The following is a 198315-nucleotide window of genomic DNA, read 5'->3' on the forward strand; positions in this document are numbered from 1 at the left end:
AGCCGGTACGGGCGGCGAGCGCGCTGGTACCGGTGACGCAGGTACCGAGAGGGAAAATGAAGGACCACCAGGTGGCTGCGAAGGGCAGCCCTCTGCGGATTTCCCGTACGGTCAGCGCCGTGGCCAGCACCAGCCACAGCAGGGAGAAGCCCCAGATCCCGAGCCCGCCCAGGAGCGCTACGACCGCACTCCCGCGCGCGTACGGGGCGGGTAGCGCGCTCGGCGCCGCCGTGGCCAGCGTCCCCAGCGCCGTCACCGCCTGATCCAGCGCCCCCACACCGATCCACACCGTGGGCACCACCGCACCGCCGGGCGCGTCATGATGCACCAGGCGGCTGTACACCATGGCCAGCACCAGCAGGACCGCGACCAGCCCGAGCCCGAGCATCGCGTAGCAGCCCAACAGCAGAGCCAGCCGCACCTGCCCGGCCGGCGCCCGCGGGACGAGCAGTGCGCCCGTCGCGGCGGAGACCATCGGCGGAACCACCGGCAGCAGCCAGCCTCCGAACGCCGCGTCCGGCGTGAAACGGTGCCGCGTGATCATCAGATACGGAACCGCGCAGGCGGTGGCAAGACCCAGCACCGTACCGGCCGACCACAGCACCCAGTCCACATCCACCGCCGCACGCTCCCCGATCAGCCGCCGGCCGAGCAGCAGCGTCCCGGCCCCTACGGTGAGCAGCGCCATCGGCAGCGCCCCGAAGAACTGGGCTAGTACCGGATCACCGGCATGCGCCCGCAGCGTCCGCTGCCCGGTATAGCTGCCGGCGAGCACGATCAGCAGCAGCGCGGTCCCCGCCCAGACCACCGTGGCGGCCTCGCCGAGCCCGGGGAAACTGTGCGGCAGGGTGGCGGCCGCGACGGCGACGATTCCGCTGCCCATGACGGCCGCGAACCAGCCGGGACCGAGCCGACCCCGCTCCCTGCCGTTCGCCTCGTCCGGCTGGTCACGGACATGCACGGACGATCTCGAGGCCGGGCCGACCTGGGACGGGACCGCTGGGCTGGTACTGGGGTGGGGAGTCACGGCGCGGAGTGCCTTCTCTTCTCGTGTCGGATTCGTCACCGCCCACGTTCAGCGACGGTGACCGGCCGGACCGCACCCAGCAGCTCACGGGACGCGGCCGAGGCCGTCGGCCCGTTGGCGCCCTCGACGCTATGGCGAAGCACAGCTCCCGCCACAGAACAGCACGCGCCATGACGCCCTCACACCAGGACATCGAGCGCCGTGCAGGCCCGTTGCCGCGTGCCGGCCGGGTGCCCCGATGTCCTTATCCGAGCGTGTTGTGGCCGCATATGCGGCCACGACGAGACGGCAGGCGAATGCTGAAAGCGGGTGAGGCGCCGAATCCCGACGCCTCGATCCACACAACGGAACGCAGCATCATGCCGCAGGGAAGCGGACGACACTCAGCACGGGCGCGGGCGGGGCGTCGCCAGGCGGATGATGGTGTCTTCCACTGTGGGCCCCAGTCCATCCGGGAGGCGCACGATGAAGGACACGCCGTCAGGCAGAAAGCCGCTGCTGGTGACCGTGCTGGTCTTCCCCGGCGTACGGCTGCTCGACGTCACCGGCCCGATCGAGGTGTTCACGACGGCCAACGAATTCGGCGGCCGTTACCGCGTACGCACGGTCTCCCCGGACGGTGCCGACGCGGTTACCGCAGCCGGCACCGGACTGCGCGTCGACCTGGCTGCCGCGCAGGTGCAGGAGGCCAGCGATGTGGTCGTCATCCCCGGCGGCCCGGAGTGGCCCTCCCTCATCAAGGACGACGCCCTGCTGGACGCCATAAGGGCGCTCGACGCACGCAGCTGCCGCACCGCGTCCATCTGCACCGGAGCCTTCCTCCTCGCCGCGGCCGGGCTGCTCGACGGACGCAAAGCGACCACGCACTGGCGCTTCGCCGACCAGCTCGCTCTTCGCTACCCGCAGGTGACCGTAGAGGCGGACGCCCTGTTCGTGAGCGACGGCCACATCATGACCTCCGCGGGCGTCACCTCGGGCATCGATCTCTCGCTCGCCCTGGTCGAGGAGCACCTCGGCGCCGATGTCGCCCGCGCCGTGGCCAAGGACATGGTCGTGTTCATGCAGCGTCCGGGAGGCCAGTCACAGTTCAGTGTCCGCACCCACACGCCGCGCGCGAGACAGGAGATGCTGCGCCGGGTCCTGGACGCGATCGCCGAGGACCCGTCCGCCCCACACACCCTTGCCACCATGGCGCGCCGGGCGGGTGTGAGTGCCCGCCACATGACACGCCTGTTCCACGACGAGATGACCACGACCCCGGCCCGCTACGTCGAGCAGGTCCGCATGGAAGCCGCCCAGGCGATGCTGGAAGACAGCGACGACCCCATGGCCACGGTGGCCCGGCGCACCGGCTTCGGGTCACCGGAGTCGCTGCGCCGGGCCTTCACGCGCAACCTCGGCATCACGCCGGGGGCCTACCGGGCACGCTTCCGTACCACGCACACCGCGGGTGACGGCAAGCGTGCCTGACGCCCTCGAGGTATCCGGCGAGCACAGGCAATCGCCGAAATCCGACAGGCCGGCCGTGCCGGACGAGGCCAATCAGGCCTCCTCGACAGTCCGCCCCGGCATCGGCTCTGCGAGCGCGGCCCGCCACGCGGGCGTGCCGAAAGGACCGGCGAAGTACTGCGTCTCGTGCACGACCAGCCGGTCGGCGAATTCCATGACGCTCACCGAGTACGAAGGCGAACCGTCGTAGGCGATCACGCATTCGCTCACCCATACATTCGCGTGGCCGGTGATGCGCAGGATGGTGAAGTGCCGGTCTGCCGGGTGCCCGCCGCGTTGCGCCGCGATCGTCTCGCGGCCCCGGAAACGCTCGCCCGACTGCGGATAGTCCAGCATCGCGTCCGCAGCGTAGATCGCATGCTCGGCCTCGATGTCTCCTCGCTCCGAAGCCCGCCAATGCTCCTCGATCACGGCCCTGATCTGGGACTCGGCATCCATGGCACCGCCCCTTCCCTAATAGGACTCCGTTAGGTCTGTCTTGATCAGTACTCCAGCCGGACTTCTCCATTACCGCTGGTCAACGGCTTGAGTGTGGGGAGTGTAGCGGGGTGTGGATGGATGCGGGACAGTCTTGGTATCCCGTCCCACGAACGTGTGGCCACGCCGCATGTAGTGACAGCGCCGGGCACGTGCTTGATGGCGCCGCCGCCATCTCCACCAGCTCAACGTGTGTGCGCACCGTGCAGGACGGCGGTGGGGCTCAACTGCCAGCAGACGGCGGATTTCTGCTGGGGTGAGGTCCACGAGGTCGGGTGTGTCGGACGTGTCACCCCCTTTTCGCGTTCTTGGACGGCCATTGCGGCGAGAAAGATGTGGGCGAGCATGGCGAGTGTGATGTGGCGGTACCAGCCGACGTAACGGCGGACTCCGTAGTGGTCCAGGCCGCACTCGTTCTTCGCGCTCTGGAAGCACTCCTCGATCTTCCAGCGGCATCCGGCAACGCGGACCAGGTCGGCGATGGTGGCGTCCAGTGGGGCGCAAGCGAGGTAGTAGGCGATCTCATCGGGTTTGCTGATGCTGCGGCGGGCGAGCATCCACCGTTGCCGGGTGGGCTCGTCGCCGTCGAACTCCCAGACCGAGGGCAGGCGTGCGGCGGCCCAGTCGTAGAACCGTTCGCCCTTCGCGCCGGGGCCGGCGGACAGGCGCTGCCAGGCCCGCAGAGGGGCCTGGGCGATGAGGTGGTCGATGCGCGGGCCGTGGACCTGCTGGGACTTGGGCACGGCGACGACATAGGAAAGCTGGGAGTCTTCGAGGAAGCGACGGAAGTGGGAGTCCTGTCCGTAGGCGGAATCCGCCGTGATCCATGTTACGGGGAGTGCGGAGGCGAGGGCTCGATCGATCATGTCGCGGGCGAGTTCGCCCTTGGTGGCGAAGGTGCGCTGGGCGGGGACGCGGGCGGCCCGGCAGCGATCCCCATCGTTCGTCCAGGACTTGGGAAGCTAGAGCTCGCGGTCGATCAGGGCGTGGCCGCGAGTGGTGGCGTAGGCGGCGAAGACGCCGATCTGGCAGTTCTCGGTGCGTCCGGCGGTGCCCGAGTACTGCCGCCGCACTCCGGCCGAGGTGGTGCCCTTCTTGATGAAGCCGGTGTTGTCGATGATCAACACGCCGTCTGGTGTGCCGAGTTGGTCTGCGGCGTATGTCTGTAGCTCGTTGCGCAGGTGGTCGGCATCCCAGCGGCTGTGGGACAGCAGGTGTTGCAGTCCGTCGGGGGTGGCGTGGCCTGCATACTCAGCGAGTTGCCAGCCGTTCTTGCGGCCCACCGGGCCGAGGAGGCCGCGAACGTAGTCGCGCATCAGGCGTCGGGGTTCCACCCGGGTGAAGCAGGCTCCGGCCCGCAGGAAGAGGTTCTCGAGTTCCTGGCCCCACACGCTCGTGGGCACGTCGTTGATCACGCTTGTGGGCTGCTCGGTCCGTTGTCGCTACATGCGGCGTGGCCACACGTTCGTGGGACGGGATGCCAAGACTGTCCCGCATCCATCCACACCCCGCTACACTCCCCACACTCAAGCCGTTGACCAGCGGTAATGGAGAAGTCCGGCTGGAGTACTAGGTGTTGTGGTCCTGGTGGGGAGGGGCTGGTGGCAGGTCGTGCAGGTGCCGGTCCAGCACCTCAGGATGTCTTGGAGGGCGTCGAGGATCTAGTAGAGGGTGAGTGCGGTCCAGGTGCTTTTGGGGCCAGACGCTGTTCGGTAAGAAACGCGTGGGCCGCGGTCACGAGGGTGACGTGGTGGTGCCAGCCGGGCCAGGACCGGCCTTCGAAGTGGGCCAGGCCCAGTCCGTGCTTGAGTTCGCGGTAGTCGTGCTCGATGCGCCAGCGAACCTTGGCCAGACGGACCAGGTCGGCGATCGGAGTGTCGGCCGACAGGCTGGACAGCCAGTAGTCGGTGGGAGCCTCGGCCTGTTCGGGCCATTCGACCAGCAGCCAGCAGTCGGGCAGGATGCCGTCCCACCAGCCCTGTTCGGCCGAGGCGGCGACCCGAATGGGACGTTCGACGGCGTTGCCGGCAGGGCGGACGCGCACGGCGGCGAAGCGGGAACGTAGCTCGCCGCGCGAGCCCTGCCGCCAGCTGAGGGAGGTGAACGCCTCCTGCCCGAGACCGGTGGCAAGGGCTACCACTGAGGGTGCGGGGTGGCGGTAGCGGGGCTGGGGCCAGCAGCCGACAGGGCCCTTGCGGTCCGGAGCTGTCGGTTTGGCGTCGAATGGGTGGGCGGTCACATCCGCGCGGACGGCCAACATGTAGTCGACTCCCCGCTCAGCCAGGCCGGCCCGAAAGCGGGCGTTGGTGCCGTAGGCAGCGTCGGCCACCACGACCGGCGGCCTCATGCCCCAGCCGGCCAGCGTGTCGAGCATGTCCAGAGCCAGCCGCCACTTTTCGCGGTGCCCGGCCTCGGGCGGAATGCGGGTAACGGTCCTGCGGTCCGTGTCCGCCGCCCACTCCTTGGGCAGGAGGCCGTGTCACTGGCGGAGTGGACGCTGACCGCGACCTGGCAGTTGGCGCGTTTGCCCAGGGCTCCGCAGTACTGCGGAGCAACGGCGACCGACATTCTTCCGTCCTTGGGCAACGACACATCGTCGATCACCCAGGCCGTCGGGTTGACCAGCGGCAGCATGCGTTCGCAGATCCGGCGCTGCACCGGCACCGGGTCCCAGCTGGACTGGTTCACGAACTGCTGCAGGTTCTGTTCGTTGCCGTCCGGCAGCCGCGAGGCCATGGCCTGGATCGACTTGCGGCGGCCGTCCAGCATCAGTCCCCGCAGGTAGCAGTCGCCTTTGGCTCGCTGATCCTTGCGCGGCACCGATGCGAACACGTCAGCCACGTATAACGCCAACTTCGCCCGGACACGGTTCACTTCATGTGCGTCCATCCACCCAACATGCCCAGAAAGAGGCCGAGCCGACAGACCTAACGGAGTCCTACTAGCTTGATCTTTAACCTGTGCGGCGTGGTCGTGGGGTGGTTGACTTCGTCGTTCTCTTTTTCGCTGCCGCTGTTTTGCGGGGTGTATGCACGTCGTGGCGGGGTGTGGGTCGTGTGTTCTTTTGGCCCGGCGGCCGTCCGGGGCCAGGGCGCGAAGGTTTCGGTGCTTGGGCTGGACAGGCCGATTGCGGGCGGATGTGCCGGAAGTCGCGGCGGACTCGGGCGGGGGTGAGTCTGTCCGGCGGGGTGGGTTTCTCCCAGGGACGGCGCCGGTCGGCTGCGAGTGGGCGGGCGAGCCGCAGTTGGGTGTAGGCAGCGAGGATCAGCCAGGTCCATCGGTCGGCTGCCTCGGGGGTGCGGAGCTTTGGGGAGGTCCAGCCGAGGGTCTGTTTGAACAGGCGGAAGGTGTGCTCGATGTCGAAGCGCCGGAGATATGCCTGCCAGAGGCGGTCGGCGTCGTCCGGGGTGGCATCGGTGTCTGACCACCACAGCCAGACCGGCTTGGGTGTTGCTCCGCTGGGCAGATGGCCGATGTCCAGGCGGATCACCGTTCCTTCCACGATCGGGAGGGTGCCGTCTGCGGCTGCCCAGGAAGAACGGTGGGTCAGCTTGGGGTGCAGCCGGTTCCAGGACCGGGCCCTGGCAGTGCCGTAGAGGCGGGTGTCGGTGATGGTTTCGGTGTCCGGGATGCTCCAGGTGTTGGGCTGTCCGAAGACGAACTCGCCGCCGTGCCGGGGCGGTCGGCCCTGAGTGTGTGGCAGCCGTGGTGGGACCGCTCTGCGCAGGACGCGGTCGGATCGCATCCTGGCCAGCACCTGGACCGGCAGGTCACCCAGGAGGAAGCCGAGGCGGGGCGCGTCGTATCCGGCGTCCGCGACGATGAGGATGTCGGGGTCGCCCGCCTGCCACTGCCCTGCTGCGATGAGTCGCTGCAGCAGATCGCGCAGTTGCCGGGCGGTGACGGTTGCGGTGTCGTCGCCAGGCTTCAGACGCAGCGCGTCCAGCGGCGCCGTCCATGAGCTACGGCCCGGCTCGAGCGCGCAGACGATCGAGTAGGGCCAGCCGGGGACCGGGATGTGCTGGTCCTTGCCCCGGCCATAGGTGTGACACAAAATCCGCTCGGGTGAGGTGTGGGCGTCGGGCCGCAGCCAGCAGGTGACATCGATCGCCAGGACCAGCCGGCCGTCGGCAGACCGCGGCAGTGGCACCTCTGCCAGTGCCCGCCGCAGCCGGCCGTCATCGATGCGTCCACGGGCCATGGCTGCGTAGAGCCCTCCATGGCCGCGGCGGTGTTCACCCACCAACGACAGTTCGGCCAGCGACCTCACCGGCCCGTCGCCGCACAGAACAGCATCAGCCAGCTCGAACAACACGTCCGAACGGGAGGTCAGGCAGGCATAGAACTCGCCCCGGAAGCATGACAGTTGTGCGAGCGACTCTCGCCGGGCGTCGTGATGCAGCAGACTCATCCTCACGGCCTTCGTGCTGAATGTGTGTGTTCCTTGGTCGGAGCACATGTTCAGACGAAGGCCGCCTTCATGTCCGGCAGATACCAAACCGAGTGATCAAGTTCGACGGACCATTCGACGCCGCACGTTAAAGATCAAGCTAGGGCCTGTCTGACAAATGATCACTGAGCGGGGACGTGTGCTCGGTTCAATTGTCTTGTTGCCCCGGCGCCGACCAGCCATTCTGGGCCGGTGCCAGGACAGGGGAAGAGGAAGCGGCGGCAAGAGGCCGAGAGGCGGCGGCTTGCTGCTCGTACTGCGCCGGACGTGGGACGGTGGGAAGTGATCCTTGAGACTCGGGACAAGGCGGAGTTGCGCGGCCACCTGCGCCGCCTTCGGGAGGCACGAATCGACGGGTCAATGATTCGGATCGACACGCTGTGTGGCCGCCTGGGGCAGCCGACCACCTATCGGCTGAACCGGTTCGTGGCGGACCCCGCGTGCAAGTCTGACAGCGAGCGTTCTGATCATTGATCTTGTGGCAGGTCGAGGCGAGTCGTCGAGTCCAACCAGCAGCGGTCGCGGGCGGTGAACGCACCTCATCTCGTCGCCCTCTTGCGAGCCGGAGCGAGATTCGAGCGCGGAGTCCTCGTAGAGCGGACTGACGATGCGGCTGCTTGATGCCGAGGTTCTCCTGCCGCGGTCCCCCATAGGATCAGCGAGATCGACCAACGCGCAGGCGAGTTCCTGGGGAGGCCACTGGTGGTGCTGCAAGTGCGCGGCCTCGTATTGCCCGAGCGGGAGGAGCGATCCTTCTGGGTCGATGGCGACCAGCTGAGGGCCGGGGTTGCCCCGGATGCTGACCTCGTCATTGACGGCGGCTGGCTGCTGCCCGGCCTGGTCGATGCACATACCCATCCCGGCACCGAAAACATCGAGACCCCGTTCAGCGACGCGACGCTTCGGCGGCACCTGACCGATCACCGCGACGCCGGAGTGCTGCTGGTACGCACGCCTGGGTCCGCAGCCCGCATCCCCGACTGGGTGGACGAAGACCCGGACATGCCGCGCGTCCGCTCGGCCGGACGCTGGCTGGCCACCCCGGGCCGTTTCTTCCCCGGCTTCGGAAGAGACGTGAGCGAGGCCGACCTGGTCCACGCAGCCGTGGAGGAGGCCACCGCGTCCTCGGGTTGGTGCAAGGTCATCGGGGACTGGAGGCATGACGAACCCGCACTGCCGCTGGACATCCTCACTGCTGTCGTCCAGGCCGTGCACACGATCGGCGGCCGGGTGGCCGCTCACTGCCAGACCAGCGAGGGCAGTCGCAACGCCGTCCTGGCCGGAGTCGACAGCCTGGAGCACGGCATGCACCTGGACCCGAGCCTGATCGATCGGATGGCGGATCAAGGCACCGCGTTCGTCCCCACGCTCAGCGTCTTCGGCTCCGGAGCCGACCGACGGCGGGCCGCCCAACCGAGCGCCGGCCGGGACTGGTGGCTGGCCGGATGGCACGCGATGCTGCCCAACGTGAGGGCCGCACACGAGGCCGGTGTCACCATCCTGGCCGGCACCGACAGCTTCCCGTGCGGCACCGTTACCTCAGAGGTCGAATGGCTGGTCCGTGCGGGTCTGTCGCCCGAGGCGGCGCTGGGCGCGGCCTCATGGTCGGCCCGCTCCTACCTTGGCCTGCCCGGCTTGGTCGACGGAGCCCCCGCGGATCTCGTCGCCTACGACTCCGACCCCACGCTCGACGCTTCCGCTCTGGCCCACCCCAGCCGCGTCATCCTCCGCGGTCGGGTCATGCTCTGAAGCTCAAGCGTCAATCCACAACTCTTGGTAATGACTCAACTGGACCGTGCCGTAGGAAGTCGTCGGCAGGGCCTGAAACCTATGGCTGCCTTCCTGCACGCCAGCCTCGACGAAGAACAGCAGCTGAGGAGCGAGTTCGCGTGCATCCATGTCTGCCGCCGGTTCGCGCTCACACTCTGAGCTAGCCACCACACGAGGCCCAAGAGCGAAGCCACACGGTCAGCCCAGCGCGTCAATGGCCTTCACGATCAAGCCTCGCGCGTCCGCGTCATAGACGGCCATGCTGCGCAACTGCTCGAAGGTCTCCAGATACTGTGCGATCTCGCCGGGCTGCGTCACGTTCACCTCGGCGGACACAAGCTCGACCGAGACGAGCTGGTTGTCGTAGATGTGGAACGTCTCTTCGGGCCAGTGTGAACGTCGGGCCGCCATCGGGATGATGCCTAGGGAGACAGCAGGCAGTGCGCCCGCGGTGAGGAGGTAGCCGAGCTGCGCGGCCATAGCCGCCGGGTCGGCTACCTGGCAGTACAGCACCGGTTCTTCAATCACCACGACGAAGTGGTGCCCTTGTTCGTGGACGATGTGCGAGCGCTCGATCCTGGCGTGCGCGGCCTCCGCGCTGTCGTCCTCGGGCAGGTGGTGAATGTTCGCTGCCATGCCGAGGACGGCGAGCGCGTAGACCCCCGTCTGGAGCAGGCCGGGCACGAGGCTTGAGGAGTACATGCGGAAGCATTCCGTGTCGCGGAAGGTCCGCGTGCGGCTCTCTTGGATGTGCCGCAGTCCGGTGCGAACCTGGTCGCGCCACTGCCGGTACATCGACTCGGCGTTGACGGACTGGATGACGAGGTCCTGCGCCTGGTCCTCCGCACGGACGGCGGCGCACCACAGGCGGATATCGGTCGTTGAGGGCCCAGTGAGGGCATTCTCGATACGCGACGTCTTGGAGTAGTGCCAGCTGCATGCGGCAGCCAACTGCACGACCGTCAAGCCAGCCTCCTTACGGAGGTCGCGTAGCCGATGGGCGACGGCTTCACGCGCGGCCTGGGCAGATGAGGAAGGGGAGGCGGGCATGGGCTGGCTGCCGGTGCTTTCTGATCAGCGGATCTGGTAGAGGTCGTGAGGGGTTGCGCGGCGCCAGACAGCGTCGAACGCCTCGGCGCACAGCTTCGCGGCACCCGCGTCCTCGGAGATCTCGTGGCCGGCCACGGCCCCGTTACCGGAGAAGTAGCCCCACCGGATCACTTGGTCGTCAAACAGCCAGAAGTCATTTCCGGGCAGCGCGATGTCCGAGGCGCGTCGGCGTGGAAGCCAGCGCACCTCTTCGCCCGCATGCACGTTGACGACGGTCGAGGCGTGCTCGTAGCGGATGTAGTCGGTGACCGGCTCGGACACGATGCGGGCGCGCCGTACCGAGACGCCGCGTGCGACGGTTTGCGAGACGAGGCTGCCCCAGGGCGCCCAGTCCGAGGAGCCCGGGTCGGTGTCGAGGCGGCCGGTTTCCATCCATGACCGGAAGTCGTCGGCCTCAGCGGCGGTTCCGTACTGGTCCCGCATTTCAAGGTGCACGGCGGATCGTGAGCATCCGCCCATGAGTTCAGCGATCGTCGGCACGCTCGGCGGCATCGCAAGCCTCCCTGGACACACGTTCCCGCCGTCACGCCTCCCGCGCCGGTCGTGGACTCCAACGGCGCCGGCGACGCCTTCGCCTCCGCTTTCCTGCTCGGCTGGCTGAACGGCGAGGACCCGCTGCGCTGCGCACGGTACGGCTCCATCGCCGGGGCCCATGCCTGCACCGTCCCCAGCACGCGCACCGGCGCCATCACCCGCGCCGAACTCCTCGCACGCGCGACAAAGATGGAGCCCGCTCACATTGTGCCGACACCGGCCGAGGGCGCCGAGCCCGCTGCGGACCTCGCATAACGTCCCTGACAGCCATGGGCCCTTCGGATACGACGTGGTTCATCCTGTACTGGAATCCCAGCTGAGCGGGGACCCTGCCGCGGCAGCAGCGCCGAACCGGCAGCCCCTGGAGCAGGCGCCAGCCTTTCAGGGTGGCCATGGCCCGCTCGCCGATGCAGCGGATCTTGGCGTGTGGTGCCGTCGCTTCCATCGCTTGAGGCGGCGGCCCCGGAACGGGACTCGGACGGACCGCCGGCGCCCTGGTACGCCTTGTCTGCCCAGCACTTCACTCCCGCCTCGGTGGGCGCGTCGATGATTCCGTGGGTCGAGCCGGGCAGCGCCGCGTATTCCCACAGCAGCCGGCCGAACGGTCGGTGAGGACCTGGACGTTCATGCCGTGGCGCTTATGTTTCCCGGAGTGGTGCGGGGTGTCGGCGGCCACCCGGTCGATCGGCAGCAGGGTGCCGTCCAGGATCGCGAACGCCTTCACCGAGGCCGTCGTCATCGCCTCGGTCAGGTCCGGGGCAAGGGTGGCCAGGGCAAGCAGGGCCTGGCGTCCGGCCGCCAGTCTTCTCCACCGTGTTCCGATCTCCCGTCTCCGGGCGACGAGGCGCCCGGTCAGGTACCTCAGGGTGCGGCTGGACAGGTCGGTCGACGACGGGTAAACAAGCACACGAAGCTCCTGGCGGCACGGGCGATCTTGGTCGAGAGCCCGTCTACCAGCAGGTTCGTCGTTCCACGGAATCGTCCAACTCGCGGCCAGCGCCCAGAGGTTGGAAAGGGCCCGCCGTCCGACCGGGGCGAGACCGCACGCCCGCCGTGCGTCTGCGAGAAGAAGCACGGCGTGCTGCTGCCGTACTCGGACGTCAGGGCGTTGATCGCGTCGGGCGACGGCTGGCGGAAAGGGCCGACGCCGAGACTGGTGAGCGCCACCGTCTGGAGGAGGTCTCCTATGCGCCTCGCCACCGTCATCGCAGCATCGTCGTCACGCCGCGGCCCGACGTAGTTCTGCGGATGTGAACCGAAGTGGTCGGGTTCGATCAAGGGCGTCAGCGAACTACGGAACCCCCTGGTGCGGTCGTGCTCCTGGTGAGCCGTGGGAGCACTTTGGCCATTGACCTGACTTTCCGTCAGTTCTCGGTATTCTCCCCCCGCTCTCACAGGCGGGGCGGCAACTGTGAGGCCGCGGCCCTGGACCAGGGCCCCTGAGCCGCAGTCTGCCGTCCCCTCATGCCTGAGGAAGCCATGACTCTCACCCCCCACCTCACCGAACTCGCCGCCCGCATGGAGCGTCCCGCCCCCTTCCAGCCCGTCGAACGTTCGCTTCTCCCGCACGCCGGTACCGCGACGGTGGACATCGTCGTTCCGGTTTACAGCGAGGAACGAGCCCTGCCCGGGTGCCTGCGCACGCTCCATGCCCGCCTGTCCCAGGGCTTCCCGTTCCCCTGGCGGATCACCGTCGCCGACAACGCCAGCACCGACGAAACCCTCGCCACGGCCCGCCGCCTCTCGGACGAGTTGCCCGGCGTCGGCGTCGTCCACCTGGACCGCAAGGGCCGCGGACTCGCGCTGCGCACCGTCTGGGGCGCCAGCGACGCGGACATCGTGGCGTACATGGACGTGGACCTCTCCACCGGCCTCGACGGACTGCTCCCGCTGATCGCGCCCCTGGCCAGCGGCCACTCGGACCTCGCGATCGGCTCCCGGCTGGCTCCCGGCGCACGCACGGTGCGCGGGCCGCGCCGCGAGTTCATCTCCCGCTGCTACAACGGCATCATCCGGCTCACCCACGGAGTCCGCTTCACCGACGCCCAGTGCGGATTCAAGGCGGCCCGTACGGAGGTACTCCGGCCGCTGCTGAAGGTGACCCGGGACGACGCATGGTTTTTCGACACCGAACTGCTCCTGCTCGCCGAGCACAACGGACTGCGTATTCATGAGGTCCCGGTCGACTGGGTCGAGGACGTCGACACCCGGGGGGATATGGCGAGCACCGCCAAGGAAGACCTGCGGGGCCTGTGGCGCATGGCGCGGCTCAAGGCGTCCGGCGACGCCCGGGTCGAGGTGCGGCCGCGCCCCGAGCCGGCCGCCGAACACCCCGACGCCGTCCTAGCCCCCTCCATCGGACGCGGTGTGCTGTCGTGGGAGGTCGGCTGTTTCCTCGCGATCGGTGTCGTCTCCACGGCCGGACAGGCCCTGCTGTAATGGCTGCTGCGCGGCTGGTGGTCTCCGGCCGTCGCCAACCTGGTCACGCTGTGCGTCCTCACCCTCCTCAACACCGAGGCGAACCGACGCCTCACCTTCCCGCACTCCACCACCGCGCCCGCACGTGCGCACCTCGGTGCCGGGGGTCTGTTCGTCTTCGGCTATCTGGTCACGTCCGCGGCGGTGCTGTGGTTCAAGTGGCTGGATCCCAGTGCCTCACCGGCCGCGGAGACCGCGGTCCTCGGCACCGCGTCCGTGGCCGTCACCTGCGTGCGCTTCGCCGTGCTGCGGCTGGCTGTCTTCGCCGCCCCCCGTAGCCGTACCCGTTGATGAGAGCGAATCCCGACATGAGTAACCACGCGCACATCAGGCCCGCACCGGCGGCATCGGCACACGACGAGAGGCGCACGAATACGTCCGTCCGGGCGCTGCCTGCCTGGGCGGCACCCGCGGCGCTCGGAGCCGTCCTCGTGCTCGCGGCCGTCCTGTACGGCTGGGCACTGGGCTCCCTGGGGTGGGGCAACAGCTACTACTCGGCGGCAGTGAAGTCGATGGGGAAGAAGTGGACCAACTTGCTCCTCGGCTCCTTCGATCCGGCGGGCGTGGTCACGGTCGACAAGTCGCCGGCCGCGCTGTGGCCGCAGGTGATCAGCAGCAAGATCTTCGGGATGCACGGCTGGGCGCTGATCCTGCCGCAGGTGCTCGAAGGCGTGGCCGGGGTGCTGGTGCTGCACCGCACCGTGCGCCGCTGGGCGGGCGAGGGGGCGGCGCTGATCGCGGCGCTGGTGCTCACCCTGACGCCCATCACCGTGGCCATCAACCGGGACAACAACCCGGATACGCTGCTGGTCCTGCTGCTGGTGTCGGTGGCGTACGCGCTCACCCGTGCGCTGCAGGCCGAGGGCCGGGCCGCGACCTGGTGGCTGTGCGCGAGCGGCTTCCTGATCGGGTGCGGATTCCTCACCAAAATGCTCGAACGCGGTGGCGGGCACCCTCGCCTGGCTCCTGTCCGCCACGTTCTCCGGCGACCGGACCTGGACCCTCATCCAGTTCGCCTACATGCTGGCCACAGCCTTCGCCCCGGTCCTGTTCGGTCAACTCGTGCAGGCCCGCCACGACGTGGCGCGCCAGCTCGCCGAGGTCGAGGAGGCCCGCGAACACGAACGCGCCATGTACGCCCAGACCGTCCTCGTCCGCGAACGCGCCCAACTGGCCCGGGAGATGCACGACGTCGTCTCCCAACAGGTCAGCCTCATCGCCGTGCAGGCCGGAGCACTCCAGGTCGCCGCCAAGGAACCCGACGCCCGCGACGCGGCCCGCACGATCCGCTCCCTGAGCGTGAATACCCTCGACGAACTCCGCCACATGGTCACGCTGCTGCGCGCCTCCGGCGGCAAGGAAACCGAGCTCACCCCCCAGCCCACCCTCGCCGATCTCCAGCAGCTGATCGCCAACAGCGGCATCGAGGCGACCCTGACCGGCGAGCTCCCGACCGACATTGGCACGACCGCCCAACGCACCCTCTACCGCACGGTCCAGGAAGCCCTCACCAACGTACGCAAGCACGCCCCCGGAGCCCGCGCCGAGGTACACCTGTGGCACGACGCCCACTACTTCACCGTCACCGTCACCAACACGGCGCCCACCCGCCCGGCCGTAGCCCTGCCCAGCTCCCGTCAGGGCCTGATCGGCCTGCGCGAGCGCGCCGAGCTGCTCCACGGCACCTTCACCGCCGCGCCCACACCGGAGGGCGGATACAAGGTCGCACTGAGGGCTCCGTCCCGGCCCGACTGTTCAGTGGGATTCCCTGTGTACGTGTGCTGCGGCGAGCAGGAGATAGGCGGCGGCGGTCCAGGTGTACGCGCGGTCGCGCAGCCCGGTCCCGGTGAGGGCGTCAAAGTTCTCCGCGAAGCCGTGGGTCTCGCAAAGGGTGCGGAAGCGGGCGCTGATGTCGTCCGCGAGCCGGAGGTGCCCGGCGCGGCGCAGCCCGTCCTCGACGAGGACCGTGGCGGGGGCCCAGATGGGCCCGCGCCAGTAGCCGTCGGACAGGTAGTGCGGCGAGGAGGGGCATTCGGTGGCCAGGCCGTGCGGGGTGAGATGGGCCTCGATGCGGGCGGCCAGTACGTTGCTGATCCGGGCCGGGAGGTGTTCGCCGACCACGATGGGCATCAGGTCGAGGAGGCTGGCGCTGGACCAGGTCTCGCCGCTGTCGACGCCCTGGGTGACGAAGCGGTCTTCGCGCCACAGCTGGTCGAGCATCGCCGTCTGGATCTCCTCGGCGGCGCTCGCCCAGCGCTCGGCGCCGTCCGAACGGCCCAAGTCCTGGGCAAGGGCGGCCAGTTCACGCATCTGCATGGCGAGGAAAGCGGCCAGGTCGGCGGTGACGACGACGCGTTCCGGGTCGAAGGCGGTGGCGTTGTCCCAGCCGCTGTCGTTGCCGTGCTGGTAGTGGGGGAGTGCGGCGCCGGGTGCGCGGCGGGCAGTGAGCCAGAAGTTCGTCCAGCGCTCCAACCGATCGTACGTGGCGGCCAGTTCGTCCTGTCCGAGGGACATGGTCAGGCGGCGTCGAAGGTGCCCGAGCGTCCACCCGTGAATGGGCGGCTTGACGAAGTTGCGCAGGACTTCGGAGTGCGTGACCGAGTCGGGCAGCGCCCCCGTCTCGTCCTGGTGGTCGAAGGGCAGGTGGTACTGGTCCCATGCCAGTTCGGGGCAACCGGGCGCCAGGGCAAGGGCGTTGAAGCAGTGGTCCCAGCTCCAGACCTTGTCCATCCAGTGCTTGGACATGAGCACGGCGGGCCGGGTGACCAGAGAGGCGGGGCGTACGGTCGCGGACCACAGGACGTAGGTGGCGAGTTCGGCCGCGGGCGTGGCGGCCGAGCGCCACGGAGCCACCGTGTCGGCGAAGTCCGTGAAGGCGTTCTGCGCCGCCTCGACGATCTTGGTGAAGGCGGCCGACGCCACGTACCGAGGGCGGGCCGTGTCGATCTCCTCGACCGCGATCTCCCAGGGCCCGTCCCCCTCGGAGCCGATGGTCAGTCCGCGCTCGGCGACGCCCAGGCTCTGGCTGCCGAAGACGGCGACCGTGCCGGACAGCACGGTGACGCGGTAGCGGCGCCCGGTCTCGTACGACGTGAAGACGTGCGCGTCGGCGGCGGCGTCGTGGAAGAAGTAGATTCCGCTGAACGGGGTCAACGTCCCTACTGCCGCCGCGAGGTGAAGACGCAGCCCTTCGCCGCGCAGCCGCACGGTGTCCGGTGACTGGTAGGCGAGGTCGACGCGGCCTGCGGCGCCGAGCCAGCTCAGCAGGCCCGGGGTCGCCTCCACGCGGGTCTCCGCCCGGTCGCCCGTCGCGGGGTCGAGAGGCATCAGGCGCAGGACGGCGTGCATGCCGTTCTGGTGCGAGACGAGGTGGAGGTCGTCGGCGTGAGTCTTCTCCGCCACCACGGGGGAGAGGTCGAACCAGGACCCGTACGTGCTGAACGGGATGTCGTGGACGGAGAAGGCCGGGCCGGGACGGGCGGCGGTCATGTGGTGTCACTCGTTTCTCGGGCAGGGGGTGACCACGGCGACGAGGGGCCATGGCGAAGGGGAGATCAGTCCTTGACCGCGCCGGCGGTGACACCGGCGGCGACGTAGCGCTGGGCGAGGACGAGGATGACGGCCGCGGGCAGCGAGGCCAGGACGGCGGTGGCCATGATGGCGTTCCACTGCTGGTTGTTGTTGCCGATGTAGTGGTAGATGCCGAGCGTGATCGGCTCGTGGGCGCCGCCGTTGGAAAGGGTGCTGGCGAACACGAAGTCGGACCAGGACCACAGGAACGCGAAGAGCGACACGGTGACCACGGCGTTGCGGCTCATCGGCATGACGATCGACCAGAACGTGCGCAGCGGGCCCGCGCCGTCGGTCCGCGCGGCCTGGAGGAGTTCGCCGGGGATGCCGGACATGAACGCGGTGAAGATGAGCACCGCGAAGGGAACGGCCAGGGTGGAGTCGGCGACGATCAGCCCCGGCACGGTCCTGAGCAGCCCGAGCTGGAGGTAGATGGCGTAGAAGCCCATCGCCATGATGATGCCGGGGATCATCTGGGCGGTCAGCAGCACGAAGCTCAGGACGCGGCCGCCGCGCGGGCGCAGCTTGGCCAGCGCGTACCCGGCGGGCGCGGCCAGCGCCACGGTCAGGGCGACGGCCCCCAGGCCGACGACCAAACTCGTTCCCAGGTACGGCAGTTGCTCGTCCAGGACGGTGCGGTAGCCGGTCAGGGTGCCGTGCAGCGGGAGCAGTTCGGGCGGGCTCTTGCGCATGTCCGTGTCCCGGGTGAGAGACACGTTCAGCATCCAGTAGACGGGGAAGAGCATGACGGCGGTCAGGACGACGCCGATCGTGGTCTTGAACCAAGTGGTCTTTGTACGCACGTGAGTTCGGCTCACGACAACGCCTCCTGTCGCCGCTGGACCCGGATGTAGACCAGGCCGAAGACCAGGGCCGCGACCACGAGCAGGTTGCCGACGGCGGCTCCCGGCCCGAAGGCGGGCAGCATGTTGCCGAAGCCGAGTTGGTAGGACCAGGTGGCGAAGGTGGTGGACGCGTCCGCCGGGCCGCCCTTGGTCATGATCCAGATGATGTCGAGGACCTTGAGCGTGTAGATCAGGCCCAGCAGCAGCGTGATCGCGGACACCGGGCGAAGAAGCGGGAAGGTGATGCGCCAGAACCGCTGCCAGGCGTTCGCCCCGTCGAGCGCGGCGGCCTCGTACAGGCCGGAAGGGATGGACTGCAGGCCGCTGTAGAGCACGACCAGGTTGAACGGGACACCGATCCAGATGTTCGCGATGATCACCGAAGTCAGCGACCAGGACGGCGACGTGAGCCAGTTGACCGGGTCGACACCGACGGCGTGCAGGGCGGCGTTCACGATCCCCGAGTCGCTGTTGAGCATCCACGACCACGTCGACGCCGACACGATCAGCGGCAGCAGCCATGGTACGAGGAACAGGGCCCGCAGGGTCGCGGCGAGCCGGAAGTGCTGGTTGAAGAAGACCGCGAGGGCCAGCCCGATCGCGTACTGGAAGGCCAGGCACACGAAAGTGAAGACGGCGGTGTGGAGCAGGGCCGGGGCGAAGGTCGGGTCGTCGAGGACGGTGTGGTAGTTCTTCAGGCCCGTGAACGGTGCGTCGCCCTGGACGAAGGAGCGGACGGTGTAGTTGCGCAGGCTCAGGTCGAGGTTGCGGTAGAGCGGATACGCGTAGAAGAGGACGAGGTAGGCGGTCACCGGGGCGAGGAACGCCCAGGCGGCCCACTGGGTGGAGGCGGGCCGTCGTCGCTTCTCGGCTCGGGGCGGGGGAGTGGGGGCCGGCTCGGCGGGGACGGGCGTGGGCCGGGGGAGGTCCGGCGGATGTGTGGTCTGCTTCATCGGCGTCATGTCACTTGACCGCGCCCTGCGCCGAACTCAACGCGTCCTTCGGCGACTTGGACCCGCTGAGAGCGGACTGCACTGCCTTCCACAGCTGCTCGGAGATCTTGGGGTACTTGGTGCCCAGGTCGTCACTGGTGCGGCCCTTGGCCGCCTTGACCGCGGCGACCCACGGCTTCAACTCGGCGTTGTCAGCGACCTGTTTGTCCTGGACCTCGCTCGTCGGCGCCACGTAGGACAGGGTGGTGTCGGTGGCGTAGATGTTGGTGGTGCTGGTCAGGCAGGCCGCCAGCTTCTTCGAGGTGGCGTAGCGATCGGTGTTCTGCTGGACGGGGATCGTCACGAACTCGCCGCCGGTCGGTGCCGCGGCGGCGCCGCCCATGGCGGCGGGGATCGGCAGCACGCCGTAGTCGAGGCCGGCCTTCTTGGCGTTCGCGAGCTGCCAGGTGCCGTTTTCGCCGAAGGCGTAGTCGCCGCTCGCGAACTCCTGCCAGCTGGTGGTCTGCGTGTTGTTCAGTACGGAGTTCGGGGCGTAGCCGTCCTTCAGCCAGTCCTTCCACAAGGAGAGCGCCGACTCGGCCTGGGGGGAGTCGAGTTGGGTCAGCTTCGCGCCCGCGCCCCAGAACCACGGCAGGAACTGGAAGCTGCCCTCCTCCGTGCCGATCGCCGAGAACGTGATGCCCTTCTTGCCCGCCTTCTTTACCTTCGCGAGGGCGGCCGTCAGTGACGGCCAGTCCTTGACCGAGGCGATGTCCACTCCGGCCTGCTGAAGGACCTTCTTGTTGTAGTAGAGGGCAAGGGTGTTGGCGCCGATCGGTGTGCCGTACGTCTTGCCGCCCGACTGCCCCGCGGCGAGCAGGTTGGCGTCGACCTTCGAGGTGTCCAGCTTGGTGTCGGCAGTCGAGGTGAGGACGCCCCCGTCGGCGAGGGTGGAGACCACCGGGTTGTCGACGACGAGGACGTCCGGCGCGTTGCCCTGCTGCGCGGCCAGCAGCGTCTTGTTGGCCAGGTCGCTGGTGTCGAACCCGGTCCGCTTGACCTTCACGCCGGCCTTGGCGCCGCACTGGTCGAGGAGCTTCACCCAGGCCGAGCTCTTGGCGAACTGCGGATAGGGGTCCCAGACGGTGTACGTGCCGCTGTCGGTGTCCTTGGAACCGGCGCTGCCCGAACCGGAGGAACAGGCGGTCGCGCCGGCCGTGACGGCCAGGGCGGTCAGGGCCGCGACGACCAGGCGGCGTTGTCCGGAGGAGCTGTTCATGGCAGGGGTCCTTTGGTTTTGGGCATGCAGGTGCCGTGAGCACGGCGAAACGGGGCCGGGCGGAGGGGATGAGTAGGTCAGTCGGAGGTGGCGGGCCCGGTGCTGGCCCGCAGCGAGATCGGCGGCGTGAGCAGATGGTGCCGGGCCGGTGCGTCGGGCTGGTCGAGCCGCTCCATCAACAGATCGACGGCGAGCCGGCCCATCTCGGCGGCCGGTACGTCGGCGGCGGTGAGCTGCGGTGTCACGGTCTCCGCCCAGCGGCTGGCGACGACGCCGGTGACGGAGAAGTCGCGGGGCACGTGGCGGCCCGCCCGGGCGAGCCCGCGGTACAGGCCGCCCAGCGCCGCCTCGTTCAGTGTGACCAGGGCCGTGGTCGCCGGGTCGTCGTGCAGGATGCGCTCGACGCAGCTCTGCCCCGACGCGGCGTCGTCCCCGCAGCAGTACGCGCGGACCGTGAGCCCGCGCTCCGCGGCGGCCTTGGTGAAGCCCTCCAGGCCGTGGTGCGCCGACTCGTATCCCGAACGCAGCAGCTGCTCGGGCCTGTTGACGAAGGCGATGCGGCGGTGGCCGAGGTCCGCGAGGTGGTGCACGCACGCCTTCGCCAGCGCCGTGTGATCCAGGCCCACCCACCAGCCGTCGTCGTTGTGCGCGGTCCGGCCGATGGCGACCGCCGGGAAACCCACCGAGGCCAGGTGGTCCACCCGGTCGTCCTCGAGCCGGATCTCCATCAGGATCGCGCCGTCGACCCGCCGCTCCCCGAGCAGCCGCTGGAAGGAACGGTCGCTGTCCGCGCCGCTCGGGGACAGCAGCACGTCGTAGTCGCAGGCCGCGGCGGCCTCCACCACGCTGCCGATGAAGTCCAGCTGCATGCCGGTGTAGTGGTTCCCGGCGGGCGGGAAGACGAGACCGATCGTGCTGGTACGCCCGTTGGCGAGAGCCCGCGCACTGGCGCTCGGCCGGTAGCCGAGCTCGTCGACGACACGCTGGATCTTGCGTCGCGTCTCTTCCGACACCGGGCGCTTGCCGCTCAGCGCGTACGACACGGTGCTGCGCGAGACACCGGCCAGCCGGGCTATCTCACCGATGTTCACGGCAGCTCCTCACGGGACGAGCGGACACCGGCCACTCGTCGAACCGGTTCGCGTGGAGTGAACGTAGGAAGGGACTGTACGCCTGTCAAGACCCCCTGCATGACCTACCAACTCGCCTGAAATGGCGGAAGGTTCGTTCTGCGCGAGGGATTGAAGGCGTCTTCGCCCGGTGCTAGCTTGCCGAACCGGTTCGACGAACTGATCCTTCCGGCGCCCGTACTGGCTTCAGCGTCGCAACAAGTCCCCGCACCAGGGCAGTTCCCCCACCTCACCCGCACCGGTCGAAGACGAGGACTCATCCATGTCATCCGCTGACAGACCATCCCGGCGCCGGGCCCCGGCCGCCGTCACTCTGGCCCTCGGCGCGGGCCTGCTGGCCGCCCCGGCCGCCCCCGCGCAAGCCGCCGACCCGCCCGGGCCGGCCGTCCACTACACCTTCGACCAGGACGACCTCGCCTCCGGAAAGATCACCGACGCGTCCGGCAACGGCCGCACGGCGACCCTGGTCAACGGCTCCACCGCCCAGTCCGTCACCGGCGCCGACGGCGGCAAGGCCCTCGCCCTGCCCGGCGGCGCGTCCACGTCCGACGGCGCATACGTCCGTCTGCCCCGCGAAGTCCTCGCAGACAGTGCTGACTTGACGGTCTCGGCGCGCGTGAAGTGGAGCGGCGACAATGCCCCGTGGCAGCGCGCCTTCGACCTGGGCACCGACACGTCGAAGTACCTGTTCACGACCCCGTACAACGGCGACGGGCTGCTCCGCACCTCGGTGACCACCGGCGGAGGCGGCGCAGAGGCGCAGGTGTCCGGGTACGCCCCGCTCCCCGCCGACGCGTGGCGGACGATCACCGTCACCCTCGACACCACGGCCCAGCGGGTCACCACGTACCTCGACGGCGTGCCGGTCTCCTCCGCCAAGTCGACCGTCAACGCAAAGGATCTGCTGGGGAGTTCGGCCACGACGGCCGGATACCTTGGCAAGTCCTTCTACGCGGACCCCCTCTTCAAGGGCGCGATCGACGACTTCACCGTGTGGCATGCGGCGCTCAGTCCCGAGCAGGTGGCGGACACCGTCGGCGGACAGCTGCCGACCCTCACGGAGTTGTCGAAGACGACCTTCGACGTGCGTACGACGACGGGTACGGCCCCGTCGCTGCCAGCGGCCGTCCGCTCGTCCTACTCCGACGGCTACGACCGCGACGCACCCGTCACCTGGGACGCCGTGCCCTCCGACAAGTACGCGCGACCAGGCGCCTTCACGGTCGCCGGCACCGCGGCCGGACGCGCGGTGAAGGCAACGGTCACCGTGGTCCGCGAGGGCGCACTCACCGTCGACCTCGGGTCCAACACGGGCGCGTTCCACGGCGGCGCCTCCGGCACCCTCTACGGCGTCTACGGACCCGACGTCCCCACGAACAACCTCATCGAGGGCATGGGCCTGCGCACCGTCTCCACCAAGGCACAGGACGGCCCGCAGCACCCGGGCGCCGACGCCCTCGACGTGGTCAAGCCGCTGGCCGACTCGACCGACGGCGACGTGTACATCTACATGACCGACATCCACCGCGGCTTCCCGTACCAGTGGCCGGGCGACACCCCCGAAGAGAAGCTCAAGCTATACAAGGAGAAGATCGCCAAGCAGGTCGACCAGGTCCTCCAACTACCGAAGCAGTACCAGGACAACATCGTCTTCGTGCCGTTCAACGAGCCCGAGGGCAACATGTTCGGCACCGGCGAGTGGAGCTACGACAAGGTCAGCTGGCTCAGCGACCCGGACGCGTACTTCGCCGCCTGGGACGACGCGTACAAGCTCATCAAGGGCAAGATGCCGGAAGCCAGGATCGCCGGCCCCAACACCAGCGTCCTGTACTCCCAGGTGAAGGGCTTCCTCACGCACACCCTGGCCGCCGGCACCCTCCCCGACTTGATCACCTGGCACGAGCTCAGCCACCCGGAAGCGGTGCGCCAGAGCGTCGCCACGTACCGCAGGTGGGAGAAGGACCTGTTCAAGGGGACGGACAGGGAAGGCACCCAACTCCCCGTCAACATCAACGAATACGCCTTCAACTACCACACCTCGGTCCCCGGCCAGATGATCCAGTGGGTCTCCGCGATCGAGGAGTCCAAGGTCGACGCCGACATCGCGTACTGGAACATCGACGGCAACCTCTCCGACTCCGCAGTGCAGTCCAACCGCGGCAACGGCCAGTGGTGGCTGCTGAATGCGTACGCCTCCATGACCGGGCACACGGTGCAGGTGACGCCACCCTTCCCCGGCCAGAACTACACGATGCAGGGCGTCGCCACCCTCGACCGCGACAAGCGACAGGCCCGCCTCCTCTTCGGCGGCTCCACGGGCCAGGGCCACATCACGTTTGACAACATCCCGAAGAAGCTCTTCGGAGAGCAGGTGCACGCCTGGGTCCGTGAGATCGACTGGAGCGGACAGATCGGCGACAACACAGGCCCGAAACTGCTCACGGAAACGGACCTGAAGGTCTCCGACGACGGCAAGGCGACCGTGGACTTCGGCGACGGTGCGCTGCCGAGGCTGAAGGAGTCGTCGGCGTACGAGATCATCCTCGGCCCGTCCACCGGAAGGGTCACCAACCCCCAGTCCCCGCCGGTGAGTTGGCAGGCGTCGTTCGAAGCGGAGGACGCCGCCCACACCGGGTCCGGGTACACGAAGAACGGCCCCGAGGGATCGACCTCCGACGTCTCGAAGTTCTACACCTCCGGCGGCTACGACGTCGGTGGCCTGCGCACCGGCTCCGACATCACCCTCGACTTCACGGTGGACGTCCCCGAGGACGGCCGTTACGACCTGAGCGTCTTCGCCAACTCCCTCAACACCCACGACAAGGTGAAGGAACAGGGCCCCACGAACGTGTTCCTGAGCGTGGACGGCAAAGCGGCGAGCGAGCAGGAACTGAACCTGCCGCTCGGCTACAAATGGGTGGTCTGGGACCACGCCGACACCAAGGTGAAGCTCACCAAGGGCAAGCACACCCTGAGGCTCGCCGCGAAGAGCCTCGACGGCAAGCGCGCCACCAAGGGCGACGCCATCGTCGACCGCCTCACCCTCGCGCTGCCCACGACTTCGGCCACCACTCAGGTCCACGAGGGCGAACTGGCCTGGCTGGGCGGCGGGGCCCGCCCCGTCTACGACACCGGATCGGGAGCGGCCCGCCTCGCCAAGAACCAGACGGCCACGTTCTGGGTCTCCTCACCGGCCGACCGCGAGGCAACCCTCAAGGTCGACACACTCGTCGGCACCGGCGCCCGACTCGCCGTCAACGGGCACGACGTCCTGAGCCTGTCCAAGAAGCACCAGAGCGTGGCGGTGTCCCTCTCCGGCGGCCTCAACAAGGTGACGCTGACGGGGACTTCGACCCCGACCCTCCTCGACCGCCTCACCGTCACACCCACCGAGGGCACGCTCACGCCCCGTACGTACGAGGCTCAGGACGCGGCGCTCGCTGGCTCGGCCACACTGACGCCGCTCTCGCACGCCACCGACGGCACGGTGATCACCGGCATCGGCGGCGACCCCGGCAACGGCAACACCGCGACCTTCACCGTCCCCGCCGACCGCGCGGGCCTGTACGCGCTGCGTATCCGCTACTCCAACCCCGAACAGTCCGAGGCCACCCACTACAACCCGGACCCTCTCGCCCGCCACGCCGACCTCTCCGTCAACGGCGGCGCGGCCCGGCGCGTCGGCTTCCCCCACACCTTCCACCAGAACAACTTCTGGGAACTGACCGTCCCCGTCCACCTCAAGAAGGGCGAGAACACCCTCACCTTCCGCTCGGAGGAACTCCCCAACTTCGACGGCACCACCTATGCCTCGGACACCTTCCCTGACACCCTGCTCCGCTCCCGCTACGCCCCGCTGATCGACCGGATCGCGGTTGCGCCCTACGCACGCGAGGTGTCGTGAGGTAGGTGCGCCGCGGCAGGGGAAGCGAAGCCGGGCGGGTCGACCTGGTCGCCCGCCCGGCTTCGCGTGCGCGGGCGAGTTGGGCGTCGCCGCGTCCATGGCGACGGTCGCCGGCGCGTACGGCAGGGCCACCGGCACCATGCCAACCAGCTTCCGGCTGAGGAGCCCTTGGTCCTGGGCGGCGTGGAGCAGGGGCGGGAGGTGGTCGTGGACGACCTGGTCGGATGCCGACTGGTCGTGGAACCGGACGCGGGCCATGAACCAGCCGCGGTTGGTGTTCTGGTCGGCGAGGGCCATGCGGTCGGCCTGCTGGAAGAGGGCGAGGGCATCGCCCAGGTCCTGAGGCTCGATGCCGGTGGAGTGGGCGACGTCTTCGAGCGGCTTCCCGCTGGAGCAGCGACAAGCGCTCGCGAGCGGTCTCTGCCCTGCCCGCCAAGGCCCCTAGGCAGTGTTTCTCGGATCTCCTGACATGAGTGGGGAGTTGGGGCCAGGCTGGCGTTATGGGCCGTGGGGATCTGACGAATGCGGAGTGGGATCGGCTGGAGTCGTTCTTGCCTCGTGGTGGTACCCGTGGGGGCAGGTGGAGCGATCACCGTCGGGTGATCAACGGCGTCCTCTACCGGGTGCGGACGGGTGTGCAGTGGCGGGACCTGCCGGAGCGGTTCGGGCCGTGGGAGACCGTCTATAAACGGCATCGCCGCTGGTCGGCTGATGGCACGTGGGCGATGTTGCTGTCGAAAGTCCAGGCCGCCGAGGACCACGCGGGCCGGATCGACTGGGACGTGTCGGTGGACTCGACAGCGGTGCGGGCCCACCAGCACGCCGCCGGCGCCGGGAAAGCGTCGCCGGCCGTGGTGGTTCAAAAGGGGGCCGCCCGGGGGACGAACCAGACCGATCCGGTGCTGCGGAAACTGGCCGTCCGGCTGGGGGAGGTGGTCAGATCGGCGAATGCCTGGGACGCTCCCGCGGAGGATTCACCACCAAAATCCACCTCGCCGCCGAGGGGCGATGCCGGCCCCTCGCCCTCGTCCTGACACCCGGACACTACGGTGACGGCCCTCAGCTCGAGCGTGTGCTGGAGCAGATCTCCGTGCCCCGTACCGGAGTCGGACGGCCGCGCAGCCGCCCCGACCATGTCTTGGCAGACAAGGCCTACACGTCCCGCAAGAATCGCCGCTACCTGCGACGACGTGGAATCCGGCACACCATCCCCGAACGTGTCGACCAGCAGACACATCGCCGCAACCGCGGCTCTCTCGGCGGCCGTCCGACGGGCTTCGACGGGCCTTGACCCCTGATGTTGGACACACGAGACACTGGATCCTGAGGATCTGAGGACGCACATCTCGTGGTCATGAAGAACTACCCGCCGGAGTTCAAGGCGGACGCGGTCGCGCTGTACGAGTCGCGGCCCGAAGCGACGATCAGGTCGGTCGCCGCCGACCTGGGGATCAATCCGGAGACGCTGCGGAACTGGGTCCGGGCGGCCGGAGCGAGTCGTCCACGGGGACGCCGCACGCAGGAACCGGCCCAACCGCCGGCCCCGCTGGAGGCGGAGAACGCGGCTTTGCGGAAGAAGGTCCGCGAGCTCGAGGAGGAACGCGAGATCTTGCGGAAAGCGGCGAAGTATTTCGCCGGGGAGACGCGCTGGTGAACCGCTTCCAGTGCGTCGCCGACCATCAGCGCCGCTACGGCGTGAAGCGGCTGTGCAGCATCCTCGGCGTCAGCCGCTCGAGCTTCTACTACTGGCGCCGGACAGCCGCGGACCGGGCCGCCCGCCAGGTGGCCGACGCGAAGCTGGCCGCCCGGATACGGGCCGTGCACCAGGAATCGGACGGTACTTACGGAGCCCCACGGATCACCGCCGAGCTCCGCGAGGCGAGCGGTGAGGCGGTCAACCACAAGCGGGTCGCCAGGATCATGCGGGCGTCCGGAATCGAAGGGATCCGGTTGCGCCGACGGCACCGCACGACCGTCCCCGATCCGGCCGCGGCCCGGGCGCCGGACCTGATCGGCCGCGACTTCACCGCGTCATACACAGCTGCCAGGCGCGCCCCGCCACTGCCCTCCATGACTCGGTCGCGATACACGTGCAGCTCCGAATCGGGCAGTCTGCAGACCCACCCGACGTACTCGAACAGCGTCATCCCCCGGTCACGAGCGTCCTCGGTCAGGATGGCTCGCTGGTGATCTTCGAGCCAGTCGATCCGTTCCGGGTCGACCCTGAAGCGGATGAGAGTGCCATCGGGCGACTCCTCATTAGTCCAGCCATCGTTGTCGCTGCGTCGCTGCGTCGCTGCGTCGCTGCGTCGCTGCGTCGCTTCGTCATGGTCAGAATTATGCGTTTACGCCCGGTACGCAGCCACCCCTTCAGCGCGGCATCTCACCGTCGGACGCCTCCCAACAAGCACCCAGATCAGCCCTGTTCGACTCCTGGCTGAGCAAAGGCACAGCTCAGGATCGAGAACAGGTTCACCGGCAAGCGCTTCGAACGAGGCGTTGAACGTCACGCTCAACTCGGTGATCTTCCGCTCCTCCGGCCAGGATTTGACCACGACCGGCACCTACATCGAGATGGCCTCCCGAGTCACCGAGCCTGTCCTCCTGGGGCTGGCGCTCCTGGCCGTCCGCAACCGGGTCACACGCTGACTTGCTGGAGGCCGCTCCATGTATGGCCTTTGTGGCGCCGAGGGTGACGATCACGCCGTCGGTCTGGGCCATCACTCCCTACGGGCGTACGCGGATGACTGTCTTCCCGTTGCGTCGTGTGGTCGGGTTAAGGGCACCAACGGCATCATCCAGGCTCGCGACTTCACCGATGTTTGTCCGCAGCCGTCCGTCCCGCACCCGCTGCACGATCTCACCCAGTTCGGCACGATCGACCTCGACAACGAAGTCCACCGCCAGGCCGTCAGCGGGTCGCGCCTCGGCCGGGCCGACGATGGACACCAGCGTTCCTCCCGCCTTGATCAGGGCAGCGGACCGTTTCTGAACGTCGCCACCGATGACATCGAAGACCAGATCGACGCTGCCGACGTCTTTCAGCGCGTCATTCTCGAGGTCGATGAACTCATGCGCGCCGAAGTCGAGTGCCTTCTCGCGGTCGGCGGCGCGTCCGGTGCCGATGACGTAAGCGCCGGCCTCACGTGCGAGCTGGGTCACCATCGTCCCCACTGCCCCGGCCGCGCCATGGGCGAGAACGGTCTGGCCGGACTGGAGGCGGCCGTGCTGGAACAGCCCCTGCCACGCGGTCAGACCTGAGATGGGCAGGGACGCGCCTACCGTGAAGTCGACGTCGCCGGGCAGCGGTGCGAGGTTGCGTGCTTCGATCGCCACGTACTGCGCCAGGGTGCCGTCACGGTGCCAGTCGGCGAGGCCGAACACCCGCTGCCCGACCGACAGCCCCGTCGTGCCGTAGCCGAGGGCGGTGACCACTCCGGCCAGCTCGTGGCCGGGGATCGACGGTGTTTTGTCACGGCCGGCGCGATCGGTCCAGGTCGATGGCCACTCCATCTCGGTCGGGACGAAGCCCGATGCATGAATCTGAACGATGACGTCGTTGATCGATGCGGGCGGCTCAGGCCGCTCCGTCAGCGTCATCCCGGCCGTTCCCGCGGCCTGGTCGGTTACCACAATGGCTTTCATTGCGATTGCCCTCTTCACCGTATGTGTTGTGGGTTTTGGTTTCCGGGTGGGTGTTTAGACGAAGGTGAACAGCTGGTCGGCGTCGAGTCCAGCTCCGACACCCGCGCGCCCGGCGGCACTGCCGAAATCGCATGTCCGGAGCGAACGTCGTGGTTCTGTAGCTCCCTCGAACTCCCCCCGGCCCGCTTCCGATCCTCCACCCCAGGAGTTCTCTTGCGCGACGAATGGGAGCACGCCCACACGGACTACACCGTGCCCGCGCAGCGCCACATTCCTGCCTCGCTAGCCGAAAGCGAGAGTGACTGGCGCCACTACCTGGAACGCTCAACCCCCCAACGGCTGGCTGATACAGAACAACGCGATGACCGAAGCGCTCGTCAGGCGGACAGCCGATGTACCTCTGCACACCACCAAGGACATCGACGCCATCCGCACCAGCGGGGAGTTGCACGTCTCCACCGGATGCCTGGTCGGAGCCCTGTACTGCTCGCCTCTCGCCTGTCAGCGCGAGGGACTGCGCCCACACAACCTCGGCGCCTACCTGATGCGGACGAAACCCTCCACCACGCCCGTGATCTTCGAGGTCACCCCGGATGCGCCGATCCCGTCCAAGGGCGTCGACTACCTGCATCTGGGTGCCATCCACCTGCGTACACCGCTCGGCTCCCCCCTCTGTGACCCCGCAGCCGTAGCGGGGCTGCGCCAACAGCGTGTACGGGGTGCCGTCTGTCGGGATTCGGTGCCCGTTCCCGCAGTCCTGGCTGCGGGAACGGCCATGCCGCGTTCAGACATGCGGCAGAAGCCGTTCAACGTCGGCCTCCAGCGTCACTTCGTCCGCCCGGGGCGGGTTTGCGCCGGTGACGGAGCAGGTCAGGGCAGCGACGCGCGCGCCGAAGGTACAGGCGTCGGTGACGGCCTCGAGGCTCAGTGCGTTGAGTCGGCGGCCAAGGTGCCCAAGGGTGGCGAGGCGGTGCAGCAGGCCAGCGGTGAAGGAGTCCCCGGCGCCGACGGTGTCCACGACGTCCACGGCCGGTGCCGGGACGGCGGCGCGGAGACCGTCGAGGGAGGCGAGGGCGCCCCGCCCGCCCAAGGTGATAACGATGAGGCGCGCGCCGGCGGCGTGCCAGGTGTCGCACGCGCCCTCGGGACTGACGCCGGGCAGGAGCAGCGCGAGGTCGTCCTCGCTGAGGCGAAGGATCTCGGCGAGGGCACACCAGCGCGGGAGCCGTTCGCGGTAGACGGAGGGCGGTACGAGCAGGGGCCGGACGTTGGGGTCGATGGACACGGTGACGTGCTCGCGCGCCCTGGCGAGGTGGTCCTCGATGCGGCTGCCGCCTGGTTGACGTATGAGTGCCAGGGAGCCGGTGTGCAGGCAGGCCGCCTCGTCCTGCTGGGTGGCGGCGAGTTCTTCGTCGGTCCACTGCAGTGGGCCGCGTTGTCTGCGTAGAAGGTGTACGTGGCCTGGCCGGACTCGTCGAGGTCGGCGACGGCGAGGGTGCTCGGCTGGGCGGCGGCAGTCACGCTTCCGGTCAGGTCGACGCCGGGAGCGCTGAGGCGGGCGCGGAAGAGGGTGCCGAAGACGTCGTGGGAGAAGCGTCCGAGGAATCGGGTGGGGGTGCCGAGCCGGGCGAGCGCGACGGCGGTGTTGGCGGGTCCGCCGCCGGGCAGGGCGCGCAGCGTGAGTTCGCTGGGGCCGGACTGGCCGGGGTCGGTGAAGGCGTCGGCGACGCACTCACCGAGGACGGTGACGCTGCTGGGGAACTCGGGTCGGGCCATGGTCGCTGTCTGCCTCTCTCAAGAAGTGTGTGGGCTGCCGCCTTCACGTGGCTCCGGCCGGGGCGGGTCGTCCCGCGTCCGTACCGGGGAACGGCACCGGGCTGGTGGCCTGATGCAGCCCTTGCGCAGGTATTGACATGCCGCTCAAGGCGGACGTAACTTCCCTGCCACAAGGAAGTAACGCGCGTTATTAAAGCGCGAAACCGGAGGCGTTGTCTCGCCTCCGGCTGGCCGAAAGGGACTGGAAGTGGCCACGAACAGGACGCATCGCGTGACCATGAGTGATGTGGCCCGCCACGCGGGTGTCTCGCGGACCACGGTCTCCTTCGTCCTCAACGACAAGCCCGGTGCCGCCATCCCCGAGGAGACCCGTCGGAGGATCCTGGAGGCGATCGACGAGCTCGGCTACCGGCCGAACGCCGGGGCGCGGGCGCTGGCCGCGAACCGCAGCGGGTGGTTCGGGCTGATCACCGAGATCGTGACCGGCCCGTTCGCGGGCGAGGTGATCACGGGCGCACAGAGCCGCGCCTGGGGTGACCGGAGGTTCCTGCTGATCGCCGCGAGCGAGGGCGACCCCGCCCAGGAGGCTGCCGCGCTCGACCAGATGCTGGAGCACCGGGTGGAAGGGCTGCTGTACGCCACGACCTGGCACCGGGCCGTCACGCTCCCCAAAGCCGCCCGGGAGGTCCCGACGGTGCTCGTCAACTGCTACGACGCGGAAGGCGAGCTGCCATGCATCCTGCCCGACGAGGTGTCGGGCGGATACAAGGCGACCCGCCGGCTCCTGGACGCCGGTCACACCCGCATCGGGTTCATCAACCTCGACCCGGCGATCCCGGCCGCCATCGGGAGGCGCGATGGATACGAACGTGCCCTGCGCGAGGCCGGGATCACCCCCGACCCCTCCCTCGTCGTCCCCGGCTGGGCGACCGCCGACAGCGCCTATACCGCCGCCTGCGAACTGCTGGACCGCCCTGCCGGCGACCGGCCGACCGCGCTGTTCTGCGGAAACGACCGGATGGCGATGGGCGCGTACGACGCGATCAAGGAACGTGGGCTGCGCATCCCGCACGACGTGGCCGTGGTGGGGTTCGACAATCAGGAACTCATCGCCGCCTATCTGCGGCCGAAGCTGACGACGCTCGCCCTGCCCTTCGAGGCCATGGGCACCAAGGGCATTGACATGCTCGCCGCTCTCGCAGCCGGGCAGCCGCTCGACACCCACCGGGTGACGATCGACTGCCCGCTGCTCGAACGCTCGTCGGTCTGACCGCTAATCAGCCCGCCGAGGAATCCCATCCCAGTCTTCGCCCTGTGTGTTGAAGAGAGGAAAAGAGTCTCCATTATGGCACCTTCCCGCATATCTTCACGGCGGCCCCGAGCCGTCCTGAGAGCGGTCACCGCGACCGCCGCCGCAGCCCTGGTCCTGTCCGCCTGTACGGGTGGCTCGGGCACTGCCGGCGCCGGTGACACCTCCGGCAACCAACTGCTCAACGTCCCGCGCGAGGATCTGGCGACGTTCACGCGCAACTTCAACCCGCTTTCCCCGCAGGCCGCCCCTATGACCCTGCAGGCGGTCTACGAGCCGCTGGCGGTGCACAGCATGGCGGATGCCAAGGACACGCCGTGGCTGGCCACCAAGTGGGAGCAGGCCAAGGACGGCAAGTCCCTCACCTTCACGCTGCGCGACGGCGTCAAGTGGTCGGACGGCCAGCCGCTCACCGCCGACGACGTCGTCTACACCTTCGAGCTCCAGAAGAAGGTGCTGGGCGGCTTCGACTACCTCGACAAGGTCACAGCGGTCGACGCCCACACGGTGAAGTTCTCCCTCAACAAGCCCTTCTCGCCCGCCTTCTACGAGATCAGCGGCCACTACATCCTGCCGAAGCACATCTGGTCCAAGGTGAAGGACCCGGCGAAGTTCACCAACCCGAACCCGGTCGGCACCGGCCCGTACACCAAGATCGAGAAGTTCCAGAGCCAGTCGTACGAGCTGCGCAAGAACCCCAAGTACTGGCAGCCCGCGAAGCAGCAGATCGCCGGCATCCAGATGCTCGCCTTCTCCGGCAACGACAGCGCCAACATCGCCTTCACCAACGGCGAGGTGGACTGGACGCAGTCGTTCATCCCGGACATCGAGAAGTCCTTCGTCGCCAAGGACAAGAAGCACAACCACTACTGGTTCCCGGCCACCGGCGCCATGATCAACTGGCAGCTGAACACCACCAAGGCCCCCTTCAACGACCCGGCCGTGCGCAAGGCGCTCAGCATGGCCGTCGACCGCGACCAGATCACCAAGGTCGCGATGAACGGCTACGCCGAACCCGCCGACTGCACGGGCCTGGCCCGCACCTACGACAAGTGGCGCGACAAGGATCTCGCCGCGTCCTGCGCCTGGACGAAGTACGACACCGACGCGGCGGCCAAGGCCCTGGATGCGGCCGGCTACAAGGAGAGCGGCGGCAAGCGCAAGCTGAAGAACGGCAAGAACTTCACCCTCGACATCTCCGTCGGCTCCGCCTCCTCCGACTGGATATCGGTCGCCAACATCATCAAGCAGAACCTCGCGAAGGTCGGCATCGCCGCCATCGTGAAGACGCCCGACTGGTCGGCGGTCTCGTCCTCGTACAACACCGGCACGTTCGACACCGGCATCGTGTGGAGCAACAACGGCGCCACCCCGTACGAGTACTTCCGCGGCGTGATGTCGACCAAGATGGTGCAGCCGGTCGGCAAGCAGGCCACGGAGAACTACCACCGCTTCGGCGACAAGAAGGCCGACAAGCGCATCGACGCTTTCGCCGCCGCCACGAGCGAGAGCGCCCAGCGCAAGCAGATGAACGGCCTGCAGAAGCTGTACAACAAGGACGCGCCCGTCGTCCCGCTGTTCACCGGCCCCGAGTGGGGCGCGTACACGGACGCCCGCTTCACCGGCTGGCCCACCGAGAAGAACCCGTACGCCACCCTCGGCAACCGCAACGGCAGCACGATCCTCGTGCTCACCTCGCTGAAGCCCGTCAAGGGCTGACGCCGCCCGCGGACCGGCGGCCGCCCTCCTCACGGACGGCCGCCCCCGCGCACCGAGCCACACGTTCACCCCCCACTGACAGGGAGCACAACCCGTGCGTCTGATCCTGCGCAATCTGGGGTTCTATCTGCTCGCCTTCTGGGCCTCCGTCACCCTGAACTTCGTTCTCCCGCGCTTCATGCCGGGCGACCCGGTCTCTCGGATGTTCGCGCAGGCCCAGGGCACCATGCAGCCCGACCAGATAGCCCAGCTGCGGAAACTCTTCGGCCTCGACGACCGCCCCCTCTGGGAGCAGTACGTCTCCTACGTCAAGAGCGTCTTCACCGGCGACCTCGGCATCTCCATCACCCGCTTCCCCACCCCGGTCTCCGACGTGATCGGCTCGCAGATCGGCTGGACCCTGCTCCTCGGTGGCGTCGCGCTCGTCATCGCGGCCGTGCTCGGCAACCTGCTCGGCATCGTCGCCGCCTGGCGACGCGGCGGCGTCCTCGACTCCGCCTTCCCGCCCCTGCTGATCTTCGTCGGCTCGTTTCCGTACTTCTGGCTGGCGATGGGCGCGCTGTACCTGTTCGGGGTGAGTCTCGGCTGGTTCCCCATGCGGCACGCCTACGACGTCGGTCTGATTCCCGGCTTCAACGGCGAGTTCCTCTCGAACGTCGCCACCCACCTGGTGCTGCCGGCGCTGACTATCGTGCTGGTCTCCATCGGCGGCTGGATGCTCGGCATGCGCAACACCATGATCGCCACGACGGCCGAGGACTACATCACCATGGCCGAGGCCAAGGGGCTCAGCCCCTCGCGGATCATGTTCCGCTACGCCGCCCGCAACGCCCTGCTCCCCTCCGTTACCAACTTCGGCATGGCACTCGGCTTCGTCGTCGGCGGCGCCCTGCTCACCGAGGTCGTGTTCGCCTACCCCGGCATCGGCTATCAGCTGCTGATGGCCGTCCAGGGCCTGGACTACCCGCTGATGCAGGGCATCTTCCTGACGATCACGGCGGCGGTACTGATTGCGAACTTCCTCGTCGACCTCGTCTACGTCCGCCTCGACCCGCGCGTCCGCGTCCGCTGAAGGGGGCTGCCGACATGACCGCCATCGAAATCGCAACGGCCACCACGCCGACAGTCCCCGCGCGCCCTTCCCGCCGGCGCGGACTGCTACGCCAGCTCACCGACAGCAAGAAGGCGATGACCGGGCTGATGCTGCTCGCTCTCTTCGCTCTCCTTGCTCTGCTCGCTCCCGTCCTCGTCCCGGGTGAACCGTCGCTCATCAACTCCACGGGCAGCCAGGTCCCTTCGGCCGCACACTGGCTCGGTACGACCGCCAAGGGACAGGACGTGCTCGCCCTCACCCTGTGGGGCGCGCGCAGCTCGCTCTTCGTCGGGTTCACCGTGGGGCTGGTGGCGACCGCGGTCGCCATCGTCGTCGGCCTCGCGGCCGCCTACTTCGGCCGCATTGTGGACGACGCGCTGACCCTGGTCACCAACATCTTCCTGCTGCTGCCCGGACTGCCGCTGCTCATCATCCTGGCCGCGTTCCTGCCGCCAGGGACCTCCACCGTGATCCTGGTCCTCGTCGTCACCGGCTGGGCGGGCTCGGCCCGGGTCCTGCGCGCGCAGGCCAAGTCGATCCGGGGCAAGGACTTCGTGGCCGCCGCGGTCGTCACCGGGGAGCGCCCGCTGCGGATCATGTTCCGCGAGATCCTGCCCAACATGGCGTCCGTGGTGATGACCACGCTGCTCGGCTGCGTGATCTTCGGCATCGGCGCCCAGGCCGGCCTGGAATTCCTCGGTCTCGGCGACAGCAGCGTCGTCAGCTGGGGTACCAACCTGTACTGGGCCAGCAACGACGGCGCGCTGATGACCGGCACATGGTGGGCCTTCGTCCCCTCCGGACTGTGCATCGCGCTCGTCGCCTTCGCGCTCGCGCTGGTCAACTACGCGGTCGACGAGATCACCAACCCCAGGCTGCGCAGCCGCCGTGCCCGGCGTGAAAGGAGGGGCTGAGCCATGGAACCCGTACTTGAGGTGAACGGCCTGCGCGTCGAATACCGCGGCGACGGACGCACCGTCGTGGGCGCCGACGACGTCTCCTTCTCCATCGGCGCCGGAGAGATCTTCGGCCTCGCCGGAGAATCCGGCTGCGGCAAGTCGACCATCGCCAACGCGGTCATGCGACTGCTGAAGCCCCCTGCGGAAATCACCGCGGGCAGCATCCGCTTCCAGGGGCGGGACGTCCTCGCCCTGGACGCACGTGAGCTGCGCGCCTTCCGATGGCGGGAGATCGCCATGGTCTTCCAGTCGGCGATGAACTCCCTCAACCCCGTCCTGACCATCGGCGAGCAGATCGTCGACATCTTCACCACCCACGAGAAGCTGAAGAAGCGGGCCGCGCGGGAGCGGGCCGGCGAGCTGCTTCAGCTGGTCGGCATCGACCCGGGAAGGCTGAAGGCGTACCCGCACCAGCTCTCCGGCGGCATGCGCCAGCGCGTCGTCATCGCCATGGCAGTCGCACTCCACCCCCGGCTGCTGATCATGGACGAGCCGACCACCGCGCTCGACGTGGTCGTGCAGCAGGAGATCATGGCGCAGATCCGCGACCTCCAGCGGGAGCTGGGCTTCTCCATCCTCTTCATCACCCACGACATGTCCCTGATGGTCGAGCTGTCGGACCGCATAGGCGTGATGTACGGCGGACGGATCGTCGAACTCGCCGCCGCCAAGGACCTGTTCGCCCATCCGCTCCACCCCTACACCGAGGCGCTGATGAACGCCTTCCCACCGCTGACCGGCCCGCGCCAAGAGCTCACCGGCCTCTTCGACGCCCCGCGCACCGCCGACAGCTGCGGCTTCCACGTCCGCTGTCCCGAGGACCGCTCGGACTGCTCCACGAACATCCCCGACCTGCGTGAGGTCGCGCCCGGCCGCTGGGTGGCCCGCAGCCCGGAAGGAGCCCCCCGATGACCGAACCCCTGCTGTCCGTACGCGGTCTGACCAAGGAATTCCAGGTCGGTACCGTCTTCTCCCGGCGCCGTGTCCGTGCCGTCAACGACGTGTCCTTCGACCTGCCGGCTGGTCGGATCACCGCCCTGGTCGGCGAGTCCGGCAGCGGCAAGTCCACCATCGCCCGCTGTCTCGCCCGCCTCGAACAGCCCTCCGCCGGACAGGTGCTGCTCGACGGCGAGGACATCCTGCGCACCGAGCGGCGCCGGGCGTCACGGGCGTACCGCCGCAAGGTCCAGATGGTGTTCCAGGACCCCTTTGGCTCACTCAACCCTGTACACCGCATCGAGCATTTCCTCACCCGGGCCCTCGTCCTGCACGGCCATCAGGCCACCCCCGAGGCGCTGCGCGAGCTGATGGCAACGGTCGGCCTGACCGAGGACATGCTCCAGTCCTACCCGCACGAACTCTCCGGCGGCCAGCGTCAGCGCGTCTCCATCGCCCGCGCGCTGGCAGTGGAGCCGCGCCTCATCCTGGCCGACGAACCGACATCGATGCTGGACGTCTCCGTACGCGTCGGCGTGCTCAACCTGATGCGGCGCCTGCGCGACGAGCGGAACATCGCCATGCTCTACATCACCCACGACCTGGGCTCCGCCCGCTACCTCGCGGACACCACGATGGTCATGTTCGCCGGCGAACTCGTCGAGGGCGGCGACGCACTGGCCGTCATGGACGCCCCCGCCCACCCCTACACCCGCCTACTGCTGTCCGCCGTACCCGACCCCGAACGGGCCGGCAGCTACGACCCCGTCGAGCGCGCCAGGCTCCGCGAGGCGATCCTCAACCCCACGTCCTGCCCCTACGGCGACGACGGCACGTGCAGCCGCACCGAACCCGTCCGCCACATCGTCGGCGAGAACGACGGACAACCCCACTGGGTGCGCTGCCACCTGCGCGCACCCGCCTCCGACATCGCCCGCCGCGTCCTCAAGGCCACCGACCGGCCGGACCGCGAGGCCACCGACGACACCGAGAAAGCGGAGACCACCGCCGCATGACCCACGACCTCACCCTCCCCTCCGGCAGCCACACCGCCGAAGGGCTGGCCCAACGCGCCCTGCGCGACCCCCACCGCCCCCGCTTCCACTTCACCTCGCCCGGCGGCTGGCTCAACGACCCCAACGGGCTGAGCCACTGGAACGGCGTCTACCACCTCTTCTACCAGTACAACCCGCTCGCCGCCGCCCACCACCGCATCCACTGGGGCCACGCCACCAGTATCGACCTCGTGCACTGGGCCGATGAGCCAGTCGCCCTGGTGCCAGGCTCGGACGGCCCGGACCGCGACGGCTGTTGGTCCGGTGTCCTGGTGGACGACGGGGGAGTGCCCACGCTCGTCTACTCGGGCAGGCACGGCGAGCGTGAACTCCCGTGCGTGGCTAAGGGATCGGCGGATCTGAGGTACTGGACCAAGGACCCGGCCAACCCGGTCATCGCCGCCCCGCCGGAGGGCATCGACATCACGGCCTTCCGCGACCACTGCGTCTGGCGGGAGGGCCAGGTGTGGCGCCAGCTGGTGGGCTCGGGCATCCGGGGCGTCGGCGGAACGGCCTTCCTGTACGAATCCGACGACCTGCGCAGCTGGCGGTACGTCTGCCCGCTGCTGACGGGTGACGCCTCGCAGAACCGGGACGAGCTCGACTGGACCGGCACGATGTGGGAGTGCGTCGACCTCTTCCGGCTCGGCGAGGACAAGGAGGCCGGCAGCACCGACGTTCTGGTCTTCTCCGCCTGGGACGAGGGCACCACCCACCACCCCCTGTACTGGACCGGCCGCTACCAGGGCGACACCTTCACCCCGACCGCCCTCCGGCGCCTCGACTACGGCGGCCGCTACTTCTACGCCCCCCAGTCCACCCGCGACGAGCACGGCCGCCGCATCATGTTCGGCTGGCTCCAGGAAGGCCGGACGGACGAGGCGAACGCGCAGGCTGGCTGGTGCGGTGTGATGTCCCTGCCAAGGGTCGTCACGCTCGCCACGGACGGCGGCCTGCACCAGACCCCGGTACCGGAGCTGACCGAGCTGCGGCGGGAGCGCGTAGAGGTGGCTCCGGGCCGGCTGGCCGACCCGTACACCCCGCTGCCCGCCGTGCGCGGGGACCAGCTCGACATCGAGACGACCCTGCGTCTCGCCCCCGGAGCGACCGCCCGGCTCGTGCTCCGCGAGACACCGGACGGCGCGGAACGCACGGTCGTGGAGGTGAGCCGGTCGCACGACGGAACGGCTGGCACCCTCCGTCTGCACCGCGAGACCAGCAGCCTCGACCCGACGGTCGACACCGAACCCCGGTACGGCGACCTGTCGTTGGACCCCGAGGGCCGGGTCGAACTGCGCGTCCTCGTCGACCACTCCGCACTGGAGATCTTCGCCAACGGCCGGCCCCTCACCGCCCGCATCTACCCCACCCGCCCGGACGAGGCCGTCGGCGTCGGTATCGGTGCCGACGGCGATGTGGCCCTGGAGCGGTTCGACGCCTGGCAGATGGCGTCGGCCTTGACCGACGAACCCCGGCCGCTGTGGCCGTGACCGTCTTACACACGACCACGGCCCGGGGTGGACGTCCCCCCGGGCCGTGGCCCCCTCCTGTTCTCATCAGGAGCTGCCATGAGCGTGTCCCGCCCTTGTGTGAGCGCGAGCCTCGGCTGGGGTTTCACCGCCTCGTGCGCCATGTAGTGGGCACCATGTCCGAGTTGCCGCAGAGCCGGCATCCGGTGGAACGGTCAGTGGAGGCGTCGGGCAACCAACCCCGGCGGATATCAAGGTGGTTGGCTTGCTCGTCTCCCGGGCCGACGTCCTCGCCATCGAGCTCCACTGTGCCGATTTTTGGCGTTGGCCGGCTGCATGGTGGGCAGGCTGGGCGTCGGTTCCTGCTTGCGCTCCGTGTACTGCCGCCCAGTAGAGTTCTTGATCGCGTACGCGGCAACGTGGCGTTCGCGGGCAGGGCACAGAACACGCGGGCCGGCATCCTCCACCGCGCCCAACGCTTGGCTCAAGCGGTGCCGCGGCCCTGTTCGGCGGGCTGCACCCCAATGTTCAGGGGGATTGAGGGGTGTGGTGTCTGCGCTGTATGACGGCTTCTCACTGTGTGGAGCCCGGGGTCTGACGCTGTGTCCCGCTCTCTTCGGCCGTATGGTCACCGCGTTTCTGGGGGACGTGCCGGGTGTTGCGTGTTCCGCGCGGGGAGTTGCCACCTTGTGGGAGGCGGTCACCGTGCCCCGCGTCCGGGGTGTTGAGGGTGTTTGTGGGGTGTGCCAGGGGGATGTCCTGGCGGCTTTGCTCATCCCGGCGGGCCAGATGATGGTTGCGTGGCGTCGTGGGGGGTGCCCCTATGTCTTTGGTCGATCAGCGCGGCCGCCTCGGTTCCCGGGACCGTCACGGTCTGCTCGTCCAGAGCATCGAATATGTTCTCGGCCAGTCGCTCGGCCATTCTCGGCGCCTTCGGCCGCAGCAGCGTGACCAGCGGATGCCTGCCCGTCTTGCGTAGCTGTTCCGGTGACCCGAACCGTTCCAGCAGCGTGAGGACGGCTTGGTGCTGCAACCGTGGCCCCAGCACTCGTTCCAGAGACGGGTGGATCTGGGTCAGCAGGCCGTGCAGCCGGTTCGCGACCCGGGTAACCTCACCGGCCAGGTCGTCGTCGAACCCCACGATCATCTCCAGCTCGGCGATCGTCTCGTCCTCCCCGTCGATCGCCCGCAGCGTGTGCGACATCGCGCGGGCCGCATCCGCGATGATGAACGCGTCACGGGCGTCGGTCTTCGCCTCACCCGGGTAGAGGTCGGCGATCCGCCGCATCGTCAGACCCGGCAGATAGGCGACCGGGCAGCCCATGTCCCTGGCGACCGCCAGCGGCAGGGCGCCGATGGAGGCCGGCTGGTCGACCACGACCAGCACGGTCCCGTGCTTGGCCTGGAGTTTCGCGAACAGTTCGCGGAGCTTGGGTTCGGTGTTGGACAGGCGCTTGTCGAACGCCTTCTTCCCGGCCGGTGTGACGGCGGTGGCGTGTGTTCGCCCTTGCCGACGTCCAGGCCGAGGAAGACGTCGATGTCGCCGGTGTCGATCACGTGCAGGCCCCTCCATCACGCTTTCGTCCGGCCTTGCCTCGGCACCGAGCTGCCGCATCTACGTTACGGAGAGCTCCTCCGGCTCGGGTGAAGCCGGTGCTCAAGCCCCTGTCACCGGGTCCGTCGATGCCTCCGGACCCGGTGACACCACCCCCCCCGGATGTGTCTCTCGATGGTGGTGTTGGCCTCTTCCGGGTTCAAGGTGTCGGGGGGGGTTCGGTTTTCGCAGTTCAGGCCGTGTTGTCAGTGATGGCCTCTACTGTCCGGTGCACTACGGACGAGTGCGTGGAGGTCCAGTGGACAAGCAGCAGCTGGGTGAGCGGTATGAGCCTTTTGTGGTGAGGGCCCTGGAGGTTGTGGGGAAAGTCGCGGGAACGGGCCGGCGGCACCACGAGCCTTCTGATGGCGCATCTCCTGGACACAGCCGCGGTTGCCGAGCTGTTGTGGGACGGCTTCCTCGCGCGTTCGACACAGTCGACCCTGGATGAGATCGCGGGTGGGCCGGGGCGCGGGCGACGGCTGTTCGCCCCCTTTTCTAGCCCGGACGTGGGCGGAGTCGAGGACTGCACGGGAGAGGTCGAGCAGGCCGGCGTCGTCCAGGCGGTGCAGGATCTCTTCGTGCAGCCGGCCCCAGACACCAGCTCTTGACCAGATCAGGAACCTGCGGTGGGCCGTCGACTTCGTATCCCGAAGCACGGTGGCAGTGCCCGCCAGGCGCATCCGCTGACCAGGACGTAGATGTTCGCCGCGAACAGCGTCTCATCAGGCGTGTCCTGCGTCCCGCCACCCTGCGCCCGCACGTTCGACGGCGGGATCAGCGGCTCCGCGATCTCCCACAGCCCGTCCGGAACAATCCAACTCCACGTACCCCGCCCCATGACCGACCCAATGACCCCACATAGGGCACGGTCCTAACGCTCGTTCTGATGGGGTGTCAGTGGTGTCAGGTGCCCTGTGCTGCTGGTCAGATGCTCTGCTGACTACGTGAGTGGGGCATAGCGGTGGGGTGTCGTGACGCTAGGTGGTGTCGCTGATCCCTGCGTGAAGAGAACGTCCAGCGGGCTGTTTGTCCGGCGGGAGTGAGGTCGGCCGGCCCTGCCCCTGCACGGCTCTGAAGGTTTGCCTTCGTCGTCTTGGGCTTTACCGCCGTGGCCGTGGAAGTCGCGGTGGGCTTGTCGGACTGGCAGCGGCTTGGCCTGAGAGGAGGCTGGGCCTTCGACCGACGGCTCTACCTCGCGCGGATGCGGCGTACGCGACCAGCGGTTCCGGAAGATGTCGTCCGGCAGGGCGCGCTTGCTGATGAAGTGCCGCCGCACGGTCGCGGACCCGACCCCTGCTGCGCGGGCGATCTGCTCGAACGACACCTCTGTGCCATGTTCAGGTCTACGCCGACACGGGCTGCTCGCCGGATCCGCGGACGATCAAGCGGGTGGGAACGGTGACGGTGCGGGCACGGGAGCGGTCGCCGTCAAGGCGAGACAGGGCCGTCGTCGCCGCTGCTCTGCCGATTTCCTCGGGGTCCTGGGCGACGACGGTCAGGGCCGGTTCGAGTACGTCGGCCAGTGAGACGTCGTCGAATGCGACGACCGCGACGTGCTTGCGTTTGCTGCGGGCGAGTTCGGCGACGATGCCCAGCGCCATGATGTTGTTGCCGGCGAACAGGGCCGTCGGGGGATCGGCCAGGTCGAGGAGATGGGCGGCCGCCGCTTCGGCGCCTTGCTGATCGTGGGCGTTGGCGATGAGTGAGCGGTCGTACGGGATGTCGGCTTCTTGGAGGGCCGAGCGGTAGCCCGCCAGACGTTCCCTGCGCGTGTAGAGCTTGGCGGGGAGGTCTCCGACGAAGCCGATGCGCCGGTGGCCGTGGGTGACGAGGTGGGTGACGCCGTCGTGGGCGCCCGTGCGGTTGGAGCTGACGACGCTGTCCGTGGCCAGGCCCGACCCCGGACGGTCGATGAAGACGATCGGCAGACCCGTGGCACGGTGGGTCTTCAGATGGGCATGGCCGGCGCCGACGGACGGCACGACCATCAGGATGCTGACGCGGCGGGCGAGGAACTTGTCCGTCAGCGCGCGCTCGCGGTCGGGGTCGTCCGCGGAGGAACCCATGAGAAGCGTCAGACCGCGGTCCCGGACGGTGTCCTCGATGCTCCTCGCGACGGCTCCGAAGAACGGGTTGGCGAGATCGGGGATGACCAGGCCGACCGTGGTGTCGGGGCCACCGACACGGATGTTGCGGGCCATCAGGTTCGGCTGGAAGCCGAGTTTGGTGACGGCGGCGAGCACCTGCTCCCTGGTCTGCGCCGACGCGGGGCCGTCCTCGTTGAGGACACGAGAGACGGTCTTGGCACTGACGCCCACTTCCCGGGCGACGTCAGCCAGGGTCGGGCGGCGGTTCGCTGCCATGGAGGAGATGGCCCCCTTGCTCATCGGTTCCGGCCGAGGGCCCGGCCGGAACCTGTGAGTGCTTTTAGTTGTGCGGTCAGTTGGCGCGGACCCCTGCGGCCTTCGCAGCCTTGGAATCCGCTACGACAGTATCCCCGGCGGCGTCGAGTGTGAGGGCCCCGGTCATGATGGCGACGACCTCGGCCATGGTGTAGTCGGACGGTTTGATCACCGCGGCGCGCCGGCCGAGGCGGTGGACGTGGATCCGGTCGGCTATCTCGAATACGTGCGGCATGTTGTGGCTGATCAGGACCACGGGCATGCCTTTGTCGCGGACCCGGCGGATCAGGTCGAGGACCTGACCGGACTCCTTGACGCCGAGGGCCGCGGTGGGTTCGTCCATGACGACGACGGAGCGCGCCCAGGCAACGGAACGCGCGACCGCGACGGCCTGGCGCTGCCCGCCCGAGAGGGTTTCGACGGCCTGGGTGAGCGAGCGCAGACCGATCTTGAGGTCGGCCATGTGCTCGGCGGCCTCCTGGCGCATACGCTTCTTGTCCAGCATGCGCAAGACGCTGCCGAGGACGCCGGGGCGGCGCAGTTCGCGGCCGAGGAACATGTTCGAGGCGATGTCCATGGAGGCGGCCACGGCGAGGTCCTGATAGACCGTCTCGATGCCGTGGGCGCGAGCGCTCTGGGGGCCGGAGAACTGGATCGGTTCGCCGTTGAGGCGTATCTCGCCCTCGTCGGGCACCACCGCACCGGTAAGGGCCTTGATCAGGCTGGTCTTGCCGGCTCCGTTGTCGCCGATGACCGCGAGTACCTCGCCGGGCAGCAGGTCGAAGTCGGCGCCGTCGATGGCGGTGACGTGGCCGTATCGCTTGACCAGACCGCGGGCCTGCAGGACGGGAGTGGGGGTGCTGGAGGCGGTCATCGGTCCCTCTTCCGGGAGATCTGGTCGACGGTCACGGCGAGGATCACCAGGACTCCGGTGATCAGCGTCTGGTAGATGGAGGCGACGCCCATCAGCTGGAGCCCGTTGCGGAAGACGCCGACGATCAGGACGCCGATGAAGGTGCCCAAGACTGATCCCCGGCCGCCGAAGAGGCTGGTGCCGCCGAGGACCACGGCGGTGATGCTGTCGAGGTTGTCCGTCTGGCCGGCCTGTGGGTCGCCGACTCCGGTGCGGGAGACGAGCAGCAGGGCGGCGATGCCGTACATGAGGCCCGCGACGGCATAGATGCCGATGGTCAGGCGGGAGGTGCGGATCCCGTTCAGACGCGCCGCCTCCTGGCTGTTGCCGAGCGCGTAGACATGCCGGCCCCAACCGGTGCTGCTCAGCGTGTAGGCGAGGAGGAGGAACAGGGCGATAGTGACCAGGGAGCCGTAGGTGATGTCGGTGTGGCCGAGCGGGAACGTCCGCCCGAGAGCCGTCAGCGGCCCGGGCAGGTTGGTGATCGTCTGTTCCTCGGAGTAGATGTGCGTCAGGGCGAAGGCCACATTGAGCATGCCGAGGGTGACGATGAACGGCGGCAGCGGGATCTTCTGCACCAACAGCCCGTTGAGCAGCCCGAATCCCGCGCAGACGGCCAGGCCGAGCGCGATGGCGACGAGCGGGGGCAACGCACCTTCGGCAGCCATCTTGGCGATCACGATGCTGCCGAAGGCCATCACCGCACCGCACGACAGGTCGATGCCCGCCGTGAGGATGATCAGGGTCTGGCCGATGGCGAGGGTGCCCACGACCATGACCTGCTGCACGATCAGTGAGAAGTTGCCGCCCGTGAGGAACTGGTCGGTCGATACGGAGAAGAAGGCGCAGGCCAGGAGGAGGGCGACCAGAGGGCCGGTGGTCGGTGCCGTGAGCAGTCTGCGGACTGTGGTCGGCGCCTTGAGCTCGGCGTACGGCGTGGTGGTGGCTGTCATGCGAAGTCCTTGTCGGAAGACAGAAGTTGTTCGTGTCCGTCCGTGCCGGCGGACGGGGAGGGGCGGCGGGCGCGTGATGCGGCCTGATCGCCGGTCAGGCTCTAGCCCCAGCAGTTCTTCAGGCCGAACCCGGTGTCCTTGGACGGGACGCCGGTCTGCGTCTTGTCGGTGATCAGGGTGACGCCGGTGTCGGTGTAACCGGATGCCTTCTTGCCGTCCTTGGCGTACTTGACGACGGCGTCGACACCCTCGGCGGCCATCTTCAGCGGGTACTGCTGAGAGGTGGCGGCGATCTTGCCGTCCTTGACCGCCCGGGTCCCGGTGCAGCCGCCGTCGACGGAGACGATCAGGACGTCCTTCTCCCGGCCCTTGGCCTTGAGCGCGGTGTAGGCGCCCAGGGCGGCGGGCTCGTTGATGGTGTAGACGAGGTTGATGCCGGGGTCCTTCTGGAGGCAGTTCTCCATCGCGGTCTGGCCCTTGGCCTGGTCGCCACCCGTGTCCTGGGAGCAGACGATCGACTTGTCCTTGGCGCCGATGCCGAAGCCCTTGAGGAAGCCGTTGTGCCGCTGGACGCCGACCGAGACACCGGGGGCGAGGTCGAGGGTGGCTATCTTCGGGGTCTTGCCCTTCATGGCGGACTTGGCGTATTCACCGATCAGCTCGCCGGCGTGGAGGTTGTCGGTGGCGAAGAGGGCGTCGGCAGCGCTCTGCGGATCGGTCGGGGTGTCCAGGGCGATGACCAGGACGCCCTTGGCGCGGGCCTTCTCGATCGCCGGGACGATGGCCTTGGAGTCGCTCGGGGTCAGCAGAATGCCCTTCACGCCGGAGGCGACCATGTTCTCGATGGCCGTGACCTGCCCGGCGTTGTCGCCGTCGAACTTGCCCGCAGCGGTGAGGAGTTCGGCGCCGTGCTCCTTCGCGGACTTCTCCGCGCCCTCCTTCATCTTCACGAAGAACGGGTTGGTGTCGGTCTTGGTGATCAGGCCGACCTTGACCTTGCCCGAACCGCCACCGGGCGAAGCGGACCCGGAGCCGGATCCGCAGGCCGTCAGCGTGAGGGCGGCGACTGCGGTGACGGCGACGGCTCCGAGAACGGATCGGGACATACCCATGGTGCGAGACATATGCGTGCTGCGAGACATGGCGACTCCTGTGGGATGGCGAACGGCACGGGCCGGGTTCACGGTGCGGCTGCCCGAGGTGTCATCGTTGACTTATGTCATCGTTGACACCGCCTGGCGAGGATGATGGACTCCCGATCCCGGCAACGTCAATGCCTTCCGCCCGTCACAAATCGGCAACGCTCATCGGTCGTCGACCCCCTGCTCGTGATCGTCGAGCCCGCGGAGCCGAGCGACGGCTGCGCCGTGATGTGCCTTCCTTGCCCGTACGTTCCGAGAGAAGAGCAGCCCATGACTCCACGTCAGATCACCGTCCTGGGAGAGTGCGTCGCCGACGCCTTCACCGAGCCGGCGCAGGCCTCGAACGAGCTCGTGCTGCGCGTGCAGCCAGGCGGCGGACCCGCGAACACGGCGGTGGCGCTGGCCCGGCTCGGCACCTCGGCCCGACTCCTGGCGCGCCTGTCCGGCGATGTGTTCGGCCGGCTGTTCCGGAGCCACCTGGAGGCGTCCGGCGTGGATCTGACGTACGCCGTCGAGGCCGGCGAGCCCAGCACGCTGGCCATAGCGGAACTGGACGCCCAGGGGCAGGCCACGTACTCCTTCCACGCGCAGAACACGGCCGACTGGCATTGGACGGCAAGGGAGTTGGCGCGCGTGGACCTGTCCGGGACCGCCTGCGTGCACACCGGCTCCCTGGCTCTGGTGCGGCAGCCCGGGGCGGCGGCCGTGGAGGAGTTCCTGGCGGCCGCCGCTCCCGACGCGACGATCAGCATCGACCCCAACGTCCGGCCATTGCTGGTGCGGCCCGAGGTCTACCGCGCCCGATTGGCGCACTGGTGCGACCTTGCCGACGTGCTGCGCCTGAGCGAGGACGACTTGGAACTCCTGCTGCCCGACGCCTCGCCCGAGAAGGCGTGCGACATCTGGCACGCGGCCGGCGCACGGCTCGTGGTGATCACGCGCGGCGCCGGCGGCGTCCTGGCCTCGCTCGACGGCGAACGATTCCGGGTGCCCGCCGTGCCGGCGGTCGTCGCCGACACGGTCGGCGCGGGGGACTCCTTCACTGCCGGGTTGCTGCACCACCTCGGCGCCGTTGGACTCCTCGGCGGCCGGTTGTCGAAGCTCCGTCTCGACGACGTGGCGGACGCCTGTCGGTTCGCCACCCGTGTCGCGGCTCTGACCTGCTCGGTTCCCGGCCCGAACCCGCCGTGGCGGAGCCAGGTGGAGCAGCTCGCCACGCGGTAGCGCGCCTGACGGGCGGATTGTCGTTCAACGGGACGTTGTGCCCGAACCGTTGACGCGGTGACCGGATTGCGCTCATCATCGGCTCGCCACGATGTCATCGATGACATCCCTTTCCTTCCCGTGTCGTGGACGACGGCCGGGCAAGGACTCACTTCCGATCAGTCCGCGCCGGGCAGTAGGCCCGTTGTGCGGACCGGCCGCAGCGCAGGAGACCTCATGAGCCCTGTACGTGTATTCCGGCATGCCCACAGACGGCTGATTGCGGCGGCGACGGTGACCGTCTGCGCTCTCTCTGCCGCCCCGCTGGCTCCCCACGCCGCAGCGTCCGACGCGCCCTCGTACTCCGAGACCTACCGGCCCCAGTTCCACTTCACCCCGCAGAAGAACTGGATGAACGACCCCAACGGCCTCCTGTACTACAAGGGCGAGTACCACCTCTTCTACCAGTACAACCCCAACGGCAACTCCTGGGGCGACATGTCCTGGGGGCACGCCGTCAGCACGGACCTCGTGCACTGGAAGCAGCTTCCGCTCGCGCTGTCGCACGACGACAAGGAGATGGTGTTCTCCGGCAGCGCGGTCGTCGACCGGGACAACACCACCGGGTTCGGCACGAAGCAGAACCCGCCCATGGTGGCGATCTACACCAGCCTCGACAAGGCCACCGGCATACAGGCGCAGGCGCTCGCCTACAGCACCGACCGGGGCCGCACCTGGACCAAGTACCGGGGTAATCCCGTCCTGGACATCGGCTCCAAGGAGTTCCGCGACCCCAAGGTCCAGTGGTACGCGCCGACGAAGAGCTGGCTGATGACGGTTTCGCTCTCCACCGAGCACAAGGTGCGGTTCTACTCGTCCAAGAACCTCAAGGACTGGAACCTGCTCAGCGAGTTCGGTCCGGCCGGTGCGACGGGAGGTGTGTGGGAGTGCCCCGACCTGTTCCCCCTCCCGGTCGACGGGGACAAGAAGAGAACCAAGTGGGTGCTGGTCGTCAACCTCAACCCCGGTGGGATCGCCGGGGGTTCGGGAGCCCAGTACTTCGTGGGCGACTTCGACGGCAAGAAGTTCACAGCCGAGGACACCGGCTCGTACACCCCGCCTCCCGGCACCGTCCGGCAGGACTTCGAAGGCACCGGCTTCGGTACGTGGACGGCCAGTGGCACCGCGTTCGGTGACGGCCCCGCGGCTGGCGCCGTGGACGGACAGAGCGCGGTCACCGGCTTCGACGGCGCGGGCCTCACCAACAGTTTCCACGGCGGTGACCGCACCACTGGCATCCTCACGTCGCCCCAATTCACCGTCGACAGCGCCTACTTGAACTTCAAGGTCGGCGGCGGACGGCACCCGCACCGGGACGGAACAGTCCTGGAACAGGGAGACCCGCCCACGGGCACGGTCCTCGCCGACTTCGAGGGCGGCAGCTACGGCGACTGGACGACGACCGGCGACGCCTTCGGCCCGGCACCGGCCACCGGCACCCTCCCGGGCCAACAGGAGGTCTCCGGATACCTGGGCGGCGGCCTGGTCAACACCTTCCGCGACGGCGACTCCACCACCGGCACGCTGACCTCGCCGGAGTTCACCCTCGACAAGGACTACGTCAACTTCCTTGTCGGCGGCGGCAATCACCCGGCCGGCTCCGAGAACCCCACCGCCGTAGAACTCCTCGTGGACGGCCAGGTGGTGCGCAGCGCGACCGGCAAGGACACCGAGGCACTCAACTGGGCTTCCTGGGACGTCAAAGACCTCGACGGCAAGAAGGCGCAGATCAGAATCGTCGACGACAACACCGGCGGCTGGGGCCACGTCAACATCGACAACATCGTGCTGTCCGATACGAAGGCTCAGCCCGTCTCCCAGGAGACCTCCGTCAACCTGATCGTCGACGGAAAGGTGGTCCGCACCGCCACCGGTTCCGACACCGAGACACTCGACTGGGCCTCCTTCGACCTCCGTCCCTACGCGGGGAAGCAGGCGCAGATCCAGATCGTCGACATGAACACCGCGGGCATGGGCCACATCCTGGCCGACCAGTTCACTGCCGCCGCCGAGCCCGCCAAGTCCATTGTGCAGCGGGCGAATTGGGCCGACTACGGCAAGGACTACTACGCGGCCGTGTCCTGGGAGAACGTGCCGGGCGACAAGCGCTACATGATCGGCTGGATGAATGACTGGGAATACGGCGGCGCCATCCCCACCTCTTCCTGGCGGAGCGCGCAGAGCGTTCCCCGGCAGATGGCTCTGCGCACCGTCGACGGCCGGATTCGGCTGACCAGCGAGCCGGTCGACAGCCTCAAGTCCCTGCGGCAGAAGACCGCGGTGACGGCAACCGGTGTCACGGTCAAGGACACCTCACAGCCCCTGGGCGGCTCGGCTGCCACAGGGAAGGCGCTCGACATCGAGGCGACGTTCTCCCTCAAAGACGCCGACCACTTCGGCCTGAAGGTGCGTACCGGTGCCGGGGGCGAGGAGACCGTCATCGGATACGACACCACCACACAGGAGCTGTACGTCGACCGCACCCACTCCGGCGCTGTGGACTTCAGCGACGCCTTCCCCGGCGTACAGCGGGCACCCCTGAAGGCGAAGAACGGCAAGGTGAAGCTGAGGGTCCTGGTCGACTGGTCGTCCGTCGAGGTCTTCGGCGGCGGCGGCGAGGCAGCCATCACCGACCAGATCTTCCCGAACCCGGACAGCCAGGGAGTCCAGGTCTTCGCCGAAAACGGTTCGGTGACTCTGGACCAGGCCCGCGTCTGGCACCTGAACTCCTACCGCGACTGACCCGACCCCGACCACACACAGGACACGCCACCATGAACAAGACTCTGCTCGCCGAATTCACCGCACGCGAGGGCACGGAGGCCGACGTCGCCCGCCTGATCCTGGAGTACGCCAAAGAGGTGCGCGAGGAAGACGGCAACCTCGCCTTCGAGGTCTACACCAAGGCGTCCCAGCCCCGCGCCTACTGGATCTTCGAGGCGTACCGGGACGAGGCGGCCTTCCAAGCACACCTCAAGGCCCCCTACGGCGGCCCGTTCAACGCCGCGCTCGCCCCGCTGATCGAGGAAGATGCCTCGGTGCTGACCTTCCTCGACCCGGTGACCTGACGCCGGAGGAGGCGGGGCGGGCGCGACGTCGACGCCGGGGTCAGACCGCCATGCCTCCCATCTTCCAGACCGACAAGGACGTGACGGTGCTGCCCTCGCCGAAGAGCTGCAGGCCGAGGGAGTCCGTGCGGGACGGGTACGCCCGGGTGGTGATCGAGCGGTGCGTGTTCGCGTACGCCTCGATGGTCGAGCGGTCGACGAACACATCCGGGCTCAGTTTGCCGTCGAGTGAGGGCGAGTTGACCCTTCTGGATGCCGAGGTCCGGCACGGCGCTGGAGACGTTGCCGGACCGGGTCCGGTCCACTCCCAGCTCCTTGGCGGCTGTGTCGTAGAAGAGGCGGGTGCGTTCCTCGTCGCCTGGGCTGCGCAGTACGTCGAGGCCGAGCGTGCCCGCGCTGCCCGCCTCCATCGTCAGCTTGATGTGGAGGAGGTCGCCCGTGACCGAGGCAAGGGTGGCGTTCGCGGCGGAGACGGAGGTCGCACTGTCAATGGTCACGAGAGCCGCGCCGTCGTGGAGGTTCGCGACCTCGGCCACGGGCTGGAAGGCGAGGTCGCCGTGCGCCCGCTGGGACAGCACGATCGGCAGGCCCGCGTTGTGTGCCCATCCGGAGTCGTAGTGGCCCTGCTCGGAGCGCCGGTCCTGGGCGATGGTGAAGACCAGGGAGCGCCCCCTGTCGTCGACCGTGCCGCGGGGCTTGTGAAGTGTTCGCCACAGTCGAGCAGTTGGGGCACGGTGCTGTCGGGCGTCCAAGTGCGGGAGGAGCCGTCCCAGACGCCGACCCAGTAGAAGACGTACTTGCTGCTGTACTCGCCGGGACCATCGGGGAAGGCCGGGTTGACGAGCAGTGCGCGACGCTCGCGGCCCTGGGCGTCCTTCCCGATGGGCAGGAAGGACGGCAGCTCCCACACCTGCCCTGTCTTCGGGTGTGCCGCCACGTCACCGACCATCAACGGAGGGCGATGCTCGCGATCGTGCTGACCTCGGTCTGGCAGGGCGTCGGATTTAGAGATCATCTCAATTGGTGAGTCTGCGGTAGCAGATGAGGGTGCAGGCGATGCTGGTGAAGGCCAGGAAGTGGATTGCCTGGCGCTCGTAGCGACGGTGGAGACGTCGGCAGCCGGCGAGCCAGGCCATGGTGCGTTCGATGGTCCACCGATGGCGCCCCAGCTTCTGTGACGTCTCAACTCCCTTGCGGGCGATGCGGGGTGTGATGTGGCGTAGGCGGAGCCATTGCCGCAGGTGACGGTTGTCGTAGGCCTTGTCGGCGTGAAGCTTGGCGGGGCGTCGGCGGCGTGGACCGCGCCGGGATCTGATCGGTGGGATGCCGCGCACGAGTGGTTCGAGGGCCTGGCTGTCGTGGAGGTTGGCGCCGGAGATGCCGACGGAAAGCGGCAGTCCGGTCCGCTCGGTGATCAAGTGGATCTTCGAACCGTACTTGCCCCGATCTACAGGATTCGGACCCGTCAGGTCCCCTTTTTCAGGGCGCGCATGTTCACCGAGTCGATCGCGCATCGTGACCAGTCGAGCTCGCCTCGAGCCCCCAGCTCGTCCAGGACCAGACGATGCAGTTTCGCCCAGACCCGTTGTCGGCTCCACTCCATGAACCGGCGGTGAGCCGTGGCCCCCGACGGCCCGAACACCGGCGGGACCTGCGACCACGTACAACCGGTCGTGGCCACGAAGACAATCGCCGCCAACACCTCACGGTCCCCATGACGGCGCCGACCACCACCCTGTGGCCGAGTCGGCGCCTCCGGCACCACCCGCTGGAACAACTCCCACAGTCCATCAGGGACCAGACGCTCAGTCAGCAACACAGCATCAGGTTACCGGCATCGCCAATTGAGATGATCTCTTAAGATGGTGATCTTCCTCGCCGGTCTCCAGGCCATCCCCGCCTCGCTCTACGAGGAGGCGCGGGTCGACGGGGCGAACGCCTGGCAGCAGATTCGCCACGTCACGCTCCCGGGCCTGGGCAACACCCGGGTGTTGGTGATCAACGTGACGGCGATCTTCGCCTTCCGCCTGTTCGATCAGGTCTACATGATGCCGCAGTTCCCCGGCGGGGCCCACGGACTCCACCCGCACGATGATGGTGCAGACCGGCTACCCCCGGCGCATGATCGGCCAGGCGTCCGCCATCGCCGTCGTCTTCTTCCTGTTCGTTCTCGCCGTCACGCTCATCCAGCGCCGGCTCGCCCGTGAGGAGCGCGCCGTCCGATGACCCTCTTCACCGCCCCCGGACGCCGCTCGACGAAGGGCTCCACGGGACGCTCCCGCCCCACCCACAACCTCCTTCTCCACTACGTCATCTGCGGCCTCATCGCGCTGGTGATGCTGCTCCCGCTGGTCTTCATGTTCGCCGGTGCGCTCAAGCCCAACGCCGTTGTCCTCGCCGACGGCGGCAGTTGGCGCGCTCTGATCCCGCTGCACCCGACGCTCGACAACTTCACCAGCGCCTGGGAGCGCTCGAACTTCGGCCGTCTGCTGCTCAACTCCCTTGTCGTGTGCGGTGCGACGGTCGGCCTCGGCCTCGTCGTCAACAGCATGTTCGGCTACGCGCTCGCCCGGCTCCGCTGGACCGGCCGCAACGTCGTGCTCGCGGCCGTGGTCGCGCTCATCATCATCCCGTTCGAGGCGCTCGCCATCCCCCTGCTGCTGATGATGACGGAGCTGGGCTGGCTGGACACGTACCAGGCGCAGATCGTGCCGTTCATCGCCAACCCGTTCTTCATCTACCTCTTCTGCTCGTTCTTCCTCGCACTGCCTCGGGAGCTGGGCTGCGCGGGTGGACGGAGCCGGGCCCTGGCGGACCTTCCGCAGCATCATCGTGCCGCTGTCGAAGCCCGCGTACGCGTCGGTGGTGCGGGCGCTGGAGACCGAGCGGGAGAACGCGCTGTTCCGCGACCCACTGGCACAGGCCTTCGCCACTGCCGGCGGCCTGTGGCCCTCCTCGCCGCCGCCCGATGACGAGGCCGCGCGACGCCGCCGGCTGGCCGTGTCGTTCTCCATTGTCATCAGGACGAAGGACCACGGCCACCAGCCCGGTTACGCCCCCAGCCGGTTCACAACGGCGCACACGCTGATGGCCTTCCTCGACACCGACAGGACCCCGCCGCGCACCCGGATAGTGGAGAGCCTGTCGCATCCGCGGCTTACCGGCATGTCCCGCACGGAGCTGGATGCGCTCGCTCGCCGCCTCGCTCCACGCCAGGTTGCCCAGGTCGAGCGTGCCTCTTACCAGCGCCGGGGCGCAGATCGCCAGCCGGGCAGCCGCGGCGGCGTCTTCCCGCAGAAGCTCGGCGACAGGGAACGCATCGTCGTCGCCATCCGCTACCTGCGGAAGCTGTGCACCCTGGATGTCCTCGCCGACGTGCTGGGGGACGTGAGCAGCAGGTCCTCGATCGGGAACGCCGTCCGCGAGATCCGGCCCCTGCTTGCCGAAGGCGGGCTTCTCCGACCTCCGACCACCACCCGCTACCGCACCGCCACCGAACTCCTTGCCGTCGCGGATGAAGAAACCGACACACCGACAAGTTGATTATTTACGGCTTCATAAAACGGCCAACGTGATCAACACGCTGCCGAAGTCGGCCCAGCCAGGCGCCCGCAAGGCTCTGCAGGACATCTACAACGCCGAGGACAGCGACCACGCCCTCAAGGCGATCACCACCTTCGAGAACGCCTACGGCGCGAAGTGGCCCAAGGCTGTCAAAAGGATCACCGGCGATGTTGAGGAACTGCTGGCGTTCTACGACTTCCCCGCCGAACACTGGATCCACCTCCGCACGACGAACCCGATCGAGTCGACGTTCGCGACCGTCCGGCTGCGGACCAAGGTCACCAGAGGTGCTGGAAGCGCGCCCGCCGCCCTGGCCATGGTCTTCAAACTCGTCGAATCCGCCCAGGCCCGCTGGCGAGCGGTGAACGCACCTCACCTCGTCGCCTTGGTCCGCGCCGGAGCCTGTTTCGAACGTGGCGTGCTGATAGAGCGCTCTGAGACGATCACGGCGTGACGAGCTACAGCGATATCAGCGCAACGCCCCGCCGACAGCTAGGCGAACCCCACCGGCTGGACCTGGCTGATTCAGCCACCCTGCGGCAGCTGTGGGAACTTCAGCGCGCTGCCTACGCTGTGGAGGCCGAACTCATCGGATTCGACGGCATCCCGCCACTGCACGAAACCCTTCAGGAGTTGCGCGGCTGCACCGAGTCCTTCCTTGGGGTGTCCGACGAGATCAGTTTGGCCGGAGCAGTGTCCTGGACCCGACTACACGACGGAACCCTGGACATCTGCCGACTCGTAGTCCATCCGCGCGCACATCGCCGCGGCATCGCTACAGCGCTGCTCAACAGTCTGGACGTCATGGAACCCGCAGACGTGACCCTGGTCTCCACCGGAACCGCCAACCAGCCCGCGCTCGCCCTCTACCAAAGGCGCGGATTCACCCCCACCAGCAAGCGTCAGATTGCGCCCGGCGTCACGGTCACACTGCTGGAACGCAAGACCGACCCCTCACCCGGCGGGCTGCCAATCCACAAGTCTTGACAATTACTCGAACGCGCCCGCCCGCGTCAGGTACTGGCCGGGCGCGGCGCACCGGGCAGTGAGGCCCCACGCACCGCGTAGCGGTGTGAAGGGGCACAGTTGTCCGGCTAGAAGCGGCGGTCCGCTGATCGTCGAGTTCGACGTCACTCGCGATGCCCCGGTACTGCTGGAGACCGCGCTGAAGGTGATGGCGCTCAAGACGGTGGTGTACGAGGTGGCCGGCGACGAGCTGCCCGTTCCGGTGCCGGTCGACATCACCATCCACGCCCTCACGGCGCAGTCGTGTCTGCGTCGGTCGGAGTCACCGACTGCGGCGGCAGTTCTCGGTGGCGGGTGGCCGTACAGGTTTCTTTTCAGCTTGCTTTCCAGACTGCCTTCCAAGTTGCTTTCCGGGTTGCCCAATGGCAGCCCACCCCTGATGACAAGGGGGTTGCGAGCGGCCCCGACGACGTGCTGACCCGGCTCCTGTTCGAGTACTGGCCGCGCTGTCTGCGTGACGCCAAGGCGGCGGCCCTCGACAGCGCGCTGACGGAACGTCAGATCGCCGTGTATTCGGGAATCCTGGTCCTGGGGCAGGCTCAGGGGCACTTCGCCTTGCAGGATCCGCCGCGCCTGCTCGCCGCCAGTTTCGTCGCCATGGAGGACGGCTACCAGATGGAGGTCCTCGCCGGCCGCCGCACCCGCACTGAAGTGATCACCGCCCTGCGCGCCTACGCCCGAGCGGTCACGGGCCACGAGGTGGCCGATCCTGTCTGAGGCGCTACCCGCGTGATGCGGCGGCGTCCGCCGAGCCGGGCATCGCGGTGAGCATTCGCCAGACCCCGCGGACGTGGTCCGCCATGTCGATGTCGGGGTCGCTCAGCCACTGGAGTTGGATGCCGTCGGTCGCCGCGACGAGGGCTGAGGCGGTGAAGTGCGGGTCGAGCCCGGGGCTCGCTCGGCCGGCCCGCTGCTCGGCCGTGAGGTGCTCGGCGATCGTGGTGCGCAGCAGGGCGAAGCGTTCCCTGAAGTACGTGTGGGCCGGGTGTGCGGGGTCGGTCGAGGCCGCGGCAAGAGTGACGTAGAGGCGTACGCGGGCGGAGTTGGCAGCGTTCGCCGTCAGGGCCTTGGCCAGGAATTCGCCTGGATCGCGTGCGACGTCCGGGTCGCGGAAGCGCGCCTCGGCCGCACGGTCGTTGGCGCGCAGAACCTCGGTGAGCAGGTGGTCCTTGGACTCGAAGTAGTGCATCAGCCCGGTCAGGCTGATGTGACTCTCCTTGGCGACCATCCGCAGGGTGGTGTTCCGCTCGCCCTCGCGGCCGAAGATCTCAAGGGTGACCTTGAGGATCTCCTCCCGCTTGGCGACCCCCTTGGGGTAGGAGTTTCTGACTGTCACGCGCCCACCCTATTCGGCCGCCATCGCGCCTGCGCAAAGCCTTGTCAGTAAAAACAGTACGCCGTACTGTTTTGTGCCAGTCGCAGGTGCGGCCCACCGAAAGAAGGTCCCGATGGCGAGACCCCCTGGGGAGTTCCGCGCACCCTCCCTGCTCCCTGCCGATCCGGCGGGAGCGGCCTCACCGGTCGACGGCCGGGCGCTGCGCCGCCTCATGGCATGCATCGGCCCCGCCAACCTCGGCGTCGCCCTCGTATGGGGAGCTGTCCCCGGCACCCTGCTGGCACTCCAGGTCCAGCGCACGGTCGGCGAGGACGCGAAGGTGGGCACGCTCGCGGTCGTCACCACGGTGGGCGCGCTCCTCGCGATGGTCGCCCAGCCCGTCGCGGGAGCCGTGTCGGACCGGACCCGCAGCCGTTTCGGCAGGCGTGGGCCCTGGATCGTGGCCGGTGTGACGACCGGTGGCCTGGCCCTGATCGGCATGGCGTTCGCGTACTCCGTACCGGCGTTGCTGGCCCTCTGGTGCCTGGTGCAGATCGGCTACAACTTCGCGGTGGGCCCGCTCTCGGCCGTCATGCCCGACCGGGTGCCACCGGAGAGGCGTGGCCTGTTCTCCACCGTCACCGGCCTCGGCTCCATGTGCGGCTCGCTCCTCGGCCAGATCTTCGCCGCCGTCTTCGAGGAGCGGATCACCACGGCATACGTGGTACTCGCCGCGCTCGCGACGGCCCTGGCGGTCGTCTTCGTGATCCTCAACCCGGACCGCCCGAGCCGGGACGCGCCCCAGGAGCCCTTTCGGGTCCGTGAGTTCCTGGCAGGGCTGTTGCCGAACCCGCGTAAGTACCCCGACTTCTTCTGGGTGTTCGTCAGCAGGCTGTGCACGAACCTGTCGTACTTCCTGGTCTTCGGGTACAAGCTCTACATCCTCCAGGACTACATCGGCCTGCACGACGAGGCGATCGACCATGTACCCGCCCTGGCACTGACCGCCGTCGCGGGCCTGCTCCCGGCCGCCGTGATCACCGGCCCTCTCTCGGACCGGCTCGGCAGGCGGAAGGTGTTCGTCGTCGCCTCGGCGGCCCTCATCGGCTGCGCCATGCTCATCCCGTTCGCCGTCCCCACCCTGACCGGCATGACCGCGATGGCCTTCCTGGTGGGCATCGGCTTCGGCTGCTTCCAGGGCGTGGACACGGCCCTCATCTCCCAAGTGCTGCCCTCCGAGCGGTCCTTCGCCCGCGACCTCGGCGTCGTGAACGTCGCGGCCACCCTGCCGCAGGTCCTCGCGCCCGCCATCGCCGGAGCCGTCGTCCTCTGGCTCGGCGGGTACCGGACGCTCTTCCCACTCGCCCTGGTCTTCGCGCTGCTCGGCGCGGTGGCGGTCCTGCGCGTGAAGGGAGTCCGATGACCGCAGCCGACCACCGCACCCTCCGCGCCGCACATCAACCCGCACCACCCTCCAAGGAGAAGGCATGAACAACCCGAACCAGTCGACGCAGACGCCCGGCGAGACGGTGGCCCGGCTGAGCCTCGCCGAGAAGGCCGACCTGACCACCGGCGCGGGCTGGTGGCACACCACGGGGATCCCCGACGCCGGGCTCCCGGCGGTCCGCCTCTCGGACGGCCCCCACGGGCTGCGGCTGCAGAACGACACCCACGCCGACCACCTGGGCATCAACGGCAGCGCTCCGGCCACCTGCTTCCCGCCCGCCGTCACCCTGGCGAGCACCTGGGACGCCGACCTCGCGGGGCGGGTCGGCGACGCCCTGGCCCGCGAGTGCCTCGCGCACGGCGTGCACGTGCTTCTCGGCCCCGGCGTCAACATCAAGCGCAGCCCGCTGTGCGGTCGCAACTTCGAGTACCTCTCCGAAGACCCGCTGCTCAGTGGGGTGTTGGGGGTGGCTTGGGTCAAGGGCCTGCAGGCGCAGGGTGTGGGGGCCTCGGTCAAGCACTTCGCCGCGAACAACCAGGAGACCGGCCGTATGTCGGTGAGTGCGGACATCGACGTACGGACCTTGCGCGAGATCTATCTTCCGGCCTTCCACCGCGTGGTGACCGAGGCCCGGCCCTGGACGGTCATGTGCGCCTACAACCGGGTCAACGGCGTGCACGCGTCGCAGAACCCCTGGCTTCTGACGGACGTGCTGCGCGGCGAGTGGGGATACGACGGCGTGGTCGTCTCCGACTGGGGCGCCGTGGTCGACCGGGCGCGGGCTCTTGCCGCCGGGCTTGATCTGGAGATGCCGTCCTCGTCCGGTGCCGGCCCTGCCCGGGCCGTCGCGGCCGTGGAATCCGGGGAACTCTCCGAGGAGGCACTGGACCGCAGTGCCGCGCGGGTCGTGGCACTCGCCCGCAAGGCGGCCGAGCACGCGCGCCCCGGTGCCGACTTCGACCCGGCCGCCCACCACGACCTGGCCCGCGAGGTCGCCACGCGCGGGGCGGTACTGCTCAAGAACGACGGCGCGCTCCTCCCGCTGGACCCCGCCGCACCCCAACACATCGCGGTCATCGGTGAGTTCGCGCGTACTCCCCGCTACCAGGGCGAGGGCAGCTCGCGCGTGACCCCGACCCGGCTGGACTCCGCACTGACCTCGATCACTGAGGCCGCGCCCACGGCGCACGTCACCTTCGCTCCCGGCTTCCCCGTCGATGCTCCGGACGCCGATGCGGCAGCGCCGCACGAGGAGGCTGTCCGCGCGGCCGAGAGTGCGGACGTGGTTGTGCTGTTCCTCGGTCTGCCGCCGAGCTTCGAGTCCGAGGGCTACGACCGCGAACACATCGAACTCCCTGAGGAGCAGACCCGGTTGCTCTCCGCCGTCATCGCGGTCAACCCGAACGCCGTCGTGGTCCTCTCCAACGGTGGCGTGGTCCGGCTGGCCGGCTGGATCGACGACGTACCGGCCGTCCTGGAAGGCTGGCTGTCCGGCCAGGCCGGTGGCTCGGCCACCGCCGACCTCCTGTTCGGCAGGGCGAACCCGTCGGGTCGCCTCGCGGAGACGATCCCGCTGCGGCTCGTCGACACCCCGGCGTACCTGGCCTGGCCCGGTGAGAACGGTCATGTCACGTACAGCGAGGGCCTGTTCGTCGGTTATCGCCATTACGACGCCCGGGACATGGCGGTCTCCTTCCCCTTCGGGCACGGCCTGTCGTACACCACCTTCGACTACGCGGACCTGCGGGTGGCCTCGGACGCGGGCGGGCTCGACGTCACCGTGGCGGTCACCAACACCGGGGAGCGGGCCGGTCACGAGGTCGTCCAGGTGTACGTGGCCGCGCCGGGCACGCGGGCCCGGCGCCCCGTACGGGAGCTGAAGGGATTCGCCGCCGTGCGCCTCACGCCCGGCGAGACCCAGAACGTTACCGTCCGCATCGCCCGCGCCGACCTCGCCTATTTCAACACCGCAGCCGATACCTGGCTCGTCGAGGACGCCGACCACCGTATCGATGTCGGGGCTTCCAGCCGCGACATCAGGCTGACCACTACGGTCCCGGTCGACGGCGACGCCTACGCCGACCAGCCGGACGCCGACTCGACCGTCGAGGTATGGCTCGCCCACCCCGTGGGCGGCCCGGCCATCACCGCACTGCTCAGCCGGGTCCAGAAGTCCATGGGCGACGCCTACCCCCAGGAGGGAAGCTCCCGCCAGCGGATGGTGGCCAACATGCGCCTCAGCCAGCTCGCCGGGCTCCCGATCGTTCCCCTGAGCTTCGACGACGTACAGGAACTGGTCGAGACGGTGCGGTCGGCCGCGGGCACCGAGAGGGAGGAGACATCCTGACCCCGTCACCCCTCACCCGGCGACCGTGCGGAACCCGCAGTTCCCGCTGCTGGACGCCGGCGTGTTGGCCGAGCGTGCGGCCACGCGGTAGCGGTGGCAGTAGGTGTGGTGGCGCAGGTAGGAGCCGCCCCGCATGACACGGCGCTCGCCGCTCCGCGGCCCCCGAGGGTCGGCGGCAGGGGAGTGGGCGTAGTAGTTGGAGGCGAACCAGTCCGCGCACCACTCTCAGACGTTCCCGGCGACCTCGTACAGGCCGAGGCCGTTGGGCGGGTAGGACCGCACCGGTGCGGTCGCCAGCCAGCCGTCCGCACCGGTGTTGGCATACGGGAAGCGGCCTTGCCAGATGTTGCACAACCACCGTCCGTCGGGGGTGAGTTCGTCGCCCCAGTCGAAGCGGCGGCCCGCGAGTCCGCCGCGGGCCGCGTACTCCCACTCCGCCTCGGTCGGCAGGCGGCGGCCAGCCCAGGCGCAGTACGCCAGGGCGTCGTCCCACGCCACGTGCATCACTGGGTGGTCCGGCTCCGCGGTGGACAGCGGGCCGTGGGGGTGGTGCCAGTCGGCGCCCCGTACGTCCAGCCACCAGGGGGCAGCCGGGTCTGCCCCGAGGACGTCCGCCCGCTCGGCGGCGGCCGCCAGGTGGAACACGGCGGAGCTGCCTTCCCGTTCGGCGACGGTCACGTACGCGGTGTCGGTGACGAACGCCTCGAACGTCGCCACGGTCACCGTGGTGACGTCGATGGCGAACGGGGCTACGCGTACCGCGTGCACGGGCTGTTCACCGTCCGCCGGGTAGCCCTCGTCGAAGGCGTCCCCCATCAGGAACTCGCCCCCGGGGAGGGTGACTTGGTCGTGCGCGGGCGGCACATGGGCCGGCGCGGGCAGCGGTCCTGTGGAGCAGATCCGGGTTTCCGGTACGCAACATCCCATTGACGTCTCCATGACGTGAGTATATGAATTCTCACCTAGGTGAAGCTGCACATAGAAAAACGTCGCACACAGCTTCCGCACTGAGGGAGTCCACGTCCGTGAAGTTCGAGTACGTCCTGCTCGGCCTGCTGGCCCGTCGCCCTTACAGCGGGTACGACCTGCGCAAGTGGCTTGAGACCGAAGGGCAGTTCCTGTGGGCGCGGGCCCACCACAGCCAGATCTACCGCAAGCTCGGGCAGATGGAGGCCGACGGCTGGGTGCGGCACGAGGTCGACGCGCGCGAAGGCCGCCCGGACGCCAAGGTGTACCGGCTCACGCCGCGTGGGCGCGAGGTCCTCATGGAATGGGTGCGCTCGCCCTACGAGCCGCCCAGCCGCTTCCAGGAGATCGACTTCCTCGCGCGGTTCAGCGTCGCTGCGCCGCTCGACACGGACGCCGCGATCCGGATCGTCGGGACCGAACTCGGATACCGCCGCGCGCAGATCGCCAAGAACCGGGACCGCGACCGCACTCTGCGCTACGAGGACCCGGCACCCGGCCTCGACCAGGACCTCGACCGGCAGGTCCACGACGCTCTCCATACGCTCGGCGCGGCCGCCATGGACCGCTGGGTCGCCTGGCTGGAGCGGACCCTGCGCAACCTGACAGAAGGGAAGCCCGTCCGATGAGGGCGATCATGGTGATGTTCGACAGCCTCAACCGGCACATGCTGCCGCCGTACGGAGGCGACTGGACCCACGCTCCGAACTTCGCGCGGCTCGCGGAGAAGGCCGTCACCTTCGACAACGCGTACGCGGGCTCGATGCCCTGCATGCCGGCCCGCCGCGAACTCCACACGGGGCGGCACAACTTCCTGCACCGCAGTTGGGGCCCCCTTGAGCCGTTCGACGACTCGATGCCCGAACTCCTCAAGCAGAACGGCGTGTACACCCACCTCGTCAGCGACCACCCGCACTACTGGGAGGACGGCGGGGCCACCTACCACGGCCGCTACAACACCTGGGAGTTCTTCCGCGGCCAGGAGGGCGACCCGTGGAAGGGCCAGGTCGCCGACCCCGAGATACCCGAGGACCTGAAGCGGATGCGCTTCGGCGCCTACCGCCAGGACTGGGTCAACCGCCCCCACATGGCGACGGAGGACCGGCACCCGCAGACCCTCACCTTCGACGCGGGCCTCGACTTCGTCCGCACGAACAAGGATGCCGACCGGTGGTTCGTGCAGATCGAGACCTTCGACCCGCACGAGCCGTTCTTCAGCCACCAGCAGTACAAGGACCTCTACCCGCACGGCTACGAAGGCCCGCACTTCGACTGGCCCGACTACAAGCGCGTCGTCGAGACCGACGGCCAGGTGGAGCACGCCCGCTTCGAGTACGGGGCGCTCCTGTCGATGTGCGACCACTCGCTCGGCCGGGTCCTGGACACCATGGACGAACTGGAGCTGTGGGACGACACCCTGCTGATCGTCAACACCGACCACGGGCTGCTGCTCGGCGAGAAGGGCTGGTGGGGCAAGAGCGTCCAGCCCTGGTTCAACGAACTGGTCCACCTGCCGCTGTTCGCCTGGGACCCGCGCAACCGCGTTGCGGGCGAACGGCGTTCGGCGCTCGTGCAGACCGTGGACGTGGCGCCGACCCTCCTCGAGTTCTTCGACGTCGACCGCCCCGGCGACATGCAGGGCGCACCGCTCCCGGTCGCCGAGGACACCCCGGTGCGCGAAGCGGGCCTGTTCGGCATCCACGGCGGACACGTCAACGTCACCGACGGCCGCTACGTCTACATGCGGGCGCCCGCCTCACCCGACAACGCGCCCCTGTACGAACACACCCTGATGCCGACCCACATGCGGGGCCGCTTCTCACCCGCCGAACTCGCCGACCTGGAACTGGCCGAGCCCTTCGACTTCACCAAGAACATCCGCACCCTGCGCGTGCCGGGCCGCACCCTCGTCAACCCGTACCACCACGGCACGCTCCTCTTCGACCTGGAGACCGACCCCGAGCAGCACACCCCGCTGGTCGACGACGCCGCCGAACTGCGCATGGCCGCCTTGCTGGTGGAGCTGATGCGCGCGGGCGACGCCCCGCCCAGCCAGTACGAACGCCTCGGTCTGCCCGCCCACGGCCCGGTCACGGAGAAGCACCTCCTGGTACGGGCCCAGCGCGAGCAGGCCGAACGGGCCGCCCAACCGCTGCCCCGCGCCAAGGACTTCCCCGAGGGCCGTCTCTCGCTGCGCACGCCCCTCGCGGCGCTGATCTCCGACCCGGTCGCCGTCGAAGTGCTGCGCAGGCACCTGCCCGGCGTCGCCGACTCGGAGCTCCTGCAGATGATCGGGGCGACTCCGCTCATCGATGTCGCCGCGATGGCGGGCGCGCTGTTCCCGCCGTCGAACCTCCGCCTGGTGGCCGAGGAGCTCGCTCAACTCTGAGCGCCTTGCGGCCACTTGAGCCGGTGACGGGGTTGCCGCCCCGTCACCGGCGACTGCCCTCTCCCTCCCGCAGATCTCCCGCCAAGAAGAACGCAGAGAAAAGAGAAGGCGCGATGCCTGAGCTTAGCCAGAGCCCCGTCACGCCCAAAGCCGAGGTCCAGGTCGAGGGGCGCTGGCGACAGCTGTCCCTGCTCGGTGGCACGATGCTGGTCGACAGCACCGAGGCGAGCCTGGTCAGCAGCCTCTTCCCGCTGATCCGGCAGTCCCTCGGCGTCTCGCTGGGCGCCCTCGGGATACTGACCGCCGCGGCCAAGATCGTGGGCGCCTTCACCGGCCCTTTCTGGGTGTGGGCGGCGCAGCGCTGGTCGCGCAAGAGCGTCCTCGTCGTGGCCACCGGGCTCTGGGGCGTCTGGGGCGTGGCCGCGGGCTTCTCGCAGAACTTCACCCAACTCCTCGTCCTCTACTCCGTGTTGGCAGCCGGCTACGCGGCCGCCAACCCCATCATCACCGAACTCATCGGCGACCTCTTCGGCGGCTCGTCCCGAGGCCGCGCGGTCGGCGTGGTCTACGGCGCAGTCTCCCTGGTCACCGCTGTGATCGGCCCGCTCAAGGGCCAGCTGGCCGGTGTCGACGACGGCTGGCGCTGGGGCCTGTGGGGCATCGGCGCCTTCAACATCCTGCTGGGCCTCGCCCTTTGGGTGGGGTTCCGCGATCCGGGACGCGGCGCGTCCGAGGAGCAGCTCGCCGACCTCGACCGCGCCACCCGCGACGCCCAGGCGAAACTCACCTGGACCAAGGCGCTCTCGCTCCTCAAGATCCGCAGCCTGGTGATCCTGCTCGTCTCGCGCCTGCTGTCTGGACACCTCCTGGTGGGCACCTTCGGCGTGGTCTTCCTCGTGGACGCCTACGGCTTCAGCACCCAGAAGGCGTCGATCGTGCTGCTGCCCTTCGGCGTCGGCTACTTCCTCGGCACGCTCCTCGGCGGCGTCGCCGCCGACCGGGCCACCCGGCTCAGCCCGCGCCACGGCCTTGTCGCGGTCCTCCAGGCGGCCCAGTTCGCCTTCGCGCTCGTCGCCTACTTCGGCACCCAGTTCGGCTACGACAGCATCGCCCTGTTCTGTGTCTTCTTCGCCCTCATGGGCGCGACCCAGGGCATCAACCCGAGCGTCAACCGCCCCATGGTCATGGCCATCACCCCACCGGAACTGCGCGGGGCCGCATTCGCCCTCTACGTCTCCATCGTCGAAGCGATCGCCTGGGCCGCCTACAGCCTCGGTGCCGGCTTCCTCGGTGACGCCGTCGGACTGCGCACGGTCTTCCTGTGGGCCCTCGTCGTCCTGATGCTGATCAACGGCGCCTTCCTGACGCTCCTTCACCGCTCGTACGCCGATGACGTGGCCCGTGTCCAGAGGGAACTGCACGCGCGCCGCGAACAAGCCCTCGACCCCGCCACCTGACGTTTCGCCCTTTGCGCGCGCACCCACCTGCCTGCCTCGCCATCAACAGCCGGGTCCGCCGACCCGCCGCGACTGCCCCCGCACGCGGCCACACAGAAGAGAGAACCAGCTCATGACGCATGAACGACGACTGCCCGAGGGCTTCCTGTGGGGCGCCTCCACCGCCGCCCACCAGATCGAGGGCGGCAACACCAACAGCGACTGGTGGGAGTTCGAGCACAGTGGAATCCCCTACGTCAAAGAACCCAGTGGCGACGCCTGCGACAGTTACCACCGCTGGCGCGAGGACATGGACCTGCTGGCCGAACTCGGCTTCACCGACTACCGGTTCAGCATCGAATGGGCCCGCATCGAACCGGCCCCGGGCGAGTTCTCCCGCGCCGCCATCGCCCACTACCGGCGCATGGTCGAGGGCGCCCGCGAACGGGGCCTGCGGCCCATGGTGACGCTGCACCACTTCACCGCACCCCGCTGGTTCGCCCAGCGCGGCGGCTGGGCCGCCGCCGGATCGGACGAACTCTTCGCCCGCTACCTCACGGCAGCCGCCCCCATTTACGCCACGGACGTGGCGCATGTGTGCACCATCAACGAGCCCAATATTCTCGCCGTCATGGCTGCCGCGCAGGCCGCCCTCGCCTCCGGCCAGGCCGTGTCCTTTGCCGAGGCCCCGCCGGCCCCGGACGGGGCCACCACCGATGCACTGGTACGGGCGCACGCCCGCGCCGTCGAAACGGTCAAGTCCCTTGCACCGCAGGTGAGTGCCGGCTGGTCCGTCGCCAACCTGGTGTGCCAGCCCCTGCCCGGAGCCGAGGATGTCGCCGCGGCATTCCGGCACCCGCGTGTGGACGTCTTCCTTGAAGCCGCCCGCGGCGACGACTGGCTCGGTGTGCAGGCATACACGCGCACGCTCATCGGCCCGAACGGCCGGCTGCCCGTACCCGAGGGTGCGGAACGCACCCTCATGGGCTGGGAGTACTACCCGCAGGCCCTCGGCCACGCCCTGCGGCACAGCGCCTCCGTCGCCACCGGTACGCCGCTGATCGTCACCGAGAACGGCATCGCCACCGCCGACGACTCCCGCCGCATCGACTACACCACCGGCGCCCTGGACTCCCTGGACGCCGCCCTGCGCGACGGCATCGACGTCCGCGGCTACTTCCACTGGAGCGCCCTGGACAACTACGAATGGGGCCGCTACGAACCGACCTTCGGCCTGATCGCCGTCGACCGCGAGACCTTCGTCCGTACTCCCAAGCCCTCGGCCGCCTGGCTCGGCGCCATTGGCCGCACTCGCGTGCTGCCCAGTGAAGCGTGAGGGCCAGGAGCGACCGGCGACGGGCCCTTGCCGGCAGCGAGAGTTGAGGGCAGGTCCGCTTTTGACGAGGACGACCTGACGGTGGTCCCCGGTGCCCTCGGCCGACGGTGGTGCGTACGAAGGCGATGCCGTGACGCTTCGGTGCGGCGGCACTACCCATCCGGAGCTGATGCCGGGGCCGCGCGTGCGGCTCTCGTTCAGGACCGGGCGGCTGCGGCCGGGGCGGGCAGGGCCACGTCGGGCCGGCGCGGGTCGGGGTCGGCGGCGGGGGCGACGGCGAGGTCGACGCCGAAGACCGGGCGCACGCCGGCGGCGGCCGCGGCCTTGGCGAAGCGCACGGTCCCGGCGACCGTGTCGCGGTCGGTCAGCGCGAGCGTGGAGAGGCCGCGCTCGGCGGCCCGGCGGACCAGGTCGTGGGGGAGTGAGGCGCCGTAGCGGGCCGAGTATCCGGAGGCTACGTGCAGGTGAGAGAACCCGGAGGTCTTCACGTTTGCCACCTCCGATCACACGAGCCCCATTCAAGCCGCATGGCTTGTTCTGTCTCCAATATATCGAACAAAAATCGAACAGAGCGAGTCCTGGGTCCCGCGTGTCCTTGTGACGGAGCACGTGACTGAGTGCTTCAGTTGGCGAGTTTCGCCAGCTGAAGCACTCAGCGTCCCGTGTGTCCCCGGCTGTGCGGGGCATACGGGAAGCCATGGTGCGACGGTGGCGCCCCCACCCCCTGGCAGTCGGCCGCGCGCCGTGAGATCGTCCGCAGGTGACCGACGTTGCTGGTGGAGAAACGACCTCGGGACGACCGGACGACCGCGCCGCGTCCGCCCTGCGCTTCGCGACGGAGCTCGTCGCGTGGGTGGCCACCCCCTGGGCCTTGGCCGGCCACTCATGGATGCTTGCCGCCGTGTCCGTAGTGGCCCTGATCGGCCTTCCGACGCTTTTCTCCACCCGGAGGGACAAGGCCAACGTGATCATCGGGGTGCCGGGCTGGGCCACGATCCTGCTGGTGCTGCTCCAACTCGCCGCAGCTGTGATCTCCTCGTGGCTGGCCTGGCCCGCCTGGGCGGCGATCCCCGTGACCCTGCTGGCCGCCGGCACTCTTGTCACGGAGCGTCGGCGCTGGCGGTGGCTGGTTTCCGCGAACCAACTCGCCAACTGAAGCGCTCAGTCACAGCCGTGACTCGGCGCTGTAGGTGGCCCCACCGGCCAAGTGCGCACTCATCGACCACCCGACAGACGCAGCCCTCGGCGTGCCGAGGTCTTCGCCCCGGTGAGCGGGTACCGGGGCCGGGTTCCGCTGCGGATCTTCGCCTGGCCTTCCGCCGCCCACGGGTACTGGGCGCGTCCGCGTCCCGGTAGCGTCCGTTCCATGATCGCCGTCGATGCGCTCGTCCGCCTCTGCCCTCCGCCCGTCAATCCGCCACCCGCGGTGGACTGGGCGGAAGCCGAGCGGGCCCTCGGTGCGGCTCTGCCTGCCGACTACAAGCAGCTCGTCGAGACATACGGCGACGGCATCTTCGACGAGACGATCTGGCTGCTCGTCCCCGACTCCGCCTACGACGACTGCGACCTGCACGCGCAGATGACGGAACGGGACGAGGTCCTGGCCGACCTCTGGGAGTTCGAGGACAAGCCCGCCGGCCTGCAGAAGGCGGGGGCCAGGGTCCTGCCGTGGGCATTCGAGGAGGGCACGGGGGCGTTCCTGTACTGGTTGGCGCGGCCCGGTCAGCGCCCCGAAGAGTGGACCGTGCTCTACAACGAGGGGCGCGGCCCCCTGTGGGAACACCACGACATGGGGTGCCTCGCGTTTCTGCTGGCGGTGCTAACCGGTACGGCGGAAACGGAGTACTTCGGCTACCTCTACGAAGTGCTGAAGCCGACGGTGCACCGCTTCGCGACGGCCGATCAGATCCTTGGAACGGCCGGGTAGTGACGCCGTCGCCCGCTGTCGACGACCTGGCTCGCCGCTGGCACACGTGACTGAGTGCGGTACTTGGCCAGACCGGCCAAGTACCGCACTCAGTCACAGCACGACAGTTTGCGAGGGGAGCACGACAGTTTGCGAACGTGTGGCCAGTGACTGATCTCTCGCCAGGAAGGTTGAGTGGCGAGATCTTCCGGACAGTGAGAGCTGCCCCGCCTGCCCCGATACTGTGGCTTCGCATGACCAACTCTGAGATCGAGATCACCGCAGACCTGGTCCGTGACCTGCTGCAGGAGCAACATCCAGACCTTGCAGCGCTGGCCATCCGCGAGGTGGCGGGCGGTTGGGGCAACCAGATGTGGCGCCTCGGGGATGAGTTGGCCGTGCGCATGCAGCGCATGGACCCCACCCCAGAGCTCCAGTTCAAGGAGCGGCGGTGGCTACCCGTGCTGGCTCCGCGCCTGCCGCTGCCGGTGCCGACCCCGGTGCGGTTCGGCGAACCGTCCGAGCGCTTCCCCAAGCACTGGACCGTGATGACGTGGGTTCCCGGCGAACCGCTGGACCAAGGCTCGATCAGCCGCGGCGACCACGCGGCCGACACACTGGCTGGTTTCCTCAAAGCACTTCACGTGGAGGCGCCCGCTGACGCGCCGATCAGCTCGGACTTCGGCGCTCACCCCAAGAAGTGCACGGACGGCTTCGACCACTTCTTCTACGCCGTCGTCCCCGATGGCCTCGCCGACGATGTCCGGGCCGTCTGGGACGACGCTGTCGCGGCGCCAGAGTGGGAGGGCCCGCCGCTCTGGGTGCATGGCGACCTTCATCCCGCGAACGTCGTCGTCTCGGACGGAACGCTCTCGGGCATCGTCGACTTCGGTGCCATGTTCGCCGGCGATCCGGCATGGGACCTCGCCGCCGCATGGGTGCTGCTGCCCGCGGGCACGGCTTCACGGTTCTTCGACATGTACGCGTGCGCGGACGAGGCGGCGATCCGGCGCGCCCGCGGGCTGGCCGCTATGAAGAGCCTCTTCCTGATGCTCATGGGGCAGAACGGAGATCGGGGCCTTCCCGGCGGCAAGCCGAACTGGGGACCTGTAGGCCGGGCGGCACTCGATCGTGTTCTTCAGAGCCGGTACTCATCCCCGTCCCGGCCGTGATCCTTCTCGATCCGTAACGGCACGGACGCCGACGCCGAACTGGTGGGCGCGACCTCGCAGCACCAAGGCGAATGGGAGGCCAACCTGCAGGGCACCCTCATGGCGCCCGCCTCCCGCGCCGTCTCCGCCGTCCTCTCCTTCAGAGAGACCGGGCCACACGGCTGTCCCCGGCCCGTTGTCAGTGCCGGGTCCAGAGTGAGGCGGAGCGTTCCTCGACCGTCGGCGGCCGGGGAACGCTCTTGCGCATGCAGGCCCGAGGGCCGCGTCCTAGGCTGGAGGTCCGCCAGGGGGCCTGGAGGTCTGCCATGCCCCACGCCGTGTGGTCCGGCGCGATCAGCTTTGGCCTGTTCACTTCTCTGAACTCAGGGCGGCGCGGTCCGCGTTCACCACTCATAGGCGTCTACTGCCGGTTGCGTCGGTTGTACTTTGCCTTGGCTACGCGTCGGCGGACAGCGCTCCCGACCGACACGCAGAACCTGATCAGCGTGGCCGTGCCCCGACGCGCGTTGTTCATGATGCAGCCATAGGCCGCAATGCACGAGGACAAGGTCATGGAGAACGTGATCGCGCTCCACTTCCCCCGGGCCGGCGAGGAGGCGTACGCGGCTGGTCTGAACCGCCGCCGCGCCATCCGCTCTGCCGTGTGCTGGCTGATGGACGCGCTTCCCTTCGTCGAGTTCGCCGCAGCCAGCCCTGGAGGGCAGGGCGAAGGGCAGCTCGGAGGGGGTGCGGCCGCACCTCACCCCGGCCGGTGACGGCGTTGCGATACCGCACGACGAGCCCAGGCGAGGGAGGGGAGCTACGCGGTGACCGTGTCCGTGGCCGCGGTGTCGTCGTCGAAGGTCATCTCCGGTGCGGGCCGGCGGAAGCCCTTGGTCAGGACGGCCAGGTAGACGACGCCGATCGCCAGCCAGACGACGCCGATCTGGAGTGCGACGTGACCGAGCTTCGTGAGCAGGTAGAGGGAGACGGCGGCGCCGACGGCCGGCATCACCAGGTACGAGAAGAGGTTGGGGGTGCGGCCGTGTCTGCGCTCTCGGACCAGGTGGGCGATCACGCAGACGTTCACCAGGGTGAAGCCGAGGAAGGCGCCGAAGTTGATGAATGAGGTGGCTGTGGTCAGGTCGAGTTTCATGGCGATGACACCGGCGGCCGCGGTCAGCAGCAGGTTCAGGACGGGCGTGCCGGTCTTCTGCGACAGGTTGCCGAAGACGGCCTTGGGCAGTGCGCCGTCGCGTCCCATGACGTACATGAGGCGGGCGGCGGAGGCTTGCAGGGCGATACAGGAGGCGATGGATCCGGCGATGGTGACGAAGTTGATGATCTCGGCGTACGTTGTGCCGCCGACCTGGACCTTCAGGTGGTAGGCGGCCGCGTCGACGTCGGCGAACTTCGCGCCGGGGTGGACCAGTTGCATCACGAAGGACAGCCCGATGAAGATCGCTCCGGCGGCGATGACGCAGCCGATGATGCCGCGGCCGATCGTCTTTGCCCCGCCCCTGGCCTCCTCGCCCAGCGTGGAGACGGCGTCGAAGCCGAGGAAGGAGTACGCGGCGATGGCGGCGGCCGCGGTGACCGCGCCGATCGAAGTGCCGGAGTTCCACAGGGCGTCCGTGGCGGGGGCGGAGGAGCCGTGCTTGCCGAGGAAGACGACACACAGGGTGGCGAAGAGGACCAGCGACCCCAGAGCGATGAACATCAGGACCTTGTTGACGCGGTCCGCGAGCTTCATGCCGAAGACGTTGATGGCGGTGGTGATGCCCACCGAGACGATCAGCCAGACCCACTTGGGTATGTCAGGGAACTGGGCGTTGAAGTAGATCGCCGTGATCAGCCAGCCGACCATCGGGATGAAGAAGTAGTCGAGCAGCATCGCCCAGCCGGACAGGAAACCGATGCGGCTGTCGAGCATCTTGCGGGCGTAGGTGTAGACCGACCCCGCGCCGGGCACGGCGCGCGCCATCTTCGCGTAACTCAGTCCGGTGAGCAGCATCGCGAGGGTGGCGATGGCGAACGCGGTCGGGGCCGCGCCGTCGCTGGTGGCGGCGACCACACCGAAGATCGTGACGACGATGCCGGGGGAGATGTAGGCCAGGCCGAACAGGACGACGGAGAGGAGGCTCAGGTCGCCCTTCAGTCTCATGGTGTTGTCTGTGGTCTCGCTGTTCATCGTGGTGGCTCCTCGGTGGTGTGGGCGGGGTTCCAGGTGGCGGGGTCGATGCGGCCCCCGTACAGCGGGAGCTCGAGGGCTGGGTCGCCGGGGCGGAATTGGTCCCAGATCCGGTTGAGACCGGCGGTGCCGTAGCGGCGGACGTTGCTGACCTCGTCGAGGTCGATCACGTCGGTGAGGGTGGAGTCGCCGGCATCGACGGTTTCGGCGCGCACCGTGCCCTGTGGATCGATGACGAGGCTGCGGCCGACCCCGGACGGGGCGGCGGAATTGACGCTGGCGACGAAGACCTGATTGGTGATGGCGTTGGCGCGGCTGAGGACGACTTCCTGCGCGCGGTCGCTCGTCGACGTGCGGACCACGTTGACGATCAACTCGGCTCCCATCCAGGCCAGATGGCGGGAGATCTCCGGGAACCAGGTGTCGTAGCAGATGGACAGGCCGATGCGGCCGACCCCGGCGAGGTCCACGACCTCGAACCGGTCGCCGGGCGTGGTCGTCTCGTACGGGCGCCACGGGAAGACCTTGCGGTACGCGGTGAGTCGCTCACCCTGTGGTGAATAGACCGGTGTCGTGTTGTGGACGCGGTCGCCGGTGCCTCGTTCGTAGACGCTGCCGGGTACCAGCCAGATGCCCAGATCCCCCGCGAGCTCGGCGAAGGCCGCATCGCGTTTGCCGTCGAGCGGCTCGGCGGCCTTCTCCGGGGTGGCCGGGATGCCGGGGGCGCTCTCGCCGAGGTGCAGTTCGGGGTAGACGACGAGGGCGCCGGGTGCGCGCAGTTTCACGCGCCGCTCCACGTCGGCGGCAAAGCCTGCGAGGTCGTCGGCCGGGCGGCCGGGCGCCTGGGCGAGGATCAGGGGCAGGGGGCGGGCCATGCGGGGACACCAACCAATCGAAGGGAGGGCTCTACGAGGAGAAGCCGACGGAGATTCGGGCGCCGACGGACAGAGATTCCGGAGGGCGGGGCCGAGGGTGGGACAAGAATGCAGCCAGTCAGCCATAGCTTCAAATACTTGTGAGGGTTGATTAGCATGCCTTTGAGGCATGAAGGTGTCATGCCTCCTCCGTCTCCCGAGGGACCACCGCCATGGAACTCCGAGTGCTGCGCTACTTCCTGACCATCGTGGAGACCGGTTCCGTCACCAAGGCTGCCGAGGTGGTCCGCGTCGCCCAGCCCTCGCTGTCGCGCCAACTGCGCGGCCTGGAAGGGGCCTTGGGGATGACGCTCTTCGACCGCGGCGGCAAGCAGATGGTCCTGACGGCGGCCGGCCGGCGCTTCCTTCCCCTGGCCCGCGACCTGGTCGCCCGCGCGGACGCCGCCGAGTCCGCAGTCGGTGCGCTGGCTGCCGGTCGTGCCATGCGGATCACCGTGGCGGCGCCGCCCACCACCATCACCGACGTGATCGCGCCGTTCCTGGCCACCTGGGGGCCGGAGGATCCGCTCGTCACCGTGCAGGCGGAGAGTCCGGCACATGCGTACCAGGCCCTTGCGAGGGGAGCCGATGTAGCCATCTCCTCGGCACCTCCGAGGCGCCGTTTCGCCGGGCTCCCGGTGGCCCGCCTGCCGCTGTGGGCCTATGTCCGTGCCGACCATGCCTGGGCGGACCGGGACCGCGTCACCATCAGGGAACTTGCCGCGGAGCCCCTCATCGTCCTCACCCCGGCGCACGGCACCCGCCGCATCCTGGACCATGCCGTGCAGGATGCGGACGCCTCGTACGACATCGTGCTCGAATGCGACACCCCGCACGTCGCACAGGCCATGGTGGCTTCGGGCCATGGTGTCGCGGTGGTCTCCGACGATCCCCGCTTCGACCTGCACCCGCTGCTGATCCTCGACAGCACGGGCGAACCGCTGCAGATCCACCTGCACGCGGCGTGGGACGCCAGCCACTATGCGCTGCGCAGCATCGAGGCATTCGCGGCCGGGTTGTCACGTTTTTGTGTCGAGCGGTACGGGCCCCAGGTCGCCGACCGCCTATGAACTGCAGCGACGACCGCAGACCACGGCCCTCACCACGATGCGAAGCCGATCCGACGGTCGGCAGGCCCCCGAGAGCTGGAGGTATGCCTGGCGGGCAGCCCGCCCAGACCGGGCAGGCATTGGACGGTGGCCCCGGCGCGCCCCACCATGCGGCGATATCCCGCATCAGCTGCCGGCCCGAGACGACTGGCGCAGCAGCTCGCGGGCCGTGCGCAGAACGGTCGCCGCGGCCTCGGGAACGCCGGCGGGCACGACCAGGTCCTCAACGAGGTGTGCATGGCATTCTTCTCAAATCGTCGCGGACGGGCACGTCTCGTCCTGGAGCTCGACGACGCTGCCCTCAGCCGGCTGCTGAAGTCCCTCCAGGCGACGACAAGTACGGGCACGATGGCGACGACGGACCTGTGCATGGCCCAGGTATCCCGTCTCCTGGATCAGAGCCGGGCCGACTGGGACCGCCGCACCCACCAGCTCTCCGTGCTGGCGTACCGCCTGTCCGAATCGCACGGGCCCCGTGCCTGGGCCGCTCGTGAGCCGCGCAACGCGAGCGCGCTCGTCCTCTCCGCATGGGCGCAGCTCGAACGCGGACGTTCCCGGGGGCGTCTGGAGGACGCGGCCGGCATCGCCGACAGCTGTCTGCGCGCCGCCGAACTGGCGCCGGAGGACCCCACTCCCTGGGTGGTCCTGGTGGGTCTGTCACGGCTGGAGCGCCGCAGTCAGCCGGAGGTGTTCGGCCTGTGGCACGAGGTACTGACCCGCGACCGCTGGAACCGCGAGGCGTATCTGAGCATGCTGCGCTATCTGGGGCCGGAGGAGATGGGATCGCGCGTCCAGGTACTGGACTTCGTCGACGCGGTCCGCGCCCGCACACCCGCGGACGCGCCCTGCGCGGCCACCGAGCTCACCGCCCAGGTTCTGCAGTACCAGTCCGTCCTCGCCCGGGGCGGAGTCGAGGCGCTGATGGCACGCAACCACTGGTCCCACGCATCGGCCGCCCAAGCCCTCGACCGTGCGGCACGCACCTGGGCCCGGCCCGGGTTCTTCCACCACGCGGCGGCCCTCGCCGACCTGAACCTGCTGGCCTACGCGCTGATGGCCGCCGAGCGGCGCGGCGAGGCCCGTCCGGTCTTCGAGGTGATCAACGGTACGGTCGCGGCCTGGCCCTGGAGCGCCGGAGGCGACCCGGTGTCCGAGTTCGAGAAGGCGCGGATCAGGAGCGGCACCGGCGTGTGAGTTGCAGGGCCCCACACCTCGGCACGGCGGGCGGACAGTCAGCAGTGTCATGTTGCGCACGCAATCGACGTCGAGGGTGGTGGTGCACGAGCTGCGGGCGTACTTCGTGCAGCGATACGGGGCTGGCACGGCCCCCGCCCCAAACGCCCGGGAGCGGGAGCGCCTGTGGCGGCGGGGGCCGCGCCGACGGCTCAGCAGGTACGCGAGCGGGTGCTCAGCTGGTGCTCAGCGACGCGTCGTCGATGACGAACGACGTCTGGAGCGAGTCGTCCTCCGTCTCGGAGAAACGCGGCGTCGGTGTTGGACCAGGTGGCTGGCGGATGCGCGGTGCCGAAGCCGTCGATCCAGGCGAACCACGTGCCGCTGTGCGGCACTTCCCGCGCGTTGTCGGACACGACCTTGTCGTCCGCCGTCCACGGCGACGCCGCCCCGGTCTCGAAGCCGCCGTTGCCGAGCAGCCGGCCGGCCGTGCACGTCCCGCCGCCTCAGCCGCCTCCGCCGGTGGCGGCCAGCTTGTACGCCTGCGCGGCCGCCGCCGACCAGTCGAACTCGTTGTTGTCGCTGAAGTAGTAGTACGTGGCGCCGTTGGGCAGCATCGCCGCGGTGATGCCGCCGAAGCCGGACATGAACGGCACGTACACCGGGCTGGTGAACACCGGGTTGTCCGCCGAAGTGAACTGCCGGGCCCACAGGCCGTCCTGGTACTGGTAGGTCTTGCCGGTCGTGTCGGCGGTCGTGGTGATGCCGCGGTTCGCCGGGTTCTGTTGCATCGCGTCGGCGAGCATCGTCGGGTCGAGCTTCTGCACGCCGCGGATCTTCCCGCCGTCGGCGTTCAGGAACCGGCTGACCTTGGCGATGTCGTCCTGCGTGTAGAACAGGCCGTATCCGCCGAACGGCTGCCCGGTGGCGCTGTTGTCGGTGCGCTCGGTGGTCAGCACGTCCGGGCTCAGGTGCAGCGGGACCAGCACCTGGTCGCGGATCCAGCGGTAGATGTCACTGCCGGCGCCGGCCTTTGACACCAGGTAGTTCTGCATCGCCCGGGCCAGCACGAAGGTGTCGGAGGAGTGGTAGACCCACTGCGTGCCGGGCGCGGCGGAGTGCGGGAAAGCCAGCGCGGCGGCCATCTTCGGCCCGTACGCCTCGGCGTCGAAGAACGCCGTCATGCCGCTGCCGGACTCGTCGGACTCGAAGGCGCTGGAGGAGTAGTTGCCGGTGGCCATGTTCGCGGTGTCCTGGAACGTGACGCCGGTCCAGGCGGAGGTGTCCGCCTCGCTGACCCAGTCGCGGATCAGCTGCGACGGCACGGACGAGCCGTAGACCTGCGTCAGCCGCATCAGCAAGATGCCGGCGAACATCGTCTTGGCCAGCGAGTACGACGGCAGCACCATCTGGTTGCAGTACGGGTATGCGCCCTGCCGGGTCCGACACGCGCCGACGTAGTTCACCCCGCCGTAGGACACGCCGTACGTACTCAGCGCCGAGGCGGTGACGCCGCTGCCGAACGCGCTGGTGTCGATGCCGGCGTTCGGGTGGTCGGTGCTCAGCGCGCTGATCGGCTTGGTCGGGATGCGGTTGGCGACCTCGGCGGCGTACGCGTTCTTCAGGTCGGTGTCACCGGTCACGGTGTGCCGGGAGTAGGTCGCGCCGACCTGGCCCCACATGTCGAACTGCAAGTACTCGCACGTCTCGTGCACGATCTGGTAGCGGACCCGGGAGATCGTGCTGCCGTCGAAGAGGAAGGTCAGCAGGCCGTTGTGCACGCAGTTGGCGTTGCGCTCGACCAGCGCGAAGGGCAGCGAGACGCGGGTGCGGCCGCCGTCGCCGTTCTCGTTCCAGGCGCGGCCGCCCCCGACGATCAGGTTCCAGTACGCGCTCCCGGTGATCTGCAGGCCGCGGACGGCAGGGATGACGTGGCTGCCGTTCTGCACGAGGTCGATGCTCACCGGCGGCAGGTGCTTGAGCGCGGCGGTGGACGCGTAGTTGTAGGTGTCCTTGATGGTGCTGAAGCCTCTAGCGGTGGCCACGCCGTTGAGCGTCAGGGTGCCCTCGAAGGTGTGCGTCGGGGCGGCGGCCGCCGCGGGCAGCGCGAAGGCGTCGTCGGCGACGGTGCCGGTGGCCGCGCCGCTGGTCAGGGCGGCGGCGGTCAGCACCGACCTGGTCACGGCGCCGCTGCCGGTGAGCGGATCACCGGGTACGGCGGTCGCGGCGTACGCGGGTCTCGCCGCCAGCGGTGAGAACGGCACGAGGGCCAGGGACAGCATGAGGAGGGCCAACACGGCACAGCGGCGCCGGGCGTACAAGAGGGACACGGTGAACTCCTCGGGAACGCGAAGGGGTGGTGCCCGCATTCTGGGGACGCGCGGTGCTGCCGTCGAAGACCAATTGGGGTTCGACTGCATGCCTCGAAGGCATCGGCGGGGGTCAGAGGTCACGGGGTGCGCAACCGCCGCTGGTGGGCTGCCGGCAGCCGGGCGAGGAACTCGGCGGTGTGGCGCGGGACGTCGAGCGTGGCAACACAGGTGACCAACGTGAAGCCTCTGGTTCAGCAGACGATCTTGTGGTGAGAACCGTCCTACCAGGGGCTTCAAGCCGCCCAGCCCGCGACGGCCCGGGCGGCGCGGACACGCCACCCACCTCACCTGCGCCGTGCAGGTCACCCGAGCGACCTGCCACGGAAGCGGACCTCCGGTGACCGTCACTAGCTTGGGCCCCATGACTGCCTCGGCCGGCATCCGGCCCTTCCGCATCGACGTACCGCAGGCTCAGATCGACGATCTGCACCGCCGCCTGGACGCCATGCTCTGGCCCGACGAAGCGCCCGGGGCAGGGTGGACGCAGGGCATCCCGCTCGGCTACACGCAGGATCTGCCCGCTACTGGCGGGCCCAAGAAGCCCGGCTCAACGCGTTTCCGCAGTTCCGTACCGAGATCGACGGGCACGACCTGCACTTCCTCCACGTCCGCTCCGCGGTCACGGGCGCGATGCCCCTGCTGCTGATCCACGGATGGCCAGGCTCGATCGAGGAGTTCCTCGACATAGTCGGGCCGTTGACCGATCCGGAGGCCCATGGTGGTGACGCCGCGGACGCCTTCCACGTCGTCGTGCCGACGCTGCCGGGCTTCGAGTTCTCCGGGACCGCCACCGGCTGGGCCCCGCCCCGGGGTGGCCCGGGCCTTCGCGCAGCTGATGCGCCGACTCGGCTACCACCGCTACGCCGCTCATGGGGGGCGACCTCGGCTCACAGGTCTCCCGGCAGCTGGCGATCACCGACAGCGAGCAGGTGATCGGCATTGCTCTCGCCCTTCCGCTGTTTGAGGTCGAATATCTCGCTGTCGACCACGCAGAAATCTATGTCGGCCAGAGTAGACATTGGGTGGTGGCGTGGTTATGGTTTCTCTCGTAGCCAAAAGGTCAGCAGGGCCCGGCAGAGATGAACTGCCGGGCAGTGGTGCAGAAGTTGCAGTGCGTAGGACGGTGTGGTGGTGGAGTTCCGAAGCCAGGGTTGTTGCAGGACGGCGGCGGGGCTGGCGACCGGACCGGGTGGCCCGCAGTGATCAGGGGCCGCCGCCGGCGGGACCGCGGTCAGCAGTGGCGGTTCCCGTCAGTGCAAGTTCGCAGTACCCAGCAGTGAAATTGGTGAGCAGTACCTCGGTGAAGGCGTCGGCTGCGGGCGCGCGCACCGGGAGGTTCGGTAGTGGGGTTCTAAGCCAGAGCAGACGCAGGACGGGCGACGGGGCTGGCTGCCGAAGAGTGGCGCTGCCACAGGCCACGCAGCAGTTCGCAACACCAGCAGTACGCAGTAGAGCAGTACCAGCAGTATCAAGTCCCCCCGTTTAGTAAGTGGTTGATTACCGAGGGAAGAACGGAGGAACGAGCGCCATCAGGATCGCCCGGGCGGAGTGTTGAGCCCGGGTACCGCAGGACATCGATAGTGAGGTGGTCTCCGGTCAAGCAACCGCGATCCCCGCGTCCCCGACAACTCCCAGGTCGGGTCGGCGGACACAGAAGGCCGGCGCAGTTCCAGGGCCGGCAGATGGTGTAGATGTTCCTTCGGGGCCCTGGTGCCATATGGCACCAGGGCCCCTCAAGCGTGTTCCACAGAGAGGTGCAAATGACAGCAGACGACTCGTTCGACCGTCTCGAGGACGAGGACTACCCCGCCTACACGATGGGCCGGGCCGCCGAAATGCTCGGCACCACCCAGGGCTTCCTCCGTGCCATCGGTGAAGCCCGTCTCATCACCCCGCTGCGCTCCGAGGGCGGCCACCGCCGCTACTCCCGCTACCAGCTGCGCATCGCCGCCCGCGCCCGGGAACTCGTCGATCAGGGCACCCCCATCGAGGCCGCCTGCCGCATCATCGTCCTCGAGGACCAGCTCGAAGAGGCCCAGCGCATCAACGCTGAATACCGCCGCGCCGCCGAATCAGCGAACCCGACGACCGCGGCCTGAAACAGCTGAGACCTGCAACTCTCCCAGGAGCTTCGCGGTGCCGCCGTGCCAGTGCTCCTCACCGGCCGGGCACTTGACGATCTGTCCGGCGCTGACACGCACGACGCTGCCGTCGCGGGTACCGACCAGACCGTCCCCGTCGGTGATGTAGAGGGTCTGGCCGTTGGCGTGGCTGTGCCAGTTGGTGCGGGCGCCAGGGGTGAAGCGGACCAGGGCTGTGGCGAGGCGGGCGGGTTCGGTAGGGGCCTCGATCATGTTGAGGTAGACGTCGCCGGTGAACCGCTCGGTCGGCGCCTTGGCCGTCGGGGTCGAAGTGATGTGCTCCATGGCCTTCATCCTTGTCAGGTGGGGGCGTTGGGGTGAGCAGGCAGGTTCAGGAGGAGTCGCGCTGGTCGGCGATCTTCTTGAGCCTGTTGATCGCGGTCATGGCGTTGGGCCAGCCCGCGTAGAAGGCGAGATGGGTGATGGCTTCGGACAGCTCCTGCACGCTCAACCCGTTGTCCAGGGCAACGCTCAGGTGGTAGTCGAGTTGCTCGCTGCGGTAGAGGGCGGCCAGCGTGCGGTGACCAGGCTCCGGTCGCGGGGCGAGAGACCAGGGCGGTTCCAGATGTCACCGAAGAGGACGTCGTTGGTGACCTCGACGAGCTTGGGAGCGATGTCCCTCAGTTCCTCGGGGGCGGACTGCTCGGGCATGGCAGGTCTCCTTGTTCTGCAACGGTCTGATGGTGCGGTGAAAGGCGAGCGGCTACTGGGCGGTGTAGCCGCCGTCGACGGGCAGGGCGATGCCGGTGACGTAGCTGGCGCCGGGGCTGGACAGCCACAGGACGGCCTGGGCGATGTCGTCGGCGGTGCCGAGACGGTCGATGGCTTGGCCGGTCTCGGCCTGGGTTCGGTCGAGTTCTCCGCCGTTGACCATGGCGTCGACCATGGGGGTGCTGATGGTGCCGGGGCAGACGGCGTTGATGCGGACGCCGCGTGCCCCGTATTCGAGTGCGGCGCTCTTGGTCAGGCCGATGACGCCGTGTTTGGAGGCGTGGTAGGCGGCGCGGCCGGGGTTGCCGACGAGGCCGCCGAGGCTGGAACAGTTGACGACTGAGCCGCTTCCCTGGGTGCGCATGTGGCGCAGTTCGTGCTTCATGGCGGCCCAGATGCCGCGCAGGTTGATGTCCTGGACGCGGTCGAACTGGTCGGCGCTTTAGGCTGCGGCGTCGGTGGGCGGGGGCATGATGCCGGCGTTGGTGTAGGCCATATCGAGCTGTCCGAAGGTGTCCACAGTGCGGTCGACGGCGGCGGCGACCTGGTCTTCGTCGGTGACGTAGCAGACCAGAGCGAGGGCTTGGTGCCCGTTGTCGGTGAGTTCCTTCGCGGCGGCGGTGACAGCCTTCTCGTCGATGTCGGCGAGGGCGACGGCGGCGCCGGAAGCGGCGAACGCCCGGGCGGCGGCCAGGCCCATGCCTGAGCTGGCGCCGGTGATGAAGGCGACCTGCGCGGTGAAGTCGTAGGTGGGGTTTTCGGGGTTCATGGGGGTGCTCCAGGTAGGTGAGGTGCGGGACGGCCAGACCGGTTCAGCTCCGCGCCGACGTCGCTTCAGCGGTCTCCCGCGCTGCCGGGACAGGCGTGTCGGGAACGCCGTGGGCGACCGTGCGCGTCGTCCGGCGCTTGGTGGTGACGGCCAGGGCGATCAGCGGCAGCAGGGTCAGGCCCGCGAAGACGGCACCGACCAGGGCGGGCCCGGTCACACCGAGGGAGGAGGCGAGGGCCTGCCCGGCGAGCGCGGAGCCGGCCGCGATGCCGGTGTTGTACGCGGACGTGGTCAGCGCGGAGGCCAGGGTGGGAGCGTCGCCAGCGACACGGACGGCGAGGGCGGTGACGACCGGGTTGATCGTGAACCCGGCCAGGGCCATGAGGAAGATCAGGGCGATGGCGGCGACCGGGGTGGTGGACAGCGGGATCAGCGCGAGCAGGATCAGCGCGGTCGCCGCGGCGGCCGGGATCGTCGTGGCCATCGGGCACAGGTCGCCGAACCGGCCGCCGATCGCGGTGCCGCCCAGCGCGCCGGCGCCGAAAGCGATCAGCACCAGGGGCACGGCACCGTCCGGGATGCCGGCACGGTCGGTCAGCAGCGGGGTGATGTAGGTGTAGACGGCCAGAACACCGCCCATGATCAGCACGGCCGAGGCCAGCGCCAGCCACAGCCGGCCCTGGCGCAGTGCCCGGATTTCGTCCCGCACGGACACCTGGGTGCGTTGCTCCGTTCGGGGGATGAAGCGGCCGATCACGGTGGCGGCGAGGGCGGCGAGCGCGGCCAGGGCCCAGAACAGTCCGCGCCAGCCGGTGATGTGCCCGACCAGCGACCCGGCGGGGACGCCCACGACGTTGGCCAGAGTCAGGCCGCCCATCAGCACGCTGACGGCCCGGGTGGCGTTCGCGGGCCCAGCGGCGGTGGTGGCGATGACGAAGCCGACGGCCCAGAACGCGCCGGTGGCCAGCGCGGTGACGAACCGGGCTGCCAGGACGACGGTGAAGGAACTGGTGAGGGCGGCCACGACGTGCCCGGCGGCGAAGGCCGCCAGGGCGAGGACGAGGGTGAGGCGCTGAGGCAGGCGCAGGGTGGCCAAGGCCATGGTCGGACCGCCGACGATCATGCCGACGGCGAAGGCCGTGATCAGCAGTCCGGCGTGGGAGACGCTGGCGCCGAGGTCGGGGGCGATGTCCGGGAGGATGCCGGCGATGACGAACTCGGCGGTGCCCATCAGGAAGGTGCCGGCGGCGAGCACCCACACGACGAAGGGCAGCTTGCCCGGCGCGCGAGCGGCGGGAGCGGACATACGGGGAACTTCTCCTTGGGAAGGGGGACGGGTTAGGAGGCGGGCTGGATGCGGACGCGGTCGGCGTCGGCCAGGCGCGTGATGTCGTCCCGGTCGGTGAGGTGACCGAGGACGACCAGGCCCGGTGAGGGGTGGCCATCGCGGTAGAAGAGGGCCAGGTTGCCCCACGGCGCGTAGAAGGCCAGGTCACCGGCCTTGGGGTCGGACGACGCCGGGGCGCCGTCGGTGCTCAGCTTGCGCGGCAGATCGGCGACGCGCTCGGTCTCCTGGAAGTCGTCGAGATCGAGGGTGAGCGGCAGCAGCCCGGCGAAGTCCCGCGCGGTGGCGCTGTCGTTCAAGACGGCGTCCACGCTGTGGCCGTCGACCATGAGGCGGATGCGCATGGCGGCGTTCTCCTCGGAGGGTTCGGTCGCGCTCTGGCTGGTCGCGGACGACCGCGACGAACCCTGGGGCGGCGACGATGCGGGGGGCGGTGTCCGGCGTGGTGGTGCTGCACGCCGTCACAGCAGCAGCACCGCGACCGGGACCGCGTGAGCGAAGGTGCGCAGGGCAGTGCCGGGCATGGCAGAAGGTCTCCGGCTTAGCCGGGCATCGGCTCGGCGTAGTGCCGAAAGCCGTCCCGATCGGTGTGCAGCGTGTACAGCCGCTCGGCCAGCACGCTCGGGCTGGAGTGCTCGGAGTCCGGGCTGATGGCTCCGGGCACGATGAGCTGGGCGGCGTGGATGTTCTCGCCCGCGAGCGCCTGGTGCAGCATCGCCCCGTACGCGCTCTCACCGGCGAACGCGATCGAGGTCCCCGCACGGTCGGGGTGCGGGCGGACCGCGCTGCCGCCGTTGACGAACAGCAGCGTGCCGCGCCCCAGCGCCCGCATACCGGGAAGGACCGCGTTCACGCAGGTCATCGGGCCCTTGATGGAGAAGCCGAGCGGACCATCGAGGTCGGCCGGACTGGTGTCGAGGACCGGCTTCATGAAGTCGGCGCGGGGCACCGGACTGAACTGCAGGATCTCCACCGGCCCCAGCTCCTCACCAGCCCGCCGCAGAGCGGTGGTGAGGGAGTCGGGGTCAAGGACGTCGGCGGGGTAGCCGCGAGCCTGGACTCCGTCTCGGTCCAGCTCGCCCACTAGAGGGGCGAGGTGTTCGGCGTTGCGCGAGAGGAGGGCGACGGCGTGGTCGGCGGCACCGAAGCGGCGGGCGCAGGCCAGGCCGAGGCCGGGACCGGCGCCGACGAGGGCGAAGGTCGTCATGAAAGGTTCCTCCGAATGATCAAATGGGGTCAGTCGGCGCTCGGGCACGCCGCTCGGACGGGCGAGTTCCCCTGGTCAGGGCTTCAGGAGCGCCTTGATGGCACGGCGCTCGTCCATCGCCTTGTATCCCTCCGCGACCTGGCCCAGGGGCAGCGTGAGGTCGAAGACCTTGCCCGGGTCGATGCGGCCGGTCAGGACGCGGTCGATCAGGTCGGGCAGGTAGCGGCGCACAGGTGCGGGGCCGCCGCGCAGGCCGACGTGGGAGAAGAACAGTTCCTGCCCGTCGACGGCGACCTCGTGGGGGACGCCGACGAAGCCGACGTTGCCGCCGGGCCGGGTGGAGTGGAGTGCCTGCCGCATGGACTGGGCGGTGCCGACGCACTCCAGCACGCTGTCGGCGCCGATGCCGCCGGTGAGGTCCTTGATCCGCGCGATGCCCTCGTCGCCACGCTCGGTGACGATGTCGGTGGCGCCGAACTCGCGAGCGAGCTTCTGCCGGGACTCGTGGCGGGACATGGCGATGATCCGCTCCGCACCCATCTCCTTCGCCGCGATCACGGCGGACAGGCCGACCGCGCCGTCGCCGACGACCACGGCGGTCGAGCCGGGCTTCACTTCGGCGGCGTCGGCGGCCCACCAGCCGGTGCCCATGACGTCGGAGACGGCCAGCAGTCCGGGCCACAGCTCCTCGGACGGCACCTCGTCGGTGGCGACCAGGGTGCCCTGGGCGTTGGGGATGCGCACGTAGTCGGCCTGGCAGGTGGACATGAACTCGCGGTGCAGACAGCTGGACTGAAAGCCGTTACGGCAGTTCGCGCAGGCGTTGTCCGAGGTGGCGAACGAGCCGATCACGAACTGGCCCGCCTTGACCGAGGTGACCTCGCTGCCGACCTCTTCGACGAAGCCGACGTACTCGTGGCCCATCGGATGCGGCTCGTCCGTCGGCTCCAGGCCGCGATAGGGCCACAGGTCAGAGCCGCACACGCAGGTCACGGCGGTGCGGATGACCGCGTCGGTCGGATTGAGGATCTTCGGGTCGTCCAGCGTCTCGAAGCGGATGTCGCCGGGGGCATAGATCATTGCGCCGCGCATGAGAGGGGTTCCTTTGCGTGCCGAGGCGACGTACCGAGGGGTTAGCGGTTGTCGCCGAGTGCAGAGCCAGGTGGCGTTGTGTCCGGCCGGCTCACGGCCGGGCGAAAAGCACCACGTCATCCAGGTAACCCGCTCTTGGCGCGCGCAGCGAGGCACGGACAAGGGGTGTACTGCCAGTACATCCCTATGGCCGCGGGCGGGACGTACCGTCGAAGGCGTGGACAACCAAGCAGAGGTCCGCGAGTTCCTGACCTCGCGGCGAGCGAAGATCACCCCCGAGCAGGCGGGCCTGCCCTCGAGCAGCCGGCGCCGGGTGCCCGGCCTGCGCAGGAGCGAGGTCGCCGCACTGGCCGACATGAGCGTGGAGTACTACTCCAAGCTGGAACGCGGCAACCTCGCCGGCGCATCCCCGGCCGTCCTGGAGGCCCTCGCCCGCGCCCTGAAGCTCGACGACGCCGAACGCGCCCACCTGCTGAACCTCGCCCACACCGCGGACGGCTCCGACGCACTCACCCGCCCCCGGCGGCGTACCCCGCAGTGGAAGGCACACCGCAGCCTGCAATGGGTCCTGGACGCCGTCACCGCAGGCCCGGCCTTCGTGCGCAACGGCCGCATGGACCTGCTCGCCACCAACCAGCTCGCCCGCGCCTTCTACGACGACGTCTACGCCGCGCCCCACAACCAGGCCAACCTGGCCCGGTTCAACTTCCTCGACCCGGCCTCCCGGCGCTTCTACCCCGACTGGGACCAGGCAGCCGACGTCGCCGTATCGATCCTGCGCACCGAAGCCGGCCGCAACCCCCACGACAAGGGCCTGCACGACCTCGTCGGCGAGCTCTCCACCCGAAGCGACGACTTCCGCACCCGCTGGGGCGCCCACAACGTCCGCCACCACGGCACCGGCACCAAACGCTTCCACCACCACGCCGTCGGCGAGCTCACCCTCGCCTACGAAGGACTCGAAATGGCCGCCGAACCCGGCCTCACCCTCACCATCTACACCGCCGAACCCGGCTCACCCTCCGAAGAGGGCCTGCGGCTGCTCGCCTCGTGGGCGGCCACCCGCGAGGACAGCGCGCATACCCAGCAGCCACAAACGCGCTGACGACGGACTCGTGCTTCATGGGGCTTCTGGGGCCCTACTCGGGATCCCCGGGTCGGCCCTTAGCGTCGGCGTGCACGGGACGGGCCAAGGGCACGACGTTGCCTTGAGTGGCGGGCGTGGTGCGGCAGGCGAGTTCATCGGTAAGCACGGTCCCGGCGAGAGCGAGGCGGGTGGTGAGAGTGCGCAGCTCTTCGATCTCGGCCTTCTGCCGTGGGAGGCAGAATAGGTGCCTGCCAGGAATCCGGAGTTCGGCAAGTTCGGCGCCCGCGGCATAAAGGGCTACGAGGCCGCCGCCCGGCAGCTCGACCAGCTCGCCGGGTTCATCGCCACGACCGTCACCCAGCGCCGCGGCATGATGGCCCGCCTGCACTACCTCACCCGAACCGAGCATGCGGAGGCCCCCGCGCGCGAGGCCGGCCTCACGGTCACCAACCGCACCCTGAAGCGCTGGGCCGAGAGCAAGGCCTCGTCGTCGAAGAAGAGCCTCACGCAGCTGGAGGCTGCCTACCTGCAGGTGCGCCGCCAGAACGTGGCCCGGCATCTGCTGCAGCGCCTGAATAGGGGCGGCCGTGGCACCCGGATGGAGTTCCATCCCCTCAACCAGTCCCAGGTGAGCCGTCCGCATCACCGTGCCATCTCCTTCCGCACCCTCAACGTGCGGCGCTGGAACCGGATGGTCGAGGCCTGGGCGGCCGACGACGACGAGGCCATGGGCGAGGCATGGTTCGATGACATCACCACCGACCTCGGGTCCGATTTCGGCGCCCACGAGTACGTCACGAACATCGGCTTCGCCGCCTGACGGACCCACCGGTCCTTGGCGGTGGGAAGGCCAGACCGTCCGGACCTTGGACCTGACTCCCTGATCCGGTCCCAGTGTGTCGGGCAATTAGGGGGAGGGCCGGGCCCTGCCTCTATGGTCTGGCCGAGTAGATCAGGTGGCGCGGGCGACGAGCTCGTCGTACTCGACAGTCGAGGGGAGCGCCTCGGGCAGGGTCACATGAGGGCCTACGGTTCGCGGTGGTTCTTGTGCATCTCGGGGGGAGGCGGGTGGGCTGGTGTAGGTGCCAGAGCCGTTGCCGTACTGGCCGTCGAACGTGGCGGCGTCGGTCTTGTAGATGAGGCGGTCCGTTGACGCTGGCCGGTCACCTGCTTCGCGAGGCACGTGCGCAGGCGGCCGCCTCTGCGGGCGGACCTGGACGCGCTGCGCGCCAGGAACCCGCAGTAGGTCATCTGGTCGCGGACGGCGGCTTCGGCGAGCTCGGGGTACTGGGACCGGACGGTCGGAAGCCGTCCGGGGCAAGTACGTGCTGGCCACCAAGCTCGTCAACGAGCTGGTCGAGGCAGCCGACGAGAAGCTGCTGACCAGTGCGCAGCGGATTCCTTGGCGAGCCGGAGCATGTCTGGTTCCGGATCCATCCCGATGACCGAGCGGACCCGGGAGGCAAGCGGGACGGTGAGCTGACCAGTGCCACAGCCGAGGTCGAGTACGACATCGTCCGTGTCCAGCCCGAACGCCGACTGGAGGGCATCCAGGACCTGCGGCGGATAGCCCGGACGGTACTTCGCGTAATACTCAGCAATCTCACCACTGAACCCCACAGCCATGGGCCCAGTCCCACCCTGCCAAGCACAAACAGACCGCGACAGATCTCTGACCGACTGATCGCTACCGGCTGAAGACGGGCCCCACCCCCGGACAACTGCAGGTGACTCCCGGGCACTCAGAGTGGAGTCACTTCTCACCTTCAGACCTTGGCTTTGAGATCCCCAAGTGGAGTCAAAACAGACCTACCGATGGAGTCGGTTGTCACCGACAAAGCCAGCGCGGACACCGTGCCCCGGGCCCACCCTCATCGTTCGATTCTTCGTGCGGCGTGCGCCGTATTGCGGGCACGCGTCTTGGTGGCGGGCGCTGTGTGTTCTGGCAGGGGCAGGGGCAGGGGCAGGGGCAGGGGCAGGGGCAGGGGCAGGGGCAGGGGCAGGGTTCGTGAAGTGTGTTGCCGCCCACTGCGTGTCCCGGGCTATGACTTCGGGTCGTCGACCTTGAGCTCGTCTCCGGTGTTGGAGACGAAGACGACCAGGAGCTTGGCGGGCTTGGTCCGGCTGGTGTTCTCGGTGAGGACGTGGTGGGCGCCCGGCTGCTCGACCCAGTTCTCGCCCTGGTGGTAGGTGGTCACGGGCTTGCCGTCGAGCTTGCTGCGCACGGTGCCTTCGAGGACGTAGGCGTAGACGAACGCCTGGCCGTGCCGGTGCGGCAGCGCGCTTGCGTTGGGCGGGAAGTCGACGATCACCGAGGTGAACGTCTTGCCCTTCACATTCGGAAGGGCCTGCTGGAGCAGCGGCTTGAGGGTTTCGGTGGGGCGCGTCGATGGCATGGCCGCAGGCGATGCCACGGCTGCGGTCGGCCTCTTGGCGTGGGTGGGCTGGTTCGAGGTCGAGCAGGCCGTGGCCGCGGCCAGCGTAGCGACGGCCAGCAAGCCGCCGGCGATCCGCATTTCGATCATGATCGGTCTCCTGATTCAGTCTTCCGTGACGCGGATGATCGTCTTGCCTGGGGTGCGCTTGCCGGGGGCGAATGCGACGGGTGCCTCGGCGAGCGGCCGCACCGCACCGACGACCGGCTTGAGCCGGCCGTCCCTCAGCCGCGTGGCGAAGTCGGCGAGCCGGGCGCGGTCGGGTTCGACGACGAAGAAGACCGCCCGCCCGTCCTTGGGCTGGACCCTGGGCGGCATGACGATGGTGACGAGCGTGCCACCGGCCCGGATGAGGGCGGCCGAGCGGTCGAGGATGTCGCCGCCGATGACGTCGAACACGACGTCGGCCTCGCCGGCGTCCTCCAGCTTCTCGGTCTGCAGGTCGATGAAGGTGTCGACGCCGAGTGCGAGTGCCCTGTCCCGGTCGGAGGCCCGGCCGGTGCCGATGACGCGGGCGCCGGCCTCGCGGGCGAGCTGTACCGCGATCGAGCCGACGCCGCCCGCGGCACCATGGATCAGGACGGTCTGGCCTGTGGTGAGGCGGCCGTGGTCGAACAGGCCCTGCCAGGCGGTCAGCCCGGAGATCGGCAGCGAGGCGGCCACGGTGTGGTCGACGTCCGCCGGCAGCGGGGCGAGGTTGCGGGCCTCCACCGCGGTGTACTCGGCGAGCGTGCCGTTGCGGGTCCAGTCGGCCAGGCCGAATACCCGCTGTCCGACGCTCAGGCCGGTGGTGCCGAACCCCAGCTCTACGACGACACCGGACAGCTCGTGCCCGGGCACGCTCGGCGTCCGGTCGCGGCCGGCGCGATCGGTCCATGTGGCGGGCCAGTCCAGCTCTCCGCGGGTGAAGCCAGCGGCGTGCACCCGCACGATGACGTCGTTCTCGGCCGCATGGGGGTAGGGCATGTCCGTCAGGGACATCCCGGCAAGACCGGCGTTACGGTCTTGCACAGTGATGGCTTGCATACAGGTCCTTTAGTGGGGAGGAGCGACCCGAGCGCACAGCCCGCTCGCGCAGCGCTCGTCGCGGCTGCAGGTGGATGTATGCCGTTCTGCATGATCGATCTCACCTGCTCGCGCGGATTTCTTCGTCGCCCTTTTGCGTTCTCATCAGGGAGACGAGGGAGGCCCTGCGGGTGTGACAGCTCAGACGCGCACGAGTTTGTCGGGATTGAGGACCCTGCGGTATGCGGTGATCAGACCGTCTGTGATCTGGACCGTGTCGACGGAGTAGACCCGGCTTTCCCGGTGGAACACGAGGGCGAGCTCGCCGCCGACCTCGGCGAAGTCGATGCGGTCCGGGTGCCACTGGCGTCCCGTACGCACCATGACCGGATGCGCTCGCCGCCGTGGATGAGCTTGCGTGCCGCGGAGACCTTGTCGCCGCCGTCGGTGACGTAGTCGACATCCGGGTGAAGGAGCCTGACCAGGCCGGCCAGGTCCCCGGCCTCGTAGGCGGCGCGGAAGACCGTGAGGACGCTCGCGCGGTTGACGCGCGCATGGGCGACATCCTCGGCATCGGCCACACTCCCCAGCAGCCGGTAGGCCACACTCTGTGTCGATTTCGTCTATTTGTAGCGCAGCGGATGTGCCGGGGCCAGCGGTCAAGCGACCGTCAGCACCGACACAAGGAGATCTACGAGGTACCCCTTCGACACCCGCGGGAGAGGGGCGAGGATGAGGACATGTGTGCTGAAGGCGATCGAGGTGAGCGTGTGCGGCCCGGTCGCCGGCAGGGCCTGCTGCTCGGGGGTGGGAGCATCGGCTGGACCGCGCGGAAGCGGGGCTCCTCGGACTCGGGCAGCCTCAGGAAGAAGTCCATGCTGTACGGCGCGCGCACCCGCTCCTCGCGCACCTCCCGGAGCGTGTGCCCCGTGGCCCGGCGCACCACCTCGCCGGTGAGCGTGCCGATCACCAGGGCGTGGTAGCCGTTCTAGTACTCCAGCTGTAGATCGTGATCTTGCTGGTTGGGGCCGGTGCGGAGACGGGTACGGCCACCGTTGATCATCGTGAGTTGTGTGGACTGACGATGAGACGGTGGCCGCAGGTCACAGCATAGATCCCGCTCGCTGGCGGGAAGAGTTCGAGGTCCTCATGGGGCGGATCGCTGGCCGGTTCGCGCGGGTCGAACCCCGGTGCCGGGTACGGCGGTTGACGCTCGGGCTGTTGTCGGACCTGCCGCGCAAGAACTGCTGGACGATCGCCGAGTGGGCCGGGGAGAAGTCCCCACACGGGATGCAGCACCTGTTGTGCCGGGCCGCCTGGGACGCCGATGCGGTACGCGACGATGTCCGCGACTACGTCGTGAACCATCTCAACGACGAGCAGGCCGTGCTCGTGGTCGACGAGACCGGGGACGTAAAGAAGGGCACCCATACTGTCGGCGTTCAGCGCCAGTACACCGGTACCGCCGGGAGAATCGAGAACTCCCAGGTCGCGGTCTACCTTGTCTACGCAGGCCGGCGCGGACACGCAGCGGTCGACCGGGAGTTGTACATCCCCCGCTCATGGGCAAACGATCCGGATCGCTGCCAGGCCGCGGGCCTTCCCGAACAGACCGACTTCGCGACCAAGCCGGACCTCGCCCGGCAGATGATCGAGCGGTTCCTGGACGCCGGGCATCACGCCGCCTGGATTACCGGGGACGAGGTCTATGGCGGGAACCCGAAGCTACGGGCTGCTCTGGAAGCACGCGGCACGAGCTACGTACTGGCCATCGCCTGCTCGGCCGAAGTCCCCACAGCCGCAGGCAAGTTCCGAGCAGATAGCCTGGCAAAGCGGCTCCCTAGACGGGCCTGGCAACGGCTGTCCGCAGGGGCAGGGGCCAAGGGCCACCGCTTCTACGACTGGGCGGTCATCGATCTCACCGGTCCACATTCCGGCAGCAGCCAGCTGCTGATCCGCCGCAACCGCACCACGGGCGAACTCGCTTTCTACCGCTGTTTCTCGCCCCGCCCCGTGCCCCTGACGGCGCTGGTGCGAGTCGCGGGCTCAAGGTGGCGGGTGGAGGAGACCTTCCAGACCGAGAAGGGGCTCGCCGGACTCGACGAGCACCAAGTCCGCCGCTTCGTCTCCTGGACCCGCTGGGTCACCCTCGCCATGCTCGCCCACGCCTTCCTCGCTGCCGTCCGCGCCGACGAACACGCCCGGCGCCCCGCCCCGGAGGATCTGATCCCGCTCACCTGCAACGAGATCCAGCGCGTGTTCGTCGCCCTGGTCGTCCGACCCGTGCACGACGCGGTCCACCGGCTCGGCTGGTCCGACTGGCGGCGACGTCATCAGGCCCGGTCCCGAGCCGGCCACTACCACCGGCAAGCCGCGAATCAGGCGATGTGCTGAGCACCGCAGTTGGCCACTTCGGTGCTCAGTGGGCGAAGATCGTCTGTTCAGTCAAGGATCGCGGTGGCTTCGATCTCGACCAGGTGGTCGGGTACGTCGAGTGCCGCAACACCCAGCAGCGTGGCCGGCGGGACCGGGGTGATTCCCAGCTTTGCGGCCGCCCGGGAGATCCCCTCCAGGAGCGGGGGCATCATGTCCGGAGTCCAGTCGACGACGTAGAAGGTCAGTTTCGCCACGTCGTCGAAGGATCCGCCGGCCTCGGCCAGGGCGGTGCCGATGTTGAGGTAGCACTGCTCGACCTGCGCGGCGAGGTCGCCTTCGCCGACCGTGATCCCCTCGGCGTCCCAGGCGACCTGACCGGCGATGAAGACCAGCTTCGACCCAGTCGCGATCGACACCTGCCGGTAGACATCGATCTCGGGCAATCCGCTGGGGTTCACCAGGGTGATGGCCATGCCGTCCGCCTCCTTGTCCGGGCATCGTGGGCCCGTGCTCGTCACTCCAGACCCTCGTGGTCTCTTGTGGTTACTCAGGAACTGTAAGAGAGTGGTCGCTGACATGGAAGAACGCACTTTTTAGTGACTGGGGAACCTAACGGTGACCAAGCAGATCAAGGGCCGATCCGAGGAAGCAGACCTCAGGCGCGCGGACTCATTGGCGCGAGAGATCTTCTCCGACGTCGCCAACAAGTGGGCATTCCTGATCATCGAGACTCTCGGTGAACGCACCTTGCGATTCAGCGAACTGCGGAACGAGATCGAAGGCATCAGCCACAAGATGCTTACTCAGAACCTGCGCATGCTGGAGCGTAACGGCCTGGTCGAGCGCAGCGTGCACCCCACCGTTCCGCCGCGTGTCGAATACACCCTCACTGAGCCGGGCCAGGGCCTACGCGCCACCGTCGACGGAATGTGTGACTGGACCCACCGGTACTTCGGTCACATCGAGGCCGCCCGTCACCGCTTCGACGCCTGACGGCTGATCACGATCTACAGCTGGAGTACTAGGCAGCGGCGGGGTGGGTGCGGGCCAGGAGGAGGGCGATGTCGTCGTCCATCGGTCCGTCCGGGGCCAGGGTGTCGACGACCGATGTGCATAGGTCGTCCAGACTGGAAATGGGGCCGGCGAGGGCGGTGCGCAGCCGCTGCAGACCCCGGTCGACGTCGTGCTCCGTTTCGATCAGACCGTCGCTGTACAGCCCTATCACGCTGCTGTCCGGTAGCTTCACCTCGGTCGATTCGAAGGAGCCCAGTCCCACCCCGATGGGTGCACCTGGAGGTACTTCGGCGAAGTCGACCGATCCGTCAGGGAAGATGATCGCGGGTGGGGGATGGCCGGCACTGGACATGGTGCATCGCTGAGATTTCGGGTCGTACACACAGTAGAGGCAGGTGGCTGCAAAAGCCGATGGTGTGGAGGTGCCGTCGTCGAAACGGTCACGGGCGATGTCGACGGCGAGTTCATCCATGAGATGTAGCAATTTGGCGGGCGGCAATTCCAACTTGCTGAGCGCACGGGTCGTGGCGCGGAGGTGTCCCATGGTCACGGCCGCGTTGATGCCGTGACCGACAACATCTCCCACGACCAAGGCCACTCGGCCATCAGACAGTTGGATGACGTCGAACCAGTCGCCGCCGACGCCGGCGTGCGTGTCTGCGGGCAGGTAGCGGGTGGCCACCTCGACTGTGCTGCCGCCTGACAAGTGGTGCGGCACCAGGGCGCGTTGTATCGCAAGCGCGGCAGTTCGCTCTCGGGTGTATCGCAGGGCGTTGTCGATGATCAGTGCGGCCCGGGCCGCGAGTTCCTCGGCAAGAGCAAGGTCTGCCTTGCTGAACGGAACCGGGTTCTGGCTGCGCACGAAGACGGCGATGCCGAGTGTCGCACCGCGGGCCTGCAGGGGGACGATTATGAGGGAATGCATTCCGGTCTGGCGAATGACCCGGGCCCGATCCGGGTCGTTGTCGAGCCAAGCGCCGGGGGAGGTGCCGAGAACAGGCTCGAAGTAGGACCTACGATTTTTGAGCACGGTGGTGAAAGGGGATGCCGGCGGAACGTAGACCGGCGTTCCGCGCGCCCAGAGAGACTCGCGAAGATCGTCGTGGATGGAAGCGGCGCCGGCGCGGTAGAAGCCAGGGATTCTCGTATCGGTGGACTTGAGGCGTCTCAACGGCTCCTTGTCCAGCGGCACGGCCTCGACGAGGTCGATGGTGACGTAGTCGGCGAGGTCCGGTACCGCTGTCTCCGCCAGCCTCTGGCTGGTGACCAACGGGTCCAAATCTGCGCCAATGCGGCTTTTCGCATCGTTGAGCAGGCGAAGTCCTCCGACTTCCTGCCCGGTGCTGGCCTGCACAGCCACAGAACAGACGCCCAGTGGTCGACCGTCCGGTCCATCGAGACGGATCAAGGCAACACGGTAGTAACGGTCGGGGGCGCGAGCCTCGGTCGGCCACAGTTCGTACCCGAGGAGCGGCACCCCGTTGTACAATACGCGCGCCATAGCGCGTTCCAGAAACTCTGGGTGACGAGCGCGGACCACATCGGTGACATAGCCGCCCAGCTCCGGTTCGGAGCTGTAGATGTCCTGATTGTGAACGCTGTCGTTGAACCATATACAGCGCAATTCCCGGTCCCAGATGACCAGACTGATCGGCGAGTGGTGAAAGAACGCATCCACCGCTGCCGGATCCATGCCTGGCTGGCCAAATGTGTTCGGCCCCCATACGAGCCAACCCGCGCCGCCGTCAGTGTCCAGAGGAGTAATCCGAAGATCCGCAGCTGACTCATGGCCGTCGCAGCGGCGGATCCGCACCCGCCCTGACCAGGGGCTGCCGGCAAAGATACGGGGAATTTCCGGGGCGCCCGAAACCAGCAGGCCCTTGGCGGGACTATGGAGTGCTTGGTCAGCCGAATAGCCCCATAGGCGCTCGGCGGCCCCGGTCCACACGGAGACCGTCATGTCGGCACTGAGCACTGCCAGGACGTCACCCGGTTGCACGGCCCACTCTCCAGCTGCGGAGCTCGTAGAACCATCACTGGACATACTGCAACTATGCCGCGCATGTGCCGCCCCCTCCACGGCAGGGGGCCACTGCTCGATGACCGCAATGTCAGTGCCCGCCGAATCTCTCCGCGACGAAGCCGTCGAATACGCCGACCGGATCCGGCAAGCCGGCGGCGAAACCGAGCTGCGCGTCTGGTCAGACACCCCCATGACGTTCGGGGTCTGGTGGCATGAGGGTGTGCGCGGTGCGACCAGGCGGTTGCTTCGTCGCAGTGGGTCCTACGCGGTACGGAGAGCCAGTGTCCTCACCCTCACTCCTCGGCGACGCCGATGATCGTGCGGCCGGCGATGCGCCGCTCGGAGGTGAAGGCGGCGGCTGCCTCGGCCAGCGGCCGAACGGAGCCGACCCGCACCTCGAGCCGTCCTTCCCGGAGTCGCCGGGCGAGGTCGGTGAGGCCTGCGCGGTCGGTTTCCACGACGAAGAAGAGGGCCCGCCCGTCGTCGGGGCGCACGGTGGGCGGGTGGGCGGACGTGACGAGCGTGCCGCCGGCGCGCACGAGCGCGGCCGAGGGTTCGAGCACGTTGCCGCCGACCACGTCGAACACCATGTCGACCTTGCCTGCGTCCTCTCGCCGGTCGGCCTGCAGGTCGAGGCACGCGTGCGCGCCCAGGCCGAGGACGGTGTCCTGGTCGGCGGAGCGGCCGTGCCGACGACGCGGGCTCCCGCCTCGCTGGCGAGCTGGACGGCGATCGAGCCGACGCCGCCAGCGGCGCCGTGAATCATCATGGTCTGACCGGTAGTGAGGTGTGCGTGGTCGAACAGACCCTGCCAGGCGGTCAGTCCGCAGATCGGCAGCGCGGCTGCCACCGTGTGGTCGACGTCGGCGGGGAGCGGAGCGAGATTGCGGGCTTCCACGGCGACGTACTCGGCGAGCGAGCCATCGCGGGTCCAGTCCGTCAGCCCGAAGACGCGCTGGCCGACGGTGAGACCGGTGGTTCCGTAGCCGAGTTCCGTCACGACGCCCGAGACCTCGTGTCCCGGCACGGTCGGGGTGCGGTCGCGGCCGGCGCGGTCGGACCAGGTTGCGGGCCAGTCGCGACCGGGGAGGGCAGGGCCATGGCCACCGCAAGGCCGGGCCGATCCCACGGTCAGGAGGACCGCGCCCAGCAGCGTGGCCTGCCGCACCGTGTGGTGGGCGGAGCACATGCCGCCCATGCCGCCGGCCAGGAACAACGCGGCGATGACGAGTCCGCCCGCGGCTCCCTGGGTGACGTGCAGGACGTCGGTGACCACTGAGGGGGTGAGCGCGAGGAACAGCCCTGTGACGGACCAGCTCGCCACGAGGGCGGGTACGGCGGCCAGAAACCGGCGCCGGGAATCCTTGGGGGACCCCCGCCCTGGGACGGAGGGAGACGGGGGCGCCGACCGGCGACGCCACCTCTCGGGGATGAGCCAGATCGCCACCGCGAGGAGCACGAAGACCCGGGTGAGGACGGAGAAGGCGTCGGTGTCGGGGTGGGGGACCGACTGGACCAGCAGCCCCACCACCGCGGCGCTGGCGGCCAGGCCCACACTCGTGCCGACCGCCGTCACCGTTGTCCCTGCCTGCGGGTGTCTAGCCGGGGAGAAGTCGACCAGCCCGGCCGCCAGCCCACTGATGGCGGTTCCGGTGGCGGCCCTGCACCGCCCGTGCGATCACCAGGGACAGGACACCGTCGGCCGTCCAGAAGATCGCCGTACTGGCCGCTGCCAGCAGGAGTGCGGCGAGCGGCACCGGACGGCGTCCCAGGCGATCGCTCGTGGCACCGAGGGTCAGGAGGGCACCGAGCAGCCCCACGACGTACACGGCGAAGACGACCGTCACCATGGTGACCGAGAAGTCCCAGCGCTCCCGGTAGAGGGGATGGATCGGTGAGGGTGCACTTGCAGTCGGCATCAGTACGACGGTGGTGACCGTCAGAATGGTGAAGGCGGCGCGTCGTCCCAGAGGACGAGGTCCGCGGAGGGAACCGAGCGGTTTCATCGGCACGCCGGGACTGCTGCTGGCTCACTGCGACCAGGGCGCATTGGTGATGCGCTCAATCACGGACGTGCGGTGGAAGCCGGGAACGAAGCGTTCCAGGTAGTCCGCATTGATGGTCCCGTACGTGGTGTCCGGACGGTCCTTGAGTCTCGACGAACGTTTGTACGAATTCTTCCTTAAAGTTTCCGCGCGGATGAGCGGCGACGATCTCGTCCACCTGGTCGCCCTCGAGTCCGTCCAGGCCCCAGCCGACCGCGTCGGTCAGAACGCCGTAGTTGGTGGCAGCGATCTCCGGGCCCATCCGGCCGGGAATCCCCGGCGTCGTGTGCAGCGCGATCGCCGTCCAGACCACTTCGGCGGCGCTCTCGGGGAACCCGCGGTCGAGCAGGAACTTGCGAGCGTGGTCGGCGCCGTCGAGCTCGAAACGCTGTTCCTCCTCGGAGAACGGGGTCAGGAGGCCGGTGTCGTGGAACATCGCGGAGATGTAAAGCAGCTCGGGATCGGGCTGCAGGCCCAGCTCGCGCGCGTGCAGGGAGGCGAAGAGAAAAACACGCCGGGAGTGATGGAAGATCAGGGGCGTGATCGTTTCCCGGAGGTGGCTCGTGGCCTCCGCCACGGCCGAGGTCTCGGGAATTTCCACCCCTGCGATGATGTCGGTCATGCGTCCGCTCTTTCCGATGCGATCTGTTACGAGTGGACTGGACGTCCGTTGTTCTCATAGTCATTGGGACGTCGACCCGGTGCTTCCAACCTCCCCTGAAGTCCACGGTGATGCGTCAGTCCCGGATAGTGAGGGGCGTGTCGATTGCGAGCATGCTGCACGGGATCTCCGCGCCGATGGTTGGCAACATTGGCATATTTGTTCCCGTGTCGCGCGCGGGCGTGACCAGAGCAGACCTACCCTTGGATGCCGTCCGGCCGAGGCGAAACCACCACACCGTGCGCACGTCTGAACTCACACGCTCAGCGCAGTCGGAACGCACACGGCCCGGTACTCGGCCTAGAGCCAATGCCGTTGCGTTACGGGCTTGTGGGTTGAGGTCTTGTGATGAGGACGGCTTGAGGTCCGGTGCGGGACGGCTGCGGCCAGGAACGGTGTTCGTCGCTTGAGGTGGTAGTTGGACATCTTGCGTTTCACTACGCGGGGCTGGCTGCGGAGGCGTCTGATGGGCAGGAGCCGTTCCATGAGGTCCTGTTCGAGCATCACCAGCGCTCTGACCAGGAGGTCAGGGGGAAAAGCTGCCCGGCGTGACGGTCACGCTGCGCCGGGCAGAGCGCAGGGTCTCGGTGAAGGAGATCCGGTCAGGGTCCAGGCCTCGAGTGGCTGCCGTTCTCAGCATGAGTTCCCGCAACGCGTGGTGGACCAGAAGATGTGCCCAGATCTGCTGGTGAACACCGTCGGGTGTTTTACTGCTGAGCACGACGCGTGCGCCGCGCTGGTGGGTCTTGATCTCGGCGAAGACGGACTCGATCTCCCAGCGCTCACGGTAGAGCGCGGCCAGTTGCCGCGCCGGATACCGTCGGGCATCCAGCAGGGTGGTGACCAGGCGATAGTCGTCGATCTCACCGTCAGCGGTCCGGCCTTCGAGTCGGTAGGCCAGGACACGGACCACGACCGGCTCATCGCGGGCCGGGCCGCTGCTAGCCCGGATGTGTGAGAGCCACGAGCCGTCGCGGAACTGCTTGGTGACGGGCAGGACGCGGTTGGCGGGCACCCGCCACAGCAGATCGGCACCGGTGGCTGCGAACGCCTGCCACACGGGACGCCAAGAAACTCCCGGTCGGCCAGGACAAGCTGACCCGGGCCGGCCGAACGCGGCAGGCGTCCCACCAGAGTGACCTCCCCGGTGCGGCAGCCGGCGAGTTCCGCGTCCAGCACCGCATGACTGCCGATCTCCACCAACGCCGCCATCCGCACCTGCGGAAACGCACTTCTGCCCGACCCGCGGCCACTGCCCGGACGTCCGAAGGCGGTCTCGTTTGCTTCGCTGTCCGCGACGTCCCAGCATGTGCCGTCGACGGCGAGCAGTCGCAGGCTCCGCCAGAACGCACCGGGCGTCGCTTCGGTCGCGATCGGTTTCGCGGTCGTGGCGAACAGCACGCGCAGCGGTTCGGAACCGAGTCGTTCCCGGGCCCTGAACAGCGAGGACTTCGCAGGGACACGCCAGTTGCCCAGCAGCCCCAAGCCCCGCAAGCCCTCGACGAGATGGCGCATCACTTCCAGATACGGGGCAGGCGAGAACAGGGCCAGTCCCAGCACGAAGTACACCACCAGCCTCGCGGGAAGCAGCCGCTGACGTCGCTCGGCACGGCCGCACGCCGCCACCACTCGGTCCACCAAGCCCGGCGGATACACCCAGGTCAACAGGCCGAGGCCCGATAAGTCAGACACACTCGCAGTCACCTGAACCACCCCCAGGACGAACTGCCAAGCACAGTACGCCTACAGCAAAGGCAACGGCATTGGGCCTAGCTTGGTCTTTAACGTCCGGCGTCGAATGGTGCGTCGAACTTGATCACTCGGTTTGGTATCTGCCGGACATGAAGGCGGCCTTCGTCTGAACATGTGCTCCGACCAAGGAACACACACATTCAGCACGAAGGCCGTGAGGATGAGTCTGCTGCATCATGCTGTCCGGCGAGAGCCGTTGGCGGAACTGTCATGCTTCCGGGGCGAGTTCTACTCCTGCCTGACCGCTCGTTCGGACGCGTTGTTCGAGCTGGCTGATGCCGTTCTGTGCAGCGACGGACCGGTGAGGTCGCTGGCCGAGCTGTCCCTGGTGGGTGAACATCGCCGCGGCCATGGCGGGCTCTACGCCGCTCTGGCCCATGGACGCATTAACCCGGGCCAGCTGCGGCGGGCACTGGCCGAAGTGCCACTGCCGCGGACTGCTGACGGCCGACTGGTCCTGGCCATCGATGTCACCTGCTGGCTGCGGCCTGACGCCCACACCTCACCGGAACGGATCCTGTGCCACACCTACGGCAGAGGAAAAGACCAGCACATCCCCGTCCCCGGCTGGCCCTACTCGATCATCTGCGCACTGGAGCCAGGCCGCAGCTCATGGACCGCACCACTAGACGCGCTTCGTCTGGCGCCCGGCGATGACACCGCCACCGTCACCGCCCGGCAGCTGCGCGATCTGCTTCAGCGCCTGATCACCGCGGGGCAGTGGCAGACGGGCGACCCGGACATCCTGCAGGCGGTACGGGCGTTCTTCGACGTCACACTGAAGCGCATCGCTGACCCCGACCTGCCGGACGGATGCCTGGTCGCTCAAACCGCGATGGCAATTCCGGTACTGAGCCCCAACATCGCCGCACGCGCGATCGAAGCTCTGGGCTTCCAGCGTGCGCGGCTGCGGACCGCCTTGCTCGCCGCGAAGTTGGCTGACGGCGACGCCGAGAACTTCGCCGTGCACATCGCGGCGGTCAACCAGTCACTGGCCGTGATGAGCAGGGCCGGGGCGAGTCGGAACCAGCTCCACACGATCATCGACATCAGCATGAGCGCGCTCTCGCACGCATTGCGCGCGCCCCGGGCCTAGGGGGTATCCCAGCCGGCTGGGAGGCTGGTGCCTGGCAGGCTCCTTCCCCTTCGTCAGACAGGACTGATGTCAGGGTTCGCAGAAGAAGCGGCGGGTCAGGTTGACTGTGCAGGCCGCGGAAAGCCGATCCGGGGGACCGGCACCTCCTGTGGCCGGAGCGGAGCAGCGAGCGCGTGAACTCCCGTCGTTTGCCGACTGGGCGTTAGCGGGACTCCGTCGGCAGCACGGCATGCTCCTGCCGCGCCGCTTTCCCCTTGGCCCGTACCCGTGAGGCCTTGCGTTGCCCCGCTCCGAGGAAGGTCGCGGCAACGGACGCGAGGGCCACCGCGGCGATGCCGAGCCACTGCGCCCAAGCGAGCTGTTGTCCGAGGATGACCAGTCCGAACACCGCGCCGGCCGCCGGTTCCAGGCTTGTCAGGACGCCGAACACGCGGGGCGGCATCCGGCGCAGGGCCTCCAGGTTGAGGGAGTACGGCAGCACGCTCGACGCGACCGCGACGAGCGCCGCCACCCCCAGGACGCCCGGGTCGAGCAGGGCGGTGCCGCCCTGGGCGATGCCGTACGGCGCCGTGAGCACCGCCGCCCACACCACGGCCAGGGCCAGACCCTGGCCGCCGCTGAGGCGTCGCGCCATGCGGGCGGAGACGAGGATGTAGCCGCCCCAGCAGCAGGCGGCGGTCGCGGCGAGCAGGAGACCCAATGGGTCGAGGGGGACGCCTCCGCCGCCGAGCAGCATGATGCCGCCGGCCGCCATGCCCGCGGGGAGCAGGTCGATGGCCCGCCGTGAGCCGGCGAGCGCGATGGCGAACGGGCCGAGGAACTCGATCGTGGCCACCGCGCCCAGGGGGATGTGGTCGACCGCCTCGTAGAACGCCAGGTGGTGTCCCGCGACCAGGGCGCCGGCCGCGATCACCGTGCCCCGGGCACCCTTGACCGAGCTCAGGGCCTGTCGCTGAGGGCGCCACAGCAGACAGAGCAGCACTCCCGCGATCAGCAGGCGCAGGAACACGACGCCCGCGGCGCCGGCCTGGGGGTAGACCCGGGGTGCGAAGGCCGCTCCGAACTGGATGCCGCACACCCCGCCCAGCACGAGTCCGGGTGCCGGTACTTTCCCCGTCGCCGCGGAGAAACCCCGGGCCGTACTGCTCTGCTTCAATTCTCTGTCTGCATTCCCATGGTTCGTGTGCGGCGTGCGATCGGGCGCGGTCAGTCGGCCACGCGCAGCAGCAACTTGCCCGTCGACGTACGCCCGCCCATCAGCCGGTGGGCCCCGGCGGCGTCGGACAGCGCGAACTCCGCGGTCACGGGCAGCGTGACGGATTTGTCCGTGGCCGTACGGAAGGCGCGTTCGGCCAGCGCACGCAGCGCAGCCGGGGCCGCCTGTGCCAGCGCCAGGATGGAGAAGCCCCCGACGGACCGGCCCTGCGCGTACAACTCGGGCTGCCCGACCTGCCAGGGCTCCGCCCCACTGGCGTTGCCGAAGGACACCAGCCGTCCGAAGACGGCGAGCGCGTCGAGGCCGCGGCGAAGGGTGTCGCCGCCCACGGGGTCGAGCACCAGGTCGACGCCCGCGCCGCCGGTAGCCCGGCGGACGCCATCGGTGAAGGAGTCGGTGAGGAACACCTCGTCATAGCCGTGCTTGAGGGCGTACTCGGCCTTGGCCGCGGTGGACACCACTCCGTACACCGCACCGGCACCGGCTGCCCGGGCCAGCTGCCCGGCCACCGTCCCGACCCCACCGGCGGCCCCGTGCACCAGCACGCTCTCGCCGGAACGGAGCCGGCCCACCTCGTGGAGCAGGGCGTGGGCGGTCGGCAGCACGGTGGGGAGCGTGGCCGCCGTGCGCAGGTCCAAACCGTCGGGTAGCGGGAAGACGGTGGCCGCGTCCACGACTACGACTTCCGCGTAAGCGCCGCCGTTGACGAGCGCGGCGACCTCCTGCCCGGGACGCAGTCCCTCGACCCCGTCCCCGACAGCGCGGATCCGCCCCGAAGCCTCCAGTCCCGGCCTGAACGGCAGCGCGCCCACCCGATACCCCTCGGCGCGCGCCTTGAGGTCGGCGAAGTTCACGCCCACGTACGCGGCGTCGATCGTGACCTGCCCCGGCCCGGGCTCAGGCGTGTCGGCCTGTACGACCTCCAGCACCTCCGGACCGCCGTACTCCCGAAACTCGACTGCACGCATGCCAGAACGCTCCCCTCGCCAAGTGTTCAATCAAAACCGAACACCGAGAGTGTGTGATGCGCATCGAACACTAAGCAAGTGACAAGGCACTACCGGTGCGTCCCACCGTGTGCCGAGCAGCGAGGAGCGGGGTATGTCGGACCAGGCCACCGGAGGAAGCCACCGCCCGGCACCGGTCCACACACATCCCGACGAGGTCTCTGTCCTCACCGCGCTGTCGGCGGTCTCCGACCCCGTACGCATCGAACTGATCCGGGAGTTGGCCTCGTCTCCCGACTGGACCCGCAGTTGCGGCAGCTTCGACGTACCCGTCGGCAAGGCCGCGAAGAGCCACCACTTCACGGTCCTGCGCGGAGCCGGGCTGCTCGAGCAGCGCGACGAAGGGCCCAAGCGGGTCAACCGACTGCGCCGCGAGGAGTTCGACGCACGCTTCCCCGGTCTGCTCGATCTGATTCTGCGCGCCGACAGCGTCACGTGAGGCGGTGGCCGAACGTCTCCGACGGTGGGGAGTTGGCCCTTATGGTGGTGAAGTGCCAGGCCCGCGACCGTACGGCGGGCGGGATCGCCCGTCCCCGCGCCGCCGCGACGACTGACGGCACGCAGGACTTTGTCTCAGTACTGCGCCGACTCCGCCCGATAGCGAGGTAAGACCGACGCGCGCAGAGCATCAAGACCTTGACCAACGTCCCCGCCACCGACCAGGGCATCGACGCCCATCAGAAGATCGCGGGCCGCAGGCGGAGCATCGTGATCGACACGATCGGCCTGCTGCAAGGGCGCCTACACCGACGTTCAGGTCCACCCCACGCACACGACCGAGTAGTAGGGGCGTACCCGCGGCCGGTGCTGGTGGCCAACCGCCGTATCCGGCCCGGATCTTGGCCATCGAGCGTGTAGCCAGCTCGTGTCGGTGATGATTGGCATGCCCCTTTTGCACTTCTGACGCCGAAGGCCTGACGCTCCAGGCCGGTTCAGGTCTTGGGCCAGGAGTGCAGCGGTCAGGCTTCGCCGTGGTCGTCGTACTCGGACAGCTCCACCGCCGCGTCTGCAGTGACATGCGTCCTGTCGCAACGACGTCGAGTTGCTGGGCGCCGATCTCACCACCGGCGCCCAGTAGCAGCTACGAAATGAAGCCCCGGGTCACGTGCGTTCCGGACCCGTCGTTCTCGGACTGGTAGTTGGACGCGCCGACACAGTCGCTGTACTCGTAGTTGGCTCTGGACGTGCCGCTCAGGCCGCCCGCGTCCGTGGTGGTTGGACCGCCGAACACGGCATCGGACCTGGGCATTTCCGCGCAACTCGGGATCCCGGCGTAGTACTCCACGAAACCGCCTTGTGAGCCCTGGAGCTTTCCGCTGCCCGACGGCAGGTTCCAGGCACCCAGGTGCACTGACACACCGGTGACCGAGTCCGTCGCAGTTCCCTTCCAGGTGTCGGTCCCGGTCCGTTCGACTTTGATGTCGTACCGGTGGCCGTAGACGGCGTCGAAGTCCACCGCGCAGGTCACGCCGGGCCCGCCGTCGGCGCCGGCATGGCAGAGCGGGTCGGTCGTGGTCGCTCCGTCGGTGAATGTGGAGAACCGTGCCGAGAGCCGCTCGTTACCGCCGCTGTTCTCCCGGGGCTGGAGGCCGGTGTAGCCGAAGGCGTTAGCGAAGTCGAATTGCTGGGCGAAGTAGATCCCGCTCTTGTGCGCCGTCTCGGGGTTCACGGTGATGGGGAAGGTGATGTTGCTCATCCCGTCGGAAGGGACGTTGGGGATCGACCATCCTATGGAGACATTCCCGCCCCCCACGGCCGCAGACGCGGCCTGCGGAGTGAGTGCGAGCAGGCTCGCGGCTGCGCCAACAGTGGCCCAGCGACGGAGAGTTGAGGTGGCTCGGTGTGACATGTGCTGTCCCTCTCTCGATGTGTGGGGCATCAGGGGCTCGCAGATTCACCGCACCCGAAAGGAGTGATGACTGCGAGGACGCACTGTCCGGAGAAGGAGGCGCGCGTCATGGGGAGGCTTCGCCCGCGCCACCGTTCACCTGAAGGGCGCGCCGTGGCATTCCCTCAGGGCTCCTACCACACAGGTTGTACTCGCTCGCACCTAGCGGCTCCATGGACGAATGAGCAACGGGACTTGGACTCTTCGCCGAATCCTGAAGCGCCGAACGCGATGCGTGGACGGGTTCCCCCATCGCCCATGACGTCCGGCGCCGAAAGCGCTTCCGCTGTAGCGGAACTTGAGCGATGCCGTGCCGAGCAATTCGCCGTCGCTCCGATGGCGGGATCGTGAGGATTTCCCGAACCCGCAGGGACAAGCCCCCCAGCGGCCGCAGGAAGCGGTGGGGCCGGCGTACGGCGATCAGCCGCCGGCACCCGCTCGGCCGCGCGAGCGGGCATCCGCCGCAGGACGGGGTGGAGCCAGGAGTGCAAAAGGTCATCGTCGCGCTCTGGGATGGCCGACGCGGAACTGATCGTCCGGCCGCGACGAGCGCGTGAGAACCCGGACCAGAACCCATCCCCGAGTCAGAGGTGTCAGACGACGGTGACCGGGTGTTGCACCACTGCGTCGAACAGATAGCCCTGCGTGTTGTGCTGCGTGGCCGACGGCTGTGTACGTCCTGTCGTGTCAGTCGCCTGGGCGAGGACGGTGGTCGGGCCCGTGGTGGTGGGGCGCCAACTCGTGGACCAGCGAACCCAGTCGGCGCGTCGCGGAGTGTCGTGAAGGCGGGCGCGCCGCCAGGTGTGACCCGCGTCCGTGCTGATCTCGACGCGGGCGATGGTGCCCGCGCCGGACCAGGAGCGGCCGGTGAGCCGGTGGCTCGTGTGAGCCGGCAGGTGCGCGTTCCACGGAAGTTCGATAGCCGACTTGATCGTCTGTCGGGACAGCGGGGAGCTTCCCTCGGGCGGATACGCGTCGCCGAACAGACGGTAGAAGTCGGTGTTCCAGGGCGAGAAGAGGGGCTCGGAGGAGACCTCGATGTCACCCACCCACTTGATCGAGGCGATGCCGATCCAGGACGGAACGATCAGCCGGACCGGGGCTCCGTGGTCGGGCGGCAGGGGCTCGCCGTTCATCTCGTAAGCGAGGATCACGTCGTCGAGAGCCTTCGCGACGGGCAACGGGCGACGTACCCGGCCCAGGTTCGTGCCGTCCGCGGTGACGTATTCGGCGTCGAGGCCGCGCGGCAGCACGTCAACCGCGTCGCGCCGCAGACCCGACATGCGGAGCACGTCGGCCAGGCGCGCGCCGCGCCAGCGGGCCGATCCGATGGCGCCGAGTGTCCAGGCCGTGCCGGAGACGTTCTGGCCCTGCTGACTGGTGAAGTAGCTGCGGCCATTGCCCGCGCACTCGACGAAGCAGGATCGGGTCACGGCAGGCAGACGCTCGAGGTCGGCGAGAGTGAAGTCCCGTCCGCCGCCCGCAAGCCCACTGCCCTGCACCGTCAACTTCCAGGTGGCGGGGTCCAGTAGCGGAGTCGACGTGTGGTTGCGGACGAAGAAGTGCGAGACGGGAGTGTGGTGGCCGGTGGCTGCGAGGGATGCGAAGTTCGTCTCCGCGTTCGTGCCCCGTGCCGTGAACCACTCCTCGGGAAGCGGCTTGACGATGCCGGCCGCAGACGCGGACGGCGTGTCCGTCGCGGCCCGTGCGGTCGCCGGGAGCGTCGCCGGAAGGCCTGTCGCCAGGCCCGCGGCTGCGAGCAGCCGCATCAAGTCGCGGCGGGTCACTCCGTCGGCATGGGCTCGCCCGGCCAGCCACTGCCGCAGCCGGCGTCGGTCGTAGGCCGCCTCGTCAACCACGGTTTCGCGTACGTCAGTTGGGATCGTCACGCGGCGAGTGTAGGAAGCCCTGCATCCTGTAGCCCAGGCCAACTCCGTTACCGCAATGCGGTGTTCACAACACCGGGCGTACGGCATGGCCCTGTCGTCGAAACGGCTTCAGCATGGCGCGGTTCGGGTCCGAGCGGTTCACCAAGGCCATAGTCGCCGACACCATCGCTGCACAGCGTGCTGGATCAAGACAGCAGGTTCGACATCCTGGGCTGGAACCTCGCCCCAGCGAAGGTGCCGCGGAAGCAGCCCGGCCGAAGCGTGATCGGCAACGGTCAACCACCGACGCATGACCATCGCGTGCCTGTCGCCACGACTCGGGAACCGCAACCGTCGGGGTCGCTTCCGAGCGCCTGCCGTAGGTTCCCGGCCATGGCCGTCTTGCTGCGGCCCGAGCCGGTCTTGGCGGGAACACAACTGTCCATGCCAGCCGGCACCAGTCGTCAGGTGAAGCACTCAGTCGGGGTCCCGTCGGACCGTGAGAATGCTTCGCGGTCTTCTCCTGGTCTCGGCATGATTCCTCCCGTAGATGAAGGCAAGTGTCGTCGTGGGCGGGGTCGGTTTGCCCTGACGGAGTCGGAGCACGGTCACGTCTGGGGTGTCTGTAGGGGGACCAGAGGGGCTGTTCAGGGAGTCGCGGCGGGCGACGTTTGACAGGCGCGCGCTCAGGACCGCCCGGATGGCGCCGACAATGCGGGCGGCGTCGAAAACGGCGGGCCATTCGCTCACACTCCAGGCAGGATGCCCTCTGTGCACCATGTCCTGTGCGGGCTCGCCGACAATGCCGCCGTTCCGCCCGAGCTGGTCGACCGGCTGATCGCCGTCGCAGACGAAGACACCGCCGCGAACCTCGCTCGTCGCGCGGACCTCAGCCACGCGCAGGCGGTTGCGCTGGCAGCACACGTTGAGGAGAGCGCCGTGCAGCTCGCCTACGAGGGCCGGCTGACCTCCGCCGATGTCGATCCCGTGGAACAGCCGGACGCCGCCCTCGCCCTGCTCGACGAGCGCGTAGGAAGCCCGGAGTGGGCGAGGCTTCTCGCGGCAGATCCGAGCGTTGAGCGCCGGGAGAAGCTGGCAGCCTGCCACGGCCTCCCGTCTGACGTCGTGGAGACGCTCGCCGCGGATCTGGACGTACGGGTCGTCGCGGAGCTCGCGTTGTGGACCACGTCAGAATGGGCTGCCAAGCTCGCCAGGCATCCCCACGCCGAGGTCCGCCGCGCGGTGGCGGCCAACGAGGCGACGCCGCCGGCCGTACTGGCGATGCTGATCACGGGCTACGGCCTGCCTCCCGCACAGCGGTGCCTGGTCTGCGACCGAGAACAGAAGCCGTTCGTGCACGATCCGCACTGCCCGCGGCTCGACTGCGACCTGATGCCGGGCGCCTCCTGCGACGGATCCCACGAGTCCACCCTGCACGACATGCAGCAGGCGGCACTGCGCAACCCGGCCACGCCCACCGAAGCCGTCGTCGGCTTCGCCGATCACCCTTCACTGCTGCTGCGTTGGGCGCTCGCTGCGCGCACCGACCTTCCCTCACAGGTGTACGGGCGACTCGCCGCGGATCCCACTCCCGGCGTCCGAGCCGACGTTGCCGAGAACCCCGCGATCGACGACGCCCTGATCCGCGTATCGGCCGGCGACCGTGACCCCGAGGTGCGGCGCAGGCTCGCGCACAACCCACATGTGCCGCTCGACGTGCTCACCGACCTGGCCGGCACCACCAAGATCGGTGCAACCCTGCTGCCGCGGATCGCCGCCGCTTCTCCTGCCGAAGTCGAGGAGTTGGCGCGGTCACCGCATCCGGCCGCGCGGATGCTCCTGGCCCAACGGCGCGATCTGCCGCCCGAGATCCGCGACGCGCTGGCTGCCGACCCCGACGCGAAGGTGGTCAAGTCCATCGCTTCACATCCGGGCCTGTCCGAAGCACGGTTGCGCGCCATGGTCGACCGGCACGGAGTCCGGGTCGTCGCCAAGGTGGCGGCCAACCCGGACGCGACTCCGGCAATGCTGGAGGACCTGACCCGGCGCGAACCCCCGGTACAGAAGGCGTTCCGTGAGGTCGCCCGGCACCCCAACGCCACGGGCTCCGCGCTGCACAACTGCTTGGCAGACAAGCAGGCGCGGCCCCTGGCCGCCGGCCACCCGGCCCTTCCACCGCACGTCATCGCGGAGTTGCTCACCGACACCGACTGGCAGGTGGTGGAAGCCGCAGCCGCAAACCCGTCGCTGCCGCGCGCCGTGATGTCGGGTCTGTTGCCTCAGCTGTAGCCGTTCTGCCGACCCGTCACCGGGTCAACGCCCTTCAGATGGAGGGGAGTTATCCGCTGTTGTCTGACGGGGGTGGCCCTGCTGGACCGCGGCCACCAGGGCCGAGCAGCCGAGTACGGACAGGTCCTGGTGGTCCAGCAACCAACGTGATGCCGATTCCAAGATCACGATGGATGGGGGTGCCCTGGTGCCGCAGGGCAGGTCAGGCTGTCACCACGACCTGCGCCGGGTGGGGCGCGGCCGGGTGACCGCGCCGGTCGCGCGCCCGGCGCGGATCGTTCACGGCCTCGCCTCCGAAGTGGCGGGCAGCGGAGTTCCCACTCCTTGAGCAGCCCGGTGCCGGCGCGGGTCCGTCACACGAGCCCGTCCCAGTCGACCGGTCCGGCGGCACCACGCTTCCCGCGGGACCGGGGATCAGCCAGCCGTCCGCCATGCGGCTCTGCGGACGGCGGATCGGGTTTCAGTCGGTGATGTACCAATTGCTCTTGAGGTACTCCAGGGTGCTGCTGCCGAGCTCGCTCTCGGAGAAGGTGACGGAGGCCCTGATCGCTTCGGTCGGGATCTCGACCTTGTCGGGGGCCAGCACAGTGACGCGCTGCGGGTCGACCGTCGCGGTTCGCAGGGCCTTCTTCTGAGCAGGCGAGATCATCTGGAACGTGACGACGAACGTCGACGTGCACGGGCCGAACCCCTGGTCCTCCGCCTGCTTCGCGGCGGGCCCGGCCACTTCGCAGACCGTGTTGATGTCCTCACGGCCCACAGCATGGAGGTACTGCTCGTACCGCTGGATCGCGGCCTCCTTCGTCCTGGGCGCGGGCTGGTCCCCGGTCGGCTCGGCCGACGGCTTCTCGGTCCGAGGGGACGCGGACGGCGTGGCCGACGGTGCTTCGGGCCGCGCCGATTCGGACGACTGCGAAGGCTTCGCGGCCGTGGACGTGTCTTCTTGCGACTTCTCCGGACCACACGCGCACGCCGCCAGCGCCACGCAAGTCGTTACCGCCACGCTCACCAGCGTCCGAACTCGCATCCAGTCCCCCTCAGCAACAGTTGGCAACAAAGGAGGACACGCGAGATCTGGGGGAACGGTTCCTGAGCCGGTCCCGTTCTGCGGGTTAAGGGCGGCCACCGCGGTCTTCGCCGGTCGACCCGGCCGTGGTCGACAGCAGTACAACCTTGTCCTCTTCAAGATCGTCTACTTGTCGAGGAGTTGGAGCGTCCGACTCCCCGACACCCTTGGGGGATGCAATGCACAGAGTCTCCGTCGGCCGCGCCCTGCGGCTGGGAGCGTGCGGTACCGCGGTGGCGGGCCTGTTCGTGATCGGCCTGGGAGCCGGGACTGCAGCGGCCTCCGACACGCTGTGGATCCAGTCGCCGTACGAGCTGAACGTGCCGCTCGGCGTCGACGGCGGCGAGGCCCCGGCCCGCTCGCTCGACCTCGGGCTCTACCACGACAACAGCAACGTCTCGGTCACGGACGGTCGGTTGACGCTCGACGTCTCCCGGCTCGCCGGAGTGGCTGACATCATCTGGCCGGCGAACTGCACGCCCGAGGGCACCGTCGCGGTGTGCACGGTCGACGGCGAGATCCCGGTGACCAACGTCGACGCCGTGCACCTGGGGATCCGGGCCGCCACCGGCGCGCTGAAGGGCGCGCAGGGCACCGTCACGTACACGGCGACAGCCACCACGCCGTCCGGCACGATGAAGTCGCCGCAGGGCTTCAGCACCACGGTGACGGTGGCGTCGGGCCCGGACCTCGCGCTCAACGACCCCGGCAAGGCGGAGGGCGTGCAGCCGGGCTCCAACCTTGCGCGGCCGGTCAGCGTGACCAACGAGGGCAACGAGACGGCGCACGGCTACACCCTGAAGATGAGCGCCTCCTACGGCCTGGACTTCGTCACCTCGTACCCGCAGTGCACGTACCGCAAGGACGAGGGCGGTGGCGAGTACGCGCCGATGACGCACGCCACGTGCACCTTCGACGACGAGATCGCCCCGGGAGCCCGCGTGGAGCTGCCCGAGCAACTGGTGGTCGCCGTCAACGACAAGGCGCTGTACGAACGGCTCGATCTCAGCGTGGACCCGGCGGGCGGTGTCACCGACATCGACAGCGACGACAACTACGTGGCGCAGGAGGTACGCGCCGACAACACGGCCGACTTCGCGGTGCGCGGCACCGACGTCACGGGGAGCGCCGGCGAGACGGTCACTGCCGAGGTCCGGTTCCAGAACGAGGGTCCCGCCTGGTTCGGCAATCTGGGCTCCGGCGACCCTGCCGCAGTCGTCGAATTCCGGGTACCGCAGGGAACGACCGTCTCCGACGCCCCCGCGGAGTGCCGTCCGCGCACGCTGACCGGCGGCTACTACCCGAACCGGGTGGGAGCCCCGCGCTACGACTGCAACCTGCCGTACTGGGTGTCGGAGAACACCGAGCGTGCCTTCGCCTTCCAGCTGCGCGTGGACACCGTGGTGCAGGACGCCACGGGACCGGTCGTGGTGCGCCCCGTCTTCGGGGAGTTCGCCTTCGACCCGGAGACGAAGAACAACTCCGCGAAGGTCGTGGTGAACGCCACGCCGAAGGCCTGACACTGCCCGCTTCGGACCCGGCCCCCTCACGGACCGTCCGTGAACCTCGACGGGCTCACGGACAGGGGCAAATGCTGCGGGTGGAGCAGCGCCGAGGTGAACATCAAGTGGACCGGCCGCCCTAGGCACAGCGAATCGCTCCGACGCCGACGCCGACGCCGACGCCGACGCCGACGGTGACCGGCCGCACCGAGCTGTGGCGCAAGCGACAACTCCTGGCTTGCGGCGTCTTCGGCAGACCTTGACCTGCCGAAGACGCCGACCCGACTCGGCAGCTCGGCCGGAGAGACCAGCGGAGACCAACTCTCCTGACCACCGGGGACCCAGCCGATGGAACAGGTCGGGCGTGCCCCGTTCATGGAATTCCTGCCAACGTGACGACAGATGCATCGAGTTGAGCGCAGGGCGTCCGGCAGGCGGTCCCGACCGCCGGAAGTCGGGACCGCTCGGTACTGCTTCGCGCCTCTACAAATGTCACAGTCGGCGGCCCGTCTGGGGGAGGAGAGCCAGCCGAGCGGTCACGGGCATTCGCATGCGTGCGGCCTGCGTCGTGTCTGTCCGAGCTCCGGTGCCGACCGGCTGTTGGGCCACTTCAGGGCGAAGCTGTCCCCGGTGGCGGTCACTGCGCTGGTGGTGCGCGTACCAGCGAATTTCCAGCGCCGGGTACGGGATCGGACAACGCATCCGCGCCCTGATCGACGACATCGCACCAACAGAACGCCCGAGAGGCCGCAGGGATCTGGACGATCCGGTCCGGGATGTTCCCTGAAAACAGAGCCAGCCTTGCCTTGCACCGCCAATTCACCTTCCGAAAGATCGGCACCCGCGAACGCATCGGCCGTCATCACGGAATCCGGCGAGACGAAGGCCAACCATGACGCTCGTGGTGGCCAACTGTCCCGTCCCAGGTAACTGTGGGATGGTTGGCCTTATCCCAAGTCTTTCAGCAGTTCGCGTTCGCGCTCGCTGCTGAGTCCGGCCCTGCGGGGCCGGCCGAGCCCCTGTTCTCGCTCCCAGCGCAGAGTGTCCGCCAGCAGCTCCGCCCGGGGCCGGTGCCGAAGGCCCGCCGCGCGGGCCGCAGAACCGTTGCGAGCACTGAAGCCGGCCCAGTCCGGGTCGGCCATCCACATTGCGAGCGACTCCGGGCCCATGAACTGCCCCACTTTCTGCCCGAGCAGCCAGTCGGTGTCGGCCCCCACCAGCGGCCCGGTGTGCCCGCCGATGTCCCGTGACAGTGCGACCCACTCGCCGAACGGCATGATCGGGCCGACCGCATCGTAGGTTCCGGTCGTCCCTTTCTCCGCGCTGTCGAGCAGCCATGTTGCGAGGTCCCGCGCGTCAACGACCTGCGTCGCAATGTCGGTTGAGGTCGGTACCAGCAGCGGAGCCAGCGGCTCGCGCGCCGCGCGGCCGACCCAGTACCCGGTACGGCCGCTGTGGTCACCGGGACCGCCGATCAGTCCGGCCCGCGCGATGAGGAGCCGGTCGCCCACCGCAGCCGCCGTAGCCTCCTCACAGGCCACCTTGGCCTCCCCGTATTCCTCACGGTCGGCCTCGTCCCGCTCGGTCGCCGGGAGCAGCTCCGCCGACTCGTCCGCGCCCAACTGCGCATGCGAGGCATACGCGCTGATCGAAGACACGTACGCCCAATGGGCTGTCCGCTCACCGAGGATGGCCAGCGCCCCGCGGACGAATGCCGGCTGCCACGACACCTCGACCACGGCGTCCCAGTCCCGGCCCGCCAGGCTCTCGTACGCCGACGGGTCGCGTCTGTCCGCAACGACCAGTGCCGCGCCCTCAGCCACTTCGCCACTCTCGCCGCGGGCCAGACAGGTCACCCGATGCCCACGTGCCAGTGCCTGCCGCGAAATCTCGCGGCCCACCCACGCTGTCCCACCCAGTATCAGAATCTCCACCAGCAGACTCAAACACGGACTCTGAGTCTGCGAGCCCCTGCTTCGCCGAGGGCGTAGCGGTCCGCAACGCGCCATTGAAACGAGGCCCCCAGAACGTGCGCCTGGCAGACGCTATGGCCAACCGTTATGCACAACAGGTTCACTACGGCGCTCAGTCACATCCGGTTGAATCGCCGACACCGTGAGAAGGGGTGTCACGAACCGCCAGGGGAACACATCGACCGGCCCCGGGACGCCGCTCGGCCCCGGCGTCATACGCTCTCACCCAGCTGTTCGACCAGCGGCGCTGTCACCAGAAGGACCTTCAGCTCGGCGTGGGTGAACACATCGTCGACCAGAGCCTTCACCATCAGTTCGGCCGGACTCCGGCCAGACGACGGCATCCAGTTCAAGACGGGTGGTGGTGCCGTACCGGACGTGAAGATCAGTGACGTGACGATCTCGAAGTCCAACAACGGCTCCGGCATCCTCGCCAACGGGGGCGCGCGGCAGCGCGACGCTCACCAACGTGAAGATCACCGCTGGTCCAGCCGGTGCGCCGCCTGCGCGCCTTCCGCCGCATCACTCTCTCCCCGGGCCGGACCCGCACTGTGCGATTCCGCCTCACCGCCGAGGACTTCGGCTTCTGGTCCAACGACCCGACGGGCGAGTTCGTCCTGGAGCCGGGCGACATCCACCTCTACGCGGGCACCGGCTCCGAGACACTCGCGGAGGCGGGCATCGTGACCATCCTCGCCCCGGGCGACAAGTCGCCGACGCGCCGGGTGACGTGACACTGCGTACGCCGGCCTCAGGCAGTGGCGAGGCGCACCCACTCGGGCGGCCGCGCTGTCGGAAGGTCCGCATCGGGATCGACGCCGGTGACGTCAGAGGTCACCGGCTGAACATACGAAGCTTCCGGTTTCGCGGCGCGCGAAGCGCCACTGACTCCAAGGTCAGAGCACTTGGCCCGGCTGCAGCGTGCTGAGTCTCGGAGGACGAAGCTCCGCTGCACCGCTGGATTTGGCTGCGTCACCTCGAAGGGTTCACGCACCGTGTGAGCTCGGACGGGGGGATCGGAGAACCGAGGATCCGCTCGGCTGCGCGATGCCCTGAGTGGAGCGCGCCGTGGACGGTAGCTGGTTCACGCCCGTAGGTTGCTTCTCCCGCGAAGTGGAGAACGCCGTCGACAGGTGCTGCCATCGCATCGTGGTCGTCGTGCGAGGAGCCGACTGCGACGTAGGAGTATGAGCCGAGAGCGAGAGGGTCGACGCCCCAGCGTGTGATCCAGTGCGCCACGGGCTCGGGCACGGAGTCGCCGTAGATCTCGCGGAGGGACCTGAGCACCGACGAGACCACCTCTTCATCGGTCTTCTGCTCGATCTCCCGCCCCCAAGCACCGCCGGCGAAGGTCAGCAGCATCGGCTTGCCGCTGAGGACGGAGACGTCGTACCAGGAATGCCAGGGGACACCGGCCCGGCCGTGCTGCCGGATCGCGTAGACGTCGTCCTGCCAGAACCGGTCCGGGAACTGGAGGAAGACCTTGTTGAACACGCCCATTCCGAGTCGGGTGATCGGTCCCGCAACGGCTTCGGGCAGAGCGGGCGTGAACTCGATCGCCCCTGCTTTGAGCACGCCCAACGGCACGGTGACGATCACGTGGGCGGCCTCGAACGACTCATCCTCCGTGTCGACTCGTACCCCTGTGGCCGACCTGGTGATGGCGGTCGCGGTCCTGCCCAAACGCACGTCGAGGCCTTCCGCGAGGGCCCGGGGAAGCGCGTCGTAGCCACCTGGGAAGATCACTTCGTCGCCTTCGATGGTGTCCTCGTCGAGTGCGTGAGCGGCTACCTGTTCGATCTCCGCGCCGCATTGCTCCTCCGTGCGATGCCGGTAGAACGCGCGGACCCGTTCGGCGCGATCGGGTTCCCAACCGGTCGCGGCGAGGGCGCGTTCGGCCGCGGTGGCATAACTCTCGTCGTGGCCGGACGCCGCGACGGTCAGCTGGAACAGGTCATCTGCCGTGTCGACGTCGGTGGTCCACTGCCGCGTCGCGGCGTCGTCCAGCAGGCGCCGCGATTCGTCGTAGTCGGCGATGGGCCGCCCGCCGGCCTGGAAGCTCCCGACCGTGAACTCGCGTGTCTCCATCTCGAGTGCGGTGACAAGTCCCGTGAGTGGGTTGCCGGTGAGGCCATGGATCCATGAGGCGCCACGGTCGACGGAGAACCCTGCCGTGCGGTCCGTCCAGATCCGCCCACCGACACGGTCCCGCGCCTCAAGCACGACCACACGTTGTCCTGCGGCGTGAAGCAGTCGAGCTGCGGTGATGCCGGCGATTCCCGCGCCGACGACGATGGTGTCCATCATCTTCTCTCTTCTTAAGGGATCTCAAGGTCGGATCTGCATGTCGGCTGTCGGAGGCAGGCGTGCCGTCGACGGTGCGGTTGGCGCGGGCCGAAAAGGCAGCTGTTCGCGGCGCACGAGGTCGAGGGCGGTGCGGGGGCCGGCCGGCAGACCGCGCTTCGCCTCGGCGCCGAAGCGCGAAGCGCCGACGCCGAGCCCGGTGTCACCAGGTGTGGCCGTGGCCGAGTTGGACGAGGGCCAGGTCGAGCATGTCGGCGAAGAAGTCCGCGGCGGTGGTGTCGATGCACAGCGGCGGCTTGATCTTGAGGATGTTGAGGTGGTCTCCGGTGGGCTGGACGATGACGCCGAGGTCGAGCATGCGGTCGCACAGCTCGGCGGTCTCTTCGGTGGCCGGTTCCAGGGTGGTGCGGTCCCTGACGAGTTCGAGGCCGAGGTAGAGGCCCGAGCCGTGGACGGCGCCGATGATGCCGTAGCGGTCGGCCAGTGCCTCCATCCGGCGCTTCAGATGACCGCCGACGCGGACCGCGTTGCCCTGGAGGTCCTCGTCGCGCAGGGTGTCCAGGACGGTGAGGCCGACGATGCTGGAGACCGGGCTGCCGCCGGTGGAGGAGAAGAAGTAGCCCTGCTCGCGGTAGCGATCGGCGACTGTCTTGGAGGTGATGACGGCACCGAGGGGATGCCCGTTGCCCATCGCCTTGGCCACACACACGATGTCGGGGATGACCTCCTGCTGTTCGAAGCCCCAGAACCAGTCTCCCAGGCGGCCGTAACCGACCTGGACCTCGTCGGCGACGGCGAGGCCGCCGTGACGGCGCACCGCCGCGTACACCTGGGCGAGGTAGCCGTCGGGAAGGGCGACTCCTCCGGCGTTGCCGTAGAAGGTCTCGCCGATGAACGCTCCTGCCGGGCGGCCCGCGGCGGCCAGCTCGTCGATGACCGCGGCGGCTTCGGGCCCGTAGCGCATGGCGTCGGCGCCTCGGTGCCGACCGCGGTAGGAGTTGGGCGAGTCCACGGTGTGGACCCAGCTGGGGCGGGTGGCCAGGGCGTTCGGGTTGTCCTGGAGCGAGGTGGAGACCGCGTCGGAGGCGTACGTCCAGCCGTGGTAGGCCTCGCGCAGTGCGACGACATCGTGCTGTCCCGAGGCGCCGATGGCCAGCCGGAGGCCCAGATCCACCGCCTCGGAACCGGAGTTGACCAGGAACACCGTGTCCAGAGGTTCGGGAAGGAGGCCGGCGAGGCGTTCGGTGAACTTGACCACCGAGGCGTAGTGGAACCGAGAGTTGGTGTTGAGCCGTCGCAGCTGCCGGGAGACCGCTCGTTCGACGCGGGGGTGGGCGTGGCCCAATGGGGTGACGTTGTTGACGATGTCGAGGTACGCGCGGCCGTCGGTGGACAAGAGATGATGGCGCCAACCACGCTCGATACGGGGAGGGTTGGTGTAGTAGTGCCCCTGCACGGTCGCGAACACGGCGTCGCGCCGGTCGAGCAGGTCCGTCCCCTCGGCGAGGCCGCTGGCCGCGAGGCCGAGGAGCGGTGCGGGGTCGGTGGTGAGCCGCAGCCAGCCTGCGGCGTACTCGGGACGTACCAGTGGAGGGACCGCGGGGCCGGCAGCGGCACGCAGCGCGACGTGGATCGAGGCTCCGGCGGGGAGGTGCGCGATGTCCTCACGCGCCTGGACCGAAGCGCCGACGGAGAGGAGGGGGCGAACCGTGGGCGGGAAGGACAGGGTCAGCACCCGTGAGCCGTGGGCGATCTCGACCTGGCCCCGGTCCGCCACGAGGACCTCCCCCGCAGCGGGAGCCTGTGCCACGGTGGCCCGACCGAGCCACAGGTCGATACCGGTGGGCACCGTGGCTGCGGAAACGGCTGACAGCGCAGGGGACTGGGTGAGTCGCGCCTGGGCATACCGTGTGGCGACCGCGGCCGCGCCGTCCGCGAGCGGGGCTGTCACCAGCCGGGCTTCGGTGCCGGAGTCGAGCCAGGCTCCGTCGTCCATGGCATCGGCGTCGGTGGACAGGTCGACGAGGACGATGTCGGCGGCGGCGAGGTCCCGGAGAAGAGGCTGCGGTGGTGCATCGGCTCGAGCGGGTGTGCCGGCCAGGCCGGTCGCGTCCTTGACGAGGTGGATCATCACCGGAAGGGGCAGGCAGGTGGCCTGCTCGAATATGCGCCACTCGCGGTCGAGCGCCGCCTTGGCATAGGCGTTGTCCCCGTCGACGGCAGCCTGGTGGCGTCCGCTGACGACCAGGCCGGCGGCGCGCAGGACCACGAGCGGCCACAACGCCTCCGCCTCCTCCGGGGAGAGCGGCCGGACGGTGTGGAAGGCGCGGATGGCCGGCAGTACGTGGTGGGGTTCGACCCCGTCGTGGTGGAGCATCGAGGAGAGCGACACGGCGAGTTCGCCGACCGCCCAGCTGGTGGTCACGTCACCGAAGTCGATGACGCCGTCCGGCATGGGGGGCCGACTGCCGGGCGTACGGATCAGATTGTCGTCGGTGAGGTCCAGGTGCACGGCCTGGGACGGCAGTACGTCGGCAACCTGCTGGACGCGTGCCCACGCTTCGGCGGTCGCGGCGCGGACGGCGGCGCGCCGCTCGGGTTCGTCGATGTGCCCGGCGAGCTTGGCGACGACGCGGTCGGCGTACCGCAGGTCCCATTGGAGTACACGATCGAGGCCCGGGTGCCGGAAGTCCCGCAGCGCGGTGCTGACTTTTCCGGCGATCGTGCCCATGGCCGCCATGGTGCTGGGGGAGAGGTGCCGGGGGCCGGAGAGGGTCCCGCCGGGCAGATGCCGCAGCAGTCGTGCGATGGCCGGTCCGCTCTCGGTGCCCACCGTCGTACGACGCGGGGAACCGTCAGGACGCCGCAGGACGGTGGCGACGCGCAGTTCCGGGTGCGCCGAGGAGACCAGGTCGGCGGCAGCGTCCTGGGCTTCGATCTCCACAGCGCCGAAGGCGGGGTTGGCGATCTTCAGAACGGCCAGGTCCGCCCCGTTCCCGTCGCGCAGCAGGAAGTTGGCGTCCTGCTGGCTTCCCAGCGCTTGTGCGTGTGCGTCGAACCCAAGGTGCTGAGCGGCGATGCGCTCGGCGTCGGCCGGCGTCACCCGCGGTGCGGGAAGGGCGTCCTCGGTGAAGAAGTCGATGGTGCGGTACTCGTCGTGCGACATGCGGAGTTCCTCGGCTCGTACGGGCGGTCTGGGCTGGGACGCTCTGGTGCCCTCAGTCGACGTGCCACAGGAAACGGTGGGTGTGGATCGCGAAGTAGGGAAAGTTCTCCACGGATGCGACACCCTCGACGGGTCGCACGACATCGTTGATGAAGTCCAGAAGATCACGGGGCTGAGCGCACACGACCTCCGCGAACAGATCGAAGCCGCCGGACGTCAGGACCGTGTACACGACCTCGTCATGCCGGGACAGCTCATCGGCCACCGCACGGGGATCGCCGTCGACACGCAGACCCAGGAGCGCCATCGCCTGCTGGCCCATCGTCATCGGATCGGTCACCCCGACGACCTGGACGGCCTTGGCGTCGATCATTCGCTGCAGCCGGAGCCTCGCAGCCGAGGGCGACAATCCCACCTTCGGGCCCAGATCTGCATAGGGAATCCTGCCGTCGACCTGCAGCTCCCGCAGGATGGCCCGATCGATGTCGTCCATAAAGCACCTCTCACCCCTGGCCAAACAGCTGGCCCTGCGCTTGTTTCAAGCACAATGCCCGACTGCAACGCTCGTATCAAGTGATTCGACGATCGAATCACGCGTATCGAGGGCGCTGGGTGCGTGAGAGCGCTCAGGCCTGGTGAAGTCCCCGGTCATGACGGCATCCCGAGCTGGGAGCGGCGGGGCGTCGCGGGGGTGACCCATCTACTGGGCGCCCGTGGAGATCGCCAGGGCGCCCTGGGGCCTTGTCGTCCCGGCCGCTTTCACGCGCGTGTGCCACGTCCTGGCTGCGCCTGCTACGACCCACCCACGTCACCCAGGCCTGCTGCGCCTGCCGCGTGGGCACGTTCCGCGCCGATGGGCTGGTGAAGAAGGTATCGAAATGGGCCTGGCCGGCTTGTGGCTGCTGTTTCGGGGTTCTGCTCAGCAGGCTCAGGGGTAGAGGCCGGCCCGGAAGGCGAACGAGACGAGTTGTGCTCGATCACGTGCGCCGACCTTCGTCATGGCCCGCACCGCATGCGTCTTCACGGTGAACGGCGACACGGACATCTGGGCCGCGATCTCGTCGTTGCCCAGACCGCTCGCGACGAGAACGACCACGTCCCGCTCCCTGGGTGTCAGAGCGTCGAACCGTCGCAGCAGTTCCTGGTCGATCACCGGGGGCGGACTGTCGGTCATGTGACCGATGAGCGCGGCCGTGGCGGCGGCGGACAGCGCACCACCACCTCCAACGACCTCGGTGATTCCGGCGACGAGTTCAGCGGGGCTCACGGTCTTGCTCAGGAAGCCGTTGGCGCCCGCGCGAAGAGCGGCGAGAACGATGTCGTCCTGATCGAACGTGGTCAGCACGATCACGCGCATCTTTTCGGGTGGGTGTTCTTTACGGATCCGCCGGGTGGCTTCGACACCGTCGATGCCGGGCATCCGGATGTCCATCAGGACCAGGTCGACGGGGTGGTCTCGGAGGAAGGGGACGACCTGGAGTCCATCGGAGAGATCACCCGCAACGACGAGACTCGGGTCGAGCACAAGCATCGCCCGGATGCCGGCCCTGATGTCGTCCTGGTCGTCGACGATCAGAATCTGTGTCATCAGACGACGGCTCCCAGGGGGCTGAACTCCGCACGGACCCGGAATCGCCCGCCGCTCCTGTCGATCGTCAGTCGCCCACTGGAAGACTCGACGCGTTCGCGCATCCCCACGAGTCCGAGTCCACTGCCCGAGTCGGAGCCGCGGAGTGAATGACCGACGCGGTTCTCCACAGTGACGCAAATCCTGCCGTCGTGCTCGCGCACATCCACCGTTGCCGTCCCATCTCCATGCCGGTAGGCATTCGTGAGTGCTTCTTGCACGACCCGGTAGACCGTCACGCCGACGCTGGGCTCCACGAAACCGGTGGGGATGTCGATGGAGGGCTGGATGTCGAGGCCGATGCTCTCGAAAGAAGCGATAAGCCCTTCCAGGCCGCTGAGCGCCGGGGTCGGCCGGAGCGCCTCGTCGTCGGAGATGTCGTCTCCGAGGCGGAGGAGCGCGAGGATCCGTTGCGTCTCGACGACGACGGTGCGGGCGCTGGACCTGGCTGAGACGAGGGCCTGCCGGGACGATTCGGCGTCTTCAGGCAGCCCGATCTCCGCAGCACCGAGATGCAGGCTCAGCATCGCGACTTGGTGGCCGATGACGTCGTGGAGGTCTCGGGCGATGCGGAGTCGTTCTTCGGTCACTCGTCGGGTGGCTTCGATCTCTCGGGTGGCGATGGCGTTTTCGGCCCGTTCCTCCAGGATCCACCAGTGGTCTCTATGGATGCGGAGCGCGCCCCCTGTCGCACCTCCTGCTATGGCCGAGAAGAGGGCGGCGGCTCCCACGACCGCGCCGCCACGGAATCCTCCTAGCGTCATGAAGGCGCCCAGGAAGAACGCCGCCACGATGGCGGTTCCGGCCAGCGGTTGCTTTCCCCTGAAGGTGACCGAGAACAGCACGAGCACCGCCATCATCCACACCGATAGAGGGTCGTGGCCGACCGCTGTGACGGCGAAGGATGCCGCGCTCGTCACGACCAGTCCTGCCCACGGCTTCCACCATGAGAGGGCGACACCGCCACCGGCGAGCAGTACGGAGAGGGCTGTCGGCCAATCCGATCCCCTCAGTACCACTGCCACGATCTGACCGGTGAACACCAGCGCGGCCACTGAATAGGCGACGAGGTGCAGCACCTCGGGGCGGTGGATCCACAGCGGTGCCGCGGGCCCGTCTTCAGGGTTCTGCGCCTTGACCATGACGTGATTGTCGTCCACGCGTGCTGTGACCGTGTACTTCGAACGAAGTAGACGGCGAACTCCTCACCGATGGAGACGGCAGAACTCGTTCGATCGATGTGAATGGCAGAACTACTTCGTTCGAAGTACACGGCCCTGCTCGAGGCCCCCGAGACTCAACAGCGAGGCAACCGCCTCACACCCTCGCGATCACAAAGGGACACCCCGTGACTCAGACCATCGAACCTTCCACCACGGCAACGACGACGGCCTCCGGGCTCCGGTCGCTCTACCTGATCCGGGTCATCTTCTCCCTGATCTGGGTGGCATTCGTCTTCACGACCTCCGCCTCGCTCCTGTCGACGGACAGGCCCACAGTGATCGCGGCCGTGCTCCTCATCATCTACCCCCTGTGGGACGCCATCGCCACGCTCCTCGAGCGTCGCATGGCCGGCACCGGCACCGGCTCCACGAACCACGTCAGTACCATCAACGTGGCTCTCGGCCTCGTCACCACCGTCGGGATGATCATCGCCGCCTTCTCCACCATCGGCACGGCCCTCCTCGTGTTCGGCATCTGGGCCCTGCTCTCCGGAGCTATCCAGCTCGTCGTAGCGATCCGACGCCGGCGCACCATCGGCGCCCAGTGGCCCATGATCATCAGCGGCGGACTGTCCGTCCTCGCCGGCCTCAACTTTGCTGCCATGTCCGCCTCGGCGACGAGCGGCCTGTCCACCGTCGCCGGATACTCAGCCTTCGGTGCTTTCTGGTTCCTTGTCTCCGTCATCGTCCTGAGCATCCGCAGCCGACGCGCAAACCGCTGACCGCCGACTCGTAGGTTGTCGGCGTACAAGGTCATGCGCGGAGGCCCGAACGGGATCACGTACTTAGGTCGGGTGCCACTCGTGGGGGGCCGGCTGACAGCCGCCGAGACTGGGACAGGGGCGAGTTGTCCAGACTGAGCGGAGCCCAGCGCGGAGCGCCGCCGCAGGTGCCTTTGACCACTCGGATCGGTCCATGGACTTCCTCATCGGGCGGCCCCACCACCCACTTCAGGCAGCACAGTTGGGGCATCGGGTCTTTGTAATTGAGCCTGTACCGGCCTGTGTACGTGAGCCAGTACCCCGACACAGGTCAGACCGATGCCAGCTGAACTCGTGTCGGGGCTTGTGCTGGCGCTGCGACGTGGCCGTTGCCTCGGTCTAGGCGGGCAACGCGGCCGCCCGCTCAGGGCCGTGGCCTCGCAGTCTCAGCAATACGGGACGCGACCGCACTCATCTCGGCCGGCCCCTTCAGCCACCGCTCCCCGCTGTTGAGAGCGCGGTGGTCGATGGACTGGCTCTGTCCGCGAGTAGTGACGTCGTTTCGACGTGCGGAGGGGGCGCACGCTCAGGCGAATAGCTGATGTACGTAACTTCGGGAGTCACCCGCTGGTCTCGGCGGGTGCTGGCAGCCGATCACGAGGCTTCGGCATCACGCTCGCGCCGAGCGCGGTTGCGGCGGTGAGGCCGGCCGTGACGGTGGCGATGACGCGCCCAAGGCATGACCGCCCTGGACCGACTCCGAATCGGCGAGATCAGAGAGCAGCATCCGTTGGTTCGCTTGTCCGCGACCCACCCATGTGGGGCTACCCTCGGGGGCCACGATGCCAAGGGCACGGCTGCGGCGATCAAGCGCCGCTTGTAGACCCGCCAGACGCCTCCCCTGTCAGTGCGTGCGGTGTAGTACACGGCGGCTGGCGAGGACGGCAGCAGAGCCGGCGGCCAAGAGCGCGCCGGCGATGCCGCCGACGGTGATGACGTGCGTCAAGCTCCAGGAGGAACCTGTGTCGGCAAGGGCCGGGCGGGCAGCATCAGCATCGGTGGAGGCCTGGAGGATGAGGTCGGCGACGGCGTCGGGGCGCGCGATCAGGGACACGTGGCAGGTGTCGATCTCCACGGTGTGGGAGCGGGCGCGTTTGGCCTCGAAGCGTTCCTGGTCCGGGTTGATGGTCATGTCCTGCCGGCCGACCAGAGCCCAGGACGGTATGTCCTTCCACGCCGCGACCTTGGCTGTCTCGGAGAACGCGGTGGTGGCCGCGGGCCGTTGGGTGTCTGCCAGGAGGTTTGCCTGGCCGGCTGACAGGCAGGCGGCGAAGACCGGGTGGACCTTGTCGTGCTTGAGGTACAGGTCGGTTCCGCTGGTGCTGCCGGCCTGGTAGGGCACGCATCTGGTGGCGGTGCCGAGCGTGCTGGGGAACCGGGCGGAGAGCGACATGCCGCTCTCGCCCACGTCCGGCATCAGCGCCGAGATGTACACGAGGGACTTCACCTGGGGATTGCCGGCCGCGGCCGTACTGATCACGGCTCCACCGTAGGAGTGCCCGGCCAGCACGACGGGGCCCTTGACACTCTTGAGCACGGAGGCGATGTAGGCCGCGTCGCTGTACAGCCCGCGCAGCGGGTTGGCCGGGGCGATGACCGTGTAGCCGCGACGCTCCAGCCGCTCGATCACTGCGTTCCAGCTGGAACCATCGGCGAAGGCGCCGTGCACCAGCACGATGGTGGGCTTCGCACCGCCTGTACCGCCGTCCGCGGCAGCCGGAGGCGCCGCCGTGGCTGTGCACAAGGCAGCGACGGCGCACCCCGCCGCCGCGCCGCGAAGACGCCCAGTGCGGCGTCGTATGCCAGAGACCGCAGATGCCGTCATGCTGTTCTCGCTTTCCGTGGAGGCCCACTGCACATCAGCGTTCACGAGCCGGTGCCACCGAGCCCGCTCATCGGGTGCAATCGGGTGAACCGACGTGGCACCGGGCGACATCACCCGGCTGCCCGGTCCGGCCATGGGCATCTGGTACCACGCCTACGTGATCACCGACATCTTCAGCCGCTGCATCATCGGGCACACCGTCGAACTCGCCGAAGCGGCCGAGCGGGCCGAGGGGTTGATCCGCGAGACCATCGAATGCAGCGGAATCGTGCCCCACACGGTCCACGCGGACTGTGGCACCTCCATGACCAGGGGGAGCCGAAATACAACCGGGAGCTGTACTGCCCGGACTGGATACACCTCATCCGCTCCCAGGCCTTTGCCAACCTGTGGATGAAGGCGCTCAAGGCGCACGAGGAATGCCTCACTGCCGTGCGCACGATGGGCACCGACGAACTCCACGTCGTCGGCAACTGGCCGCGTTTCTTCACCGAGGGCCGGGGTGGCTCCGAGGTCAAGGTGAAGGACACCTACACGGCCGAAGCCGCCGGCGACGAGGCCCTGCAGCCGGGGGAGGGGGGAGTAAGAGATCATCTCAATTGGCGATGCAGGTAACCTGATGCTGTGTTGCTGACTGAACGTCTGGTCCCTGATGGACTGTGGGAGTTGTTCCAGCGGGTGGTGCCGGAGGCGCCGACTCGGCCGCAGGGTGGTGGTCGGCGCTGTCATGGGGACCGTGAGGTGTTGGCGGCGATTGTCTTCGTGGCCACGACCGGTTGTACGTGGTCGCAGGTCCCGCCGGTGTTCGGGCCGTCGGGGGCCACGGCTCACCGCCGGTTCATGGAGTGGAGCCGACAACGGGTCTGGGCGAAACTGCATCGTCTGGTCCTGGACGAGCTGGGGGCTCGAGGCGAGCTGGACTGGTCACGATGCGCGATCGACTCGGTGAACATGCGCGCCCTGAAAAAGGGGACCTGACGGGTCCGAATCCTGTAGATCGGGGCAAGTACGGTTCGAAGATCCACTTGATCACCGAGCGGACCGGACTGCCGCTTTCCGTCGGCATCTCCGGCGCCAACCTTCATGACAGCCAGGCCCTCGAACCACTCGTGCGCGGCATCCCACCGATCAGATCCCGGCGCGGTCCACGCCGCCGGCGCCCCGCCAAGCTTCACGCCGACAAGGCCTACGACAACCGTCACCTGCGACAATGGCTCCGACTGCGCCACATAACACCGCGCATCGCCCGCAAGGGAGTTGAGACGTCACAGAAGCTGGGGCGCCACCGGTGGACCATCGAACGCACCATGGCCTGGCTCGCCGGCTGCCGACGCCTCCACCGTCGCTACGAGCGGCAGGCCATCCACTTCCTGGCCTTCACCAGCATCGCCTGCACCCTCATCTGCTACCGCAGACTCACCAATTGAGATGATCTCTAAGTGCCTGACAGGAATCTGGAGTTCGGCAAGTTCGGCGCCCGCCGGATCAATGGCTTCGAGGCCGCGGCCCGCCAGCTCGACCAGCTCGTCGCCTTCATTGCCACGCCCGTCACTCAGCACCGCGGCATGATGGCCCGCCTGCACTACCTCACGCGCTCCGAGCAATACACGGCCTCGAATCGCCGGTCGACCTCGGGGAGACAACGAGCCCCGCACTCGCCGCACTCACCCTTAACTGCGGCCAGGGACCGGCGCAGCCTTCGCTCAACCCGCCACTGCCTGGCACGACGAACGCAACACCGCATCCGGCCGGGCACCGACCGATGCCGGTCACCACAAGCCCGTCAGGGGGCCTCGAGTCGCTCGGATTCGTCAACCAGACACAGGCGTGAACCGGGGTGCGTACCTTGCTGACTTCCCGATGGTCCGCGGCGGTCGGCGCCCTGGGGCTCGGACGCGAGGTCAACCCGAACCGCCGACCTATTCTGACGTCGCCGGACGGCTGGTCCTCGCCGCGGACGACGCCGACGCCATCAACGAGGACCACACCGCGATCCGCGCCCTCGAAGTTTCCGGCCTGTAGGTGGGAGAGGCCTCGTAGCGGGGCCCTTACCACTGGGCTGGACCGGGCAGTCGCGCGCTTCGGCGTTCAGCTCCGTGCGAATTCGAGGAGGTCCTTGTTGAAGACCTTAGCGAATTTAGGGACCATCGCGAGGCCGTGCGGAGCACCCGGGTAGACCTTGTAGACCACGTCCTTGACGAGCTTCGAGGACTTGTCGCCTGCGGCCACGATGGGAACGATCTGGTCGTCGTCGCCGTGCACGATCAGCGTGGGTACGTCGACCTTCTTGAGGTCCTCGGTGAGGTCCGTCTCGGAGAACGCCTTGATGCAGTCGTAGGCGCCCTTGATTCCGACCGTCATGCTCCAGAGCCAGAACTCGTCACGGGTCCCCTGTGTGACGGTCGATCCATCGCGGTTGGCTCCGTAGAACGGGGCGCTGAGGTCCTGGTAGAACTGCGACCGGTCCGTCTCCACGCCCTTGCGGATCTCGTCGAAGACTTCGATCGGCTGCCCCTCCGGGTTCGCGTCCGTCTTCAGCATCAGCGGAGGGATCGCACCGAGCAGGACCAGCTTGGCGACCCGGCCGGAACCGTGCCGGCCGATGTACCGGGTGACCTCTCCGCCTCCGGTCGAGTGGCCGACCAGGATGACGTCCTGGAGGTCCTCTGCTTCGATGACCGCGGCCAGGTCATCGGCGTACGTGTCGAGGTTGTTGCCGTCCCAGGTCTGGCCGGAGCGTCCGCCACCGCGCCGGTCGTGGGCGATGACGCGGAACCCGTTGTCCGCCATCACCTTCATCTGGGGGTCCCATGCGTCGGCGGTCAGAGGCCAGCCGTGGGAGAAGACAACGGGCTGGCCCGACCCCCAGTCCTTGTAGAAGATCTGCGTGCCGTCCTTGGCGGTGGCGAAGGGCATGATGTGTGTTCCTCTCGAAACTGGTCCAGAACTCCACGCGTCGCGTGAGCTCAGTGGGCGAGCCGGACTTGTTGTCACGCCGCTACCCGGCTTCGGACGTACAGGGGAGTCGACGGAGAGGTCAGCAGGAAAAGGTGACCGGAATGAGCACGTCGTCTGCATCACTTTAGCCGCGGGGGCGGACGATCGCTCGCCGCGTGATCAGTCGCTGACGTTCAGCGTCGTGTACTCCTGCACGCCGAGCCCGGCCAGCACGGAACGAACCCGTTCCAGTGCCACCCCGCGATCGAGGCTTCCCTCGATCTCCAGGTCGAGATGACAACGTCCCATCCCGCTGCCCGCGCCCGTGATCTCCCCGGCGGGGCCAAACGCAGCGTCCAACGCTTCCTCGACCTCATCTCGGTCGATGGGCAGACCGGCAAAGACGATCTCAACGAACATCGCGTTCCTCCCCTCCGGCCCGGCGAACCATACCGGTCACAGCACTAGTAGGACTCCGTTAGGTCGCTCTGGATTTTGGGTTCTGGCTGGCGGTGGATGTTCTGGGCAAGGGGCGGTGGCAGGTGGTGCAGGTGCCGGTCCAGCAGTTCAGCAGGTCCTGGATGGCGTCGAGGATCTGGTAGAGGCTGAGTCCGCTGTATCGGCTTTTGGGGCCAGGCGCTGTTCGGTGAGGAACGCGTGGGCGGCGGTGACCAGGGTGACGTGGTGATGCCACCCGGCCCAGGAACGTCCCTCGAAGTGGTCCAGGCCGAGGCCGTGCTTGAGTTCCCGGTAGTCGTGCTCGATGCGCCAGCGGATCTTGGCCAGGCGGACCAGTTCAGCAAGCGGGGCGTCGGCGGGCAGGCTGGACAGCCAGTAGCCGGTGGGTTCTTGGGCGTCCTCGGGCCATTCGACCAGCAGCGTCACTTCGGGCAGAACACCGTCCCAGTAGCCGTGTTCGGCGGTGGCGGCGGCCTGGGCCAGACGGCGGGCCCTGACCCCGGCCGGCCGCACCCGCAGCGCCACAAAGCGCGAGCGCATCGGCCCGCGGGAGCCTTCCCGCCAGGTCACCTCGGTGAACGCCTGCCGCCCATGGCCGGCCGCCAGCGCGGCCACCGAGGACGCCTTGTCACGGTAGCGGGGCTGCGGCTTGCGGCCGTTGCCGGACCACGCCGGGGCGGTGGGCTGCGCGTCGTGCGGATGGACGGTCACGTCCGAACGGACCGCCACGACATATTTGATGCCCCGCTCGCTCAGGCCGTCGCGGAAGTCGGCGTTCTGCCCGTAGCCGGCGTCGGCCACCACCACCGGCGGCACCAGCCCCCACCCGGCCAGCTCGTCGAAGGTGTCCAGGGCCAGCCGCCACTTCTCCCAGTGCCCGGCCTCCTGCGGTATCCCGGTCTTCTGCCGCCGTCCGGCATCGTCCGCCCACTCCTGGGGCACGAACAACCGCCACTGCAGCGGACAGGACGCGACATCGGAGACCGCGTGCACACTCACCGCGACCTGACAGTTCGCCTGCTTGCCCAGAGCCCCGCAGTACTGGTGCGCGACAGCGACCGACATCCGTCCGTCCTTGGGAAACGACACATCATCGACCGCCCAGGCATCCGGGCCGATCAGCGGCACCAACCGCTCGGCGATCCGCCGCCGCACCGGCACCGGATCCCAGGTCGACTGGTTCACGAACTGCTGCAGGTTCTGTTCATTGCCGTCCGGCAGCCGCTCCGCCATGGCCTGGATGGACTTGCGGCGACCGTCCGTCATCAGTCCCCGCAGATAGCAGTCACCCTTCGCCCGCTGATCCTTGCGCGGCACCGACGCGAACACATCAGCCACGAATAACGCCAACTTCGCCCGAGCACGGTTCACTTCATGTGCGTCCACACACTCACCATGCTCCTGAACACGACCGACCGAAAGACCTAACGGAGTCCTACTAGCCCGCTATGCCGAGACTTGAGCATCGGAGTTGTCGGTTCGGGTCAACTACCCCGCTCAGTCACAGGTGTTGTCCTGTCGCAGCGAAGTGTGGGCAGCCTCGGAGTTCTCTGGGCAACTGGGCCACGTCTCGCGAAAGTCTGGGTAAAGGATGCGGTGTCTCAGTCTCCTCTGGGCATCCCGGCCTGGGAGGTCGCTGCCCTTTCTGAGGGAAATCGCTGCGCGGAGTCAGCGGCGGTACGGTCCGCTCCGGGACGTGTGCGGCGGGCTGCCAGGACGCAGACCTTTGGTGATCTGTTGATGTATCCGAGTCGGGTGGTGACCGGCCGTGGATCGTCAGCGGCGCATCCAGATCTTGCCACTGGTGTCCTCGTCGTAGCCTTCGCAGCAGATGCCCACGGCAACGACGTGGGACGTGCCGGGGATGACAGCAAGGCCTGTGATTGAGTGGTCGGAGGCGACATGTTCGCTCGACCAGTCCTGGCCGTCGTAGTGGAAGGCCAGATCGTCTCCTCTCGCGGAGAATGCGGAGACAAAGATCCCGCCATGCCCGTCGGCGGCGGCATTGACGAACTTCCCGGCGACGCCGGAGCCGACCACACTCACCCACCTGTGCCCGTCCCAGCGCACCGCGACAGGCCCGACGACATCCCCCATCCGACCCGTGCGACCGACCGCCCAGAGCTGCGTCGGCGACTGTGCGGCGAGACCGCGCAGCTCTCCGGTTGGCCCCGCGACCGCGGGCGGCAGCGGCACCGTGCGCCACCTGTGCCCGTCCCAGTGCAGAGTTACCGGTCGGCCCCGGCCCTCGCCCACGGCCCAGACATCCCGGGGCGACAGGCCATGCATGGCATGCACGCACACCACCGACGGCAGGTCGACGGCCGACCAGCCCGCAGCCGTATGGTGCCGGAGGAACGAACGACAGGTGCCGTCACCTCCCCGCCGCCGAGCCGCCACCCACACGTCGCCGGGCCCCGCGACGGTTGCCGCATCCACCAAGGAGTTGGGCTCACGCCAGGCGGGTGTCCACCGGCTGCCGTTCCACCGCGCCGCTCGGGACTCCTGGCCGCCGGTCAGCCCCCCGGCACCGAAGACCCACACGTCACCCGGCCCCGAGGCTGCGACGACGCGCAGGCTATTCAGGCCGAGCTGCCCGGGTACCTCGACACCCGTCCACGTCCCGCCGCGCCACCGCATGACGACCGGCTCGTCGTTGTCGTCTCCCACCGCCCATGCGTCTAGCGCACCGGTAGCCACCACGCCGTACAGGTTCCCGGGGTTGCCGGTGTGGCCCACCGGCCGCCACGGCCCGGAGCCGGCCACCTCGCTCTGACGCGCCGTCGGACGCGTGCCCTTGTCCGTCGCACAACCACCGACCGTCATCGCCAGGACTGCGCTGAGCACAGCAATCACAAAGCGGCGCACTGGCCGCACCCCCCTCGTCGCCCCCACCTGAAGCGGAATCGTACGAGAGCTGACAGCTATCGTCAGCCGGAGCGCCTTAGCCTTTTGCGGATGCCTCCAGCGTGTGCGTGTGGTGATGGGGCGCGACGCACGCTGCGGTGCGCTGCCAGGTGGACGATCCAGCGGGCGCGCACCTCCTCGCTCCGCGAAACTCACGGCCGCATTCCACCGCCTGGCCGCACTGCCCGGCCCCGCCGGCTGACTGGCCGTCTCCCGCCCACCTCGAGTCAAGGACCTTGGAGAACCCGACACCGCGTCGGGCCCTCACCATGTCCACCGGCCGACACGACCTCAAACAACCTCACCCAGCCGCCCAGCACCCACAACTGAAACAGTGAGGCTAACGACGGACCACAGGCGCGGGAGATTAGCGAGGTGCGTTCTGTACGGCGAGGAGGCGTACCTCGGGGATGTCCTGATCCTCCACCAGGACGCGCCAGCGGTGTGGGGTTCCGCCTGGGTAGAGAAGGCTGTCGCCAGAGCAGAGGCGGTGCAGTTCGCGGCCGCCGGGGCCCAGCAGGTCGACCTCGACCGCACCATGGACCACATAGAGGAACTCGTCACCAGGGTGGTCGTAGTACTCCTCGAAGGCGGTGCGACCGCCGGTGTACTCGACCGGGTGGAGGGCGAACTGGGGCGCCCCGAGCATCCTGGCCCAGCCGCCGCTGTTGGCGATGGGGGTTCTGGTTCCCTGCCGTACGACATGGATGCCGGCAGCGCTGGTGGCCGAGTGTGCCATCAGGGCCTGCTGGGTGGTGCCGAGGGCCTGGGCGATCCGGTGCAGCGAGGGCATGCTCGGGCGGGCCAGTCCGCGCTCGAGCTGGCTGAGGAAGGGGTGTGACAGTCCTGCGCTGCCCGCGAGCTGGACAAGGGTGAGGCCGCGCTTCTTGCGCAGCCGACGGATCGCGGAGCCCAGCTGCTGGTCCGGATCGACGGGGGTCTCGGTGGGGCGGTCTGCCATGGCGGGAATCCTAAGTGATTGCGGTGGAGCGGGATTTACCCATGTGAAACACGTGTCTCCTACCCTCGATGTTGATGTGACCAACATTCTAGGCGAGGAGACCGAATGACCGCGACCACCGCCGCCCGACCCCCCACAGCCGGATTCCTTGATGCCATGGCCGCCCTCGCGGGCGGCGTCTGCGTGGTCACCGCCGCCGGAGCCGACGGCGCACCTGCCGGGTTCACCAGCACCGCCGTGATGAGCCTCAGCCGCACGCCGCAACTGCTTGCGATAGGCGTCAAGCAGGGGAGCCGGACCCTGCCGCTGCTCCAGGGCGGTGGCAGGTTCGCCCTCAACATCCTTGCCGCGGACGGTGAATCCGTCTCGCGGCGGTTCGCCGATCCGACCGCCGACCGGTTCGAGGGCCTTGAGTGGACCGCGGGCGACGGCGGCGTACCGCTGCTGCTCGCGCAGAGTGCGTACGCCGTGCTCTGCCGCGTGCGGCAAGAGGTGACGGCCGGGGACCATCTGCTGTTGATAGCCGATATCGAGGAGATCGTTCCCGGGCGGGGCGGGGTCAGCGCCCTGGTCCATCACGCCCGCATCTACCACGGCGTCGGCGCATGAGCGGGCGCGGCTGGTTCTCGGTACGGGAGATCACGCCCGGGACCTTTCTCGTCGCGGAGCCGGGTCACGTCAACAGCTACCTCGTCGTGGGCGACGAGCTGGCGCTGCTGTACGACACCGGAATGGGCATCGGCGACATCGCACGCGAGGTGCGCGCACTTACCTCGCTGCCCCTGCTCGTCGTCAACTCCCACCACCACTACGACCACCGCGGCGGCAACGCCTCGCTCCTCGGTGACGCCAAGGAGTTCGCCGTGCATGAGGCGGGCGCCGCACTGCATGGTGAGCCCGCGCCCCGCGAGTGGCTCGAGGGGTACGGGCACATCGCCCACGAGTTGCGGCATCGGTACACGGAACTGAGTGCGCTCTCGGCCGAGGGCTTCTTCCTCACCGACTCACGGATCGAGGTGCGGCCCGTCCCCGACCTGACTCAGTGGCGCATCGACGCGGTGCGACCGACCCGGCTGCTCAGGGAGGGGGAGCGGCTCGACCTGGGGGGTCGGACATTGAGCGTTCTGCACACCCCTGGGCACTCGCCCGACGGCATCTGCCTCTGGGAGCCGGAGACCGGGCTGCTCCTTGCCGGCGACACCCTGATCAGCGGCACCTTCTTCGCTCATGTGCCGGGTGCCGATGTGCCCGCCTTCGCCGCGTCGACGCGGCGGCTCGCCGAACTCCCGGTCAGGGCAGCCCTGCTGGGGCACAACCTCCGCCACCGCGAGGACCACTACTTCGTGGGTCGGGTCGCCGAGGCATTCGATCGGGTGGTACGTGGCAGGACCCGCCCGGTCCGACGCCGTGACATGTTCGGCGCGCCTGCGTTGTGGCACGGCTTTGACGGCTTCGCGGTCCTCACCGCGCCGGAGAGCGGGGAGTCGCGATGACGGCGCTGCTGCTACGTGGGGCCAGGCTGGCCGAAGGGCCGGTCCGTGATGTGCTGATCGAGGACGGGCGGGTGTCGTCCGTCGCGCCCGCCGGTCAGCTCCCTTCCTCGTGCAGGGAGATGGACCTGGCCGGCTTCCTCCTGCTGCCCGCCCCCGCCGAACCCCACGCCCATCTCGACAAGGCCCTCACCTGGGACCTGGCCGGTGCGCCGCCGTGTGATCTGCCGGGGGCGGTCGCCGCCTGGCACGGTTATGCCGAGCGGGTGACGGAACAGGACGTGCTGGTCAGGGCCCGCCGTGCCCTGGGCGAGCTGGTCGCGAACGGGGCTACCGCCGTTCGCACCCACGCAGACGTCCTGCCCGGACCCGATCCGCTCCGGGGCCTGCGGGCGCTACTGCGGCTGCGCGAGGAGCTCCGTGAACGGGTCGTGCTGCAAATCGCCGTGCTGCATGTCGACGCATCCGACGAAATCCTCGACGAAGCACTGGATCTGGGGGCCGACCTGCTCGGCGGCTGCCCGCACCTGTCCGACGACCCGCAGGCCGCCGTCGCTCGCGCTCTGACGATCGCCGAGCGACACGGCGTTGGCGTCGATCTGCACGCGGACGAGCATCTCGACCCGGATCCGAAAGATCTCCTGCTGCTCGCCCGATGTGTTCGGGAACGGGGCTTCGCGCATGGGGCGACCGCCAGCCATTGCGTCGGGCTGGGCGGCCTAAATACGGCTGAGGCCGCCCGTACAGCCAAGGAGGCGGCCGCTGCCGGGATCGGGGTCGTCGCGCTGCCCCTCACCAACCTCTACCTCCAGGGCCGCGGCACGCCCTCGCGCACCCCGCGCGGACTGACCGCCGTACGCGCCCTCCTCGACGCGGGCGTGCCCCTGGCCGGGGGCGGCGACAACATCCGCGACCCCTTCAATCCGGTGGGGCGGGCCGACCCCTTGGAGACCGCCGGACTTCTGGTCGCAGCAGGCCACTTGACGCTTCCCGAGGCCGTCCACGCGGTGACCACCGGCGCCCGCCGCGTCCTCGGGCTGCCCGGGGCGGGACCGTACGAGGGTGCGGTCGCCGACCTCCTGGCTGTGCGGAGCGACTCGCTCTCGGGGGCCCTCGGGGCCTCGTATCCGGACCGGATCGTCTTCAAGGGCGGGCGAGCGGTGAGCCGTACCACGGTTGTCCGCGAAGTGTTCTGAACGGTCCAGGACGTAAACGCCCGAGACATCCCTCCGCAACAATGAATGTTGATGCTACGAACATCGATGAACGCACCACAGGCCCACAGGAAGGAGTCGGCGTGGCAACAGCAGTGCGGACGGCGTTGAGCTTCGTCGCCGTCGACAAGCGATTCGACAGCGGGACAACCGCCCTCTCGGGAGTGGAACTCCACGTCGGAGCGGGGGAGTTCGTCGGAGTCGTCGGCCCGTCCGGATGCGGCAAGTCCACTCTGCTGCGGCTCGCCTCCGGTCTCGACGCCCCCAGCGCGGGCGAGATCAGCGCCCCGGGCGGGGACATCGGTTACGTCTTCCAGGATGCCACCCTCCTGCCCTGGCGCAGTGTCCTTTCCAATGTGGCGCTGCCCGCCGAACTGGCCGGCCGCCCCAAGGCCGAACGGCACGAGCGCGCCATGGACGCCATCCGTCTCGTCGGCCTCGACGGCTTTGAGGAGCAGCTGCCGGGCCAGCTCTCGGGCGGGATGCGGATGCGGGTCTCGCTGGCCCGCGCGCTGATGATGCGCCCCGCGCTCTTCCTCTTCGACGAACCTTTCGGCGCGCTGGACGAGATGACCCGGCTCCGTATGCAGGAGGAGCTCCAGCGGATCTTCGCCGAGACGGGATTCGCGGGTCTTTTCATCACGCACTCGGTGACCGAGGCGGTCTTCCTGGCCAACCGGGTCGTGGTGATGTCGGCCCGCCCTGGACGCATCACCGCCGAATTCGAGGTCCCGTTCGCCCACCCCAGGCCCGCATCGCTCCGTTATGAACCGGAGTTCGCCGCGATCGCGGGCGCGGTCTCCGCAGCCCTGCGAGGAGACGCCACGTGACCACGAACACCCCGGCCACGGCCCGTCAGGCGCCGTCCGAGCCCCTCGCGTCGGCGGACCATGAGATCGCCGGTGCCGCTGCAGCCGACTCACCCGCCGCCGTCACCACCTCGGACACCCAGCTCGCCGCAGGGAGCGCGTCGGATGCAGCCCAGGGGGCCGCCGGGGCGGCGGCCCCCGCACCCCTGCGCCCGCGCCGCGGCCCCGTCGCCCTGCTCGCCCCCATCGGCTCACTCGTCGTCGCCATCGGTCTCTGGTACGGGGTGAGTTACCTCCTCCTCGCCCCCAATCGCCGCTTCCTCGTACCGCCCCCGCACCAGGTCCTCCAGGTCGCCGTCCTCGACTGGACCCACCTGCAGCCCATGCTCCAAGCCCTCGCCCTCACCGCGCAGGTCGCTCTCTCCGGGCTCGTCATCGCAGCGGCCCTCGGTATCACCGGGGCCGTCGTGATGAGCCGCGCCCGCTGGCTGGAGCGCTCCCTCTATCCGTACGCCGTCATCCTGCAGACCGTCCCGATCCTCGCCATCGTCCCGCTCATCGGTCTCTGGTTCGGCTTCGGCTTCACCAGCCGGGTCGTCGTCTGCGTCCTGATCGCCCTCTTCCCGCTGATCGCCAACACCCTCTTCGGACTGCAGTCCGTGGACCGTGCCCACCACGACCTCTTCACCCTCCAGAAGGCGAGTCGCTGGGCCCGGCTGCGCAAGCTGGAGCTGCCCGCCGCACTCCCCGCCATCTTCACCGGGCTGCGGACCTCCTCCGGCCTGTCCGTCATCGGCGCCATCGTCGGCGACATGTTCTTCAAGCAGGGCGCGGCCGGAATCGGCACCCTCCTCGACGTCTACCGCTCACGTCTCCAGTCCGAGGACCTCTTGGCCGCGATCATCCTCGCCTCGCTCTTCGGGGTCGCCGTCTTCGCCCTCTTCACGCTGGTGTCCCGCCTCGCCATCGGCTCCTGGCACGCGTCCGGCCGCAGCTGACCACCCTCTTCAGAGCCCTTTCCGGGAGACAGTCATGCCACTTTCCGCCGCCCCAACACCCTCCGGACGACGCTTTGTCACGGGACTGAGCACCTCGCTCCTTCTGCTCGCCGCCACCGGCTGCGGCGCCGGCGCCACAGCCGCCGGGTCATCCGCGGATCCCGAGCCCGCACCCGCCGCCCAGCGTCTCGACAAGGTCTGCCCCGCCACCGTTGTCGTCCAGGCCGACTGGGAGCCCGAGGCCGAACACGGCCCGCTCTACAACCTCGTCGGCCCCGGCTACACCGTCGACACGGACAAGAAGCGGGTCACCGGCCCGCTCGTCATCGGCGGCAAGAACACCGGCGTCAAGATCCAGATACGGGCGGGCGGCAGCGCCGTCGGATTCCAGAGCCCCACCTCGCAGATGTACATCGACCAGTCCATCACCCTCGGCATGGTCACCACCGACAGCGCCATCCAGGCCGCCGGCAAGCAACCCGTCACCGCGGTCGCCGCGCTGATGAAGAAGAGCCCGCAGGTCCTGATGTGGGACCCCAAGACCCACCCCGACTGGCAGACCATCGCCGACATCGGCAAGAGCGGCGCAAAGGTCGTCTACCGTGACGGCGAGATCTTCGCCCCGATGCTGGTGTCGAAGGGGATCATCAAGAAGAGCCAGCTGGACGGGAGTTACGACAGCGCGCCGTCCCGCTTCGTCGCCGACCCCTCCATCGCCCAGCAGGGCTTCGCGACCGCGGAACCGTACCTCTACGAGCATGAGATCGGCGCCTGGAAGAAGCCGGTCAAGTTCCAGCTGCTGGCCGATGTCGGCTACACCGTCTACCCGCAGGCGCTCTCCGTCCGCACCGGCGCACTGAAGAAGCTCGGTCCCTGCCTGAAGAAGCTGGTTCCCGTCATCCAGCAGTCGGCCGCCGACTTCGCCGCCGCCCCGGACACCGCGGTCACGCTCATCGACGACATCGTCAAGCAGTACGGCACCAGCTGGGTCTACTCCAAGGGCACCGGCCAGTACGCCGCCAAGGAGATGGTCAAGCTCGGCATCCTCGGCAACGAGGCCGACGGATCGATCGGAGGCTTCGACAAGAAGCGGGTCGCCGACTCCCTGAAGACCTTCGAACCCATCCTCACCAAGGGCGGCGTCAAGCTCCCGGCGGGGCTGAGCGCCGACGACCTGGCGACCAACGAATTCATCGACACCAAGATCGGAATGAAGTGATGGCCGTCGACCCCAACGGCGCGACCCTGTCCGCTGCCGAACTGCGCCGGATGACCGAACTTGTCGCAGACGACGCGGCGCCGGGTGTCGGCCCAGGTGTCACGCACCGCACCCCCGGCATCGACGCATTCTGTACGGAGGCTGCCGCACTGCTGGGCGTGGACGCCGTCGTACGCGAGGACTCCGCCCTCGACAAGGCGTCCCGCGACTGGGCGCACATGTCGCCGATCCTCGCCGCCAAGCTCCCTGCCGGTCGCGCCGAGGTGGTGCTGCGCCCCTCGTCGTACGAACAGATCCAGCCCCTCGTCGCCCTCGCCCACCGCCTGCGCATCCCGCTCACCCCGCGCGGCAAGGGCACCGGCAACTACGGGCAGGCGATCCCGCTCCATGGCGGCGCCGTCCTCGACCTCACCGGATGCCGGCGCATCCTGGGCGCGGGCAACGGGTGGATCAGGGCCGAGGCCGGCGCGAAGATGTCCGACCTGGAGGCTCATGCGCGCTCGCTGGGCCAGGAGCTGTGGATGTTCCCGTCCACCTTCGGGACGTCGCTCGGCGGCTTCCTCTCGGGTGGGAACGGCGGCACGGGATCGCTCGCCAACGGCACCAACGGCGACGGTTTCGTACGGGAGTTGACGGTCGTCCCGTGTACGACGCACGCCGAGCCCGTCACCGTACGCGGCGAGGACGCGCTCCCGTACATCCACGCCTACGGCACCACCGGCATCATCACGACCGCGACCGTCGCACTCCAGCCGGCTCGCGTCTGGACCGGCCTCTTCGCCTCGTTCAACACCTGGACCTCCGCCACCGCCGCACTCTCCGACCTTGTAGGCCTGGATCCCGCCCCTCGCCTGGTCTCCCTCGATGAGCCCGGTCTCGTCGAGACCTTCGAGGCCGACCCGGCCCTCGACCCCACCGCGCTGAGCGTCCGCGCGATCATCGAGGAGGAGGCCGAGGCCGACGCCCGGGCGATCATCGAGAAGCGCGGCGGCCGGGTGACGGAGATACGCCCCGCGCCGCGCGGCCCCGCCCTCATCTCCTCGCTCTCCTTCAACCACCCCACGTACCACCTGATGAAGGCCAAGGACGGCTACTTCCACCTGGAGATCGGCGGCGACGTACTGCTCGGCGACCCGGCGGCGGTCAAGGCCGTCTTCCCCGAGACGGTGCTGCACTTGGAGGGAATGCGCTCGGGGACCGTCGGCATGCTGATGGCGCACTACCAGGACGAAGCCACCGTGTACGAGGGGATCGCCGCCCTGGAGGCACTGGGAGTCGGCGTCCATGACGTCCACAACTGGTACGTCGACCGGCGCGTCGACCTCGCCCGCGCCACCGCCCGCGCCGCCGACCCGCTGGGGCTGCTCAACCCCGGCCACCTCCTGGGAGCGTGCTGACCATGACCTTCACCCGTTTCACCGACCTCAGCGGACCGTCGGTCACCGGCCTGTCCGCCGACACCGTGGCCGTCCTTCCCGTCGGCGCGATCGAACAGCACGGGCCCCATCTTCCCGTCGCCACCGACTACTTCATGGCGCAGGCGATAGCGGAGGGCGCCTCCCTGGCCGCATCCGACAGCTGCGACATCACGCTGCTGCCGGGCCTCGCGTACACCAAATCCGACGAACACGCCTGGTCGCCCGGGACGCTGTGGCTCAGCGCCACGACGCTCTTCGCGGTACTGGACGACCTGGGACGCTCTCTCGCCAAGGGGCCCGTCCGGCGGCTCGCGTTCCTCAACGCCCACGGCGGTAACAGCGCGCTGTTGGGAGTCGCCCTGCGCGAACTCCGCACCAAATACGGCCTGTCCACGTTCCTGCTGCACGCCTCGCTCCCTGCGGACCAGGGCGGCGCGTCCCCGTCCGGCGAGCTGGGTCTGGGGGTACACGGAGGGCTGAAGGAGACCGCGGCGATGCTCCACCTCCACCCGGAGACGGTGGACATGTCGCTCGCCGAGCGGAGTGTCCCCGAGCACCTGACCGACTACGAGCACATCGGCTTCGGCAAGTCCGTCTCCTTCGGCTGGACGAGCGACGACTTCGGCACCGGCAACGGCGTCATAGGCGACCCCACCGGAGCCACCCCCGAACTCGGCCGCAAGCTCGTCGACACCGCCATCGCCACCAACGCGGCCGCGCTGCGCGAATGCGCCCGCTTTCTGCCTTCTGCCTGAACGCCCGACGTCAAGGACACCCGCCATGGCCATCCCCCCGCTCCACAAGCCGCTCAGCAAGATCACCGCCCACCACATCACCGAAGGTGACACGGTCAAGCTCGCCGTCCTCACCGGACCGGCCGACGGCTCACCGACCACCGTCGTGTTCGAGGTGTGGGAGCCGGGCGGTGCCCAGCCGCTCAACTGGCACCCCGAGTCCGTGGAGACCTTCGTGGTGCTCGCGGGCGAGGGCCGTGCTGTCAGCGACGAGCATGAACGCGACCTCGCACCGGGCGACGTACTCGTCCTGCCCGTCGGCTCCAAGCACCGGATCACCAACTCCTCGGCCACCGAGCGGCTCTACGCCCTCACGGTCATGTCCCCCGACGAGGGCTTCGCCGACCTGATCCAGCGCGGCCCCTTCGCGGTCCTCGACGACGCGGACCTGGCAGTCCTCGGAGCCGCCCGATGAGCGAGCTGCTCGACGCCTTCTGGTCGTACGAACAGGCCCTCTGCGCCAATGACGTGGCAGGCCTCGACCACTGGTTCCTGGACGCCCCGGAAACGGTGCGCGCCGAAGGCTCGATGGTGCTGAGCGGGCACGAGGCCATCTCGGACTTCCGTCGCAACCGCGGCAAAGGAGCCCCAGCCCGTACGGTCGAGCGCGTCCACGAGGTGCCAGTCACCGAGGGCGTCGCCGTACTGATCGCCGAAACGGTGCGGGCCGGCGGGGCACGAGGGCTGCAGACCCAGGTGTGGCAGCTGACGGGGGAGGGTTGGCGGATCGCGGCCGCGCACGTCAGCGCGGTGCCGGGCCCACCGGCGGACGAGACGCCGGACCCCGCGGTGTGGCGCGTGGTGGGGGAGCCGTTGGTCGCCGGGGCGGGGGAGGGGCCGCTCGCCGGCCTGCGTACCGCGGTCAAGGACCTCTTCGCCGTCGCCGGACAGCGGATCGGCGGCGGCAACCCCCAGTGGCTGGCCGAAGCGCCGGTGGAGTCCCAACACGCAGACGCTGTAGCGAAATTGCTCGGCGCGGGGGCCCAGCTCGCCGGGATCGCGCAGACCGACGAACTCGCCTTCAGCCTCGCCGGCGCCAACACCCACTACGGCACCCCGGTCAATCCCTCCGCCCCCGGCCGGATCACCGGCGGCTCCAGCAGCGGCCCGGCGGCGGCGGTCGCCCGCGGTTGGGCGGACCTGGGCCTGGCCACGGACACCGCGGGCTCGATCCGGGTGCCCGCCTCCTACTGCGGGCTCTACGGCTGGCGTCCCACCCACGGATCCGTCCCGACCGGCGGCCTGCTCCCGCTGGCTCCCTCCTTCGACACGGTGGGACTGCTCGCCCGTCACCCGGACCTGTTGCGCGCGGCGGCCAAAGTGCTGCTGCCCGCACGGGAAACGGCCCCCGTCACCATGCTCCTCGTCGACGACGCCCTCACCGCGCTCGCCGAGCCGGAGGTCAGGGCCTCGTTCGAGGCGGTGTGCCGGGCACTCGCGCTCCGTACCGGTCTGGAGCTCGTACGGACTGACACCGGCATGGCGCATTACCTGGAGGAGTGGCTGCCCGCCTTCCGTACCGTCCAGGCGGCCGAGGCCTGGACCGCGCATGGGCAGTGGATCGAGAAGCACCCGGGCGCACTGGGATCCGACATCGAGGCCCGGTTCGCGGGAGGCAGCCGCATCACGGACCACGAAATGCGTGACGCCAATTCCCGTCTCACCGCAGCGCGTTCGGTCATCGCGGAAGCCCTCTCACCCGGCGCCGCGCTCCTTCTCCCCACCACGAGCAGCCCGGCTCCTCGCGCTGACGCAACACTGGCCGAGGTCGAGACCGTACGAGCCGCAACCCTCCGCCTCGCCTGCCTCGCTTCGCTCGCCGGGCTGCCCGCCGTCACCATGCCCCGGTTGCGAGTCCGTGACTTGCCCGTCGGACTCTGCGCGATCGGCGCTCCTGGCATGGACCACGCCCTCCTGGAGCTGACCCATGCATGAACTCGGTCCCAACTCCCGCAACTCCTGGCGCGCGGACCCCAAGCATGTCGACCTCCGCCGCCCACAGCGTCCCTCCCGTCCCATAACCGTGGACGCACTGCCTCAGATGCTGACGCTCGACCTGGCCTCAACGGCGATCGTCGTCATCGACATGCAGAACGACTTCTGCTCGCCCGACGGCTGGCTGGCCTCGATCGGCGTGGACGTGTCCCCGGCGCGCACCCCCATCCCCGTGCTTCAGCGGCTCCTTCCCGCCCTCCGGGCGGCCGACGTCCCGGTTGTCTGGCTCAACTGGGGCAACCGCCCCGACCGCGCAAACCTCCCACCCGGCGTCCTCCACGTCTACGACCAGGATGGCACCGGAGGCGGCCTCGGCTCCCAACTGCCCACCGGGGCAAGAGTCCTGGAACGCGACAGCGCCTCCGCCGACATCACCGCACCCCTCTGTGCGGCACCCGGCGACCTGCACATCGCCAAGTACCGCATGAGCGGCTTCCAGGACACCGAACTCGACAGCGTCCTGCGCAATCTCCGCGCCGACACACTCTTCTTCGCCGGAGTCAACGCCGACCAGTGCGTCCTTGCCACCCTCATGGACGCGGCGAACCTCGGCTATGACGTGCTGATGCTGGAGGACGCGGTGGCCACCACCTCACCCGCGTACTGCATGGACGCCACCGTCTACAACGTCCGCCAGTGCTTCGGCTTCACCCTCACCGCCGCCGACCTTCAGGATGCCCTGTGACCCTCCCCCCGGGTGCAGATCCTTCACCTGGCCGTGGCCGCTGTCATGTTGTACCGACGCCGGTCTTCCGCCCTCATGGCAGGCGTGACGAGCCCGGGTCCAGTTCCTTCGCCTACGGCCGTTCCTGAGCCTCTCAGCTCTTCGTTGCCTTTGCGCGGGACGGGCCGCACGCTGCGTACGGATGCAGCGGGGTGACCACGACCAGCCTCAGCCGGGGAGCCCCGTCCCTGCTCATGCCGTCACCGTACGACCGGACCGAACGCTTACCCAGAGCCGCGCGGGAAGGGGCTGTCGCGTCGCAGACGGCCCTCCGGAGAGCAAGGACCTTCAACGGTTCGGGCCAAGATGACCGGGTTGCTGAGAGCTGCCATGTGGCACCTTTCACGTCGCGGACCTCGGTGCGAATGAACGCCGATTCTTCAGCGCTGACGCGCCACCCCACGGTGCCCGATCCTGTGTCGGGCAGTGATTCGGAAGTTGCCCGGGAGAGGCCAGGCGGACGAATCGTCGGCCAGGACGCCGACGTGAGCAACCCGCAGGACGATTCGTCCTTGCGGAGGCCTGCGCAGGTCAAGACGCAACCGCGGGGTCGTCGGCCTGCTGAGGTCAAGTCCCGTGGCGGGCAGGCCAAGGTGGCATCGTGACAGGTGACCACGGACGCCGGTCCTGTCCGGGTCCCGACATGTGGTGCCACGCCCTCCTGGAACGCGCCGGGTCCGTGGCCGCAACGCGGGCGAAACACACCATCCTTATGGTCTTCCGCACACCGGTCATGGCTGCAACGGCCGGCGCGTGACCGGCCCAAGTCGGCGCTAACCAGCCATCTTCCACCGCCTTTTCGAGGGAGGACCGATGGCTGCACAGACGCACGCCACCGACAGCCTGTCCCACCCCGGCCCCGACGACCACCGGCCCGCCTCTGGGCAATCGGCTCCGCATCCGGTGGACGCCCGGCCGCCCCTGCGCCGGATGGTGCCCCTGAGCCTGCAACATCTGCTGGTGTCGTACTCGGGCATGGCGACGATGCCGCTGCTCGTGGGCGTCGCGCTGGACCTGCCTGAGGACCGCATCCGTATGCTGATCAGTGCGAACCTTTTGGTCAGCGGGCTGGCCACGCTGCTGCAGAGCCTGGGCGTCAAGTGGGTGGGCGCCCGGCTCCCGATCGTCATGGGGTCGACGTTCACGGCGATCACTCCGGCGATACTCATCGGGCGGGAGCACGGCCTGGCCGCGGTGTTCGGGGCGACCGTCGTCGCCGGGCTGGTGACCGTGGCCGTCGCGCCCTGGTTCGGCCGCTGCCTGCATCTCTTCCCGCCGCTGGTCACCGGCACGGTCATCGCGGTGATCGGCTTCTCCCTGGTGCCTTCGGCGGCGGGCCTGATCACCGGTTCGGGCTCGGGCGGCGGCACCGGAGCGAAGGGGCTGGCCCTGGCCGCGGCGACCATCGCCCTCGTGGTCTTGGTCGAGCGGCTGACGCCGCCCGCGCTGGCCCGCTTCTCCGTCCTGTTCGCGCTGGCCGCCGGGACCCTTCTCGCGTTTCCCCTGGGCCTGTTCGACGGTTCCGGCGTCATGGACGCCGACGCCGTGGCCCGGCCGGATGTCACGGCGTTCGGCGCCCCGACCTTCGTCGTGCCCGCCGTCATCGCCATGCTCGTCGTGCAACTGGTCAACATGGTCGAGTCGGTGGGCGACACCCTCGCTGTCGGCAGGATCGCCGGGCGCGGCGACGACCAGAAGACCGTCGTACGGGCGCTGCGTGCCGACGGTGCGGCGACGGTCCTCTCCGGCGGACTGTCGTCCTTCCCCATCGTGACGTTCGGTCAGTCCGTCGGACTGCTCAGTGTCACCCGGGTGATGAGCCGTCACGTGGTCGCCCTGTCCGGGGCGATGATGGTCGTGCTCGCCTTCTTCCCCGTGTTGGGAGCCGCGGTGGCAGTGGTACCGGGCCCGGTGCTCGGTGCCGTCTCGGTGATCATCTTCGGCACGGTCGGGGCGGTCGGCCTGCGCATTCTCGCGGAGGCCGACCTGGGGGACGGCCGCAACCTGCTGACCGCCGCACTCGCTTTCGGCCTGGGCATGCTCCCGGTCGGCGCTCCGGACGTCTATGCCGCTCTGCCCGTCACCCTCCGCACCGTCCTGGACAGTGGTATCGCCATGACAGGGCTGGTCGCCTTCACGCTGAACTTCCTCTTCCACCATGCCGGGTCCCGGCCCGCGTCGCGGCTCTCGCCGCCCGGCGACGCCAGTGCGGAAAGGACCTCCTGATGCACCACATCGACACCCTCACGAACGCCACCGTGTGGAGCGACGGACAGTGGCTCGAGTCCCGTGACGTGCATGTCGCGGACGGACGCGTGACGGCCGTGACGGCCGCCGGAGAACTGCCGCACGGGACAAGGGTGGTGGACGCCGCGGGCGGCCATGTCACCCCTGGGCTCGTCAACACGCACACGCATCTGTTCCAGGCGGTCATGCGTGGGATCGGGGAGGGACAGCCGCTGCTGTCATGGCTGCGCGAGGTCGGTGACGAGACAGCCGCCATCAGCCCCGAGCGGGCGTACGCGGCGGCCGCGGCGGCGGCGACGGAAGCCCTGCGCGGCGGTACGACCACCCTCGTAGAGCACATGTGGCCGCATCCGTCGACCGAAGTGCACGGCGCCGTGCTGCGCGCCCTGCGCGACACCGGGATCAGGGCGGTGGTCTGCCGCGGCGTGGCCGACCGCGCCGACCCGACCCGTAAGTGGGGCTTCGATCCGCGCCTCATGGAGCCCCTTGACGACGTATTCGCGCACGTCGACAAGCTGGCCGCCGAAGTGGCTTCCGATGGGACCGGGAGTCGGCTCTCCCTGGGGCTGGCCGTTCCCAACCCCCGCTCCCTTACGGTCGAGGGGATGAGAGCCGTCCGCGGCTACGCGGAGGAACACGGTCTCCCGGTGTCGATCCATCTCCTGGAGACGGCGACGGACGAGACGATGTGCCGGCAGCACACCGGTCTGGGCGCCGTCGAGTACCTGGAGCGGGCCGGGTTCCTGTGGGACCGGCTGCTCGCGGTGCACTGCGTGGAACTGGACGACGCGGGTCGGGCGCGGCTCGCCCGGCACGGCGTCGGGGTCTCCTACAACCCGCTCAGCAACATGCGTCTGGGCAGCGGCATCGCACCGGTGCCGGCGATGCTGGCGGCGGGGCTGCGCGTGGGCCTCGGCGTGGACGGAGCGGCGAGCAACGACACCCAGGACATCCTGGAGGCGATGCGGATCGGCGCCTACCTCCAGCGCGCGGCACACCGGCGGGCGGATCTGCTCGGCTTCGAGCAGATGATCGGGATCGCCACGAGCGGCGCCAACGACGTGCTGGGGCTGGAGTCCGCGGCTTCCGGCGTGGTCCCGGGCATACCGGCCGATCTGGTCGTGCACCGCTTCGACCGTGACTTCGCGTGCCTGCCGGTGCGCGACCCCGGCGCGACGCTGCTGACCTGCGCAGGAAGCCGCACCGTGGACACGGTCGTGGTGGCCGGGGACGCGGTGCTGCGCGGGGGCCTCAGCCTCCGGCTGAGCGAGGAGTCGCTCGCGGACGCGCTGCGGGGCTGACCAAGTGCGGGGGTGAGGAGCGGTGCGCGGCTCCCCACCCCGTTCTTGCATGTCTTACACGGGCGTAACGCCCCGACGCCGCAAGGAAACACAGCAGCGGAAGGCTTTCCCCATCGCGCATGGTTCACATGCCAGCCCACGGCGCGGAGCCCACCGACGGGATCCCTTCGCGACCGTGCCCGCGGACCTCTGAGTGTCCGCGGTGGGGACTGCAGGGGCGGTGACTGCATCCCGAGAGGGACCACACCCCACGGGAGTTGCAGCCGCGATGAATGAGACGACGTACACCCTCGCCGAGCTCGACAGGGAAACCCGCATGGGCGGTGCGGGCAAGGAGACCGCCGACCGGGAGATCCGGCGCATCGACCTTTCCGACTTCGACAGGCGCAGGGCCGAGATCACTGAGGAACTGTGGGCCGCGGCCATCGACATCGGATTCTTCCAGCTCGTCAACCACGGCATCGAACAGCCTCTGGTGGACCGCGCCTTCGCCGATGCCAGGCATTTCTTCGCCCTGCCGGAGGACGTCAAGGGAAGGCACCGGCTGATGAAGGGCCGCAACGCCGGCTGGGAGTCGATGACGCAGGTCAGGCCGTCGGTCAAGACACCCGACCAGAAGGAGTCGTACCAGGTCACGCGGCCGCACATGGCCGGGCTGTGGCCCGACGACGTGCTGCCGGACTTCCGGGCCCAGACGCTGGCCTTCGAGGCGCGGTGCCGCGAAGTCGCCATGCGCGTGCTGTCCTGCTTCGCCGAACGGCTCGGCTTCGAGCGGGACTTCTTCGGCCGTGCTCACGACCTGGCGAGCGACAGTCACCAGTCGACGCTGCGCATGCTCCACTACTTCGCGATCCCCGAGGACGCCGAGCTGGACCCGAACGTGTGGCGGGCCGCAGCGCACACCGACTTCGACTGCCTCACCCTGCTTTTCCAGCGGGACGGCGAGGGCGGCCTCCAGGTCTGCCCAGGCAGGGAGGCCGAGGCACAGGAGTGGACGCCCGTGGTGCCCGCGGCCGACGTCATCACCTGCAACATCGGGGACATGCTCATGCGCTGGAGCGACGACCGGTTGCCGTCCAACTTCCACCGCGTGAAGTCACCAGGACCGGATGACGACCGCGGGGCCCGCTACAGCATCGCCTACTTCGCGCAGGCCGACCGGAACGTCGTGATCGAAGGCCCGGAGAGGCGCTATCCCTCGATCACCGCAGGGGACTACATCCAGCAGCGCATAGCCGCCAACTTCGCGCGATAGGGGAAGCCGTCGTGATGATGTCCTCCAAGCCGAGGGCGCCGTTCGGGCGGCTCGCCGTGCTGGGCCTCCAGCACGTCCTCGTGATGTATACGGGATGTGTCACCGTGCCGCTCGTCTTCGGCGCGGCCGCCGGGCTGGACGCCTCGACCATAGCTCTGCTCATCAACGCCGACCTGCTGGTCGCGGGCGTCATCACGGTGATCCAGGGCGCGGGCGTCGGACGGGTGCTCGGCGTCCGCATGCCCGTGATGGCCGGCGCGGCCTTCACCGCCGTGACCCCGATGATCCTTATCGCGGGGAACTACGGACTGCAGGCCGTGTACGGATCGATGCTCGCGGCCGGAGTCTTCGGCATGCTCGTCGCCTGACCCTTCGCCAAGGCCGTGCGGTTCTTCCCGCCGCTGGTCAGCGGCGCCGTGATCACGGTGGTCGGTCTTTCGCTGATCGGCGTGGGCGTCGGTCTGGTCGTCGGCAACGACCCGAAGGCGCCGGACCACGCGGCGCCCTCGCGACTCGCCCTCGCCGCGTTCGTGATCGTCGTGATCCTGCTGGTGGCGCGGTTCGGGCGCGGATTCCTGGCACAGATGGGTGTGCTCCTGGGACTGCTGGCCGGCACGGCCGTGGCAATTCCCCTTGGTCTGGTGGACTTGACCGCCGCCCGTTCCGCCGACTGGATCGGGGTGAGCGCGCCCTTCCACTTCGGTGCGCCGGCCTTTCCGCCGGTCGCCGTGCTGTCCATGTGCGTGGTGATGCTCGTGCTCTTCGCGGAGTCGACGGCCGATCTCATCGCCGTCGCGGAACTCACCGGCAAGCGGCTCACCACCGGGGACATGGCACGCGGACTGGCGGCCGACGGCCTGTCGGGCGTGCTGGGCGGAGCGATGAACGCCTTTATCGACACTGTCTTCGCGCAGAATGTCGGGCTCGTGTCGATGACGCGGGTGCGCAGTCGTCATGTGGCCACGGTCGCGGGCGCCGTCCTCGTCGTGCTGGGTGCCGTGCCCAAGCTCGGCGCTGTGGTGGCCGGCCTTCCGCAGCCGGTGGTGGGCGCGGCCGGACTGGTGATGTTCGCGACCGTGGCGGCGGTCGGTATCAACACCCTGCGGAAGGTCGAGTTCGAGGGCACGAACAATCTGCTCGTCGTAGCCGTGGCGATCGGCGCCGGCATGGCCCCCGAAGTCGCGCCCGACCTGTACTCCCGCCTCCCCGACGGGTTGCAGATCGTCCTGGGATCACCGGTGACGAGCGCGACCCTGGTTGCCTTCGGCCTCAATCTGGCCTTCAACCAGGTGAGGCGGAAGAGCAGCGTGGCACTGCCCGGCGCACTCGTCGGGGACGCCGCACCAGCCAAGGTAAACCCCGTGCGCTGACGGGACGGTTGACCGGTACCACGGCAGCGAGCCGCCGTGGTACCGGCGTTGTGCGTGCGCACGGTGCAGGAGCATCTGCTCCGCCTGCGCAGGCGTTGGATATATCCGGAAACGCGACATGGCATCCACTGAAATCTGTGAGGGGGCGCGGCGCCCGCAGGCGCCGCGCCCCACCTGTCCCGGTTCAGCCGATTCAGCAGCTACTGTTCGTCTGCGTCAACAGGCCCAGGCGATACGGAAGTTGGGAGTAGTCACCCGATGCCGACGGGTCGAGCCCCTGGTACAGGAAGCGCAGCCGGCAGGGGTCGATCTCCATCGTCTGGTCGATGCCGTCGCGGACCATCTCGCCGTGGCTGATGTCCTTGGTCCAGGCGCCGCCGGGGAAGGACACGTTGGTCGAGCGGGCGAAGGGGTTCGCCTCGGTGTCGGCCAGCGGTGTCCACTGTCCGTCCAGGCCGTGCGACGTCCACGAGCGGAAGTAGCGCCGCCCGTCGCTGCCGATGGCCTCGACCAGGAGCAGGTACTGGTCGGCCGTGCCCTTGATCTTGTAGACGTTGCTCGCCTCGAAGAGGTCGAACCGGTCGTCCTGGAGGACGATCTTCGTGTTGCCGAAGCCGTTGGGGAACTCCTTGACGGTGGTTTCGGACCGGTAGAGGTGACCGTTGTCGTCCGACGAGAAGAGGTAGCACTTCTCCTCGTCGCACACGGTCCAGAAGTCGACCCAATAGCCGTTGCCGATGTTGTCCTTGATGATCTGCGGCATGGAGTCCTGGAAGTTCTTCGGCGCGCTCCAGGAGGTGGGGTCGTCGATGTCGGTCGTGGTCGAGTACGACGGCAGTCCCGTCTGGTAGACGAGGTACCACTTCTTCTTCGGGGCGAAGTAGAACGCCTGCGGCGCCGCCCGGTACCCCTTGCCGATCGCCGTGGTGTCGAGCGGGGTCTGGCGGGCCGCGCCCGCCTGCGACCAGTCGGTGAAGGTCGTCTGCACCAGGCTCCAGCCGCCGGAGGTGTCGGCGGTCGTGGCGAAGACGTGCCACTTCCCCTTGTAGCGGACGACCGACGGGTCCTTGACCGAGACCACGGGGTGCGTGGCATCGGGCTGCGGCGCGATCAGCGGACCGCTGGACGACCAGGTGAAGGACGACGTCAGGTCCTCCCCCTTCGCCGTGGCGGCGGGGGCCGCGCCGAGCGCGACGAGCAGCGCGCCCACGGCGGCGAGCACGGAGACGAGGGCTCTTCGCCCGCGCACGCCCGTCACTTCTTCCGCTTCGCGGCCACGAGCGCGTTCACGATCGCGTCGTACGCGGGCTTGTGCTGCAGGTTCTCGTCCCAGGGCAGCGCGGCGCCCTCGCCCTCGAAGACCGACGGGATCCACGAGTGCCGGTCGGAGTAGCCCCACACCGTGATGCCCACACACCGCCGAACAGCGAGGCAGGCACTGGTGGCCCGCCCGTAGAAGTCGGCCTGTTGGGCCAGCTTGGCGTCGTCCGCCGGGAGGATCATGCGGATGTCGAGCTCAGTGAGAGCGACGTCGAGACCGAGGTCCGCGAAGCGCTGGATGTTCTGCTGCATCTGGTAGGGGAAGCCGTACTGCAGCGCGAGGTGCGCCTGCATGCCGAAGCCGTCGATCGGTACACCGTCCGCCTTGAGCTGCTTGATCAGCGTGTAGTAGGCGTCCGACTTCGCCCCGATTCCTTCGACGTTGTAGTCGTTGAGGTACAGCTTGACCTCGGGGTCGGCGGTGTGCGCCCAGCGCAGGGCGTCGGCGATGTAGCCGGGGCCGAGGGTCTTGTAGAAGATGTTCTCCCGGTACGTGCCGTCCTCGTTCATGATCTCGTTGGCGACGTCCCAGGCGAAGACTTTACCCTTGTAATGCTGGACGACGTTCGTGATGTGGTTCTTGAGGATCGAGCGCAGTTCGTCGGCGGTCCAGGTGCCGTCCGTCAGCCAGCTCGGCAGCTGGCTGTGCCACAGCAGGGTGTGGCCTCGGACCTTGAGCCCCTTCGCGACGGCGTAGTCGACGATCTCGTCGCCGGCCGTGAAGTCGAAGACGCCGCGCTGGGGTTCGGTGGCGTACCACTTCATGGCGTTGCCGGGGGTGGTGGTGCCGAACTCGGTGCCGAGCAGATCGGCGTACGGGATGTCGGCGAGCTCCGGGTTGTCGACGGCTGAGCCGACGTAACGGCCGGTCTGCCGGGCGAGGGAGTCCAGCGTCGCGGCCTTGTGGCGGTCGGCGTCGGCGTGGGCGGCCGGGGCGGCGAGGCCGCCGAGGAGCAGGGCCGCGCCGACAGCGGAGGCGGCCGTTCTCGTACGGGCGCGGCGTGCGGGTGTGCGCATGATGATCTCCTCAACTGGGTTGCAGGGATGTGCGGTTGACCTTGCGCGGAACGTCGTACATGTGGTGCAGGCGCGTCACTTGACGCGTATCTCACACCGCATCCGCCGCTCGTGCCCGACCTCCCGCTCCGCCCCCGTCAGGGTGAGCGGCACGGTGTGGTGGACGTGTTCGCTGGATGCGGCGACGCGCAGTTCGAGGGCTCCGGGTTCGACGACGCGGCGGCCGTCGGCGCCGGTGTACGCGGCGAGGTCGGCCGGGAACGTCGCGTGGACTTCGGCGGACGCACCGGCGTCAAGCGTGACGCGGGCGTAGCCGACGAGCCGGGCCTCGGGGCGGGCGACGGAGCCCACGGGGTCGTGGAGGTAGAGCTGGACGACCTCGGTGCCGGACCGCTCGCCGGTGTTGCGGACGGTGAGGCGGATCGACGCCTCGCCGTCGGTGGGCAGTTCGGGGGCCTCGCACTCGGGGGTGTCCCAGGTGAACTCCGTGTAGGACAGGCCGTGCCCGAACGGGAACAGGGGTGTCGGGTCCACGGTGCTGGGGAAGCCGTGGCGGCCGAGCGGCGGAGCGAGGTACGGGGCGGGCTGGCCGCCGGGGCTGCGGGGCACGGCGACGGGGAGCCGCCCGGACGGCTCGACCCGTCCGGACAGGACGCCCGCGACGGCGCCGCCGCCCTCCTGTCCGGGGAAGAACGCCTGGACGACCGCCGTGGCCCGGTCGGCCCAGCGGCCGAGCGCGTAGGGCCTGCCGCTGAGTACGACGATGACGACCGGCGCACCACAGGCCATCGCCTCGTCGAGCAACTCGGCCTGCCCATACGGCAGTTCCAGGTCCTCGGCGTCACAGCCCTCGCCTGACGAGCCGCGCCCGAACAGGCCCGAGCGGTCCCCGACCACGGCCAGGCAGACATCGGCGCCGGCCGGATCGTCGACGAACACGGCGTCCGGCAGCTCGGTGCGCAGCGCCTCGGCGAGTGTCGGCACCTCGACACCGGTCGGCAGGTCGGGGTGGTGGATTCCGACGTGCCGGGGGAACGTGTAGCAGCCGAGCATGGCGGCCTGTTCGTGGGCGAGCGGGCCGACGAGCCCGATGCGCAGCCCGTCGCTCAGCGGCAGCGCCCCGGAGTCGTTGGCGAGCAGGACGACCGACTCCTGGGCGACCTTCTGCGCCAGCTCCCGCATGTGTGGGGGGTTCAGATCGACGGGCGCGCCGCCCGTGACGGGCTCCCAGTCGGGGTCGAGCAGCCCCAGTTCGCACTTCTGCGTGAGGACGCGCAGCGCGGCCCGGTCGAGCAGTTCCTCGGGGAGCGGGTCCGCGGGGCTGAAGCAGCGGGCCGCGGGCAGCTCCACGTCGACGCCGGCGGTGAGGGCGAGTCGCGCCGCGCCGGCCTCCCCGTCGGCGACACGGTGCGCCTCCTCGAGCAGGGAGACGCCGTAGTAGTCCGAGACCACGGTTCCGGTGAACTCCCATTGTTCGCGCAGGAGGTGGGTGAGCAGCCACGTGTGGGCGTGGGCGGGCAGGCCGTCGATGTCGTTGTAGGCGGGCATCACGGAGCGGGCGCCACCGTCGCGCAGCGCCATCTCGAACGGCGGCAGGATCACGTCGGCGAGTTCGCGCGGGCCGATCGAGGCGGGCGCGTGGTTGCGGGCGGCGCGCGAGGCCGAGTACCCCGCGAAGTGCTTGAGGGTGGCGACGATCCCGGCGGCCTCCAGGCCGCGCACATACGCGGTGCCGATGGTGCCGACCAGGTACGGGTCCTCGCCGATGGCTTCTTCGGTGCGGCCCCAGCGTGCGTCCCGTACGACGTCCATGACCGGGGCGAGCCCCTGGTGGATGCCGACCGCGCGCATCGACGTACCGATGGCCTGCGCCATCTCCGTCACCAGAGCGGGGTCGAAGGTGGCGCCCCAGGCCAGCGGGGTCGGGAAGACAGTGGCCTGCCAGGCGGTGAAGCCGGTCAGGCACTCCTCGTGGGCGAGCGCGGGCAGGGCGAACCGGTTGCCGGCGCGGATGGTGCGTTGCAGTTCGGCGAGGCGGGCCGCGCCCTCGGCGGGTTCGACGGGAACCGTGGCGAAGGGGCGGGTGAGCTGGCCGAGCCCGTACGGAAGGAGCGCGTCGAGGGCGGCGCTGCGGGCCGCGTAGGTGTTCTGGCCAGGGGCGACATCGGCGCCGTCGGTGTCAGCGCCGATCCATACGCTGGAAAGCTGGGCGGTCTTCTCCTCGGTGGTCATCCGGGCGAGCAGGTCCGCCGCCCGGACGTGGGCGGGCAGGGTGGTGTCCTGCCAGGGCTTGACCATGGAACTCCTCAAGTCTGGTGCGTGCAGGGGATGTTGGCGATGCCGGGCGGGGCGGTGTCAGCCCTTGGTCGCGCCCATGGTGATGCCGCCGATCAGCTGCCGTTCAGCGACCGCGTAGAAGCCGAGCGCGGGAATCATGGACAGCACGAGATAGGCGAAGACGCGGGCCACGTCGGTCGAGTACTGGCCCTGGAACTGCTGGACACCGACCGGGATCGTCCACCAGGTGGGTTCACTGAAGACGAGCAGCGGCAGCAGGAAGTTGTTCCAGCTCCCCACCACGGCAAGCACGGAGACGGTGCCGAGGGCGGGCCGCGCCATGGGCAGCAGGATCCGCCAGAAGAAGCCGAACGGGGAGCACCCGTCGAGCGTGGCAGCCTCCTCCAGCTCGCCGGGGATCTCCCGGAAGAAGCCGCGCAGGATGACGAGGGTCATGGGCAGCCCGAACGCGGCCTGCGGCAGGATCACGCCCCACGGATTGTCGAGCAGCCCGAAGGTGCGCAGCAGCACGAACAGCGGCAGGATCGCCACGGCGAACGGGAACATCAGGCCGATGGTGAAGAGAGTGAACAGCAACTCCCTTCCTTTGAAGGCGAATCGGGCGAGCGCGAACGCGGCGAGGGCGGCCGCGCCCACGGTGAGGATCGTGGTGGCGACGGCGATGAGGGTGGACGAGCCGAGCATCCGCCAGAAGGCGGTGTCGCCGAGGATGCCGGTGTAGTTGGACACCACCCAGGGGGACGGCAGTCCGAAGCTGTTGTCGGACAGCTGGTCCGTGGATTTGAAGCCGGAGATCAGCGCATACAGCAGCGGCGTCACCATGAACACGCCGACCAGCCATGCGGTCACGTACAGGGGGAAGGAGCGCAGTCGGCCCCGACGGGCCGCGCCGCGTGCGGTCAGGGTTCGGGCCGGCGTGCTCAACGGGTCGCTCGCATGTTGGTGAGAGCTCCTTCGGTGTCGCGGCGCAGCACGAACCGCTGGTAGACGAGGGCGAAGAAGAGGCTGATGAGGAACATCGCGATGCTGATCGCGCTGGCGTAGCCGACCTGGTAGCGCTTGAACCCGAACTGGAACATGGTGACGGCCATCGTCTCGGAGTGGTGGTCGGGGCCGCCCTGGGTCACCACCCACACCAGGTCGAAGAGCTGGATGGCGCCGATCACGGACAGGAAGATCGTCATCCTGATCGTGGGCCCGAGCAGCGGCAGCGTGATGTGGCGGAAGCGCTGCCAGGCGCCCGCGCCGTCGAGGCGGGCGGCCTCGTGGAGCTCGGCGGGGATGCCTTGCAGCCCGGCGAGGTAGAGCATCATGTGGAAGCCGAAGTACTTCCAGGTCATGACCAGGAAGAGCGTCGGCAGGACGCTGCCCTGTCCGGCGAACCAGAGGCCGCCGAGCCCGTCGAGGCCGATCGCTCCGAGCGCCTTGTCCGCGAGCCCCGCGTCCGGCTGGAAGATCATGGAGAACAGGACGCCGGTGATGACCTCGGACAGGACGTACGGAGCGAAGAAGAGCATCCGGTAGACGGCCCGCCCCCGCAGCTTCTGGTTCAGGAGCACGGCCATGGCGAGCGCGAACGGCAGTTGCAGGACGAGCGAGAAGGCGACGAGCACGGCGCCGCGGGAGAGGTCGCCGAGGAAGACCGGGTCGTCGAGGAGGCGGATGAAGTTGTCGAGGCCCACGAAGTCCGAGGGCGACCCGATGCCTCCCCAGTTGAAGAAGCTGACGTAGAGCGCGTACAGGATCGGGGTGAGGACGAGCAGGCAGAACAGGACGAGGGCCGGCACGGTGAAGCCGAAGGGGGTCAGCCAGTCCCGCAGCCGCCGCATCGGCGGGCGCGGGTCGGCACTCGCGCCGCTCGGCTCCTTGGCGATGTCCCGGCGGACGTCGCGCGTCTGGATGGAAGTCATCGCAGGGTCCTGGGCTACTGGCTCTTGGCGACCTGGGTGATGGAACGCGCCACTTGTTCGGGGGACTTGGAGCCGGCGATCAGCGCGGCCACCGAGTCGTTGATCTCCTGGCCGACGGCCGGCGGGTAGGCCTGGTCGAGGTAGAGCTGGAAGCCGGTGGAGGCGTTCAGCATGTCGGAGACCGCCTTGAGGTGGGGGTCGGTGAGGGCGTCCATGGAGCCCTTGTTGATCGGGATCAGGACTCCCGCCTTGACGAGCTTGCTGTCCGACTCGGCACTCATGAAGAACTTCAGGAAGTCGATGCTCTCCTTGGGCGCGCCCTTGCGCAGGGCGTAGCCGCCACCGCCGCCGAAGACGTCGGTTCCCTTGCCCTTGCCGCCCTCGACGGACGGGAACGGGAAGAAGCCGAGGTCGTTGCCGATCCCCTTGCCCTCGGCCGCCTGAACGGTGGGCGCCCACTGCCCCATCAGCTCCATCGCCGCCTTTCCGTTGCCCATCTGGGCGGCCTCGCCCGTGGGGCCCGAGAAGGCGGCGCCGAGGAAGCCCTTCTGGAACGGCTGGAGGGCGACGAGTTCCTTGACGTGTTCGCCCGCCTTGACGAAGTCGTCGCCGGTGAAGTCCTTGGCCTCGGCGGCCTTCTGCATCCCGTCGACGCCCGCGATGCGCATCGCGAGGTAGGCCCAGAAGTACATGCCGGGCCACTTGTCCTTGCCGGCGAGGGCGATCGGGGTGATGCCGGCCGACTTCAGCTTCTTGACCGTGTCGAGGAAGTCGGACCAGGTCGTGGGCGGGGCGGCGATGCCGGCCTTCTTGAAGAGGGCCTTGTTATACCAGAAGCCCACGCCGCCGATGTCGATCGGCATCGCGTACAGCTTGCCGTCGAACTGGTAGGCCTCCTTGGAGACGGGCACCAGGTCGTCGATCCACGGCTTGACGGAGTCTGTGAGGTCCTCGACGAGACCGGCGTCCACTTGCTGCTTCAGCACACCCCCGCCCCAGGTGTGGAACAGGTCCGGCAGCTTGTTGGAACTGGTCAGGGCGGTCAGCTTCGACTTGAACGCCTCGTTCTCCAGCGTCACCAGCTTGATCCGCACGTCGGGGTGGGCCTTCTCGTACGCCTTGGCCTGCTCCGCCCACAGCCGCTTGGACGGCTGGGTCGTCTGGATGTTCCACCACTCGACGACGGTGCGGCCCTGGTTGTCGGTGGACCCGGAGTCGGAGTCCCCGCAGGAAGAGAGCACCACGGTCCCCAGACCGGCGACGGTGACGGTGCCAAGGAATCTGCGGCGGGAGAAATCTGAGGCTGGCATGGCGCACCTTCCGGAAGAGATCCGAAAACTATCGGGAGATGGCCACGGAAGTTACGGACATGCGACGGGGGTGTCAACGGCCTTAACGAAAGAGGCCGTTGACACCCCCGGAGCGGTGTCTTCCGCTACGCCTCGCGCGGCGCCCCCGTACTGGCCCTGACCACGAGCTCCGTCGCCAGCTCGACGCGTGGCGACGCGGGCGCGACGTCGCGCGCGAGATCGAGGACGGCGCGGGCCGCCAACTTGCCCATATCGGAAAGGGGTTGACGCACCGTGGTGAGCGGCGGCGCGCTCCAGCGCACCTCAGGCAGGTCATCGAAGCCGACGACGCTCATGTCCTCGGGCACCCGCAGACCCCTCCGGCGCAGCGCCTCGATCGCGCCCAACGCCATCTGGTCACTGGCGGCGAAGACGGCGGTGGGCGGGTCCGCGAGATCCAGCAGCCGGTTGCAGCCCGTGAATCCGGACTCGTGGTAGAAGTCCCCAGGCACGATCAGCTCGTCCTCGACCGGCACGCCGGCGACGTCCAGGGCCGCCCGGTAGCCGTCGAGCCTGGCCCGGGAGCACAGCAGCCGGGGCGGGCCCTCGATGAAGCCGATCCGCCGGTGACCGAGGCCCAGTAGATGCTCGGTCGCGGCCATCCCGCCCGCCCAGTTGGTGGCGCCCACCGTAGGCGCATCGGTGGCGGGCGAGCCGGCCGGGTCGATCACCACCAACGGCACGCCCAGGCGGCGCAGTTCGTCGTGGAGGCCGGGTTCGAGTACGGACGTCACGAGGATCACTCCGTCGGAGGCGCGGGCCCGCAGATTGGTCATCCACTGCCGCGCGGCCCCCACCCGGTCATGGTTCGCGGAGACCACCGTGCCCACCCCGGCCTCGTGCGCGACCTCCTCGACACCGCGAATGATCTCCACGGCCCAAGGGCTGTCGAGGTCGTTGAAGACCAGGTCGAGCAGGGCCGCCCGCTCCGCCGTCGCGGCCGGCCGACGCTGGTAGCCGTGCCGGTGCAGCAGACCCTCGACTCGGGCCCGGGTGGCGGGCGAGACGTCGGAGCGCCCGTTGACGACCCGCGAGACGGTCGGCACGGACACCCCTGCCTCCCGCGCGATCTCGGTGATCGTCACCTTGGCCGGCCCGTCCGGGCTCCGCGTGGCGGCCTTGCGCTGATCGCCTTCCCCGGCCACGTTCCCCACCTCCGTCAACATGGGTATCCGGAAGACCTCCGTGTGCTTTCCGGAAAACCGTAGGACATGCCCCCGGCCTGCCGCCCGTCAAGCCCCACCCTCCACGATCCCGCGCAGCCAGGCGAGTTGGCGCCGTAAATGGGTTGCTTCGCCCCCCTCTGGCCGTTGTGCTGATACGCGTGGATCTCTCGCACATGGTCGCTCCAGCGTGCAGGACTCCATCGCCGGGAAGACCCTCATCGAGAAGGTCGCGGCCGAGCGCCCTACGGTCCCCAAGACCTGGGTCGACGGGTGGCTACCGCCAGTACCTCGTCGAACATGCCGCCGCTCTCGGCATCGACATGCACATCGTCCGCCGCGACCCCGCCACCACGGGATTTACCGTTCTGCCACGCAGATGGACAGTCGAACGGACGCTGGGTTGATCGATGAACCACCGTCGCCCGGCCCGCGACTACGAAGCCCATCCGCACCGATCCGAAGCCATGATCCACCTCACGATGATCAACCTCATGGCCCGCAGGCTCACCGCCGAGTCCACCCTCACATGGCGTGGAACATGAACCATGCCCAACCTGGCAATCCGGGATGAAATAACGGGATGAAACGCCCTCTCACGCAGACCCCCGCGCCCCAGCCCGCCAGGCGGTGCTGTGCCGGATCGGCGTACCGCACCGAGTTAGAGACCACCACCGGCACACCCGTGCGGCGCTCGGGTCGCAGGAAGCGTGCTGGTAGTCCTCATCGAAGGGGATCGCCGGGTCCACCTCGTTCGGAGACGCCTGGATCTTTGTCTCAATTCCCAACTCACCCAGGGCGTGCATCGTCTCGCGGTAAAGGTCAGCCACCGGTCTCGACTCCAGGGCCACGCTGCGGTTGGCGCCGTCGCTGCTGCGGACACAGCTGATGGTCGAGGAAGACGAACTCGGTGTCGAAGACCTCTGAGCGGTAGGGGATCGCCGACGTGGTCAGGCCGCGCAGGCTGACGTACATGGTGACCTGCCACCAGTGATTGACCAGGAGCGCGTGGGCCAGCCGGACCTTGCCGACGATCTGGGTCCACATGTGCAGTGCGTTCCGGCTCTCGGTCCAGTCGGCGGCCCGCAACCGCGGCCACATCGTCCGCGACGCCCCATGAAAGACCATGGCCACAGCACACTTCTCCCAGGACAACTGACCGATACCACCACGCTGCCCTCAGCCGAAGAATCAGGCAACCCGGCGCGCCTCACCGGCCATCGGACCGGAACGCTTGGCATGCTCCACGAGCAGTCGCTGCGCCTGCCTCGCCAGGACAGTGATCCAACGGCCCGGTCTCACCAGAAGCGGCGAGGCCCTGTAGGGCCGATTCGGAAGGAGTCTTCATCATGAATGTCGACCGGCCGGTGCTGGTACTCGGATCCACCGGGGGGCAGGGCAGCGCCGTCGTCAGCGCGATGCTGTCCCGCGGTGTGGCTGTCCGTGGCCTGGTCCGCAACCTTCAATCCGCTTCGGCCCAACGCCTGGCTGCCCGCGACGTCGAGGTTGTCGGCGGAGATCTCGGGGACCGCGAGTCCCTGGCCTCAGCCATGCGGGGAGTAGCCGGTGTGTTCGCGATGACCACGCCCTTCGAGTCAGGGCCGGCCGCCGAGATCGCACAGGGCCGGGCCATTCTCACCGCCGCCCATGAGGCCCGTGTGCCACATTTGGTCTTCAGTTCCGTCGCAGGGGCCGACCAGGACACGGGCGTGCCACACTTCGAGACCAAGGGAGCGATCGAACGGGAACTGGCCGCAGGCGACGTGCCCTACACGATCTTGGGTCCCACCTATTTCTTCGACAACGCCCTCGGCGACGTGGACCGGATCCGCAAGGGGGCGCTCGACCTGCCGCTGCCCCCAGACCGCCCGCTGCAACAACTGGCGCGCCCCGACCTGGGCGAGTTCACCGCCGATGTCTTCGCCGCACCTGACACGTTCATCGGACAGCGCATCGAGCTCGCCGGTGACGCCCCCACGCCCGATGACATGGCCGCCACGCTGAGCACGACGCTCGGTCGGACCGTTCGCCACAACGAAGTGCAGCTCGACGAGATCGGCAACGACGACATGCGAGCGATGTGGACGTTCCTGCGTGGCCACGGCTACCGCGTCGACCTACCGGCGCTGCACGCCGCCCATCCCGATCTGCGCTGGACGTCGTTCGCCGACTGGGCCGAGAGTGCCTTCTCACCGGCACCATGACAGGCCGCCTTGTCCACGGGTCGTCCGCCGCCCGCGACCACACCCGGCCGTCCGGCAGCGGCTGGTGACCTGAGTCAGAGGTTTGTCGTCAGTTGGGCTTGAGTCGTCCGGGTCCGAGGATTCCGCCGTTGTCGTTGACCGATGCCCGACGGGCTGCACTGGAAGGGTGGTTACGACGCCGGCCGATGGTGCGGGCCCTGACGCAACGGGCACGGATCGTGTTGGTGTGTTTCGACGTCTGGAGGGCGATCACCGCGCACCCCGCTACGGTCCGTCAGCCAATCAGCGTGGTTCGACCGCGGCCCCATGCGCGTCGGGGCCTTCAGGCCATGATCCGGGGACGCGAGTGTCAGAATGACGGCTCGCAGGCGGTGTCGATTGCGTGGGTGGCGTACATGACCATGCATGCGGCGCGTCCGTCCGGAGCGGGGAAGCGCAGTTGTGGCGGACAGTCGTGGGGGAGCGTCGGTGGACAGCGGGAAGGCCGCCCAGAGTGACGGGCCGACGTCGGTGAAGATCGCGCATATAGCCGAGTTGGCGGGCGTATCTGTGCCGACGGTGTCGCGGGTACTCAATGGCCGACCAGGGGTGTCCGACGAGACCCGGGCCCGAGTTCAGCGTGCTCTTGCGAGGAACCCCGGGGGTTCACCCCCGGGAGGAATCGCATCCGCGAGTTGGCCCTCGCGCTCGGCCGCGGGGAGAGAGTGCCGCAGCTCGCCCTGGAGACCTCCACGAAACTCGTGGTCCGCCAGAGCACGGCCCCGCCGGCGAGCTGAGCCCGGCACCGCCGACGAACCGAGCGCGGCGTCCGGCGCAGCCCCGGTGTCCTCCAAGTCGCCTGCTCGCCACGAGTGTTGAAGTCTTCGCGTCAGAAACTTTTTCGCAAGACTTTCGAGAGCGACGTCGAAAATTGCGCACACAGCATTGACCGCGCTCCGTCAAGCACACCATCATTCCTACGTCCGAAGTACCGGCCATCGTCCGGTATTTCGAACAAGCTTCGGGCTGGTCCGGCCTGGGCCGTACAGCCGGCCAAGCCCGCTCACCGCATGCGCACCATTCGAGCCGCTATGGAGCTGCCCATGCCCTTGACGCATCGCCTCCGCCTCCGCCCCCGTCACCGTCGCCGCCACGCCTATGTGGCCCTGCTCAGCGCCCTGCTGGCGACGTGCTTATCCGTGCCCGCCAAGGGGGCGACACCGGCGGGCCCCCTCCGGCAGGACCTGCCGGGGAGTTTCCGTTGGTCGTCCACAGGACCGGTGATCTCACCGCAGCAGGACGGCAGCAACTCCGTCGCCGTCAAGGACCCGTCGGTGGTCCAGGACAAGAACGGCAGATGGCACGTCTTCATGACCACCGCGAGCACCTCCGGCGACTGGAGCCTGGCCCACACCAGCTTCTCCGACTGGTCCCAGGCCGCCGGTGCGAAGCAGAACCACCTGGAGACCGCCTCCCGCATCGGCCCCGGCTACCGTGCCGCCCCGCACGCCTTCTACTTCGCCCCCAAGGACGAGTGGTACCTCGTCTACCAGACCGGCCTGCCGTCGTACTCCACCACCAAGGACATCAACGACCCGACCAGCTGGTCCGCGCCGAAGAACCTCATGAGCAGCGTGCCCGACGTCGTCCGGCAGAACATCGGCAACGGCAACTGGCTCGACTTCTACGTGATCTGCGACGACGCGAAGTGCTTCCTGTTCTCCGCGGACGACAACGGCCACGTGTACCGGTCCGAGACCACCGTCGCCAACTTCCCGAACGGCTTCGGCAACACCAAGATCGTGCTCCAGGACTCCCGCTTCGCGCTGTTCGAAGGAGGCGCGGTCTACCGCGTCAAGGGCACCGACACCTACCTGCTGATCTGGGAAGCCATCGGCGGCGACGGCAACCGGTACTACCGCTCCTTCACCTCCAAGGGCCTGACCGGCACCTGGCAGCCGCTCGCCGCCACCGAGGCCAAACCCTTCGCCCGATCCACCGACGTCACCTTCCCCGGCGGCGCCTGGACGAAGGACATCAGCCACGGCGAACTGATCCGCGCCACGAACGACCAGACCATGACCATCGACCCCTGCCGGCTCCGGCTCCTCTACCAGGGCCGGAACCCCAACTCCAGCGGTGAGTACTCGCAGTTGCCCTACCGGCTCGGCCTGGCCACCCAGACCGACTCCACCTGCTGAGGCTTCCGATACCTCCCTGTTCCCCCACACAAGGAGTCACCCATGTCGTTGAATCGACGCGCCTTCCTCGGCCTGACCGCGGCCGCGACAGCGGGCCTGAGCACCCCCCTGCTCGGCTCCACACTCCACCCCGCCTCCGCTGCCGAACTACCCGCGCCCGCCGGTGAGTTCGCCGTCGGAGTACGCCAGTTCAACTGGAGCCGCGGCGCCCGCTCACTGTTCACCAAGGTCTTCTACCCCACCCCTGGTACCTCCGGCGGTGCCCCCATCCCCGACGCCCCGCTCGCCGACGGTGTGTTCCCCGTCGCCGAGTGGAGCCACGGCATGGGCGGCAACTCCGACTCCTACGCCTCGCAGACCCACGCGATAGCCTCCGCCGGTTTCATCTGCCCCGCCCCCTCGTTCTCCGACAACACCAACCTGGGCTCCGTGTACGGAGGCGAATGGTCGAGGGACGTCTCCGAGGTCATCACCCGGACCCTGGCGCTCAACGACGCCACGGGCGGTCCCTTCGCCGGGCACATCGATACCGCGGCCGGCGTCGGCGTCTCCGGCCACTCGATGGGCGGCATGACCACCCACGGGCTGGTGACCGCCTGGCCCGACGACCGTATCGCCGCCGCGGTCCCGGTCGCCTGCGTGGACATGGGTGCCCCCGCCGCCTCGGTCCGTGCGGGCGTGCTGTTCATCCACGGCGACAAGGATCCGACCTGCGACTACGCCCTGGCCCGGCGGGCATACGAGGAGCTGCCCGCGCCCAAGGCGTTCCTCACTCATGTCGGCGCGGACCATGCCGCGTACCTGAATCCGGGGTTCCCCACCTTCGGCCGGACCCAGAACACCCTCGTGGACTGGTTGCGCTGGCGTCTGTACGACGACACCGCCGCCCGCGACCGCCTCCCCGCCGACGCCACCGGCGACGGCACCCGCTGGGAAGCCGCCCTGGCCTGACGGTCGACGGCCGCAGCAGTCCTGACCCCGCACCGCCAACCACCCCCCATCAGAGAGGGACCCGCAATGACCGACAGATCCTCCACAAGGCGCACCTCGCGACGCACCCGCTCCGCGATCACCGCCGCGGCGGCCGGTGCCCTGGCGGCAGGGGCCGTCCTGGCGTTCTCACCCACCGCTCACGCCGCCGACACCCTCGGTGGCGCGGCCGCCCAGAGCGGCCGGTACTTCGGCGCCGCGGTCGCGGGCCAGCACCTCGGTGAGGGGGACTACGAGTCCACGCTCAACCGGGAGTTCTCCAGCGTCGTCGCCGAGAACGCGATGAAGTGGGACGCCACCGAGCCCAGCCCGAACCAGTTCAACTTCAGCGGCGGCGACGAACTCGTCAACTACGCCAAGGCGCGCGGTAAGTGGGTACGCGGCCACACCCTGGTCTGGCACGCCCAGCAGCCCGGCTGGGTACAGGGACTGACCGGCGACACCCTGCGCCAGGCGATGCGCAACCACATCACCAAGGTCGCCGGCCACTACGCGGGCAAGATCGACTCCTGGGACGTGGTCAACGAGGCGTTCGAATGGGACGGCAGCCGACGCCAGTCCAACCTCCAGCAGCAGCTCGGCAACGGCTGGATCGAGGACGCCTTCCGCACCGCGAAGGCAGCCGACCCCAAGGCCAAGCTCTGCTACAACGACTACGGCACCGACGGCATCAACGCCAAGAGCGATGCCATCTACCGGATGGTCCAGGACTTCCGCGCCCGGGGCGTACCGATCGACTGCGTCGGCTTCCAGAGCCACCTGGCCTCGAACTCCGACCTGAGCACCTACCGGCAGAACCTCCAGCGCTTCGCCGACCTGGGCGTGCACGTGCAGATCACCGAGCTGGACGTCGGCGGCTCCGGCGCGGCGCAGACCAATGTGTACCGGCAGGTCACCCAGGCGTGCGTGGCCGTGGCCCGGTGCAACGGCATCACCGTGTGGGGCGTCACCGACAAGTACTCCTGGCGTGCCCAGGAGACCCCGCTGCTCTTCAACGACAGCTATCAGAAGAAGGAGGCATACGGTGCGGTCCTCGCGGCGCTGAACAGCGCGGCGAGCTGAAATCGGCCGGGGCCCGGCGACCGTTTCGCCGGGCCCCGCATCCGTACGCAGCGTGCGGCCCGTCCCCCGCAAAGGCAATGAAGAGCTGATTGGCTCAGGAACGGGCCGTACTGCTCGGGAACGCCTAGCGTGCAGCCCAGTTCCTTCGCGGGATGCCGCGCCCACAACGGGTCACGCAGCACCTCGCGGTCGAGGAGTACCGCGTCCGCCTCCGTTGGCCAGGAGCTTCTCGGCCTGCCCGGGCTCGGTGATGAGACCGACCGCCGCTGCCGACCCCTTCGCGCTGGAGCAGACGACGTGGGAGGTTGCGGGGGTGTCGTCGGGCTTGATCAGCGGTTGGAAGACTGGGCGCGCCGAAACGCTGGACGTTCCTGATCAGCCCGGACGGCGAGTACGACGTCCTGTTGAGACGTGGGCGGGCCGGCCCGGAGCGCTGCTCCGGGCCGGCCCGCCCACGCAATATCAGCTTGCGGCGGGGACCGGGTCGCGGGTTGGTTCGGGCATCGCCTCGGGTGCGGGCGTCTGCTTCGGATCGGGCTCGGCTGTCACCGCGGAGGGATCGGGGGCGGGGGCGTAGGGGATCTCTCCGCGTAGGACGGCCTTGGCGCGGTCCTCGTCGAGCTCGCCCTCCCATCGGGCGACGGCCAGGGTGGCGACGCCGTTGCCGACCACGCTGGTCAGTGCGCGGGCTTCGGACATGAACCGGTCGATGCCGAAGATCAGCGCGAGGGCGGCGACCGGGACGTGCGGGACGGCGCTGAGGGTGGCGGCCAGGGCGATGAAGCCGGAGCCGGTGACGCCTGCGGCGCCCTTGGAGGTGAGCAGCATGACGGCGAGCATGGCCAACTGCTGGGTGAGACTGAGGTCGATACCGAGGGCCTGGGCGAGGAAGACCGATCCCATGGTCAGGTAGATGGCGGTGCCGTCGAGGTTGAAGGAGTACCCGGCGGGCAGCGTGATGCCGACGACCGGTTTCGAGGCGCCCACATGCTGAAGCTTGGCCATCATGCGCGGCAGGACGGGCTCGGTGGAGGAGGTGCCCAGGACGATCAGCAGTTCTTCCTTGATGTAGCGCAGGAAGGGCAGCAGCCGCAGTCCGTTCAGGCGCATCACGGTCCCGAGGACGACCAGGACGAAGAAGAGGGCAGTCAGCCAGAACGAGCCGACCAGCAGCGCCAGGTGGCGCAGGGTGCCCAGACCGTAGTTGCCGATGGTGAAGGCCATCGAGCCGAACGCGCCGATGGGGGCCAGCCGCATGATCCAGCGGATGAGCGTGAACAGGACCGTGGAGAACTTCTCGACGCCCCGGGCGATGCCCACGCCGGCCTCTCCGCTGGCGTGCAGGCCGAAGCCGAACAGCAGGGACACCAGCAGCACAGGCAGGATCTCGTTGCCGGTCAGGGCGCTGACCAGGGTGGCGGGGATCATGGCGAGGACGAACTCGGCGAAGCCCTCGTGGGCCGTGGACGCCTCCGGCGGCAGGCCCTTGGCGGACAGGCTCGAGACATCAACGTGCAGACCGCTGCCCGGTTTGAGGACGTTGACGACGACCAGGCCGATCACCATGGCCACGGTGGTCAGCACCTCGAAGTAGACCAGAGCCTTCAGGCTCACGCGGCCGACCGCGCGGGCGTTGCCCATGGATGCGATGCCGTGGACGACCGTGCAGAAGATGATCGGCGCGATGAGCATCTTCACCAGCGCGATGAAGCCGTCGCCGAGCGGCTTGAGGTCAGCGCCGACGGACGGCCACAGCCAGCCCACGGCGGCGCCGAGGAGGACGGCTATCAGGCACTGGACGTAGAGGTGGGACAGCACCCGGCGGATGCGGCCCGGTGGTGCGGTGACGGTACCCGGGGCGGCGTCGTTGCGGCTCATGCGGGGCGTCCTTCCAGGACGGGAACGAGGAGTTCGGCTCGGGCGATACGCCGGGCGGCGCGGTGCAGGAGCACCGTGGGGGACGCGCCGTCCGGTGCGGGGACGGCTTGGGTGGCGATCACGCCGGCGGGGGTGCCCAGGCGCAGCGTGCCGTCGGCGGTCTGCCGGGCGACGCGGTGGGCGAGGGTGCCGGGGGTGGCGGCGGCCGCGACCAGGGCCACGGCAGAGGTCAGGCCGATCGCCGGGTGCGGGGCGTGCATGGAGACCATGCGCACGGCCAGGTCGTACTCGTCCTGGCTGACGAGGATGCCCTGTGTGGTGCGATATGAGGCAGGCCGGGCGACGATGCCGACCTTCGGCACCGCATGGCTGACCGGACCGTCCTCGCGGGCCAGGCCCATGGCCAGCGCTGCCTGGCGGCGCAGCAGTGTCAGCGCGGGCACTGCGGTGGCGAACGCGGTGAGGGATTCCGTGCCGTCGAGGCCGAACGCCTTGGCCTCGAAGAGTGCGGCCGGCGCGCCGGCGTCCACCAGGGATGCCTCGACGGGACCGTCCGGGCCGGTCAGCTCGTCCAGCGCCCGGCCGGTCGGCAGGGCGCGGCCGGTCGTCGAGCCCGCCGGGTCCTGAAACCCCAGCAGGACCGGAACGCCCGGCGCCGAGGTACCCGGCACCACAGCCGTGCCCTCCTCCGGGGCCACGCCCGCGGGGGTGGGGATCGTGCCGGTGAGGCGGGCCCCGGTGTTGACGTTGAGCATGCGGACGGTGGTGGTGTCCGACGCGATCGGCACGAGCTTGTGGTGGACGGCGTACAGGGCCACGGCGGTGGCGCAGTTGCCGCAGTTGCTGGCCCACTCCACGCGCTCGTCGCCGATTCCTACCTGTGCGAAGGCGTACTCGACATCCACGCCGTGTTCGGCCGACGCCTGTACGACGGCGGCCTTGGAGGTGGTGGAGGAAGCGCCGCCCACGCCGTCGATCTGACGGGGATCGGCGGCGTTGAAGGCGGCAAGCAGCAGGGCATCGACATCCACGCCCGTGGCGACCACGTCGCGGTGGTCGAAGATCCAGCACTTGCTGGTACCTCCACGGATCATCTCGCCCTGCAGACGCAGCACAACTGACTCCTCACAGACATGGAAGGGGAAGCCCACCGACGGTCTCGCCGTGCGTGGTGTCCTCCACGGTGGGTTACAGCAGCGTGAAGTACAATCTCGGAAATCTGCATGGCTATTAAGCTGAAGTGAACGCTGGAGGTAGCGGCATGCTCGACGTCCGGCGCATCCTGTTGTTCACCGAGGTCGCCCGGCGCGGCTCGGTAACAGCGACCGCCCGCGCCCTCAACTACACACCGTCAGCGGTATCGCAGCAGATCAGCCGCCTGGAAGCGGAGGCAGGCCAGCCCCTCCTTGAACGCCACGCCCGGGGCGTCACCGCCACCGACGCCGGACGGGCGCTGGCCGAACGAGGGGAACGGATCGAACGCGAACTGCAGGCCGCGGAAAACGAACTCGCCGACTTCGCCGGCCTGCGCGCGGGCACGCTGCGTATCGGCACCTTCCCCACCGTCGGCGCCTCGCTCCTCCCGCGGGCCGTGATCGCCTTCCGGGACGCCCACCCCGATGTACGGCTGACCGTCCGCAGTGCCCGCATCGCCGGGCTCTGGACGATGCTGGAGAACCGGGAGATCGAGATGTCGCTGATGTGGGACTACGACTGGAGCCGAATCGACCGGGAGGACGTCGTCGTCACCCCCCTTCTCGATGACCCGCCGGCCCTTCTCGTCAGCGACCACCATCCACTCGTCGGCCGCGACGCCGTCTCGCTCGCCGACTTCGCACACGACCCATGGATCACCCGCGCCGACCATCACCCGGTGGCCGAAGCCCTCGTCCGCGGCTGCCGAGCCCTCGGCTTCGAGCCCCACATCGCCTACGAGGCGCACGACTACCAGGAAGCCCAGGCCATGGTCGCCGCCGGCATCGGCGTCGCCCTCGCCCCCACCCTGGCCCTGGAGGGCATCCGACCCGGCGTCGACGTCCTGCCGCTCGAACCGCCGGCCCCCATCCGCCGCATCCTCCTGGTTCGAATGGCCGACCACCCCCTCACCCCCGCCGCCCTGACCTTCGCCGGACTCCTCCGCGACGCCGCTGCCGCCCGGGCCCTCTGACACCGAACCACGCCCACCGGTCATGGAACCGTCGCGCTCACCGCCGCCAATCCAGGCCCCGCGCTTCGGTGTTGGACGTGGGCAACGGGCGGCGGCAAGCAACCCTGGCCATACGTTGGGTTCGTGATCCGGAAGGAACACGGGGTCCGAGGCGGGCGTGGCGAGCGTCGGCTCCGGCAGGACCAACATCGCGATCGCGCGCAGACAGACGATCTCGACGCCAGACAATCGCCCCCGACCAGCGCGAGTACACAACCCGCCACACACACCAGCCCCGTGACCAGCGAATTCAAGATGGTAGATCCTCACTGGTCCGAACGCAGACTGTTCGATGTGAATGTCCATGGTGCTACTCCCTATGCTTCGGCAGCTTCCGCCGCCTGTCCGGCGGCGGCCGCGGAAAGTAGCACTGACCTGATTCTGGACCGCGTGTCAGTCCTTGTAGGAGACGTGGACGTGGTCGTAGTGGCCGCCGGTGATCGTGTGTGTGTTGTTCAGCCCGTGGTCGTACGGCCGACTCCAGCCGCCCTGGTCTTCGGGGTGGTTGATGCTCCAGATGCGTCCCTGCCAGATCACGTACTGCACGTCCAGCACACCGGCGTTCTTGCGTAGCCATGCGGCCAGGGCCCAGCCCTGAGCGAGCGCGGTGCCTTAAGAGATCATCTCAATTGGCGATGCCGGTAACCTGATGCTGTGTTGCTGACTGAGCGTCTGGTCCCTGATGGACTGTGGGAGTTGTTCCAGCGGGTGGTGCCGGAGGCGCCGACTCGGCCACAGGGTGGTGGTCGGCGCCGTCATGGGGACCGTGAGGTGTTGGCGGCGATTGTCTTCGTGGCCACGACCGGTTGTACGTGGTCGCAGGTCCCGCCGGTGTTCGGGCCGTCGGGGGCCACGGCTCACCGCCGGTTCATGGAGTGGAGCCGACAACGGGTCTGGGCGAAACTGCATCGTCTGGTCCTGGACGAGCTGGGGGCTCGAGGCGAGCTGGACTGGTCACGATGCGCAATCGACTCGGTGAACATGCGAGCCCTCAAAAAGGGGACCTGACGGGTCCGAATCCTGTAGATCGGGGCAAGTACGGCTCGAAGATCCACTTGATCACCGAGCGGACCGGACTGCCGCTTTCCGTCGGCATCTCGGGCGCCAACCTTCATGACAGCCAGGCCCTCGAACCACTCGTGCGCGGCATCCCACCGATCAGATCCCGGCGCGGTCCACGCCGCCGGCGCCCCGCCAAGCTTCACGCCGACAAGGCCTACGACAACCGTCACCTGCGGCAATGGCTCCGCCTACGCCACATCACACCCCGCATCGCCCGCAAGGGAGTTGAGACGTCACAGAAGCTGGGGCGCCACCGGTGGACCATCGAACGCACCATGGCCTGGCTCGCCGGCTGCCGACGTCTCCACCGTCGCTACGAGCGCCAGGCAATCCACTTCCTGGCCTTCACCAGCATCGCCTGCACCCTCATCTGCTACCGCGGACTCACCAATTGAGATGATCTCTTGTGCTCCAGTCAGAATTCGTTTCCTGAGCTGCTGGTTGTCGTTGTTCGGGTATGGACGTGATGTCTGAAGTCGATTGTTGGAAGGCCGAGTTGGAGCTGGTTTTCGCTCGGGTGGCGGGCCGGTTCGGGCGGGTGGATCTGCGGTGGCGGATGCGTGACTACGTGCGGGGACTGCTGGCGCCGGTCGGGCGGAAGAACGGCTGGCAGCTGGCCGAGTGGGCCGGCCACCGTGATCCGGCGGGCCTGCAGCACCTGCTGAACGGTGCCCGCTGGGACGCCGATGCTGTCCGCGATGACGTGCGGGATTACGCCGCCGAGCGGCTCGGCCCGGGCGGGGTGCTGATCATCGATGACACCGGGTTCGTCAAGAAGGGCACCACCTCGGCCGGGGTGGGCCGGCAGTGCACCGGCACCTCGGGGAAGATCGACAATTGCCAGATCGGCGTGTTCGGCGCCTACGCCACCGCCCGCGGCCGGGCCCTGGTGGACCGGGAGCTCTACCTACTGAAAGCCTGGACCTCCGACCGTGAGCGGTGCAGGGCAGCAAAGATCCCTGATGAATGCGGCTTTGCCACCAAGGGGGAGCTGGCCCGGGAGATCGTGCGCCGCTGCCTGGCCGCGGGCCTGCCGGCCGCGTGGGTGACCGCGGACGAGGCTTATGGGCAGGACTGGAACTTCCGCCGCCTGCTCGAGCAGCTCGGCTTCGGTTACGTGGTTGCGGTGCCCAAGTCCCTAGCCGGCTGCTGGCGCATCGACCAGCTCATCGACGAAGCCCCCGCCGATGCCTGGCAGCGGCTGTCCTGCGGCGACGGGGCGGAAGGCCCACGCGTCTATGACTGGGCCGCGGCGAAACTGCCCGCCAACATCATTTTCGACCCAGATCCGCCGACCCATAATCGCTGGGTGCTGGCCCGCCGCAGCCTGTCCGACCCCACCGAGATTGCCTACTACCTCGCTCACGCACCCGTCGGCATCGAGATCGACGAACTCGCCCGGATCGCCGGCAGTCGGTGGGCAGTCGAGGAATGCTTCCAGGCCGCGAAGAACGAGTGCGGCCTGGACGAGTACGAGGTCCGCCGCTATCCGGGCTGGTATCGGCACATCACCCTGGCCATGCTGGCCCACGCCTTCCTGACCGCCCTGGCTGCCCAAGAGGCCCACCGGGAAACCGCAGAAACGAACCAACCAGCCTCGTCTCCCTCACCGTGGCAGAAATCCGACGGCTCCTGGACACTCTCCTGCCCCACCCAAGACCCGAACTCAACCAGCGTCAGCATGCTCTGAGATGGTCCCACTGGCGCAGACGCCACCAAGCCACCGCCCAACGATGCCACTACCGGAAAAGAACCAGCTCAAGCCACGAATTCTGACTGGAGTACTAAATACCTCGGCGGCCCCGCATCGGGGTGCAGACACTGCCGCCGGCGGAGATCCCGGGCGGCCTCCACACTCACAAAAATACCCTGGGGGGTATCACTGTTACAGTGGAACGCAGATACCCCCCGGGGTAAAGCGATGTGAGAAGGGAGGCCTCCGTGTTCTTCGTGGACATCCTGGAGACCGAGGGTCTGGGAAACCGCAGCTACCTGGCGGGCGGCCGCGAGGCGGCCGTAGTGATCGACCCGCCGCGGGACGTGGAGCGGGTCGTTGCGGCAGCGGCCGGACGGGGCGTGCGGATCGCGTACGTCGCCGAGACGCACGTGCACAACGACTACGTGAGCGGCGGCCTGGAACTGGCCCGGCTGACCGGTGCGACGTACCTGGTGCCTGCCGCGGCCCGGGTCTCCTTCGACCGCACCCCGGTCACCGACGGCGACACGCTGCCCGTCGAGGGCGGTCTGGCCCTGCGGGCGCTGGCCACCCCCGGCCACACCCCGCATCACACCTCCTACATCCTGCAGCAGGACGGGCGGGAGGTGGCCGCGTTCACCGGCGGATCACTGCTGATCGGCAGCGTGGGACGCCCCGACCTGGTCGAGCCCCGACTGACCGAGAAGCTGGCCCGCGCACAGTACGCCTCCGCACACCGCCTGGCCGCCGAACTCGACGATGCGGTGCAGGTCCTGCCCACGCACGGGTTCGGCAGTTTCTGCTCCTCATCGCAGGCGGAGGGCGACTCCAGCACCATCGGCCAGGAACGCAAGACCAACGCCGCGCTCACGAAGGACGTGGACACCTTCATCGCGGACATGCTCGCGGGGCTGGAGGATGTGCCCGCCTACTACGCACACATGGGCCCCCTCAACGCCGCCGGCCCCGCGCCGGTCGACCTGACCCCGCCGAGGGCGGCGGGAGGCAGGGAGATCGCCGAGCGGCTGGCCGCCGGAGAGTGGGTGGTGGACCTGCGCAGCCGTACCGCGTTCTCTGCGGGACACGTGGCCGGAACGGTCAACTTCGAAGCCGAGGGCAAGCTGGCCACCTACCTGGCGTGGCTGATCCCGTGGGGCAAGCCCGTCACCCTGCTCGCCGACAGCCCGGCCCAGCTCGCGCAGGCGCAGCGGGAGTTGGTACGGGTCGGTATCGACCGGCCCTCGGCCGCCGCCACCGGAGACCCCGCCGACTGGCTGAGCGAGGGAGAGGTGCTGCGTTCCTTCCCCCGCGCGGATTTCGCCGCCCTGAAGAAGGCCCGTGAAGCCGGCGAGAGCCTGGTGGTTCTGGACGTGCGCCGCGACTCCGAGCGCGCCGGCGGATACGTGCAGGATTCCGTTCACATCCCCGTCCACGAGGTTCATGACCGGGCCGGTGAGATTCCCGCCGGGACCGTGTGGGTGCACTGCGCCGGCGGGATGCGTGCGGCCATCGCCGCTTCCCTCCTGGACGCTGCCGGCCGTGATGTCGTCGCCGTCGACGACTCCTTCGACGCCGCCCTCGAGGCCGGGCTCCCCGTGACCACCGGCCTACGTCACTGAACCGCTGCCATCCACCGCGTTCCCCGATCGGAGACAAAGCGCGATGTTCCTCTTCCGCCGCGGTATCGCCCGCGTCACCCCCGCCCAGGCACGCCGACGCACCACCGATGGTGATGCCGTACTCCTCGACGTGCGTGAGCAGGTCGAGTGGAAGGCCGGGCACGCCCCCGGCGCTGTGCACGTCCCGCTCTCCCGGCTCGTCACCGGCCAGGCCCTGCCTGCCGCCGCCGAGGGGCGGCCGCTGGTGGTGATCTGTCGCTCCGGGCACCGCTCTCAGCAGGCCGCGAAGCTTCTGACCGAACGCAGAGTCGAGGCTGTCGACGTCAAGGGCGGCATGAACGCCTGGGCGTCAGCGGGACTGCCGGTGGTCGACGACCGCGGAAGCAGTGGCCGGATAGCGTGAGTGTCCTTCTTCTCGCTCTCGTCGCCGGGGCCGTCATCGGCCTGGCCCTCGGGGCGCTCGGCGGCGGTGGCAGCGTCCTGGCCGTCCCCGCCCTGATCTATCTCCTCGACTTCACCCCGGCCGCCGCCACCACCGCCTCGTTGATCATCGTCACCGCGACCTCCGCCACGGCCCTCTCCTCGCACGCGAGGTCCGGCAACGTCCGCTGGAAGACCGGTGCGCTGTTCGCGGCTGCCGGGATTCTGCCCGCCGTCACAGCGGCAACCCTCGCGGCACACGTACCCGAAGCGGTTCTGACGGCGGCGTTCGCCGCGATAGCGGCCCTCGCTGCACTGGCCATGTTCCGGACGTCCGCCGCCGACGGGGAACCGCGGCCACCCAGACCCGCGCGGGCAGCCGGGGCGGGTGCCGGACTCGGCGCCGTGACCGGATTCCTCGGCGTCGGCGGCGGATTCCTCGCCGTCCCCGCCCTCGTCTCCGTACTCGGCCTGCGCATGCGGGCCGCGGTCGGCACCAGTCTGCTGGTCATCACCGTCAACTCCCTGGGTGCCCTCGCTGCCCGCGCCGGCAGCAGCACACCCCTGGACTGGGCGGTCATCGCCCCCTTCACAGGAGCCGCGATCCTCGGAGCCTGGGACGGCAAACGCCTCGCCACCAAAATCTCCGGCCCCACCCTCCAGCGCGTCTTCGCAGTCGTGATGCTGGCCGTGGCCGCCCTCATGCTCACCGACGCCCTCACCTGAACCCGACCCGCAAGAATCCGCAGCCACGTCTCATCGGTACTCACCGGTGCCCCTCGCGTTAAAGGGAACTGGCCGGACACAGCCCAACCACACCTACGGAGCACCGCATCATGACCAGCCCCCACACCCTCGACGCCGACCAGGCCCGCACCCGGCTCCACGACCTGATCGTCCTGGACGTCCGCACCCCCGGCGAATACGCCACAGGCCACCTCCCCGGAGCCCTCAACATCCCCCTCGACCACCTGAAGCAGGCCCTCCCCGACATCCGCCACGCAGCCGAGCGCGGCGACATCCTCGTCGTCTGCGCCTCCGGCGCCCGCTCCGAGAACGCCTGCCACACCCTGGCCGCCCATGGCATCACGACCGCCACCCTCATCGGCGGCACCGGAGCATGGGCCGCCGACGGCCACCCCCTCCACCACCCCGACAGCACCCGAAACACCGTCTGGAGCATGGAACGACAGGTCCGCCTCACCGCCGGCGCCGTCGTCCTCACCGGGCTCGCCCTCGGTCGCCTGCGTCCCGCCTTCCGCCTCGTCTCCGCAGGTGTCGCGGGCGGACTGGTCTTCTCCGCCCTCACCAACACCTGCGGCATGGCCGCCCTCCTGGCCAAACTCCCCCACAACCGCCCCCACCAGGGCGATCTCGACGCCACCCTCGCCGCCCTGCGCGACCACTGACCCCCGCAACCCAGATACCCCCTGGGGTACTATGAGGCGAGAGCACACAAGGCCGGGAGGCACCCGTGAAGGTCGACGACGACGCAGTCAACGCAGTCCTCAACCGTCTGCGCCGCGCCCAGGGGCAGCTGTCCGGCGTCATCGCCATGATCGAAGCCGGCCGCGACTGCAAGGACGTCGTCACCCAGCTCGCCGCCGTCTCCAAAGCCCTCGACCGGGCAGGCTTCAAGATCGTCGCCAGCGGCATGCGCCAGTGCATGAGCGAAGCCGACGAGAACCAAGCCCCCATGACGGAAGAGGAACTCGAAAAGCTCTTCCTCGCCCTCGCCTGAACACCACCCCGGTCGGCCCCCTCGGACGGCCGACCGGGGTCAGCCTGCCGCTCAAGTCCGCCGAGACGGGGGAGTGCCTCCAAGGCAGGGGGTGAGGCGCGGCGACACCCAGGGGCAAGGACTGCCGCCCCTGCTCGGTAGCGTGATCACCGTGACCAAGGCCGTGAAGACACAAGCGCAGGACAACGACGACCGCGGACTCTCAGGCTGGGGGTTCGCCGCCCTCATGCTCGGCGCATTCGTCGCCGTAGCGCTGTTCGCACTCCTCGGCGGCTGGCCCGGCCTCGCGGGCATCGTCGTCACGGTGGTCCTCCTCACCGGCTTCGCCGCCCACCGCCTGTAGGCGTTGTTCTCACTCATCCACCAAGGTGGGTGAGAACGGCTCCTTGATAGCCGTTGCGGCGGCCGCCCTGCTGATCAAGCACCGCATCACGATCTACCGGCGTCCGTGAGAGGCGCAGACTCTGAACACCGGCGGCGATGGCATTCCAGCCATCTACCAGCCGAACCGCCATAACGGCCAAGTGGGTTGCGTAGCCGGTTTCGACAGCGCGGATGGCTGAAGCCCTTGAGCGGATACCGAAAAGCGACGAGACACAACAGAGTGTCCGGAGAACCGTCGAACTTGATCTCGTACCACCAGCCCTTGCCGCGGGGCAGCGTCGGCACGGCCTCGGCGAAGGCGACAGCGACGGGGTACTCCACAGGGCCAGCCTGCGACGGTCGAGCCGGGGGGCGCGCTGGCCTACGCTGCGCTGCGGGTTTTGGCCCGGTGGGGGTGGCGGTAGCGGGCCACAAGCCCGGGCCACGGGAGCGCTGGGTCAGCGTTTGACGCGGTTACGGACGGCCAGGACCGCAAGGCCCAGAGGGATGGGCTCGGTCACACGGGACACCATCTCGATGTAGGTGCCGGAAGTGGTCAGGTCTTGGTCGGCGGAGCGGAATACCACCGAGTTGAGCGTGACGTTCAGGGCCTTGTCGAAGCGCTCGCCGGTGAACCTGTCCCCCGTGGGGTTCTGCGGATCGTCCTTCTCGATCTCGAAGGTGACGGTGCCTCCGCCGGCCGGGACGGTGCCGGTCGCTGCCTGCTTCGGGGCGTCCTTCGGGAGACCGAGGCCCATGAGCAGCACGATGGTGACGAGCATGGCGGCGCCGAGCCACGCCAGCGCCCAGTAGGCAGTGAGAAGACCCCGCTCGCTTCGGGGTATGTCGTCGGCGTGGCGGCGCATCTCCATCTCGCCGTAATAGAAGTCGGCGGCCCCGGGCTCGTGCTTGCCATCCTCGAACGCTTTGCGAAGCGCGCGGTACACCGGCGCCAGTTGCAACGGCCCTACGCGCCCGGCGCCGAACACGGCCACGTTCCAGCCCGGGACGGCCCCTGGTTGGCTCGCGCGCCAGTGGTGTTCTTCGGCGAGGGTGCGGCGTTGGGTGAACCGGATCGGACGCCAGCCCCGCCAATGCATTGCGGGCGGGACCGTGTCGAAGGTGCATGCGCCCTCCAGCCGTATCTGGTCCAGGTGCACGGTCCCGGTGAACAGGTATCCCGACAGATCGACGTCGGCGAGGACCAGATGGGCCGCGTCCACCCCACGCATCGAGGCCATCCGCACCGCAGCGTCAGGCGCGCCGGTAAGAGCCTGTTCTGTCACTGGCCGCCCGTCGGAGAGCACGAAGGGGGCGGCCTCCGCGGCGATCGTGAGGGGGTACTCGAAGACGGCATGGGAGAAGTCCACCGTTGTGTAGCGCAGCCGTAGTTCGGCTGTCGACATCCAACGGGTACGCCGGCACTCCACTCGACGTGCCACACACGACAAGGTCATCGGACCGTCGAACACCGCACCGGCCAACGACACCCTTCCGGCACACACAAACTGCCCAAGGTCAACCGGACTCTTGAAGGTCGCCGCCCAGAACCAGGCGTCGCCAAGGTGAGGTTGTCCGGTGCCCGGGTCACGAAGCGCGCGGAGGAGCTCGTGGAGAAGGTGGGCAGTGAAGGACGTGCCGCGGTGGTCGACATCGGCTCCAGGCTGCAGGCCGGCCAGGTAAGCATCCCGCTCGGTGTCAGCAAGATGAGCCAGACAAGCGGTGTAGCCGAGCACCTGAATGCCGCGACAGCCCACAGGATCGTCCGGGGCGGCTCCGTGACCGCAGTGAGGCCAGGGAAGCGGCGGCTCCGGGGATGGTGTGGTCATACACCAAGGGACGATCAAGCACGGTTGACAGTTGCCGTCCCCGGCGCCCTCCTACAACACGGAACCCCTGGAGACGACAGGCCACCACGGTCGGCGGGCCGAGGCCCGGCGAACGCACCCCGGTTCATGTCTGGATCCCGGATAAGCTCCCCATATCCGAGCTGCATGCTGCGTAGAGCGGCAGTTGCCGCCCGTACGATGATCACGTGACAGCCCGCCGCACCCTTGGCATCGGGCCCCAGGACGCGCACAGCATCCGCGCCGCCCAGGCCGACCTCCTCGACGCACTCCCCGGAGTCCGTCTCCCTGACCTTGACGAACTGCGAGACCGCGGAGTGCTCGGCGCCCACCCGGTGACGTCCCCGAGCCCGCGGCGGATTCTTGGAGCCGGCGGCCGCACGATGGTCGATTCGCCCGACCTCTCCGCCTGACGCATCCTCAGGCCTCGTGCCGAGAGCCCGATAGAGTCCCTTCGGCGTCAGTTATGCCAGTGATCTGTCCGATGCCCGGTGGGAGTTGGTCGAGCCGGTCCTGACCGCCTGGCGGTCCGAACGCCGCGGCCGCGGACTGGACATCGGCCGCCCACCGGACCACGACCTGCGCAGCCTCTTGGACGCGGTCCTCTACGTGAATCGGACCGGGATCCCGTGGCGCTATCTGCCGCACGACTATCCGCACTGGAACACCGTCTACGCCTACTTCGCGCGTTGGCAGGAGGAGGGCGTCTTCGACCAGCTCAACAGCCTTCTCCGTCGCCAAGTCCGCAGGCAGGAAGGCCGCGAGGAGGAACCGACCGCGTGTGTCATCGACTCCCAGAGCATCAAGACCTCCACCAATGTCCCCGCCCGCAGGCAGGGCATCGATGCCGGCAAGAAGATCGTCGGACGCAAGCGCAGCATCGTCATCGACACCGTCGGACTCCTCCTCGGCGTGCTGGTCACCGCCGCGAGCGTGCAGGACTCGATCGCGGGCCAGACCCTGATCGAGAAGGTGGCCGTCGAGCATCCCAGCGTCCGCAAGACATGGGTCGACGGCGGCTACCGCCAGCACCTCGTCGAACACGCCGCCACCCTCGGCATCGACATGCATCGTCCGCCGCGACCCCGCCACCAGGGGATTCACCGTCCTGCCCCGGCGTTGGACCGTCGAGAGAACCTTGGGCTGGCTCATGAACCACCGCCGCCTGGCCCGCAACTACGAAGCCCATCCCCACCGCTCCGAAGCCATGATCCACCTCGCGATGATCAACCTCATGGCCCGCAGACTCACCGCCGAATCAACCCCCACATAGCGAGGTACGTGAACCATCCTTAAACCGGCAAGCCGGGACTAAACAACGGGAGAAAACGCCCTCTAAGAGGCACGCCCGAGATCACGGTCGTAGGGATCGAAGCAGACCTTGTGGTGGGGCCCACAAATCTTGGTGTTCTGCGGAATCCTCGAATCTGGCTGGCTATAGGCGAGGAATGTCACGGTCCGGCCCGAGGTGAAGCGCAGCGTGGCCTGGCGCACCGCGCTGGTGCCCTTCGGCTGATCACCGGTAAACGTGAAGGGTCCTTGGGCATTCTCCACAAGACTGACCGACAGCCAGTCCTGCTTCGAGTACGTCGACCCCACGCCGCGCGGCGTGGGGTCTCCCACCTGTACATAGCCACGCGCCGGGCGCTTCGGCGCGAGTCCGTAGCACCCATGACTCGTCAGGCTGGACCTGATCGTCGTCAGACAGTACGTATCGGCGTCCGGCATCCATATCAGGTCGCCCGTGCCCGTGGGCGCAAGGCGTTGCAGCACGGCAACTTCCGGGAGTTCGGGCTCGATGCGGGTGTCCAGGTCCGACTCCTCGATGAACTCGGTGAAGGAGTCCACCAGCTTCGCGTCCCGCTTGCTGACCGCTGCCCCACCGAGCGGTTTGGCCGGACCCGGCTCCGGCGGCACGGGAGCCTTCGTTGACGGCGAAGGTGACGACGAGGGAGCACGGGAAGTCCGGGAAGCCTGCGGCGAGCCACCGTCCGTGCACCCGGTGACCAGCACCAGCACAAGTCCCACCCCGACCAGCAGCGCACGTTTCATTCCCGCCCCCAATGGATCCCCGCCCCGGAATTGCGGGGGATCTTACCCTTCGTGCGACACCGGAGGGGCTCTGTCGCTACCGGCCCCCGTGTATGGGTTTGGGGGCAAGACGCCACAGTGGCTCACCCGCGGTTCCTCCCGCGTCCCGGACCAGTTGCAGGGAATCAGCGAACCCAGCCCCGCCGCTCTTGGCCGATTGGCAGCGGCGCGATCGAGGGAGCGGCCAGGCGCCTGGTCGCCGACCGACACTTCACCGACCAGTAGCTGTCTCACCAGTCGTGCGCCTGGTCCGACCGGACAGAACCTAGGCGAGTTGCGCTGCGAAGCCGGACCGCCACGTCGGATGCGCGGGCTGCCATCCACGTGAGCGGGCCAGGCCGTTGAAAGCTCCTCGGGCCCAGCTTTGCTGGCCTGATGTGGGTTCTGGTGCGGGCACGCCGAGGGCGTTGGCCAGGACCGGCACCCACTCGCGAGCCTGCGCGGGTTCGTCGTCCACGATGTTGACCGGCCCAGTCGGCCAGTCGAGGGCCTCGACGGCGGCTCGTGCGGCATCGGCAACGTGAACGAACGAGATCACGGAGAGATCCGCCTCGACGCTCCCGAGAAAACGGGCGGCCGGATCTCCGGACAGGGCTGCGGCTGCGGGGCCGCCAGGCGCGTACCAGGTGGCGGGGCCGTACAGGACGCCATACCGCAGCAGTACCGCCGTGTCCAACTCGGCCGCTGTTTCTTCTAGCGCCTGGATACCGTCCACCATCCCCCCTCGCGGCTGCGGAGCCCCGAGGTCGAGGGGGACGGTCTCGTCGGCCGGCTGCTCGCCCGGCGCGTACGCCCAGGAGATTGACTGGGCGACAATCCTCGGCACGCCGGCGGCCTTGGCCGCGTCCACCAGATTGCGCGTCCCCTCCCGGCGCAGCCGGTTGGTTGCCTCCCCATCTGCGTCCGACAGGTCGGTGAGCTGGTCGATCACCGCGTCAGGTGCGGCCGTTGCCACTACTTGGCGGACAACGTCCCGGTCGAGTACGTCTGCTTGAACGGCTGACGCGCCTTGACGCAGTACGCGGTCGGTCCCCGCAAGCGAGCGGGAGATTCCGGTGACCTGGTGCCCCGCGTCCAACAGCAGCGGAACGAGCAGTCGGCCAACCGCACCGGTCGCACCGGCAACGAAGACGCGCATGGAAGTCTCAGTCCTCCGCTTGTTCCGGAAATCCGCCTAGAAGCGAATCGAGGCAAGCGTAGCGATATTGGATCAAAGTTCTCGGATATGGACAGTGCTGACGTGGCTCAAGGCGACGACTGCCTTGGCTGTCGCTCGGACCGGGCGATCCGCGTGCTCGGGCCTGCCGTCCGGCTGTGGTCCCCGCCGGTGCCGGTGTCGCGACTGGTGTCGGACGGGAGGACCGCCGGCGCATGGCGACGGCCGGGATACCGGATTTCAGTCGTTTGCCTCGCGCGCTTCGTCGCCCGTCAGCTTGTAGGTCAGGGGTCGGCACGCGTTGAACCGCCAGATGAACAGGTGATAGATCGCGGCTCCGATGACTGCTCCCAGGACTGGCACGATGAGGTAGATCCACAGGTCCTTGGTCTGGCCGGAGAGCGCGGCGGGGCCGAGTTGGCGGGCGGGGTTGATGGAGCCTCCGCTGAGGGGGCCGAGGAGGGCGATCACCGTGGCCACGGAGATTCCGATGACGTAGGGCAGCAGGCGAGTGAAGCGGGGGTGGGCCAGGAAGTAGCCGACGACGAGGATCAGGGCCGCCATGGCTCCTGCCTCGGCGAGGAAGACGGCTGCGGGCTCCCAGGTGGGCGCGGGTCTGATCGCGCCGTGGGCGACCGACGGGAGGGAGACCACAGGGCCCCACACCAGGCGCGCCAGGCCCGTGCCGGCCGCGGAGCCGGCGAGTTGGGCGAGGATGTAGGGCGCGACGCTGCGACCGGGGAAGGCGTCCACCAGCCACAGGGCGACCGTCACGGCGGGATTCATGTGGCCCCCGCTGCGCCTGCCGGGCGGGGTGAAGATCAGCCCGGTGAGGATGGCTCCGCTGAGGACGCCGATGACGGCGAGTGCGATGTTCAGGTCGGCGATGTAGAGGGGGGAGTCCGGATCACGCAGCCACCGGACGACCGTCACGGCCAGGAACAGCAGGACCGTGGTGAGCACGAACTCGTCGGCGACACGAGCCAGCGGCAGACGGCGAGGAACAGAAGGAACAGTACTCACCATGATCTCCAGGCATTGACGTGCCGACCGCAGGGACGACTCCGGAATACCTGCACAACGACGACAACGCGCAGGTCGACATCTGACCCTGGCATCAGTTCGGGACTCCGCCGGGGATCTCGATGGCGAAGCGCCGGGTACCTGAACCAGATTCCTCGGCGGCGTCCTCGGCCCTGGTCGGACTCATGACGACCGTCCGCCGTTTCCGCACGCCCCTGACGGTCGCGCCCTCGCCAACCCCGCGGACCATGACGCCTGGTAGGCCCGCGACGAGCAACGCCGCCCCCGACGTGAGGAAGAGCGCGAGAGGCAACACGAGGAGTGGGCGGCGGAGAGGGAACGCTGGGCGCAGGAACCTGACCCGGGTCCCGGGCCGGCTCCCGAGGCCGCGCCGTGTGAGCGGTGCAAAGGGCCGGTCATCGGCCGACCCGGATACGACCTTGAGTCCGCCCCGCCGGAGGACGGCCGGCACTGCCCCTCCTGCCGCACCGACCTGCGCCAGCAGTACCCACCCCTGCGCCAAGCGGTCTTCGGACGGCGCTCGCGCAGCAAGTAGCCCGGCCTCGCCGAACGTGATGCTGTCGGTTGAACTGGAACCTGAGAGGTGGGGCAGGTCAAGCTGGAACCCAAACCGTGGGGCAGGTCAACCTGTCACCCGACCCTGCATCAGACCCCTTCGGATACGTCGAGGCAGACGAACAACGCTTCACGTGAGCCATCGGTGCCTACGCCGGCTGCCAGATCAGCTTGGTCCCAGGTCGACGCATCCGCGACCGTTGCATCGCTGATCCCATGAACGGTGAAGGCGCTCTCAGCCACCGGCGTCTGCGGATGCCCTGTGAGATGCGGGCGGTGTGTGACAGCACGGGTCGGGGCAGCCGGAAGGCGGCGGTCGGACGGCCCGTGGTCTTGCTGCCCGGAGTGCTGTCCGGTGTCTTCCCGGCCGGTCGGCCGAGGCACCGGTCCGGTGTGGCGCCGGTCCGGTGTGATGCGCAGCTGTTGTCGGTGGCCTCGTCTCTCGTGTGGTCAGGACTGCTCGCGGCAGCCCTCTTCGGTGCACTCGAGAGTGACGAGGGTCTGGTCGACCTGCTGGCTGGTCAGAGGAGGTTGGGGCAGTTCGTGGGCGCCCTCGGTGCGGAAGGCATCGAGCATCAGGTGGAGGTGGCGGCGCCAGGCTTGGGGGGCGATGGTGCGTGTGGCCTGGATGATCCCGGCCTGGGACCAGATCACGAAGGCGATGTCCTGCGCGGTGACGTCGCCGCGCAGGACGCCCTGTTCCTGGGCGTTGCGCATGATCTGGATGCAGAGTTCCTTGGTGCGTTCGTACATCTTGCGGCCGGCCACGTGAAGGGGCAGCCGTGCCGAGACCAGGTCGTTGAAGGCGCGGTCGCAGGCCTGCAGCTTGCAGAGCTTCTCCAGGTAGCGGCAGAACCCCTCCCAGGCGTCGTCCATGGCCGCGGCTTCTTCCGCGGTGGCGAGCAGTTCCGTGTACTTCGCGTCGAAGAGTGTTTCGACCAGGTCGAGCCGGGTGGGGAAGTGGCGGTAGAGCGTACCGATCGCGACGCCGGCCTCGCGGGCGACGCCCTCCAGGGACGCCCCGAGGCCCTGCTCGGAGAAGGCCGTGCGGGCGGCGGCCACGATCGCGTCCCTGTTGCGCTGTGCGTCACGGCGCAGGGGTTTCGTCGGGGTCTCCGTCGCGGACGGGGCGTGGTGGTGGCTCATGGCTCGAGCGTAACATGAGGCCCCCCTCGAATTCGGTCGTTGTCACGTTTCCGATCGCAATCCCACCCCTCCGACGTGCTGTGATGAGCCTCACCGCAAACATGAGGCCCCCCTCGGGTACCGTGGCAGAGCCGAATGTGAGGCACCCCTCCGGATGACCTTGCGGCAAGCCGACTGACCCGGGATTTCCGGATCTCGGTTCACCTAGAAGCGGCGGCAGCCAGTTCGGCGAAACCGCGGCAGTCTCGCAAGGGAAATGACCATGAACAGCATGACCAAGCGCGTCTCGATCGCACTCGCCTCCACGGCACTGGCCGGGGGAGTCCTTCTCGGCGCCGGCGGCTCGGCGTCGGCAGCCACGACTTCGGTGCCCGTGCAGCTGACGCAGGACGTGTCCGCCACCTCTGCGACCGACAGCGAGCAAGCCGGCCGCCACACGGATGACGACCACCGTGGGCAGGACGCTGTGGGCTACGTACGGGCTGCGGACCACGAGGGCGAAGCGGCCTCGTGGCGCGGTGTCAGTGCTGCCCGTTGGTACGAGGACCAGGTCGACGCGGCGGCCTCGTGGCGCGGTGTCAGTGCTGCCCGCTGGTACGAGGACCAGGTCGTGTGGTCCCTGAACCACAGCTGACGCGGCCCGAGCCGCCTCAACCGGCAGGGCCGGGGCACCCGCGTTGAGTTCCATCCCCTCAACCAAGCCCAGGTCTCCCGACCGCTCCAGCGTGACGTTTCCTTCCGCACCCTCAACGTGCAGCACTGGGAAACTGGGACCGGATGGTGCAGGCGCGGGCGGCCGATGACGGCGAGGCCATGGACGAGGCGTGGTTCGACGGCATCACCGTCGACCTCGGCTCCGACTACGGCGCCTACGAGTACGTCATGAACATCGGCTTCGCCGCCTGAGGGCTGCGGGCTCACCCAGTGGGACCGCCGGCAGCCTCCCGACAAGGTGACCGGACAGACGCCCAACGGCGGCAGCTGGCGGTGAGCCGCAGGACACCCGCGGGCGCTATCGGTCACTGGGGTGCTGGTCGGAGGTTCCTTGCTGGCGAAGCACCTGGTAGCGGTTGGCGAGGGCGTGGAATGCCTCTTTGGGTTCCCAGGGCATGTCCGGGTAGGTACGCGCGTCCGCGGGGTAGTCGCTGTGCTCGTCGAGGATCTTGACGATGCCGTAGGAGGCGAGGTCGGGGTCCGGTCCGGACAGACGGTGGGGGGTGTTGTAGCCGGCGAAACTGAACCAGAAGGCGGAGTCGACGCCTTCCTCCTCGAAGACGGGCATGAGGTCATCGAGATAGCGGACCTGCTCGCTCTCGTCGCGCAGCAGGTCAGGCTTGGGGGTGACACCGTCCGGCTCCATGGCCACGTACCACCCCGAGCCGCCGTAATCGCCCGCCCCTCGGAAGGTGCAGCAGCCGACCTCCATGATGGCTACCGGTTTGCCGTGGGCGAACTCCTTGCGCAGGTCGTCGCGGTAGGCGGCGGCGTTGCGCCCGCGCACCGAGTTTGCCGCGCGATCGCCTCGGAGAACTGAGGCGCCCGAACCCATTCTCGTGAACAGAGCCGCCGTGGTGACCGACGCGCGTCCGATAGCTCACATCAGACCCGCAGGCGGGGCTCAGGGCGGTGCGCGCCGCACACACAGGCACAGAGGGGGCATCGACAGAAGGCTTGTCAGCTGAAGCGAACGTTGCTGAGGTCGATGGAAACCATGACTTGCTCCAGGAGCGGACGACCGTCGGTGTCGCGGCGGTAAGCCCGGCGTTTGGTGGGCAGCACGATGCCGTCCGTTTCTGCGTAGTCGTAGACGTACTGTGCGGCGGCGAATCCGCCAGCCACGTCGACGTGGTAGTCGTGGCGTCGCAGGAGCCGGTCGGGACCGAAATAGAAGTCCTGGCGGGCGCTGTGGCTTGCGATCTGAGGCGGGAAGGCGGCGCGCAGCCCTGGCCAGACCTCATCTCTTTCCCGCCACGGCTCGATGTCGGTGACCGTGAAGCCGGGCATGGCAAGCAGGAAGGGCGTGGTGAGGTAGGTCCACAACGCATAGCCGTTGAAGTAGGCGCGGTCCAGCGGGTCCCAGGGTGTCTCGAGTGTGTGTCCGGAGAATGATGTCCGAGGGTCCTTGCGTTCGGCCACCACGTGCCCGTTGAGTTTTTCGATGCTCACTCGTTCGGGCGTGAAGTCGGTCTTCTGGTCGCGAGCGCCGAAGGGCTGTACCGAGGCGTGTTCCTCGTGCAGCCTGACGGTCATCATGCGTGGCGTGGCATCCTGCGGCAGGCCCTTGATGGCGAACAGGTCGCCACCACTGGTAATGGTGGCTTGCGCCTGGGTCAGTTCCTGCCAGCGTTCGATCCCGCCATGGGCCTCGATGGCCTTGGTGAGCAGATGATTCACGTTGGTTTCCTACCATGCATTCCGTTCGTCGGTCCGGGAGAGGAGCCGGCGATTCGGCAGGATGGGTCAGTGGCGGGCCACGCATCACCCGGCCTGCGAGGCCTTCGGCGTGCACGAGGACGGCACGGGCGCTGCTGTCGCATACCAGCGCATACCCAACGCATCAAGGTCGGCCCGTCGTGCACCGGTGAGTTTGTTGGCGCGGCGGCGGGTGTTGGCGAGCCACATGCCGAGTGCGACGGGCACGCCCTGGAGGCCGGCCCCGGAGCTGGCCTCGACGCCCGCCGCGCCGCGTCCGGCCTCGTCCACCGACACCAGCTCGGTGTGTTTCCTGGGTACGTTCAGGTGTCCTTCACGGGCATGGAAGCGGCGTGCGGCCGCCAGATTGAGCATCCACTTGTCATCCCGCGTGCGGCGTACCGGCCGCGCGTCCTCGCCAGCCTCTTCCACGCCCAGGACGCTCTCCAGCAGCCACTGCTGCGCCGCCCCGAGCTTGTCCCACCCCAGCCGCTGCGCCTTGAGCCACGCGCCGAGGTCTTCGCCCTGCACGACCAGAACACCCGCCTCGCGGGGGAGCGTGCCGCCGGCATCGATATGGCTTTTAGCTGTAGGAAAGGGCTTGGGTTCGCGGGGGCGTAGCAGACGTCGATCTATCGTCTGGCCTGGGGTGTTGGGGTTCACTCGGTCGGTTGACCTGTCTCGGGATGCTTCAGGATTCCTGAGGGTGGAGCGGTATCCAGGAAGAGAAGGAGAGAGCCAAACGGGGCTGGGGGAGGGGTGGTGGGTGTGGCGTTGCGGGTGGTGCGTTCCTTGTCCGACCCGGATGCCGACCGGGCTACGGGGCATCTGGGGCTTTGGAGAGGGAGTTGGTGGACCGGTTCGCGTTGGCGGGGATGGGAGCGGGGTTCACGGACCGGTCGGTAGCGGATGACCGTGTGACGCTCACGCAGTTCGCAGTGGTCCCCTGCAGGCTGGAGGGCTGGTCTCCTCGACGTGCAGCGGATGCATGACGCTTTGCGTGCGTTCTTCACCCGGGAGGGTGGTGCGCAGGCGTGGGGGAGCAGCTGGCTGGCAGGGGACGTTATCGTCGCTTTCAGCCTGGCCCGAGCGAGGGGCCAGTTCCGGGCGTCTTATCCGACCTGCGGACGTTGCCGGGGAACCTTCTTCGCGACGACTCTCTTTTCTTATTCGATCTCGAATCAACAGCACCGCGTTGTTCAGAGCCCGGTCGGGGGCCACCGAAAGGACACGCGATGTTGCTGCATCAAATCGCCTCCGCACGCATCGACTTCACCAAGGAGTCCCTCGAGGGCGCCCGCGCCCGTGTCGGAGAGCTCACCGACTTCTCCCGGCTGCTGCCCGCTGCTGACTCCATGCAGGCGCTGCTGGAGTCACTGGCCCGTTCCTGCCACCGGACACCCCCAGGTTCTCTTCCAGCTCCACCCCGGTCCCACCGTCCGGCAGGCCCTGCAGGGCCGTGCCGTTGCCCACGACGACGATGCGGGCGGCCGGTTCGTCCTGCTTGGCCAACCGACCCCAACAGGGCCAGCAGCTCAGGCATCCGGTCGCCCATGGTCAGCACGGCGACACCCACACGGGGCCGGGTCACGACCACCACATCCTCACGGCCGGCGATCAGGTGAACGGCGAGCGTACTCCAGCCAAACCGAACCGCCGCCCCAGCGAGAAAGGCCCTGGCTTCCGGCCATTCTGTGCGGTGCGACGACCATGGCGACCTGGCCTTTCACCTCCTCGAGACTAGTCGGATTCACACCTATTCGAACTGATTGGAAATCTTCACGAGGCGCCACAGCCCCCATGACCTGCACACATAGCATTCACTCCATGCACACAGGTCGGGCACGTCTCAAACACGGTCAGTCAAGTGGCCTTGCCCCGTTGCTTAGGCGAAGCTGCTCCCGGCCCACAAGGCCCCCGACCCTCCTGAAGGAGCCCTCATGCGCACGAACATGCGCTTCGCCGCCACCGCAGCCACCGCCACCGCCCTGATCGGCGGAGCACTCATCGCGACCTCGGTCACCGCCACCGCGGCGCCCGCCAGTCTGTACGCACCCTCGGCACTGGTCCTGACCGTCTCCCAGCCCGGCGGATCGACCGACACCGCAGCTCGTGCCGTCACACTGAGCTGCATGCCCGGCGCGAGCGGCACCCATCCCAACCCCGCCGCGGCCTGCGCCGACCTGCGCGCCGCCGACGGCCGGCCTGACTCCCTGCTGTCCACCACGCTCGGCCAGGCCTGCACGAGACTGTGGTCCCCCATCACCGTCACGGTCGACGGCGTCTGGCAGGGCACCCGCACCTCCTGGAAACACACCTTTGCCAACTCCTGCGAAATGAACAACACCGTCGGGCAGAGCAGCCTCCTCAACTTCTGACCCCAGCGGCACCCCTGGGGGCCGGGCAAACGGCCCCCAAGGACGGACGCCCCCGGGACGTGCCCCGTGGGCGCAGATCCCCGTGGATGAGTAGCCTTTGCCTGCCACGCACCAGGTTCCCCGCGCGGCAGGCAAAGGCATATCCACGGCACAGCCGGACACACGGGTCGAACGGGGCAACCGGACGCGGCAGGCGGTGCTGAGCCCAACAGTCGAGATCGTGTCCGTGGAGGGGCTGCAGGCGCTGCCTCGGGCGGAGCTCGAGGTGCCGTCCCTCGTCCAGCAGCTCTCCGGCCACCGAGACCTCGCTGGGCTCCGCACGCGGGGAACCGGCGACCTTCAGCATGTCCGGCCACTGCGTGATCACCTTGTTCAGGTTCACGCGGTTACGGGCCAGATCATTCCTGGATGCGGAGGGGATCTGCCGGCTATGCCGCAGACAGGCCACCCTGCTACACCGCGATGACCGGGCCGCATCCTGGGAGGAGGTCCGTACGGGCGCGCAGCAGCTCTACATCACCGGCCTCTTCCGCAGCTCCGTTTTCACCCCCCGACGCCTCCCGCCACGCCCGCACCCGATCCCGCCGCCTGCCCACCAGCAGCTGGTTCTGTTCGACATGGCCCGCAGCCTGCACCATCGCGGAGGCGCGGAACGTCTGGTGGCGGACCGCGCGGAGCCGCATCTGGCGGCCTGGGTGGCCCAGTTCACCGACCGGCAGACGGCCCGTCTGGGATGGCGCCGGGATCTGACCAGGCAGGCCCATATCGGCGTCAACTTCCTCCTCGGTCTCCTCGACGCTTCCGGAGTGAGGCTGAGCGCCACCGATGCCGCACTGCTGAAGAAGATCCCCTACCTGCCCCACGCCCACGTCACCGACATCCTTGAGGAAGCCGGCCTGCTGGCCCGAACAGAACATGCATGCGCCACGACGGCCTGGGCACAGACACGCATCGCCCACCTCCCCAAGGCGATGCAGGCCCAGGTGGAAGTGTGGCTGGCAGTGATGCGCGACGGCACGACCCGCACACCGCGGCAGCGGCCACGCACACAGACGACGATCCGACTGCACCTGGCCGGTGCGCTGCCCGCCCTCACCCACTGGGCACAGGACGGCATCACCCCTCGTCACCACCGAAAGTGAGACAGGGCCGTTGATTGGACAGTCCCTCCTGTGACGCCCGAACCTCCTCCACGGTCCCGTAGGGCCGTGGAGGAGGAGCACGGTGCTCAGTGGGTGAACGCGGCCGAGATGATACGTCTGACGACCTTGTTCATCTCGCTGCCCTTGGCATCCGTGGAGTTGACCGAGTAGACGAGGGTGCGGCTCAGGTCGCGGACCCCGAGTACGGCGGTGTTGTATCCGTAGAGGCCGCCGGTCTTGCCCCAGCCCACCGTGCCGTCCTGCAAGGTGAAGCGCGTCAGGCCGGCGCTGTACATGGCGGGCTGGTCACTGCCGTACAGGGGTATGCCCTGCGGGACCGTGAACATCTCCTTCAGTTGGGCCTTAGGCACCACTTGGCCGCGGAACAATGCGTGCAGGAAGCGTTCCAGATCTGCTGTCGTGGAGATGAGGTTGCCCGTGGCCCAGACGTCCGTGACATTCCACTGGGTGACATCGCGCAGTTCGGTCGTCCCGTCGGAGCTCTTGACGGCTTGGTAACCGTGGTTGTGCGGGCCGTGGATGCGCGGGTCGGTGCCGGGGAATGAGGTGTGGCGCAGGCCGAGCGGACGCAAGATGCGTTGTGAGACCTGCTGCTCGTACGAGCCACCGGTCGTCGTCTCGATCAGCAGACCCAGCAGCGTGTAGTTGACGCCGACGTAATGCTGCTGGGTGCCGGGGGCGAATTCGCGGGGCTTGGCAGCCGAGGCTGCCACCAGCTGCCGTGGGGTGACGGTGCCGAAGCGGTGCTCGTACGCCTCGGCGAAGGGCTTGTCGTCGTGGGCTTCCTGAAGTCCGCTGGTGTGGTTGAGGAGTTGACGGACGCTAATGGGAGGGCTATCGGGCAGCAGGCCCGGCAGGTAGTCCTGGACGGACGCAGCGAGGTCGATCCGGTGCTCGGCGGCGAGCTGGAGTACGACAGCCGCCGTGAAAACCTTGGTCGTGGAACCGGCACGGAAGCGACCCTGTTCCAGTGCCTTGTGCCCGCTGCCGATCTCGGCGACGCCACTGGAGCCGCGCCAACTGCCGTCCGTTCCGGCGACTCGGACGAGGGCCGTGGTGGCGTCAGCGTCCGGCAGGCCGGCGATCGCCGCCCGCAGCGCCTTGGCGTCGGGGCGTGGAGCCGAAGCGGTGAGGGAGGGCGAAGCAGCGAAGACCGGTGAGGCGGCGACCGGGCCGGCCGCGATGGCGAGCACGAGTGAGGTGGCCAGCGCGGTGCGGGTACGGACGGTCATGGTGAGGCTCCAGGGATAGGAGTCGACCTCGCGGTGTGCGAGTAGCTCCCATCCTGGCGCTCACGCAGTACGGTCGGATCGTCGGAAGGGACTGTGCACACCCGGGCAATCACGCAGGCCAACTCAGCGATGGGTAAGGGTAGGTGTCAGGGTGTTCCCCTACGGGGGCAGCAGATCCTGGCCAAGGACGAACGCCTCGCCCGCACCAGGAACGCCGCAACCTCGCGATCATTGAGTCCGCTCTGTCCGCCGGCGCGCAGCGCCCGCTCCATCCCCGAGGACGCTCATGAGCGCCGAACCCGTCCGTTTCGACGCCGCCACCGCCGCCGCGCAGATTCACCAGCAGAGCCTCAGCTTCTGTCGTCGGGCGGTGAATCTGGGTAGGGAGGGTTCCCGTGGGCTGGGGTTTCGCGGTTTGACTGGGTGATCTTCCGTTCGGGGTGAGTCCCCCAAGTCTGCTGTGAGGACTGTCTGTCGCCGTGTTCAGCAGGGGTGTGGGTGGCGGTGGCCTGGGCTTTCATGCGTGTTGTGCAGGTTGGTTGGGTGAGCCCCGGCTGTTTGTGCAGTTGTACTGGTGGGCCGTAAGGCAGCCGGGGCTTCGGCGCGTGCCTGAGGGGTCGCCCGGTCTGTGTTCCCGGCTCAGCGTCGGTTCGGTCGTGCTGTCACCGGCGTGAACGCCCGCGTTGGGTGGGGGAGTGGCGGGTGCGGGGTCGGTAGTGTTCTTCGGCGAGGTGGTCGAGCTGGATGGCGTCGAGTGATGTTTTGGTGATGCGTTCGCTGCCGTCCATGATCGCGTCGAGTGCCGCCTGGCGGATCAGCCGGGCCAGGCTGCCGATTTTCCCGCCGGTCCGCTCGTGGAGGTATGGGGCGAGGCGGGGCAGACTGCCCGCTGCGTGATGGTCGAGGTCGAGGGCTTGTTCCATCAACGTGATCAGTTCTTTGAACGGTTCCTGCTGTCCGAGGCGGGCGGGGAAGGCACCGAAGTCGATCAGGCTGGCCCGCCCGGCGAGTTGAGCACCCCGCACCCCGGTGAAGAGTTCGCTGCGCGCCACGTCGATACCCGCGTACACGAACGTCGCGCCGATGCGTTCGGTGAGGTCTTTGAGCAGGTCAGCGGTTTCGGCGCCGGTGGTGGTGTGGGGGTTGAGCCGGTGGATCTCGTCGATCAGCACGAGTCGCACGCCGGCCTGGGCGTAGGTGGCACACACGGCCGCAGTGATCTGGGCTTGGGTCATGCGGGCGGTGGTGGGGATGCCGAGGTAGCGGGCGAACTCGGCGGCGAGGGTTTTCGCGCTGGCGGCGGGAGGGACGAGGACGTAGGCGACCGGCACAGCGGCGGTGTGGCCGATGCCGGGGTGAGGGCTGCGTGCGGTGTGGGCGAGGTGGCAGACGCGGCCGACCTCGAGGAGTGCGGTGGTTTTGCCGGTGGTGGCGGGCCCGGTGACGATCAGGCTGGGGCGCGCGGTGACCTGCTGGTGGCGTCCCAGGATCATCAGCGTGCGCACGTTGCGGGCCAGGGCGTCGACGGCCGGAGTGCGGATGGTGACGAACGCCGAGTGGTAGGCCAAGCGTTCGTCCACGCTGCGCCGTGGCGTACCCGCCGCCGGTGGCGCGGGCGGGGGAGCAGCAGCGAACGCCTCGAATCCCTGCCAGGTAGTGATCGCCGCCGGTTCTGCGGAAACCGGGACGGCTTCCTGCTCGCTCACCATCGCCGTGCCTCCTCGTACGCGTCCCACAACGCGAACCCACCATCGGGCCGTCTATCGCCCGGCGGCTCACCGTCGCTGTCGCCTTGGGCGGTCAGGTCGTCGAGGCTGTCTGCCTCTTCCCACTCGATGTCCTCTACGACGACGTCGTCCACCCCGGTATCGTCGTACTGGCCCGGCGCCGCACTCACCGGGACACCCAACGGACCGCCGACAGCACCCCCTGCGCCGACAGCACCCCCTGCGCCGACAGCACCCCCTGCGCCGTCGGCACTCCCTGTGCCGTCGATCCTGTCGCGGTCGGATGCCGCAGCCCGGACGTCTGCCCACTCCTTCTCGTCCTGGGCTCTGTGCTGCTCGGGCACGCCCGGCGAGAGCGCACCGACCCTCTCGTTGTTGCGGGCCGGTACAGCCGCGGGGCGGGCGCGGCGCAGGACCTGATCGAGGGCTTCGGCGAGGTCGGCCTCGTGCTGCTGGCGGCCGGCCCGTTGTTCCACGATCGTTTTCACGTGCCGCCATGCCTGTTCCCCGAAGGGTTCATGCACGTGGTCGCGGTGGATCCACGGCACTTCGACCAGGCTGCCGTCGGGCAGCCGTACCCAGACCTGCCGTAGATCGTGGGGGTTGTGGTGGACTTCCCATTTCCCGCCGCGCACCGCGATGCCCGACTTGTGGCCACGGTGCGCGTTGAGCACCGTGGCGTCGTAGGTGCGGTGATCGATGCGGATGCCGCGGCCGGTGATGGCGCACCAGCGCACCGGCAGCAGCTGAAGGTAGTCCCGTCCGGACAATGGCAACGGCACGTAGCCGCACACCCCGAGTAGCGCGGCCCACATGTCGTTCGGCGACAGCACAGCCCGGGGCAGCACGGGATGACGTAACCCGTCGTGAGGCCTCGACTGCCACCCGCAGATGATCCACTCATCCAGCAGCTCCTGCAGCTGCGCGAGTGTCCAGCAGGCTTCCGCCTCCACACGCCGCCCGCGCCGGGTCACATTCGATCCGGTGTAGCCGGCGACATGCTGAGCGAACAGCGTGTTGATCGCGCCGAAAGTCCGCTCCACCGAGCCTTTGGCCGTCGGCTGGCGGGGCGGGGCGGGCTGCACACTGATCCCCAACGTTTCGCACGCGGCCGAGAATGCTTCGGAGACGAACACCTTGCCCCGGTCCACCACGATGGTCTCGGGCACGACGACCGGCCGCGCCGCCGCTCCGTCCAGCCGCTCATCGAGCGACAGGAGCCGCTCGTAGGGCACCGCGGCATAGGCAAGCTGCAGCGCCGCATCCCAGCCGGGCCGCATCGGATGCGGCACGGCCATCTCGGCAAGCAACAGCGCCGCATCCACCGCCTTCGTCCCCTCCCAGCGCACCACGGCGGCCAGGATCGACCGCGTGGCCACATCCACCGCGATCGTGAGCTCCGGCCGCGCGGGCCGCCCGTCCTCGGCGATGGCCATCACATCCAGCCGGGTGGTGTCGACCTGCACCATCTCGCCCGGCCGCAGCACCCTGGTCGGCGTGAGCGGCCCCACCTGCAGCGCCGCACCCTGCACCGGCGGCGCGGCCAGCTCCCGCGCATCGACCAGCGCTTTCACCAGCCGATTGAACGTCGACTCAGGAGGCAACCTGACCCGTCCCGCGCCGTGGGCGTCGTCCAGGATCTGCCCGGTCAACGTCCGCAGGCCCTTCAACGTCCCCTTGGAACGCCCCCGTTGACGCCGCACCGCCTCCAACACCGCAGCCACGACCCGCTCATCCGCCCGCCCGGTCGCACTCGTCGGCCGCCGCTTACGCCCGTCAACCAGCCCCCACAACCCGCCCTCGTGATAACGGGCCCTCATCCGCCGCACCGTGGCCACACTCACTCCGGCCCAGCCCAGCCCCGTCAGCTCCTTCGCCTTGGCCCGCTCCCGCTCGGCCAGGGAACACCGCTCGGGATCGAACTGCGGCCGCGGCACACCCCTGCTCCCAGGGCCTTCAGGCAGCCCGTACTCGACCTCACGGATGTGCCGCTGCCAGGCCAACGCACGCTCCCGCACGGCAACATCCAGGCCCTCGAACAGACCCCACTGCGGCGCCTCGCGGTGCGTGAGGTCCCCAACGACGCGAAAGCCGGGGCCGGCACACAGATACGACGCCATCACCGATGCCGTCGTCCCCTTCTCGTCGACCAGCCGTACGCTCTGCCCCACCAGAGCGACGATCTGCCACACGGTGCCGTCGAATTCGACATGCGCCCCGACCTCAACGCCCCAGCCACCCGATGACCCCGTCATCGCCCCCGCCTCCCACCGCTCGCGCGCTGGACCATCACCCGCTCGTGCAGTGGCACATCCAGCATCGCCTCCAGCCGTCCCGCCCATAGCGCGTGATAGACGACCGGCAAGACCTGCAGCGGATCACCGACCGCGACCACGCCCTCGATCAACGGCCGAGGCTGCGCGAAAGCATCTAAGACGGCCTCCTCCAGGTCTTCGGCGCCGCGATAGCGCGGGTGCCGGTAGCCCGCCAACCACCGCACATTCGCCGCCATCACCGCATCCAGCGGAGCAAGCCGCAGATACCTCCACCCCACCAGCCCACACACCACCTCCAGCACCGCCTGGGCCCGCTGCGCCCGCACCCCACCCACGCCCTCGCCGCCGGGACAGTCGGCCAGCAGCCCACTCCCGTCCGCGTACCGGGCGAACACCTGCGGAACCCAGGACCGCACCCGGCTGCGCTCATCGCGCCACACCACCCGCACCGGCCGCCCCGATAACCCCACGACCTGCCGATCCCGGTCCAACAGCATCAACTGCGCCCGCATAGCCGCCGACCCGTGCGCCACATGCCGGCCCATCGTGGACGACCACCACCAGCCCGGACCCCACCGCCTACCGGGCACGACCGGGAACGCGGACACCGGCGGAGCATGCTCAAAACGCACCTCGGTCGCGGCCGTGATCCAGGGCATCTGCCTCAGATCCCCCGCTCCATCAACGAACACCGCTTGCACGCGCCTCGCATCGCCGTGTAGCCCCACATCAGCAGCCAAGAACAGCCCTCGCGACGACGGAACTAGATTCCGAGCGCCTCACCCCAACGAGCGAACGCGCCCTACCGATCAACCAGAAGCCGAGACCCGCAATCACCCACCGACCCTGACCCCGCCCCAGCAGCACTCCGGCCTACTGGCCGTCCGCACCTCGGTACGCCCCAAGAATCTCCACCGCCTCATCCGACGACAGCCGGGCCCAGCCGGCCACCTCCTCCAACCCCACCCCGGCGTTCACAGCGGCGACCATGATCTGCACCAGCGCCCGGTCGAGGAGCTCGGTGCCACAGCTCAGGGTCTCCAGCAGATACCGGGCAGCATCGGCTGTGGAACCGACCTGCGCACCGCGCAGAAGCAGCACCTGCTCCTCGGCTTCACCGAGGAGATTGGTGATCAGGAAGCGCTGCTCGGCAGACACCGCAGCGCGCCAGGTCGTGCCCGAACCGGGCGCCTTCTCTTCCTTGGCCCGCACCCGCAACTGCGCGGCCATGGAGGCGGGTTGAAGCTCCTGACGCACCCACCACGAATCCTTCGCATACGGATCAGGCCTGTTCTGGCCACGGCGCATACGAACCACGGCTCCCATCCAGACGATCAAAGGTCCGCCGTAGTCGGTCGCCACCACCGGGCCCAGCCACGGCCGGCCCACTCTCTCACCCAGAGCCCGGCAAAACGCCCCGTCAGCGGGCAGGGGCCGCGACCGCCCCGCCCCGCTGTCGACCCACACCCGCTGCGCCATGACCGGATCCAGCAACGCATCCGCGACGGCCACCACCTCCGGGAAGATCACCGCATCGCGCCCCACGATCCGCCACCGCTCCAGCTCCCCACCCGCATCCCCGCCGGCGACCTGGTGCAGCCGCCCCGGCCACACCCTCTCCTCCTCCCAGTACAACGCCTGCTCCCACCACCGGGCCACCACCGCATACGCCAGCGCGAACACCCGCTCCGGCTCCACCCCGCCCCGCACCGCCCGCCGCGCCACTCCCGCCCACCGTCGCTGCGCCAAGGCCACTTCGGGCAGGCTCCGCAGATCCAGGTACTCCAGCTCCTGTTCGGCGTCCGCGTCCAGCAGCCACCGCCCGTGACGCACACACACCCGCTCCCACCGCTGCGCATACCGCACCCACCCCACCGGCACACCTGACCGCCGTGCAGCGCACAAGCGGCAGCCAAAGGCCACCGGCCCTACCACCGCGCCACCCACACGCCACACAGCCACCGGCTCCGCAGCGCTCTTGGTCTCGAACGCAGCATCCGCATGTGCCCAGGAAGGCAACGCCCGCGCCATCACTGTGCCGTCAACACCGCACAAGCCCGCCAGTACCTGCCGTCCCGCCGCATTCAGCATCACCTCGGCATCCGCCCTCGCGCTTCCCCCCGGGTGCCCAGGGCGCGAGCCGTGCCACTGCCACTCCGGGCGCAGTGCTGTCTCCGGCATCCCGTACCGGCCTGCGAGGCGACAGATCAAGGAGAACGTAGTCTCACCACGTAGCGGCGCCACACGGAAGACTCCCCGTCCTGGGCCGTCCCCGTACTCGCCCCGGAGCCTGTTCTCCGCGCTCGTCGCTTCCTGGCCGTTCACCAGCGCATGCCGAGTTGGTCGAGGTCGGCCCAGCGTTGGCCGGTGAGTTTGCCGGCGCGTCGGCGTGTGTTGGCGAGGAACATCCCCAGCTGCACCAGCGCCCCGCCCGCGCCGTCGGACACTGAACCGATCGCGCCGCGTCCGGCCTCGTCCACCGGCACCAACTCGGTGTGTTTGCGGGGTACGTTCAGATGCCCCTCCCGGGCATGGAAACGGCGGGCAGCCGCCAGGTTGAGCATCCATTTATCGTCCTGTGTCCGGCGTACCACCCGCTCCGCCTCCGCCGCCTCTTCCACGCCCAGCACGCTCTCCAGCAGCCACTGCTGAGCCGCCCCGAGCCTGACCCACCCCAACCGCTGCGCCTGCACCCACGCGCCGAGGTCTTCGCCCTGCACGACCAGGACACCCGCCTCACGGGGGAGCGTACCGGCGGCGTCGAGATGGTTCTTGGCGAGGCGATAGCAGCGCTGCCACGACGTATCCCAGGCCGGGCACCAGCCCGGGTCGATAGCGTCCAACGCGTCCTGGCGGCTCTCGGAGAGCCCCCACCCTCCCGGTGGGACCGGCAAACCCTGTTCGTGCGCGAGAGCGGCCTCCACGGCCTGCCGGGCGGCTGCTCGCTGGTTCTTCAGCCACACTCCGACCGGGAACCCGCCCTCACTGACGGCACTGACCGGCGCCAGCAGGTGCCCGTGTTCTTCCGCCCACGCGCGGGCGACGGCGAGGCCTTCATCGAAGGCATTGTCGTGCGCGCTCCACACCATGCCCAGCTTGTCCAACTGCCGCACCCGCTCGCCCTCGAGCAGCTCCGCGTTGTAGTACTTGCGCTGGTCCGCCAGCCACACCCCCAGCGGAAACCGCGCAGGCGACCAGTCATCCGGCGTCACGTACCGCTGCGGCGCCTGCAGGGCCTGCGCGCCGGTCTCCTTGAGGAACTGGATCGCAGCCTGGATACCGCGCCGCCAGTACGCGTTCTCCGGATCGATGATCCGCAGGCGGATGAACTGTGCGATGAGCGCGGGATCGCGTGGTGTGCTGAACCGCAGGAGCTCCGCGGCCGGCGCACTCACCACCCGCTCATCAGCGCTCTCCGAGTCCACCTCGTCGTGTGCGTCATCGATGTCAGCGTCGGCCACCATCTCCGGTGCGTCATCGGGCTCCCAACTCCCGCTGCGTACACGGGGATCGGCGAGGGCTTCGATAGTCTCCGTGTCGTGTGCCCGCAGGGCCCCGAGGACCTTGCTGAGAGTGTCGTAGGAATTCGAGACCAGTATTTCGCTGCTCTCTTCACCAGCTCCGAGGAATACCGGAACCACCAATGTGGCGAGCTTTCCCCCACCCGGCTTGATCCGCAAAGCCCGGCCGACCATTTGCACGATTTCCACCATCGAACCCCGCGCATCACAAAACGCCACAGCATCACACCGGGCCGTATCCACACCCTCCCCGAGCACCTTCACAGACGCCAGAACCTGCACGGCCGCCTTCACCCCCCGCCCGTCCTCGCCCGAGAAGAAGTCGGACGCGAACTCCCCCAGCACGGCCTGCCGGTGGGAAGGAGGATGCTCGCCATACAGCCACCGCGCCCACACCCGCCCCGCCGTCGGGAACCGCTCAGGGTCATCGGCGTGCAACTCCTCTGCAACGGCCGGCAACCCCACCGCCATCGCCTCCGCCTCCGCAACTCGACTGTGAAAGGTCAAGATCCTGCGCAGCTTCTCCTCAGCGGCCGCCGTCAACAGCCCGGTCTGCAACGCCGCCAGGCGCGCTCCCCGTACGTGGTCAGCACCCAACGGCGCATCCTGCAGCGCCCGGTAGACGTCCTCATCACGGATATCAAGGCATACGACCTGGTAGGGGGCCACGATGCCCCGCCGGATCGCCTCCGACAGCTTCAACTCGAACGCGACAGGGCCGAAGATCTCGCTGTCCCGGTCCATCGAAGCAACCATGCGCGGCATCTCACCACCGGCCTCCCACACCCGCGGCGTCGCCGTCATATACAACCGCCGAAGAGCCGGAATCTGTTGCTGGTCATGCACCGCCGCCCATGCCTTGCCCGCGTCCCCGGACGTCCGGTGCGCCTCGTCGACCACGACCAGGTCCCAGACCCCAACTCCGGCTCCATGGGCCCGCTGCAGCGTCCGCAGCCCCAGCGAGGCGTAGGTAGCGAACACGGTGACCTGCTCCAGGCCCCGCAGCCACAACCGCAGCTCATCCGGACTGGTCGTGCACGGCACGCCCTGACTGTCCGCGGCACTGAGCGAGCACACCCCCACCATGGCCCCACCACGGCCGCCGGCCCGCCACGCGGCCGCCGTCTGCATCAGCAGATCCAACGTCGGCACCAACACCAACACCCGCCGCGCCTTCAGACGGCGAGCTGCCTCCACCGCCATCAATGTCTTGCCCGACCCGGTCGCAGAGACGACCTGTGCCCGCAGTCCGTGCGCAGGCATACAGCCATCGGCCGGGGTCTGAAGGGTCCTCAGAATCCCATCGACAGCTTCAACCTGATGCGGAAGCAGTTTCATTGCCGCCATTACGGGCTCCGTGATAGATATGTTCGGTAGGGGTCAAGGCCACTGAAATGGTGTCGCCGATGAGTGAAGAATTAGCGACGTATATCAGGGCCAGCAGGGGCAGTCGGTGGTAAGCATCCAGGCCATAATTTAGCCCACTCTCCATGATGACACACACGCGACTTGGGAGATTCCCCCTGTCCGATTCCGACCAGAAGCATGACGGATTGTCAAGAGCCTGCACCACCACCAGACGCCGTCACACCCACCGATCCGCCCGCGTAGCCAGCTGCTTTTGGTGGGACCGCGCGGAGCGTGGGCCTGCCAGGCAGGATCGCGGAGCGATCCGGAGCCGTCAGCAGCGCGAAGCGGTGCTGACATGGCGTCACGGAGTGACGCCAACTCCCCGACGAAGTCGGGGAGTTCTTCCGCGCG

Annotated in this window: 159 protein-coding genes and 34 pseudogenes (1 of these 193 only partly in view); 97 read left to right on the forward strand and 96 right to left on the reverse strand. The window is 68.7% G+C overall.

Annotated elements, in window-relative coordinates; all coding sequences use genetic code 11:
- A protein-coding gene (locus tag OG698_RS46770) for a TDT family transporter (protein ID WP_406110473.1) crosses the window boundary here: on the reverse strand, positions 1-961 show its 5' portion. The gene continues 119 nt to the left of window position 1, outside the view; the window shows 961 of its 1080 coding nt (coding positions 1-961); its start codon is at positions 959-961; its stop codon lies beyond the left edge, outside the window.
- Positions 962-1492: 531 nt separating this feature from the next.
- Between OG698_RS46770 and OG698_RS46775 the strand changes: the two genes are divergently transcribed.
- Positions 1493-2497 (forward strand): GlxA family transcriptional regulator, encoded by a 1005-nt coding sequence (locus tag OG698_RS46775; protein WP_406110475.1) that lies wholly within the window; start codon positions 1493-1495, stop codon positions 2495-2497.
- Positions 2498-2569: 72 nt separating this feature from the next.
- Here OG698_RS46775 and OG698_RS46780 read toward each other — a convergent pair whose 3' ends face one another.
- The 4 genes and pseudogenes from OG698_RS46780 to OG698_RS46795 form a co-directional block, all read right to left on the reverse strand.
- Positions 2570-2974: a nuclear transport factor 2 family protein gene (locus tag OG698_RS46780; RefSeq protein WP_406110477.1), complete on the reverse strand. Its 405-nt coding sequence runs from the start codon at positions 2972-2974 to the stop codon at positions 2570-2572.
- Positions 2975-3198: 224 nt separating this feature from the next.
- Positions 3199-4416, reverse strand: a pseudogene (locus tag OG698_RS46785) (IS701 family transposase).
- A 230-nt stretch (positions 4417-4646) separates the two neighbouring features.
- A pseudogene (locus OG698_RS46790) lies at positions 4647-5902 on the reverse strand (IS701 family transposase).
- Between the two features lie 64 nt (positions 5903-5966).
- Entirely contained in the window at positions 5967-7424 is a 1458-nt protein-coding gene (locus OG698_RS46795; protein ID WP_405651394.1) for an NF041680 family putative transposase, read from the reverse strand.
- Positions 7425-8165: 741 nt separating this feature from the next.
- On the opposite strand from OG698_RS46795, the gene OG698_RS46800 reads away from it, so the two are divergent.
- Positions 8166-9212, forward strand: a complete 1047-nt coding sequence (locus tag OG698_RS46800) for an amidohydrolase family protein (RefSeq protein WP_406110479.1) — start codon at positions 8166-8168, stop codon at positions 9210-9212.
- Between the two features lie 3 nt (positions 9213-9215).
- On the opposite strand, the gene OG698_RS46805 is transcribed toward OG698_RS46800, so the two are convergent.
- The 3 genes from OG698_RS46805 to OG698_RS46815 all read right to left on the reverse strand — a co-directional run bounded on the left by OG698_RS46805 (position 9216) and on the right by OG698_RS46815 (position 10835).
- Entirely contained in the window at positions 9216-9362 is a 147-nt protein-coding gene (locus OG698_RS46805; RefSeq protein WP_406110481.1) for a hypothetical protein, read from the reverse strand.
- Positions 9363-9431: 69 nt separating this feature from the next.
- Positions 9432-10283, reverse strand: coding sequence for a helix-turn-helix domain-containing protein (locus OG698_RS46810; RefSeq protein WP_406110483.1), 852 nt, complete (start codon positions 10281-10283; stop codon positions 9432-9434).
- A gap of 24 nt (positions 10284-10307) precedes the next feature.
- A complete protein-coding gene (locus tag OG698_RS46815; RefSeq protein ID WP_406110485.1) occupies positions 10308-10835 on the reverse strand; it encodes a DUF6879 family protein in 528 nt (175 codons plus the stop codon).
- 15 nt (positions 10836-10850) lie between these two features.
- On the opposite strand from OG698_RS46815, the pseudogene OG698_RS46820 reads away from it, so the two are divergent.
- Positions 10851-11132, forward strand: a pseudogene (locus tag OG698_RS46820) (PfkB family carbohydrate kinase); the annotation flags it as partial.
- Positions 11133-11202: 70 nt separating this feature from the next.
- On the opposite strand, the pseudogene OG698_RS46825 reads toward OG698_RS46820, so the two are convergent.
- Positions 11203-11784 (reverse strand): annotated as a pseudogene (locus OG698_RS46825) (transposase family protein); the annotation flags it as partial.
- A 572-nt stretch (positions 11785-12356) separates the two neighbouring features.
- Here OG698_RS46825 and OG698_RS46830 point away from each other — a divergent pair.
- From OG698_RS46830 to OG698_RS46845, 4 genes and pseudogenes are all read left to right on the forward strand, one after another.
- Positions 12357-13316, forward strand: coding sequence for a glycosyltransferase (locus OG698_RS46830; protein WP_406110487.1), 960 nt, complete (start codon positions 12357-12359; stop codon positions 13314-13316).
- A 183-nt stretch (positions 13317-13499) separates the two neighbouring features.
- On the forward strand, positions 13500-13646 hold the full coding sequence (locus tag OG698_RS46835; protein WP_406110489.1) for a hypothetical protein: 147 nt from the start codon (positions 13500-13502) through the stop codon (positions 13644-13646).
- A 338-nt stretch (positions 13647-13984) separates the two neighbouring features.
- Positions 13985-14230: pseudogene (locus OG698_RS46840) on the forward strand (glycosyltransferase family 39 protein); the annotation flags it as partial.
- A 61-nt stretch (positions 14231-14291) separates the two neighbouring features.
- A pseudogene (locus tag OG698_RS46845) lies at positions 14292-15107 on the forward strand (sensor histidine kinase); the annotation flags it as partial.
- Positions 15108-15110: 3 nt separating this feature from the next.
- On the opposite strand, the gene OG698_RS46850 reads toward OG698_RS46845, so the two are convergent.
- The 5 genes from OG698_RS46850 to OG698_RS46870 form a co-directional block, all read right to left on the reverse strand.
- Positions 15111-16844, reverse strand: a complete 1734-nt coding sequence (locus OG698_RS46850; RefSeq protein ID WP_406110491.1) for an amylo-alpha-1,6-glucosidase — start codon at positions 16842-16844, stop codon at positions 15111-15113.
- A 65-nt stretch (positions 16845-16909) separates the two neighbouring features.
- A complete protein-coding gene (locus OG698_RS46855) occupies positions 16910-17671 on the reverse strand; it encodes a carbohydrate ABC transporter permease (RefSeq protein WP_406111692.1) in 762 nt (253 codons plus the stop codon).
- Positions 17672-17739: 68 nt separating this feature from the next.
- Positions 17740-18723 carry a carbohydrate ABC transporter permease gene (locus OG698_RS46860; protein ID WP_406110493.1) on the reverse strand — a complete coding sequence of 328 codons (984 nt, stop codon included), beginning with the start codon at positions 18721-18723 and terminating at the stop codon, positions 17740-17742.
- 10 nt (positions 18724-18733) lie between these two features.
- The gene (locus OG698_RS46865; protein ID WP_406110495.1) at positions 18734-19981 is read right to left on the reverse strand and encodes an extracellular solute-binding protein; all 1248 of its coding nucleotides are present in this window, start codon (positions 19979-19981) and stop codon (positions 18734-18736) included.
- A 77-nt stretch (positions 19982-20058) separates the two neighbouring features.
- Positions 20059-21072 carry a LacI family DNA-binding transcriptional regulator gene (locus OG698_RS46870; RefSeq protein ID WP_406110497.1) on the reverse strand — a complete coding sequence of 338 codons (1014 nt, stop codon included), beginning with the start codon at positions 21070-21072 and terminating at the stop codon, positions 20059-20061.
- A 301-nt stretch (positions 21073-21373) separates the two neighbouring features.
- Here OG698_RS46870 and OG698_RS46875 point away from each other — a divergent pair, with 301 nt between their 5' ends.
- The 4 genes and pseudogenes from OG698_RS46875 to OG698_RS46890 form a co-directional block, all read left to right on the forward strand.
- Complete coding sequence (locus OG698_RS46875) at positions 21374-25015, forward strand: LamG-like jellyroll fold domain-containing protein (protein WP_406110499.1); 3642 nt, start codon at positions 21374-21376, stop codon at positions 25013-25015.
- A gap of 500 nt (positions 25016-25515) precedes the next feature.
- Positions 25516-26297: pseudogene (locus OG698_RS46880) on the forward strand (IS5 family transposase); the annotation flags it as partial.
- A gap of 66 nt (positions 26298-26363) precedes the next feature.
- Positions 26364-27049: pseudogene (locus tag OG698_RS46885) on the forward strand (IS3 family transposase); the annotation flags it as partial.
- A 431-nt stretch (positions 27050-27480) separates the two neighbouring features.
- Positions 27481-27664: pseudogene (locus OG698_RS46890) on the forward strand (hypothetical protein); the annotation flags it as partial.
- Between the two features lie 78 nt (positions 27665-27742).
- Here the strand turns inward: OG698_RS46890 and OG698_RS46895 are convergent.
- Entirely contained in the window at positions 27743-28660 is a 918-nt protein-coding gene (locus tag OG698_RS46895; RefSeq protein ID WP_406110501.1) for an NADP-dependent oxidoreductase, read from the reverse strand.
- Positions 28661-29444: 784 nt separating this feature from the next.
- Positions 29445-30436 (reverse strand): annotated as a pseudogene (locus tag OG698_RS46900) (carbohydrate kinase).
- A 277-nt stretch (positions 30437-30713) separates the two neighbouring features.
- On the opposite strand from OG698_RS46900, the gene OG698_RS46905 reads away from it, so the two are divergent.
- From OG698_RS46905 to OG698_RS46935, 7 genes are all read left to right on the forward strand, one after another.
- Entirely contained in the window at positions 30714-31706 is a 993-nt protein-coding gene (locus OG698_RS46905; protein WP_406111694.1) for a LacI family DNA-binding transcriptional regulator, read from the forward strand.
- Positions 31707-31781: 75 nt separating this feature from the next.
- On the forward strand, positions 31782-33464 hold the full coding sequence (locus OG698_RS46910; RefSeq protein ID WP_406110503.1) for an ABC transporter substrate-binding protein: 1683 nt from the start codon (positions 31782-31784) through the stop codon (positions 33462-33464).
- A 94-nt stretch (positions 33465-33558) separates the two neighbouring features.
- Positions 33559-34536, forward strand: a complete 978-nt coding sequence (locus OG698_RS46915) for an ABC transporter permease (protein WP_406110505.1) — start codon at positions 33559-33561, stop codon at positions 34534-34536.
- 14 nt (positions 34537-34550) lie between these two features.
- Complete coding sequence (locus OG698_RS46920; RefSeq protein WP_406110507.1) at positions 34551-35471, forward strand: ABC transporter permease; 921 nt, start codon at positions 34551-34553, stop codon at positions 35469-35471.
- A 3-nt stretch (positions 35472-35474) separates the two neighbouring features.
- Positions 35475-36428, forward strand: coding sequence for an ABC transporter ATP-binding protein (locus tag OG698_RS46925; RefSeq protein ID WP_406110509.1), 954 nt, complete (start codon positions 35475-35477; stop codon positions 36426-36428).
- Entirely contained in the window at positions 36425-37468 is a 1044-nt protein-coding gene (locus OG698_RS46930) for an ATP-binding cassette domain-containing protein (RefSeq protein ID WP_406110511.1), read from the forward strand. The genes OG698_RS46925 and OG698_RS46930 overlap by 4 nt, the downstream gene beginning before the upstream one ends.
- A complete protein-coding gene (locus tag OG698_RS46935; protein WP_406110512.1) occupies positions 37465-38997 on the forward strand; it encodes a glycoside hydrolase family 32 protein in 1533 nt (510 codons plus the stop codon). Before OG698_RS46930 ends, OG698_RS46935 begins: the two co-directional genes overlap by 4 nt.
- Before the next feature lie 814 nt (positions 38998-39811).
- On the opposite strand, the pseudogene OG698_RS46940 reads toward OG698_RS46935, so the two are convergent.
- Positions 39812-40533: pseudogene (locus OG698_RS46940) on the reverse strand (IS110 family transposase); the annotation flags it as partial.
- A gap of 402 nt (positions 40534-40935) precedes the next feature.
- On the opposite strand from OG698_RS46940, the pseudogene OG698_RS46945 reads away from it, so the two are divergent.
- A pseudogene (locus OG698_RS46945) lies at positions 40936-40998 on the forward strand (hypothetical protein); the annotation flags it as partial.
- A gap of 39 nt (positions 40999-41037) precedes the next feature.
- Here the strand turns inward: OG698_RS46945 and OG698_RS46950 are convergent.
- From OG698_RS46950 to OG698_RS46975, 6 genes and pseudogenes are all read right to left on the reverse strand, one after another.
- Positions 41038-41411 (reverse strand): annotated as a pseudogene (locus OG698_RS46950) (transposase); the annotation flags it as partial.
- Between the two features lie 102 nt (positions 41412-41513).
- Positions 41514-41900, reverse strand: a pseudogene (locus OG698_RS46955) (helix-turn-helix domain-containing protein); the annotation flags it as partial.
- Positions 41901-41916: 16 nt separating this feature from the next.
- On the reverse strand, positions 41917-42936 hold the full coding sequence (locus OG698_RS46960) for a LacI family DNA-binding transcriptional regulator (RefSeq protein WP_329580285.1): 1020 nt from the start codon (positions 42934-42936) through the stop codon (positions 41917-41919).
- Between the two features lie 76 nt (positions 42937-43012).
- On the reverse strand, positions 43013-43849 hold the full coding sequence (locus OG698_RS46965; protein ID WP_326779038.1) for an ATP-binding cassette domain-containing protein: 837 nt from the start codon (positions 43847-43849) through the stop codon (positions 43013-43015).
- A complete protein-coding gene (locus OG698_RS46970) occupies positions 43846-44841 on the reverse strand; it encodes an ABC transporter permease (RefSeq protein ID WP_406110515.1) in 996 nt (331 codons plus the stop codon). The genes OG698_RS46965 and OG698_RS46970 overlap by 4 nt, the downstream gene beginning before the upstream one ends.
- A gap of 101 nt (positions 44842-44942) precedes the next feature.
- Positions 44943-45965 carry a sugar ABC transporter substrate-binding protein gene (locus OG698_RS46975; protein WP_406111696.1) on the reverse strand — a complete coding sequence of 341 codons (1023 nt, stop codon included), beginning with the start codon at positions 45963-45965 and terminating at the stop codon, positions 44943-44945.
- A gap of 288 nt (positions 45966-46253) precedes the next feature.
- Between OG698_RS46975 and OG698_RS46980 the strand changes: the two genes are divergently transcribed.
- The 3 genes from OG698_RS46980 (at position 46254) to OG698_RS46990 (ending at position 50314) form a co-directional block, all read left to right on the forward strand.
- Positions 46254-47207, forward strand: coding sequence for a carbohydrate kinase (locus OG698_RS46980; protein ID WP_406110517.1), 954 nt, complete (start codon positions 46254-46256; stop codon positions 47205-47207).
- Positions 47208-47423: 216 nt separating this feature from the next.
- Positions 47424-49988, forward strand: a complete 2565-nt coding sequence (locus OG698_RS46985) for a GH32 C-terminal domain-containing protein (RefSeq protein WP_406110520.1) — start codon at positions 47424-47426, stop codon at positions 49986-49988.
- Positions 49989-50020: 32 nt separating this feature from the next.
- Entirely contained in the window at positions 50021-50314 is a 294-nt protein-coding gene (locus tag OG698_RS46990) for a putative quinol monooxygenase (RefSeq protein ID WP_406110522.1), read from the forward strand.
- 40 nt (positions 50315-50354) lie between these two features.
- Here OG698_RS46990 and OG698_RS46995 read toward each other — a convergent pair.
- Both OG698_RS46995 and OG698_RS47000 read right to left on the reverse strand, forming a co-directional pair.
- Positions 50355-51222: pseudogene (locus OG698_RS46995) on the reverse strand (GH32 C-terminal domain-containing protein).
- A 108-nt stretch (positions 51223-51330) separates the two neighbouring features.
- A protein-coding gene (locus OG698_RS47000; RefSeq protein WP_376692667.1) for an IS5 family transposase occupies positions 51331-52127 on the reverse strand; the annotation gives its coding sequence in 2 pieces (ribosomal slippage) (positions 51331-51792 and positions 51795-52127; 795 coding nt in all).
- 49 nt (positions 52128-52176) lie between these two features.
- Between OG698_RS47000 and OG698_RS47005 the strand changes: the two are divergent.
- The 7 genes and pseudogenes from OG698_RS47005 to OG698_RS47035 all read left to right on the forward strand — a co-directional run.
- Positions 52177-52239, forward strand: a pseudogene (locus tag OG698_RS47005) (hypothetical protein); the annotation flags it as partial.
- Between the two features lie 166 nt (positions 52240-52405).
- A complete protein-coding gene (locus OG698_RS47010) occupies positions 52406-52540 on the forward strand; it encodes a hypothetical protein (RefSeq protein ID WP_406111794.1) in 135 nt (44 codons plus the stop codon).
- Positions 52537-53286, forward strand: a complete 750-nt coding sequence (locus OG698_RS47015) for a carbohydrate ABC transporter permease (protein ID WP_406110524.1) — start codon at positions 52537-52539, stop codon at positions 53284-53286. Before OG698_RS47010 ends, OG698_RS47015 begins: the two co-directional genes overlap by 4 nt.
- Positions 53180-53857, forward strand: a complete 678-nt coding sequence (locus OG698_RS47020; protein WP_406111698.1) for a hypothetical protein — start codon at positions 53180-53182, stop codon at positions 53855-53857. The genes OG698_RS47015 and OG698_RS47020 overlap by 107 nt, the downstream gene beginning before the upstream one ends.
- Before the next feature lie 13 nt (positions 53858-53870).
- A pseudogene (locus tag OG698_RS47025) lies at positions 53871-54332 on the forward strand (transposase); the annotation flags it as partial.
- Positions 54329-54865: a GNAT family N-acetyltransferase gene (locus tag OG698_RS47030; RefSeq protein ID WP_406110526.1), complete on the forward strand. Its 537-nt coding sequence runs from the start codon at positions 54329-54331 to the stop codon at positions 54863-54865. The pseudogene OG698_RS47025 and the gene OG698_RS47030, both read left to right, overlap by 4 nt.
- 282 nt (positions 54866-55147) lie before the next feature.
- On the forward strand, positions 55148-55621 hold the full coding sequence (locus OG698_RS47035; protein ID WP_406110528.1) for a hypothetical protein: 474 nt from the start codon (positions 55148-55150) through the stop codon (positions 55619-55621).
- Between the two features lie 4 nt (positions 55622-55625).
- On the opposite strand, the gene OG698_RS47040 is transcribed toward OG698_RS47035, so the two are convergent.
- Entirely contained in the window at positions 55626-56240 is a 615-nt protein-coding gene (locus OG698_RS47040; protein ID WP_329580485.1) for a TetR/AcrR family transcriptional regulator, read from the reverse strand.
- Positions 56241-56352: 112 nt separating this feature from the next.
- On the opposite strand from OG698_RS47040, the gene OG698_RS47045 reads away from it, so the two are divergent.
- Both OG698_RS47045 and OG698_RS47050 read left to right on the forward strand, forming a co-directional pair.
- On the forward strand, positions 56353-57642 hold the full coding sequence (locus OG698_RS47045; protein WP_406110531.1) for an MFS transporter: 1290 nt from the start codon (positions 56353-56355) through the stop codon (positions 57640-57642).
- 64 nt (positions 57643-57706) lie between these two features.
- Positions 57707-60013: a glycoside hydrolase family 3 C-terminal domain-containing protein gene (locus OG698_RS47050; RefSeq protein ID WP_406110533.1), complete on the forward strand. Its 2307-nt coding sequence runs from the start codon at positions 57707-57709 to the stop codon at positions 60011-60013.
- Positions 60014-60025: 12 nt separating this feature from the next.
- Here OG698_RS47050 and OG698_RS47055 read toward each other — a convergent pair.
- A pseudogene (locus OG698_RS47055) lies at positions 60026-60952 on the reverse strand (formylglycine-generating enzyme family protein).
- 86 nt (positions 60953-61038) lie between these two features.
- On the opposite strand from OG698_RS47055, the gene OG698_RS47060 reads away from it, so the two are divergent.
- The 4 genes from OG698_RS47060 to OG698_RS47075 all read left to right on the forward strand — a co-directional run bounded on the left by OG698_RS47060 (position 61039) and on the right by OG698_RS47075 (position 66140).
- The gene (locus OG698_RS47060) at positions 61039-61608 is read left to right on the forward strand and encodes a PadR family transcriptional regulator (protein WP_406110535.1); all 570 of its coding nucleotides are present in this window, start codon (positions 61039-61041) and stop codon (positions 61606-61608) included.
- On the forward strand, positions 61605-63368 hold the full coding sequence (locus tag OG698_RS47065; protein ID WP_406110537.1) for a sulfatase: 1764 nt from the start codon (positions 61605-61607) through the stop codon (positions 63366-63368). Before OG698_RS47060 ends, OG698_RS47065 begins: the two co-directional genes overlap by 4 nt.
- A 113-nt stretch (positions 63369-63481) precedes the next feature.
- Positions 63482-64825, forward strand: a complete 1344-nt coding sequence (locus OG698_RS47070) for an MFS transporter (protein ID WP_406110539.1) — start codon at positions 63482-63484, stop codon at positions 64823-64825.
- A 112-nt stretch (positions 64826-64937) separates the two neighbouring features.
- Entirely contained in the window at positions 64938-66140 is a 1203-nt protein-coding gene (locus tag OG698_RS47075; protein ID WP_406110541.1) for a glycoside hydrolase family 1 protein, read from the forward strand.
- Positions 66141-66337: 197 nt separating this feature from the next.
- Here OG698_RS47075 and OG698_RS47080 read toward each other — a convergent pair whose 3' ends face one another.
- Complete coding sequence (locus OG698_RS47080; RefSeq protein WP_406110543.1) at positions 66338-66628, reverse strand: PHP domain-containing protein; 291 nt, start codon at positions 66626-66628, stop codon at positions 66338-66340.
- A 272-nt stretch (positions 66629-66900) separates the two neighbouring features.
- Between OG698_RS47080 and OG698_RS47085 the strand changes: the two genes are divergently transcribed.
- The 4 genes from OG698_RS47085 (at position 66901) to OG698_RS47100 (ending at position 69973) form a co-directional block, all read left to right on the forward strand.
- A complete protein-coding gene (locus OG698_RS47085) occupies positions 66901-67296 on the forward strand; it encodes a hypothetical protein (RefSeq protein WP_406110545.1) in 396 nt (131 codons plus the stop codon).
- 210 nt (positions 67297-67506) lie between these two features.
- Entirely contained in the window at positions 67507-68067 is a 561-nt protein-coding gene (locus tag OG698_RS47090; RefSeq protein ID WP_406110547.1) for a hypothetical protein, read from the forward strand.
- Positions 68068-68300: 233 nt separating this feature from the next.
- Complete coding sequence (locus OG698_RS47095; RefSeq protein WP_406110549.1) at positions 68301-69218, forward strand: aminoglycoside phosphotransferase family protein; 918 nt, start codon at positions 68301-68303, stop codon at positions 69216-69218.
- Positions 69219-69769: 551 nt separating this feature from the next.
- Positions 69770-69973, forward strand: coding sequence for a hypothetical protein (locus OG698_RS47100; protein ID WP_406110551.1), 204 nt, complete (start codon positions 69770-69772; stop codon positions 69971-69973).
- Between the two features lie 44 nt (positions 69974-70017).
- Here OG698_RS47100 and OG698_RS47105 read toward each other — a convergent pair whose 3' ends face one another.
- On the reverse strand, positions 70018-71388 hold the full coding sequence (locus tag OG698_RS47105; protein ID WP_406110553.1) for an APC family permease: 1371 nt from the start codon (positions 71386-71388) through the stop codon (positions 70018-70020).
- Positions 71385-72263, reverse strand: a complete 879-nt coding sequence (locus tag OG698_RS47110; protein WP_406110555.1) for a carbon-nitrogen hydrolase family protein — start codon at positions 72261-72263, stop codon at positions 71385-71387. Before OG698_RS47110 ends, OG698_RS47105 begins: the two co-directional genes overlap by 4 nt.
- Positions 72264-72475: 212 nt before the next feature.
- Here OG698_RS47110 and OG698_RS47115 point away from each other — a divergent pair, with 212 nt between their 5' ends.
- Both OG698_RS47115 and OG698_RS47120 read left to right on the forward strand, forming a co-directional pair.
- Entirely contained in the window at positions 72476-73372 is an 897-nt protein-coding gene (locus OG698_RS47115; protein ID WP_406110557.1) for a LysR family transcriptional regulator, read from the forward strand.
- Positions 73373-73648: 276 nt separating this feature from the next.
- Entirely contained in the window at positions 73649-74605 is a 957-nt protein-coding gene (locus tag OG698_RS47120) for a hypothetical protein (RefSeq protein ID WP_406110559.1), read from the forward strand.
- Between the two features lie 485 nt (positions 74606-75090).
- Here the strand turns inward: OG698_RS47120 and OG698_RS47125 are convergent, their stop codons facing one another.
- On the reverse strand, positions 75091-76914 hold the full coding sequence (locus tag OG698_RS47125) for a hypothetical protein (RefSeq protein ID WP_406110561.1): 1824 nt from the start codon (positions 76912-76914) through the stop codon (positions 75091-75093).
- A 403-nt stretch (positions 76915-77317) separates the two neighbouring features.
- Between OG698_RS47125 and OG698_RS47130 the strand changes: the two genes are divergently transcribed.
- The 4 genes from OG698_RS47130 (at position 77318) to OG698_RS47145 (ending at position 79055) form a co-directional block, all read left to right on the forward strand.
- Entirely contained in the window at positions 77318-77602 is a 285-nt protein-coding gene (locus OG698_RS47130; RefSeq protein WP_406110563.1) for an epoxide hydrolase N-terminal domain-containing protein, read from the forward strand.
- Positions 77533-77889, forward strand: a complete 357-nt coding sequence (locus OG698_RS47135; RefSeq protein ID WP_406111699.1) for an epoxide hydrolase N-terminal domain-containing protein — start codon at positions 77533-77535, stop codon at positions 77887-77889. The genes OG698_RS47130 and OG698_RS47135 overlap by 70 nt, the downstream gene beginning before the upstream one ends.
- Positions 77826-78008 carry a hypothetical protein gene (locus OG698_RS47140; protein ID WP_406111795.1) on the forward strand — a complete coding sequence of 61 codons (183 nt, stop codon included), beginning with the start codon at positions 77826-77828 and terminating at the stop codon, positions 78006-78008. Before OG698_RS47135 ends, OG698_RS47140 begins: the two co-directional genes overlap by 64 nt.
- 708 nt (positions 78009-78716) lie before the next feature.
- Complete coding sequence (locus tag OG698_RS47145; protein WP_406110565.1) at positions 78717-79055, forward strand: MerR family transcriptional regulator; 339 nt, start codon at positions 78717-78719, stop codon at positions 79053-79055.
- Here OG698_RS47145 and OG698_RS47150 read toward each other — a convergent pair.
- The 7 genes and pseudogenes from OG698_RS47150 to OG698_RS47180 all read right to left on the reverse strand — a co-directional run bounded on the left by OG698_RS47150 (position 79029) and on the right by OG698_RS47180 (position 84221).
- The gene (locus OG698_RS47150) at positions 79029-79382 is read right to left on the reverse strand and encodes a cupin domain-containing protein (protein ID WP_406110567.1); all 354 of its coding nucleotides are present in this window, start codon (positions 79380-79382) and stop codon (positions 79029-79031) included. The genes OG698_RS47145 and OG698_RS47150 overlap by 27 nt on opposite strands.
- A gap of 46 nt (positions 79383-79428) precedes the next feature.
- Positions 79429-79748: pseudogene (locus OG698_RS47155) on the reverse strand (carboxymuconolactone decarboxylase family protein).
- A 52-nt stretch (positions 79749-79800) separates the two neighbouring features.
- Positions 79801-80577: pseudogene (locus OG698_RS47160) on the reverse strand (SDR family NAD(P)-dependent oxidoreductase).
- 43 nt (positions 80578-80620) lie between these two features.
- Complete coding sequence (locus OG698_RS47165) at positions 80621-81883, reverse strand: MFS transporter (RefSeq protein WP_406110568.1); 1263 nt, start codon at positions 81881-81883, stop codon at positions 80621-80623.
- 32 nt (positions 81884-81915) lie between these two features.
- On the reverse strand, positions 81916-82266 hold the full coding sequence (locus OG698_RS47170) for a cyclophilin-like fold protein (RefSeq protein ID WP_406110571.1): 351 nt from the start codon (positions 82264-82266) through the stop codon (positions 81916-81918).
- Positions 82267-82463: 197 nt separating this feature from the next.
- A complete protein-coding gene (locus OG698_RS47175) occupies positions 82464-83129 on the reverse strand; it encodes an SDR family NAD(P)-dependent oxidoreductase (RefSeq protein WP_406110573.1) in 666 nt (221 codons plus the stop codon).
- Positions 83130-83204: 75 nt separating this feature from the next.
- Positions 83205-84221: a zinc-dependent alcohol dehydrogenase family protein gene (locus OG698_RS47180; protein ID WP_406110575.1), complete on the reverse strand. Its 1017-nt coding sequence runs from the start codon at positions 84219-84221 to the stop codon at positions 83205-83207.
- 217 nt (positions 84222-84438) lie between these two features.
- On the opposite strand from OG698_RS47180, the gene OG698_RS47185 reads away from it, so the two are divergent.
- The gene (locus tag OG698_RS47185) at positions 84439-85326 is read left to right on the forward strand and encodes a helix-turn-helix transcriptional regulator (RefSeq protein ID WP_406110577.1); all 888 of its coding nucleotides are present in this window, start codon (positions 84439-84441) and stop codon (positions 85324-85326) included.
- A gap of 226 nt (positions 85327-85552) precedes the next feature.
- The gene (locus OG698_RS47190; protein WP_406110579.1) at positions 85553-86128 is read left to right on the forward strand and encodes a transcriptional regulator; all 576 of its coding nucleotides are present in this window, start codon (positions 85553-85555) and stop codon (positions 86126-86128) included.
- Positions 86129-86260: 132 nt separating this feature from the next.
- Here OG698_RS47190 and OG698_RS47195 read toward each other — a convergent pair whose 3' ends face one another.
- The 6 genes and pseudogenes from OG698_RS47195 to OG698_RS47220 form a co-directional block, all read right to left on the reverse strand.
- On the reverse strand, positions 86261-86491 hold the full coding sequence (locus OG698_RS47195; RefSeq protein ID WP_406110581.1) for a hypothetical protein: 231 nt from the start codon (positions 86489-86491) through the stop codon (positions 86261-86263).
- 161 nt (positions 86492-86652) lie between these two features.
- Complete coding sequence (locus OG698_RS47200) at positions 86653-86934, reverse strand: class I SAM-dependent methyltransferase (RefSeq protein ID WP_406110583.1); 282 nt, start codon at positions 86932-86934, stop codon at positions 86653-86655.
- A gap of 416 nt (positions 86935-87350) precedes the next feature.
- Complete coding sequence (locus OG698_RS47205) at positions 87351-87833, reverse strand: cupin domain-containing protein (protein WP_406110585.1); 483 nt, start codon at positions 87831-87833, stop codon at positions 87351-87353.
- A 15-nt stretch (positions 87834-87848) separates the two neighbouring features.
- Positions 87849-88769 (reverse strand): NADP-dependent oxidoreductase, encoded by a 921-nt coding sequence (locus OG698_RS47210; protein WP_406110587.1) that lies wholly within the window; start codon positions 88767-88769, stop codon positions 87849-87851.
- A gap of 180 nt (positions 88770-88949) precedes the next feature.
- A complete protein-coding gene (locus OG698_RS47215; protein ID WP_406110589.1) occupies positions 88950-89132 on the reverse strand; it encodes a hypothetical protein in 183 nt (60 codons plus the stop codon).
- A 353-nt stretch (positions 89133-89485) separates the two neighbouring features.
- Positions 89486-89733: pseudogene (locus OG698_RS47220) on the reverse strand (EstA family serine hydrolase); the annotation flags it as partial.
- 164 nt (positions 89734-89897) lie between these two features.
- Here OG698_RS47220 and OG698_RS47225 point away from each other — a divergent pair.
- Positions 89898-91142 (forward strand): IS701 family transposase, encoded by a 1245-nt coding sequence (locus OG698_RS47225; protein WP_406110591.1) that lies wholly within the window; start codon positions 89898-89900, stop codon positions 91140-91142.
- Positions 91143-91189: 47 nt separating this feature from the next.
- Here OG698_RS47225 and OG698_RS47230 read toward each other — a convergent pair whose 3' ends face one another.
- On the reverse strand, positions 91190-91597 hold the full coding sequence (locus OG698_RS47230) for a RidA family protein (protein ID WP_406110593.1): 408 nt from the start codon (positions 91595-91597) through the stop codon (positions 91190-91192).
- A 142-nt stretch (positions 91598-91739) separates the two neighbouring features.
- Between OG698_RS47230 and OG698_RS47235 the strand changes: the two genes are divergently transcribed.
- Positions 91740-92117 (forward strand): winged helix-turn-helix transcriptional regulator, encoded by a 378-nt coding sequence (locus OG698_RS47235; RefSeq protein WP_398378827.1) that lies wholly within the window; start codon positions 91740-91742, stop codon positions 92115-92117.
- Between the two features lie 28 nt (positions 92118-92145).
- On the opposite strand, the gene OG698_RS47240 is transcribed toward OG698_RS47235, so the two are convergent.
- Together OG698_RS47240 and OG698_RS47245 are read right to left on the reverse strand one after the other, a co-directional pair.
- Positions 92146-94098 (reverse strand): SpoIIE family protein phosphatase, encoded by a 1953-nt coding sequence (locus OG698_RS47240; protein WP_406110595.1) that lies wholly within the window; start codon positions 94096-94098, stop codon positions 92146-92148.
- 356 nt (positions 94099-94454) lie between these two features.
- Positions 94455-95239, reverse strand: a pseudogene (locus OG698_RS47245) (NADP-dependent oxidoreductase); the annotation flags it as partial.
- 21 nt (positions 95240-95260) lie between these two features.
- Between OG698_RS47245 and OG698_RS47250 the strand changes: the two are divergent.
- Positions 95261-95440: a hypothetical protein gene (locus OG698_RS47250; RefSeq protein ID WP_406111797.1), complete on the forward strand. Its 180-nt coding sequence runs from the start codon at positions 95261-95263 to the stop codon at positions 95438-95440.
- Positions 95441-95759: 319 nt separating this feature from the next.
- On the opposite strand, the gene OG698_RS47255 is transcribed toward OG698_RS47250, so the two are convergent.
- The 4 genes and pseudogenes from OG698_RS47255 to OG698_RS47270 form a co-directional block, all read right to left on the reverse strand.
- Positions 95760-96167: an MFS transporter gene (locus OG698_RS47255; protein WP_406111701.1), complete on the reverse strand. Its 408-nt coding sequence runs from the start codon at positions 96165-96167 to the stop codon at positions 95760-95762.
- A gap of 24 nt (positions 96168-96191) precedes the next feature.
- Positions 96192-96828 (reverse strand): annotated as a pseudogene (locus OG698_RS47260) (HD domain-containing protein).
- A gap of 565 nt (positions 96829-97393) precedes the next feature.
- Entirely contained in the window at positions 97394-97927 is a 534-nt protein-coding gene (locus OG698_RS47265) for a transposase (protein ID WP_406110597.1), read from the reverse strand.
- A gap of 389 nt (positions 97928-98316) precedes the next feature.
- Positions 98317-98580 (reverse strand): annotated as a pseudogene (locus tag OG698_RS47270) (transposase domain-containing protein); the annotation flags it as partial.
- 199 nt (positions 98581-98779) lie between these two features.
- On the opposite strand from OG698_RS47270, the gene OG698_RS47275 reads away from it, so the two are divergent.
- Positions 98780-99715, forward strand: coding sequence for a transposase (locus OG698_RS47275; RefSeq protein ID WP_406111703.1), 936 nt, complete (start codon positions 98780-98782; stop codon positions 99713-99715).
- A gap of 202 nt (positions 99716-99917) precedes the next feature.
- Here OG698_RS47275 and OG698_RS47280 read toward each other — a convergent pair whose 3' ends face one another.
- Both OG698_RS47280 and OG698_RS47285 read right to left on the reverse strand, forming a co-directional pair.
- A complete protein-coding gene (locus OG698_RS47280; RefSeq protein ID WP_406110600.1) occupies positions 99918-100871 on the reverse strand; it encodes an EamA family transporter in 954 nt (317 codons plus the stop codon).
- 50 nt (positions 100872-100921) lie between these two features.
- Entirely contained in the window at positions 100922-101899 is a 978-nt protein-coding gene (locus OG698_RS47285; protein WP_406110602.1) for a zinc-binding alcohol dehydrogenase family protein, read from the reverse strand.
- 133 nt (positions 101900-102032) lie between these two features.
- Between OG698_RS47285 and OG698_RS47290 the strand changes: the two genes are divergently transcribed.
- Together OG698_RS47290 and OG698_RS47295 are read left to right on the forward strand one after the other, a co-directional pair.
- Positions 102033-102377 carry an ArsR/SmtB family transcription factor gene (locus tag OG698_RS47290; RefSeq protein ID WP_406110604.1) on the forward strand — a complete coding sequence of 115 codons (345 nt, stop codon included), beginning with the start codon at positions 102033-102035 and terminating at the stop codon, positions 102375-102377.
- Positions 102378-102559: 182 nt separating this feature from the next.
- Positions 102560-102670, forward strand: a pseudogene (locus OG698_RS47295) (IS5/IS1182 family transposase); the annotation flags it as partial.
- A gap of 349 nt (positions 102671-103019) precedes the next feature.
- On the opposite strand, the gene OG698_RS47300 reads toward OG698_RS47295, so the two are convergent.
- Together OG698_RS47300 and OG698_RS47305 are read right to left on the reverse strand one after the other, a co-directional pair.
- Positions 103020-103634, reverse strand: a complete 615-nt coding sequence (locus tag OG698_RS47300; RefSeq protein WP_406110606.1) for a hypothetical protein — start codon at positions 103632-103634, stop codon at positions 103020-103022.
- A 785-nt stretch (positions 103635-104419) separates the two neighbouring features.
- Positions 104420-105709: a sulfite oxidase gene (locus OG698_RS47305; RefSeq protein WP_406111705.1), complete on the reverse strand. Its 1290-nt coding sequence runs from the start codon at positions 105707-105709 to the stop codon at positions 104420-104422.
- Between the two features lie 756 nt (positions 105710-106465).
- Between OG698_RS47305 and OG698_RS47310 the strand changes: the two genes are divergently transcribed.
- The gene (locus tag OG698_RS47310; RefSeq protein WP_406111707.1) at positions 106466-107983 is read left to right on the forward strand and encodes a hypothetical protein; all 1518 of its coding nucleotides are present in this window, start codon (positions 106466-106468) and stop codon (positions 107981-107983) included.
- 460 nt (positions 107984-108443) lie between these two features.
- Here OG698_RS47310 and OG698_RS47315 read toward each other — a convergent pair whose 3' ends face one another.
- A complete protein-coding gene (locus tag OG698_RS47315; protein WP_406110608.1) occupies positions 108444-108986 on the reverse strand; it encodes a hypothetical protein in 543 nt (180 codons plus the stop codon).
- A gap of 242 nt (positions 108987-109228) precedes the next feature.
- Between OG698_RS47315 and OG698_RS47320 the strand changes: the two genes are divergently transcribed.
- The gene (locus OG698_RS47320) at positions 109229-110569 is read left to right on the forward strand and encodes a hypothetical protein (protein WP_406110610.1); all 1341 of its coding nucleotides are present in this window, start codon (positions 109229-109231) and stop codon (positions 110567-110569) included.
- 725 nt (positions 110570-111294) lie between these two features.
- Positions 111295-111447 (forward strand): annotated as a pseudogene (locus OG698_RS47325) (GNAT family N-acetyltransferase); the annotation flags it as partial.
- Positions 111448-111498: 51 nt separating this feature from the next.
- On the opposite strand, the gene OG698_RS47330 reads toward OG698_RS47325, so the two are convergent.
- Complete coding sequence (locus OG698_RS47330; RefSeq protein ID WP_406111709.1) at positions 111499-112485, reverse strand: NAD-dependent epimerase/dehydratase family protein; 987 nt, start codon at positions 112483-112485, stop codon at positions 111499-111501.
- A gap of 251 nt (positions 112486-112736) precedes the next feature.
- The gene (locus tag OG698_RS47335) at positions 112737-112937 is read right to left on the reverse strand and encodes a hypothetical protein (RefSeq protein ID WP_406111799.1); all 201 of its coding nucleotides are present in this window, start codon (positions 112935-112937) and stop codon (positions 112737-112739) included.
- Positions 112938-113018: 81 nt separating this feature from the next.
- Here OG698_RS47335 and OG698_RS47340 point away from each other — a divergent pair, with 81 nt between their 5' ends.
- On the forward strand, positions 113019-113258 hold the full coding sequence (locus OG698_RS47340) for a fibronectin type III-like domain-contianing protein (RefSeq protein ID WP_406110612.1): 240 nt from the start codon (positions 113019-113021) through the stop codon (positions 113256-113258).
- A gap of 238 nt (positions 113259-113496) precedes the next feature.
- On the opposite strand, the gene OG698_RS47345 is transcribed toward OG698_RS47340, so the two are convergent.
- From OG698_RS47345 to OG698_RS47365, 5 genes are all read right to left on the reverse strand, one after another.
- Positions 113497-114831, reverse strand: coding sequence for a flavin monoamine oxidase family protein (locus tag OG698_RS47345; protein WP_406110614.1), 1335 nt, complete (start codon positions 114829-114831; stop codon positions 113497-113499).
- Between the two features lie 199 nt (positions 114832-115030).
- Positions 115031-117994 (reverse strand): aminotransferase, encoded by a 2964-nt coding sequence (locus OG698_RS47350; RefSeq protein WP_406110616.1) that lies wholly within the window; start codon positions 117992-117994, stop codon positions 115031-115033.
- A 52-nt stretch (positions 117995-118046) separates the two neighbouring features.
- Positions 118047-118487: an Lrp/AsnC family transcriptional regulator gene (locus OG698_RS47355; protein WP_356284224.1), complete on the reverse strand. Its 441-nt coding sequence runs from the start codon at positions 118485-118487 to the stop codon at positions 118047-118049.
- Between the two features lie 435 nt (positions 118488-118922).
- A complete protein-coding gene (locus tag OG698_RS47360) occupies positions 118923-119582 on the reverse strand; it encodes a response regulator (protein ID WP_406110618.1) in 660 nt (219 codons plus the stop codon).
- A complete protein-coding gene (locus OG698_RS47365) occupies positions 119582-120763 on the reverse strand; it encodes a sensor histidine kinase (RefSeq protein WP_406110620.1) in 1182 nt (393 codons plus the stop codon). Before OG698_RS47365 ends, OG698_RS47360 begins: the two co-directional genes overlap by 1 nt.
- 206 nt (positions 120764-120969) lie before the next feature.
- Between OG698_RS47365 and OG698_RS47370 the strand changes: the two genes are divergently transcribed.
- Complete coding sequence (locus OG698_RS47370; RefSeq protein ID WP_406110622.1) at positions 120970-121566, forward strand: DUF308 domain-containing protein; 597 nt, start codon at positions 120970-120972, stop codon at positions 121564-121566.
- Positions 121567-122449: 883 nt separating this feature from the next.
- On the opposite strand, the gene OG698_RS47375 is transcribed toward OG698_RS47370, so the two are convergent.
- On the reverse strand, positions 122450-123349 hold the full coding sequence (locus OG698_RS47375) for an alpha/beta fold hydrolase (protein ID WP_406110624.1): 900 nt from the start codon (positions 123347-123349) through the stop codon (positions 122450-122452).
- A gap of 214 nt (positions 123350-123563) precedes the next feature.
- On the opposite strand from OG698_RS47375, the gene OG698_RS47380 reads away from it, so the two are divergent.
- From OG698_RS47380 to OG698_RS47390, 3 genes and pseudogenes are all read left to right on the forward strand, one after another.
- Positions 123564-123827, forward strand: coding sequence for a hypothetical protein (locus tag OG698_RS47380; protein WP_406111711.1), 264 nt, complete (start codon positions 123564-123566; stop codon positions 123825-123827).
- Positions 123743-124045, forward strand: a pseudogene (locus tag OG698_RS47385) (hypothetical protein); the annotation flags it as partial. The gene OG698_RS47380 and the pseudogene OG698_RS47385, both read left to right, overlap by 85 nt.
- 15 nt (positions 124046-124060) lie before the next feature.
- Positions 124061-124857, forward strand: a protein-coding gene (locus OG698_RS47390) for an IS5 family transposase (protein WP_406111713.1) whose coding sequence is annotated in 2 segments (ribosomal slippage) — positions 124061-124393 and positions 124396-124857 — 795 coding nt in all. Because the reading frame shifts where the segments join, the coding sequence is not laid out codon by codon here.
- A gap of 661 nt (positions 124858-125518) precedes the next feature.
- Here OG698_RS47390 and OG698_RS47395 read toward each other — a convergent pair.
- The 5 genes from OG698_RS47395 to OG698_RS47415 all read right to left on the reverse strand — a co-directional run bounded on the left by OG698_RS47395 (position 125519) and on the right by OG698_RS47415 (position 130694).
- Complete coding sequence (locus OG698_RS47395) at positions 125519-126346, reverse strand: alpha/beta fold hydrolase (RefSeq protein ID WP_406110626.1); 828 nt, start codon at positions 126344-126346, stop codon at positions 125519-125521.
- 201 nt (positions 126347-126547) lie between these two features.
- On the reverse strand, positions 126548-126787 hold the full coding sequence (locus OG698_RS47400; protein WP_389080393.1) for a hypothetical protein: 240 nt from the start codon (positions 126785-126787) through the stop codon (positions 126548-126550).
- A gap of 147 nt (positions 126788-126934) precedes the next feature.
- Positions 126935-128212, reverse strand: coding sequence for an IS701 family transposase (locus tag OG698_RS47405; RefSeq protein WP_406102818.1), 1278 nt, complete (start codon positions 128210-128212; stop codon positions 126935-126937).
- Between the two features lie 390 nt (positions 128213-128602).
- Positions 128603-129673: a hypothetical protein gene (locus tag OG698_RS47410; RefSeq protein WP_406110628.1), complete on the reverse strand. Its 1071-nt coding sequence runs from the start codon at positions 129671-129673 to the stop codon at positions 128603-128605.
- Positions 129674-130100: 427 nt separating this feature from the next.
- Positions 130101-130694, reverse strand: coding sequence for an XRE family transcriptional regulator (locus OG698_RS47415; protein ID WP_356284287.1), 594 nt, complete (start codon positions 130692-130694; stop codon positions 130101-130103).
- A 105-nt stretch (positions 130695-130799) separates the two neighbouring features.
- Between OG698_RS47415 and OG698_RS47420 the strand changes: the two genes are divergently transcribed.
- The 15 genes and pseudogenes from OG698_RS47420 (at position 130800) to OG698_RS47490 (ending at position 147528) form a co-directional block, all read left to right on the forward strand.
- Positions 130800-131303, forward strand: coding sequence for a flavin reductase family protein (locus OG698_RS47420; protein WP_406110630.1), 504 nt, complete (start codon positions 130800-130802; stop codon positions 131301-131303).
- Positions 131300-132187: an MBL fold metallo-hydrolase gene (locus OG698_RS47425; RefSeq protein ID WP_406110632.1), complete on the forward strand. Its 888-nt coding sequence runs from the start codon at positions 131300-131302 to the stop codon at positions 132185-132187. Before OG698_RS47420 ends, OG698_RS47425 begins: the two co-directional genes overlap by 4 nt.
- Positions 132184-133380 carry an amidohydrolase family protein gene (locus tag OG698_RS47430; protein WP_406110634.1) on the forward strand — a complete coding sequence of 399 codons (1197 nt, stop codon included), beginning with the start codon at positions 132184-132186 and terminating at the stop codon, positions 133378-133380. The genes OG698_RS47425 and OG698_RS47430 overlap by 4 nt, the downstream gene beginning before the upstream one ends.
- 101 nt (positions 133381-133481) lie before the next feature.
- Complete coding sequence (locus OG698_RS47435) at positions 133482-134228, forward strand: ABC transporter ATP-binding protein (RefSeq protein ID WP_406110636.1); 747 nt, start codon at positions 133482-133484, stop codon at positions 134226-134228.
- Positions 134225-135205, forward strand: a complete 981-nt coding sequence (locus tag OG698_RS47440) for an ABC transporter permease (protein ID WP_406110638.1) — start codon at positions 134225-134227, stop codon at positions 135203-135205. The genes OG698_RS47435 and OG698_RS47440 overlap by 4 nt, the downstream gene beginning before the upstream one ends.
- Before the next feature lie 34 nt (positions 135206-135239).
- A complete protein-coding gene (locus OG698_RS47445) occupies positions 135240-136424 on the forward strand; it encodes a hypothetical protein (protein WP_406110640.1) in 1185 nt (394 codons plus the stop codon).
- Positions 136424-137821 carry an FAD-binding oxidoreductase gene (locus OG698_RS47450; RefSeq protein WP_406110642.1) on the forward strand — a complete coding sequence of 466 codons (1398 nt, stop codon included), beginning with the start codon at positions 136424-136426 and terminating at the stop codon, positions 137819-137821. The genes OG698_RS47445 and OG698_RS47450 overlap by 1 nt, the downstream gene beginning before the upstream one ends.
- Positions 137822-137823: 2 nt before the next feature.
- Complete coding sequence (locus OG698_RS47455) at positions 137824-138597, forward strand: creatininase family protein (RefSeq protein WP_406110644.1); 774 nt, start codon at positions 137824-137826, stop codon at positions 138595-138597.
- Positions 138598-138622: 25 nt separating this feature from the next.
- Complete coding sequence (locus tag OG698_RS47460; RefSeq protein ID WP_406110646.1) at positions 138623-139051, forward strand: cupin domain-containing protein; 429 nt, start codon at positions 138623-138625, stop codon at positions 139049-139051.
- Entirely contained in the window at positions 139048-140571 is a 1524-nt protein-coding gene (locus OG698_RS47465) for an amidase (RefSeq protein WP_406110648.1), read from the forward strand. The genes OG698_RS47460 and OG698_RS47465 overlap by 4 nt, the downstream gene beginning before the upstream one ends.
- Positions 140564-141316, forward strand: a complete 753-nt coding sequence (locus OG698_RS47470) for a cysteine hydrolase family protein (RefSeq protein ID WP_406110650.1) — start codon at positions 140564-140566, stop codon at positions 141314-141316. Before OG698_RS47465 ends, OG698_RS47470 begins: the two co-directional genes overlap by 8 nt.
- Positions 141317-142168: 852 nt before the next feature.
- The gene (locus tag OG698_RS47475; protein WP_406110652.1) at positions 142169-143581 is read left to right on the forward strand and encodes a uracil-xanthine permease family protein; all 1413 of its coding nucleotides are present in this window, start codon (positions 142169-142171) and stop codon (positions 143579-143581) included.
- The gene (locus tag OG698_RS47480; protein ID WP_406110654.1) at positions 143581-144903 is read left to right on the forward strand and encodes an amidohydrolase family protein; all 1323 of its coding nucleotides are present in this window, start codon (positions 143581-143583) and stop codon (positions 144901-144903) included. The genes OG698_RS47475 and OG698_RS47480 overlap by 1 nt, the downstream gene beginning before the upstream one ends.
- A gap of 268 nt (positions 144904-145171) precedes the next feature.
- Positions 145172-146158 (forward strand): isopenicillin N synthase family dioxygenase, encoded by a 987-nt coding sequence (locus OG698_RS47485; protein ID WP_406110656.1) that lies wholly within the window; start codon positions 145172-145174, stop codon positions 146156-146158.
- 83 nt (positions 146159-146241) lie between these two features.
- Positions 146242-147528, forward strand: a pseudogene (locus OG698_RS47490) (nucleobase:cation symporter-2 family protein).
- Positions 147529-147721: 193 nt separating this feature from the next.
- Here the strand turns inward: OG698_RS47490 and OG698_RS47495 are convergent.
- From OG698_RS47495 to OG698_RS47525, 7 genes are all read right to left on the reverse strand, one after another.
- Positions 147722-148777 carry a non-reducing end alpha-L-arabinofuranosidase family hydrolase gene (locus OG698_RS47495; protein ID WP_406110658.1) on the reverse strand — a complete coding sequence of 352 codons (1056 nt, stop codon included), beginning with the start codon at positions 148775-148777 and terminating at the stop codon, positions 147722-147724.
- A 5-nt stretch (positions 148778-148782) separates the two neighbouring features.
- Positions 148783-149865 carry an endo-1,4-beta-xylanase gene (locus OG698_RS47500; protein ID WP_406110660.1) on the reverse strand — a complete coding sequence of 361 codons (1083 nt, stop codon included), beginning with the start codon at positions 149863-149865 and terminating at the stop codon, positions 148783-148785.
- A 75-nt stretch (positions 149866-149940) separates the two neighbouring features.
- Complete coding sequence (locus OG698_RS47505) at positions 149941-152163, reverse strand: glycoside hydrolase family 3 N-terminal domain-containing protein (protein ID WP_406110662.1); 2223 nt, start codon at positions 152161-152163, stop codon at positions 149941-149943.
- A gap of 57 nt (positions 152164-152220) precedes the next feature.
- Positions 152221-152985, reverse strand: coding sequence for a carbohydrate ABC transporter permease (locus OG698_RS47510; protein WP_406111715.1), 765 nt, complete (start codon positions 152983-152985; stop codon positions 152221-152223).
- 98 nt (positions 152986-153083) lie between these two features.
- Positions 153084-154073: a carbohydrate ABC transporter permease gene (locus tag OG698_RS47515; protein ID WP_406110664.1), complete on the reverse strand. Its 990-nt coding sequence runs from the start codon at positions 154071-154073 to the stop codon at positions 153084-153086.
- A gap of 14 nt (positions 154074-154087) precedes the next feature.
- Positions 154088-155383, reverse strand: coding sequence for an extracellular solute-binding protein (locus OG698_RS47520; protein ID WP_406110666.1), 1296 nt, complete (start codon positions 155381-155383; stop codon positions 154088-154090).
- A 125-nt stretch (positions 155384-155508) separates the two neighbouring features.
- The gene (locus OG698_RS47525; RefSeq protein ID WP_406110668.1) at positions 155509-156567 is read right to left on the reverse strand and encodes a LacI family DNA-binding transcriptional regulator; all 1059 of its coding nucleotides are present in this window, start codon (positions 156565-156567) and stop codon (positions 155509-155511) included.
- Between the two features lie 202 nt (positions 156568-156769).
- Between OG698_RS47525 and OG698_RS47530 the strand changes: the two are divergent.
- A pseudogene (locus OG698_RS47530) lies at positions 156770-157130 on the forward strand (IS5/IS1182 family transposase); the annotation flags it as partial.
- A 51-nt stretch (positions 157131-157181) separates the two neighbouring features.
- Here OG698_RS47530 and OG698_RS47535 read toward each other — a convergent pair.
- Positions 157182-157713 (reverse strand): annotated as a pseudogene (locus OG698_RS47535) (DUF5996 family protein).
- A 221-nt stretch (positions 157714-157934) separates the two neighbouring features.
- On the opposite strand from OG698_RS47535, the gene OG698_RS47540 reads away from it, so the two are divergent.
- The 5 genes from OG698_RS47540 to OG698_RS47560 all read left to right on the forward strand — a co-directional run bounded on the left by OG698_RS47540 (position 157935) and on the right by OG698_RS47560 (position 163021).
- On the forward strand, positions 157935-158789 hold the full coding sequence (locus tag OG698_RS47540) for an NmrA/HSCARG family protein (RefSeq protein ID WP_406110670.1): 855 nt from the start codon (positions 157935-157937) through the stop codon (positions 158787-158789).
- Between the two features lie 405 nt (positions 158790-159194).
- Entirely contained in the window at positions 159195-159647 is a 453-nt protein-coding gene (locus OG698_RS47545; protein WP_406110672.1) for a LacI family DNA-binding transcriptional regulator, read from the forward strand.
- A gap of 224 nt (positions 159648-159871) precedes the next feature.
- Positions 159872-160969: a non-reducing end alpha-L-arabinofuranosidase family hydrolase gene (locus OG698_RS47550; protein ID WP_406110674.1), complete on the forward strand. Its 1098-nt coding sequence runs from the start codon at positions 159872-159874 to the stop codon at positions 160967-160969.
- A gap of 42 nt (positions 160970-161011) precedes the next feature.
- Positions 161012-161920, forward strand: a complete 909-nt coding sequence (locus tag OG698_RS47555) for an alpha/beta hydrolase family protein (RefSeq protein ID WP_406110676.1) — start codon at positions 161012-161014, stop codon at positions 161918-161920.
- Positions 161921-161986: 66 nt separating this feature from the next.
- Entirely contained in the window at positions 161987-163021 is a 1035-nt protein-coding gene (locus tag OG698_RS47560) for an endo-1,4-beta-xylanase (protein WP_406110678.1), read from the forward strand.
- A gap of 107 nt (positions 163022-163128) precedes the next feature.
- Here OG698_RS47560 and OG698_RS47565 read toward each other — a convergent pair.
- From OG698_RS47565 to OG698_RS47575, 3 genes and pseudogenes are all read right to left on the reverse strand, one after another.
- Positions 163129-163288: pseudogene (locus tag OG698_RS47565) on the reverse strand (NADH:flavin oxidoreductase/NADH oxidase); the annotation flags it as partial.
- Between the two features lie 195 nt (positions 163289-163483).
- The gene (locus OG698_RS47570; RefSeq protein WP_406110680.1) at positions 163484-164899 is read right to left on the reverse strand and encodes a dicarboxylate/amino acid:cation symporter; all 1416 of its coding nucleotides are present in this window, start codon (positions 164897-164899) and stop codon (positions 163484-163486) included.
- Entirely contained in the window at positions 164896-166014 is a 1119-nt protein-coding gene (locus tag OG698_RS47575) for a PrpF domain-containing protein (RefSeq protein WP_406110682.1), read from the reverse strand. The genes OG698_RS47570 and OG698_RS47575 overlap by 4 nt, the downstream gene beginning before the upstream one ends.
- A 146-nt stretch (positions 166015-166160) precedes the next feature.
- Between OG698_RS47575 and OG698_RS47580 the strand changes: the two genes are divergently transcribed.
- Positions 166161-167066 carry a LysR family transcriptional regulator gene (locus OG698_RS47580; RefSeq protein ID WP_406110684.1) on the forward strand — a complete coding sequence of 302 codons (906 nt, stop codon included), beginning with the start codon at positions 166161-166163 and terminating at the stop codon, positions 167064-167066.
- 432 nt (positions 167067-167498) lie between these two features.
- Here OG698_RS47580 and OG698_RS47585 read toward each other — a convergent pair whose 3' ends face one another.
- Positions 167499-167660, reverse strand: a complete 162-nt coding sequence (locus OG698_RS47585) for a hypothetical protein (protein ID WP_406110686.1) — start codon at positions 167658-167660, stop codon at positions 167499-167501.
- A 105-nt stretch (positions 167661-167765) separates the two neighbouring features.
- On the opposite strand from OG698_RS47585, the gene OG698_RS47590 reads away from it, so the two are divergent.
- The 8 genes from OG698_RS47590 (at position 167766) to OG698_RS47625 (ending at position 173986) form a co-directional block, all read left to right on the forward strand.
- Positions 167766-168562 (forward strand): IS5 family transposase gene (locus OG698_RS47590; RefSeq protein WP_406111717.1). Its coding sequence is split into 2 segments (ribosomal slippage): positions 167766-168098 and positions 168101-168562, totalling 795 coding nucleotides; the frame shifts between segments, so codons are not numbered across the junction.
- Between the two features lie 62 nt (positions 168563-168624).
- Positions 168625-169857: an IS701 family transposase gene (locus OG698_RS47595; RefSeq protein ID WP_406110688.1), complete on the forward strand. Its 1233-nt coding sequence runs from the start codon at positions 168625-168627 to the stop codon at positions 169855-169857.
- A 251-nt stretch (positions 169858-170108) separates the two neighbouring features.
- Positions 170109-171482, forward strand: a complete 1374-nt coding sequence (locus OG698_RS47600) for a rhodanese-like domain-containing protein (protein ID WP_406110690.1) — start codon at positions 170109-170111, stop codon at positions 171480-171482.
- 43 nt (positions 171483-171525) lie between these two features.
- Complete coding sequence (locus OG698_RS47605) at positions 171526-171885, forward strand: rhodanese-like domain-containing protein (RefSeq protein ID WP_406110692.1); 360 nt, start codon at positions 171526-171528, stop codon at positions 171883-171885.
- On the forward strand, positions 171882-172628 hold the full coding sequence (locus tag OG698_RS47610; protein ID WP_406110694.1) for a sulfite exporter TauE/SafE family protein: 747 nt from the start codon (positions 171882-171884) through the stop codon (positions 172626-172628). The genes OG698_RS47605 and OG698_RS47610 overlap by 4 nt, the downstream gene beginning before the upstream one ends.
- A gap of 110 nt (positions 172629-172738) precedes the next feature.
- Positions 172739-173311 carry a rhodanese-like domain-containing protein gene (locus OG698_RS47615; protein ID WP_406110696.1) on the forward strand — a complete coding sequence of 191 codons (573 nt, stop codon included), beginning with the start codon at positions 172739-172741 and terminating at the stop codon, positions 173309-173311.
- Positions 173312-173376: 65 nt separating this feature from the next.
- Positions 173377-173643: a metal-sensitive transcriptional regulator gene (locus tag OG698_RS47620; RefSeq protein WP_327408288.1), complete on the forward strand. Its 267-nt coding sequence runs from the start codon at positions 173377-173379 to the stop codon at positions 173641-173643.
- 151 nt (positions 173644-173794) lie between these two features.
- Positions 173795-173986, forward strand: coding sequence for a hypothetical protein (locus OG698_RS47625; protein ID WP_406110698.1), 192 nt, complete (start codon positions 173795-173797; stop codon positions 173984-173986).
- 478 nt (positions 173987-174464) lie between these two features.
- Here OG698_RS47625 and OG698_RS47630 read toward each other — a convergent pair whose 3' ends face one another.
- Entirely contained in the window at positions 174465-175835 is a 1371-nt protein-coding gene (locus tag OG698_RS47630) for a hypothetical protein (RefSeq protein WP_406110700.1), read from the reverse strand.
- 206 nt (positions 175836-176041) lie between these two features.
- On the opposite strand from OG698_RS47630, the gene OG698_RS47635 reads away from it, so the two are divergent.
- Together OG698_RS47635 and OG698_RS47640 are read left to right on the forward strand one after the other, a co-directional pair.
- Positions 176042-176266 (forward strand): hypothetical protein, encoded by a 225-nt coding sequence (locus OG698_RS47635; RefSeq protein ID WP_406110702.1) that lies wholly within the window; start codon positions 176042-176044, stop codon positions 176264-176266.
- A 64-nt stretch (positions 176267-176330) separates the two neighbouring features.
- Positions 176331-177126, forward strand: a pseudogene (locus OG698_RS47640) (IS5 family transposase).
- Between the two features lie 62 nt (positions 177127-177188).
- Here the strand turns inward: OG698_RS47640 and OG698_RS47645 are convergent.
- The 4 genes from OG698_RS47645 to OG698_RS47660 form a co-directional block, all read right to left on the reverse strand.
- Positions 177189-177905 (reverse strand): hypothetical protein, encoded by a 717-nt coding sequence (locus OG698_RS47645; RefSeq protein WP_406110704.1) that lies wholly within the window; start codon positions 177903-177905, stop codon positions 177189-177191.
- 304 nt (positions 177906-178209) lie between these two features.
- Entirely contained in the window at positions 178210-179082 is an 873-nt protein-coding gene (locus OG698_RS47650; protein ID WP_406110706.1) for an NAD-dependent epimerase/dehydratase family protein, read from the reverse strand.
- Positions 179083-179340: 258 nt separating this feature from the next.
- Positions 179341-180126: an MIP/aquaporin family protein gene (locus OG698_RS47655; RefSeq protein WP_406110708.1), complete on the reverse strand. Its 786-nt coding sequence runs from the start codon at positions 180124-180126 to the stop codon at positions 179341-179343.
- A 1023-nt stretch (positions 180127-181149) separates the two neighbouring features.
- A complete protein-coding gene (locus tag OG698_RS47660; RefSeq protein WP_406110710.1) occupies positions 181150-181845 on the reverse strand; it encodes a TetR/AcrR family transcriptional regulator in 696 nt (231 codons plus the stop codon).
- A gap of 262 nt (positions 181846-182107) precedes the next feature.
- On the opposite strand from OG698_RS47660, the gene OG698_RS47665 reads away from it, so the two are divergent.
- Together OG698_RS47665 and OG698_RS47670 are read left to right on the forward strand one after the other, a co-directional pair.
- On the forward strand, positions 182108-182479 hold the full coding sequence (locus OG698_RS47665) for a hypothetical protein (protein ID WP_406110712.1): 372 nt from the start codon (positions 182108-182110) through the stop codon (positions 182477-182479).
- A 9-nt stretch (positions 182480-182488) separates the two neighbouring features.
- Positions 182489-182751 (forward strand): annotated as a pseudogene (locus tag OG698_RS47670) (transcriptional regulator); the annotation flags it as partial.
- Between the two features lie 106 nt (positions 182752-182857).
- Here the strand turns inward: OG698_RS47670 and OG698_RS47675 are convergent.
- From OG698_RS47675 to OG698_RS47690, 4 genes and pseudogenes are all read right to left on the reverse strand, one after another.
- On the reverse strand, positions 182858-183346 hold the full coding sequence (locus OG698_RS47675; RefSeq protein ID WP_406110714.1) for a hypothetical protein: 489 nt from the start codon (positions 183344-183346) through the stop codon (positions 182858-182860).
- Positions 183347-183519: 173 nt separating this feature from the next.
- Entirely contained in the window at positions 183520-184239 is a 720-nt protein-coding gene (locus OG698_RS47680) for a hypothetical protein (RefSeq protein WP_406110716.1), read from the reverse strand.
- 84 nt (positions 184240-184323) lie between these two features.
- A complete protein-coding gene (locus tag OG698_RS47685; protein WP_406110718.1) occupies positions 184324-184920 on the reverse strand; it encodes a helicase associated domain-containing protein in 597 nt (198 codons plus the stop codon).
- A 720-nt stretch (positions 184921-185640) separates the two neighbouring features.
- Positions 185641-185848, reverse strand: a pseudogene (locus OG698_RS47690) (glycosyltransferase family 2 protein); the annotation flags it as partial.
- 349 nt (positions 185849-186197) lie between these two features.
- On the opposite strand from OG698_RS47690, the gene OG698_RS47695 reads away from it, so the two are divergent.
- Together OG698_RS47695 and OG698_RS47700 are read left to right on the forward strand one after the other, a co-directional pair.
- Positions 186198-186635, forward strand: a complete 438-nt coding sequence (locus OG698_RS47695) for an SSI family serine proteinase inhibitor (protein ID WP_329580877.1) — start codon at positions 186198-186200, stop codon at positions 186633-186635.
- Between the two features lie 617 nt (positions 186636-187252).
- Positions 187253-187777 carry a hypothetical protein gene (locus OG698_RS47700; protein ID WP_406110720.1) on the forward strand — a complete coding sequence of 175 codons (525 nt, stop codon included), beginning with the start codon at positions 187253-187255 and terminating at the stop codon, positions 187775-187777.
- A gap of 86 nt (positions 187778-187863) precedes the next feature.
- Here OG698_RS47700 and OG698_RS47705 read toward each other — a convergent pair whose 3' ends face one another.
- The 6 genes from OG698_RS47705 to OG698_RS47730 all read right to left on the reverse strand — a co-directional run bounded on the left by OG698_RS47705 (position 187864) and on the right by OG698_RS47730 (position 197901).
- Positions 187864-189030, reverse strand: a complete 1167-nt coding sequence (locus OG698_RS47705; RefSeq protein ID WP_406110722.1) for a serine hydrolase domain-containing protein — start codon at positions 189028-189030, stop codon at positions 187864-187866.
- Between the two features lie 662 nt (positions 189031-189692).
- The gene (locus OG698_RS47710; RefSeq protein ID WP_406110724.1) at positions 189693-190739 is read right to left on the reverse strand and encodes a TniB family NTP-binding protein; all 1047 of its coding nucleotides are present in this window, start codon (positions 190737-190739) and stop codon (positions 189693-189695) included.
- The gene (locus OG698_RS47715; protein ID WP_406110726.1) at positions 190733-193012 is read right to left on the reverse strand and encodes a transposase; all 2280 of its coding nucleotides are present in this window, start codon (positions 193010-193012) and stop codon (positions 190733-190735) included. Before OG698_RS47715 ends, OG698_RS47710 begins: the two co-directional genes overlap by 7 nt.
- The gene (locus OG698_RS47720) at positions 193009-193692 is read right to left on the reverse strand and encodes a TnsA-like heteromeric transposase endonuclease subunit (protein WP_406110728.1); all 684 of its coding nucleotides are present in this window, start codon (positions 193690-193692) and stop codon (positions 193009-193011) included. Before OG698_RS47720 ends, OG698_RS47715 begins: the two co-directional genes overlap by 4 nt.
- A gap of 214 nt (positions 193693-193906) precedes the next feature.
- Positions 193907-195124: a DNA-binding protein gene (locus OG698_RS47725; protein ID WP_406111719.1), complete on the reverse strand. Its 1218-nt coding sequence runs from the start codon at positions 195122-195124 to the stop codon at positions 193907-193909.
- A 230-nt stretch (positions 195125-195354) separates the two neighbouring features.
- A complete protein-coding gene (locus OG698_RS47730; protein WP_406110730.1) occupies positions 195355-197901 on the reverse strand; it encodes a Helicase associated domain protein in 2547 nt (848 codons plus the stop codon).
- Positions 197902-198315 lie beyond the last annotated feature (414 nt).

Source organism: Streptomyces sp. NBC_01003 (assembly GCF_045162695.1).
Classification (GTDB): Bacteria; Actinomycetota; Actinomycetes; order Streptomycetales; family Streptomycetaceae; genus Streptomyces.

Coding starts and splice junctions, on each gene's coding strand:
- OG698_RS47010 (WP_406111794.1), top strand. CDS start 52,406: ATGATGGTGCAGACCGGCTACCCCCGGCGCATGATCGGCCAGGCGTCC.
- OG698_RS47120 (WP_406110559.1), top strand. CDS start 73,649: ATGGCATTCTTCTCAAATCGTCGCGGACGGGCACGTCTCGTCCTGGAG.
- OG698_RS47200 (WP_406110583.1), bottom strand. CDS start 86,934: ATGGCTGTGGGGTTCAGTGGTGAGATTGCTGAGTATTACGCGAAGTAC.
- OG698_RS47555 (WP_406110676.1), top strand. CDS start 161,012: ATGTCGTTGAATCGACGCGCCTTCCTCGGCCTGACCGCGGCCGCGACA.
- OG698_RS47210 (WP_406110587.1), bottom strand. CDS start 88,769: ATGCAAGCCATCACTGTGCAAGACCGTAACGCCGGTCTTGCCGGGATG.
- OG698_RS46975 (WP_406111696.1), bottom strand. CDS start 45,965: ATGTCTCGCACCATGGGTATGTCCCGATCCGTTCTCGGAGCCGTCGCC.
- OG698_RS47115 (WP_406110557.1), top strand. CDS start 72,476: ATGGAACTCCGAGTGCTGCGCTACTTCCTGACCATCGTGGAGACCGGT.
- OG698_RS47050 (WP_406110533.1), top strand. CDS start 57,707: ATGAACAACCCGAACCAGTCGACGCAGACGCCCGGCGAGACGGTGGCC.
- OG698_RS47580 (WP_406110684.1), top strand. CDS start 166,161: ATGCTCGACGTCCGGCGCATCCTGTTGTTCACCGAGGTCGCCCGGCGC.
- OG698_RS47475 (WP_406110652.1), top strand. CDS start 142,169: ATGGCTGCACAGACGCACGCCACCGACAGCCTGTCCCACCCCGGCCCC.
- OG698_RS47130 (WP_406110563.1), top strand. CDS start 77,318: ATGACTGCCTCGGCCGGCATCCGGCCCTTCCGCATCGACGTACCGCAG.
- OG698_RS47400 (WP_389080393.1), bottom strand. CDS start 126,787: ATGTTCGTTGAGATCGTCTTTGCCGGTCTGCCCATCGACCGAGATGAG.
- OG698_RS46925 (WP_406110509.1), top strand. CDS start 35,475: ATGGAACCCGTACTTGAGGTGAACGGCCTGCGCGTCGAATACCGCGGC.
- OG698_RS46905 (WP_406111694.1), top strand. CDS start 30,714: ATGAGTGATGTGGCCCGCCACGCGGGTGTCTCGCGGACCACGGTCTCC.
- OG698_RS47570 (WP_406110680.1), bottom strand. CDS start 164,899: ATGAGCCGCAACGACGCCGCCCCGGGTACCGTCACCGCACCACCGGGC.
- OG698_RS47230 (WP_406110593.1), bottom strand. CDS start 91,597: ATGGCCATCACCCTGGTGAACCCCAGCGGATTGCCCGAGATCGATGTC.
- OG698_RS47730 (WP_406110730.1), bottom strand. CDS start 197,901: ATGGCGGCAATGAAACTGCTTCCGCATCAGGTTGAAGCTGTCGATGGG.
- OG698_RS47480 (WP_406110654.1), top strand. CDS start 143,581: ATGCACCACATCGACACCCTCACGAACGCCACCGTGTGGAGCGACGGA.
- OG698_RS46960 (WP_329580285.1), bottom strand. CDS start 42,936: ATGGCAGCGAACCGCCGCCCGACCCTGGCTGACGTCGCCCGGGAAGTG.
- OG698_RS46965 (WP_326779038.1), bottom strand. CDS start 43,849: ATGACCGCCTCCAGCACCCCCACTCCCGTCCTGCAGGCCCGCGGTCTG.
- OG698_RS47240 (WP_406110595.1), bottom strand. CDS start 94,098: ATGACGGTCTCCGTGTGGACCGGGGCCGCCGAGCGCCTATGGGGCTAT.
- OG698_RS47360 (WP_406110618.1), bottom strand. CDS start 119,582: ATGACACAGATTCTGATCGTCGACGACCAGGACGACATCAGGGCCGGC.
- OG698_RS46855 (WP_406111692.1), bottom strand. CDS start 17,671: ATGCTCTTCCCCGTCTACTGGATGCTGAACGTGTCTCTCACCCGGGAC.
- OG698_RS46970 (WP_406110515.1), bottom strand. CDS start 44,841: ATGACAGCCACCACCACGCCGTACGCCGAGCTCAAGGCGCCGACCACA.
- OG698_RS47505 (WP_406110662.1), bottom strand. CDS start 152,163: ATGGTCAAGCCCTGGCAGGACACCACCCTGCCCGCCCACGTCCGGGCG.
- OG698_RS47175 (WP_406110573.1), bottom strand. CDS start 83,129: ATGACGACCTTCGCCCTCGTCGGCGCCGGTCCCGGCCTCGGCCTGGCC.
- OG698_RS46810 (WP_406110483.1), bottom strand. CDS start 10,283: ATGCCCGCCTCCCCTTCCTCATCTGCCCAGGCCGCGCGTGAAGCCGTC.
- OG698_RS47715 (WP_406110726.1), bottom strand. CDS start 193,012: ATGACGGGGTCATCGGGTGGCTGGGGCGTTGAGGTCGGGGCGCATGTC.
- OG698_RS46795 (WP_405651394.1), bottom strand. CDS start 7,424: ATGAGTCTGCTGCATCACGACGCCCGGCGAGAGTCGCTCGCACAACTG.
- OG698_RS47110 (WP_406110555.1), bottom strand. CDS start 72,263: ATGGCCCGCCCCCTGCCCCTGATCCTCGCCCAGGCGCCCGGCCGCCCG.
- OG698_RS46990 (WP_406110522.1), top strand. CDS start 50,021: ATGAACAAGACTCTGCTCGCCGAATTCACCGCACGCGAGGGCACGGAG.
- OG698_RS46930 (WP_406110511.1), top strand. CDS start 36,425: ATGACCGAACCCCTGCTGTCCGTACGCGGTCTGACCAAGGAATTCCAG.
- OG698_RS47545 (WP_406110672.1), top strand. CDS start 159,195: ATGCGGCGCGTCCGTCCGGAGCGGGGAAGCGCAGTTGTGGCGGACAGT.
- OG698_RS47075 (WP_406110541.1), top strand. CDS start 64,938: ATGACGCATGAACGACGACTGCCCGAGGGCTTCCTGTGGGGCGCCTCC.
- OG698_RS46780 (WP_406110477.1), bottom strand. CDS start 2,974: ATGGATGCCGAGTCCCAGATCAGGGCCGTGATCGAGGAGCATTGGCGG.
- OG698_RS47065 (WP_406110537.1), top strand. CDS start 61,605: ATGAGGGCGATCATGGTGATGTTCGACAGCCTCAACCGGCACATGCTG.
- OG698_RS46875 (WP_406110499.1), top strand. CDS start 21,374: ATGTCATCCGCTGACAGACCATCCCGGCGCCGGGCCCCGGCCGCCGTC.
- OG698_RS47320 (WP_406110610.1), top strand. CDS start 109,229: ATGCACAGAGTCTCCGTCGGCCGCGCCCTGCGGCTGGGAGCGTGCGGT.
- OG698_RS47720 (WP_406110728.1), bottom strand. CDS start 193,692: ATGCCCTGGATCACGGCCGCGACCGAGGTGCGTTTTGAGCATGCTCCG.
- OG698_RS47450 (WP_406110642.1), top strand. CDS start 136,424: ATGGCCGTCGACCCCAACGGCGCGACCCTGTCCGCTGCCGAACTGCGC.
- OG698_RS46985 (WP_406110520.1), top strand. CDS start 47,424: ATGAGCCCTGTACGTGTATTCCGGCATGCCCACAGACGGCTGATTGCG.
- OG698_RS47550 (WP_406110674.1), top strand. CDS start 159,872: ATGCCCTTGACGCATCGCCTCCGCCTCCGCCCCCGTCACCGTCGCCGC.
- OG698_RS47350 (WP_406110616.1), bottom strand. CDS start 117,994: ATGTCGCACGACGAGTACCGCACCATCGACTTCTTCACCGAGGACGCC.
- OG698_RS47650 (WP_406110706.1), bottom strand. CDS start 179,082: ATGCGCGTCTTCGTTGCCGGTGCGACCGGTGCGGTTGGCCGACTGCTC.
- OG698_RS47165 (WP_406110568.1), bottom strand. CDS start 81,883: ATGTCCGCTCCCGCCGCTCGCGCGCCGGGCAAGCTGCCCTTCGTCGTG.
- OG698_RS47180 (WP_406110575.1), bottom strand. CDS start 84,221: ATGCGCGGCGCAATGATCTATGCCCCCGGCGACATCCGCTTCGAGACG.
- OG698_RS47710 (WP_406110724.1), bottom strand. CDS start 190,739: ATGGTGAGCGAGCAGGAAGCCGTCCCGGTTTCCGCAGAACCGGCGGCG.
- OG698_RS47170 (WP_406110571.1), bottom strand. CDS start 82,266: ATGCGCATCCGCCTCATGGTCGACGGCCACAGCGTGGACGCCGTCTTG.
- OG698_RS46895 (WP_406110501.1), bottom strand. CDS start 28,660: ATGAAAGCCATTGTGGTAACCGACCAGGCCGCGGGAACGGCCGGGATG.
- OG698_RS47100 (WP_406110551.1), top strand. CDS start 69,770: ATGGAGAACGTGATCGCGCTCCACTTCCCCCGGGCCGGCGAGGAGGCG.
- OG698_RS47725 (WP_406111719.1), bottom strand. CDS start 195,124: ATGCTGAATGCGGCGGGACGGCAGGTACTGGCGGGCTTGTGCGGTGTT.
- OG698_RS47615 (WP_406110696.1), top strand. CDS start 172,739: ATGACCAGCCCCCACACCCTCGACGCCGACCAGGCCCGCACCCGGCTC.
- OG698_RS47460 (WP_406110646.1), top strand. CDS start 138,623: ATGGCCATCCCCCCGCTCCACAAGCCGCTCAGCAAGATCACCGCCCAC.
- OG698_RS47365 (WP_406110620.1), bottom strand. CDS start 120,763: ATGGTCAAGGCGCAGAACCCTGAAGACGGGCCCGCGGCACCGCTGTGG.
- OG698_RS47140 (WP_406111795.1), top strand. CDS start 77,826: ATGGGGGGCGACCTCGGCTCACAGGTCTCCCGGCAGCTGGCGATCACC.
- OG698_RS47225 (WP_406110591.1), top strand. CDS start 89,898: ATGGGGCGGATCGCTGGCCGGTTCGCGCGGGTCGAACCCCGGTGCCGG.
- OG698_RS47455 (WP_406110644.1), top strand. CDS start 137,824: ATGACCTTCACCCGTTTCACCGACCTCAGCGGACCGTCGGTCACCGGC.
- OG698_RS47540 (WP_406110670.1), top strand. CDS start 157,935: ATGAATGTCGACCGGCCGGTGCTGGTACTCGGATCCACCGGGGGGCAG.
- OG698_RS47045 (WP_406110531.1), top strand. CDS start 56,353: ATGGCGAGACCCCCTGGGGAGTTCCGCGCACCCTCCCTGCTCCCTGCC.
- OG698_RS47070 (WP_406110539.1), top strand. CDS start 63,482: ATGCCTGAGCTTAGCCAGAGCCCCGTCACGCCCAAAGCCGAGGTCCAG.
- OG698_RS47520 (WP_406110666.1), bottom strand. CDS start 155,383: ATGCCAGCCTCAGATTTCTCCCGCCGCAGATTCCTTGGCACCGTCACC.
- OG698_RS47145 (WP_406110565.1), top strand. CDS start 78,717: ATGACAGCAGACGACTCGTTCGACCGTCTCGAGGACGAGGACTACCCC.
- OG698_RS47015 (WP_406110524.1), top strand. CDS start 52,537: ATGACCCTCTTCACCGCCCCCGGACGCCGCTCGACGAAGGGCTCCACG.
- OG698_RS47605 (WP_406110692.1), top strand. CDS start 171,526: ATGTTCCTCTTCCGCCGCGGTATCGCCCGCGTCACCCCCGCCCAGGCA.
- OG698_RS46920 (WP_406110507.1), top strand. CDS start 34,551: ATGACCGCCATCGAAATCGCAACGGCCACCACGCCGACAGTCCCCGCG.
- OG698_RS47660 (WP_406110710.1), bottom strand. CDS start 181,845: ATGAGCCACCACCACGCCCCGTCCGCGACGGAGACCCCGACGAAACCC.
- OG698_RS47430 (WP_406110634.1), top strand. CDS start 132,184: ATGACGGCGCTGCTGCTACGTGGGGCCAGGCTGGCCGAAGGGCCGGTC.
- OG698_RS47095 (WP_406110549.1), top strand. CDS start 68,301: ATGACCAACTCTGAGATCGAGATCACCGCAGACCTGGTCCGTGACCTG.
- OG698_RS47630 (WP_406110700.1), bottom strand. CDS start 175,835: ATGACCACACCATCCCCGGAGCCGCCGCTTCCCTGGCCTCACTGCGGT.
- OG698_RS47500 (WP_406110660.1), bottom strand. CDS start 149,865: ATGCGCACACCCGCACGCCGCGCCCGTACGAGAACGGCCGCCTCCGCT.
- OG698_RS47515 (WP_406110664.1), bottom strand. CDS start 154,073: ATGACTTCCATCCAGACGCGCGACGTCCGCCGGGACATCGCCAAGGAG.
- OG698_RS47380 (WP_406111711.1), top strand. CDS start 123,564: ATGGGCATCTGGTACCACGCCTACGTGATCACCGACATCTTCAGCCGC.
- OG698_RS47700 (WP_406110720.1), top strand. CDS start 187,253: ATGGCCCGCAGCCTGCACCATCGCGGAGGCGCGGAACGTCTGGTGGCG.
- OG698_RS47215 (WP_406110589.1), bottom strand. CDS start 89,132: ATGGTGCGTACGGGACGCCAGTGGCACCCGGACCGCATCGACTTCGCC.
- OG698_RS46850 (WP_406110491.1), bottom strand. CDS start 16,844: ATGACCGCCGCCCGTCCCGGCCCGGCCTTCTCCGTCCACGACATCCCG.
- OG698_RS47300 (WP_406110606.1), bottom strand. CDS start 103,634: ATGAGCAACATCACCTTCCCCATCACCGTGAACCCCGAGACGGCGCAC.
- OG698_RS47275 (WP_406111703.1), top strand. CDS start 98,780: ATGAGTCTGCTGCATCATGCTGTCCGGCGAGAGCCGTTGGCGGAACTG.
- OG698_RS47655 (WP_406110708.1), bottom strand. CDS start 180,126: ATGGTGAGTACTGTTCCTTCTGTTCCTCGCCGTCTGCCGCTGGCTCGT.
- OG698_RS46980 (WP_406110517.1), top strand. CDS start 46,254: ATGACTCCACGTCAGATCACCGTCCTGGGAGAGTGCGTCGCCGACGCC.
- OG698_RS47285 (WP_406110602.1), bottom strand. CDS start 101,899: ATGCGTGCAGTCGAGTTTCGGGAGTACGGCGGTCCGGAGGTGCTGGAG.
- OG698_RS46815 (WP_406110485.1), bottom strand. CDS start 10,835: ATGCCGCCGAGCGTGCCGACGATCGCTGAACTCATGGGCGGATGCTCA.
- OG698_RS47560 (WP_406110678.1), top strand. CDS start 161,987: ATGACCGACAGATCCTCCACAAGGCGCACCTCGCGACGCACCCGCTCC.
- OG698_RS47485 (WP_406110656.1), top strand. CDS start 145,172: ATGAATGAGACGACGTACACCCTCGCCGAGCTCGACAGGGAAACCCGC.
- OG698_RS46910 (WP_406110503.1), top strand. CDS start 31,782: ATGGCACCTTCCCGCATATCTTCACGGCGGCCCCGAGCCGTCCTGAGA.
- OG698_RS47345 (WP_406110614.1), bottom strand. CDS start 114,831: ATGATGGACACCATCGTCGTCGGCGCGGGAATCGCCGGCATCACCGCA.
- OG698_RS47415 (WP_356284287.1), bottom strand. CDS start 130,694: ATGGCAGACCGCCCCACCGAGACCCCCGTCGATCCGGACCAGCAGCTG.
- OG698_RS47290 (WP_406110604.1), top strand. CDS start 102,033: ATGTCGGACCAGGCCACCGGAGGAAGCCACCGCCCGGCACCGGTCCAC.
- OG698_RS47425 (WP_406110632.1), top strand. CDS start 131,300: ATGAGCGGGCGCGGCTGGTTCTCGGTACGGGAGATCACGCCCGGGACC.
- OG698_RS47465 (WP_406110648.1), top strand. CDS start 139,048: ATGAGCGAGCTGCTCGACGCCTTCTGGTCGTACGAACAGGCCCTCTGC.
- OG698_RS46865 (WP_406110495.1), bottom strand. CDS start 19,981: ATGAACAGCTCCTCCGGACAACGCCGCCTGGTCGTCGCGGCCCTGACC.
- OG698_RS47695 (WP_329580877.1), top strand. CDS start 186,198: ATGCGCACGAACATGCGCTTCGCCGCCACCGCAGCCACCGCCACCGCC.
- OG698_RS47355 (WP_356284224.1), bottom strand. CDS start 118,487: ATGGACGACATCGATCGGGCCATCCTGCGGGAGCTGCAGGTCGACGGC.
- OG698_RS47105 (WP_406110553.1), bottom strand. CDS start 71,388: ATGAACAGCGAGACCACAGACAACACCATGAGACTGAAGGGCGACCTG.
- OG698_RS47150 (WP_406110567.1), bottom strand. CDS start 79,382: ATGGAGCACATCACTTCGACCCCGACGGCCAAGGCGCCGACCGAGCGG.
- OG698_RS47470 (WP_406110650.1), top strand. CDS start 140,564: ATGCATGAACTCGGTCCCAACTCCCGCAACTCCTGGCGCGCGGACCCC.
- OG698_RS46775 (WP_406110475.1), top strand. CDS start 1,493: ATGAAGGACACGCCGTCAGGCAGAAAGCCGCTGCTGGTGACCGTGCTG.
- OG698_RS47250 (WP_406111797.1), top strand. CDS start 95,261: ATGGCCACCGCAAGGCCGGGCCGATCCCACGGTCAGGAGGACCGCGCC.
- OG698_RS46805 (WP_406110481.1), bottom strand. CDS start 9,362: ATGGATGCACGCGAACTCGCTCCTCAGCTGCTGTTCTTCGTCGAGGCT.
- OG698_RS47090 (WP_406110547.1), top strand. CDS start 67,507: ATGATCGCCGTCGATGCGCTCGTCCGCCTCTGCCCTCCGCCCGTCAAT.
- OG698_RS47645 (WP_406110704.1), bottom strand. CDS start 177,905: ATGAAACGTGCGCTGCTGGTCGGGGTGGGACTTGTGCTGGTGCTGGTC.
- OG698_RS47510 (WP_406111715.1), bottom strand. CDS start 152,985: ATGGTGACGCCGCTGCTGTATGCGCTGATCTCCGGCTTCAAATCCACG.
- OG698_RS47205 (WP_406110585.1), bottom strand. CDS start 87,833: ATGATCGAAATGCGGATCGCCGGCGGCTTGCTGGCCGTCGCTACGCTG.
- OG698_RS46860 (WP_406110493.1), bottom strand. CDS start 18,723: ATGAAGCAGACCACACATCCGCCGGACCTCCCCCGGCCCACGCCCGTC.
- OG698_RS47445 (WP_406110640.1), top strand. CDS start 135,240: ATGCCACTTTCCGCCGCCCCAACACCCTCCGGACGACGCTTTGTCACG.
- OG698_RS47395 (WP_406110626.1), bottom strand. CDS start 126,346: ATGCCCTTCGCCACCGCCAAGGACGGCACGCAGATCTTCTACAAGGAC.
- OG698_RS47705 (WP_406110722.1), bottom strand. CDS start 189,030: ATGACCGTCCGTACCCGCACCGCGCTGGCCACCTCACTCGTGCTCGCC.
- OG698_RS46830 (WP_406110487.1), top strand. CDS start 12,357: ATGACTCTCACCCCCCACCTCACCGAACTCGCCGCCCGCATGGAGCGT.
- OG698_RS47665 (WP_406110712.1), top strand. CDS start 182,108: ATGAACAGCATGACCAAGCGCGTCTCGATCGCACTCGCCTCCACGGCA.
- OG698_RS46935 (WP_406110512.1), top strand. CDS start 37,465: ATGACCCACGACCTCACCCTCCCCTCCGGCAGCCACACCGCCGAAGGG.
- OG698_RS47420 (WP_406110630.1), top strand. CDS start 130,800: ATGACCGCGACCACCGCCGCCCGACCCCCCACAGCCGGATTCCTTGAT.
- OG698_RS47255 (WP_406111701.1), bottom strand. CDS start 96,167: ATGAAACCGCTCGGTTCCCTCCGCGGACCTCGTCCTCTGGGACGACGC.
- OG698_RS47595 (WP_406110688.1), top strand. CDS start 168,625: ATGGACGTGATGTCTGAAGTCGATTGTTGGAAGGCCGAGTTGGAGCTG.